Here is a 228698-nt window from a genome sequence, read left to right on the forward strand (position 1 = left end):
GAGCCGCTGGGCCTGATCGAGCAGGGAGGGCCGCGGGTGCGGCGCACCCGCCGCACGGGCTGACGGCCGGCTCGGCGGGAGCACTGCCCCCGGCAGCGAGGATGGGCGAGAATGACGGGATGAGCACGGAGCGCGCGACGGAGACCGACGAGCAGATCGTCGACGCCTTCGCCGCCCATCTCGACCTCGAACGAGGCAGGTCCGAGCACACCGTCCGGGCCTACCGCCGCGAGGCCGCGGCGGCGCGCTGGCGCATCTGCGGGAGGTCGAGCGGATCGCCCCGGCCGAGCTCGACGTGACCGCGCGCGCTCCTGGCTCGGCGCCCGCGCGGAGACCGGGGCCGGCGCGAGCACCCTCGCCCGCTCCGCCGCCGCGCGCGGACGTTCACCACCTGGCTCGCCGCCACCGGCAGGATCCCGCACGACGTCGGCGGCCGGCTCCGCGCACCCCGCCGCGGCCGGCACCTGCCCACCGTCCTCAGCGACGAGCAGGCCGGCGCGCTCCTCGACGGGATCGTCACCGAGCCCGCTCCGAGGAGGAGCGACGTCCCGGCACCGGGCGCCGACACGGACTCCGAGGACGCCGTCCCGGGACGAGGCGGCACCCCGACGCCGGGCGCGACGGCGACGAGGGACGGCGCCGCAACGCGTGACGGGACGGCGACGGAGGGCGAGACAGCAGGGGAGGACGCCACCGCAGACGGCGCGCCCGCCGAGGAACCCTCCGAGGTCGATCCCGTCCAGCGCGCGGTGCAGGCTGCGCGACGCCGCCGTGCTCGAGCCGCTCTACTCCTCCGGCCTGCGCGTCTCCGAGCTCGTGGCCCTCGACCTGGGCGGGATCGACATGGCCCAGGGCACCGTCCGCGTGCGCGGCAAGGGCGACAAGGAGCGGATCGTCCCCGTCGGCGTCCCCGCCCTGGAGGCGCCGCGCCGCTGGGAGACGGAGGGCAGGCCGGTGCTCGCCGGAGCGACCGCCGCCGGTCGAGGCACGGCACAGGCCCCGGGGAACGTCAGGGCCGGGGCCTCCGCGGCGCGCCGAGCGAAGGCGCCGGGGCGGGCGCTCTTCCTCGGGGTGCGGGGCGGGAGGCTCGGGGACCGCGCCGTGCGCACCCTCGTGGACCGCTACGCGGCCCGTGCCGGGATCGCCCGCCACGTCACCCCGCACACCCTGCGCCACAGCGCGGCCACCCACCTCGTCGAGGGCGGTGCGGACCTCCGCAGCGTCCAGGACTTCCTCGGGCACTCCTCGCTCGCCACCACGCAGATCTACACCCATGTCAGCGCAGAGCGACTGCGCGAAGACCGTCGAGCAGGCGCATCCGCGCGCCTGAACCTCGGCAGGCGCGCCGCGCCCGCGCCCGTCGCGCCGAGCTCGCCACCATCGCCGACGGTGCTCGGCCCGGGAGCCCCGGCGGCGCCGCGGTCCCGACGGCCCCGGGCCGTGCGGCCCCGGCGGCCCCGGGCACGGTCAGGCCAGGGCGACCGCCCGCGCGCCGTGACGTGCGACCTGAGCGCCGACCGAAGCGCTGACCGGAGCGACCGCCCGGGACGGCATTCCCGCCCCTGCAGCAGGCTCCGCGCTCGCTCCTGTCGCCGACGCCGTCCCCGCAGGCCCTGCCGCGGCATCGGCGGAGGCCCTCGGCCCGGCCGCTCCCGCATCGCCTCCGGACGCGCCGCCTGCCCAGGGCGAGCAGGACGCTCGGTCCGCGCCCGCCGAGCGAGCAGCGGCGGATCGACGTACAGCTCGCCCCGTCGAGCGCCCAGATGCAGACAGTCCCGACCCTCGCAGTGGGAGGCGGGCGAGGTGCCATCGAGGGTGCCGAGCACCTGACCGGCCCCGATAGGGTCGCCGGCGCTCACCGCCCCGTTGACCGGCTCGTAGGTCGAGATCAGCCCGTCGGCATGCACTACCGAGACGACGCCGCGCCCGGCGACCGACCCGCTGAACCGCACGGTCCCGCCCTCGACCGCCCGGACCTCCGCACCGCCCGGGACCGCGATGTCGATCCCGCGATGACCGGGGCCGTAGGGCGTCGCCGGCGCGTCGAAGGGCGCGATCACCTCGCGCGGTCGCGGCACCGGCCACTGCCAGCGCGGACCGTCGGCCCGCGCCGCGGCGGACGGCATCACGGCCAGCGGCAGGAGCAAGACCAGCGGCGCGAGCACCCGCGCCGCCGGGGAGGCGGGCGGGGGAGAGGGCGTAGGCGCCGACGAGGGGATCATGTCGGCATCGTCCGTGCCCCGCCGCGGCTCGGCGAGCCCCGCCCGGCGGCGGTGGACCCGCGGGGTCTGTGGAGGAGAGGTCGCGCGGGGACCCGGCGAGGACTCGCCGGGACGGGGGCGATGCACGGGGGCCCGGCGAGGACTCGCCGGGACGGGGGTGACGCAGGACGCGCGCGAGGAGGCGGCGGCGTCCGATAGACTCCACTCAGCATCCGGTCCGTCCGGATGACTTCGCGTGCCCACCAGGGCTCGTCGGCCATCGGTCCTTCCCGTCCCCGCCCCGTGCGGAGGCAGGTGCAGGGCGGCCGACACCCGGGCACCAGGCCCCGCACCGACCGGTGGCGGGGGAACAACCGAGAAAGCAGGTCCTGCGCGATGACCGCGGACGCCTTCGGGCGCGCCGTGCGAGCCCAGGACCGGAGAACAGAGGACACCATCATGGCAGTCGTCACCATGCGCCAGCTCCTGGAGAGCGGCGTCCACTTCGGTCACCAGACCCGTCGTTGGAACCCGAAGGTCCGTCGCTTCATCTTCACCGAGCGCAACGGCATCTACATCGTCGACCTCATGCAGACCCTGTCGTACATCGACAAGGCCTACGACTTCGTCAAGCAGACCGTCGCCCACGGCGGCACCATCCTGTTCGTCGGCACCAAGAAGCAGGCGCAGGAGTCCGTGCAGGAGCAGGCCACCCGCGTGGGCATGCCCTACGTGAACCAGCGCTGGCTGGGCGGCATGCTCACCAACCTGCAGACCGTCTCCGCGCGCGTGAACCGCCTCAAGGAGCTCGAGCAGATCGACTTCGACGATGTGGCCTCCTCCGGCCGCACCAAGAAGGAGTCGCTCATGATGCGCCGCGAGAAGGACAAGCTCGAGAAGACCCTCGGCGGCATCCGCGACATGGGCAAGGCCCCCTCCGCCCTCTGGGTCGTGGACACCAACAAGGAGCACCTCGCCGTCGACGAGGCGCGGAAGCTCAACATCCCCGTCGTCGCGATCCTGGACACCAACTGCGATCCCGACGAGATCACCTACCCGATCCCGGGCAACGACGACGCGATCCGCTCCGTCACGCCGCTGACCCGCGTGGTCGCCGACGCGGTCGCCGCCGGCCTCCAGGAGCGTCACGCCAAGTCCACCGGCGGCGAGAAGAACGTCTCCGCCGTGGACGCCGAGCCGCTGGCCGAGTGGGAGCAGGAGCCGCTCAAGCAGTCCGAGGTCCAGTCCCAGGACGCTCCCGCCGAGGAGTCCGTCGCCGCCGCCGAGGAGAAGCCCGCCGAGGAGGCCCCCGCCGCGGAGTCCTCCGAGGAGACCTCCACCGAGGCCCCCGCCGCCGAGTGATCCGCGGGCCCGGGACCGACACGTCGGTCCCGGGCCCCTCCACGGGGAGGCCGAGCGCCTCCCGCCACCTCCCGAAGCGGCTCCCACAAGGAAGAGGAACATGGCCAACTACACGGCAAAGCAGACATCAAGGAGATCCGCGAGGCCACCGGCGCGGGCATGCTCGACGTCAAGAAGGCGCTCGACGAGGCGGACGGCGACAAGGCCAAGGCCGTCGAGGTCATCCGCGTCAAGGGCCTCAAGGGCATCGCCAAGCGCGAGGGCCGCACCGCCTCCGAGGGCCTCATCGCCTTCGACATCCGCGACAGCGCCGAGGGCCGCACCGGCACCCTCGTCGAGCTCAACTCCGAGACCGACTTCGTCGCCAAGAACGACAAGTTCGTGGCGCTCGGCGACGAGGCCGTGGCCGCCGCCGTCGAGTCCGGCGCCACCGAGCCCGAGCAGCTCGCCGAGACCCCCTTCGGCGAGGCGCTGACCAACGCCGGTGCGTCCATGGGCGAGAAGATCCTGGTGCGCCGCATCGGCCGCGTCTCCGGCGAGGCCGTCACCGAGTACATGCACCGCACCAACAAGGACCTGCCCCCGCAGGTCGGCGTGCTGGTCGCGACCGACGCGGCCGGCGCCGAGGTCGCGCGCGACGTGGCGATGCACATCGCGGCGTTCACCCCCGCGTACCTGACCCGCGACGAGGTCCCCGCCGAGCTCGTCGAGAACGAGCGCCGCATCGCGCAGGAGACCGCTGAGAACGAGGGCAAGCCCGAGAAGGCGATCCCCAAGATCGTCGAGGGCCGCCTGAACGGGTTCTACAAGGAGAACGTCCTGCTCGACCAGGCCTTCGCGAAGGACCCGAAGAAGTCCGTCGGCCAGGTCGTCGAGGAGGCCGGCGGCACCGTCACCGGCTTCGTCCGCTTCCGCGTCGGCAACTGACGCCACCGGGCCGGGCCGGGCGCACTGCGCGTCCTCCCCGGCCGCCGGCCACGTGAGCGTGGCCACCGCCCCGCGGCCCCGCACCATCGGTGCGGGGCCGCGCCGGTATCATCGCCGAGGACCCCGCGCGGAAGGACCCCTCCCATGACCCAGACGTTCACGTCCCCCATCCCTGTTCTGCCCAAGCGACAGGACGGGCGACGCGTCCTCCTGAAGCTCTCGGGCGAGGCCTTCGGCGGAGGCGCCGTGGGCGTCGACCCCGATGTGGTCTCCCGCATCGCAGCGGAGATCGCCGAGGGCGTGGCCCAGGGCGTCCAGTGCGCGATCGTCGTCGGCGGCGGCAACTTCTTCCGCGGCGCCGAGCTGTCCCAGCGCGGCATGGACCGCCGTCGCGCGGACTACATGGGCATGCTCGGCACGGTCATGAACTGCCTCGCCCTGCAGGACTTCCTCGAGCGGCGCGGGGTCTCCACCCGGGTCCAGACCGCGATCGAGATGGGCCAGGTCGCCGAGCCGTACATCCCGCGCGCGCGGTGCGCCACCTGGAGAAGGGGCGCGTGGTCATCTTCGGCGCCGGCGCCGGCATGCCCTACTTCTCCACCGACACCGTCGCCGTCCAGCGCGCGCTCGAGATCGGTCGCGAGGAGGTCCTGATGGCGAAGAACGGCGTCGACGGCGTCTACGACGCCGACCCCCGCACCAACCCCGACGCCACGAAGCTCGAGCACGTCACCTACGGCGACGCGCTCCAGCGCGGCCTCAAGGTCGTGGACTCCACCGCCTTCAGCCTCTGCATGGACAACGCCCAGCAGATGATGGTCTTCGGCCTCGACACCCCGGGGAACATCACCCGGGCGATGCGCGGCGACCGGATCGGCACCGTCGTCACCAAGTGACACCGGCCCGCAGGTCGCGGCGCCCGGACGCCGCGACGTGCGGGACAATGGACCCGAACACCCTTCGACAACCGAGGAGCACCCCGTGAGCGACGACACCGCGAGCATCCTGAAGGACGCCCAGTCCAAGATGACCAAGACCGTCGAGGTGACCAAGGACGAGTTCACCGCGATCCGCACCGGCCGGGCGAGCGCCGCGATGTTCCAGGGGATCACGGTCGAGTACTACGGCGCGCCGACCCCGCTGAACCAGCTGGCCTCGCTGCAGTTCCCCGAGGCCCGCACCGTCATCGTCACCCCCTACGACAAGACGGCGATGTCCGCGACCGAGACCGCCCTGCGCGAGTCCGATCTCGGCGTGAACCCCACCAACAACGGCGACACCCTGCGCGTGGTCCTGCCGGCGCTGACCGAGGAGCGCCGCCGCGACTACATCAAGCTCGCCCGCACCAAGGCCGAGGACGGCCGCATCGCGATCCGCGGCTCCCGCGGCAACGCGAAGAAGGCCATCGAGAAGCTGGTGAAGGACGGGGAGATCGGCGAGGACGAGGGCGCACGCGCCGAGAAGGACCTCGAGGCCCTGACCAAGAAGTTCATCGAGCAGGTCGACGAGGCGCTCGCCCTCAAGGAGACCGAGCTCCAGACCGTCTGAGCCGCGGAGCCACCGCCCCGCCGTGCAGACCGTGAGCGCTCCGCGATGAGCACCTCCGCGCCGGACCCCGCCGCAGCGACCGCCTCGACCTCCGTCGAGGCGGTCGCTGTCGCGCCGGAAGGCGAGCACGCCAAGCGGCGCGGCCCCGGCCGGAACCTCCCCGCCGCGATCGGCGTCGGCCTCGCGCTCGTGGCGGTGCTGGCGCTGTCCGTGCTGGTGGTGCCGCAGGCGTTCCCGGTCGTCGCGGCCATCGCGATGGTCGCCGCGGTGCTCGAGCTCACCCGGGCGCTCGCCCACGGAGGGCTCGAGGTCCCGGCTGTGCCGCCGCTGGTCGGCGTGATCGGGATGGTCGTCTCGACCGTCGTGTTCGGGGCGGAGGGGCTGATGCTCTCCACCGCCGCCGCGGTCTGCGTGCTGATCCTGTGGCGGGTCAGCGAGTCGATGGGCCTGACCGCCCTGCGCGACGTCGCCGGGGGAGTGTTCGCCCTGGCCTGGGTGCCCTTCCTCGGTCGCTTCCTGCTCCTGCTGATGCAGCGGGACCAGGGAGCGATGCTGGTGCCGCTCGCCGTGCTCGGCCCCGTCGGCAACGACGTCGGCGGCTACATCGCCGGGGTGCTCTTCGGCCGCCACCCGATGGCGCCCGGCATCAGCCCGAAGAAGAGCTGGGAGGGCTTCGCGGGCTCGCTCGTGCTCGGCACCGCGATGGTCACCCTGATCGCGGTGCTCGCGCTCGAGCCGCCCTGGTGGGTGGGAGTCGCGATCGGTGCGGTGCTGGTCGTGGTCTCCACCTGCGGGGACCTCGCCGAGTCGCTGCTGAAGCGGGACCTCGGGATCAAGGACATGGGGCACCTGCTGCCCGGCCACGGGGGCGTGCTGGACCGGGTGGACTCGATCCTCCTTGCCGCCCCCACCACCTACGTCATGCTGGAGGTACTGCCGCCATGAACGAGACCCCGCCTCGCACCCCTGCCGCAGGGACGAGCAACCCCGACCTCTCCCGCGAGGCCGTCCCCGGGCAGAAGGTCGCCCTCGCCCCCGGCCAGCCGCAGCCGCGTCCCACCCGTCGTGGGAAGCCGCCGGCGCACCTGGCCGACCTCACGCTCGAGGAGCGGATCGAGGCGGTGAAGGAGATGGGCCTGCCCGGCTTCCGCGCCAAGCGGCTCTCGGTGCACTACTTCGAGCACTTCACCACGGATCCCGAGGACCTCACCGACATCCCCAAGGACCTCCGCCAGCGGCTCGTGGACCGCTTCTTCCCGCCGCTGCTGAGCGTCGTCTCGCGCCAGAGCGCGGACCACGGCGCCACGCAGAAGTTCCTGTGGAAGCTGTTCGACGGCCCGATGGTCGAGTCCGTGCTCATGCGCTACAGCGACCGGGTCACCCTGTGCATCTCCTCGGAGGCGGGTCGCGGCATGAACTGCCCCTTCTGCGCGACCGGGCAGATGGGCCTGACCCGCAACCTCTCCACCGCCGAGATCCTCGAGCAGGTGCGGATCGCGAACCGGATGCTCGCGAGCGGCGAGTCGCCCGGCGGCCCCGGCCGCGTCTCGAACATCGTGTTCATGGGCATGGGGGAGCCGTTGGCGAACTACCGCCCCGTCGCGACCACCTGCAAGCGGCTGAACGCCCCGGCCCCGGAGGGGTTCGGGATGGGCGCCCGCCACATCACCGTCTCCACCGTCGGCCTCGCCCCGGCGGTCCGCAAGCTCACCGCGGAGAAGATCCCGGTCACCCTCGCGGTCTCGCTGCACGCCCCGGACGATGCGCCGCGTGACGAGCTGGTGCCGATCAACACCCGCTTCGACGTCGACGAGATCCTCGATGCGGCCTGGGAGTACTTCGAGACCACCGGCCGACGGGTCTCCATCGAGTACGCGCTGATCCGGGACATCAACGACCAGGCCCACCGCGCCCAGTCGCTCGCCGACCGGCTGATCGCCAAGGGCGGGGCGCACTGGATCCACGTCAACCCCATCCCGCTGAACCCCGTCAAGGGCTCGAAGTGGACCGCCTCGGATCCCCTGGTCGAGAAGCGCTTCGTGGAGATCCTGCGGGACAACGGCATCTCCGCCACGATCCGCGACACCCGCGGCTCCGACATCGACGGCGCCTGCGGCCAGCTCGCCGCCGAGGTGATCGAGTCCGACGCCCATCGCGAGGACCGCGAGGCGCGCGTCGCCCGGGTCGAGGCGGTCGCCTCGTCCGTCGCCGACTGACGCCGCGACCCGGCCCCGTCCGGGACCGCCGGGCCCAGCACGCCTCCCCGACACACCCCTCCCGCGCCGCTACAGTGGGACACCGACAGCACCGAGGAAGGACCACCAGGTGAGCACATCGTTCGAGCGTGTCTCGCGCTTCAGCGTCGGATACGACATGCGCGAGGTCGACGAGTTCCTCTCCCGCGCCCGCAAGGCCTACGAGGGCCGCGACCCGTCCTTCGACGGCTCCGACATCACCGCGGCGAGCTTCGGCACCGAGCGCGGCGGCTACGACATGCGCGTGGTCGACGAGGCGCTGGACCGCCTCTCCGACGCGTTCGCGCCGCAGGCCCGCGACGACGCCATCGCCGCCCAGGGCGAGGAGGCATGGGTCGCGCACTCACCGAGCGCGCCGAGACGCTCAAGGAGCGGCTCGAGCGCCCCGCGGGCGACCGCTTCGCCCCGGCCGCGCAGGGCGAGCCCGCCTACGACAAGGGCGACGTCGACGCCCTGTGCGACCAGCTCGTCGCCTACTTCACCGACGGCCACCCGATGAGCGTGGACGACGTGCGCCGCGCCGCCTTCGGCCGCCGCCGCGGCCCCGAGGGCTACCGCGAGGCCGTGGTCGATGTGTACCTCGACCATGTCGCGGACGTGATGGCCTCCGTGCCGTGACCGCCGTCCCCCGGCGCCTGGTCCTGCTGGGGTCCACCGGCTCCATCGGCACGCAGGCGCTCGACGTCCTCGCCCGCTACGGGGACGTCGCGACCCTCCACGGCCTCGCCGTCGGCGGCACCCGGCCCGGCCTCGTCGCCGAGCAGGTGCTCGCGCACCGCCCCGCCGAGCTCGTCGTCTCCGATCCCGCCCGGGCCGTCGCGGTGCGCGAGGCCGTCGAGGCGGCCTGCTCCGCCGTCGGCCTCCCCGCGCCGCGGATCAGCGCGGGCGCCGAGGCGGTCGTCGAGCTCGCCGGGTCCCTCGGCGTGCAGGACGTGGTGCTCAACGCGATCACCGGCTCCGTCGGCCTGCTGCCCACCCTCGCCGCGCTCCGTTCCGGGGCCCGGCTCGCGCTGGCGAACAAGGAGTCCCTCGTCGTCGGCGGAGACCTGGTCACGGGCGCCGCCGCGCCCGGGCAGATCCTCCCCGTCGACTCCGAGCACACCGCGATCGCGCAGGCCCTGGCCGGGGTGCGCCACGACCAGATCGACCACCTCGTGGTCACCGCCTCCGGAGGGCCCTTCCGCGGCCGCACCCGCGCCGAGCTCGACGGCGTCACCCCCGAGCAGGCGCTCGCCCACCCCACCTGGTCGATGGGCCGGGTCATCACCACGAACTCCGCGACCCTGGTGAACAAGGCGCTCGAGGTGATCGAGGCCTGCTTCCAGTTCGACCTGCCGGAGGAACGCGTGCAGGTGGTCGTCCACCCCCAGTCGATCGTCCACTCGATGGTCACGCTCGTCGACGGCTCCACGATCGCCCAGGCGAGCCCGCCGGACATGCGCCACGCGATCGGCTGGGCCCTCGCCCATCCCGAGAAGCTCCCCGGACTCGCCGCCCCGCTGGACTTCTCCGCCGCGCAGTCCTGGACCTTCGAGCCCGTGGACGAGGACACCTTCGACGCGATCGCGCTGGCCCGCGCCGCGCACCGCGAGGGCGGGGGAGCGATGGCCGTGTACAACGCCGTGAACGAGGAGGCGGTCGACGCCTTCTTCGACGGGCGCCTCGACTTCCTCGGCATCACCGGGCTGATCCGGGCGGTGCTCGAGCTCCCGACGCGGCCGCGCGCGGAGCGCGCCGACGGCGTCGATGCCCTCCTCGAGCTCGAGTCCTGGGCGCGCGCCGCCGCGGCCGAGCTCCTCGCGGCCCGGGCGCGCTGAGCATGCCGCTGTTCGCGCTCGGCGTCGTCGTCATCGCCGCGGGGCTCGCCCTCTCGATCGCGCCGCACGAGATCGGGCACCTGGTCCCCGCGAAGCTGTTCGGGGTCCGTGTCACCCAGTACATGATCGGCTTCGGGCCGACGGTCCTCTCCCGCACCCGCGGCGAGACCGAGTACGGGCTGAAGGCCATCCCGCTGGGCGGCTACATCCGGATGATCGGCATGTACCCGCCGCACAAGGGCGAGCCCGAGGGCACGATTCGCGAGGACTCCACCGGCCTGCTCCAGCAGATGACGGAGATGTCCGAGGACGCGAAGGCGTACGAGTCCGCCCAGTACGGGCCCGAGGACGCGCACCGCACCTTCGTGGCGCTGTCGGTGCCGAAGAAGCTCGTGGTCATGCTCGGCGGGCCCACCATGAACCTGCTCATCTCCGTCTCGCTGATGGTGGTGCTGGTCAGCGGGATCGGCCTGCCCTCGGTGACGCCGACGGTGCAGAGCGTCTCCGAGTGCGTGGTCCCGGCCGACGCGCCGGCGGACGTCTCCTGCGAGGGACAGCCCCCGGCCCCCGCGCTCGAGGCCGGGATCCGTCCCGGCGACGTCGCGCGCGAGATCGACGGCGCCCCGATCCAGCGCTGGGAGGACGTCACCGAGGCCGTCCGCGCCGCGGACGACCGCACGATCGAGGTCGTCGTCGAGCGTGACGGGCGGGAGATCCCGCTCGAGGCGACCCTCGTGATCGACGCGCGCCCCGTCCTGGACGAGGACGGCGCCGCGGTGCGCGACGCCGACGGGAGGTTGGTCACCGAGGAGGTCGGGTTCCTCGGCGTGGCCGGCACCCCCGACCTCGTCCCGCAGTCCCCGGCCGAGGTGCCTGCGATGGCGTGGGACGCCTTCGTGCGCACCGGGCAGATCGTGGTGACCCTCCCGGTGCGGCTGTACGAGGTGGCGCAGGCCGCCTTCGGCGCGCCGAGCGCGACCCGGACGGGCCGCTCGGCGTCGTCGGCGTCTCGCGGCTGGCCGGCGAGGTCGCCTCCGCCGACGAGCCCGGCTTCGAGTCGCGCGAGAAGGTCGGGACGATGATCTCGATGCTCGCCTCGCTGAACATGGCGCTGTTCGTGTTCAACCTCGTCCCGCTGCGCCGCTGGACGGCGGGCATGTCGCCGGGGCGTCGCTCGAGGGGTTCCGACGCCGGATCGCACGGTCGCGGGGACGCCCGGATCCCGGGCCCGTGGACATGTCGCGGATGCTCCCGCTGACCAATGCGGTCGCGCTCGTGTTCATCGTGATGACGCCGCTGCTGCTCTACGCCGACATCGTCAAGCCGATCACGCTGTTCCCCTGACCCGCCGCGCGCCCGGTGCTCCGGCGCCGGCCCGACAGGCGCCGCTCCGACAGGCGCCGGCTCGATCGACGACGGCCCGTCCGCGGCGCGCACCGGACCCCGCGGGGCTGTGCCCCGGGCCACGTCGTGCGTGCAGGAGCGGTGGAGGTGTCGCACCTCGCCTCGCCGGAGCCCGTCGGCGGTCCATAATGGAGGGGTGACTTCCGTGAGCCTCGGCATCCCCTCCGTCAAGACGCCCCCGCCGGTCCTCGCCCCCCGGCGGACGACCCGCAAGGTGAAGCTGGGCGACCTGTACGTCGGCGGCGACGCGCCGATCACCGTGCAGTCGATGACCACCACTCCGACGCACGACATCAACGCGACCCTCCAGCAGATCGCGGAGCTGACCGCGGCCGGCCGCGACATCGTGCGAGTGGCCTGCCCGCGCCAGGAGGACGCCGACGCGCTCGTCGCGATCGCCGCGAAGTCCCCGATCCCGGTGATCGCCGACATCCACTTCCAGCCCAAGTACGTCTTCGCCGCGATCGAGGCGGGTACGCGCGGGCGTCCGTGTCAACCCGGGCAACATCCGCCGCTTCGACGACCAGGTGAAGGACATCGCCAAGGCCGCGAAGGACCACGGCACCGCGCGCGCATCGGCGTGAACGCCGGCTCGATCGACAAGCGCATGATGACCGGCGACCGCGTCACCCCCGAGGCCCTCGTCGCCTCCGCGAAGTGGGAGGCGTCCCTCTTCGAGGAGCACGACTTCCACGACTTCGGCATCTCGGTCAAGCACAACGACCCAGTGATCATGGTCGAGGCCTACCGCCAGCTCGCCGCCGAGGGCGACTGGCCGCGCACCTCGGCGTCACCGAGGCGGGCCCCGCCTTCCAGGGCACCATCAAGTCCTCTGTCGCCTTCGGCATCCTGCTCGGCGAGGGCATCGGCGACACCATCCGCGTCTCCCTCTCCGCCCCGCCGGTGGAGGAGGTCAAGGTCGGCAACCAGATCCTGCAGTCGCTGAACCTGAAGCCGCGCAAGCTCGACATCGTCTCCTGCCCCTCCTGCGGCCGCGCCCAGGTCGACGTCTACACCCTCGCCGACAAGGTCACCGAGGGGCTCAAGGACCTCGAGGTCCCGCTGCGCGTCGCCGTCATGGGTCGCGTCGTCAACGGCCCCGGCGAGGCGCGCGAGGCCGATCTCGGCGTCGCCTCCGGCAACGGCAAGGGCCAGATCTTCGTCAAGGGCGAGGTCATCAAGACCGTCCAGGAGGAGGACATCGTGGAGACCCTGCTCGCCGAGGCGAACCGCATCGCCGCCGAGATGGGCGAGGACGTCCCGGCCGGCGGTGCCCCCTCCGTCTCCGTGGGCTGAGGCCGTGTTCCGGCGGGGCGGGCGCCTGCGCGCAGTGCGCCCCGGCACGGTGGACGCGGCGCTGGAACTCGCCCTGCGGGACCCGGTCACCAACGCGCTCGGCGGGGCCCGGCGCGCGGGAGACCGCCCGCTCCGCCTCCCTCGCCCAGGAGTTCTCCCTGGTGGGCGATGACCGCCTGCCCGAGGGCGTGCTCTGGCACGGGGTGAACCTCTCGCCGCTGTCCTCGACGCCGCGCGCGCTCGACGAGTTCGGGGCGCACCTGGCGGGCAGGCCTCGCCGGGCCAGTTCGGTGGTGGGGGAGCGTGCCGCGATCGAACGGCTGTGGGAGACCCTCGGCCGCTCCTGGGACCGTGAGGTGCGCGAGCACCGCTGGAGCCAGCCGCCGCTGCTCGCGGACCCGCCGGCGCTGATGCCCTCGCTGCCCGGCGCGGGACTGCGGGCCGCCGAGCCGCAGGACGCGGCGGCCGTGTTCCCGGCCGCGGTGGCGATGTTCCGCGAGGAGGTCGGGATCGATCCGCTTGCTCGGCGACGGCGGCCGCTCGTACCGCCACCGGGTCGGGGAGCTGATACGGCGCCGCCGCACCTATGCGGTGATCGAGGAGGGCGAGGTGCTGTTCAAGGCCGATGTCGGCGCGCTCTTCGGCCCCGTCGCCCAGATCCACGGCGTGTGGGTGCGCCCGGACCGTCGCGGCCACGGGCTGGGCCGCACCGCGATGGCCGAGCTCGTCGCCCAGGTGCGCCGCGACCACGCCCCGCAGGTCTCCCTCTACGTCAACCACTTCAACGAGCCGGCCCGTCGCGCCTACGCCGCCTCCGGCTTCCGTCAGGTCGGGGAGCTCTCCACGTCGCTGTTCTGAGCCGACGGACTCTGTGTCCCGTCGGCTCAGGCGGGACGGTGGGCGGTGAGCACGTACTGCGGCGCGAGCCGGTCCGGGTCCTCCCGCGACCGGTAGCGGTCGCCCTCGCGCACCATCAGATCAGGCCACGGGCACCAGGCCGCGTACGGGACCTCCTCGAAGGAGTCCAGCACCAGCCCGGCCTGCAGCGGCGCGGTGAGGATCTCCCCGATCGAGTGGTTCCACTCATGGCTGACGGTGTGGGTCATGCGGGGCGTGCCCTCGGGGACCGGGACGTAGCTGCCCTCCTGGTCCCAGGTCATCGGCGCTGCCGCTGGAAGTAGGGTCGCTCGATCCTCAGCCCGTCGGAGACGTCGTCGCCCACGGCCATGAACATCGGGTGGTCGTCGCGGATCAGGAAGCGTCCGCCCGGGCGCAGCAGCGAGGCGACGACCCGTGCCCACGCCGCGACGTCGGGCGACCAGCACAGCACCCCGATCGAGGTGTACACGAGGTCGAAGTCGCCCGTCACCGCCTCCCGGGCGTCGTACACGTTCGCCTCGACGAACTCGATCCCGGCCCCGGCGCGGTCCGCGATCTCCCGGGCACGGGAGAGGGAGCCGGGGGAGAGGTCCACGCCGACGGTCCGGCGAGCCCCGAGCCGGGAGAGGCTCACCGTGTCCGTGCCGAGGTGGCACTGGAGATGGACGACGTCGAGGCCGGTGAGGTCCCCGAGCCGTCCGCGGTCCTGGGCGACCTCGGGGCTGATCAGCGAGGGGTCGGCCACGAGCTCCTCGATGCCGTAGCCGGAGGCGACGTGGAGCGCGGCACGGTCGTCCCAGTTCGTGCGGTTGTCCTCGAAGAGGCGCTGTCGTGCCGGTGCGTCGTCGGCGCCGGTGCGGTGGGGCGTGCCGATGGTGTCCATGCCGGGCACGCTAGGGCACGCCCTGGCCGTGGTGCCAGCGAGTTATCGCGCCGCCGTGGTGCGCGGTGCGGGGAGCGAGCGCGTCGGTGCGGCTGCTCAGGCGGCGAGCGCGTCGAGGGCCAGCGGCGTGTTCGCGGCGGTCCAGGCCAGCGGCGCGACCTGGGCCGGGCGGCCGTCGTGCGACGACCTTCTCGGGCAGGGAGCCCTGCTCGGTGCGGTGCGCGGCGAGCCAGGAGAGGATCTCGCGGGCGGTCCGGCGCTCCCCGGCGCGGGCGAGGCCCAGGCCCAGCAGGCTGGTCGACGGGGTCCAGCTGATCCCGTCCTGCTTCCAGGCCGCGCCCGGCGCGATGCCGCCGGCGGGCCGGGACAGCTCGCTCCGCGGCTCCCCAGGCGTGCCGGATCGATCATGTCGTGCAGGCCCGTCGCGTCGAACAGGGCGAGTGCGGAGTCGGCGCCGCCGCCGTCGCGATAGCGCCGCCAGCCGCCGCGCCCGAAGGTCCCCTCGAGCAGGTGCGCGAAGAGCGCGCGGACTCCTCCGCGCCGGTGGAGCCGGTGAGCTCCGCCCCGGCGCGCGACCCGGCGAGGGTCGCTCCCGCGCCCCACAGGGTCGCGGCGCCCTCGCGCACCTCCCAGTAGTCGGGGGAGGCGGGCGGCGGCGCGGTCCCGCCCGAGGTGGCGTGGTGCAGGGCCGCGAGCGACGTCGTCACCAGCGGTGCGAGCCGGTCGGCGACGGCCCCGCCTCCGGCGCCCGCGGCGGCGACCGCCTCGGCGCCCGCCCACAGCAGCGACCCCGTCCCGTCGAACTGCGGGGCGCGGCGATCGGGGGCGCGGTCGGTGCCGGGCACGTAGCGCGCCTCGAACCAGCCGTCGGCCTGTTGGAGGTCCTGGAGATGGGCGAGCACGTCGGCGGCGCGATCGGCCGCGCCGATCCGGGCCAGGGCGACGGCGCAGAACGCCGCATCGCGCGGCCACACGTACCGCCAGTTCGCGGTCCAGCCGGCGACGGGGGCGGGCAGGTCGTCGTCGAGCACCCAGAGGTCCGCGAGCGCGGTGTCCGCGAGGTCGACGAGCAGGTCGGCGTCCCCGGCGGCGCCGCTCGTCCCCGCGGCGGAGATCTCGGCCCCGGCGTCGGAGTTGCCGACCCCCGAGGGGGCGTCGCCGCCCTCCGCCAGCCGTGCGCGCGACCGTTCGCGCCAGGCCGCGGTCCGTGCGGCGAACCCCGCGGCGCGGTCCCGGGCGGGGAGTGCTCCAGCGGCGCGGCGGCGAGGCGGGTGCCGGGGCTCAGGGCGAGGTCGGGGGCGCGACCGCCGACGAGCACCCGCTCGCCGTCGGCGCCGACGGCGACGGTCCCGGCGTGCAGCGGGATCTCGGTGCGCGGGTCGACGGCGCTCCAGGTGGAGCGCCCTGCCGCGACCGCGCCGGTGCCGAGCGCCCCGAGCACGCCGAGACCGGCGACGGCGCCCGCGCCGCGCAGGAGCCGCCGTCGGCTCGGGGGACCGGCGCCCGCCGGTCCTCCTCGTGCCTCGCGCGCCGCTCCCTCCGGGGCGGGGGCCCGCCGCTGTCGTCGATGCATCCCGTCAGCGTACCGACGGGCCGCCGCGGCGCCGCATGCACGTCCGCAGGGTCACTCCTCGCCCCGCCGGGACCGCGCCGACCAGTAGCATGGCCCCGCGCGGCCCATCGCCGGCTCGCGCCCCCTCGCATCCCGAAAGGCCGCCCCATGCTCCGTCTGTCCACGCTGTTCGTCCGCACCCTGCGGGAGGACCCGTCCGACGCCGAGGTCGCCAGCCACAGGCCGCTGGTGCGCGCGGGCTACATCCGCCGCTCCGCCGCCGGGGTGTACACGCGGTCGCCGCTGGGCCTGAAGGTGCGCGGAAGGTCGAGCAGATCGTGCGCGAGGAGCAGGACGCGATCGGCGGCCAGGAGGTGCTCTTCTCCGCGCTCCAGCCGCGCGAGCCCTATGAGGCGACCGGCCGCTGGGAGGAGTACGGGCCCACGCTGTTCCGGCTCCAGGACCGTCGCGAGGACGACTACCTCCTCGCCCCCACGCACGAGGAGGTGTTCACCCTGACGGTGAAGGACCTGTACTCCTCGTACAAGGACCTCCCGGCGATGCTGTACCAGATCCAGACCAAGTTCCGCGATGAGGCGCGTCCCCGCGCGGGCCTGCTGCGCACCCGCGAGTTCATCATGAAGGACGCCTACTCCTTCGACGTGGACGACGCAGGGCTCGACGCCTCCTACGACAAGCGCGCGCCTGGCCTACCAGCGCACCTTCGAGCGCCTCGGCCTGCCCACCGTGATCTGCCAGGCCGACGCCGGCGCGATGGGCGGCTCCCGCTCCGAGGAGTTCCTCCATCCCACGGAGGTCGGCGAGGACACCTTCGTCGTCTCCGACGGCGGCTACGCCGCGAACGTCGAGGCCGTCACCACCCTGCCCCCGGAGGCGCTGGACGAGGCGGCCATCTCGGCCCTGCCCGCGACGCACCTGGAGGACACCCCCGGCGCGAGCACCATCGCGAAGCTCACCGACCTCTCGAACGAGGCCTTCCCCGGGAAGGGCCGCGTCGCCGAGGACGGGCAGTGGACCCGCTACGAGATGCTCAAGCACCTCGTCTACCTCCTCACCCACCCCGACGGCACCACCGAGCCGCTGGTCATCGCGCTGCCCGGAGACCGCGAGGTCGACCCCAAGCGTCTCGAGGCCGCCGTCGCCCCCGCGATCGCGACCGCCTTCACCGACGAGGACTTCGCCGCGCATCCCGTGCTGAAGAAGGGCTACATCGGCCCCGAGGGCCTGGGCCTGGAGGCGCCGTCCGGCATCCGCTATCTCGTGGACCCCCGCGTCGTGCCCGGCACCTCCTGGGTCGCCGGCGCCGGCGAGAAGGACAAGCACGCCTACGACCTCGTCTACGGCCGCGACTTCACCGCCGACGGCTCCATCGAGGCGGCCGAGGTGCGCGACGGCGACCCGGCGCCCGACGGCTCGGGCCCGCCGCGCCTGACCCGCGGCATGGAGATGGGGCACATCTTCCAGCTCGGCCGGAAGTACGCCGAGGCGCTGGGGCTGAAGGTCCTCGACGAGAACGGCAAGTCCGTGGTCGTGACCATGGGCTCCTACGGCATCGGCGTCACCCGCGCGGTCGCCGCGGTCGCCGAGTCGCACCACGACGAGAAGGGTCTGGTCTGGCCGCGCCAGCTCGCCCCGGCCGACGTGCACATCGTCGCCACCGGCAAGGACCCGGCCGTCTTCGAGGAGGCCGAGCGGGTCGCCGCAGAGCTCGAGGCGCGCGGCCTCGAGGTCCTCTACGACGACCGGCCGAAGGTCTCCCCGGGCGTGAAGTTCAAGGACGCCGAGCCGCTGGGCGTGCCCACCTCCGTGGTGATCGGGCGGGGTCTGGCCGAGGGCACCGTCGAGGTGCGCGACCGGGCGAGCGGCACGATCCGCGAGGTCTCCCCGGCGGAGGTCGTGGGCGCCGTCCTCGCCGAGGTGCGCGGGGCCTGACCGCGTCCGTCCGGGGCGGCGCTCAGCCGTCCGCGGGCGGTGGGTCCTCGGCGACCAGGCCCGGCGCGGGTCCATCCGGTCGACCCGTCCGGCCAGCGGCTCCGCCTCGGCCAGGGCCGCCGCGATGGACAGCGGCCGCCGCTCGAAGGGCGCCGCGCCCGTGAGCGCGAGATGGTCCAGCAGGAGCCCCTGGGAGAGCGTCGTCGGGAGCGTGCCGGCGGCGCCTCGTCGAGCTGACCGCCGGGCGGCGCGTAGACCGCCTGGCGGACCACCACGGGTGCGCCGTCCTCCTCGGCGACGGCGGCGAGCCGCTCGGCACGGGTGCGGTGCGGCTCGGTCCGCGCCAGGTGCGCCTCCCGCTCCTCGCCCTCCGAGCGCGCGGCGAGCACCTCGTGGACGTAGCCCGCGTACCACTCCTCCTGCTGGGCCCGCTCGATCGCGCCGCGGAAGTCCTCCTCCGCCCCGATCGAGGGCGGATCCGTGGCGGGCACGTCCCGGCGCGGCACGAGGTCCTCGGCCGACGGGGAGGCGGGCACCGATCCTGTCCCCGACGAGGTGCGCAGGCGCGCGCGATCCAGGCCGAGTGCGCGGCGAGCCCGGAGGTGGCACGTGCGAGGGAGCCGGAGACCTGGCGGGAGGCGTCGGACGCGAGGTCCCGCGGCTCGACCAGGACGGCGAGCGGCGCAGGGAGGTCGTCGGGGACGTCCGTCGCCTCGGGCGCCGTGGTCGCCTCCGGAGCGGGGTCCTCGGACGCCTCGACCTCCCGCTCCTGCTCCGCCCCGGTGAGCAGGGCGCGACGCCGCACGGGCGGCGCCGCGACGAGCACGGTGAGGTCCGCGGCCAGTGCCGGGTCCCCGCCGGTCGAGGTGCTCGTGAGCGCCTCGGCCCCCGCGATCGACCGCTCGAGCAGGGCCAGCAGTTCCCGGCGGTAGAGGTCGTCGATGCCCGGCGGGGGAGGGGTGTACTCCTCGGGGCCGCCCAGGGCGATCCGTCCGCGACCGCCGAGCGTCCCCGCGCCGAGCGCTCCCGCCGCGAGGGCGAGGACGGAGGTGCGCAGCAGGCGCCGCCGGCCGAGCAGGGCCGGGGGATCGGAGGGGCGGAGGGAGTCGGGCACGGGAGGATTCTCGCATCCGCGCGCCCCGTGACAGCGCGGACGCCGCGTGGACACTATCCTGGTGCCGACGCTCCGGGGCACGTCCCGGGCGGCGAAGTCACCCATATGAGCAGGAGGCGATCAGTCCATGAGCGCACTCGAGGACCAGACCGACCTGCGGGAGGCCGCCTCCGCCGTGCTGGACGCCCACGGGCTCGTGCTCGAGGAGGTCGAGCTGGGGCGCGAGGGCGGGATGCCGCGCCTTCGCCTGGTCGTGGACCTGCCCGAGGACGAGCTCGGCGGCGCCGACCTCGACACCGTCGCCGAGGCGTCCCGCGAGCTGTCGGCGCAGATCGACGCCGACGACGCCCTGCTGGGCCCGGAGCCGGTGCCGCTGGAGCTCACCACCCCCGGCGTCGAGCGCGCCCTCACCGCGCCCCGCCACTTCCGCCGCGGCCGCGGCCGCCTCCTCGCCCTGCGCACCGCCGCCGGGACCGAGCACCGTGCCCGGTTGCTCGCCGTCGATGGCGAGACCCTGCACCTGCGCCAGGAGCCCGGCCGGGACGACCGCGGCCGGCCCCGGAAGCTCCCCGCCGGGACCGCCGAGCGCCTCGAGCCGCGGATCGACGAGCTCGACGCGGCACGGGTCGAGGTCGAGTTCGACCCGCCGGACGACCTCGAGCAGCTGCTGGCCGACGCCGCCGCCGACCTCCCCGGGACCGGCCCCGCCGACCCGGACACCACGACCGCCGAGACCACCGCGGGGACCACCGCGACGAAGGAGAGCTGAGATGGACATCGACATGGGTGCCCTGCGGGCCCTCGAGCGCGAGCGCGAGATCAGCCTGCCCGTGCCGCTGGACGCGATCCGCTCGGCGCCGCACGCCGCCTACCTGCACACGGACCATCCGGTCCGCGACTCCGAGGTGCTGATCGACGAGCACACCGGCGAGGTCGCCGTCATCGCCCGTGAGCGCGACGCCGACGGCGTGGTCCTCGAGGAGTGGGACGACACCCCGGAGAACTTCGGCCGCGTCGCCGCGAGCACCGCGCGCCAGGTCATCTTCCAGCGCATCCGCGACCTCGAGGACGACGCGGTGCTGGGCACCTACGCCGACCGCGAGGACGACATCGTCTCGGGCATCATCCAGCAGGGCCGGGACCCGCGCATGGTGCTGGTCGACCTCGGCGAGGTCGAGGCCGTCCTGCCCCCGCACGAGAGGGTGCCGGGGGAGGACTACTCGCACGGCCGACGGTCGCGCGCCTACGTCACCGAGGCCCGCCGCGGCCCGAAGGGCCCGCAGATCATGCTCTCCCGCTCGCACCCGAACTTCGTGCGCCGGCTGTTCGCGCTCGAGGTGCCCGAGGTCGCCGACGGCACCGTCGAGATCGCCGGGCTCGCCCGCGAGGCCGGCCACCGCACCAAGATGGCGGTGCGCGCCACGGTCCCGGGCGTGAACGCGAAGGGTGCCTGCATCGGCCCGATGGGCGCGCGCGTCCGCTCGGTGATGAACGAGCTCGGCGGCGAGAAGATCGACATCGTCGACTTCGACGAGGACCCCGCGGCGTACGTCGCCGGCGCCCTCTCCCCGTCGAAGGTCTCCTCCGTCACCGTGATCGACGAGGTGGGCCGGGCGGTGCGCGCCGTGGTCCCCGAGAACCAGCTCTCCCTGGCGATCGGCAAGGACGGGCAGAACGCCCGCCTGGCCGCGAAGCTCACGGGCTGGAAGATCGACATCCGCCCCGAGGGCGGGGGAGAGGTGCCGGGCGAGGGCTGAGCTCCGCGCGGCCCGGCGTGCGCCGCCGATCCCGGGGCACGGGCCACGGGCCCAGGGGTCCGCGCCCGGGGGTCCGCACCGCGGGGCCCGCAGGACGCCGAGGTGTGTCGCACGCCTCCCCGCAGCGCGGCCCGGGACGCACCCGTCCGCTACACTGGGGAGGCTGTTCGCCCAGTGGAGACTGCGATCGACCCCCGTCGACCGCCCTCCCGTCCGGGCGGAGGCGCTCGGAACGGAGGAGGTCGCGTCATCGCACGCTCCACCGCACACCGCCCCGAGCGCACATGCGTCGGCTGTCGTCAGGCGGCTCCGCGCGAGCGACTGGTGCGACTGGTCCGGGAGCCCGCTCCCGACGGCGTCGTCCCACGTGTCCGCGTCGATCCCACGGGATCGGCGCCCGGGCGCGGGGCTTGGCTCCACCCCGACGCATCATGTCTCGACCTCGCCCTGCGGCGAGGCGGCCCGGCCCGGTCCTTCCGCGGCAGGGTCGACACCGGGCTCCTCGCCCGGGACCTCGAGGCCTTCGAACCCACCCGCACGTGGAACAGGTAGAAGCACCCATGGACATCCGATGAGTACTCACTCATGAGCACCCTCAGGAACTAATGGTCCGAGCCCTCTTGTCGGCCGGACCGAGACAGGAGAAAAGTGGCTAAGGTCCGCGTCCACGAGCTCGCCAAGGAGCTCGGACAGCCCAGCAAGGTCGTCCTGCAGAAGGCCGCAGGACATGGGCGAGTTCGTCCGATCCGCCTCCTCGACCATCGAGGCACCCGTCGCCCGTCGTCTGCGCCAGGAGTTCCCGGCGGCCGACGGCGCCCCCAAGAAGACCTCCGGCGCCCCCGCGCCGGGCTCCGCGCCGAAGCCCGGTGCGAAGCCGGCCGCGAAGAAGCCCGCCGCCGAGGCCCCTGCCGCGCAGAAGCCCGGCACCCAGAACGCGCCGCAGAAGCCCGGCCCCGCCGCCCCGACGCCGAAGGCCGCGGCTCCGGCCGAGCCCGCGGCGGAGAAGCCTGCCGCGGAGAAGCCCGCGTCGGAGGCTCCGCGTTCGTCCGCCAAGCCCGGCGCCCCGGCCCCCAAGCCCGGTGCCCCGGCGCCGAAGCCCGGCGGCGAGAAGTCGTCCGCGCCCAAGCCCGGGAACGAGCGCCCCGCGCCGCGCCCCGGTGCCGCGCGCCCCGGCAACAATCCCTTCGCCAGCTCGCAGGGCATGCCCCGTCCCGGCCGCAAGCCCGGCCAGGGCGGCGGTCAGGGCGGCCCTCGTCAGGGCGGTCCCCGTCCCGGCAACAATCCCTTCGCCACCTCGCAGGGCATGCCTCGTCCGGGCCAGCGTCCGCCGCGCCCCGGGCAGGGTGCCGGCGCCGGTGCCGAGCAGGGCGGTCGCACGCCCCGTGAGGGTGCTCCCCGTCCCGGTGGCGCGCCGCGTCCGGGCGGTGCCCGCCCCGGCATGCCCACCCCGGGCATCATGCGCCAGCACTCCCACGGCGGCCTCGCCGACGCGAACCAGGGCGGCGGCCGAGGTCGCGGCGGCGGCCCCGGCGGTCGTCCCGGCGGTGGCGGCGGCACGGGCGGTCGTCCCGGCGGTGGCCCCGGCCCCCGCGGTCGCGGCGGTCGCGGCGCGACGCAGGGCGCCTTCGGTCGCGGCGGCAAGCCGGCCCGCTCCCGCAAGTCGAAGCGCGCGAAGCGCCAGGAATGGGAGCAGCAGCAGGCTCCCGCACCGGGCGGCGTCTCGCTGCCCCGCGGCAACGGCGAGACCATCCGCATGCGTCGCGGCGCCTCGCTGTCCGATTTCGCCGATCGCATCGACGTCAACCCCGCGTCGCTGATCACGGTGCTCTTCGCGATGGGAGAGATGGCCACGGCCACCCAGTCGCTGGACGAGGACACCTTCGAGTCGCTCGGCAACGAGCTCGGCTACAAGATCGAGATCGTCTCCCCCGAGGACGAGGAGCGCGAGCCGCTCGAGCAGTTCGACATCGATCTCGACGCGGAGCTCGCCGAGGAGGACGAGGCGGACCGCGTGCCGCGGCCGCCGGTCGTCACCGTCATGGGTCACGTCGACCACGGCAAGACCCGCCTGCTGGACACCATCCGCAAGGCGAAGGTCGGTGCGGGCGAGGCCGGCGGCATCACCCAGCACATCGGTGCGTACCAGGTCGACGTCGAGCACGAGGGCGCCCAGCGTCAGCTCACCTTCATCGACACCCCGGGCCACGAGGCGTTCACCGCCATGCGTGCCCGTGGTGCGGACGTCACCGACATCGCGATCCTCGTGGTCGCGGCGGACGACGGCGTGATGCCCCAGACGATCGAGGCGCTGAACCACGCCCAGGCGGCGAACGTGCCGATCGTGGTCGCGGTCAACAAGATCGACAAGCCCGAGGCGAACCCGGAGAAGATCCGGCGGCAGCTGACCGAGTACAACCTGATCGCGGAGGAGTACGGCGGCGAGACGATGTTCGTCGACGTCTCCGCCCGCGAGAACCTGCACATCGACGACCTGCTGGAGGCGGTGCCGCTCACCGCGGACGCCGCCCTCGAGCTCTCGGCGAACCCCGACAAGGACGCGCGCGGCGTGGCCATCGAGGCGAACCTGGACAAGGGACGCGGCCCGGTCGCCACCGTGCTGGTCCAGCAGGGCACCCTGCGGGTCGGCGACGCGATCGTGTGCGGCATCGGCCACGGCCGAGTGCGCGCCATGCTCGACGAGAACGGCGAGAACGTCACCGAGGCGGGTCCGTCCCGCCCGGTGCAGGTCCTCGGCCTCACCTCGGTGCCCGGCGCCGGTGACTCCTTCCTGGTCGCCCAGGACGAGCGCACCGCCCGTCAGATCGCCGAGAAGCGGGAGGCCGCCAAGCGCGCCGCCTCGCTCTCCAAGGCCCGCAAGCGCATCTCGCTCGAGGACCTCAACAAGCACGTCGCCGACGGCAAGATCGAGACCCTCAACCTCATCCTCAAGGGCGACGCGGCCGGTGCCGTCGAGGCCCTGGAGGAGTCGCTGCTGGGCATCGATGTCGGCGAGGGCGTGGACCTGCGGATCATCGACCGCGGCGTCGGCGCGATCACGATGAACAACATCAACCTCGCCGTCGCCTCGGACGCGGTCATCATCGGCTACAACGTCCGGGCCGAGGGCCTGAACGCGGAGTACGCCGACCGCGAGGGTGTGGAGATCAAGTACTACTCGGTCATCTACAACGCCATCGACGAGGTCGAGCAGGCCCTCAAGGGCATGCTCAAGCCGGAGTACGAGGAGGTCGAGCTCGGCTCGGCGGAGATCCGCGAGATCTTCCGCTCCTCCAAGTTCGGCAACATCGCCGGCTCGATCGTGCGCAGCGGCCTCATCAGGCGCGGCGCCAGGGCGCGCATCACCCGCGGCGGCAAGGTCATCGCGGAGAACATCGAGATCGCCGGTCTGCGACGCTTCAAGGACGATGTCACCGAGGTCCGCGAGGGCTACGAGTGCGGTATCAACCTGGGGTCCTTCAACGACCTCCAGCTCGAGGACCTCATCACCACCTACGAGATGCAGGAGAAGCCCCGCGGCTGATCCTGCGACGACCGGGTACCCCTTCGCCGGGGTGCCCGGCCGCGCCGGCGGGGGAGGAGACCACGATGAGCGAGGTGTCCCTCCTGCTCCGCGCCCCCTCGGCCAATCGCGTCTATGCGCAGGCCGCGGGGGCGCTCTCGCGCGCCGAGGCGCACTGGGTGCTCGGCGCCCATCTCGGCGCGGTTCCCTCTCTGCGGGACCGGGAGGTCGGGGGGATGGCGGGACTCGAGGTGCGCGGCGCGACGGGCGGGTCGCGCTCCGAGGCGCCGCTGGCGATGCTCTCGGGCACCCTCGGCGTGCTCGACGTGCGACAGGAGGACCCCCAGGATCCGGACCGGCCGCTGCCGCGCCCCCGGCCCCTGCCCGCCGTGCCGCGCCACCCCTCCGACCTCGAGACCACCCTGCGCTACACCGGCAAGACCAACGAGCAGTTCACCGCCCTGCTGGTGAACCTCGCCGCGGCCCTGTCCGCCCGCCGCGCAGGGATCCTCGACGGGACCCTCGACCTGCTCGATCCGCTGTGCGGACGCGGCACCACGCTGAACCGGGCGGCGCGCCTCGGGCTCAGCCCCGTCGGCGCGGAGATCGACCGCAAGGACGTGGAGACCTACCGGGCGTTCCTCGGCACCTGGTCGCGCACCCACCGCTTCAAGCACACCCTGGAGACCACGCGGCTCACCGTGCACGGCGAGCGGCTGGGCGACCGGACCGAGGCGGAGCTCGCCCCGGACAAGCAGACCCTGCGCGCCGGCGGAGGGCGACGCCTGACCCTGCTCGGCTGCGACACCACCCGACTGGGCGAGGTGCGCCCGGCGGCTCCGTCGACGCGCTGGTCGGGGACCTGCCCTACGGCGTCCAGCACGGCTCCCGCGCGGGCGGCGCCTGGCGGCGCTCCCCGCTCGAGGTCGCGCGCGAGGCGGCGCCCGGCTGGCGCTCGCTGCGCGCGCGACGGCGCCGGGGTCGCGCTCGCGGTCAACCGCCGCACCCTCGACCACGCCGAGGCGAGCGCGGTGCTCGCGGGCGCCGGGTCGCGCGTGCTCAGCGCCGACGGCGCCTTCCGCCACCGCGTCGACCAGTCCATCGACCGTGACATCCTGCTCGCGGTCCCCTTCGACCATCCCCGCGCCGAAGAGCTCGCCGCTCTCGGCGCCGACCAGGAGGATCCCATCCCATGAACGACAACCCCCGCGCTCTCAAGCTCGCCGACCGCATCAAGGTCATCGTCGCCACCATGCTCGACACCCGGGTCAAGGACCCGCGGCTCGGCTTCGTGACCATCACCGACGTGCGCGTCAGCGGCGACCTCCAGCACGCCACCGTCTTCTACACCGTCTTCGGCACCGACGAGGAGCGCGAGGGCACCGCCGCCGCGCCGCACAGCGCCACCGGCATGCTCCGCCGCGAGGTCGGCCGACAGACCGGCGTGCGCCTGACCCCCACCCTCGAGTTCATCGCCGATGCGGTGCCCGAGAACGCGCGCGTCATCGAGGACCTCCTCAGCGAGGCCCGCGGCCGCGACGCGGAGCTCGCCCGCTCCAAGGAGGGCGCCGCCTACGCCGGCGAGGCCGATCCCTACCGCAAGCCCCGCGACGAGGAGGACGAGGACCTCGACGACGAGGACCTCGACGACGCGGACCTCGACGTCGAAGATCTCGACGACGACGAGGGCACCGCCCCGGGGCACGAGCGGGCGTGACCTGCGCACCCCACGGCATCCTGCTCGTCGACAAGGCCGAGGACCGCACCAGCCACGACGTGGTCGCCCGCGTGCGCTGGCCGCTGGGGACCAAGAAGGTCGGCCACGCCGGCACCCTCGATCCGATGGCCACCGGCCTGCTCGTGCTGGGCGTCGGGCAGGGCACCCGGTCGCTCACCCATCTCGTCGGCCTGGACAAGACCTACCTCGCCACGATCCGGCTGGGGCAGCGCCACCACGACCGACGACCGCGAGGGCGAGGCGCTCGGCGAGCGGGTCGACGCCACCGGGATCGAGGACGCCCGTCTCGAGGAGGCGCTCGACGGGCTCCGCGGCGACATCCAGCAGGTCCCCTCGACGGTCAGCGCGATCAAGGTCGACGGGAAGCGCGCCTACGCCCGCGCCCGCGCGGGGAGGACGTCCAGCTCGCCGCCCGGCCCGTGCGCGTGCCGCGCTTCGAGATCCTCTCCCGCACCGAGCGGGACGGGCACCTCGACCTCGAGGCCGTGGTCGACTGCTCCTCGGGCACCTACGTCCGCGCCCTCGCCCGCGACCTCGGCGCCGCCCTCGGCGTCGGCGGGCACCTCACCGCGCCGCGCCGCACCGCCGTCGGCCCCTTCGCGGTCGAGGACGGGGTGCACGTCCCCGCCCGCGGCGAGGGCGACGACGTGGACCTGCCCCTGCACGGGCTCGGCGAGATCGCCGCGCGCGTGCCGCCGGTCCTGGACGTCTCGGAGGACGAGGCCGCGGCGCTCGGGACGGGGAAGCGGATCCGCTCCGCGCAGGAGCTGCGAGCGCCCTCCCGGCCCCATCCCGCGCACGCCGGCCCGGAGGACGCCCCGGTCGCGGCCCTCGATACGGCCGGCCGCCTGGTGGCCGTCCTGCGCCGCGAGGGACGGGACTGGCACCCCCGGCTCGTCGTGCCCGAGGACACCCGCCGCTGAGCCGCCCGAGCTCCCCGCGGGCGGGACCGCCGCACCGGGGCTCGCACGGAGAGAGGGCCCCTCCCGTCACCGGGAGGGGCCCTCTCACTGCCGTGCGGGGGAGCGGGGACCGCTCAGCGGTGCACCACCGTCCGGGTGCCCATGCTGGCCCAGTCGTACAGCCACTTCGCATCGGAGACCGGCAGGTTGATGCGACCGTGCGAGCCGGAGTACCCGAAGGAAGAGCGCCACGGCGCGCCGTGGAACCCGTACCCGTGGTGGAAGTACTGCACCCAGGGGACGTCCGGGGTGTAGTAGTACTTCGGATGGTCCTCGTCGTAGTACGCCGCGTTGGTCATGTCCTGACGGTCGTAGCGCAGGTAGATCTCGTAGGTGCCGGTGGGGGTCTCGTTGCCCTCCTTGCCGTCGACCATCGAGCGCGGGCCCCAGACGGGGGTGTCGCCGACGTAGGCGGTGACCGTCTTGTTGGTGAGGTCGACGTCGATCCACTTCTCGCCGGTCGGCTCGGCGGCGGGCTCCTCGTCCTTCTTCTCGTCGTCCGAGGACTTCTCCTCGTCCTTCTCCTCCTCGTCCTTCGGCGCGTCGACCTTGTCGACCTCGGCCTCGAGCTTCTTGGTCTCGAAGGCGGCCTCCAGGGGAGTCGTGCCCATCAGCGCGGTGATCAGCTCGTCGGCGACGGCGTCGGTGTTGGTGATCTCCAGGCCGTCCTTCTTCTCGGAGACGACCTTGACGACCTCGCCGGCCTCGTCGACCTGCTCGATGCCGTTCTCCGGCTCGACGGCGTCCTCGTCGGCGCGGGTGGCGACCCACTCGCGCACCGCGTCCTCGTCCACCGCGATGGAGAGGTTCTCGCCGGACTCGTCCGGGGTCACGGAGATCCAGTCGCTGCGGCGCTCGGCGGAGACCTCATGGGTCTCGCCGTCGGCGCCGGAGATCGACATGGGTCGCTCGAGCAGCGAGGAGATCGTGCCGACGACCTCCTCGGCCTCCTCGGTGGTGATCGCGGGGGCGATCTGCTCGATCGGTCGCTCCACGGAGAAGCTCTCGAGGGCGGGAGCCTTGGTCTTCACGGCCTCGACGAGGGTCTGCGGGTCCACGCCCTGGCCGTTGCGGCCGGGCTCGACGTTCCAGGCCTGCGCCTCCTCGTCGAAGACGACCTGCGCATCGACCGGGGTGGTCATGTCCTCGGGGACCAGGCCCTTCGCGAACTCGGCCGCGGCGGCCTCGTCCACCTCGACGACGGGCTCGACGGTGTGCTCGCCGGACCAGGTCGAGGAGATGACCGCGGGCAGGGAGTCGTCGCGCTCGAGCGCCGCGGCGGCGGTCGCGGCGGAGTCGACGCTCACGCCGAGGTCCGCCAGCGGCACCTCGAGCCGCTTCTCGCCGGCGGTCACCGAGACCTTCACGGACTCGCCGTGCTCGGTCACCAGGGCGGCGATCTCCTCGGGGCTCTTCCCGGAGACGTCCTGGCCGAGCACCATGGTGCCCGGCGGCCGCGCGGCCCTCGAACTGCTTGGCGTAGGCCAGCGCCCCGCCGGTGAGGATCACGGCGAGGACGGCGACGATCGCCACGAGGATCAGCGCGACCCGGCGACGGTCGCGGCCACCCGGGGCCGTATCGGTCACGTTCGTCATGGATCCAGATCCGTTCCCGGCGGCCATCGTGCCCGCCCTCGGCTTGCGCCGCAGGGCACAGGGGTCCCTCCCCGGCGCCGCCTTCCGTCCGAGACTAACGGAGCGTCCCGCGTACTACCACGATGTCCGGCCCGAGCTTCGTCACAGCTCTGCAACAGCCGAGGTCCAGCTCGCACTCGGGCAGGTGGCCCGGAGCACGCCCCGGGGCGTCGGTGCCGTGGCGACGTCGGATGGCCCCGGCCCGCGAGCGTTACAGTGTCCTCCGGCGAACCCGCCGTCGCAGCCCGCCCGTCGGCGCGGCGGAGCACGGGTGCGCGGACCGCACCCGGCATCGGAAGGACCTGAGCGCGTCGTGACCCGCCTCCCCATCTGGCACTCCGTCCTGGAGGTGCCCGCCGAGCTCGGCGAGACCGCGGTCTCGATCGGGAACTACGACGGCGTCCACCGGGGGCACCGCTTCGTGCTGGACCAGCGCGCCGCCACGCCGAGACGCGCTCCCTGAGCCCCGTCGCCCTCACCTTCTGGCCGCATCCGCGCCATGTCATGGGCTCGCCCGAGGCGACGCCGCGCTGACCGGGCACGAGGACCGCGACCGCCTGCTCCTGCTCGCCGGCCTGCACGGCGTGCTCGACCTCGAGTTCACGCTCGACTTCGCCCAGCACTCCCCGGAGGAGTTCGTGCGGATCTTCCTGGTCGAGGGGCTTCGTGCGAAGTGCGTGGTGCTGGGGGAGGACGCCCTGTTCGGCCGCGCGAACGCGGGGAACATCGACACCATGCGCGAGCTGGGGAGAAGTACGGCTTCGAGGTCGTCACCGCCCCGGACCTCGGGCCCGAGGGGGCGGGCACCGGCCGGATCTCCTCCTCGGGGATCCGGCGCGACCTGCTCGCCGGTGACGTGCGCGCCGCGAACGAGGCGCTGGGCAGGTCGCACACCGTCACCGACGTGATCCACCATGGCTTCCGCCGCGGCCGCGAGCTCGGCTTCCCCACGGCGAACCTGGGCCCGCGGCCGCAGGGCCTGATCCCGGCCGACGGCGTCTACGCCGGCTATGCGACGGTCACCGCCCAGGACCCCTCGCACGCGGGGGACGAGCCGCTGGCCGGCGCCCCGGCGACGATCTCCATCGGCACCAACCCCACCTTCGAGGCCGACGGCGCGCCCCGCCGCACCGTCGAGGCGTACGTGCTGGGCGACCATGACCTCCATCTCTACGGCGACACCGTGCGCCTGGAGTTCGTCGAGTTCCAGCGCCCCACGCTGAAGTTCGACTCGATCGACGCGCTCGTGGAGCAGATGGCCGAGGATGTCGAGGTGACCCGCCGCACTCTCGAGGCGGAGCGCTCCCGGAGCGACCTGGGCTCCTGATATCCTTCCCGAGCCGTCATATCGGCCGCGGAGAGCGATCCCGCCCCCAGCCAATGCCCACCCGCAGGGGTGAGGTGCGCTCGGGGGCCGCTCGTCGGAAGAGCCCGGGGCAGAAGGCCCCGGCGCGCCGCGCAACGACCTGAGGAGAACCAGTATGGCCTTCGATTCCGCCACCAAGCAGGCGATCATCTCGGAGTACGCGACCGGCGAGGGCGACACCGGTTCGCCCGAGGTCCAGATCGCGCCGCTCACCCACCGCATCACCTACCTGACCGAGCACCTCAAGACCCACAAGCACGATCACCACACGCGCCGTGGTCTGATGCTGATGGTCGGTCAGCGCAAGCGCCTCCTGAAGTACCTCCAGGAGAACGACATCGAGCGTTACCGTGCGCTGATCAAGCGCCTCGGCATCCGCCGTTGATCCCCTCCGCCGCTCGCCCCCAGGGCGGGCGGCGGTGTCGTATGTCCGCCCCGACCAGGTTCGGTCCTCGGCAGTGGCCTGCGGATCGGGCGACCGGAGACCCCGGTCCCGCCCGGGCGCCGCGGGTGACTGACGAAGGCCGCACCGGCAGGGGCACCCCTCAACCTAGGAGATCCCCCATGGCCATGGAAGGCCCTGACATCACCGCCACCACCGCCGTCATCGACAACGGCGCCTACGGCCGTCGCGAGATCCGCTTCGAGACCGGCCGCCTCGCCCAGCAGGCCGCCGGTGCCGTGTCCGTCTACCTCGACGACGACACCATGGTGTTCTCGGCGACCGCGGTGTCGAACAAGCCGAAGGAGCACTTCGACTTCTTCCCCCTCACCATCGACGTCGAGGAGCGGATGTACGCCGCGGGCCGCATCCCCGGCTCGTTCTTCCGTCGCGAGGGCCGCCCGGGCACCGATGCGATCCTCGCCGCCCGCCTCACCGACCGCCCGGCGCGCCCCGCCTTCGTCAAGGGCCTGCGCAACGAGGTCCAGGTCGTGCTGACCGTCATGGCCTGCAACCCCGAGGACGCCTACGACGTCGTCGGCATCAACGGCGCCTCCGCCTCCACCCAGATCTCCGGTCTGCCCTTCTCGGGCCCGATCGGCGGCGTGCGCATCGCGCTCATGCCCGACGCGCAGGGCGGCGGCCAGTGGGTCGCGTTCCCGACCTTCGCGCGACTGGACGAGGCCGTCTTCTCGATGGTCGTGGCCGGTCGCATCGTCGAGGACGATGTGGCGATCATGATGGTCGAGGCCGAGGCCACCGACAACTCCTGGACGCTCATCAAGGAGCAGGGCGCGATCGCCCCGACGGAGTCCGTCGTCGCCGAGGGCCTCGAGGCCGCCAAGGTCTTCATCCGCGACCTGTGCGTGGCGCAAAGAGGAGCTCGCCGCGAAGGCCGCGAAGCCCGTGCGCGAGTTCCCGCTCTTCCTGGACTACCAGGAGGACGCCTACGGCATCGTCGAGGCCGCCGCGACCGAGCGTCTGGCCGAGGTCATGTCCATCGCCGCGAAGACCGAGCGCGAGGAGCGCACCGAGCAGCCTGCTCGGCGAGGTCACCGCCGAGCTCGCCGCCGAGGGCGCGCGCTCGAGGGTCGCGAGTCCGAGGTCTCCGGCGCCTTCCGCGCGCTGACCAAGCAGGTCGTGCGCAAGAAGGTCCTCACCGAGGGCGTCCGCATCGACGGCCGCGGCCTGCGCGACATCCGCGCTCTCTCCGCCGAGGTCGAGGTGCTCCCGCGCGTGCACGGCTCGGCGCTGTTCCAGCGCGGCGAGACCCAGATCCTGGGCGTCTCCACGCTGAACATGCTCAAGATGGAGCGAGCAGATCGACTCCCTCGGGCCCGTCGACCGCAAGCGCTACATCCACCACTACAACTTCCCGCCGTACTCCACCGGCGAGACCGGCCGCGTCGGCTCCCCGAAGCGCCGCGAGGTGGGCCACGGCATGCTCGCCGAGCGCGCCATCGTGCCGGTGCCGCCCAGCCGCGAGGAGTTCCCCTACGCGATCCGTCAGGTGTCCGAGGCCCTCGGCTCCAACGGCTCGACCTCGATGGGCTCCGTCTGCGCCTCGACCCTCTCGCTGCTGAACGCCGGCGTGCCGCTGCGCGCCCCGGTCGCCGGCATCGCGATGGGACTGATCTCCGACACGGTGGACGGCGAGACCCGCTACGCGGCCCTCACCGACATCCTCGGGGCCGAGGACGCCTTCGGCGACATGGACTTCAAGGTCGCCGGCACCTCGGAGTTCGTCACCGCCATCCAGCTCGACACCAAGCTCGACGGCCTGCCCGCCTCCGTGCTCACCGGGGCCCTGTCGCAGGCCCACGAGGCGCGTCTGGCGATCCTCTCGGTGCTGGGCGAGGCGATCGACGCGCCCGACGAGATGAGCCCGCACGCCCCGCGCGTGCTTGCGGTGACCATCCCCGTCGACAAGATCGGTGCGGTCATCGGCCCGAAGGGCCAGATGATCAACCAGATCCAGGACGACACCGGCGCCGACATCACCATCGAGGACGACGGCACCGTCTACATCGGCGCGACCGACGGCCCCTCGGCCGAGGCGGCCCGCTCCGCGGTCAACGCCATCGCCAACCCGATGGTGCCCGAGGTCGGCGAGCGCTACCTCGGCACCGTCGTGCGCGTGGTCGACTTCGGCGCCTTCGTCTCGCTCACCCCGGGCAAGGACGGCCTGCTCCACGTCACCCAGCGCGCAAGCTCAACGGCGGCAAGCGGGTCGAGAACGTCGAGGACGTCGCCAAGGTCGGCCAGAAGATCGAGGTGGAGATCCGCGAGATCGATGCCCGCGGCAAGATCTCCCTCGCCGTGATCGAGGACGAGTCCGAGTCTGCCGAGGCTGTCGAGTCGCAGGCGACCGTCGCCGCCGAGGAGACCACCGCCGAGTGATCCCGTCGCTCACCCGCTGAGCGCTCGTGCGAGGGCGGCACCCCACTCGGGGTGCCGCCCTCGCCCCGTTCCCGGCCCCGCCATGAGCCGGTCCATGCGCATCATGCGCCAGCCGTCCACAGGCGACGAGCCGTGCTTGGGTGGGGCCGGTGCCGTCGCATAAGGTGATCGCGGTGAGCCCGATCACGGGAGTCCGGGCGCCGGGGCGGGGAGGAACGGCATGCTGGGGACGGACACCGAGGAGGCCCTGCGGTGCTCCGATGCCGTCCGGCGCGCGGAGGGGACGCTACGGGCACGGAAGCGAGTCGCTGGACAGCCCCTATGGCCTGCAGATCGCCGCCCATGAGGCCAGGCACCAGGTGCAGTACGAGATGATCCGCCGCACCGAAGCCGATCCTTGGGACTGGGTCACCGGCGACGACAACAGCGAGGAGTACGCCGAGGTCGAGCGGGCGTACGGCTTCACGCGCGGGGAGATCGAGCAGTGGCGCCACGAGTTCCGGCCGTGGAACTACGAGTTCCCGCCCATCGGTGATCCGTCGACGCCCGAGTATCAGGAGCAGATGCAGGACTACCTGGACCAGGAGGTGGAGGTCAATGCTCGGGAGCGCGAGGACGAGTTCGCCGACGAGTTCAGCTTCGAGGACCTGCAGCAGGCGCGCCGCGATGCCGGTGTCCCGGTGAGCCAGGGAGAGCGACACCACCCGACGAGCCCTGCTGGGGGCCGGGCTCCTCATCGGGGCGGGGACGCTCAGTGGTGGCGGCGGGCCCCCGGACAGCATCTGCCTGGAGGGTGATCAGCCGGTCGAGTCCGGAGCAGGGCTCTCCCTCCCCTCGCTCGGAGCGGAGACCCACCTTCGCAAGGAGCCGCGGCTCGGACTCCTCGGCCTAGCCGTGTCACCGGACGGTGCTCGCGTCGCCGCCCATGAGTGGTGGCACCGGCAGGCGCTGTCGGAGAGCGAGACGGCCGGCACGACGATCTGGGACACCGCCACCGGGGAGATCGTCGCCCGCTTCGACGACACCATGACCGGGGCCATCGTCTGGCACCCTCAGGAGGACCTGATCGCGACGGCCGGAGAGCTCGCGATCCACCTGGCGCGACCCGATGGTGAGGTGCTGTGGACACTCGGCGGCCACGAGGAGTCCGATTCCCGACGCTCCCGGGTCATCCGGGATCTCGCCTTCAGCCCCGATGGCGACCAGCTCGCCTCCCTGAGCACGGACGGGACGATCCGGCTCTGGTCGCTCACCGGTGGCACATGCGCGACCCAGCCGGTCCTGCGCGTCTCGTACGGGACCCCGATGGCCCTCGCCTACTCGCGGGACGGCTCGCAGATCGCCGTCGCTGTCCAGGGACGCGGCGCCGAGCACTGGGATGCCCGCACCGGCGAGAGGGCCACGGCCCTGGAGGGTCGCTCGCAGGATGCGGTGGGGATCGCCGCCGACGACCAGGGACGCTTCGTCCTGGGCACCGCCGAGGAGGCCCGGCTCCAGCCGGCTTCCCCGACTCCGGATGCGGCAGGGACGTCGAATCGGGAATCCCCGTGCCCGAGTACCTCGCCGTGGGGCCGGACGGTCGCCTCGCCGTTTCCGGCGGAGAGTCCGAGGCTCTCGAGATCTGGAGCGCCAGCCTCGCGGGACACGAGCGCATCGACCTGCCGAAGTCCGTCCCCGACATCGGAGCCCCCGGAGAGCTGGGACGCACCGCATGGGCCCCCGACGGCACCCTCTATGCCGTGACCCGATGGTGGGGCGTGATCAAGTGGGACGGCCAGGAGTGGTCGCCGCTGGAGATGCCGTGAGGCGGCCGGCGGGCAGGCGGACGCAGAGCAGGCGCGGCCCGCGCTCGCCGGTCTGCGTGCCAGCGCGACCGGGAGCGCGGAGGATCCGATAGCGGTGCTCGGCGTGCAGGACGAGTACGACCTGCTGGAGAGCGCTGGGCGCACCGTGCGCGCCCAGCGGCTGTCTCGGACCTCCGATGCGGTGTTCGACGTGGTCACCCTCGACGACGGCGCCCGGAAGTGGTTCGAGCCGCTGTGGGAGCGCCCTCCTCCCGGCCGCGAGTGAGGTGAGTGAGGTCTCTCGGAGCGGCGCGCCACCCGTGGAACAATCGAGCGATGCCTTCCGACCTCCTCTACGACGATCCTGCCTCCGACGTCATCCTCGACGCCGCGACCGGCGTGCGGCGCAAGATCCTGCCCGGCGGGGTGCGGCCGCTCACCCAGACCGACCGCGGCGTGCGCGCGCCGCGAGCATCGGGCTGTGGTCGCCCGTCGGCTCCCGCGACGAGGCCCCCGCCCATGCGGGATCGACCCATGTGCTCGAGCACCTGCTGTTCAAGGGCACCCGGCGCCGCGGCCGCGATGGACATCGCCACCGCCTTCGACGAGGTGGGCGGCGACTCCAACGCCGTCACCGCCAAGGAGCACACCCTCTACTACGGTCGGGTGCGCTCGGCCGACGTGCCGATGGCCGTGGACGTCCTCACCGACATGATCACCTCCTCCGTCCTCGAGCAGGACGCCCTGGCCACCGAGCGCGAGGTCATCCTCGAGGAGCTCGCCATGGCGGAGGACGACCCGGGCGACATCGGCTACGAGACCTTCCTCGCCCAGGTGCTGGGCCCCGACACGGCGCTCGGCCGTCCCGTCGGCGGCACCGCCGCGAGCGTCGAGGCGCTCACCATCGAGGACGTCCGCGCCCACTACCGCGAGCACTACCGGCCGGACAACCTCGTGGTCACCGCCGTCGGCGACATCGACCACGACGAGCTGGCCGGCCTCCTGGCCGCCGGCCTGCGCCGCGGCGGCTGGAGCCTGGACGAGGGCGCGTCGCCCTCCCGCGGCCGGCACGCCGCGACCGTCGTGCCGAGCGACGGGATCGCCGCCGACGTCGGCGCGCTCGCCCCGCACCGACTCGCCCGCCCGACCGAGCAGAACCACATCTACCTCGGCGGGCAGGGCCTCACCGCGCTCAGCGAGGACCGCCACACCCTCTCGGTGCTGATGTCCGTGCTCGGCGGCGGCATGTCCTCGCGCCTGTTCCAGTCCGTCCGCGAGGAGCGGGGGCTGGCCTACACCGTCTACTCCTTCAGCGCCGGCTACCGCGATGCGGGGCTGTTCGGCATGTACGCCGCCTGCCGTCCCGGCCGCACGGGCCAGGTCGTCGAGCCGCTGGCCGAGGAGCTCGGCCGCATGGGCGAGACGGGCGTCGACGAGCTCGAGCTGATCCGGGCGAAGGGCCAGATCACCGGCTCCTTCGCACTCGGCCTCGAGGACACCAGCTCCCGGATGGGCCGCCTCGGCACGATCGAGCTGGTCCACGGCCGCTACACCAGCGTCGACGAGACCCTCGCCCGCATCGGGAAGGTCGACGTCGCCGACGTGCGGGACCTCGCCGCGCGCCTGTCCCGCTCGTACAGCACCCGGGTCGAGGTCGGCCCCGAGAGCTGATCCCGCCTCGCGGACCCTCCCCGTTCCCGCCCCTCCGCCCACCGCCACGACCCCAGGAGCCGCCATGACCCCCGCATCCACCTCGTCCTCCGCACGCCCCACCCGCGTCGCCGTGCTCGGCGCCGCCGGCCGCATGGGCGCCGCCGCCTGTCGTGCCGTCGAGGAAGCCGACGACCTCGAGCTCGTCGCCCGGATCGGCCGCGGCGACGATCTGAACGCCGTGGCCGAGGCCGGGGCCGAGGTCGCGATCGACCTCACCGTCCCCTCCGCCACCGCCGACAACGTCGCCTGGCTGATCGACCACGGCATCCACGCCGTGGTCGGCACCACCGGCTGGAGCGAGGAGTCGCTCGAGGCGCCGCGGGAGCGACTCGCGGGCGCCGAGGGCGTGGGCGTGCTGATCGCCCCGAACTTCGCGATCGGCGCCGTGCTCGCCATGCGCTTCGCCGAGGTCGCCGCGCGCTACTACGACAGCGCCGAGATCATCGAGATGCACCACGAGAACAAGCTCGACGCCCCCTCCGGCACCGCCCGCCACACCGCCGCCGCGATCGCCCGCGGCCGGGCCGCGGCGGGTCTCGGCCCGGTCCCGGACGCCACCGAGAAGGACCCGGACGGCGCCCGCGGCGCGGTCGTCGACGGCATCCACGTCCACGCGGTGCGCCAGCGGGGCCTCGTCGCCCACGAGGTCGTGCAGTTCGGCGGGGTGGGAGAGCAGTTCGTCGCGCGCCACGACTCCTTCGATCGCATCAGCTTCATGCCCGGCGTGCTGTTGGGCGTGCGCGAGGTCGCCTCGCACCCGGGCCTCACCGTGGGCCTGGACGGCTACATGGACCTCGGCTGAGGCCCGGGACGGGGACAGGGATGCGACAGAAGCTGATGGTCGCAGGGCTCGTTCTGGTCACTGCGGCCTATGCGTGGGGCCTGGGCTGGATCGCCTGGGGCTTCGTGCGCGCCGGGGGAGGGCTCGGGTACGGGCTGGCCATCGGCATCGTGGTGCCGCTGGTGCTGACCGTGTGGGTGACCTGGCGCGAGGTGCTCTTCGGCATGGCCGCCGGCGACCTCTCCGCCCGGTACGAGCCCCCGGCCGACGCCGAGGCGGAGGACCCCCGGGCCGAGTTCGAGGCCGCGCGCACCGCGGTCCAGGACGGCGGCGAGGGGGAGTGGAGCGCCTGGTTCCGCCTCGCCCTGGCCTACGACGCGGCCGCGCGACCGCAAGGGAGCGCGCATGGCGACCCGTCGCGCGATCGAGGCCGCGCGCCGCTGACCCGTCGGGCGTCCTCGCGCCGGGAGCCCGGGCGAGCGCGATGGCGAGCGGTGCGCCGAGCGGCGCGACGAGCAGGACGCCGCGCTCAGGCCCAGCCGAGCGCCCGCGGCGCGGCCGCCGCCGCGGCGGCGCCGACCACGACCACCAGGAACGGCGCCCGCGCCAGCAGCAAGCACCACCGCGACGCCCAGCCCGGCCAGCCGCGCGTCCAGCACGACCTCCGTCCCGTCGGCCGCGGTCTGGGTCGCCACCAGCGCCCCCAGCGGCGCGATCGGCGACAGGCGCGTGATCCGCGCGATCCGGGGGCGCTCGAGCACGTCCTGCGGCGCCTGGTAGCCGATCCACTTCTGCACGAAGGACAGCACCGACGCGGCGATCACCGCGATCCACAGCAGGCTCATCGCCGCTCCTCCTCGTCCGTCGCGGGCTCGTCGTCCGACGCACCGACCTCGGGCGCGCGTGCCCCGTCGCCCCGCGACGGGACGGCGCAGACCGGCCACCACCGCGACCAGCGCCGCGGCGAGCACCGGCGGCCCGGCGGGAAGCACCGGCGTGGTCAGCGGCGCCACGAACGCCGCGGCCACCGCGATCGCGACCGCGTCCCCGCCGCGCGCGCCGCGGCCACAGCGCCGCGATGAACGCCCCGGCCGCGGCGGCGTCGAGCCCCCAGGCCGCGGGATCGGCGATGTGCTGACCGGCCAGCGCGCCCGCGAGGGTGAACAGGTTCCAGAAGACGTACACCCACACCCCGGCGGACCAGAACCCCGCCCGACGCTCCGCCTCGGTCGTGCCCGTCGCCGCCAGCGCCGCGGACTCGTCGATCGTCAGCGCGCGCGGGCCGCGCCCTCGCCCCGCCGCGCGGCAGGGAGGGGGCGAGGATCAGCCCGTACAGCGTGTTGCGGATCCCCAGCAGCAGCGAGGCGAGCGCCGCGCCGAGGGCGGAGCCGCCCCCGCCCACCACGCCGACGAAGGCGAACTGGGCGCCGCCGGTGAACATCACCGCGGAGAGCACCATCGCCTGCCACACATCGAGCCCCGAAGCGGTCGCGAGCGCGCCGAAGCTGATCCCGTACAGCCCCGTCGCCAGACCGATCGAGAAGCCGGTGCGACGGATCGAGCGCGCCCGCGCATCGGGGGCGTCGTGGCGCGGGGACGAGGAGGGGGCGGCGGCGGTCATGATGCTCGACACTCTACGATCACCTGCACCGACATCCACCGCGCGTCCGACAGGGGATATGAGATTCTGACGGCATGACGGACTCCCAGGATCCCGCTTCCGACACCGCCCTGCCGCGCGCACCGGCGCCCTCCTGCTGGACATGGACGGGACCCTGATCGACTCGGGCCCCGCCGTCGAGCGGTCCTGGAACACGCTCCTGCGCGAGCTGGGCACCGACCTCCGGTTCGGCCACGCCCATCACGGCATGCCCGCCCGCCGCATCCTCGCCCAGATCCTGCCCGAGGCGAGCGAGGCCGAGCTCGACGCGGCCCACCGCCGCATCGAGGAGCTCGAGATGCAGGACGTGGAGGGGATCGTCGTCCTGCCCGGCACCGAGCGGTCGCTCGCCGAGCTCGATGCCGCCGCCGAGACCCTGGGCCGCGCGAGCTGGACCATCGTCACCTCCTGCACCCGGCCCCTGTTCGAGGCCCGCTGGTCCCGCACCGGGCCGCCCGTGCCCGACGGGCTGGTCACCGCGGACCAGGTCACCCACGGCAAGCCCGATCCGGAGCCGTACCTCCTGGGCGCCGAGCGGGTCGGGGCCGAGCCCTCCCGCACCGTCGTCCTCGAGGACTCCGTCAGCGGGCTCGGCGCCGGGATCGCCGCTGGCGCTCGCACCGTCGCCGTGACCACGACCACCCCCGCCGGGGAGCTGTCCCCGCTCGCGGACGCCCTGGTCACCTCGCTGGACGACCTCGAGGTGCGCGTCGAGGGCGAGGACCTCGTCCTCGCCCGCCGCGGAAGCTGACCGTCGCGCCGCGCCTGCTCCGTCGGCCGCGGCCCCGTTGATACCCTTGGGCGGCCCGACCGGTCCGTCCCGCGCCCTGCGGACGACGTCCTCGACGTCGTCGCCCCTTGGCGGCGAGCGTCCGGACCGAGGGCGCGACCGTCCCCCTCGAAAGGACTCGCCCCATGTGCGGAATCGCCGGCACCTACGGATACGGCGCTGACACCGAGCGGATCGCCCGCCGGATGAGCGGCGCCCTGGCCCACCGCGGTCCCGACGGCGAGGGCCTCTTCGTCGACGGCGAGGCCGGGCTGGCCCACCGGCGCCTGGCCATCATCGACCGCGAGCACGGCGCCCAGCCGATGACCACCGCCGATGGCCGCTACACCATCGTCTACAACGGCGAGACCTACAACTACCTCGAGTTGCGCGCCGAGCTCGAGCGGCTCGGCCACATCTTCCGCACCGACTCGGACACCGAGGTGCCGCTGGAGGCGCACGCCGAGTGGGGCACCGCCGCCTACGACCGCTTCAACGGCATGTTCGCCTTCGCGATCCACGACGCGACCACCGGCACCGTCACCCTCGCCCGCGACCACTTCGGCATCAAGCCGCTCTACTACCGCCTGGACCCCGCCTCCGAGGCCGGTGGGGCGCCGAAGGTCGTCTTCGGCTCGGAGATCCGCTCGCTGCTCGCCTCCGGCACCTTCGAGGCCGCGCCGGACGACCGCGCCGTCTACCGCTACCTGAAGTTCCGCGTCCAGGACGACGACTCCCGCACCTTCTTCGCCGGCGTGAACCGCCTGATGTCCGGCGAGGTGCTCGAGATCCGTCCCGACGGCACCGAGGTGCGCTCCTTCACCCGGTTGAAGGAGGAGCCGCGCGAGATCGCCGCCCGCCCCAATCGTCCCTACGACCAGTCGGTCGTGGACGAGTACCGCGAGCGCTTCCAGGACTCCGTGCGGATGCGCCTGCAGTCGGAAGTCCCCGTCGGCACCTCCCTCTCCGGCGGGCTGGACTCCTCCGCCGTCGCCGCCGTGATCGCACGCCAGCCGCGCGAGCGGCCGAGGACGCGGGCTACGAGGCGGTCGGCTCCCGCCAGAACACCTTCTCCGCCGTCTTCCCGAACTCCTCCAACGACGAGGAGCGCTACGTCGACGCGCCGCTGGACGAGAACCGCGGCCAGATCACGGCCCACAAGATCCACCCGCAGCCCGAGGCGTTCCTCGAGGACCTCCACGACTTCGTGCGCACCCAGGAGGAGCCGATCATCTCGACCGGCCCCTACGCGCAGTACGCCGTGATGCGCGAGGCCAGCCAGCACATCACCGTGCTCCTGGACGGGCAGGGCGCCGACGAGATGATGGCCGGGTACAACCCGTACTTCTACGTCTACCTGCGCCAGCCGCGCCGCCAGAAGCGGTTCAAGGAGCTCGCTTCCGAGGTCGTCGGCTCCCGCGACATCCTCCGCAAGCTCGCCCGCACCAAGTTCTCCGGCCGCACCTCCGTGCCGATGGAGGGCGCCGCTGAACTCCGGCTTCGTCGCCGAGCACAGCGGCGAGAAGGTCACCTCGGTCCAGGACGACCTCAAGGAGCGCCTGCTCGAGGACACCTTCCGCTCCTCCCTGCCCTCGCTGCTGCGCTACGAGGACAAGAACACGATGCGCTTCAGCATCGAGGGGCGCGTCCCCTTCGTCGACAAGGAGCCGCTGAAGTTCCTGTTCTCCCTCGACGAGTCCGCGATCATCCACGACGGCTGGAACAAGCGGATCCTGCGCGAGGCGATGGACGGGATCCTCCCCGACATGATCTCCAAGCGCCGCAACAAGATCGGCTTCACCACCCCCGAGGGGGAGTGGTTCCGCTCGATCGCGCCGCAGCCTGCGGGACGTCTTCGCCTCCGCATCCTTCGCCTCCCGACCCTACTTCGACGCGCCGAGCGTGCTCGCGCTGTTCGACGACTACATCGCCCATCCGGAGAACCACGGCACGCTGATGTTCTGGCGCCTGCTGAACGTCGAGCTGTGGATGCGCACCTTCTTCGACGACGCCGAGGGCGCCACCCGCGCGCTCGGCGGCTCGGCCGACGAGGCCGCGCTCGCCGCCGCCCCGGCCCCCGCCGCCGTCGCCGCAGAGCCCGCGGCCGAGGAGGAGGTCGTGCCCAAGAGCGACTACGTCGCCAACGAGGGCAAGCGGCTCGACCTCGTCTCCGAGGCCGACGGCCGCACCTGGCGCCGCCTGCCGCTGCAGACCGCGCTGGTCGCCCGCGGCGACGACGTCGAGCGGATCGCCCGCGAGCGGGTCGAGGCCTTCGCCGCGTCCCTGCCGGGCGGCGTCGTCCCCGACGGTGCGCCCTGGTACTTCGTGATCAGCGAGAAGATCATCGCGATCACGCAGGGCCGCTCCTGGTTCACCTGGGAGATCAGGCCCCGCCGCTCCGCCAAGGTGCTCAGCCGCTTCGTCTCCCGCACCCCGGCCGGCATCGGCCTGGGCGACCCGACCACGATGGAGCTCGCGATCCGCGAGGTGGGGCTCCCGCGCGTCGTCGCCGCCTCCGCCGTCGGCGCCGCGGGAAAGGTCGTCGGCAGGCGCGGTCTGTTCTACGAGGTCGTCGGCGCGAACGTGCGCGCGATCGACGGGCCCACCCCGTACTCCGCCTTCCCCTCGAACGTCTCCGCGAAGCTCCCGCCCAAGGACCCGGACGCGGTCGCCGCGCGGATCTCCGCCGCGATCCGCGGCGCGGAGATCCCCGCCGCGGCCGCGCGACAGCTTCGTCGGCACGGTCGTGATGGACGCCAACGACATCGGCCGCAACGTGCTGGGCTCGGACGTGCCCACCACGAACGAGGTGCTCGAGGCGACCTTCGCCGACAACCCCCTCGGCCAGGGCCGCCAGCGCACGCCGCTGGCGATCCTCGTCGACCTCGGCGGCGCGGACCGGCGCTGAGGAGCTCGCGGCGGCGGGCCCTCCCCGCCGCCGCCCGCCCCGCCGCCGCCCGCCGCGGCACGGCGCCGACGGACCCGCCGCGTGCCGGGACGGCACGGGACACGGCCGCCCCTGCACTAGGATCCGGGCAGCAAGACTTCCCCTGGAGGAGACCATGAGCAAGCACCGACCAGCGCCCTGCGCGACCGTTCGGCGCGGTGGGGACCGCGATGGTCACCCCGCTGAGCGAGGACGGCCACCGCGTCGACCTCGACGCGGCCCAGTCGCTCGCCGCCCACGTCGTCGAGCACGGCCACGACCTCGTCGTCGTCTCCGGCACGACGGGGGAGGCGCCCACCCTCACCGACGTCGAGAAGATCGACCTGGCCCGCGCCGTGGTCGAGGCCGTCGGCGAGCGGGCGACCGTGGTCGCCGGCGTCGGCACCTACGACACCGCCCACTCGATCGACCTCGCCCGCGCGCACGCCGAGGTCGGCGTCGACGGGCCGCTCGTGGTCACGCCCTACTACTCCAAGCCCTCCCAGGCCGGGGTCGTCTCCCACACCACCGCGATCGCGGACTCCACCGACCTGCCGGTGATGCTCTACGACATCCCCGGCCGCGCCGGGATCCCGCTGGCGCTGGAGACCCTGCTTTGCGCCTGGCGGAGAACCCGCGCATCGTCGCGGTGAAGGACGCCAAGGCCGACCTCCAGCAGGCCTCCCTCGTCATGGCGCAGACCGACCTCGTCTACTACTCCGGCGAGGACGCGCTGAACCTTCCCTGGCTGACGCTCGGCGCGGCCGGCATGGTCTCCGTGGTCAGCCAGATCGCTGGCGACATCGAGCGGGAGATGGTCGAGGCGGTGGACCGTTCCGACCTGCCCGCCGCCCTCGAGGCCCATCTCCGGCTCGTGCCCGTGGTCGAGGCGGTCATGAACCGGATGCCCGGCGCTGTCGCCGCGAAGGCCGCGCCGCACCTGCAGGGCGTGTCGCCGCACGCCGCGATGCGCGGGCCGCACCTGCCCGCCGACGCCACCCAGTCGCGCGAGCTCTCCGCCGCACTGGACGCCGCCGGCCTGCTCTGACCCGATCCGCCCGAGTGCCGAGGAGACCCAGATGACCGCCGCCTTCACCGACCGTCTCCCCGCACCGCCCGAGCTCGCCCCGGGCACGCCGCGGATCACGCCGCTGGGCGGCCTCGGCGACGTGGGCCGCAACATGACCGTCCTCGAGTACCAGGGCCGCCTGCTGATCGTCGACTGCGGGGTGCTCTTCCCCGAGGAGTCCCAGCCCGGCGTGGACCTGATCCTGCCGGACTTCGACATGCTCGAGGACCGGCTCGACGACGTCGCCGCGATCGTGCTCACCCACGGGCACGAGGACCACATCGGCGCCGTGCCCTACCTGCGCGCGGCGCAAGCCCGACATCCCGCTGGTGGGCGCCGGCTGACCCTCGCCTTCATCGAGGCGAAGCCGCGCGAGCACCGCATCCGTCCCGTCACCCTCGCCGTCGCGGAGGGGCAGACCGAGAGCTTCGGCCCCTTCGAGTGCGAGTTCGTGGCCGTGAACCACTCGATCCCCGACGCGCTCGCGGTGCACGTGAGCACCCCCGCCGGGACCGTTCTGCACACCGGCGACTTCAAGATGGACCAGCTCCCGCTCGACGGCCGGATCACCGACCTGCGCGCCTTCGCCCGCCTCGGCGAGGCCGGGGTGGACCTGTTCATGACCGACTCCACCAACGCCGAGGTCCCCGGCTTCACCGTCGGCGAGCAGGAGATCGGTCCGGTGCTGAAGGGGATCTTCGCCCGCGCACGCCAGAAGATCGTCGTGGCGTCCTTCTCCAGCCACGTCCACCGCGTCCAGCAGGTGCTCGACGCCGCCGCGTCGCACGGGCGGAAGGTCGCCTTCGTGGGCCGCTCGATGGTGCGGAACATGGGCATCGCCGCGGAGATGGGCTACCTCCGCGTCCCCGAGGACACCCTCGTCGACGTCAAGCGCATCGACTCCCTGCCCGACGAGCAGGTGGTGCTGATGTGCACCGGCGGCCAGGGCGAGCCGATGGCGGCGCTGGGCCGGATCGCGAACCGCGACCACCGCGTCTCCGTCGGCCCCGGCGACGTGGTGATCCTCGCCTCCTCCCTCATCCCCGGCAACGAGAACGCGGTCTTCCGCGTGGTCAACGGGCTCATGGCGCTCGGCGCCGAGGTGGTCCACAAGGGCGCGCCAAGGTCCACACCTCCGGGCACGCCAGCGAGGGCGAGCTGCTGTACTGCTACAACATCGTGCGGCCGAGGAACGTCATGCCGATCCACGGCGAGGTCCGCCATCTCATCGCCAACGGCCGCATCGCCGAGGCCACCGGCGTGCCGCGCGAGCGCGTGGTCCTCGCCCGCGACGGCCGGGTCGTGGACCTGAAGGACGGGATCGCCCAGGTGGTCGGGGAGATCCCCAACGGCTACGTGTACGTGGACGGCTCGAGCGTCGGCGAGATCTCCGAGGCGGACCTCAAGGACCGCCGCATCCTCGGCGACGAGGGGTTCATCTCCCTGTTCGCGGTCGTGCACTCCGAGACCGGGGCGCTGATCGCGGGGCCCGAGATCCACGCCCGCGGCGTCGCCGAGGACGACGCGGTCTTCGACCGGCTCCGGCCCGACATCGTCAAGGCACTCGAGCAGGCGGTCGCCGACCAGGCGGACCGCCGCGACACCTACCAGCCGCAGCAGGTCATGCGGCGTGTCGTCGGCCGCTACGTCGGCCAGCGGCCGCGCCGGCGGCCCATGATCATCCCGGTGGTCGTCGAGGCCTGAGCCCCCTGCGGCGCGCCGGCTCGGCCCGGCGCGCTCCCGCGGCGGGCGCCGGGGCCCCGCCGCGACCGCGACGTGATCCGCGCCCGGGGAGCGGATCGCGCGGGTCGCCTCCCGGGCCGAGCGGGGGCCGGAATGTACCATCGGGACCATGGCGACACGTACGTCTTCCCCCGCACGTGCGTCGAAAGGCTCGTCCCGCTCCTCGGCCTCCGGCGGCTCCCGGACCCGCGGAGCCGCGGCGAACGACCCCTCGACGCTCCCCCTGCCGGTGCGCGCAGTGCGCTCCGGCTATCTGGCGATCGCCCGCATGGTCGGCGGCATGGTCCGCGGCATCGGGGTGCGGCGCTGGGAGGTCGAGCCCGAGCGGCGGCGCGACGGCTACGCGCTGTTCCTGATGCTCATCGCGGTGCTCGTCGCCGTGGTCGAGTGGTGGCAGTCCAGCGGACCCGTGCTCGGCGCCGTGCACACCGTCGTCGCCGGCACCTTCGGGATCTCCTCCATGGTGATCCCGCCGCTGGCCGCCGGCTGGTCGCTGCGCATGTTCCGGCGCCCCGACCAGGTGCGCGCCAACACCCGCATCTCGATCGGGATCGCCGTCTCGCTCACCGCGATCTCCGCCATCGCCTCGGTCTCGGCGCGGTCGCCCGCCCCGGCCGACGGCATCGACGCCCTCGCCCGCGGCGGCGGCGTGCTCGGCTATCTCGCGGCCGCGCCGCTCGAGGCGCTGTCGCCGCCGCTGGCCGTCGTGATCATCCACTCCGCCCTGATCGCCTTCGGCATCCTCGTGCTCACCGCGACGCCGGTCGAGTCGATCCTCCCGCCTGCGCGGCGTCTACGACGTGATGGTCGGCCGCAGCGAGGAGGAGGACGAGGAGCGCATCGCCTTCGGCCTGCGCCCGCGCCGCGTCGACCCGGCAGTGCACGAGCAGGAGACCGCGGCCCAGCCCGCGACCCGCACCCGTCGCCGCACCCGCAAGGAGAAGGCGGAGGCCGCGGAGGCCGAACGGGACCACGAGGCGTTCGGCTACGCCGGCGACGAGGCCTTCGAGCAGGGCGTGGCCGAGGAGGGCCGCCCCGGCGCGAAGAAGCCGGGTCGCGCCGGCAAGGGCGCGAAGGCGGCAAAGTCCGGCCCCGCCGGTCCGCGCCGCGGCGCCCCGGAGGACGCGACCGAGGTCTTCGACGTCGTCGAGGACGAGAACCAGCGCGCCAAGACCTTCCCCACCGGCGACGAGGCGCCCACCGCGGCGCCGCCCGCCAAGGGGGCCCGCGGCGGCGACCGCACCACCCCCATGCCCACGAAGAAGGCGCCCGCCGCCGCACCGGCGGAGAAGCCCGAGGACGCGACCGAGCTGGTGCATCCGCCGATGGGCGACCTGCCCCGCGCGGGCGAGCGGCTCGAGCTCGCCGGCGACGTGGTCTACACCCTGCCGGAGTCCTCCTTCCTGCTCGAGGGGCCGCCGCACAAGACCCGCTCCGAGGCCAACGACCGGGTGGTCAGCGCGCTCGAGGAGGTCTTCGAGCAGTTCAAGGTCGCCGCCGAGGTGGTGGGCTTCTCCCGTGGCCCGACGGTCACCCGCTACGAGGTCGAGCTCGAGCCCGGCACCAAGGTCGAGAAGGTCACGGCGCTGGACAAGAACATCGCCTACGCCGTCGCGAGCTCGGACGTGCGGATCCTCTCGCCGATCCCCGGCAAGAAGGCGATCGGCATCGAGATCCCCAACACCGACCGCGAGACCGTCGCGCTCGGCGACGTCGCCGCGCGACCAGGTAGCCCGCCGCAACGAGCACCCGCTGGTGATGGGCGTGGGCAAGGACGTCGAGGGCGGGTTCGTCGTCGCGAACCTCGCCAAGATGCCGCACCTGCTGGTCGCGGGCGCCACCGGCGCCGGCAAGTCCAGCTTCGTCAACTCGATGATCACCTCGATCCTCATGCGCGCCACCCCGGAGGAGGTGCGGATGGTGCTGGTGGACCCCAAGCGCGTGGAGCTCACCATCTACGAGGGCATCCCGCACCTGATCACCCCGATCATCACCAACCCGAAGAAGGCCGCCGAGGCGCTCGAGTGGGTCGTCAAGGAGATGGACGCCCGCTACGACGACCTCGCCGCCTTCGGGTTCAAGCACATCGACGACTTCAACAAGGCCGTGCGCGCCGGGGAGGTGCAGGTCCCCGCCGGCGGCGAGCGGCGCCTGGCCCCCTACCCGTACCTGCTGGTGGTCGTCGACGAGCTCGCGGACCTCATGATGGTCGCCCCCCGCGACGTCGAGGCCTCGATCCAGCGCATCACCCAGCTCGCCCGTGCCGCGGGGATCCACCTGATCCTCGCCACGCGGCGCCCGTCGGTCGACGTCGTCACCGGCATCATCAAGGCGAACGTGCCCAGCCGCCTCGCCTTCTCGACCTCCTCCCTGCAGGACTCCCGCGTCATCCTCGACACGCCCGGTGCGGAGAAGCTCATCGGCCAGGGCGACGCCCTGTTCCACCCGATGGGCAAGGCGAAGCCGATGCGCGTCCAGGGCGCCTGGGTCAACGAGTCGGAGATCCACAAGGTCGTCGACCACGTCAAGACGCAGATGACGCCGAACTACCGCGAGGACGTCACCGTCGTCGCGGAGAAGAAGCAGATCGACGACGACATCGGTGACGATCTCGAGGTGCCGCTGCAGGCCGCGGAGCTCGTGGTCACCACGCAGTTCGGCTCGACCTCCATGCTGCAGCGCAAGGCGCGCGTCGGCTTCGCGAAGGCGGGCCGGCTGATGGACCTGCTCGAGTCCCGCGAGATCGTCGGCCCCTCCGAGGGCTCGAAGGCCCGCGACGTGCTCGTCCACCCCGACGAGCTCGGCACCGCGATCGCCCGCATCCGCGGGGAGGAGGCCCCGAGCGGGGAGGGCGACGAGCCCTACGGCGCCGACCAGGCCGTCGACCTCGACCCCGAGCCGACCGAGCCCGTGGGCGAGGGGAGCGCCGACCGGTACGGCAGCGACCCGCTCGCCGACGACGGCACCGAGCCCGCCGTCGACTACTACGACGAGGACGACGAGGAGAGCGAGGACGCCTGGAGCCTCACCGGCCGCTGAGCGTCCCGCCCCCGTCCCGCCCTCGTATCGCGTCCCGCCGCACCCCAGGAGCACCGATGACCACGAAGCCCGAGGCCGAGGTCCCGCTGTGGAACATCGCCAACATCCTCACCATGCCGCGGCCGCGTCATGGTGCCGCCGCTGGTGGTGCTCGCGATCCTCTATCCCGACTCGGTCGGCGGGCGTCTGCTCGTCGCCGCGGTGTTCGTCCTGGCGATGATCACCGACTTCGTCGACGGGCACCTCGCCCGCGGCCGCAACCTGATCACCGACTTCGGCAAGATCATGGACCCGATCGCGGACAAGGCGATCACGGGCGCGGCGCTGATCATGCTCTCCATGTGGGAGTACGTCCCCTGGTGGATGACCGTGCTGATCCTGGTGCGCGAGATCGGCATCACCGTCATGCGCTTCACCATCCTGAAGTACGGGGCGCCGCCGGCGAACATGGCCGGCAAGGCGAAGACGATGGTGCAGTCCATCGCGATCACCTTCTGCCTCATCCCCTTCGAGCTGTGGTGGTCCCCGGCGCGCTGGATCGGCCTGGCCCTGGTGCCGCTGGCCGTGGTGCTGACCGTGTGGTCCGGCCTGGTGAACCTCAAGGACGGCCTGCGCCTGCGCCGTGAGGCGCTCTCGGCGGGGACCGCGCAGGCATGAGCGGGACCCCCGCCGCGGTGATCGACGCGGCGCGCGAGCGCGGCTGGTCCCTCGCGACCGCCGAGTCGCTCACGGCCGGCGCGGTCGTGGCCCGACTGGTCGACGTGCCCGGTGCGAGCGATGTCGTCGCCGGGGAGCGGCCTGCTACTCCTACGCGGCGAAGAGCCGAGTGCTCGGCGTGGACGCCGGGTCGCTCGAGCGCACCGGCGCGGTGACCGCGCAGGTCGCCGCCGCGATGGCCGAGGGCGCGCGCGGCTGTACGACGCCGACCTCGCCGTGTCCACGACCGGAGTGGCCGGCCCCGGCCCCGACGCGCGGGGTGTGCCGGAGGGCACGGTGCACCTCGGGATCGCCCGACGCGGCGGTCCCGCCCGCACCCGTGAGGTCCGTCTCTGCGGCGGGAGAGCCGAGATCCGGGCCCTCGCCGTCCAGGCGGCCCTCGACGAGCTCGCCGTCGAGCTCGCCGATCCGTCCGAGTCCTGATCAGCCGGGGACGACGCGGTCCTCTCCTCCCCGACGTCCACCGTGCACATCTTCAGCGAACCCTCGGACGTGGCCCACTACACTCTGGGGAACACTCTCGCGGGAGGACGCGTTGGGCTCTACGTGATGACGACGACGTACCGCATCCCAGAGGTGCATGAGAAGTTCATCCAGAGTCAGAGGAAGGGAGGAAGGTCCATGATCCTGTACCGCCAGGAGCTGGGGGACGTCTCGCGCGATGCGCGCCGTGCCCAGGGCCGCACGCCGCGGCAGGTGTCCTCCGACGCGCGCGTCTCGCTGGGCTATCTCAGCGAGATCGAGCGCGGGCAGAAGGAGGCCTCCAGCGAGTCGCTCGTCTCCGTGACCGACGCCCTCGGTCTCCCGCTGTCCTTCGTCCTGCGCGAGGTCTCCGATCGCATCGCGGTCGCCGAGCGCGTGACGATCCCGGACACGGTCCCCGAGGGGCTCGCCGACGGCACCGCGCCGCTGGTCGGCGCCAGCTGAGGTGCGCCGCAGCGAGTTCGCGGAGCTGGCCGATCACGTGTTCGGCTCGACGCTGGCCCGCACCTACACCCACGACCTCGTGCTCGAGGAGGTCGGCGGCCTGACCGCCGCCGGGGCACTCGAGCGCGGGGTCGCCGTGCGTGCGGTGTGGACCGCGCTGTGCGAGGCGATGGAGGTCCCCGAGTCCGCCCGCTGGGAGATCCCTGTCGAGCAGCGACGACGCTGACGTCCCCGGGGCCGGCGCCGCCGCCGGCCCCGCAGGATCGCTGCGGAACACGCGGCGCGACACGCCCGCGGCCGACTTGAGTTCGAACGTCTGTTCGGTAGTCTGTGTCCGTCGGTCCCCGGGCATCGTGCCCGCCTCAGCACCTCTCCTCCCCAGCGCCCCGTCATCCACAGGGGCACCGGGGCAACGGCGAATGTCGGGGTCGGCGCCTACTGTGGCCGCAAGGTCACCACGTCGGCCCACCCGGCCCTCAGGAAGGAACACCCCATGGCTGCATCGAAGTCCGCCCCCAAGTCCACCGCGAAGGATCGCGGCTCCTCCTCGACAACGCCCTCGCCCAGATCGACCGCCAGTTCGGCAAGGGATCGATCATGCGGCTCGGCGACGACACCCGCCCGCCCGTCGAGGTCATCCCCACCGGATCTGTCGCGCTGGACGCCGCCCTCGGGGTCGGCGGCCTGCCCCGCGGCCGCATCGTCGAGATCTACGGTCCGGAGTCCTCGGGCAAGACCACCGTCGCTCTCCACGCGGTCGCCAACGCGCGCGCAACGGCGGCATCGCCGCGTTCATCGACGCCGAGCACGCGCTGGACCCCGAGTACGCCAAGAAGCTCGGCGTGGACACCGACGCCCTGCTGGTCTCCCAGCCGGACACCGGCGAGCAGGCCCTCGAGATCACCGACATGCTGATCCGCTCCGGCGCACTGGACATCGTCGTGGTCGACTCCGTCGCCGCGCTCGTGCCCAAGGCCGAGATCGAGGGCGAGATGGGCGACTCCCACGTCGGCCTCCAGGCCCGCCTCATGTCGCAGGCGCGCGCGCAAGCTCACCGGCGCGCTGTCCTCCTCGGGCACCACCGCGATCTTCATCAACCAGCCGCGCGAGAAGATCGGCGTCTTCTTCGGCGACCCCGAGACCACCACCGGCGGCAAGGCGCTGAAGTTCTACGCCTCGGTCCGCATGGACATCCGCCGCATCGAGACCCTGAAGTCCGGCTCCGACGCCGTCGGCAACCGCACCCGCGTCAAGGTCGTCAAGAACAAGATGGCCCCGCCCTTCAAGCAGGCCGAGTTCGACATCCTCTACGGCGAGGGCATCTCCCGCGAGGGCGGACTGATCGATCTCGGCGTGGAGCACGGCGTGGTCCGCAAATCCGGCGCCTGGTTCACCTACGAGGGCGACCAGCTGGGGCAGGGCAAGGAGAACTCCCGCCAGTTCCTCAAGGACAACCCGGACCTCGCCGCGGAGATCGAGGAGAAGATCCTGCGCACCCTCGGAGTCGGCAAGTACGCCGCAGAGCAGTCCGCCCCCGAGACCGAGATCGGAGCCGAGGACGTGCTGGGCGAGGACGAGTTCCTCGACGAGGACGTCCCCGCCACCATCTGAGCGATGACTCCTGGGCACCACCCCGGCGGCGCCGGCGACCAGCAGGTCGTCGGCGCCGACGACGTCCCTGCGCGGCCCCCGGACACAGCACCGCACGCGGACCGGTCCGCGACCGCCTCCCCGCGGCAGAGCTCCCCAGGGGCGGCCCCTGCCCGGCGCACGAGCCCCGCGCAGCAGGTGACCGAGCAGCTCGCCACCCGCACCCGGGAGATCCTCGAGCGGCCGCGTGTCGAACAGAGCGAGGAGGAGCGCGCGCGGGAGAAGCAGGTCGTGCACGAGTGCCGGTACCTGATGCGCCTGCTGTCCACGCGGCGTCGCTCCGAGGGGGAGATGCGTCAGCGGCTCGCCGAGCGGGAGGTCCCCGCGGACATCGCCCACGAGACGATGGCCCGCATCGCCCGCGCCGACCTGATCGACGACGCCGCCTTCGCCCGCGAGTGGGTCCAGCAGCGCCGCTCCCTGCGCGCCCTCGGCGACGAGGCGCCGCGCCGCGAGCTCGGGGCCCGGCGCGTCGACGCCGAGCTGATCGAGGCCGCTCTCGCGGACGGGCAGAGCGACGAAGAGCGGGCCGCCGCGAGCTGATCCGCTCCCGCCTCGACCACCGCGACCGGGAACGGTCGCGCGAGGAGCGCGACGGCGACCACCGCCGGAGGCTCTCGCGCCGACTCGACGCGCTCCTGACCCGCAAGGGCTACCCCGGCGACCTCGCCGTCCACGTGATCGCGGGCGAGCCGCGCGCCGCGGCCGAGGACCCCGCCGCCTGAGCAGGCGGGCGCCGCACGGCGCGCCGCCGCGCAGGACGTGGGCCCGGATCAGCCCGTCTCAGCCCGTCGAGGCCGCCCCGTCGGAGGCGTCCTCCCGATCAGCCACCGAGGGGCTGTCACCGCGGGATCCGCGGCGCCTGATGAGCCGCAGGACCACGGCGATCACCGCGAGCACGAGGCCCGCCACGGAGACGACCACGTGCGGATAGACCATCAGCACGCCGCCGATGAGGAGCAGAGCCCGCTCCAGGGCGCTGGTCCGCCCGAAGAAGTACCCCGCGAGCCCGGCCGCGATCACCATCATCCCCAGGACCAGGGTGGCCAGCGCCGGGACCAGCTCGGCGATCGTTCCCTGGAGCAAGAGGGACGGCTCCAGGACGAACACGAAGGGGATCAGGAACGCCGCGATCGCCAGCTTGACCGCCGTGACCCCGGTCTTCATCGGATTCGCACCTGCGATCCCTGCACCGGCATAGGCCGCGAGGCACACCGGCGGAGTGATGTCGGCGAGGATGCCGAAGAAGAACACGAACATGTGCGCCGCGATCACCGGCACCTCGAAGTTGTTGATCAGGATCGGCGCCGCGATGGTCGCGGTGACCACGTAGTTCGCCGTCGTCGGCAGACCCATGCCCAGGATCACGCAGACGATCATCGTCATCAGCGCAAGACCAGCAGGAAGTCGCCCTGGGCGATGTCGATGATCGAACCGCCGAGGCGGTCGCCCAGCCCCGTGCTGGTCACGGTGCCGGCGACGATTCCCGCCGTGGCGCAGGCGGCGATCACCGGCAGTGCAGTGCGAGCGCCCGCCTCCAGCATCTTCACGATCCCGACGAAGCCCAGCCTGGTCGACTTCCTCAGGAAACTCAGCACGAAGGCCGCGCCGATGCCCCACAGCGCCGCACGGGCCGGGGAGAAGCCGTCCAGCATCATCCACACGATGATCACCAGCGGAATGATCAGGTCCGCCCGTTTCGCAAGCGACTTCCAGGACGGGAGCATCGACGCGGGCAGACCGCCGAGCCCGTTGCGCTTGGCATCGAAGTGGACAGAGAGCATGACGCCGAGGAAGTACAGCGGCGCGGGGATGATCGCGATGACGATGATCTCCGCATAGGGCACGCCGGTGTACTCCGCCATGATGAACGCGGCCGCGCCCATGATCGGCGGCATGAACTGGCCTCCGGTGGACGCGGTGGCCTCGGTGGCCCCGGCGACGTGCGGCTTGAACCCGGCCTTCTTCATGATCGGGATCGTGAAGGACCCCGAGGCCACCGTGTTGGCGACCGAGGATCCGGAGATCATGCCCTGCAGACCGCTGGCGGCGACCGCGGCCTTGGCCGGACCGCCGGTGAAGCGCCCCGCGACGCGGAACGCGAGGTCGTTGAAGAAGGCGCCGATGTTCGTGCGGATCAGCACCACCGCGAACAGCAGGAACAGGAAGATGAAGGTCGAGGAGACCTGGATCGGGGTGCCGAACACGCCCGAGCGCGCCGTGAAGAACGTGCCGACCGCGTAGTTCTGCCAGCTCATCCCGTACACGAAGATCGAATACGCGATCGCGAGGGACGCGATGATCACGATCGGCGACCCCCCACGCGCGTCTCGTGGCCTCCAGGACCAGCAGGATCCCCAGGGCGGCGACGATGTAGTCGACCTCCCGGAACCCCATGATCTGCACCAGGTTGCTGGTCAGGTGCCGGTACTCGATGACGATGTACAGGTTCGCGCCGAGGGAGAGGATCGCCAGGACGGCGTCGTACCAGGGCACCCCGTCGGTCAGGCTCACACGCCTGTTGATCGGGTAGAGCAGGAAGATGATGGAGGTCGCGCCGCCGAGGTGAATCGCGCCCTGGATGAGGGAGGGGCGCGATCCGAAGACCCCGGTGTAGAGGTGGAACAGCGTCAGCGCGATCGAGAGACCGCCCACGATCCACACCCAGGCCCCGAGCCCGGTGCGAAAGCGGCTCGCGCTGTCGTGCTCCCTCAGCAGCCGCCTCCGTCTGCTCCTCGGCCTCCTTCACGGACTCCGCATCGAGCGGTGCGTCGAGCGCGGAGTCCTCGCGCCGAGGAGCGGACGGCGTGTCGGCAGTGCTCATCTCAGAGGAGCCCCTGCTCCTGGTAGTACTTCTCGGCGCCGGGGTGGAAGGGGACGTCCCCCTGGCCGAACAGGGCGTAGTCGTGTGTGATCAGTTCGCTCTGCGGGAGAGTGATCTGATCGGCGAACTCGAAGGTCGCCGCCGTGATCTCGTAGGCCACCTCGGGGCTGACCTGCGTGGTCGACGCGACCAGGGCCGCGGCGACGGACAGCGTGGTCAGCGGCTCGGTGACGAACTCGTAGGCGCCGGGCTCGATCGTGTAGACCTCGTACAGGGAGCCGTCGGCGATCTCCTGCGCCGTGTCCTCCTCGAGCGAGAGCAGCGTGACGTCGTTGGTGGCGGAGAGGTCGCCGAGCGAGCCGGTCGGGGTGCCCACCACGAAGATCGAGGCGTCGATGTTGCCGTCGCGCAGGAGATCCAGCGAGCTGGAGAAGTCCTGCTCGAAGGGCTCGTAGTCGCCCTCGGCGATCCCATAGGCGGCCAGGATCGCGTCGGAGACCGCACGGGTGCCCGAGCCGACGTCGCCCACGGCGATGCGCTTGCCCTTGAGGTCCGCCACGGACGTGAAACCGGCCTCGGTCAGCGTCACCATGTGCGCGGCCTCCGGATAGAGCGCGGCGATCCAGCCGAGGTTGTCGACCTGCGCCCCCTCGAAGTCGGCGGAGCCGGTGACCGCGGCGTTCGCGGTGTCGGACTGCGCGATCCCGAGCCGCCACTCCTGCTGGAAGATCATCCCGATGTTCTCCACCGAGGCGCCGGAGTCTGTGTAGTTGACGGTGATGCCCTCGATGTTGTCCTGGTAGATGCTCGCGTACTCGCCCCCGAGCGGGTAGTACACGCCGGCGGTGCCGCCGGTGCCGAAGGTCAGGTCGGTGACGAAGTCGCCCTCGCCGCCCTCTGCGGGTGCACCGCCCTCGCCCCCGCCGCTCCCGCCGTCGTCGCCGCAGGCGGCGAGCACACCGGCTCCCAGGATCGAAGCGCCCAGGGCGGCAAAGCGCGTCGTCGCATTCGCATGTCTACTCCTCGTCAAGGTCGTCACCGGGGAACGAGCACCGGGCGGACAGCTGTGTCTCGTCGGCTTCCCCGCAGGTCATGATCACCTTAGGCGGATCCGGAGTGGGGACGGTCACTTCACGGCGATCGTTTCCGCCCTGTGACCTGAGGGCCCGCCCGCCCCGAGCGCCGTACCCTGGGACCACTATGCCTCTCACCGCTCCCGCCCCGCGGCGCGGCACCTACCAGGTGCGCACCTTCGGTCGCCAGATGAACGTGCACGACTCCGAGCGCCTCACCGGCATGCTCGAGGACTCCGGCTACAGCGCCGCCCCTTCGGGAGCGGACCCGCGCCGCGGCGAGGTCGACGTGATCGTGTTCAACACCTGCGCGGTGCGGGAGAACGCGGACAACAAGCTGTACGGCACTCTCGGAGGGCTCCGCCCCGGCAAGGACGCGAACCCGGGCATGCAGATCGCCGTCGGCGGTCGCCTGGCGCAGAAGGACCGCGCCGCGATCGTCGAGCGCGCCCCGTGGGTCGACGTCGTCTTCGGCACCCACAACATCGGCTCGGCGCCGGTGCTCGCTGGATCGCGCCCGCCACAATGCGGAGGCCCAGGTCGAGATCCTCGAGTCCCTGGACGTCTTCCCCTCCACGCCGCCCACGCGGCGCGAGTCCGCCTACGCGGCGTGGGTGTCGATCTCCGTGGGCTGCAACAACACCTGCACCTTCTGCATCGTCCCCTCCCTGCGCGGCAAGGAGAAGGACCGCCGGCCCGGCGACGTCCTCGCCGAGGTGCGCGACGCGGTCGACTCCGGCGCGATCGAGGTGACCCTGCTGGGCCAGAACGTGAACTCCTACGGCGTGGAGTTCGGGGACCGCGGCGCCTTCGCGAAGTCGCTGCGCGCCTGCGGCGACGTCGAGGGGCTCGAGCGGGTGCGCTTCACCTCCCCGCACCCGGCGATGTTCACCGACGACGTCATCGACGCGATGGCCGAGACGGACAACGTCATGCCCCAGCCGCACATGCCGCTGCAGTCCGGCTCCGACGACGTGTCGCGCCGGATGAAGCGCTCCTACCGCTCCAAGAAGTTCCTCGGCATCCTCGACCGCGTCCGGGAGCGGATCCCCGAGGCCGCGATCACCACCGACATCATCGTCGGCTTCCCCGGCGAGACCGAGGACGACTTCCAGCGCACCCTCGAGGTGGTCGAGGCCTCCCGCTTCTCCAGCGCCTTCACCTTCCAGTACTCCATCCGCCCCGGCACCCCCGCCGCGACCATGGAGGACCAGATCCCCAAGGAGGTCGTCCAGGAGCGCTTCGAGCGGCTCGTCGCCCTCCAGGACCGCATCGCGCACGAGGAGAACCTGGCCCAGGAGGGGCGCGGCGTGGAGATCCTCGTCGCCGAGGGGGGAGGGGACCGCGACGCCGAGACTCGCCGGCTCTCCGGCCGCGCCCGCGACCACCGCCTGGTGCACTTCTCCGTGCCCACCGACCTGCCCGAGGCGCGCGGCCGCGGCCCGGCGACCTCGTCACCGCGACGGTCACCCATGCCGCGCCGCACTACCTCATCGCCGACAGCGCTCTCGAGGCGGGCACGCCCCTGCGCGCGGGGGATCCGCGCTTCTCGGTGCGCCGCACCCGATCCGGCGATGCCTGGGAGGCGGGCGTGCAGGGACTGGACGCAGGCGGCTCCTGCGGCACCGGCCACGAGGGAGCGGCACCGGCCGGCCCAGTCACCCTCGGGATGCCGAGCCTGCGCCGCCGCTGAGCCGTCGGCGCGAGGTCCCGTCGTCGGCCGCACCCTCCGCACAGGGACGAGCCGGGGCCCTCGCGATCGCTCGCAAGGGCCCCGGCCCGTGGTCCGCCGGAGGCGGGGATCAGGTGTCGAGGTCGTCGAGCTCGGCGCCGAGACGCTCCTCCAGGCTGTGGAAGAAGGCGATCACGGTGCTGAGCCCGCACTTGATCGCGCTGTCGATCTGGGAGTCGAGGGCGCCGGCGCGGAAGTCCGCGGCCAGCTCGCCGTACACGCCGAGGAGACCCTCGGACTCGCGGCGCACGTAGACCTTCGGCCAGATGCGGTTCATGTTCCACTCGTTGCAGAGCTTGATCATCTCGACCTTGCGCGAGACGTCCACCGAATGGCTCCAGCGGCCGCGGGTCTGCGAGACGCCGAGGCCCTCTCCGGTGAGCATGAACTGGAAGCGGTAGTCGTCGAAGCGCGCGCGGACGATCTCCGCGTGCTCGTCGTCCTCGACGAAGGCATAGCCATGGCGCGTGAGGCTCTCCTCGAGCCTCGCCATGCTCACAGGGGCCAGACCAGTGGCCGAGTCCGTCCTGACAGGGGACTCGTTCGGTGCAGTCACTTCCCACCTCGGGCGTTGGACGTAGGGCCTGGCAGGCGTGTCCGTGCCAGGATCGCCGATCACCCTACTCCCTCCACCGGGGAACCGGGCAGGGCCCGTGCCCCGCGGAGCCCGGTGACACCTCCCACACGACTACAGTGCGGGCTGTGGAGCACAGCGCGCAGGACCCCGCCCCCGCCTCGGCGGACACGCCGCTGATCGCCGTGGTGGGCGCGACCGCGACGGGCAAGTCGGACCTCGCGATCGCCCTGGCCCGTCAGCTCGACGGCGAGGTGATCAACGCCGACGCCCTCCAGCTGTACCGCGGCATGGACATCGGCACCGCGAAGGTCACCCCCGACGAGCGCGCCGGGGTGCCTCATCACCTGCTGGACGTCCTCGAGGTCACCGAGGAGGCCAGCGTCTCCGCCTATCAGCGCGACGCGCGTGAGGCGATCGCCGCGATCCGGTCCCGGCGCAGGACCCCGATCCTGGTCGGCGGCTCCGGGCTGTACGTGCGCGCCGTGCTCGACGACATCGAGTTCCCGCCCACCGACGCCGCCCTGCGCGAGCGCCTCGAGCGGCGCATCGCGCAGGAGGGGACGGAGGCGCGCACCGCGAGCTCGCCGCGAGCGACCCCGAGGCCGCAGGGATCATCGGCCCCCGCGACGCACGCCGGATCGTGCGCGCCCTCGAGGTCGGCGCCCTCACCGGGCGACCCTTCACCGCCTTCCTGCCCCGCCCCCTGTACGCCGACGCCTCCACCGTGCAGATCGAGGTCGCGCCGCGACCGCGCCCTGCTCCACGAACGGATCGCCGTGCGCGTGGACCGCATGATCGAGGGCGGACTGCTCGAGGAGATCCGCGCGCCGCGGGAGCAGGGGCTCGACCGCGGCCTCACCGCACGCCGCGCGATCGGCTACGAGCAGGGCCTGGCCGTGCTCGACGGCGCCCTCGACTGCGCCCAGGCGATCCAGGACACGGTCACCGGCACCCGCCGGCTGGTCCGCAAGCAGGACACCTGGTTCCGCCGCGATGCGCGGGTGCACTGGCTCGACGCGGACGAGGACGCGGACGGCACCCCCTCCTCACGCGAGCGCTCGCCGTCCTCGAGGCGCAGGACACAGCGGCCGACGGGTCCCGGCCGTAGGCTTCCGCCATGAGCGCACCCCTCGCCTTCACCAAGGGCCACGGCACCGAGAACGACTTCGTGATCCTCGACGACCCCGACGGCCGGCTCGAGCTGGACGCCGCCCGCGTCGCCGCGCTCGCCGACCGCCGTGCCGGGATCGGCGGCGACGGCGTGATCCGCGCCGTCCGCTCCCGCGTCGCCGGGATCGATGCCCCTGACGACGCCCCCGAATGGTTCATGGACTACCGCAACGCCGACGGCTCGATCGCGGAGATGTGCGGCAACGGGGTCCGCGTCCTGGCCGCGCACCTCCAGCGGGCCGGGCACGTCGGCGAGGACCGCTTCACGATCCTCACCCGCGCCGGTGTGCGCGGCGTCGAGATCCTCGAACGGTCGACGGGCCCCGGTGCGCCCTGGCAGGTCCGCGTCGGCATGGGCGCCTCCCGCACGGTCCCCGAGGCCCGCACGGTCGAGATCGCCGAGTCGCGCCTGGACGTGACCGACGTCGACATGGGCAATCCTCACGCCGTCGCCTTCCTGCCCGCGGACGTGGACCTCGACGGCCTCGACCTCTCACGCCGACCCGCCCTGGACCCGGAGCCGGTGGACGGGGCGAACATCGAGCTGGTCAGCGAGCGCGGTCCGCACCACGTCGCGATGCGCGTCCACGAGCGCGGGGTGGGGAGACCCGGTCCTGCGGCACCGGCGTCGCCGCCGTCGCGGTCGCCGCGGCGGCGCGCGCCGCGGACGAGTCCCGCACGCCGTGGACGGTGGACGTGCCCGGCGGGCGGCTCGAGGTGGGCTGGACCGAGGACGGGGAGGTCACGCTCAGCGGCCCCGCCCAGCTGGTCGCCGACGGGACGACCCTGCTGAGCGCCTGAACGCCTGAGCGCCGGCGGAGCGGGAGCGAGCGCCGCCGCCCCGTCAGCTCTCGGGACCGATCTCCAGCACCCGGAAGCCCTTCGCGCTCGCCGCCTTGCCGACCTCCCGCGCGGGCAGCGGCTCGCCGAGCCAGCGCGCGAGCGGGTCGGCGCCGAGGTTCTTCCCCACCACCAGCGCGGCGGTGCCCGTCGGCCGCAGACGCGCCGTCCACTCGCGCAGGAGCTCGTGCGGCGCCGGCTTCCCGATGCGGATCGGCGGATTCGACCACAGGGTGTCCACGGCGAGATCCCCGGGGATCTCCTCCGGCGCGAGAACCCGCAGGTTCTCCACGCCCGCACGACGAGCGTTCTCGGCGGTCAGCTCGCGGGCGCGCTCGCTGACGTCCACCGCCCACACCTCGACCCCGGGATGCCGCGCCGCCGCCGTCAGGGCGATCGGCCCCCATCCGCACCCGAGGTCCACGAGCGTGCCGCCCTCCGGGGGCTCCGCGACCTCGTCGAGGCGGTCCAGCAAGCACCGCCGTCGCCTTGTCGAGCCCGTGCCCGCTGAACACGGCGGAGGAGGAGACGAGGTCCAGGTCCCGCCCGGCCAGACGCACAGGCGGCGGGAATCGACGGTCCGGGGCGGAGGGGTTCGCGGTGAAGTAGTGCTCGTCCACCCCCGCAGGATACGGAGCCCCGGCCCCTCACGGCGACGCACGGAGCGGCCCGTGCCCTGATCCTGGCCGTCCCCCGCGTTCGGGGCGTGATCCGACCGTGATCCGGCTCCGCCCAGCGCAAAATCCCTCGACCCGGACGAGAGGACGTGGGATTCTGGGACGACCGCTTCACCCGACCCAGAGGAGTGCCCCGATCGTGCCCATCGCCTTCCATCCCGAACCCGATTCCGACCGCGACGTCGACGGGACCAGCACGGGAAGGACCGGGGCCGTCGAGCACTCTCCCGCAGCGGAGGACCCCGCGCCCGTCGGTCCCCGTCGCGACCCGCTCACCGAGCGGATCCTCTCCCGCGGCGACGCCTCCGTCCAGGGCACCACCTTCTCCTCGGAGGCCGACGGCGAGCAGTACGACCTCGCCGACCGCCAGGCGCGCGCCGCGTCGCCGGGCTCTCCACCGAGCTCGAGGACGTCTCCGAGGTCGAGTACCGCCAGCCGCGTCTGGAGCGCGTGGTCCTCGCGGGTCTGTACACCTCCGGCAACTCCGACGAGGCCGAGACGAGCCTGCGCGAGCTCGCCGCGCTCGCCGAGACCGCCGGCTCCGAGGTGCTCGACGGGATCCTCCAGCGCCGTGCCCACCCCGACCCCGCGACCTTCCTCGGCAAGGGCAAGGCCGCCGAGCTCGCCGACATCGTCGCCGAGTCCGGGGCGGACACCGTGATCGCCGACGGCGAGCTCGCTCCCGGCCAGCGCCGCGCCCTCGAGGACATCGTCAAGGTCAAGGTCATCGACCGCACCGCCCTGATCCTGGACATCTTCGCCCAGCACGCGAAGTCCCGGGAGGGCAAGGCCCAGGTCGAGCTCGCCCAGCTCGAGTACCTCCTGCCGCGTCTGCGCGGCTGGGGCGAGTCCATGTCCCGTCAGGCCGGCGGCCAGGTGGGCGGCGCCGGCGCCGGCATGGGCTCTCGCGGCCCGGGCGAGACGAAGATCGAGCTGGACCGCCGTCGCATCCGAGACCGGATGGCGAAGCCGCGCCGCGAGATCCGGCTCATGGCCCCCGGACGCGAGGCGCGCCGCGCCGACCGCCGCCGCCACCAGGTGCCGGCCGTCGCGATCGCCGGCTACACCAACGCCGGCAAGTCCTCCCTGCTGAACCGGCTCACCGGCGCCGGGGCGCTGGTCGAGAACGCGCTGTTCGCGACCCTGGACCCGACCGTCCGCCGCGCCACCACCCCGGACGGGCGCGAGTTCACCTTCGCCGACACCGTCGGCTTCGTGCGCCACCTGCCCACGCGCCTGGTCGAGGCGTTCCGCTCGACGCTCGAGGAGGTGGGCGACTCGGACCTGCTCCTGCACGTCGTGGACGCCTCCCATCCCGACCCCGAGGGGCAGGTCACCGCGGTCCGCACCGTGCTCGGCGAGATCGAGGGCTTCGACGTCCCCGAGATCGTCGTGCTGAACAAGGCCGATCTCGCCGCGCCCGAGACCATCGCGCGCCTGCGCGCCCAGGTCGAGGTCAGCGCCGTGGTCTCCGCCCGCACGGGGGAGGGGATCGAGGAGCCGCGCGAGCTGATCGCCGAGCGTCTGCCCCGCCCTGCGGTCGAGGTCGACCTGGTCGTGCCGTACTCCCGCGGCGACCTCGTCTCCCGAGCACACACCACCGGGGAGGTCCTTGCCGAGGAGCACCTCATGGAGGGCACCCGCGTACACGCCCTCGTGGACGAGACCCTCGCCGCGGAGATGCGCACCTCGTCCTGAGGCCGCGGTGGGACGGATGTCCCCGGAGCCCCGACGATCCGGTGCCGCGGGTGCCCCGGGGATCCCGAGGCCCCGGGCATCGGGAGATCGGGCACACCGGGGTGCGCCTCGGCGGGTCCCGGTGCCCGCGCGGATACGCTGATCCGATGACCACCGCACCCGAGCATCCCGTCGCCCCGGCGGCGGCCGACGTCCCGCTGTCGGACCTGATGGATGCCGCGGTCTCCGCCGTCGGGGGCTCACCCCGCCCCGGCCAGCAGACGATGGCGGAGGCGGTCGACCTGGCGATGTCCGGCGGCCGGCACCTCCTGGTCCAGGCGGGCACCGGCACCGGCAAGTCGCTGGGATATCTGGTGCCCGCGATGCGGCACGCGCTCGTCACCGGGCGCCCCGTGGTCATCTCCACGGCGACGATCGCGCCGCAGACCCAGATCGTGCGCAAGGACCTGCCGCGGCTCGCCGAGGCGCTCGCCCCGCATCTGCCGCGCACCCCGACCTTCGCGCCGCTCAAGGGGCGCGCGAACTACCTGTGCAAGCACAAGATCGCCGGCGGCTATCCGGTCGACATCGAGCCCGGCGCTCTGTTCTCCGAGGCGTCCTCGGACCCCTCCCGCACCGGCGGCGAGAAGCTCGGGACCCAGGTCAAGCGTCTGCGGGAGTGGGCGGAGGAGACCGATACCGGGGATCGGGACTCGCTCGAGGACGCCGTCTCGGACCGTGCCTGGCGTCAGGTGTCCGTCACCGGGAACCAGTGCATCGGCACCTCCTGCCCGATGATCCAGGACTGCTTCGCCGAGCGCGCCGCGAGGTCGCGCGCGAGGTGGACGTGGTCGTGACGAACCATGCGGCGCTCGCGATCGACTCCTTCGACCGCCACGGCATCATCCCCGAGCACGACGTCGTCGTCTTCGACGAGGCCCATGACCTCACCGCCCGGGTCACCAGCGCCGTCACCGAGGTCCTCAACCCCGGCATCGCGCGGCGCGGTGCGGGACCTGCGCGGTCTCGGCGTCGCGGCGACCGCGCTGGACGATGCGGGGGAGGAGAGCGCGCGCCGCGCTCGAGCTCGCCCCCGACGGGCGCGTGCTCGGCGACCTGCCCGATCAGCTCGCCGATGCCGTCGGCCACGTCCGCGTCGAGGCGCGCACCGCCCACTCGGACGCGAGGGACGCCGGCGACGACTCCTCCGCCGGGGCGCGGAAGACGGTGCGGGCGAACCTGCAGGAGATCATCGACGTGTGCGAGCGCCTGAGCGACCCGGGCGAGGACGACGTCGTCTCCGTCTCCCGCGGGCAGGCGACCGGCCGCGCCTCGCTGCAGGTCGCGCCGCTGAGCGTGGCCGCGGCGATGCGCGGTGCGATCCTCGAGGACCGCACCGCGGTGCTGACCTCCGCGACGCTCGCTCTCGGCGGTCGCTTCGAGCCGGCCGCCGGGGAGGTGGGCCTCGCCCGCCGGGGACGGGTCGCCGAGGACGAGATCCCCGCCGCCGAGGACTCCGGGGCCTGGGCGGGGATCGACGTGGGCGCCCCTTCGACTACCGGCGCCAGGGCATCCTCTACACCGCCCGCCACCTCCCGCGGCCGGGCCGCGACGGCCCCTCGCCCGCGATGCTGGATCACCTCACCGAGCTGGTGGAGGCCTCGCGCGGGGGAGCGCTGTGCCTGTTCTCCTCGCGCCGTGGCGCGGAGATCGCCGCCGAGCACGTCCGCGCACGGCTGGACCTGACCGTCGCGGTGCAGGGCGAGGACTCCATGGCGAACCTCGTGCGCACCTTCCGCGAGGACGAGGACGCGAGCCTTTTCGGCACGCTCACGCTGTGGCAGGGCGTGGACGTCTCCGGCCGCTCGCTGCGTCTGGTCACCATCGACCGGATCCCGTTCCCCCGACCGGACGACCCGCTGATGTCGGCCCGCCAGGAGCGGATCGCCCAGCACGGCGGCAACGGCTTCATGGCCGTCGCCGGCCAGCACGCCGCGCTGCTGCTGGCCCAGGGGTCGGGGCGGCTGATCCGGCGAGAGACGGATCGCGGGATGGTCGCCGTGCTCGATCCGCGTCTGTCGACCGCACGGTACGGCTCGTTCCTGCGCGAGTCGATGCCGCCGCTGTGGCCGACGGTCGACCCCGAGGTCGCCCTCGGCGCGCTCCGGAGGCTCGCAGCGGGCTCCTGAAACGCGCCGCGGGCTCCAGAGGAGCGCGAGCCCGGGAGCTCAGACGGAGCGCAAGACCGCGACGACCTTGCCGAGGATCTCGGCATGGTCGCCGAGGATCGGGGCGAAGGCCGGGTTGTGTGGCATCAGCCACACGTGGTCGTCGCGCCGCACGAAGGTCTTCACCGTCGCCTCGCCGTCGATCATCGCCGCGACGATCTCGCCCTTCTCCGCGGTGCTCTGCGAGCGGACCACCACCCAGTCCCCGTCGCAGATCGCGGCGTCGATCATCGAGTCGCCGACGACCTGCAGCAGGAAGAGGTCCCCGCCGCCGACCAGGCGCTCGGGAAGGGTGAAGACGTCCTCGACCTGCTCCTCGGCGGTGATCGGGATGCCGGCGGCGATCCGGCCCACCAGCGGGACGTTCACCGAGCCGCCGCCGGGCTCGATCTCCACGGGCGGGGCGGGGACGTCGTCGGCCTCAGGCATCACGACCTCCATCGCGCGCGGACGCTTGGGGTCACGGCGCAGGAAGCCCTTGCGCTCGAGGGTCTGCAGCTGGTGGGCGACGGAGGACGAGGAGGTCAGGCCCACGGCATCGCCGATCTCGCGCATCGACGGCGGGTAGCCGCGCGCGGCGACGGCCTCGCTGATCGTCTCCAGCACGAGGCGCTGGCGACGCGTCAGGCCGGCCGTGCGCTCGTCGGCCTGCGCATCGCCGCGGGCCCTGGTCGGCTTGGGGGTGCTCGGCGTCATCGTGCGGCCTCCTGGCGTCGTCTGTCGGACCCATCGGGTTCCGTTGTCCTCGTGGCCCAGCGTAGGGCGGCACGCGAGGGATGCCAAACATGTGTTCGATGTTCCTCTTGCGTGTCGCGAGCGGCGCGGGCTACAGTCGCACAGAGATTCGATCGAACAGGAGTTCGGAGATGAGTACCCACACCGCCACGGTTCTTCCCTTCCCGCGGCAGGACGAGCAGGCCTGCGAGTCCGTCGCTCGACCGCGTGTTCGACTCGAGCCGACCCGCCGCGGCCGGCGCCTCCTCACGGGCGTCGCCTTCCTGCTCGGCCTCGCGGTCGCCGCGATCGCCCTCCTCGCGCTCGACCTCCCCGCCGCCCTCGCGGGCACCGAGCCCGCCCAGCCCGCCGTGATCACGGTCGAGGCGGGCGACACCCTCTGGGACTACGTCGCCGAGCATGCCCCCGAGGGCGTTGGCGAGGCCGAGTTCGTCGACGAGGTCCGCGGCCTCAACCACCTGCCCACCGGCCGGATCACGGCCGGTCAGCGGCTCGAGCCGCCCGTGCTGGAGGGTGCCTCGCGCTGAGCGGGGGTCGTGCCGGTACCCTGAGCGGATGCACTGTCCGTTCTGCCGCCACCCCGATTCGCGCGTCGTCGACTCGCGCACGTCCGACGACGGCGCGACGATCCGGCGCCGCCGTCAGTGCCCCAGCCGCTCGCGCCGCTTCTCCACCTCGGAGACCGCCTCGCTGTCGGTCCTCAAGCGGTCCGGAGTGAGCGAGCCCTTCAGCCGGGCGAAGGTCATCTCCGGCGTCCGCAAGGCGTGCCAGGGCCGTCCGGTCAGCGACGACCAGCTGGCCCTGCTCGCCCAGCGGGTCGAGGAGAGCATCCGGCTCAGCGGGCAGGCGGAGATCGACGCCCATCAGGTGGGCCTGTCGATCCTGCGGCCGCTCCAGGAGCTGGACCTCGTGGCCTACCTGCGCTTCGCGAGCGTCTACCAGGACTTCGACTCCCTCGACGACTTCGAGGCCGCGATCGCGCGGTCGCGCGCCGAGGGCTCCCAGGTGCAGGGAGCAACCACCGGGGGCGGCGCGACGGGCTGAGCGCCGTCCGCCGTCTGCGCGGATCCGGAGACATTCCTGGACATGGTGCAAGAGGGGGTCGGACTGTGCTTAAGATATTCCTCGTGCACCGACCAGGTGCACACCAGATCGGCGGTCGTGGAGGGGAAGCCACGGCCGCCGATCGCCGTCCCGGGACCCTGAGGACCCGGGGGCGTCGGCGGAGGGCTCAGCCCGCCATGCCGGCCGGGAGCTCCCGGGCGTGGACCACCCCGAGGTCTTTGCGTGGAGCGCGACATGGCGACGTAGAGGTCGCCCGCGCCGTGCGCGTCGATCAGCTCCGCCGGCTCCACGATCACCACGATGTCGAACTCCAGGCCCTTCGCGTCCTGTGCCGTCATCACGGCGACCTCGTCGTCGACGCCCGCCGAGCCGACGCCTACCGACGGCACGGACTCGAGGGAGTCGATCGCGGCGGCGAGATCGTGGAGGCGCTCGGCCGCGGCGATGACGGCGATCCGTCCCGGGAGGCGATCGTGCACGCGGCGCACCGCCTCGGCGCGCGCGCGGTGAGCTCGGCGGGGGAGGCCTGCTCGAACAGCGGGTCCTCCTCGCCGTCCCGGACCGAACTGACCTCGGTGACCGGCAGCGAGTGGGCCTGTGCCATCGCGACCGCGCGGTCCATGATCCGGCGCGGGGTGCGGTAGTTGACGGTCAGGTGCTCCACCTGGAGCCGGTCCTGGATGTAGGGGGACAGTGCCGCGGTCCAGGAATCGGTGCCGCCGGCGGAGGAGGTCTGCGCGACGTCGCCCACCACGGTGAAGGACTTGGTGGGGGCGCGGCGCATGAGCGCCCGCCAGCTCATCGGGGAGTGCTCCTGCGCCTCGTCGACCACGACATGGCCGTAGGTCCAGGAGCGCTCGGAGGAGGCGCGCTCGGCAAGGGTGCGGCCGTCGCGGATCTGCCCGACCTGATCGGCGAGGTCCTCCGCCCGGACGATGCCGGAGGTGTCGATGTTCTCGATGACCTTGCGGGCGTACTCCACGTCCGCCCGGCGTCGCTCGGCGTCGTCCCTGGCCTTCGCCTCGGCCGGGGCGGCGTCCTCGCCGAGGAGCTCTGCCACCTCGTCCAGCGGCGGCACGTCCTCGACCGTCCAGGGCGAGTCCTTGGGGCGCACCAGCAGGTCGACCCGACCGGCGAGGGAGCGCGGCGCCGCGCCCGCAGACGGTCGGGACGCGCGAACAGGATCCGCAGGAAGCCCTGCGGGGTGTAGGGGAGCCAGGCCAGGTTCAGCCGCCGCTTCACCTCGGGGTCGTGGCGGAGGTCGGAGAGCAGGTCCGGTCGGTCCTCCGGCACGATCGTGGAGCCCTGCGCGACGAGCGCGCGCTCGTACGCCTCGACCAGGCGGTCCATCGCCGCGCGGACGAACACGGCGCGGGCCGCGTTGTGGGGCTTGTGCGTGGCGCGGGCCTCGCGCCGGGCGGCGCGGAGCATGTCCCGGGTGAGCACGAGCGGCGTGCCGTCGATCCGCGACCTCACGTCCTTCTCGGGGACCGCCTGTCGCTGCTTGACCGCGCGCAAGAGCGGCTCCGCCATCGCGGCGTCGCCCTTGAGGCGCGCCACGTCGTCGACGTCGTGGGAGAACGTCTCGACCCCGGGGAACATCTCTCCCGGCGTCATCATCACGACGCCGGACTCGCCGAGGCTGGGCAGGACGCGTTCGATGTAGCGCAGGAACCCGGGGGTTGGCGCCATGATCAGCACGCCCGTGTGCTCGAGCCGTCGGCGGTGGGTGTACAGGAGGTAGGCGGCGCGGTGCAGGGCCACGGCGGTCTTGCCGGTGCCCGGTCCGCCCTGGACCACGAGCACGCCGCGGTTCTCGGAGCGGATGATCCGGTCCTGCTCGGCCTGGATGGTCGCGACGATGTCGCCCATCCGGCCGGTGCGCGTGCCGGAGACGGCGGCGAGCGCGCGCCCCTCGCCCTGGAGGACCACGTCGTGCTCCCCGTCCTCGAGCACGCTCTGGTCCAGCACGTCGTCCTCGAGGCCGACGACGGTGCGGCCGCGGCTGATCAGGTGCCGGCGCAGGCGCACATCGAGGCGCTCGGTGCTGGTCGCGCGGTAGAAGGCGGCGGCGGCCGGGGCGCGCCAGTCCACCAGCGGCTGTTCGCGCTCGGGGGTGAACAGGCCGATCCGGCCTATGTAGTGGCGTGCGGCGTCGTCCATGTCCAGGCGTCCGAAGACGACGCCGCGGGACACGGAGCGCAAGAGGGCCAGGCGGTCCTCGTAGAGGGCCATGAAGGAGTCGCGCTCGGAGCGGTTCTGGTGGGTCGAAGCCTGCTGCGACCCCTGGATCCGGTCGAGGTTCCGCTCGACGTGGGTGATCAGCTCGTCGACCCGGGCGTAGAGGAGATCGGCGTACTCCTGCTCCCGTGCGATCTCCCGTGCGACCTGCTCCTCGGCCTCGCGGGCGATCTGCTCCTCGGTCCCGTCCACTGGTCTGCCCCCTCCGTTCGCTGCTCCACGTGTCGCGCCCTCCCGGGCGGACCCGGGGTCGGCGAGGCACGGTGGTCCATTATGGTGGACCCGCCTGGATGCGTGTGCCATCAGGTCACCGACATCTCCACGGCAGCGAGGGAGGAGAGCCCGATGCGCGATCCCCGAGATCTGTACCGCTTCGAGTCGACCGAGGTCCTCGAGGCGGTGCCCCGTTCCGGACTCACGCTCGTCCACGCCCTGCCCGGCATGGTCGACGCCGGCAACGCCTGCCGCATCGCCGCCGACTACCTCCGCGACGAGTCGCGCCACCTGCGCCTGGTCTCCTTCGAGACCGACGAGCCGCTGGACTACCGCGGCTCCCGCCCGCAGGCCACCTTCGACGGCACCTCCTTCTCCGAGGTGGCGATCCCGGAGATCACACTCTGGCTGATGTACGACGAGAGCGACCGCCCCTTCCTCTTCCTCGACGGTCCGGAGCCTGACCTGCAGTGGAAGCGGCTCGCCGAGGCGCTCATCGACCTCGTGGAGTACTTCGAGGTCGAGCGGGTGGTGGGCATGCAGGCCGTGCCGATGGCGGTCCCGCACACCCGGCCGATCGGTCTGTTCGCGCACGCCAACGACCCCTCGCTGCTGGGCCGGCCCGGCACGCGCCCCACGCCGGCGCCGGGCACCGATCCCTCCGCGGGGGAGGAGGGCGCCTCCGAGCTCGTGATCCCCGCCGCCTTCAGCTCGCTGCTCGAGAACCGGCTGGGGCGGGCCGGGCACCCGGCGATGGGCTACGCCGCCCAGATCCCGCACTACCTCACCCGCACCGACTTCCCCGCCGGCGCTCTCGCGCCGCTGCGTCGGGTGAGCGAGGCCGCCGAGCTCGATCTCCCGCTCGTTCACCTCGGCGACCTCACCGATGCCGCGACCGTCGCACTGCAGGGCACCCTCGCCCAGAACGGCGAGGTCCACCAGATCGTCAGCGCCCTCGAGGAGCAGTACGACGCGATGAGCGAGGGGGAGGACCGCTCTCCTCTGGCGACCACGCTGGACCTGCCCACGGCCGAGGAGATCGGGGAGCACTTCGAGCGCTTCCTCGCGGACCACGAGGACGACCCGGGCGACGGGACGCGGGAGGGCTGAGCCTCGCGGGCCTTCGCGAGGGAGCCGTCGATCACAGTTCGTTATGTCTTCGTGACCAGGTGTTCGCCTTCGGCGTGTGAAGCGGGCCACGGTCGTGTCAGAATGGGCGCGTTGCGGTGATGCAGTTCCAGCAGGACAGTCCGTCGACGGTGCCTCCGGCACAGCAGTACGGCACGCACCATTGCGCCACCCGCTCCGGCGGGGGACGGCTTCACGCGGCACCGCGATCGCGTCGTGCGATCGATGATGGACGACACAGAAGGTGACAGGTATGGCACAGGGCTCGGTCAAGTGGTTCAACGCCGAAAAGGGCTACGGATTCATCGAGATCGACGGAGGCGGCGCAGACGTCTTCGTGCATCACAGCAAGATCGACATGGACGGCTACCGCGCCCTCGACGAGGGTCAGCGTGTGGAGTTCGAGGTCAGCCAGGGGGACAAGGGCCCGCAGGCCGAGCAGGTCCGCCCGCTCTGACCACGGAACTCCCGTGAACCCACGGACCGGGCAGGAGCATCGCGCTCCTGCCCGGTTCGTCGTCGTCGGGGGATGATCCGCTCGATCGACAGCACACCCGGCGGCGCAGCGACGGCGAGGCGCCCAGCAGGCGACACTCGTGGCGTGCGGCCCTCGTGGTGCGGCCCTCGCGCCGGGTCCGTGCCGGGACCCGCGCCGACGGGTCAGTCGCCGCCCAGCACCGTCCCGGCCCGGGCCAGGGCGAGCACCCGGTCCCGCCGGGCGAGCCGCACCGAGACCGCATCCGAGCGCAGGGCCCGGTCGATGCCGTCGGGCAGCGGTCGCTGCGAGGCCAGGAGCACGCAGTTCCCGCGGCGCTTGCCGGTCAGATGCGCCGGCTCGGCGATGACGCCGACGTGCGAGAAGACCCCCGAGAGCGTCGCGACCTCGTCGGCCAGCGCCGCGTCCCGGGCGGTGCGGCGCAGTTGGCGAGATAGAGGCCCCCGGGGCGAAGACCCGCGCCGCATCACGGACCGCCGCGAGCCCGGTCAGCTCGGGCGGGGTGACCGAGCCGGCGAAGACGTCCCTGACCAGCACGTCGAAGCGGTCCTCCCGCCAGTCCTCGAGGGCAGTGCGCGCATCGTCGACCCGCGGCCCGCGGCCGGGGCGAGCGCGGCAGGTCGAACCACTCCCGCACCCGCTCGGCCAGCAGAGCGTCGAGCTCCACCACGATCTGCCGTGCACGGGGGTGGCGGGACGCGACGGCACGGGGGAGGGAGCATCCGCCGCCTCCGAGATGGGCGAGCTGGGCGGCGCGCTCCTCGTCGGACTCCTCGAGATGGAGGTCGATCACCTGCAGCATCCAGCGCATGTACTCGAACACCAGGTGCTCCGGATCGGGATGCAGATGCGAGGAGGGGACGCCGTTGACGTCCAGCAGGACCGAGCCGTCGGTCTCGACCGTGAGCCGCGCGGTGCCGGTGGAGATGGGGATCGCCGTGTCCAGCGGGCCGAGGCTGTCGAAGGGGGCGCGCGGGGCGCGATCACGGCGGGGCATCGCACCACTCTAGGAGACGCCGCCGCGGAGGTCCGTGCGGCCCACCTCTCCTCCCCAGCCCCCGCTCGTCCCCAGCGAGGCCGCCGCGGGCGTCGTCCGTCACACCCTCCGCCTAGCGTTCAGGGCACGAGGTCGGGACGAGACCAGCGAGCGCCGGACAGCTCGCGCGACGGGCGGCACCGACGACAGCACCGAGCAGGAGGAGGAGCGCGATGGGCACCACCACGGCACGCAGCGGAGGGCGGCACCCCGAGACGGTCCTGCGTTCGGACGCCCGCTCCCTGAGGTCGCTCCTCGCCCGGCTCGACCAGGACCAGGCCGACCTCGAGCGGGCGCGGCGGCTGCTCCAGCAGGGACGGGAGCTCGCCCTCGTCGCCCCTCGTGAAGCCTTCGAGCTCGTGCACCGCGCCGCGCTCCGCGGCGCCGGGGTGCTCGTCGCCCGCGCGAACCGCGAGCGCCGACGGGCGCGCCGCTGAACGTGTGGACCGCGCTGGAGCGGCTGGGAGGGAGGAGGCTCGGCGCGCGGAGACGATCGGCCCCCTGGTCGCCGAGCGCACCCGGCTGGACCGGGACGCCTCGGCGCCGCCGGACCCCGAGCCGCTCGCCCAGCACCTGGAGGGGACCGCGACCCATCTCGACCGCGTCGCCGAGAAGCTCCTCGAGGGCCTGCCCGTCCCGCTCGCGGAGCTGTCCGAGGGCTGAGCGTCCCCGCGCCCGCCCCGGTACAGTCCTCGGCGAAGGAGGTGGCGATGGGAACGGGTGCGCGCACAGTCCGCACGGCGGACGGACCGGAGGAGACCCCCGGGATCCTCCACCTGGACATGGACGCCTTCTTCGCCTCCATCGAGGTGCGCGACGATCCGTCGCTGCGCGGCCTGCCCGTCGTGGTCGGAGGCGCCGGCGCCCGGGGAGTCGTCGCCGCGGCGAGCTATCCCGCCCGCGCCCGCGGCATCCGCTCGGCGATGCCCATGGCGAGCGCCCGCCGCCTCGCCCCCGATCTCGTGATCATCCCGCCCCGGATCGCGCACTACCGCGAGGTCTCCTCCCAGGTCATGGAGATCCTCGGGGATGTCGTGGCGGACATCGAGCAGATCAGCGTCGACGAGGCCTTCCTCGACGTGCGCGGTGCGCGCCGGCTCTTCGGCGAGCCCGTCGAGATCGCCGAGCCGCTGCGGCGACGCATCCGCGAGGAGCTCGCGCCGCCCAGCTCGGTGGGCGGCTCGGTCTCCCGGGCCGTCGCGAAGATCGCCTCCGCCCGGGCGAAACCCGACGGGATGCTGATCGTTCCCGCCGACCGGACGGCCGAGTTCCTCGCCCCCCTGCCCGTCGGCGCGATCTCCGGCGTCGGCCCCAAGGCCCAGGCGGCCCTCGAACGGCTCGGCGTGCGCACCATCGGACAGCCGCGGGAGGTCCCCACCAGCACCCTCGCCCGTGCGCTCGGCCCGCGCACCCCCGAGATCCTCGCGCTCGCCGACGGCAGCGACCGCACCGGGCTCGGCCACCGCACGAAGGACCGGTCGCTCGGCACGGAGCGGACCTGGGACGAGGACCTCACCGACCCCGCTGAGGTGAGGCGGCGCATCACGATGATGGCCGACGAGGTCTCCCGGCGGCTGCGCCGCTCGGGCTTCGTCTCCCGCACCGTCGTGCTCAAGCTCCGCGCCCCCGACGGCACGACGCTCTCCCGCTCCTCCACCTTCGACCAGCCCACCGCCAGCGGCGAACGACTGAGGGAGCACGTGGTCGCGCTCTGGGAGAGGGAGCGCCCGACGATGCGCAGGGTGCGGCTCGCCGGGGTCCGCGCGACCCAGCTCGAGCCCGCCGCCGGAGTGTCCCTGCAGTCGGAGCTCAGCGCGAGGCCGGCGGGCTGGACCGATCTGGAGGCCGCGATGGACCGTGCCCGCGACCGCTTCGGCGGCGCGAGCCTGAGCAGGGGGTCCACCCTCGAGCCGGGGCGTGCCGAGGCGCCGCCGACGGAGTCGCCCGCGCCGGGGGGTCGTCACCGGGACGGTGAGCGGAGGCGCCTCGCACAGATGGTTCCCATAACTCAGGAAGACGCTCTAAACTGGATGAACCGCCGACGGGGCTGTTGGCCTCCGGCGGGTGCACCGGGCGCCGCAGGGCGCGAGAGGACGGGGACAAGGAGCGGGACCATGCCGCTGTCTGAACACGAGCAGAAGATGCTCGACGAGATGGAGCGTCAGCTCTTCGCCGACGATCCGCGCCTCGCACGTGCCTTCGCGCCCAAGGCGCCGCCGCGACGCAACGGTCGCCGCATCCTGATCGGCCTCGGAGCCGTCGTGCTGGGCCTCGCCCTGCTCGTCCTGGCCGTGGCCCTTCCAGCGATCTGGCTCGGCGTGATCGCCTTCATCGGCATGGTGGCCGGTGCGGTCTACGCCATCACCGGCCCCAGCGGCACCTCCTCCGGCACCGGCGGCTCGGGAGGCGGTCCCGGCGGCGGTCGGGGGCCGACGGCCCCCGGCACCGGCGACGGCGGCGCTTCATGCGCAAGATGGAGGAGCGCTGGGAGAAGCGCGCGGGGGACGACCCGCGCCTCTGACCGTTCGGCTCCCGGCCGCGGTCGCCCCGCCGCTCCGCACCGTTCTGCGGCGCCCCACGGCCCGCCCCTGATTCCCCGAAGCCCCGGCTCCTCGAGCCGGGGCTTCGTCGTTCCCGGGAACGGCGCCTCTGCCGCCGCCGCTCCGTCGACCGCGCGGACGGTCCCCACCACGCTCCACCGCGCTGTCGCGGGGCGGCCCGGCCCGGCCGCTCGGAAAGCCTCCACCCTGTTCGCCGGCGCTCCTGCGGCCCCGTCCCCGCCCCGCTCCCGGCGACTCCCCACATCGCTCCACCGGTGTCCTCCACCTCCCTCCACCCCGGGTCCCGGGCCGCCCGTCCCGAAGGCTCCGATCCGCTGACCTGGGCATATGCCGTGGAGCGATGGGGGAGGGGTGCGCTGTCGGCCGGGATCCTGCACCCCGCGGCGCCCTCGCACCACGCCCGGACGCGAGATTCCCCCCACCTCGCTCCACCCTCCTGACCTGCAGTGACCCAACACTCGTGCCCCGGTTTCCCCGTTCCTGTGGCCATGGGTGGGGAGTAGTGGGGTAAAGTGGAGCGTGTTGGGAGGAGATGGAGATCTGATCGCGAGTCACGGCGACTGAAGGAGGTCGCGGATGTTCCTCGGCACCTTCACGCCCAAGCTCGACGAGAAGAGCCGACTGATCTTCCCGGCCAAGTTCCGCGACGAGCTCGCCTCGGGACTGGTCATGACTCGTGGACAGGAGCACTGCATCGCCGTGTACCCGCTCATGGAGTTCCGCCAGAAGCTCGAGGAGGCCCGTCGGGCGCCCACGACCGACCGACGCACCCGCGACTACCTGCGAGTGCTGATGTCCGGTGCGGAGGACGTCATCCCGGACAAGCAGGGCCGCATCACCATCCCGAGCCATCTGCGCACCTACGCGGGGCTGGATCGGGAGTGCGCCGTCATCGGCGCGCTCGACCGGCTCGAGATCTGGTCGCTCCCGGCCTGGGAGACCTACCTCGAGCAGAAGGAGGAGGGCTTCGCCGAGACCTCCGAGGAGGTGATCCCCGGCCTGTTCTGAGCCCGGCCACGAGGACATCCGTCCTGTGAGACCTCTCGTCGTTCCCGCCCCGACGCAACTTCCCCGGTGGCGGGTCGGGAACGACGGGGAATCTGACAGGACGGCGGCGCCCAGGGGGCGCCGGCCGGCATCCGGACCGAGAACGCAAGACATCGCACGAGAGCACGACCCGAGGGGAGGGGCGAGATGGACGACACCACGCACGGCGACCTGCCGGCCGAGCAGAGGCACCTCCCGGTCCTGCTCGAGACCTCGGTCCAGCCGCTCGCCCCGGCGTCGCAGGAGCCCGGGTCGGTCCACATCGACGCGACCCTCGGCATGGGCGGCCATGCCGCCGCCGTGCCGCACGCCGCACCGAAGGCCCGGCTGGTCGGCATCGACCGCGACCCGCAGGCGCTCGCGCTGGCCCGGGAGCGTCTGGACCGCGAAGGCGTCGGCGACCGCGCCACCCTCGTCCACGCCACCTACGACGAGATCCCCGAGGTGCTCGCCGAGCTCGACCTGCCCGGTGCCCACGGCGTGATGATGGACCTGGGGCTCTCCAGCTTCCAGATCGACACCGCGGAGCGAGGCTTCTCCTACTCCGTCGACGCGCCGCTGGACATGCGCATGGACGCCACCTCCGACGGCCCCACCGCCGCGGACCTGCTGCGCGAGTCGCCCGAGGCCGAGATCGCCCGCATCCTCCACGACCTCGGCGACGAGCGCTTCGCCCGCCGGATCGCCCGCCGCATCGTCGAGCGGCCGCGAGACCGCGCCGCTGGCCCGCTCCGGCGAGCTCGTCGAGTCGCTGGAGAAGGCGATCCCCGCGCCTCGAAGGCCAGCGGAGGCCACCCCGCCAAGCGCACCTTCCAGGCCCTGCGCATCGCCGTCAACGAGGAGCTCGAGATCCTCGCCTCCGCGATCGAGGCGGCGCTGGACTGCCTCCACGTCGGCGGCCGCATCGTCGTGGAGTCCTACCACTCCGGCGAGGACCGTCTCGTCAAGACGGCCTTCGCCCGCCGCACCCGTTCCTCGGCCCCGCCCGGACTCCCGGTCGAGCTCGAGGAGCACAAGCCCACCTTCACCCCGCTCGTCCGCGGCGCGCTCCAGGCCGACGAGGACGAACGGAGTGGCAATACCCGTGCCGCGTCCGTCCGACTGCGAGCATTGACCCGTACCCGTTCCGCCGAGAGAGCACACTGAGATGGCCAGCACGTCCGCCGTTCATGCGCCCGCGATCCGCCCTGCTCGCGGAGCGCGCACCGCCCAGACCGCCCGGCCCCGCCTCACCGTCGTCTCCACGCCGAAGACGGGCGGCGCTCGATGCCGTTCGCGCCGCTGTGCACGCTCATCGTCACCGCGACCCTCGCCGCGCCGCTGTTCATGAACATCCAGATGTCCGACGCGAGCTACGAGATCACCCGGCTCCAGGGCCAGTCGCAGCGGCTGACCGAGGAGAGCCAGGGCCTCCAGGAGACCAACGAGCGCCTCGGCACCCCGCAGGAGCTCGAGCGCCAGGCGCGCGAGATCGGGATGGTCCCGGTGTCGGATCCGGCATATATCGACCTCGACACGGGCCAGATCATCGGCGAGACGGCCCCGGCGGAGCAGACTGAGGGGACGCCGGAGCTGGCGGACGTGCCCGCCGAGGTGGCGGTCCCGCCGGCGCAGATCTACGACGAGCCCACCGGGTACCACGGCATGGGCAACGAAGGGGCCTGACACATGTCGCCATCGCGCAGGAACGGCCGGTCCAGCACCTCCCGCTCCGCGGGAGGTGCTGGTCGTCCACGCCCCGCAGGCGGCGCGATCCGGCTCCCGCGGGCGCGCGTGGGTGACCCCTCCACCCGCCACCGCCTCCTGATAAGCCTGGTCCTGGTCGCCGTGCTCGCCCTCTCCGGCCGCCTGGTCTGGGTGCAGGGACTGGACGCGAGCGCCCGGGCCGAGGAGGCGATCGCCCAGCGCACCGTCACCCGGTCGATCCCCGCGCGCGCGGCGACATCACCGACCGCGACGGCACAGTGCTGGCCAGCTCCGTGCGGCGCTACGACCTCTGGGTCAACCAGACCCAGGTCGACGACTACCTCGCGAACTCGAAGACCGCCGAGGTCACCGGCGTGGAGGCCGCGGCGCGGGAGCTCGCGCCGGTGCTCGGCTGGAGCGTGAGCGAGACCGAGGAGGCGCTGACCGGCGAGGCCGGCTTCGCGTACCTCCGCAAGAACGTGGAGCCCGCCGTGCGGGACGCCGCGATCGCCCTGGGCATCCCCGGCATCGGCGCGGACCCGGTCGCCGATCGGATCTACCCCGCCGGCTCCGTGGCGGGCAACGTGCTCGGCTTCGTCGGCGCCGACGGCACGGCCCTGGCCGGCACCGAGCTCTCCTTCGACGACGAGCTCGCCGGCACCGACGGCGAGACCACCTACGAGCGCGGCGCCCAGGGGCAGATCATCCCCACCGGCAAGCAGGAGACGACCCCCGCCGTCGACGGCAGCGACGTGGTGCTCACCATCGATCGCGACCTGCAGTGGAAGGCGCGACAGGTCATCGCCAGCTCCGTCGAGCAGTGGGGCGCCACCGGCGGCGCGCCGTGGCCTACAACCCCCGCACCGGCGAGGTGCTGGCCCTGGCGGAGTCCCCGACCTACGACCCGAACTCGCCGGGCGACGCCGATGCTGAGGACCTCGGCAACCGCGCGATCTCGAGCGTCTTCGAACCGGGCTCCACCGGCAAGCTCTTCACCATCGCCGCCGCGATCGAGGAGGGCACCGTCACGCCCGAGTCCCAGTACGACGTCCCCTACGAGAAGTACTTCGAGGGTGAGCGCATCAAGGACTCCCACAGCCATCCCGACCAGCGCCTCACCCTCGCCGGTGTGCTGAAGAACAGCTCCAACGTCGGCACCGTGCAGATCTCGGAGACGCTCACCCCCGAGGTGCGCCACGACTACCTCCTCGCCTTCGGGCTGGGGGAGAAGACCGGCGTGGAGGCGCCCGGCGAGTCCGCCGGCATCGTCCACCCCGCCTCGGACTGGACCGGCCGCACCCGCTACACCACCTCCTTCGGCCAGGGTTACAGCGTCAACGCCCTGCAGATGGTCTCCGCCGTCGGCACCTTCGCGAACGACGGCGTGCGCGTCCAGCCCTCGCTGATCTCCGGTGTCAAGGAGGCCGACGGCTCGGTGCGCCCCCTCGGCGAGCCCGAGAGCACCCGTGTCGTCTCGAGCGAGACCGCGGCCACGATGCAGGCGCTGATGGACAACGCCGTGGACGACGAGACCTCGAGCGCCGCGGTGAGCGGCTACGCGGTCGGCGGCAAGACCGGCACCGCCCAGGTCCCCGACGGCACCTACACCGCCTCGTTCATCGGCTTCGCCCCGGCGGACGACCCCGAGATCGTCATCGGCGTGTTCCTCTTCGGACTGAACACGTTCATCTCCGGCTCGACGGCGGCCGCGCCGGCGTTCTCCGAGCTGACCACCTTCGCCCTCCAGAACCAGGGCATCGCCCCGACGGGCGTGCCCGCCCGTCAGCTCGAGAACGAGTGGTGAGGACACCGATGAGCGAGACCCCTGTGCCCCAGCACGAGCCAGCCCGCCCGCGCCGCCCCCGCGGCGCGAGCGTCGCCGAGCTCGCCTCCGCCCTGGGCGCCGCGCCGCACGACCACGGTGACGACGCCCTGCGCCTGACCGGCGTCACCCTCGACTCCCGCTCCGTGGAGCCCGGCGACCTGTGGAGCGCACTGCCCGGCCAGGTCACCCACGGCGCCCGGTTCGCCGCCCAGGCCGTCGAGCGGGGCGCCGCCCTCGCCCTGACCGACGAGGACGGCGGCGCGCTCTGCGCCGAGGCGGGCCTGCCCGCCCTCGTCGTCCCCGACCCCCGTGCCGCCACCGCGACCGCCGCCGCCCTGGTCCAGGGCCGGCCCGCGGAGCGCCTCGCGACCGTCGGCGTGACCGGCACCAACGGCAAGACCTCGATCACCACCGCGATCACGCGCACGTCGCTCGCCCTCGGCGTCCCCGCCGGGGTGATCGGCACCAGCGGCACCAGCTACCGCGACGCCCGCGGCGCGGACCACACGGTCGCGACCGTGCGCACCACCCCCGAGGCGCCAGAGCCGCACGGGATCCTCGCCCGCATGGCCGAGGACGAGGTCGCCGTCGCCTCGATGGAGGTCTCCAGCCACGCGCTCGTCCTCCACCGCGCCGACGAGGTGGTCTTCGACGTCGCGTGCTTCACCAACCTCACCCAGGACCACCTCGACTTCCACGGCACGATGGAGGAGTACTACAGGGCCAAGCGCCTGCTGTTCACCCCCGAGCACGCCCGGCGCGGGATCGTCTGCGTGGACGACGAGTGGGGCCGTCGCCTCGCCCGCGAGGCGACGATCCCCGTCACCACCTACGCGACCCTGCCCGGCGTCGAGGCGGACCATCGCGCCGTCGCCGCGCGCTCCGAGGGCTACGGCGGCACCGTCACTGTGCACGGCCCCGACGGGGAGCGCACCCTGCACGCCGCGCCGCCCGGCCGCCACTACGTCGCCAACACCCTCGCCGCGGAGCCGCTGCTCGCCGAGATCGGGCACTCCGGCCCGGAGGTCGTGGAGGCCCTCGCGACCGAGGGCATCGTCCCCGGCCGGATGGAGCTCGTCGCCGACGACGGGGTGCGCGGGATCGTGGACTACTCCCACACCGCCGACGCCCTCGAGCAGGCCCTGACCACCCTGCGCGCCGTGCCCGGCACGCGCCGCCTCGTGGTCGTCATGGGCGCGGGCGGTGACCGCGACCGCACCAAGCGGCCCCGGATGGGCGAGGTCGCCGCCCGCCTTGCCGACGTGGTCATCGTCACGGACGACAACCCCCGCACCGAGGACCCCGCGAGCATCCGCGCCGAGGTCCTCGCCGGCATTCCCGAGGACACGAACGCACAGGTGCACGAGGTGGACGGGCGCGGCGCCGCGATCGAGCTGGCCGCCTCCCTGGCCGACGTGTCCGACACCATCCTGGTGGCGGGCAAGGGAGCCGAGACGGGCCAGCAGATCGGGGGTATCGTCCATCCGTTCGACGACCGCCTCCGGTCGCGCGACGCGCCGCACACGGCACGGTCGACGCCCCGACGGGTCGATGCCGACGACATGGACGAAGGACGCTGAGCATGCTCCAGATCACGACACGGGAGATCGCCGAGATCACCGGCGGGTCCCTCGTGGGCGGCGCGACCGGTGACGAGACCGTCACCGGCACCGCACGCATCGACTCCCGCGAGGCGGCCCCCGGCGACCTGTTCGCCGCCTTCCCCGGCGAGCACGTCGACGGCCACGACTACCTCGAGGCCGCCCGCACCGCCGGCGCCGCCGCCGCGCTCGTCACCGAGGACCGCGGCGTGCCCGCCGTCCAGGTCGCCGACGTGCGCACCGCCCTGTCCGATCTCGCCCGCGCCCAGCTCGAGCGCGCCCGCACCGAGAACCCCGAGCTCGTCGTCCTCGCCGTCACCGGCGGCGCCGGCAAGACCGGCACCAAGGACCTGCTCGGCACGATCCTCACCCCCGCCGGGGAGACCATCGCCCCCGCCGGCACGTTCAACAACGAGCTCGGCCTGCCGCTGAACGTCGCGCGCCTGACCGCATCCACCCGCTTCCTCGTGCTGGAGATGGGGGCGCGCGGCATCGGCCACATCGCCCAGCTCACCGCCATCGCACGCCCCGACATCTCGCTCGTCCTGAACGTCGGCTCCGCGCATCTCGGCGAGTTCGGCGGCGTCGAGGCGATCGCGACGGCCAAGGGCGAACTGGTCGAGGCGCTCGCCCCCGGAGGCCGCGCGATCCTGAACGCCGAGGACCGGCTCGTCGCCGGGATGGCCGAGCGCTCCGCCGCCCCGGTCCTCACCTGGGGCTTCCACGAGGGGACGGTGCGCGGCACCGACCTCACCCTGGACGACCGTGCCCGCATCGGCTTCGACCTCGTCGTCCCCGACGGGCTGACCGCCCTCGACGGCACCCCGATCCCCTCCGGCACCTTCCCCGTCCGCCCCGACCTGCTCGGCGATCACCAGGCCGCGAACGTGCTGGCGGCCCTCGCCGGGGCGCTGGCCGCGGGCGTCGACCCCGCGGCGGCGGCCGCCTCGCTCGACGGGGCGACGCTCGCCTCCGGCCACCGCATGGAGGTCCTCGAGGCCGGCGGCGCGCTCGTCATCAACGACGCCTACAACGCCAACCCCGACTCGATGCGACACGCGCTGAAGACCCTCGCGCACCTCGGCCGCACCCGCCGCACCATCGCCGTGCTCGGCGAGATGCTCGAGCTCGGCCCGGACGCGGCGCGGCTCCACGACGAGATCGGCCGCCTCGCGGTGCGGCTGAACATCTCCCAGCTCTACGTCGTCGGCGACGGCGCGGCACCGATCCATCACGGGGCGAGCCTCGAGGGCGACTTCGGCGGGGAGTCCGAGTACGTCGACACCGTGGACGAGGCGCTCGCTGTGCTAGAACGGTCCGTGCGCCCCGGTGACGCGGTGTCGCTGAAGTCCTCCCGCGACGCGGGCCTGCGCTGGCTCGCCCAGCCGCTCGTGGAGGCGCTCGACCGGCACGCCGGGACCGACCAGACGGGAGACGATGCATGATCGCGATCATCATCGCGGGGGCGCTCGCCCTGGCCATGTCCATCTTCGGGACGCCGCTGTTCATCAAGGTGCTCGAGCGCCGCGGCTACGGACAGTTCGTCCGCGACGACGGCCCCACCTCCCACGCGACCAAGCGAGGCACGCCCACCATGGGCGGCGTCGCGATCATCCTCGCGGTGGTCCTGGCCTACTTCCTCACCCACCTCGTGCTGTGGACCTCGCCGAGCGTCTCCGTGGTGCTGGTGCTCTTCCTGATGGTGGGCCTCGGCGTCGTCGGCTTCCTCGACGACTACCTCAAGATCTCCCAGCAGGACTCCACGGGCCTGCGCCCCCGCTACAAGCTGGTGGGCCAGTTCCTGGTCGCGACCGGCTTCGCCGTGATGGCGCCGCTGTTCCCCGACGAGAACGGCAACGCTCCCGCCTCCACACACATCTCCTTCGTCCGCGACATCCCCTGGCTCGACCTCGCCTTCCTCGGCTCGGTCGTCGGCTTCCTGCTGTTCGCGATCTGGGCGAACTTCCTGGTCGCCGCCTGGTCCAACGGCGTGAACCTCACCGACGGGCTCGACGGCCTCGCCAGCGGCGCGACCATCCTGTTCACCGCCGCCTACCTGATCATCAGCTTCTGGCAGTGGCGGCAGGTGTGCGGCGTCGACCTCGACGCCGGGGGACTGGTGCACTGCTACGACACCCGCGACCCGCTGGACATCGCGGTGCTGTGCGCGGCGATCATCGGCGCCTGCGTCGGCTTCCTGTGGTGGAACACCTCGCCCGCGAAGATCTTCATGGGCGACACCGGCTCCCTCGCCCTCGGCGGCGCGATCGCCGGCCTGACCATCGTCACCCGCACCGAGATCCTCGGCGCGATCATCGGCGGCCTCTTCGTGGTCATCTCCCTGTCCGTGATCATCCAGGTGACGAGCTTCAAGCTGACCGGCAAGCGCGTGTTCAGGATGGCGCCCCTGCGAGACCACTTCGAGCTCAAGGGCTGGAACGAGGTCACCATCGTGGTCCGCTTCTGGATCGTCGCCGGGATCCTCGCCGGCGTGGGCCTGGGCCTGTTCTACCTCGACGCCCTGCCGAGGCTCGCCTCATGACCGCCCCGGCGGGCGGCGCCCCCTCCCTCCCCGCCGAGGAGCGTCCCTGGCCGGGGATGGACGTGGCCGGGCGCGGATCCTCGTCACCGGCTTCGGCGTCTCCGGCTACGCGATCGCCGACCAGACCATGCGGCGCGGCGCCCGCGTGCTCGTCGTCGACGGGGCGGACACCCCCGAGATCCGCGAGCGCGCCCAGATCCTCGAGGTGCTCGGGGTGGAGTTCCGCCTCGGCGCCGAGCACACCCGCGCCCTGCCCGAGGACCGCGAGATCGACCTCGTGGTCACCTCGCCCGGCTGGCGCCCCGACCAGCCCCTGCTCGCCGCCGCGGCCGCCCGCGGCATCCCCGTGTGGAGCGAGGTCGAGCTCGCCCGCCGCATGCGACCCGCCGACGGCCCCGCCTGGCTCGGCATCACCGGCACCAACGGCAAGACCACGACCGTCACCATGCTCGAGTCGATCCTGCGCGCCGCGGGCCTGCGCGCCGTCGCCTGCGGGAACGTGGGCCTGCCCGTGATCGAGGCGGCCCTGGACCCCGAGGGCTTCGACGTGCTCGCGCTGGAGCTGTCCAGCTTCCAGCCGCACTGGACCGAGCACCTGGACTGCGAGGCCGCGGTGGTGCTGAACGTGAGCGCCGACCACCTCGACTGGCACGGCGGCGCCGAGGAGTACGCCCGCGCCAAGGGACGCATCTTCGAGGGCGTCCGCACCGCCTGCGTCTTCAACACCGCCGATGAGACCACCCTGCACCTGGTCGAGGAGGCGGACGTCGTCGAGGGCGCCCGCGCCGTCGGCATCTCGCTGGGTGCCCCGGGACTGTCCGAGCTCGGGATCATCGACGGCATCCTCGTCGACCGCGCCTTCCACCCCGAGCGCCGCGGCTCCGCCGCCGAGCTCGCCACCCTCGCCGACCTCGCCCACCTGGGCCCCCAGGGCGCCGGCCCCCACGTGCTCCTGGACGCCCTCGCCGCGACCGCGCTCGCCCGCGCGCACGGCGTCCCGGCCCATGCCGTCCGCGACGGCCTGCGCGCCTACCGCATGGGCGCCCACCGCGCCCAGCACCTCGCCACCGTCGACGGCATCGGCTTCGTCGACGACACCAAGGCCACCAACCCCGCCGCCGCCGCGGCCTCCTCCAGGCGGCCGAGCGCGTGGTCTGGATCGCCGGCGGCGACGTCAAGGGCGCCGATCTCGGCCCGCTCGTCGCGACCGCCGCGGACCGCCTGGTCGGCGTCGTCTTCGCTGGGCCTGGACCCCGCGCCCTTCACCGAGGCGCTCAGCCGACACGCCCCCGAGGTCCCCGTCCGGCGCATCGATCCGGGCGAGACTGACGACGTCGCCGCGCGCACCCGGTTGATGGAGGACGCGGTGCATGCCGCCCGCTCCCTCGCCGCCGCAGGGGACGTGGTGCCGCTGGCCCCGGCCGCCGCCTCCATCGACCAGTTCCGTGACTACGCGGAACGGGGGATTTGTTCGCCGCGGCCGTGACCCGACTGCCAGGAGAGCACGCATGACGATGGAGGACACCCGGCGCGACGCACGTCGCAGCACCGACTCCCGCCCGTCCGCCTCCGGCACCCGGCCCGCGGACCGCTCCACCTCCGTCGTCCGGCCCGACGAGGACCAGCCCCTGGGGAACATCTCCGGCCGCGTCCGCGAGGGCGTCGGCGCTCGGCTGCGCTCCCCGGCGCTGGACTTCTACGGCCTGATCGTCGTCGGCGCGATGCTGGTCGGCATCGGCCTGGTGATGGTGCTGTCCTCCTCCGCGGTCCTGAACATCTCCCGCGGCAACTCCGGCTACGCCGGCCTGGTCCGCCAGGGGACCTTCGCCGGGATGGGGCTCGTCTTGCTGATCATCGCCGCGGTGTCGCCGCCTGGCTTCTACCGGCGCGCCGCCTGGCCGCTGCTGGGCCTCGGGCTCCTGCTGCAGTGCCTCGTCTTCGTCCCCGGCCTCGGCGTCGCGGTGGACGGCAACCAGAACTGGATCATGATCGGCGGTCAGACGCTGCAGCCCTCGGAGTTCCTCAAGCTCGCCCTCGCCGTGTGGCTCGGGGCGCCGCTGTCGGTCAAGCGGCCGTTGCTCCACCGCCCCGCGCATCTGCTGTTCCCGCTGGTTCCCGGCGCTCTCCTGGCACTCGGTCTCGTGATGCTCGGGCATGACCTCGGGACCATGATGATCATGGCCATGCTGGTCGCCGGAGCGATGTGGGTGGCCGGCATCCCGCGTCGGTGGTTCGCCCTCGCCGGCGCCGCAGGGGTCATCGGGATCATCTTCCTCACCGTCACCAGCGCCAACCGCATGGCTCGCATCACGAACTGGATCCACGGGATCTGCGAGGGCGACTCCTGCTACCAGTCGGACCAGGGCCTGATGGGCCTGGCCGAGGGCGGCTGGTGGGGCGTCGGTCTCGGGGAGTCGCGGCAGAAGTGGGGACGACTGCCCGCCGCCCAGGACGACTACATCTTCGCGATCATCGGCGAGGAGCTCGGCCTGATCGGCACCCTCGGCGTGCTCGCGCTGTTCACCGCGCTCGCCCTGATCATGTTCCGCATGATCACCCGGCTCGAGGATCACTTCATGCAGATCACCGTCGCGGGCATCAGCGCCTGGCCGCTCGGCCAGGCCGTCGTGAACATGATGGTGGTCACCGGGCGCTGCCCGTGATCGGCGTGCCCCTGCCGTTCATCTCCTCGGGCGGCTCGGCCCTGCTCGCCTCGATGACCGCGCTCGGACTGCTGCTCTCCTTCGCCCGCCGCGAGCCCGGTGCGCAGGAGGCGATCAGCGCCCGCTTCGGGGCGGTGCGCCGCTCCGTCAGCGTCCAGCCCGCCCCGCGCGACAACGCCCCTGCCGCCCGTCCCGCGAAGGCCGGACGCCGCGGGAAGGCCGGTCGCGCCGCGAAGGCCGGGCGCTCCTCGCGCTCGGGACGCTCCGCCTCGCGCCGCCGCCGCGGCGCCTCCAGTCCCTCCCGGAGGACCCGATGACCCCCACCCCGGCCCGCATCCTCCTGGCCGGCGGCGGCGACGCCGGACACGTCTCGCCGCCGCTGGCCACTGCCGCGCAGATCCGCCGCCGCGACCCCGAGTCCGAGATCATCGTGCTCGGCACCGCCCAGGGGCTCGAGACGGACCTCGTCCCCGCCGCCGGGCTCGAGCTCGTCACCATCGAGAAGGTCCCCTTCCCGCGCCGCCCGAACGGGGCCGCGGCGCGCTTCCCCGGTCGCTTCGCCGGCACGCTGAAGGCCGTGCGCACCCTCCTGCGCGAGCGACGTATCGACGTGGTCGCCGGCTACGGCGGCTACGTCTGCCCGCCCGCCTATCTCGCCGCGGCCGCCCAGCGCCTGCCCGTCGTGATCCACGAGGCGAACCGTCGCCCGGGGCTCGCCAACCGCCTCGGCGCCCGCCGCGCCGCCGCCGTGCTCACCGCCTTCGAGGGCTCCACCCTCCCGGGAGCCCGCCGCATCGGCATGCCCATGCGCGAGGAGATCGCCCACCTCGACCGCACCGCCCGCCGCGCGGAGGCCGTCGCCGGCTACGGGCTGGACCCGTCCCGTCCCGTCTCGCTGGCCACCGGCGGCTCCCTCGGCGCCCAGCGTCTGAACGCCGCCGTCGGCGAGGCCGCCGAGGCCTTCACCGCCGCCGGCGCGCAGATCCTCCACGTCACCGGCCGCGGCAAGGCCGACGGGCTCGCCGAGAGGGACGGCTACCGGGTGCTGGAGTACGTCTCCGCCATGGAGGACGCCTATGCGGCCTCCGATCTCGCCCTCACCCGCTCGGGCGCCGGCACCGTCAGCGAGCTGACGGCGGTCGGGCGCCCGCCGTGCTGGTCCCGCTCCCGATCGGCAACGGCGAGCAGGCGCTGAACGGGGAGGAGGTCGTCGCCGCCGGAGGCGCGCTGATGGTCCCCGACGCCGAGCTCGACGCGCGGCACCTGCGCAGCGAGGTGTCGCCTCTCCTGCTGGACGACCAGCGACGCGGCGAGATGGCCGAGGCCGCCCGCGCCTTCGGCATCACGGACGCGGCCGAGGTGATGGCCGACGTCGTGATCGGCGTCGCACGCCGAGCCTGACCCGGCGGCGCCGAGCGCACGGATACCGTGACCCCATGACTCCCGCCTCCCCGCACGGCCCCGCACCCCGCACGATCCTGCGCCCCGGCGACGTGATCACCCGGCCGGACTGGCCGGCGGGGAGAGCATCCGCTCGGTGCACGTGGTGCGGATCGGCGGCGCCGGCATGAGCGCCGTGGCGCGGCTCGCCCTCGAGGCCGGGCTCGCCGTGAGCGGGTCGGACTCCCAGGACGGCCAGTTCATCGCCCCGCTGCGCGAGGCCGGCGCCCGGATCGGGATCGGCTTCGATGCCGCGGCGCTCGCCGAGGACTGCGACCTCGTCATAGTCTCGACCGCCGTGCGCGCCGACAACCCCGAGGTCGCCGCGCCCACGAGCGCGGCATCCCGGTGATCCACCGCGCCGCGGCGCTGGCGGGCCTGCTCGGGGAGCGGGACCTGATCGCCGTCGCCGGCACCCACGGCAAGACCACCACCACCGGCATGGCCGTCGCCGCGCGCGCGGCGCCGGGCAGGACCCGGCCTGGGCGCTCGGCGCGGCCGTACCCGATCTGGGCCGCAACGCCGGCTTCGGGGAGCGACCCGGCGGCGGCGGCCCGGACAGCCCCGCCGTCGTGGAGGCCGACGAGTCCGACGGCTCCTTCCTCGCCTTCGCCCCGCTCTCGATCGTCGTCACCAACCTCGAGCCCGACCACCTCGACTTCCACGGCGACGCCGAGACCCTGACCGCCGCCTTCGACGCGCTCGTGGACCGGGCGCGACCGGGCGGCACCCTCGTCGTCTGCGAGGACGACCCCGGCGCCGCCGCCCTCGGCGAGAGGGCCCGGGGCCGGGGCGTCGCCGTCCAGGGCTACGGCACCGCCGAGGGCACCGCGTGGACGCGCGCGCCGAGCGCAGCGGGCCCGCGGCGCCGAGGTCGAGATCGAGGGCCCCGCCGGCCCGCTCACCCTCTCCCTCGCCGTCACCGGCCACCACAACATCCTCAACGCCGTCGGCGCCCTCGCCGCGACCGCCGCCGCGGACCCGTCCCTGGACCCCGCCCGCCTCGCCGCGGGCCTGGGCACCTTCACCGGCGCCTCCCGCCGCTTCGACGTGGCGGGCGCCGCCGGGGAGTGACCGTCGTGGACGACTACGCCCACCACCCCCGCGAGGTCGCCGCGACCCTGGACGCCGCCCGCGGGATCGTCGAGGCGCAGGAGGCGCCGGGCCGCGTCCTCGCCGTCTTCCAGCCCCACCTCTTCTCCCGCACCCGCGACTTCGCCGCGGACTTCGCCGCCGCGCTCGAGGCCGCGGACCTCGCCTGGGTGATGCCCGTCTACGCCGCCCGCGAGGACCCCGACCCCGCCACCACCGCCCGGACGATCACCGGCCACGCGGGCGAGGCCGTGGTCGCCCTCGACGCCGACGCGCAGGTCCTCGACCTGGTCCCGGCCGCGGCCCGCCCCGGCGACCTGCGCTGATGCTGGGCGCCGGAGACATCGTCGAGACGACCCCGGCGTCGCTCGCCGCGCTCGAGGCGGACCCCGGGGACCGCGCCTGATGGCACGCCGCCCCACCACGCCCCGACCGCGTCCCGGCACGGTCCGCCCGACGCCGCCCGCGGAGCGCCCCGAGCAGTCCGCCGAACGGCGCTCCGCCCGCGAGGCCCGTCCCCGCCCCGCGGAAGGGACCGGCTCCGCCGGGGGTCCGTCGCGGACCGCACGGTCGGGCCGCCCCCGCAGTCCGGTCGCACCCCGCGACCGGGCCGCGCAGTGCGACCGGGCCGCGCCGCGCCGACCGGCCGGAGCGCCGCTCCGGCGCCGTCGGCCCGCGCCGCACGCTCGGCCCCCTCGGCTCACTCGGCAACCTCGCCGTCCCCGGCGCCGCGCGCGTCTCGGGGTCGCGGCCTCGGACGGCCAGCCGTCGAGCCCGAGGCTCCGCTCGCCCCGCCCCGCACGCAGGAGGAGGAGCCGGGCGGCGGCCGCATCGTCCAGGCCGCGGACCGCTTCCGCGAGCTCGTCGCGGGACGCCCGTGGCGCCGGCGTCGGCGCGCGATCATCGCCGGCACCCTCGTGACGGCGCTCGTGCTCGTCGCCGCCCTCGCCACCGCCGTGATGCTCCCGACCCTGCAGGTCCGCGACATCACCGTCGAGGGAACCGGGTACGTCGCCGAGGAGGACGTGCGCGAGGCCGTCGCCTCCCACAGCGGCGACAGCGTGTCGCTCTCGCCCACCCGCGACATCGCCGACCGAGCCGCCGAGGTGCCGGGCGTCGCCACCGCCGAGGTCGACCGGGTCTGGCCGGACGGCATGACCGTCACCGTCACCGAGGCGGCCCCGGTCGCGCGACTCACCCGCGCCGACGGCGGCACCGCCGTGGTCGACGCCGCGGGGGAGGAGCTCCCGGCCGCGGCCGGCGAGGGCGCGACCCTGGTGCCGATGACCGTCCAGGGCGGCGCCGCCGACCCCGAGGGCGCGGCCGCGACCATGAGCGAGGTGCTCGCCTCCCTGCCCGATCCGCGCGCGGCGCGGTCCGGGAGGTCTCCGCCTCCAGCACCAGCGACGTCACCCTCGTCCTCACCCTCGAGGACGGCGGCACCAAGACGGTCGTCTGGGGCGACGCGCACGATGCAGAGCTCAAGGCCGAGGTGGTGCAGGCGCCGCTGGGCCGACCCGGCACGACCATCGACGTCTCCTCCCCGGTCGCACCCGTCACCCGCTGATCTCCTCCGCTGCGACGCCGGCCTCCGTGCGCCGGGAGCGGGACGGGGACGGGCGGGCGGACACCCCGCAGACCGACGGATCGGGCGGACCGGACGGTGACATTGGCCCGGCTCGCGCCCGACACGCGCCCTCGGTGTTTGCGTGCGCGTGCACTCCTCCTTAGCGTCGAGGGAAGGGAGAGGCGCCCCGAAGTCCGAACCTCAAGTAGAGGTCCAGGGTTGAGGAGCGGTCGCGACCAGGCGCGATCCAGGCCCTTCTCCAGGAAGACCTACAAGAGCCAAGAGCAAGGACCAAACGTGGCCGGAACCCAGATCTCCCTCGCAGTCATCAAGGTCGTCGGCGTCGGCGGCGGAGGTGTCAACGCCGTCAACCGCATGATCGAGTCCGGGCTCAAGGGCGTCGAGTTCATCGCGATCAACACCGACGCCCAGGCACTCCTCATGTCCGACGCCGACGTCAAGCTCGACGTCGGCAAGGAGATCACCCGTGGTCTCGGCGCCGGCGCCGACCCCGAGGTGGGCAAGAAGGCCGCCGAGGACCACGCCGAGGAGATCGAGGAGGTCCTGCGCGGGGCCGACATGGTCTTCGTGACCGCCGGTGAGGGCGGCGGCACCGGCACGGGCGGCGCGCCCGTCGTCGCGAAGATCGCCCGCGACCTCGGCGCCCTGACCATCGGCGTGGTCACCCGCCCCTTCACCTTCGAGGGCCGCCGCCGCTCGACCCAGGCCGAGTCCGGCATCGCCGCGCTCCAGGCCGAGGTCGACACCCTCATCGTGATCCCCAACGACCGCCTGCTCTCCATCGCGGACAAGCAGGTCTCGATGCTCGACGCCTTCAAGAGCGCGGACCAGGTCCTGCTCTCCGGCGTCCAGGGCATCACGGACCTGATCACCACCCCGGGCCTGATCAACCTCGACTTCGCGGACGTGAAGTCCGTGATGCAGGGGGCGGGCGGCGCCCTGATGGGCATCGGCTCGGCCCGCGGCGACGACCGCGCGCCGCAGGCCGCGGAGCTCGCGGTCTCCAGCCCGCTGCTCGAGGCCTCGATCGACGGGGCCTACGGCGTGTCGCTCTCCATCCAGGGCGGCAGCGACCTCGGCCTGTACGAGGTCTCCGAGGCCGCGCGCCTCGTCCAGGAGGCCGCGCACCCGGATGCGAACATCATCTTCGGCTCCGTCATCGACGACGCCCTCGGCGACGAGGTGCGCGTGACCGTGATCGCCGCGGGCTTCGAGGGCGGCGGTCCCCAGCCGCGCCAGGACCTCACCCCGCAGCGAGCGCCCCGCCGCCCGCACCGAGCGACCCGCCCAGCGCCCCGCGGTGCAGCGGCGTCCCGCCGTGCAGCGGCGTCCCGCCTCCTCCGAGCGGCGCCCCGGCCAGGGCGCCGGCGCGACCGCCGCCTCCCCGGGCGCCTGGGGCCTGCCGCAGCAGGCCTTCTCCCCGTCGCGGCCCAGCGCCCCCGAGCCCGAGACCGAGGCGCTGGACGCCGCGGACGTCGAGGACGCGGGCCAGGCGCAGAACGTCGCCCCGCGCCCGGCGCCCCGGGCCCCCGAGCCCACCCGCCCGCCGCACATCGAGGAGCCCCCGGCGGACGACGACGACCTCGACCTGCCGTCCTTCCTGAAGTGACGAGCCCCCTCAGCGCACGGGCCCCGCGGATCCGCGGGGCCCGTGCCCTGTTCACGGGCCGTGCCGGAGGAGTCAGCACGGGCGAGCACGCCGGCCTCAACCTCGCCCGCCACGTCGGCGACGACGCACGGGCCGTCGAGGAGAATCGGGCGCGGGTGGCCGCGGAGATCGGTGCGCCGCTGGTCTTCGTCGAGCAGGTCCACTCCGCCGATGTGCACGTGCCGCCCGCACAGGACGCCGAGCCCGGGCGGGGCACGGGGCCCGCGGGGGAGCCGGGGCCCGTCGTGCGCGCCGACGCGATCGTCACCGATCGCACCGACGTGGCGCTCGCGATCATGGTCGCCGACTGCCTGCCCGTCTTCGCTCTCCGACCCGGTCGCCGGGGTCGTCGCCGTCGCCCACGCCGGGCGCCGCGGCCTGCTGGACGGCGTGCTCGAGGCGACCCTCTCGGAGATGGCCGCCCTCGGCGCCCGCCCCGCGGACGTGACCGCGAGCATCGGCCCGTCGATCTGCGGTGCCTGCTACGAGGTGCCGGAGCAGATGCGCGGGGACGCCGCGGCCCTCCTGCCCGCGACCGCCTCGAAGACGCGCTGGGGGACCCCGGCGCTGGATCTGCGGGCGGGGGCGGTCTGCGTCGCCGCAGGACGCCGGCGTCCCTGCCGAGGCGATCGACGCCGAGCATCCCTGCACCCTCGAGGACGAGCGCTTCTTCTCCTACCGCCGCGGCGCCGTCACGGGTCGCTTCGCCGGGGGTGCGCGCAGGGGCTGAGCCGGGCCCGGGCGATCACGGTCGGGCTCCGCCGCCCCGCCCGGGACCTGGGCGGCCCGCACGTCACGACGTGCACGTCACGCCGCGACACGCGCACGACACGCCGACGACGTCCCTATCGTCTCGAATCGCCTGCTGTACTTTCGAGTCAACGGGCTCCCGCGCACTCCCCGTGCTTCCCCGGGGCCCAGGTCAGCGCGAACAACGACTGGGAGATCTGCGATGGGAACCTGGCGCAACGCCATGGTCGCACTCGGCCTCGCCAACGAGGTCGACGACGAGTACTACGAGGACGAGCGGTACCGCGAGGAGCGACCTGCTCCGTCCCGCCGCACCGAGCGGGCGCCCGAGCCCACCACCGAACGGGAGGCCCAGGTGACCCCGATCCGTCAGCACTCGAACGTGGTCGCGATGGCCCCGGCAGTGGAGGAGTCGATGCGGCGCATCACCACGATCCATCCGCGGTCGTACAACGACGCCAAGGCGATCGGCGAGTCCTTCCGCGACGGCGTGCCGGTGATCATGAACCTCTCGGACATGCAGGACGGCGACGCCAAGCGCATGGTCGACTTCTCCGCCGGCCTCGTCTTCGGCCTGCGCGGCACGATCGAGCGCGTCACCTCCAAGGTGTTCCTGCTGTCGCCGGAGTTCGTCCAGGTCGACGGGGACTCCTCGGCCGACGAGGGCGACTTCTACAACCAGAGCTGAGGCTCCCGTGCGGCTCGTCGCCGGGATCCTCTATCTCGCGGTCCTGATCTACCTGCTCCTGCTCCTGGCGCGCCTGGTGCTCGAATGGATCCAGGGCTATGCCCGCGAGTTCCGCCCCTCCGGACTGGTGCTGGTGCTGTTCGAGGTGGTCTTCACGCTGACGGACCCCCCGGTCAAGCTCTTGCGCCGAATGATCCCCCGCTGCGGCTGGGCGCGGTGAGCCTGGACCTGTCCCTGATGATCCTCCTGATCGTGGGTTGGATCCTCGCTGCGCGTCCTCGCCGGCCTCGCGGCCTGATCCACGGCCCTGCGATGTGAGGTGCGCGATTCTCCCGGCCCCGATGCAGGGGTCCGCCGCCGATCCGCTAGGCTGTCCGCACCGCGCCTCACCGCGCAAACCGACTCACGAATGACGAAAAGGTGACCCATGGCTCTGATGCCCGAAGACCTGATGAATCAGCGGTTCACCCCGGTCCGGTTCTCCGAGGGTTACGACATGGACGAGGTCGACAACTTCCTCGACAACGAGGTCGAACCCCGCCTGAAGGAACTGATCTCCGAGAACGAGCGCCTGAAGAAGGAGCTCGAGGAGGCGCACAACCGCATCGCTGAGCTCGAGTCCGGTGCTCCTGCCGCGGCCGCCGCCCCCGCCGTCGAGGCCGAGGAGCAGGACGAGGAGACCGTCGTCTCCGAGGTGCCCGCCGACGCCGCCGCGGACGAGGCCGCTCCGGAGGAGGTCGTCGTCGAGGAGGAGCCCGCGGCCGTCGCCGAGGAGCCCGCCGCCGGCGCGGCGCAGACCCCGGACCAGTCCGCCGCCGGCATCATCGCCCTGGCCAACCGCCTGCACGACGAGCACGTCAAGAACGGCGAGGACGAGCGCGACCGCCTCATCACCGAGGCGAACGAGGAGCACAAGCGCATCGTCGGCGAGGCCGAGGAGAAGTCCCGCACCACGCTGGCCGATCTGGAGACGAAGAAGTCAGAGCTCGAGAAGACCATCGAGGGCCTGCGCAACTTCGAGCGCGACTACCGCAACCGTCTGCGCAACTACCTGGAGAACCAGCTGCGCGAGCTCGACACGAGCGAGACGCAGGACAAGCAGGCGAACTTCGGTCTGTGAGCACTCCTGACCCCACGTCGACGAGCGCCGGCCCGCAGAGGTCCGGCGCTCGGCGCCGTCTGAGCCGCCCCGCCGTCCTCGGCGTCGTCGGCCTGCTCGCGGTCGTGCTCCTGGTCGCGGACCAGGTGACGAAGAACTGGGCGGTGGCGACCCTCCCCGAGCTCGACCCCCAGCCCTTCCTCGGCGAGGTGCCGCAGCTGACCCTGCTGTACAACACCGGCGCGGCCTGGGGGATGGGCGCGGAGATCACCCCGGTGGTCACCTGCCTGCAGATCGCGATCGTGATCGGCGTGATCGTCTTCGCGGTCCGCTCGGTCCGCTCGCCCTGGTACGCGCTCGCCCTCGGTCTGATCATGGGCGGCGCGCTCGGCAACATCCACGACCGCCTGCTGCGGGCCCCCGGCCCCTTCCACGGCGCGGTCGTCGACTTCCTCGAGTCGCCGAACTGGCCCGTCTTCAACGTCGCCGACATGGCCGTGGTGGCCGGGGCGATCCTGGTGATCGCGCTCGGGCTGTTCGGCCTCGACGCCGATCCCGCCCGCGCCGCGCAGGAGCAGGCCGAGACCGAGCAGGCGCAGACCCGCGCCGAGCAGGAGCAGGCCCGTGCCGCCGAGCCGTCGACGGGAGACCCGGCGGAGGAATCCCCGGAGGCGGAGAAGTGAGCGCCTCCCGCACCCTGATGGTCCCCGACGGCCTCGCCGGGGAGCGCGTGGACGTGGGCATCTCCCGCATGCTGGGCCTGTCCCGCACCCGCGCCGCCGACCTCGTCATGGCCGGGCACGTCCTGGTCGACGGCCAGGTCCCCGCCCGCTCCACCCGTCTCGAGCCCGGAGCGATGGTGGACGTCGAGCCGCCGGACGAGAAGCCGGCCGTCGAGGTCCGGCCCCAGATCGCCGAGGGCATGAGCCTGATCCACCAGGACGACGACATCGTCGTGATCGACAAGCCCGTGGGCGTCGCGGCGCATCCGAGCGCCGGCTGGTCCGGGCCGACGGTGCTGGGCCATCTCGCCGCCGCCGGCGTCTCGATCCGCACCAGCGGCGACCCCGAGCGGCAGGGGATCGTCTCCCGTCTGGACGTCGGGACCAGCGGGCTCATGGTCGTCGCCCGCACCGAGCGCGCCTACACCACTCTGAAGGACGCCTTCCGCGCCCGCGAGGTGGGGAAGGTGTACCACGCGGTGTGCCAGGGGGCGCCCGATCAGCCCTCCGGCACGATCGACGCGCCCATCGGCCGCTCGCCGAGCCACGACTACAAGTTCGCGGTGCGCGAGGACGGCAAGCACTCGGTCACCCACTACGAGACCCTCGAGGAGCGCGCGGCGCGACCCTGCTGCGTGTGGGCCTGGAGACCGGCCGCACCCACCAGATCCGCGTGCACATGGCCGCGCTGCGACATCCCTTGGTCGGCGACCCGCTCTACGGCGCGGACCCGACCCTCGCGACGAAGGTGGGCCTGGTGCGGCAGTGGTCGCACGCGATGGAGCTGACCTTCACCCATCCGGTCAGCGGGCGCGAGGTCACCTACACCTCCACCTACCCGGACGACCTCCAGCAGGCGCTCGAGCGGCTCAGGGAGCGCTGAGCAGGGCGGGGCGCGGCGCACGGCTCCTGCGCCCTCTGTGCGGTCCGGGTGTCGTCGTCACCGGCATCGGCCGTCCACGAGATACCGTCGAGGCATGACCGACGAGCAGACCTCCGGAGCGCTGACCCCCACCCGGGATGCCGCCCTGTCCCGCCCCGACTTCCCCGTCGCCCGCGTCGCGCGCCGCCTGGGCCTCGACCCCGAGGGTGCCGAGCTCGCGCCGCGCGACGACGAGCGGGTTCGCGCCGCACTCGCACGCTCCGTCGAGGAGTTCCTCGCCGCCGATGACGACCGCCGCGCCGGACGGCCCCCGAGCTCCGAACTCGCCCTGGACCCCGACTTCCCGACCGGCGTGGGCATGGCGCTCGTCGGCGCCGCGGTGCTGTGGGAGGAGCGGGACCTGGTGCCGAAGGTCGCTCTGCGCGTGGCGAAGGACCACTACGAGGACGGGGCCGACGAGCTCGCCGCGAGCTACGTCGCCCTCGTGCAGGAGTCGGTCGAGCCGGGGGAGCGCAGCGACGACGACGCCCTCGCCTGGGCCGCGCAGTCCCTGCTGGTCTCCGTGCCGCAGCGCTCCGGGGACCCGGCCCGCGCCGACGAGATCGCCCGAGACCTCGCCGCCCACGCGATCCCGATCGACCTGTGGCGCGACGACGACCCGACCCTGCCGGACGACTCCCTGGCCTGGCACGGCGGTGCCTTCGTGGGCGGGATCCCTCCGCGCCGCGACGAGCGACGCCTCAGCTTCGAGGACGTCCACGACTACATGAACTCGCTCATGGCCGACATGCGGCGCGAGCAGGCGGCGGAGGACGACGGCCGCGGCTGAGCACGCCAGCTCTCAGCAGGCCGGCCCCGTCGGCCCGGATGTCGGCCCGGGTCCGTACCGTATCCCCATGACGACCGCGGACACGCTCGCGCTCCCCTCCGGGACGGCGGCGGAGGAGGACTACCTCGACCTCGTCGAGGAAGTGGGAGACAGGGCCATCGCCCAGTCGCTCGAGGAGTGCCGGGTCGCGGGGCACGGGGTCGAGGAAGACGCGGCTGAGATTCCGGTCGCGGCGGCGCTCGAGGACCTGGCGTCCGCGCTCGCCGATGCCCTGCTCGACGCCGACCTCGGTGCGCCGCGCGGGATCTCCCCGCACTCGCTCCTGCGCGACCACCCCGACTTCCCCGAAGTGCTCGGCCTGCGAGTCCTCGGCGCCCTGCATCTGCACGACGTCCTCGACCGCAGCGCAGCCGCCGCGCTGATGGCTGGGTCGCTCGCGCGTCGGCGGATGCACGACGGGGAGACCGCGGAAGCCCTGAAGCTCGCGGTGCTCGCCGCCTCACTGGGCGCGACGTCCTCGAGCCCCCACACCGGCCTCTGCCTGGGCGTCCTCGCCGCCGCGCTCCAGCGATGCGGGCACCGTCGCCAGGCCTCCGGCATCCACCTCTTGCTGCACACCTCCGGGGTCGAGATCGAGGCGTGGCGGGATCCGGAGAAGTGGGAGGCCGGTGCGCCCTGGACCGACGGCGCACGGTTCGAGCAGTGGCTCTCCCTGTCCAGGGGCGCCGAACGGCGGGTGCCGTTGTCGGACGACGATCCCCGTTCCGCCCTCGCCGGGATAGTGGCGAAGGCCGGACGCCTGGAGCGGTTCGGGCGCGCTGCGCCATCGGCGCCGCCGCCGGGAGGAGAACCCTCCCCTCGACCTGATGCTCCGCGAGCTCGAGGACCTCGCGATCCAGGAGGAGTGGGAGTACCTCTGAGCCCGCGCCGGGACGCCCGTGACCTGGCCCCATGACGACTCCACGGGGCGCCCGCCTCGCGGGCAGCGTGAACTACGACGACGCCGAGAATACGGTGCGCACCGTCGTCGAGATCCTCGGCGCGCACGTCGGGTGGATCCCCGACGGCGAGGTCGGGAAGCGATTCCACTGGATCATGTTCCAGCCCGACGTGCTCGGCGAGGCCGACGGAATCGAGCGCGTGGGCGCGGAGTCGATCCCCTTCGGCGCCGGGCTCGATGCCCGCCCGCGCGGATCGCCGACAGGTCGAGGCCGCCGAGATCGCACTGCCGCCGCTCGGGCGCGCGGATGCGGCCGCTGGGCGAGCTCGAGCAGATCCTCGAGGAGATCCCGCACGAGGACCTCGCGATCCAGTGGGACGTCGCCTCCGAGAGGGGCATCCTCGAGGGGGCCTCCGGCTACGGCGCGATCATGCAGGGCTGGTGGACCGGGGGAGTGCTCGAGGGCATCGTCGCCCGGCTCGCCGCGCTCGTCGACGCCGTCCCCGTGGAGGTGGAGGTCGGCATGCACCTCTGCTACGGCGACGCGGGGGAGAAGCACTTCGTCCAGCCCGCCGACACCGCGAACCTCGTCCGGGTCGCGAACGCCGTCCTCGGCGCCGTCGGCCGCACCCGCGCGCGCGCGCGCCCTTGAACGCCCCGGTGCGTCGGCGGATTCCCGACACGCCGGACGCGCCGGGGTGACCTCTCCGACCCCCGCCTGAGCGCTCGCCCGTCGGCCCTCGCGGCTACGCTGGTGGGCATGGCTTCTGCGGGTTCCGATGACTTCGTCCATCTCCACGTCCACACCGACTACTCGCTGCTGGACGGCGCCGCGAAGATCGACAAGCTGGTCGCCGAGACGGTGAACCAGGGCCAGCAGGCGGTGGCGATCACCGACCACGGCTATCTCTTCGGCGCCTACGAGTTCTACAAGGCCGCGACCGACGCCGGGGTCAAGCCCATCGTCGGCATCGAGGCGTACGTGACTCCCGGGACGAGTCGTCATGACCGCACCCGCGTGCAGTGGGGCACCAAGGAGCGAGCAGGCGGCAGGCGATGACGTCTCCGCCCGCGGCGCCTACACCCACATGACCCTGCTGTCGAAGTCGACCGAGGGCATGCACAACCTCTTCCGCCTCGGCTCGGCCGCGTCCCTCGACGGGCAGATGGGCAAGTGGCCGCGGATGGACCGCGAGATCCTCTCGAAGTACGCGCCGGGCCTGATCGCCACCTCCGGCCGCCCCTCCGGCGAGGTGCAGACCCGCCTGCGGCTGGGACAGTTCGACGAGGCCGTGAAGGCCGCCGGCGAGTTCCAGGACATGTTCGGCAGGGACAGCTACTTCATCGAGCTGATGGACCACGGCCTCGACATCGAGAAGCGCGTGACCAAGGACCTGCTCGAGGTCGCCAAGGCGGTGAACGCCCCGCTGGTGGCGACCAACGACCTCCACTACGTCACCGAGCAGGACGCCACCATCCAGGACGTGTCGCTGTGCATCAACTCCGGCTCGCGCCTGAACGATCCCGACCGCTTCAAGTTCGGCGGCTCCGGCTACTTCCTGAAGTCCGCCCAGCAGATGCGGGAGCTGTTCCGCGAGTTCCCCGAGGCCTGCGACAACACGCCGCGCATCGCCGAGATGTGCGACGTCTCGTTCACCACCACCTCCGAGGGCGCGAACTACATGCCGCACTTCCCCACCCCGGGCGGGGAGGACGAGGAGTCGTGGTTCGTCAAGCAGGTCCAGGACGGCCTGCACTACCGCTACCCCTCCGGCATCCCCGACGAGGTCCAGAAGCGCGCCGACTACGAGGTCGGGATCATCCTCCAGATGGGCTTCCCCGGCTACTTCCTGGTCGTCTCCGACTACATCAAGTGGGCCAAGGAGCAGGGGATCCGCGTCGGCCCCGGCCGTGGCTCCGGCGCCGGCTCGATGGTCGCCTACGCCATGCGCATCACCGACCTCGACCCGATCGAGCACGGCCTGCTCTTCGAGCGGTTCCTGAACCCGGACCGCGTCTCCATGCCCGACTTCGACGTCGACTTCGATGATCGCCGCCGCGGCGAGGTCATCGAGTACGTCGAGCGCAAGTACGGCGACGACAAGGTCTCCCAGGTCGTCACCTACGGCGTCATGAAGACGAAGAACTCCATCAAGGACGCCGCCCGCGTGCTCGACTACCCCTTCGCGATGGGGGACAAGATCACCAAGGCGCGCCGCCGGCGGTGATGGGCAAGGACATCCCGATCAACGGGATCTTCGACCCCGAGAACAAGCGCTACGCGGAGGCGACCGAGTTCCGCCGCATGCACGACGAGGACCCCGACGTCCAGAAGGTCGTCGAGATCGCCAAGGGCGTGGAGGGCCTGACCCGCGGCTGGGGCGTGCATGCCTGCGCGGTCATCATGTCCAGCCACACCCTCACCGACATCATCCCGATGATGCGCCGCCCCTCCGACGGTCAGATCATCACCCAGTTCGAGTACCCGACCTGCGAGACGCTCGGCCTGCTGAAGATGGACTTCCTGGGGTCGCGGAACCTCACCGTCCTCTCCGACGCGGTGGAGAACATGTCCCGCAACGGGAAGACCCCGCCGGACCTGGAGACCCTGCCCTTCGACGACCCGGCGACCTACGACCTGCTCCAGCGCGGCGACACCCTGGGCGTGTTCCAGCTCGATGGCTCGGGCATGCGCACCCTGCTGCGACAGATGAAGCCCGACCAGTTCGGGGACATCACCGCCGTCTCGGCGCTGTACCGTCCGGGCCCGATGGGCATGGGCTCGCACACCAACTACGCGCGCGCAAGAACGGCCTGCAGGAGATCACGCCGATCCACCCGGAGCTCGAGGAGCCGCTCTCGGAGATCCTCGACGAGACCTACGGCGTGCTCGTCTACCAGGAGCAGGTGATGCAGACGGCGCAGAAGGTCGCCGGCTACTCGCTCGGCGAGGCGGACATCCTCCGCCGCGCCATGGGCAAGAAGAAGAAGGCGGAGCTGGACAAGCAGTACGTCTCCTTCGAGGCGGGCATGAAGGACAACGGCTACTCCGACGCCGCCGTGCAGGCGCTGTGGGAGACGCTGCCCTTCGCGGACTACGCCTTCAACAAGTCCCACTCCGCCGCCTACGGCGTGGTCTCGTACTGGACCGCCTACCTCAAGGCGAACCACCCCACCGAGTACATGGCCGCGCCGCTGACCTCCACCCAGGAGAACCGCGACCGACTCGGCCTCTACCTCGGCGACTGCCGCCACCGCGGCATCACCGTCCGCCCCCGGACGTCAACGAGTCCGACCTGTACTTCTCCGCCGTCGGCGACGACATCCGCTTCGGACTCTCCGCGATCCGCAACGTCGGCGCGAACGTGGTCGAGGAGATCATCCGCACCCGTGAGCAGAAGGGCGCCTTCACCTCCTTCACCGACTTCCTGGACAAGGTCCCGCTGTCGGTGTGCAACAAGCGCACCATCGAGTCGCTGATCAAGGGCGGCGCCTTCGACTCCCTCGGCCACAACCGCCGCTCCCTCGTGCTGATCCACGAGGATGCCGTCGACTCGGTCGTCGACGTCAAGCGCAAGGAGGCCCAGGGCCAGTACGACCTCTTCGCCGATGTCTTCGGCGGCGCGGGCGGCGGCGAGGGCGAGGACGCGATGGCCTCCGGCTCCGCGGCGACGCTGACCATCCCGGACCTGCCCGAGTGGGACCGCAAGGAGCCGCTCGCCTTCGAGCGGAACATGCTGGGCCTGTACGTCTCGGACCACCCCCTGTACGGGCTCGAGCACGTCATCGCCCAGAACTCCTCCACCTCCATCAGCTCGCTGGCCGACGACGGCGCCGTCAAGGACGGCGAGATGGTCACGATCGCGGGGCTGATCACCACCCTGCGGCCGCAAGACCACCAAGAAGGGCGACATGTGGGCGATCGCCACGGTCGAGGACCTCGAGGGCTCGATCGACTGCCTGATGTTCCCCTCGACCTACATGACCGTCGCCTCAGAGCTCGCCGAGGACCTCGTCGTCTCGATGAAGGGCCGGGTCGACACCTCCAAGGGCATGCCCGAGCCGCGGGTCATGGAGATGACGATCCCGGAGACCGGGGGAGGGGTCGACGGCCCCGTCACCATCGCCCTGCCCGCCCTGCGCGCCACCGAGAAGGTGGTCGGCGACCTCCGCGGCGTGCTCGAGGACAACCCCGGCTCCTCCGAGGTGCGGGTCAAGCTCCAGGAGCCCGGCCGCACGACCCTGATGCGAGCTGGACAAGCGCCTCGCGGTCACCCCGTCGGCCGCGCTGTACGCCTCGCTGAAGGCCCTGCTGGGCCCGGGATGCCTCTCCTGAGCACGGCGGCGCGGAGGTGACGGCGTGAGCACGCCGCCCGTGCCGCGCGGCGTCGGGGACGGCCCGGCACGGCCCGCGCCCTGGCGCATCGCGACCTACAACATCCGCCACGGTCTGGGCCGCGACGGACGGGTGGACCTCGCCCGCACCGCCCGGACGATCGCCGCACTTCAGGTCGACGCGATCGGCCTGCAGGAGGTGGACGTCGCCTACGGGCCCCGCTCGGGGCACGAGGACCAGGCCTCCCGGCTCGCGGAGCCGCTGGGCTGGGAGGTCGCCTTCGGGGCGGCGCTCGACCTGCCGCCCCTCCGGCCCGGCGACCCGCGCCGCCGCTACGGGGTCGCGCCGCTCACCCCGCATGCGCTGACAGGCCCCGCGATGCACGCCCTCCCCGCGCACCCGGGCACCACTGCGCGGCACGAGCCCCGCGGGGTGTCGCACGCGCAGGTGACACGCGGCGGCGGCGATGCGCTCGACCTGTTGGTCACCCATCTGGACAACGACCTGCCCCAGCACCGCACCGCGGAGGTGCTCGGCATCCTCCGCCGCGCCGAGGGGATCACCGGACCGGCCGTCGCCGCTCGGCGACCTCAACGCCGCCCCGCACCGCCCCGAGCTCGCACCGCTCGCCGCCGCCGGCTGGCGGGAGGCGGCCGACGCGCTGCGCAGACCCGGGCGCGGCCTGAGGGAACTGCCCGTGCTCTCCGCGCTGACGGGCTCCCCGGCGCGCCCGACCCACCCGGCGCGCGTCCCTGTGCGCCGCATCGACTCGCTGTGGGTGCGGGGCGCGGTGGAGGTGCTGGACCTCGCCACCGGTCCGCTCACCGACTCCGACCACCGCCCCGTCGTCGCGACGCCGCGCGCCCGGACCGCCCCGCACGAGCACGGACCCGGCCCGGAGCCCCGCACCGTGTGCGACCTGGACTAGCGTGGACCCATGAGCGTCATCGCCGAGGAGCCGCTGCCCGACTTCCTGCTGGAGACCTTCCGCGAGCGCGCGGTGGTCCACGACCGGGAGAACACCTTCCCCGAGCAGGACCTCGCCGACCTGCGCGAGCGCGGATACCTGCGCCTGCTGGTCCCCCGCGAGCTCGGCGGACTCGGCGGGAGCCTGCTGGAGGCCGCGCGCGTCCAGCGCCGCCTGGCCGGCGCCGCCCCCGCCACGGCGCTGTCGATGAACATGCACCTCGTCGTCACCGGCGCCGCGCCGCACGCCCACCGCCTCGGCGCGGAGCCCGTGCGCGGCATCCTCGAGGACGCCGCCGCGGAGAAGCTGTTCGCCTTCGGGATCTCCGAGGCGGGCAACGACGCGATGCTCTTCGACTCCGCTACCCGCGCCGTCCCCGACGGCGACGGCTTCCGCCTCACCGGCACCAAGATCTTCACCTCCCTCGCCCCCGTCTGGGACCGCCTGGTCGTGCACGGCCGGGTCGCCGTCGCGCGGGAGGACGACCCCCGGCTCGTGTTCGGGGTGATCGAGCGCGACGAGCACGTCGAGACCCTCGACGACTGGGACACCCACGGCATGCGCCCCTCCCAGTCCCGCACGACGCGTCTGGACGGCGCGCGCCGTCACGGCGGAGCGGGTGCTGACCACCACCCCTGTCGGCCCGAGCACCGACCCCTTCGTGATGGGGATCTTCGGTGCCTTCGAGTCGCTGATCGCCTCGGTGTACACCGGGGTCGCGCGGCCGCGCCGTGGAGGTGGGCGGCTCGATCGCGACCACCCGCCGCAACGCCACCAAGGGCATCGTCCACGCCGACGACCCCGACATCCGCTGGCGCCTCGCCGACGCCGCGATCCGCCTCGACGGCGCGGTGTCGCAGGCCGAGAAGGTCCTCGCCGACCTCGACGCGCTCGGGACCGGGGAGAGCGGCCCGGGCACGAGCGACCACGGGCCGCGCTGGTTCCTGCACTTCTCCGGGGTGAAGTCCCGCGCCACCGAGGCCGCGATCGCCGCGGTCGACCAGGTGTCGCGTGCCAGCGGCGGCGCCCAGTACTTCCGCCGCAGCGAGCTCGAGCGCCTCTCCCGCGACGTGCGCGCCGGGCTCTACCATCCCTCCGACGAGGAGTCCGTCCACGCCTCCTACGCCAAGGCGCCGCTGGGGAGATCGGCTCCCCGCGCTGACTGTCGAGGTCCGCTGGAACGGGGACTCGAGGACGGTGCCGACCGCGTACAGCTATCGGCCGCCGACTGGTGGCCTGCCGTCCCCGGTCGGTGGCCGATCGCCTCTGACCCGCGCCCGACCGTCCGTGACAGGCGACGGCTCAGCCGAAGAGCACCTCGGCCTCGTGCCAGCGCGACTCCGGCACCGTCTTCAGGCTGTCGATCGCCTCGGTCAGCGGCACGTCCACGATGTCGGTGCCGCGCGCCGCGACCATCCGTCCGAAGCCGCCGCCGTGCACCAGGTCGACCGCCGCGGTGCCCAGGCGGGTGGCGAGCACCCGGTCGTAGCCGGTCGGCTCGCCACCGCGCTGGATGTGCCCCAGCACCGTCGCCCGCGACTCGATGCCCAGACGCTCCTCGATCAGCGGCGCGAGCGCCGCGGCGACCCCGCCGAAGCGCGGCCGTCCGAACTCGTCGAGGTCGTAGTCCATGAATCCCTCGGGCGCGTCGGAGGGCACGAACCCCTCGGCGACCACCACCAGCGGGGCGCGACCGCGGTCGTGGGCCGCCTTCACGTAGCCGCAGATCTCCTCGATGCTCAGCGGGAACTCGGGCAGGCAGATCACGTGCGCGCCGGCGGCCATCCCCGAGTGCGCGCGCGATCCACCCCACCGAGCGGCCCATCACCTCCGCCACCATGCAGCGGTGGTGGGAGTCGCCGGTCATCCGCGACCGGTCCAGCGACTCGGTCGCGATCTCGACCGCCGTGTGGAAGCCGAAGGTGTAGTCGGTCGCGTCGAGGTCGTTGTCGACCGTCTTGGGCACGCCGACCACCGGGATCCCCGCCTCCGACAGCCGGTTCGCGGTGTACAGCGTGCCGTCGCCGCCGATCGCGATGATCGCGTCGACTTCCTGCTCGTCCATGTGGCGCCGGACGATCTCGGCGCCGTCGGCCCCGTCGTGGAAGGGATTCGCGCGGGAGGTGCCCAGGATCGTGCCGCCGATCCGGCCGATGCCGCGCACGCGACGGCGGGGGAGGGTCATCCAGTCCCCCTCGATCACGCCGCGCCAGCCGTCCCGGTAGCCGATGAACTCGTCCTCGAAGAGGCGATCGCCCTTGATCACCGCTCCGCGGATCACCGCGTTCAGGCCGGGGCAGTCGCCGCCGGAGGTCAGGATTCCGATCTTCATGACGGGCTGGCTCTCTTCTCTCGGGCGTCCGGGCGTCGGGGCGGAGCCGCTCCTCGGCGTGCTCCGCCTCCACTCTAGGCGGGCCGGGAAGCTTCTGCGCGGGTCCTCGGTCCCCGGATCGTCGCAGGTGAACGATGGATGGACGGTGACCTGACGGGGGATGACGCAGCGGCGCCCCGCCTCCTCCGCAGAGGGGACGGGGCGCCGCAGATGCGGGGGAGAGGCCTCAGGCCTCGCCCTCTCCCCTCGTCGGCGGTGGGGTCCGCGGCGGGGGAGAGGCCCTCGCCACGGGTCTGCTCGGACTGCTCGCGCACCGCGCGACCGCCCTCGGCGGCCCGCTGGAGCGTGTCCTGGAAGTCCACGCCGGTGGTGGACTTGACCATGTCGAGCACCTGGGCGAGGCCCACGGAGATGTTCTGCCCGATCTTCGCCTCGCCATCGGTGGAGAACACCGAGAGGTTGGAGATGTTCGAGTACGGGGAGGCGAGCTCGCCGGCGACCTCCGGCGACACCTCGAGCACCTGGGCCAGGACCGCGGCGTCGTTGAACTGCTTGTACGCCTCGGCGCGGGCACGGGTGGTCTCCGCCTCGGCGTCGCCCTTGGCGCGGATCGCCGCGGCTTCGGCCTCGCCCTTGGCGCGCAGCGAGTCGGCCTCGGCCTGGCCCTCGAGCCGGACCGCCTCGGCGTCCTTCGAACGGCGCTGCAGCTCGACCTCGGCCTCGGCCCGACCGCGGGCCTCGATCGCGTGCGCCTCGGCGTCCGCGGTGACCTTGCGGGACTCGGCGCGGTTGCGCTCGTCGGTCAGCCGCGCCTCGGAGTCCGCGACGCGGGCGTACTTCTTGGAGTCCGCGTCCTGCTTCGCTCGGCGTAGCGCTTGGCCTCGGCCGGCTTGTGGACCTCGGCGATGAGCCGCTTCTCGCGCAGGTCGTTGTTGCGGACCGCGATGAGCTCTTCCTGCTCGATGATCCTCTGCTCGCTGCGCGGCGCGGGCGAGGGGACCGGCGGCGTCGACGACGGCCTGACGCGCATCGGTCTCCTCCTTGATCTCCGCGTTGCGGAGGTCGAAGGCCTGCTTCGACTCCGCCTCCTGCTGGAGGTTGAGGTTCTTCGCCTGGGTCGACTCGCGGTTCGCGTCCGACTCGGCGATCGCGGCGCGCTTGGCGACCAGCGCCGCCTCGGGACGGCCCCAGTCACGCAGGTAGGAGCCGTCGTCCTCGATGGCCGAGATCTGGAAGGTGTCGATCACCAGGCCCTGGTTGTTCATCGAGTGCTCGGCCTCGGCCTGCACCTGCGAGGCGAAGGAGGCGCGGTCGCGGATGATCTGCTCCACCGTCAGTGTGCCGACGACGGCGCGCAGGGTGCCCGAGAGGATCTCCTGGGTGTAGTGGTCGATCTGCTGCTGCTGGTCCAGGAAGCGCTGGGAGGCCTTGCGGACGTCCTCGATGTTGCCGCCCACCTTCACCTGCGCCACCCCGCGCAGACGGAGGAAGATGCCGTTCATCGAGTAGCCCTCGACCTCGACCGGGATTTGACGCGAGGACAGGCTGAGCACGAAGGCGCGGTCCACGATGGGACGCACGAGCGCACGGCCGCCGATCACGACCCGCGCGTCGCCCGACTCCAGGTCGATGTCCCCGGTGGGACTCTCCTTCGTGTTGCGGCCCGTGATGATCAGGGCCTCGTTCGGTGCGGCGATGCGGTAGCTGCGCAGCAGCACCAGCAAGCAGGATGAGCAGGACGACCACCACGACGGCGACGCCGCCGATGATCGGTATCAAGGCTTCCATGGGTTCCCCTCGGTCAGTTCAGGCATGCCGTCGATGATTCTTTCATCGACGGCCGCCGACCGGGAGGCCGATCCGGCACCGGTGACCCGCGCGTGACCGCAGGCGACGGGGCGGGGGAGCTGGGCACCGGTCCTCGTCGGGCGGGGGACGTGCCGTAGGGGTGCGGAGCAGGCGCCGCGAACCCGCCGTCTCACGATCCGGAGGCGTGGTCCGCATGGTGGACCTCGGGGTCTAGGGTCGCCCGTCGTGAACACCGTCCCCGCCCCGACCTCCTCCACCGCCCCGCCGCCGGCCGCACCGGCCAACACCCGCGGCCGGGTCATCACGGCCTCGATGGTGGGCACCACCATCGAGTTCTTCGACTTCTACGCCTACGCCACCGCCGCCTCGCTCGTGTTCCCGGCGCTGTTCTTCCCCACGCAGACCCCGGCGAACCAGCCGCTGAGCTCCTTCGCGGTGTTCGGCGTCGCCTTCGTCGCGAGGCCGCTGGGTTCGCTGATCTTCGGCCACTACGGCGACCGTGTGGGACGCAAGGCCACGCTCGTGGCGAGCCTGCTGGTGATGGGCATCGCGACCTTCCTCATCGGCGTGTCGCCCACCGCCTCGACCCCGGGGTTCGCGGTCATCGCCCCCGCGATCCTGGTGCTCGCTGCGCTTCTGCCAGGGCATCGGACTGGGCGGCGAGTGGTCCGGTGCGGCGCCGCTGGCGACCGAGAACGCCCCGCCCGGCAAGCGCGCCCTGTACGGCACCTTCCCGCGGCTCGGCGCGCCCGTCGGCTTCATCCTCTCGAACCTGCTGTTCGTGCCGCTGAGCGTGCGGCTCACCCCGGAGCAGTTCATGGCCTGGGGCTGGCGCGTGCCCTTCCTGCTCTCCTCGGTCCTGGTGGTCGTGGGGCTGTGGGTGCGGCTGAAGCTCATGGAGTCCCCGGCCTTCCAGAAGGTGCTGGACGAGCAGCGGGTCGCCTCCGTGCCGATCGCGCGCGTGTTCCGCACCGCGTGGAAGCCGCTCGTGCTCGCGACCCTCGCGATGGTCGCCACCTACGTGCTCTTCTACCTCATGACCGCCTTCCTCATGGTGGTCGGCACCACCGCGGCCGACGAGGCCTCCGCCCGCGCCGCCGCGGAGACGGCCGGCAAGGACTTCAACGCCGCGACCTTCGTGCCCGGACTCGGCTACGAGCGCACCGACTTCCTCACCATGCTCATCATCGGCGTGATCTTCTTCGGGATCTTCACCGTCGTCTCCGGTCCGCTCGCGGACCGGCTGGGGCGCAAGCGGCTCCTGCTCGCCGTGACCGCCGGGATCGGCGTATTCGGGCTCGTCCTCGACCCGCTCATGCACGCCGGCACGGGCGGGGTGATGGCCGCGCTGATCCTCGGCTTCACCCTGATGGGCATGACGTTCGGGCCGATGGCCGCGTTCCTGCCGGAGATGTTCAAGGCCGACGTGCGCTACACCGGCGGCGCCGTCAGCTACAACATGTCCTCGGTGATCGGCGCGGCCCCGGCCCCCTACGCGATGATCGGGCTGTGGCAGGCGCAGGGCGGCTCGCTGCTCGCTGGTGGGCGGCTATCTCGCGGTCGCCGCGGTTGTCACGATTCTCGCCCTCGTCCTCGGCGGCGAGACCAAGGACGTGGACTACCTGGCTTGATCGACGTGCTGCGAGGGACGAGCGGCAGGAGATCGGGCGGGAGGGTGCCGCCTGATCGACGTGCTGCGAGGGACGAGCGGCAGGAGATCGGGCGGGAGGGTGCCGCCTGATCGACGTGCTGCGAGGGACGAGCGGCAGGAGATCGGGCGGGAGGGTCTTTGCCTGATCGACGTGCTGCGAGGAACGAGCGGCAGGAGATCGGGCACGACGGCGCTCGCCTGAGCCGGGGAGTGCGAGACGAGGGGCGGTCCCGATCGGGACCGCCCCTCGTCGATGCCGTCGACGGATGCGACGGCGAGGGCGATCAGCCCTCGCGGTGCTCGCGGTAGTAGCGGATCAGGCCCTCGGTCGAGGCGTCCTCCGCGGAGATCTTCTCCTCGTCGCCCGCGACGGCGCCGGCGAGGTCCTTCGCGAGTCGCTTGCCGAGCTCCACTCCCCACTGGTCGAAGGAGTTGATGCCCCACACGACGCCCTGCACGAAGGTGATGTGCTCGTACAGCGCGATCAGCTGGCCCAGCACCGACGGGGTCAGCTTCGGGGCCATGATCGAGGTGGTGGGCCGGTCTCCGGAGAACTCGCGGGCGGCGACGAGCGCGCCCTCGGTCCCTTCGGCGCGGACCTCCTCGGCGGTCTTGCCGAAGGCGAGCGCCTTGGTCTGGGCGAAGAAGTTCGCCAGGAACAGCTCGTGGACGTCCTGCTCCCCGTCGACCAGCGCGTGGTCCGGGGTGGCGAAGGCGATGAAGTCCGCCGGGATCACGCGGGTGCCCTGGTGGATCAGCTGGTAGAAGGCGTGCTGGCCGTTGGTGCCGGGCTCGCCCCAGAACACCTCGCCGGTCTCGGTGGTCGCGAGCGAGCCGTCCCAGCGCACGCTCTTGCCGTTGGACTCCATGGTGAGTCGCTGGAGGTAGGCCGGGAAGCGGTGGAGGTACTGGGAGTAGGGGAGGACCGCGTGGGTCTCCGCCTCCAGGAAGTTCACGTTCCAGATGTTCGTGAGGCCCATCAGCAGCGGCACGTTCTGCTCTGCGGGCGCGGTGGCGAAGTGCTCGTCCATCGCGTGGAAGCCGGCCAGGAACTCCTCGAACACGTCGGGACCGAGCACGGTGGCGAGCACGGTGCCGATCGCGGAGTCGACGCTGTAGCGGCCGCCCACCCAGTTCCAGAAGCCGAAGGCGTTCTGGGGATCGATCCCGAACTCCTCGACCTTGTCCAGCGCGGTGGAGACGGCCACGAAGTGCTTCGCGACGGCCTCCTTCTCCTGCTCGGCGGTCAGGCCCGCGCTCTCGCGCGACCCCTCCAGCGACCAGCGCGCACCAGGCGTGCGTTGGTGAGGGTCTCCAGGGTGGTGAAGGTCTTCGAGGCGACGATGACGAGCGTCGTCTCGGGGTCGAGGCCGCGCGTGGTCTCATACGCGTCGGTGGGGTCGATGTTGGAGAGGAAGCGGGCCTCGAGGCCGTCCTGGGCGAGGGGCTTCAGCGCCTCGTACACCATGACGGGGCCGAGGTCGCTGCCGCCGATGCCGATGTTCACGACGGTCTCGATGCGCTTGCCGGTCACGCCGGTCCACTCGCCGGAGCGGACCTTCTCGGCGAACTCGTAGACGCGGTGGAGCGTGCCGCGCACGTCCTCGTCGATGTTCTGCCCGTCCACGATCAGGGCGGGGGAGGAGCCGGCGGGGCGGCGCGGCGCGGTGTGCAAGACCGCGCGGTCCTCGGTGGTGTTGATGTGGGCGCCGGCGAACATCGCGTCGCGACGCTCCTCGACCCCGACCTCGCGGGCCAGCTTCAGCGAAGCAGGCGCATGGTCTCGGGGGTCAGAAGGTTCTTCGAGAGGTCGACGTGGAGGTCCGCGGCGTCGTGCGTGAACCGGGCGGCGCGCTCGGGATCCGCGGCGAACCATTCGCGCAGGGAGCCCTCGAGCGCGAGGTCGTGCGCCTCGAGCTCGGCCCAGGCCTCGGTCGTGGTGGGGTCGACAGGAGCAGTGGTGGGATCGAGAGAAGTCATACGGCCATTCAACACCCAGGCACGCTGGGAGGGGACTTCCTGCCGCGGGTTCCGCCCCGGGTCCGTCCCGGGTTCGCTCATGGTTGAAAAATCGCCGAGACCGAAGCGTTACCGACAGATGGAATGCAGTTGACATCGGAGGGTGCACACTAGGTGCGGTACCGCACAGCGATGGTGCGGATCACGATCTCTAGCCATCCAGGAGAACCCATGGCCATCTCGCGCCGATCCATGATGCTGGGCACCGCCGCCGGAGGCGCGGCCGCCCTCACCCTCGCCGCCTGCGGCGGAGACGAAGGCGGCGCCGGAGCCGGCGGCAGCGATGCCGGCGGCGGCACCGGAGAGCCGATCTACGCGAACACCACCGAGCCCGAGAACCCCCTGCTGCGCCCGCCAACACCGGCGAGGTCGGCGGCGGCCGCATCATCACGATGATCTTCGCGGGCCTGGTCTACTACAAGGCCGATGGCGGCATCGAGAACGACATCGCCGAGTCGATCGAGTCCGAGGACAACCAGAACTGGACCATCACGATCCGTTCGGGCCTGACCTACTCCGACGGCTCCACCCCGATCACCGCGCAGGACTTCGTCGACTCCTGGAACTACGGCGCGAACGCCGCCAACGCTCAGATCGGCCAGTACTTCTTCGAGCCGTTCGAGGGCTACGAGGAGCTCTCGGCCGAGGACGTCGCCCCCGATGCGACCCTCTCCGGTCTGGAGGTCGTCGACGAGACCACCTTCACCGCGCGCCTGGTCTCCCCGCAGTCGGACTTCCCGACCCGTCTGGGCTACTCGGCCTACATGCCGATGCCGCCCTCGGCCTTCGACGACATGGAGGCCTACGGCGAGGCGCCGCTGGCGAACGGCCCCTACAAGCTCGAGACCTGGACCCACGACCAGGAGCTGGTGCTGGTCCCCAACGAGTCCTACGACGGCCCCCGCGCCCCGAAGAACTCCGGCATCACCTTCACGGTCTACCAGGACCCGGAGACGATGTACCTCGACCTGCAGTCGGACAACGTCGACGTCGTCGACCAGTCGCCCGGCTCGGCGCTCGCGACCTTCGAGGACGACCTCGGCGAGCGAGCCGTCAACGCCCCCGGCGCCGTGTTCCAGTCGATCACCCTGCCCGGCTACGACCCGAACTTCGAGGGCGAGGCAGGCGCGATCCGTCGCAAGGCGATCTCGCGCGCGATCGATCGCCAGTCGATCTGCGACAACCTCTTCTTCGGCACCCGCACCCCGGCCACGGACTTCGTCTCCCCGGTGATCCCCGGCGGCGGCGCGACCGACATCCCCGGCTCCGAGGTGCTCGAGTTCGACGAGGCCGAGGCGAAGAAGCTGTGGGACGAGGCCGAGGCGATCACCCCGTTCAAGGGCCCGCTCACCCTCGCCTACAACGCCGACGGTCCGCACGCGGACTGGGTCGAGGCGGTCTGCAACTCGCTCGCGAACGTCCTCGGCATCGAGGCGAAGCCCACGCCGTTCCCGGCCTTCGGCGAGATGCGCGAGCAGATCCGCGCCCGTGAGCTCATGGGCACCTGGCGCTCCGGCTGGCAGGCGGACTACCCGTCGGCCTACAACTTCCTCGGCCCGCTCTACGGCTCCTCCGCGGCCGACGGCAACGGCTCCAACGACGGCGACTACAAGAACCCCGAGTTCGACCAGCTCCTGGCCGACGGCCTCGCCGCCGAGACGGAGGAGGACGCCATCACGATCTGGAAGGAGGCGGAGGCCCTGCTCATGCGCGACCTCCCCGTCCTCCCGCTCTGGTACCAGAACACCATCGGCGGCTACTCGACGCTCGTCTCCGACGTCGAGTACGGCTGGGACACCGTGCCGCTGTACCACAACATCACCAAGTGATCTGCTGATCTCCCCGTGACAGCGGGAACCGGGCGCGTCCGGTTCCCGCTGTTCCACGCCCGGCCCCCGGCCGGGCCGTTCCACCGGGCCGCGAGGCCCCTCCTCCATCGAAAGGGAACGACGTGCTCTGGTACATCGGGCGGCGACTGCTGCAGATGATCCCCGTCTTCCTCGGCGCCACCCTGATCGTCTACCTGCTGGCGTTCTACACCTCCGGTGACCCGATCCTCACCCTGGCCGGTGACAAGCCGATCTCCCCGGCGGTCGAGCAGCGGGCCGCGCGAGCAGTACAACCTCGACCAGCCCGTGCTGATCCAGTGGTCGCTCTATCTCAAGAGCGTGCTGACCTTCGACCTGGGCGTCGGCTTCAACGGCCGCCCCTTGTGGGACCAGATCGCCGCGGCCTTCCCGACCACGTTCCGCCTCGCGATCATCGCCGTGGTCGTCGAGACGGTCTTCGGCGTCGCCGCCGGCGTGATCTCGGGCCTGCGCAAGGGCAAGCTGATCGACACCACGCCGCTGATGCTCTCGCTGCTGCTGATCGCCACGCCCACCTTCGTGCTGGGCTTCCTGGCGCAGTTCGTCTTCGGCCTGCGGCTGGGGATCGCCCCGATCAACGTGGGTCGCGACCCGTCCTGGCAGAACCCTGCTGCTGCCCGGCATCGTGCTCGGCGGCGTCTCCTTCGCCTACGTCTTGCGTCTGACCCGCACCTCGATCGCGGAGACGGCGGGCGCCGACCACGTGCGCACCGCGACCGCGAAGGGCCTCTCCCGCGGCGGCGTGGTCTCCAAGCACGTCCTGCGCAACTCCCTGATCCCCGTGGTCACCTTCATCGGCGCGGACCTGGGCGCCCTGATGGGCGGCGCGATCGTCACCGAGCGCGTCTTCAACGTCCCGGGCATCGGCACGTCGCTGTTCAGCTCGATCAACGCGGGTGAGGCCCCGATGATCGTGTCGCTGGTGACGCCGCTGGTGATCATCTTCCTGCTCTCCAACCTCGTCGTGGACCTGCTCTACGGCGTGCTCGACCCGAGGATCCGCTATGCGAAGTGATGCTCAGAACTCCCGCCGCCCCCGCACGGAGCACTGGGTCGCGCCGCTCGCGGAGACCCCGCTGCAGGAGGTCGACGCGGTCGACACGACCGGCACGCCGCGCTCGCTGTGGGCCGAGGCCGGGCGCGACCTGGTCCGCAACCCCGTGTTCGTGATCTCCGCGCCGCTGATCCTGTTCGTGCTCTTCGTCGCCGCGTTCCCGCAGGTGTTCACCTCGCAGGACCCGAGCTTCGGCGATCTCGGCCGCGCGAACCAGCCGCCCGGCGCCGAGCACCCCTTCGGCACCTCCCGCCAGGGCTACGACATCATGGCCCGCACCTTCTGGGGCGCCCGCACCTCGGTGATCATCGGCTTCTTCGCCATGATCGGCTCGACCCTCATCGGTGGCACGATCGGCGCCCTCGCCGGCTACATCGGCGGCTGGTTCGACGAGGTCATCTCCCGCGTCACCGACATCTTCTTCGCGGTGCCGATGATCCTCGGCGCGATCGTGGTCGCGACCCGCGTGGGCGAGATGAGCATGTGGACCGTGATCGTGGTGCTGAGCATCTTCGGCTGGACCAACGTCGCCCGCATCATGCGCGGTGCCGTGATCTCCACGAAGAGCCAGGACTACGTCACCTCCTCGGTGGCGCTCGGTGCCTCCAGCCCCTCGGTCTTGCTCAAGCACGTGATCCCCAACGCGATCGCCCCGGTGATCGTCACCGCGACCGTCAACCTCGGCGTGTTCATCGTCGCCGAGGCGACGCTGTCCTTCCTCGGCGTGGGCCTGCCCACCTCCGCCGTCTCCTGGGGCGGGGACATCTCCGACGCCCGCGACGCGCCGCGCACGCGCGACCGTCGATGCTGTTCTACCCGTCCGTGGCGCTCGCGATCACCGTGCTGAGCTTCATCATGCTCGGCGACGCGGTGCGCGATGCGCTGGACCCGAAGGCGAGGAAGCGATGACCACGACCTCCGTGAACCCCACCCCGTCCGCCTCCTCGGCCGGCTCCGCGCGCCAGCCGCTGGAGATCAAGGACCTCGAGATCACGTTCACCACCTCGAACGGACCGGTCAAGGGCGTCCGCAGCGCGAACCTCGAGGTGTACCCCGGGGAGACCGTCGCGATCGTGGGCGAGTCCGGCTCGGGCAAGTCCACGACCGCCATGGCGATCGCTCACCTGCTGGCCGAGAACGGCTCGATCACCGGCGGACAGATCCTCTTCGAGGGCCGCGACATCACCCACGTCTCCGAGAAGGAGATCCGGGTGCGCGCGCGGCGACCAGGTGGGCCTGGTCCCGCAGGATCCGATGAGCAACCTGAACCCGATGTGGAAGGTGGGCGCGCAGATCCGCGAGACCCTCGCCGCCAACGGCATCGCCAAGGGCGCCGAGGCGAGGAAGCGCACCGTCCAGGTCGCTCGAGGAGGCGGGTCTCTCCGACGCGGAGCGCCGCGCCGAGCAGTTCCCGCACGAGTTCTCCGGCGGCATGAAGCGGCGCGCCCTGATCGCGATGGGCCTGGCCGCCCGGCCGAAGCCGCTGGTCGCCGACGAGCCGACCAGCGCCCTGGACGTCACCGTCCAGCAAGCAGATCCTCGACCACCTCGACCACCTCACCGGTGAGCTCGGCGTGGCGGTGCCGCTGATCACCCACGACCTGGGTCTGGCCGCCGAGCGCGCCCAGCACCTGGTGGTGATGTACAAGGGCCAGGTCGTCGAGTCCGGTCCTGCGCGCAGCCGCTGCAGGACCCGCAAGCACCCGTACACCAAGCGGCTCATCAGCGCCGCACCGTCGCTCGCCTCGCGGCGCCTGGTCTCCTCCTCCCAGCGGGCGGAGATCCGGGAGCAGGCGCAGGAGAACGCGCCGGTGCACGCCGAGGACCGCCTCACCTCCCCGGCGCCGGTGTCCGACACGATGGCGCCCGAGTTCGGCTACGCCGAGCCGGACGCCGACGCGGTGATCGAGGTGCAGAGCCTGACGAAGTCCTTCCCGATCCGCGGGAAGGTGCCGTGGAGGTCGACCCCGTTCCTCGCGGTCGACGACGTCTCCTTCGCGCGCGCCGCGGCACCACCACGGCGATCGTGGGGGAGTCCGGCTCGGGCAAGTCCACCGTCGCGCAGATGGTGCTGAAGGCGCTCGAGCCCACCTCGGGCCGGGTGCTCTTCGAGGGGGAGGACGTGGCGGACCTGCGGGGCGGCCGGCTGAAGGCGCGCGCCGTCGCGTGCGACCGATCTTCCAGAACCCCTACGGCACCCTCGACCCGATGTACTCGATCTTCCGCACGATCGAGGAGCCGATGCGCCTGCACGGCATCGGGGATCCGAAGAGCCGCGAGGCGAAGGTCCGCGACCTGCTGGACAAGGTCGCGCCGCCCGCGGCGATGATGCGTCGCTATCCCAACGAGCTCTCGGGCGGCCAGCGCCAGCGCGTCGCGATCGCCCGCGCGCTCGCGCTGGACCCCGAGGTCGTGATCTGTGACGAGGCCGTCTCGGCGCTGGACGTGCTGGTCCAGGCTCAGGTGCTCGAGCCGCTCAACGACCTGCAGGCCGAGCTGGGGCTGAGCTACCTGTTCATCACCCACGACCTCGCCGTGGTGCGGCAGATCGCGGATCACACCCTCGTGATGGAGAAGGGGAAGGTCGTCGAGCAGGGCACCACCGACGACGTCTTCCACGCTCCGCAGCAGGACTACACCAAGCGCCTGCTCGCCGCGATCCCCGGCGGCTCCATCCCGCTGGCGGGCTCGGAGACGATCGACGTCGAGGCCCCGGAGGGTGCGGCCGACGAGACCGGCGGCGAGGGCGACGGCGGGCCGGACGACATCATCGATCCCTTCGCCCAGGCCGGGCACGTCTGAGCCGGTGACCGGGGACCGATGACGTCGGACCGATGACAGGGGCGAGGCCCGCGCGGAGAGGATCCGTGCGGGCCTCGCCCACGTCGATCCGAGAGATGACGCCTCGGCTCGGCCCTCCCCGCCGCGCTCCTCGCCGGGAAGAGCGCGTCGAAGCTCTCATCCCCGCACCCGTCGCAGAGCGCCCCGGCCCGATAGACTCGGCGCGGCCCTGGAGCGGGTCGCACCCGCCGTGCGACCGGGCGCCGCTCGGTCCACGCCCCGCCGCGCTATCTGAATCGAGCACCTGCGTATGACCATCCAGCACCGCACCGACCTGCGAAACGTCGCCATCGTCGCCCACGTGGACCACGGCAAGACCACCCTGGTCGACGCCATGCTCACCCAGGGCGGAGCCTTCGGCGAGCGTGACAAGCACGACGAGCGGGCGATGGACTCCGGCGAGCTCGAGCGCGAGAAGGGCATCACGATCCTCGCCAAGAACACGGCGATCCGCTACGTCGGCCCCTCGGCCGCGGCGGTCGGCGAGCCCGACGGCATCACCATCAACGTCATCGACACCCCCGGCCACGCCGACTTCGGCGGCGAGGTCGAGCGCGGCCTGTCGATGGTCGACGGCGTCGTGCCGCTGGTGGACTCCTCCGAGGGCCCGGCGCCGCAGACCCGCTTCGTGCGCGCAAGGCGCTGGCCGCGAAGTCGCCCGTCATCCTCGTGGTCAACAAGGTCGACCGCCCCGACGCCCGCATCGAGGAGGTCGTCGGCGAGGCCACCGACCTGTCTGCTGGGCCTGGCCTCCGACCTCGCCGAGGAGGTCGACGACATCGACCTCGACGCGGTCCTCGACGTGCCGGTCGTCTACGCCTCCGGCAAGGCGGGCCGCGCCTCCACCACCCAGCCCGCCGACGGCACCCTCCCCGAGGAGGAGACCGTCGAGCCGCTGTTCAAGACCATCCTGGAGTCGATCCCGGCCCCGAGCTACGACGACGAGGTGCCGCCGCAGGCCCACGTCACCAACCTCGACGCCTCCCCGTTCCTTGGCCGTCTCGCGCCGCTGCGCATCAAGAACGGCGAGCTCACCAAGGGCCAGCAGGTCGCCTGGTGCACCCAGGACGGCACCACGAAGACGGTGAAGATCACCGAGCCGCTGGAGACCAAGGGCCTCTCCCGCGAGCCGATGACCCGCGCCGCCCGCCCGGGCGACATCGTCGCCGTCGCCGGCATCCCGGAGATCATGATCGGCGAGACCCTCGCCGACGTGAACGACCCGCGCCCGCGCCGCTGATCACCATCGACGACCCCGCGATCTCGATGACCATCGGCATCAACACCTCCCCGCTCGCGGGCAAGAACGGCAAGGGCCACAAGCTCACCGCCCGCCAGGTGAAGGACCGCCTGGACTCCGAGCTGGTCGGCAACGTGTCCCTGAAGGTGTCGCCCACCGAGCGCCCCGACGCCTGGGAGGTGCAGGGCCGCGGCGAGCTGGCCCTGTCGATCCTGGTCGAGCAGATGCGCCGCGAGGGCTTCGAGCTCACCGTCGGCAAGCCGAAGGTCCTCACCCGCGAGATCGACGGCAAGGTCCACGAGCCCGTCGAGCGGATGACCATCGACGTGCCCGACGAGTACCTCGGCACCGTCACCCAGCTGATGGCCTCGCGCAAGGGCCGCATGGAGACCATGAGCAACCACGGCTCGGGCTGGGTGCGCATGGAGTTCATCGTCCCCGCCCGCGGGCTGATCGGGTTCCGCACCCGGTTCATGACCGAGACCCGCGGCAACGGCATCGCCTCCTCCTACGCCGACGGCTTCGAGCCGTGGATGGGCGAGATCGAGTTCCGCGCGACCGGCTCGCTGGTCGCCGACCGCCCCGGGAACGTCACGCCCTTCGCGATGATCAACCTGCAGGAGCGCGGCTCCTTCTTCGTCGAGCCGACCTCGGAGGTGTACGCCGGTCAGGTCGTGGGGGAGAACTCCCGCAACGAGGACATGGACGTGAACATCACCAAGGAGAAGAAGCTGACGAACATGCGCGCCGCGTCGTCGGACTCCTTCGAGAACCTGGTGCCGCCGCGGAAGCTGACCCTCGAGGAGTCCCTCGAGTTCACCGGCGAGGACGAGTGCGTCGAGGTGACCCCGGAGATCGTGCGCATCCGCAAGGTGATCCTGGACGCGAACGAGCGCCGTCGCGCCCAGTCCAAGGCGAAGTCCGGGAAGTGACGCGGTGACCAGCACGCAGCAGAGGCCGACGACGGTCGACACGACCTCCCTCGCCGCCCGGCTCGGCCAGGCCGCGATGGCGATCGTGCTCGCGATCGTCTCGGTGCTCGCTGCTGGTCACCACCCACCGTTTCGAGCTGACCGTGCTCGGCGCCGACCTCCCGGCCGGGCTCCTGTTCGGCGCCGCCTTCCAGGCCGTGGTGTGCCTGTTCCTGTGGTCCGCGACGGGGACCCGCTTCCCGCTCCTGGTGCTCGGCTCGCTGTGGGGGTCGCTGGCCGGGCCCTTCCTCGGCGAGGGCGCGGGCGGGGGAGTGCTCATGCCCGCCGTGATCGCGGAGCAGACGCAGTACTCCGGCTGGATCGTGCAGGGGATCGGGATCCTGATCCCCTTCGCCCTCGCCCTGGTGATCACGGTGGCGGGACGCGGCCGGTCCCGGGCTCGCTGAGACCATGAGCGCCGCCGACCGCCCCGACTGGGCGACGATCCCGAACCTCGTCACCCTCGTCCGCCTCGCGCCGCTCTTTCGCCGGTGTGCCTGCGCCTGGCGGACGGGCCGGACACCCTCGGCGTGGTGCTGCTGCTCGTCTGGGCCTCGACCGACTGGATCGACGGGATGCTCGCCCGCGCCCTGGACCAGACCAGCCGCACCGGCCAGATCATGGACCCGATCGCGGACCGGCTGGGCCTCGTCGCGATCGTGCTGACCCTGGCCCTCGCCGACCTGCTGCCCTGGGCGGCGCTCGCCGTGATCGTCGTCGTCGACGCGGCGATGGCCCTCCTCGCCACGCGGGCCGCGCTCGGCGGGCGGATCTCCGTCTCCTGGCTCGGCAAGATCCGCACCTTCGTGCTGATGGCCTCGGTGTTCCTGCTGGTCGCGGTCGCCGCGTGGGCGCCCTCGCTGGTGCCGATCGCGCAGGCGCTGGTGTGGGTCGGGGCCGTCGCCGCACGTCGGCTCCGGCGTGGACTACATCGTCAGGGCGCGGCGGGCCCCTGCCGCCGCACCGGCGGAGGCGGGACCTCCTTCGCGGCGATGACCAGGGCCCGCGGCACGCGCACCTCGCCGCGCCGCGTCATCACCTGCACCACCTGGTCGTCGACCAGGGTGATCGTGCCCAGCGCATCGGTCATCGACTCGCCGTGCGGGGAGCGCTCGCGGTCGATCGCATAGCGCGACGACCACCCGTCGCCCCTCGGCGAGGAAGGGCGCCCAGCCGGCGCGGACCCGGTGACCCTCGTGCATCGTCATCCGGGCAGGCTATCCCCGTGCCCGTCGATCCGGCGCGGGGGCCGCCGCAGGCAGGTGTGCATCCTGTCACCTCCTGCTCCGGCGCGTCCCGGCGGCGCTCCCGGGAGGGGCCGGGATGAGATGATGGAGGGCGCCCCGGACGGAAGGAAGCCGCACATGACGTACGTCATCGCCCTGCCCTGCGTCGACGTGAAGGATCGTGCCTGCGTCGACGAGTGCCCCGTGGACTGCATCTACGAGGGCAACCGGATGCTGTACATCCAGCCCGACGAGTGCGTGGACTGCGGCGCGTGCGAGCCCGTCTGCCCCGTCGAGGCGATCTTCTACGAGGACGACACCCCCGACGAGTGGGCCGACTACTACAAGGCCAACGTCGAGTTCTTCGACGAGCTCGGCGCACCGGGCGGCGCCGCGAAGATGGGCGTGATCGACAAGGACCACCCCCTCGTCGAGGCCCTGCCCCCGCAAGAGAACCCCCTGGCCTGAGCCGTGGCCCCGACGCACTCCGCCGCCCGCCCCGTCGCACGCGAGGGCCTCGCCGCGCGCCTGCCCGCCTTCCCCTGGGATGCGATCGTGCCCGCCCGCGAGCGGGCCGCGCAAGACCCCGACGGGCTCGTCGACCTCTCCGTCGGCACCCCCGTGGACCCGACGCCTGCCACCGTGCAGCAGGCGCTGGCCGACGCGGCCGACAGCCCCGGCTACCCGACCACGGTCGGCACCCCCGCCCTGCGCGAGGCACTGGTGGACTTCGTCCGCCGCCACCGAGCGGCCCCCGCCGCGCTGGGGGTCGACGCGGTGCCGCCCACCGTCGGCTCGAAGGAGCTCGTCGCGCACCTGCCCTTCCAGCTGGGCCTCGGCGCGGGCGACGCGATCGCCTTCCCGCACATCGCCTACCCGACCTACGACATGGGCGCCCGCTTCGTCGGCGCGAGGCCCGTCGCCGGTGGACATGGCGCGCCTGGCCGCCGAGGGCGACGCCGCGCCGCCGGACCCGTCCGCCGCGAGCAGTATCCGGTCGCTGTGGCTGAACTCCCCCTCGAACCCGACCGGCGAGGTGCTGGCGGCCTCCCAGCTCGCCGCGCCGCTGGCCTGGGCGCGCGAGCGCGGGATCGTCGTCGCCTCCGACGAGTGCTACGCGCTGCTGCCCTGGATGGTGGACGAGGTCCCCTCGATCCTGGACCCGCGGGTGAACGGCGGCTCCCTGGAGGGTCTGCTGTGCGTGTACTCGCTGTCAAAGCAGTCCAACCTCGCCGGCTACCGCGCGGCCTTCGTCGCCGGGGACCCGTCGCTCGTGGCCGAGCTCGTCGCGGTGCGCAAGCAGGCCGGGATGATCTTCGCCCGGGCCTGTCCAGGCGGCCTTCGCCGCAGCGCTCGCCGATGACGCGGCCCCCTCCGCGCAGCGGGAGGTCTACCGGGCCCGCAGGGCTCAGCTCGCCCCCGCGCTCGAGTCCGCGGGCGGGACGATCCACGGCTCGCAGGCGGGCCTGTACCTGTGGACCACCTTCGACGAGGACTCGATGGCCACGGTCGACCGCCTCGCAGACCTCGGTGTGCTGGTCGCACCAGGGATGTTCTATGGTGAGGGGGAGCGCGGTTCGTGCGCGTCGCCCTCACCGCGACCGACGAGCGGATCGCCGCCGCCGCCCAGCGCCTCGAGCGCTCCTGACACCTCCGGCCCCGCGCCGGGACCGATCCGACCACGCACAACGGAGAGCCCATGGATCACGCCACGACGTCTGCCCACCTCACCCTCGGGGATAAGTCCCTCGACCTTCCGGTCGTCCCTGCCGTGGAGGGCAACTCCGGCATCACGATCGGTCCGCTCCGTAAGGAGACCGGCCAGGTCACCTACGACCCCGGCTTCATGAACACCGCGAACGCGAAGTCCTCGATCACCTACATCGACGGCGACGAGGGCATCCTGCGCTACCGCGGCTACCCCATCGAGCGGCTCGCGGAGAAGTCCAGCTACCTCGAGGTCGCCTACCTCCTGATCAACGGCGAGTCGCCCACCAAGGGCCAGCTCGACAACTTCGAGGCCCAGGTCGAGCGCCGCACCCTGCTCGACGAGCGCTTCAAGCACCTCTTCGACGGCTACCCGCGCGACGCCCACCCGATGGCGGTGCCGCAGGCCGGGGTGTCGGGTCTGTCGACCTTCTACCAGGACTCCCTGGACCCCTTCGACGAGGAGCAGGTGCGGATCTCCTCCGTGCGCCTGCTGGCGAAGATGCCGACGATGGCCGCCTACGCGCACCGCATCGCGCAGGGCCATGCGTTGCTCTACCCCGACAACCGCCTCTCCCTCATCGAGAACTTCCTGCGCCTGACGTTCGGCTTCCCGGTCGAGGAGTTCATCGCGGACCCGGTGATCGTGCGCGCGATGGAGCGGCTGCTGATCCTCCACGCCGACCACGAGCAGAACTGCTCCACCTCCGCGGTGCGCCTGGTCGGCTCCGCGCAGGCGAACCTGTTCACCTCGATCTCCGCCGGCATCGGCGCCCTCTCCGGCCCCGCCCACGGCGGCGCGAACGCCGCCGTGATGGAGATGCTCGACGAGATCCAGGCCCGCGACATGGATCCCCGCGACTTCATGGAGAAGGTGAAGAACAAGGAGGACGGGATCCGCCTGATGGGCTTCGGCCACCGGGTGTACAAGAACTACGATCCCCGCGCCCGCATCGTCAAGAAGATCGCCGACGACGTCCTCGAGCGCCTCGGCGTGCAGGACGAGCGGCTCGAGCTCGCCATGAAGCTCGAGGAGATCGCGCTGAAGGACGACTACTTCGTCGAGCGCAAGCTCTACCCGAACGTCGACTTCTACACCGGCATCATCTACAAGGCCATCGGCTTCCCCACCGAGATGTTCACGGTGCTCTTCGCCATCGGCCGCCTGCCGGGCTGGATCGCCCAGTGGCAGGAGATGATCCACGACCCGGAGACGAAGATCGGCCGCCCGCGCCAGATCTACACCGGCGAGGCCGAGCGCCCGTACACCGCGATGCAGGAACGCACCGGCACCAGCGAGCCGCGCCTCGCGGATCTGAAGGCGGAGATGGACAAGCGGCCGCAGCTGAGCGTTCCGGCGGTCCGCCCGCCCCGTCCTGAAGACCCGCGAGGGCCCGTGCGATCACCGATCGTGCGGGCCCTCCGTCGTGCCCGGCGGGGCCGTGCCAGGCGCGGCCCCGCCGCGCCCCTCGGGCCCTCCGTCGCACCCGGCAGGCCCTTGGTCCCGGCGGCGATGGACCGACGTCCTGCGGCTAGCCGGCTCCGATCGTGCGGGGACCTTGGACCCCGGTCAGGGGCCTCGGCGGTGCCTAGCGTGGAGTCATCCACGAAGGGCCCCGCACCGCGGGCCCGCGCCGCGAACAGGAGCCGCCATGAGCACCGCGACCACCGACCGTCCCGCCGCCGAGACCGCCCCGGGCGATGCCTGGGCAGGGTTCGCCCCCGGCCCGTGGCAGGAGACGATCGACGTGCGCGACTTCATCCTGCGCAACTACACCCCCTACTCGGGCGACGCCTCCTTCCTCGCCGGCCCCACCGAGAAGACCCTCCGGCTCTGGGACCACCTCGAGCGCACCTACCTCTCGGAGGAGCGCAGGCGGCGCGTCTACGACGTCGACACCGAGACCCCCGCCGACATCGACGCCTTCCCCGCCGGGTACATCAGCGAGGACGACGACGTGATCGTCGGCCTCCAGACCGACGTGCCGCTCAAGCGCGCCATGATGCCCAGCGGCGGCTGGCGCATGGTCGAGACCGCGATCCGGGAGGCGGGCAAGGAGCCCGATCCGCGGATCAAGGAGATCTTCACCAAGCACCGCAAGACCCACAACGACGGCGTCTTCGACATCTACACCCCGCGGATCCGCGCCGCCCGCTCCAGCCACATCATCACCGGCCTGCCCGACGCCTACGGCCGCGGCCGCATCATCGGCGACTACCGCCGCCTCGCCCTCTACGGCGCGGACTTCCTGATCGCCGAGAAGAAGGCCGCGAAGGACGCCGTCGCGGACCAGGGGTTCTCCGAGCACTGGGCGCGCTATCGGGAGGAGCACGCCGAGCAGATCAAGGCGCTGGCGAAGCTCGTGCGGCTCGGCGAGATCTACGAGCTGGACCTGCGCCGCCCGGCCGCGACCGCCCAGGAGGCCGTGCAGTGGACCTACATGGCCTATCTCGCCTCGGTGAAGAGCCAGGACGGCGCCGCGATGTCCATCGGCCGACTCTCGGGCTTCCTGGACGTGTACATCCAGCGGGACCTCGCCGCCGGCACCCTCACCGAGTCCGAGGCGCAGGAGATCATCGACGCGCTCGTGATCAAGTCGCGCATCGTCCGCTTCCTGCGCACCGTCGACTACGACCAGATCTTCTCCGGCGACCCCTACTGGGCGACCTGGTCCGATGCCGGCTTCGCCGAGGACGGCCGGCCACTGGTCACGAAGACGTCCTTCCGTCTCTGCGCAGACCCTGCGGAACCTCGGCCCCGCCCCGGAGCCGAACATCACGATCTTCTGGGACCCGTCCCTGCCCGAGGGCTACAAGGAGTTCTGCTCCGCGATCTCGATCGAGACCTCCTCGATCCAGTACGAGTCCGACGAGCAGATCCGTGAGCGCTGGGGCGACGACGCCGCGATCGCCTGCCGCGTCTCACCGATGCGGGTGGGCAAGCAGATGCAGTTCTTCGGCGCCCGCGTCAACGCCGGCAAGGCGCCGCTGTACGCGATCAACGGCGGCCGCGACGAGGTCACCGGGAAGCAGGTCACCGAGCCCGGGCCGCACACCCCGATCACGGGCGAGGCCCCGCTGGACTTCGACGAGGTCTGGCGGCGCTACGAGGAGATGCTCGACTGGGTGGTGGGCACCTACGTCGAGGCGCTGAACATCATCCACTACAGCCACGACCGCTACGCCTACGAGTCGATCGAGATGGCGCCGCACGACAGCGAGATCGTGCGCACCATGGGGCGCGGCATCGCGGGCCTGTCGATCGTCGCGGACTCCCTCTCCGCGATCCGCTACGCCACGGTCACCCCGGTGCGGGACGAGACCGGCCTGGTCGTCGACTACGTGACCGAGGGCGAGTTCCCGCGCTACGGGAACGACGACGACCGCGCCGACGACATCGCGGCGACGATCGTGCACACCGTGATGCAGAAGATCAGGGCGATCCCGATGTACCGGGATGCCATCCCGACGCAGTCGGTCCTGACCATCACCTCGAACGTGGTGTACGGCAAGGCCACCGGCTCCTTCCCCTCCGGGCACCGGGCCGGCACCCCCTTCTCCCCGGGCGCGAACCCGGAGAACGGCGCCGACACCCACGGCATGGTCGCCTCGATGCTCTCGGTCGGCAAGCTCGACTACGAGGACGCCCTGGACGGCATCTCGCTGACCAACACGATCACCCCGCAGGGGCTCGGCCGCACCAAGGACGAGCAGGTGACGAACCTGGTCGGGATCCTCGACGCCGGCTTCATGATCGACGACCAGTGAGCCTCGCACCGGCCGGCCGACGCGCCCCGTCGGCCGGCCGACACCCGGCGGCCCCGCCGGACCAGCCCCTCCATCCCCGAACCTGCACCGCACACCCCGAGGAGACCCCGATGACCACCCCCACCTTCGACCAGCGCCTCGCCTCCATGCAGGCGAGCCGGGCCGCGAACAACGCCGAGACCGGCCTGTTCCACGCCAACATCAACGTGCTGAACAGGGACACCCTCGTCGACGCGATGGAGAACCCGGAGGACTACCCGAACCTCACCGTGCGCGTCTCCGGCTACGCGGTGAACTTCGTCAAGCTCACCCGCGAGCAGCAGCTGGACGTCCTGGACCGCACCTTCCACCAGGGCGCCTGAGCGGCGCGCGGACGCGACCGGCGCACAGAGCACACAGAGAAGACAGAGCACAGCGAGCACGGGGGAGGAGCGCAGATGACGCAGAGCATCGACCTGCTGGGCCGGCCCGCCCGGAACCGGCGGGCCGGCGCCGGGATCGACGGGATGGCCGAGGCGGAGCTGGACCGCAGCGGCCGCCTCGCCGCGATCCGGGAGGGCCGCCTCGCCTCGGTCCACTCCTGGGAGCTGGTCACCGCGGTCGACGGCCCCGGCACCCGGCTGACGATCTTCTTCGCGGGCTGTCCGCTGCGGCGCGTCTACTGCCACAACCCCGACACCATGGAGATGCGGCGCGGCCAGGACGTCGAGCTCGAGGAGATCGAGCGGCTCCTGCGCCGCTACCGACGCGTGTTCCGCGCGACCGGCGGCGGGATCACGCTCTCCGGCGGCGAGGTGCTCATGCGGCCCGCCTTTGCCCGCAACGTCGCGCGCCGCGAAGGAGCTCGGCATCCACACCGCGATCGACACCTCCGGGTATCTCGGCGCGGTCGCGAAGGACGAGCCGCTCGCCGACGTCGACCTCGTGGCCGCTGGACGTCAAGAGCGGCGACGAGGCGAGCTACAAGCGCCTCACCGGCCGGGAGCTGCAGCCCACGATCGACTTCGGTGACCGGCTCGCCCGCGCCGGCACCGCGATCTGGATCCGCTTCGTGGTCGTGCCGGAGTGGACCGACGCGGCGGAGAACGTCGAGAAGGTCGCGGATATCGTCGAGCGCTGGCGGGACGTGGTCGAGCGCGTCGAGGTGTCGCCCTTCCACAACATGGGCCAGGACAAGTGGGACGCGCTCGGGATGGAGTACCGGGCGCGGGATGCGGCGCCGCCGTCCGCGGAGGTCGTCGAGCGGGTGCGCGAGCAGTTCCGCGCCCGTGGCCTCACTGTGCACTGAGCCCGAGCGAGCCTCGGACCGGGGCGAGCGCTCAGTGCGCCGGATCCTGATCCGCGGCGCTCAGCGGCCGCTGACCAGCACGACCACCCGCTCGGGATCGCCGCCCTCGGCGTCGCCCCAGGCCCCGGCCTCCTCGCCGTGGGCGGTGCGGTCCCAGACCCGGCCGCGGTAGCTGACCTGCACCACCCCGTCGTCGGCCGCACGGGCCACGGCCCAGTTCGCGAGCGACCAGCCCAGCGTTTCGTCGCCGCCCGGGTCGAGCACGAGCGCCGTCGCGCCGGCGCCCTCGGGCACCTGCGGGGCGGCCCCGGCGGCGGAGTCCAGCGAGGACGTGACCCGCCCGGACTCCGTCGCGCGGGGGAACTGCCGCGCGAGCTCGCCGCGCGCGCAGCTGCTCGGGGAGGCGGTCGCACCGACCTCATCCAGGGTGCACAGCAGGTTCGCGCCGGAGTGGCCGGTGAGGGCCGAGGCGTACAGCCGACCCTCGGTCTCGTGGTCGCGATACGCCTCGGGATGCCCGGAGCGCCGCACCTGCTGGGCGATGTCGTTGATGTCGGCGCTGGTGTAGTCGGGGTAGGTCTCGAGCACGTCGAAGAAGGCGTTGGAGGCGTAAACGGGGTCCATGATCTGCTTGCTCGGTGCCCCAGCCCTGCGAGGGCCGCTGCTGGAACAGGCCCAGCGAGTCCCGGTCGCCGTAGTCGATGTTCTGCGGCTGCGACTCCTGGTACGCGGTCGCCAGCGCGATCGACGCCGCCCGCGGCGGCATGCCCCGATCCACCGCCGTCGCGCTGATCAGCGCCGCGTTCGCGACCCGATCGGTGGTGTAGCGGTGGCTGGTGCCGAGCCCCGAGGCGACGCAGGTGCCCTCGTGGGCGGGGGAGCCGTAGCGCTCCAGGGCGAGATAGGCGCCGCCAGCGATCCCGCCGAAGACCAGCACCATGACCAGAGGGACCGCGAGGTGACGACCGACTCCGCCGTGCGCGCGGCCGCGCGCCCGGGAGCCTCTTCGCCATCCTCGCGGTCCTCCGCCCCTCAGTTGCTGCGTCTCAGTTGCTGTGCAGGGCGGCGTTGAGCTCGACGGTCTGGCCCGCGCGGGCCACCGCCTGCACCGCACCGGTCAGCGAGTTGCGGCGGAAGAGCAGGTTCGGCACGCCGGAGAGCTCCCGCGCCTTCACCACGTGCGGGCCCTGGGCCTCGGCGCCGGGCTCGCCGAGCGGCTCGACCTTCGTGCCGGCGGTGACGTACAGCCCCGCCTCGACCACGCAGTCGTCGCCGAGGGCGATGCCGATCCCGGCCTCGGCGCCGACGAGGGAGCGTCGGCCGATGCTGACGCGCTCGGTGCCGCCGCCGGAGAGTGTGCCCATGGTGGAGGCGCCGCCGCCCACGTCGGAGCCGTCCCCGACCACGACGCCCTGGGAGATGCGGCCCTCGATCATCGAGGCGCCGAGGGTGCCGGCGTTGAAGTTCACGAAGCCCTCGTGCATCACGGTGGTGCCCTCGGCGAGGTGCGCGCCGAGCCGCACCCGGTCCGCGTCGCCGATGCGCACGCCGGTGGGCGCACGTAGTCGACCATGCGCGGGAACTTGTCGAGGCTGAGCACGGTGGGGGTGCGGCCCGCGGCGATCAGGCGCAGGCGCGTCTCCTCGAAGCCGGCGACCGCGCAGGGTCCCTCGGTGGTCCACACGACGTTGGTGAGGGTGCCGAAGAGCCCCTCGAGGTTCTGCTCGTTCGGGCGGACCAGGCGGTGGGAGAGGAGGTGGAGGCGCAGGTAGGCGTCGGCGGCATCGGTCGGGGCGCCCGTCAGGTCGATCGTGCGGACCACGACCTCCTGGATGGTGCCGCGCACCTCGTCGGCCCGTGCGGCGGCGGCCAGTCTGCGCGTGGAGGGGATGGCCGGCGGGGTCAGCAGGAGCCTCGCCGAGCCGCGGCGAGGGGTACCATGCATCGAGGACGGAACCGTCGGCCCCGAGTGTCGTGAGCGCGATGCCCCAGGCGGCGGTGACGGTGGACTCGGATGTCGAGGATGTCATGGTCCGAGTCTACGAATCCTGACCCAGCAGGGGAGCATGCGCCCGTCCGCGCGCGGCGAAGAGCACACCGCGGGGCACCAGACGCCCCGAGCGGGAGGGACCGCGATGTCCGGGGGAACGGTGAGCGAATGACCGACGGCGACGACGCGCACGCGCCCCGCCATGCTCCTCTCCACCGCAACGGCGAGTACCTGCGGTGGTCGCTGGGCGATCTGTCGCTCGACATCGGCACCGGGATCGGCGCCTTCGCCTTCCCGCTGATCACCTTCATGGTCACCCAGTCCCTCGGCACGACGGGGCTGGTCGCCCTGGTGCAGGGGCTCGGCGCGGTCGTCGGCCTGATCCCCGGCGGCCTGCTCGCCGACCGGATCGAGCGTCGCCGGTCGCGTCTGCTCGCCGGGCTCACCGGCGCCCTCGTGCGGCTCGCTCTGGTCGTGGTCTTCGCTGGGCGGCTGGGCCGGTCCCGTGCCGCTGGCCTCGCTCGCCTTCCTGGACCGGTCGCGGGAGACGGCGCTGGGCGGCGCCTCCAACGCCATGCTCAAGCAGATCGTGCCCGTGACGCAGCCGCCGCGGGCCGTGTCGGTGAACCAGGGCCGCGAGGCCGCGGTCGAGATGGTCTCCGGGCCCGTGGGCGGTGCGCCGCTGGGGCTGTCGATCGTGTTCCCGCCGCTCGCGCAGCTGCTGGGGAACGTCGGCTCCTTCCTCGCGACGCTGAGCATGCGCGGCCGGTACCGGCCGAGGGCCGAGGGCTCCCCGCCCACGAAGGTGGTCGACGACCTCCGCGAGGCCCTCGCCTGGGTACGCACCCAGCCGATCCGGCCGCAGATGCTCGCCGTCTCCTCCGCCGTGAACCTCGGTGCCAACGGGTCGCTGTTCACGGTGATGCTGGACCTTGCGGACCAGGGGGTGCCCGCCTCCCGCATCGGCCTGCTGAACACGGCGCTGGCCGCCTCGATCCTGCTCGGCGCCTTCCTCGCCCCGCGCCTGGTGGACACGGTGCCGACGGGGGCGCTCGCGATCGCGCCCGTCGTCCTGATGACCCTGGTCGGGGTGCCGCTGCCCGTGGCGCCCTCGATGGTGTGGATCGCCCTGTGCTACACCGCGATCGGGATCGGCCTGCCCGCCTTCAACGCCTCCGGGCAGGGGTTCTTCACCCACATCACGCCGGTGGCGATGCAGGGCCGGATCAGCTCGCTGATGCGCCTGGTGTCCCTCGGCGTGATGACCTTCGCGCCCGCGCTCGCCGGCTGGGGCCTCGAGGTCGCCGGCGGACGACCACGCTGCTGCTCTTCGCGGCGGTGCTCGCGCTCGGCGTGGTGATCGGCCTGCTCGCCCGCGACCTGCGTCGCCTGCCCGTCTCCGCCCGCTGGGAGCGCCACGCCCGGGAGAGGGGCTACTCCGTCCCGGAATGAGGGGACGAGGTGGCCTCCCCGACCGCACCTCGGCTCACCTCGCCGGCGGCTCCTCGGCCTGCGACACCGGTCCGAACCACTCGGCCGCCCGGCCCCGCCGAGCCCTCCGCTCCCGGCGCCGCCCGCCGAAATACACCGCCGCAGTCGCGGCGACCAGGGCGATGACCCCGCCGATCAGCGGCGCCGGCGCCTGCTCGGTCGCGACGATCTCGGCGGCGCGATGAGCGAGAGCAGCAGCACCGCGGCACCGGCGACGATCGCGAGGACTCCCGCGCCGAGCAGGAGCGCCGGGCCCAGGGACCCGAGGATCACCGGCCCCGCGGACTCGCCCTGCAGCGGCCTGCGCAGCGGCGACCCGCGCCCCAGCTGACCGGGACGGGAGACCGCCCAGTCCAGCGCGGCCGCCCGGTCCCGGCGGCGCGTCGCGACCGCGCCGACGACCGCGGCGAGCACGAGGCACAGCAAGCATCCCGCCGAGCAGCGGACCCGACTCCGCCGCCAGGTGCCAGGTGAGATCCGCGGCCTCCAGGCTCCGCGGCACGGTGAGCACCACGCAGACGAGCGCGCCGAGCAGCAGCGCCCCCTCGAGGAGCCGCGGCGGGAGCCGCCTGGCCGCCCGCTCCGCCTCGGCCGCGGCGCCGACCTCGTCCGCGACCGGGTCCGCGCCCTCCTCGAGCACCACGCGGCGCTCGTCGGCCAGGCGCTCGGCGAACTCCTCGACCGAGCCCGGGGCGCGCAGGGAGGGCGCATAGCGCTCGCGCTGGGCGGCGCTGAGCCAGGCGGTGAGCACCAGCGCATCGGCGGCGGCGCGCTCGCGCGGCGCGCGAGATCGGCGTTGACCACCGCGCGCGCCCGCGCGGCCTGCCCGAAGAGGACCCCGGTGAAGGGTCCGGAGCTCGTGCGCGGCGGAAGGTGTCTCGGCGACGTCGATGACATGGGTCCATGATCCCAGACGGCGCGCACGGACCGAAGGCTCCGCGCCGCGCCGCATACTGGGGGGATGACCCACGCCGCCGACCCCGTCCGCACCGTCGTCGTCATCGGGGCGGGCCCCCGAGGCACCGCGATCGTGGAGCGGCTGGTCGCGGCGTCGACCACGGAGGAGTGGCAGGGGCCGCTGACCGTGCACCTCGTCGACCCGCTGGTGGGGCGCGGCGGGGCCGTGTGGCGCCATGACCAGCCCGAGGTGCCGCTCATGAACACCACCACCTGCCAGACCACCCTGTACCCGGACGAGTCCTGCCATCCGCTGCTGCCCGTCCCGCACCGCGAGAGCCTCGCCGACCACCTAGCAGAGGAGGGGCTCGGCCCCTCCGACTTCGCCTCCCGCGCCGCGCACGGCCGCTATCTCGCGCACGTGCTCGAGACCGCGCTCGCCGATGCGGACCCCGAGCGGTCGCGAATCGTGCCGCACCCCGCCGAGGCCGTGGACGTCACCGGCCCGGCCGACGGACCCCAGCGGATCCGCCTCTCGGACGGACGGGTGTCGCGCGCCGACGCGGTCGCGCTCGCGCTCGGCCACCTGCCCACCGCGCTCGGCCCCCGCTCCCAGCGGCTCGCCGACGCCGCCGAGCGGCACGGACTGGTCCACCTCGGCCCCGCCAACCCGCTCGAGGTCGACTACGCCGCCCTGCTCGGCCGCGAGGCGGTCGCCGTGCAGGGGATGGGCCTGAACTTCTACGACGCGATCGGGATGCTCACCACCGCCGCCGGCGGACGCTTCGAGGAGGCCCCGGAGACCGAGGCGGGGTCGCGCTACGTGCCCGGCGGCGCCGAGCCCGTGCTCGTGATCGGCTCCCGCTCCGGCATGGTCTACCGCCCCAAGCCCGACCTGCCCCAGGAGCGCCTGAGCCCCTACCCGCTGCAGGTCCTCACCAGCGAGCGCGTCCTCGAGCTCGCGGTGCGCTCGGCGGGCGTGGACCACGAGGGGGAGGTGATGCCTCTGATGCTCGCCGAGCGCGCCGTGCCCTGCGCGGGGCCGGGCACGCCGAGCTCGCGAGCGACGAGGCGCTGATCCGCCTGCTGTTCCCCTTCGGCCGCCGCGGCGGGGACAGCGCCGACGCCCACCGTCGCACCCGCGAGGTGCTCGCCTCCGCGCTCACCGCCGCGACCGCGCCCGATCCCGCCTGGGTGCTCGTCCACCGGGTGCTCCTCGCGCTGCGGATGCAGGTCAACCGCCTCATCGACCTCGGCGCGTACACCACCGAGTCGGTGCGCCGCGACATCGACGGCCACCTCCGCAACGCCTTCGCCTCCTGGGCCTCGGGCCCTCCCGTCTTGCGCGCCCGGCAGGTGCTCGCGCTCGAGGAGGCGGGGCTGGTGCGCTTCACCGGCCCGCGCATGCACCTGGACATCGACGAGGAGGCGGGCCGCTTCGCGGTGCGCGGCGGGGACGGGGCCGTGACCCTGTGCGACGGGGTGCTCGAGGCGCATCTGCCGCCCGTGGACCTGCCGGCCTACCGCTCCGCCCTGCTCGGCGCCTGGCGCGAGCGCGGCGAGGCGCAGAAGGACCACTGGGCCTCCCGAGGCTCCCGCCGCCGCATGCTCACCGGCTCCATCGCGGTCGACGGGCTCTACGCCCCGATCGGCACCGACGACACCGTCTACGAGCGGCGCCTGCTCGTGGGAATCCCCGTCTCCACCGCCCAGCCGGGCTCCGCGATCACCGCCGAGCCGGGCACCTCCCCGCGCTCTGCTGCGCCATGCCGAGGCGGTCGCGGTGCGCCTCGCCCGCGCCGGGGGAGCGCTCGCCGCGGAATGAGCCGCCATCCGGGCGTGGCACGATGTCGCACATGAGCACGCGCACCGCCCCCGCCCTGGACCCGTCGGCCGACATCGTCGACCTCACCGCCGCGATCGTCGACATCGAGTCGGTCTCCGGGAATGAGAAGGCGCTCGCCGACGCCGTCGAGCAGGCGCTGGCCGCGCACGCCCCGCACCTCGAGGTGCTCGCGCGACGGGGACACCGTCATCGCTCGCACCCATCACGGCCGGGACCGTCGCGTCTCGCTGGCCGGCCATCTCGACACCGTCCCGGTCGCCGCGAACCTCCCCTCCTCGAGGCGTCTCCGCGAGGGCCGCGAGGAGCTCGTCGGCCGCGGCGGCTGCGACATGAAGGGCGGGGTCGCGGTGATGCTGAAGCTCGCCGTCGAGGCGGCCGACGCGCCGATGGACCTCACCTGGCTGTTCTACGACCACGAGGAGGTCGCCGCGGCCGACAACTCCCTCACCCGCCTCGCCGCCGAGCACCCCGAACACCTCGAGGCCGACTTCGCGATCCTCGGCGAGCCCACCTCGGCCGGGGTCGAGGGCGGGTGCAAGGGCACCATGAAGCTCGAGGTCACCGCCCGCGGCGTCGCCGCGCACTCCGCCCGCGACTGGGTGGGCGACAACGCGATCCACCACCTCGCCCCGGTGCTCGAGCGGCTCGCGCGCCTATGAGGCGCGCCGCGCGGTGATCGACGGGCTCGAGTACCGCGAGTGCCTCAACGCCGTCGCGATCACCGGCGGGATCGCCGGGAACGTCATCCCCGACCGGGCGAGCGCCACCCTGAACTACCGCTTCGCCCCGGACACGAGCGTCGAGCAGGCCGAGGCGCACGTGCGCGAGGTCCTCGCAGGCCTGGACCTCGAGATCGAGGTGACCGACGCGGCGCCCGGCGCGGCCGCCGGGCCTGGACACCGCCGCCGCCCGCGACTTCCTCGCCGCGCTCGGGGAGAGGTCCCGCTCGCCGCGAAGCAGGGCTGGACCGACGTCTCCCGCTTCTCGGCCCTCGGCACCCCGGCGGTGAACTTCGGGCCCGGTGACCCGCCGCTGGCCCACACCGACGACGAGCACGTCCCGGTCGACGACCTCACCCGCGCGCTCGAGGGACTGCGGCGATACCTGCTCGGGGCCTGAGCCCGGCGGTCCGACGCCCGGGAGCCCGGGCCGTTACGATCGCGGCATGACACCGGAGGAACGAGAGCACCACCGCAAGGGCCCTGTCAGGCCGCGCGGCGCCCAGCGGCCCGACCGCACCACCGACCAGCGTCTGCTCGAGGAGTCCGCGCCGGGAGCCTGGGTGCACTCCGATCCGTGGCGGGTCTTGCGGATCCAGTCGGAGTTCGTCGAGGGCTTCGGGGCGCTGGCCGAGCTGGGCCCGGCGATCTCGATCTTCGGCTCCGCACGCCTCGGCGAGGGACACCCCGATTACGAGTGCGCGCGGCGGATCGGCGCGGGCATCGCCGAGCGCGGCTATGCCGTGATCACCGGCGGCGGCCCCGGCATCATGGAGGCCGGCAACCGCGGCGCGCAGGAGGCGGGCGGCGTCTCCGTCGGCCTCGGCATCGAGTCGCCGCACGAGCAGGGGCTGAACCCCTACGTCGACCTCGGCGTCGACTTCCGCTACTTCTTCGCGCGCAAGACCATGTTCGTGAAGTACTCCAGCGGCTTCGTGGTGATGCCCGGCGGCTTCGGCACCTTCGACGAGCTGTTCGAGGCGCTGTGCCTCATGCAGACCCACAAGATCGACCTCTTCCCGGTGATCCTGGTGGGCCGCGACTACTGGCAGGGACTGCTGGACTGGGTGGGCTCGGCGGTCGTGGACCGCGGGATGATCAGCCTGGCCGACCTGGACCTCGTGCGCGTGGTGGACACCGCCGAGGAGGCGCTGGCCGCGCTCGGCGAGGCGATCCGCGGCGGCGACGAAGCTCCGGCGGCGGAGCAGGCCCGCACCGCCGCGCAGGACGAGGTCGTGGACGCCTCGTGACCGCCGTCGGCCCGATCGTCTTGCTCCTGCTGCTGGTGGCGGTCGTCGTGGCGGTGCTCATGGTGGGGTTGGCGACGGGCCGTCTCGGCGACGGGATCGGCCTGCCGGAGCGGCCCCGTCGGACGACTCGTCGGACGTGGCGTGCGAGCACTCCCGAAGACCTGAGATAATGGCCACCGTACGCGCGGCGCCAGAGGCCCCGTCCGGGGGAGCGACTCAGGGGCAGCGACACATCTAGGAGGCACGCCATGGGCTGCTATGAAGCCGCGCACCGGTGACGGTCCGCTCGAGGTCGTGGAGGAGGGGCGCGACATCATCATGCGGGTCCCGCTCGAGGGGGGCGGCCGTCTGGTCGTCGAGATCGCCGCATCGGAAGCCGTGGAGTCGCGGGACGCCCTGGAGGGCGTGATCAAGAAGCGACTCGCCGCCGGCATCGGCCCCGCACCCGCTGGACGGGTGCGGGGCCGATGCTGTCCGGGCGCCGGCTCTCAGCCCCGGCGAGGGCGGTGCACCGCGGCGAGCACGCCGTCGCCGCCGCCGGTGAGCGCGGGGATGAGGTCCTCCGCCTCGGAGACCGCGCGGAGCAGGCCCCGCACCGCCCGGGTGGTGGCATCGCGCGCGACCGGGTCCGCGACCCGGTCGTGGAAGAGGGCGTGGGGGATGACCAGCACGCCGCCCGGGCGCGGCAGGCGCCGGGCGTGCTCGAGCGACTCCTCCGCGTGCGGGGCGTGGGCGGGGAAGGCGACCAGGTCGTAGGCGTGATCGGTGAGCCGTCCGACGACGTCGCGCGGCTGACCGGCGATGGTCCGCACCCGCGGCGTGCGGATCCGCGCCTCGGCGAACGCCTCGCGCGCCGCGCGCTGGTTCTCGACCTCGGGGTCGATCGTGGTGAGCACCCCGTCGGGGTGCATCCCGGCGAGCAGGTACAGGGAGCCGACGCCGGCGCCGGTGCCGATCTCGACCGCCGAGCGGGCCTGCACCGCCGCGGCGAGCAGGCGCATCAGCGCGCCCGCTCCCGGCGCACGGGCGGCGCGCCGAGCTCGTTGCCGCGCTCGCGGGCGCGGGCCAGGACGCCGTCGTCGGCGAAGAGGTCCGCCTCGTCGACGAACTCCTCGCCGTGGGCCCAGGAGGCCACCTTTCCCGACGACATCTCCGCTTCCTCTCGCCGCATGCCTGTGAACGGGCCGATCCTACGACAGCCGCGCGGGCGACGCGCAGTCCGTGCGCCGTTCCCAGGGGGCGCGATGCAATAATGGGCCCGCAGCAGCGGACCTCGAGACGTATAGGTGGACAATGGGCGGCACCGGCTTCATGGGCCTCGGCGGGTGGGAGATCGTCGTCCTGCTCATCGTGTTCCTCGTGATCGTGGGCCCGCAGCGGTCGCCCGAGGTCACCCGTTCGCTGGTCCAGTGGGTGCGCAAGGCGCGCCGCTGGGTGGATGACTCCCGCTCGACGGTCGAGGACGAGATGGGCATCGCCATCGAGGACCTCAAGAAGTACGACCCGCGCCAGTACGATCCGCGCCGCATCATCCGCGAGGCCTGGGGCGACACCGACATCGAGGAGCCGCTGCCCAGCAAGGAGGCCATGTCCGTGGCAGGCGGCGCGGCCGCGGCGGGCGCCGCGAAGAGCGCGAAGAAGCGCTCGGGCTCGGCCGCGAAGGACGAGGGCCCCAAGCGCGCCCCCTTCGACGACGAGGCCACCTGAGCCGAACGGCTCAGTGCCGCGCGACGGACAGCGGCGACTTCATCCCGCCCAGGCCCCGCGGGGACCGCGTCAGCGAGCGCGCCACGGCCGTGAGCGCCTGCGCGGTGGGGGAGTCGGGATCGGAGACGACCAGCGGTACGCCTCGGTCCGCGCCCTCGCGCGGCGCCGGGTCCAGGCCCACACGGCCCAGCACCGGCACCTGCTCGCCGACGGCCTCGGCGAGCGTCGTAGCGACCCGGTCGCCGCCGCCGCCGCCGAAGACGTCCATCACGGAGCCGTCGGGCAGGGTCAGTCCCGCCATGTTCTCCACGACCCCGGCGATCTTCTGCTCGGTGGAGGCGGCGAGGGAGCCGACCCGCTCGGCGACGGAGGCGGCGGACTGCTGGGGCGTGGTCACCACGACCATCTTCGCGCCGGGCAGCAGGCTGCGCGACCGAGATCGCGACGTCGCCGGTGCCGGGCGGGAGGTCCAGCAGGAGCACGTCGAGGTCGCCCCAGAACACGTCGGAGGCGAACTGCTCGATCGCGCGGTGCATCTTCGGGCCGCGCCACACCACGGCCTGCCCCTCGGGCACGAACATGCCGATGCTCATCACGGCCACGCCGTGACCGACCGGCGGCATGAGCAGGTCGGAGACCTTCGTGGGTCGCTCGGTGATCCCGAACATGCCCGGCATCGAGAAGCCGTGGATGTCCGCGTCGATCACGCCGACGCGCGACCCGTCGGCCGCCATCGCGGCGGCGAGGTTCGCGGTGACGGTGGACTTGCCCACCCCGCCCTTGCCGGAGGAGATCGCATAGATGCGGGTGAGGGAGCCTGGCTGGTTGAAGGGGATCTGGCGGCGCCCCTGGCGGAGGCGGTTCGTGAGCTCGCGGCGTGCTCCTCGGTCATCGCGGAGGTGGTCACCTCGACGCGGGACAGACCCGGCACGGTCGCGGTCGCCTCGGCGGTCTCGCGCTCGATCCGGTCCCGCATGGGGCGACCCTCGATCGTGACGAGCACGTGCACGCGGGCGATGCCCTCGGCGTCCACGTCCACGGAACCGACCATGCCGAGCTCGGTGATGGGGCGATGGATCTCGGGGTCGATCACCCCGCTCAGCGCCTCATGGATGCGCTCCACGCGCTCGTCGGCGGGGGCCTCGGTCGCGCCCTGGGCGGGCGTCTCCGGTGTGGTCACTGGGGGTCCTGCTCCTTCCCGGTGCGGCGCTCGAGCGCCGCCTCGACCTCCTCGCGCAGGATCGCGCGGAGGCTCTGGTCGTCCAGCGCGGGCGCCTCGGGGCGGTCCGTCTCCGGCCCGGCCTCCTCGAGCTCCTGGAGGAGGTCGCGCGCTCGCCGCGCACGAAGTCGCGCGTGGCGACGTCGTTGAGCGCGAGGCGCAGCGAGGCGATCTCGCGCGTGATGAAGTCGGTGGTGGCGTGGTTGCGCTCGTTGGACTGGCGGTCCTGCTCGGCCTGGACGCGGTCGCGGTCGTCCTGCCGGTTCTGCGCGAGCAGCAGCAGCGGAGCGGCGTAGGAGGCCTGCAGTGAGAGGATCAGGGTGAGCAGGGTGAAGTTCAGGGCGCGCGGGTCGAACTGCGCGGACTCCGGGGCGAGCGAGTTCCAGGTCAGCCACACCGCGCAGAAAAGGGTCATGCCCACCAGGAAGGCGGGAGTGCCCATCATGCGCGCGAAGCCCTCCGCAGCGCGTCCGAAGGCGTCGCCGCGCAGTGGGTTGCGCAGGCGGCCGCGACGCCGGGGCGCCGGGTCGTCGAGAGGGTCGACGTTCTTCTCCGCCATCCTCAGCCCTCCTCACCGCTGTCGCGCGCGGTGGCCCGCGCGATCTCGGACAGGTCGATCTGCCCGGTCGTCGCGGGGGGCTCGTCGTCCTGCTCGCGCCAGTCGTCGGGCGGCGACGTGGTCGAGCACGTCGTCGACGGTGACCGCGCCGAGCAGGCGTCCGTCGTCGTCGACCACCGGGATGGAGACGAGGTTGTAGGTCGCCATCTCACGCGTCACGGTCGACAGCGGCACCGTCGGGGAGACGGCGACCCGGTCCTGGTCGATGATCTCGCCGACGGGACGGTCGGGCCGCTCCCGCAGCAACTGCTGGAAGTGCACGATCCCGAGCAGGCGGCCGGTCGGGGTCTCGAGCGGGGAGCGGCACACGTGCACGGTCGAGGCGAGCGCGGCGTGGATCGCCTCGCGGCTGATCATCGCCAGGCAGTGCGCCACCGGGGTCTCGGGCGAGACGATCAGCGGCTCGGTCGTCATCATGCCGCCGGCGGTGTACTCGTCGTACGCCATCAGGCGGCGCACGTCCTCCGCCTCCTCGGGCTCCATCAGGTTCAGCAGTTGGGAGGCGACCTCATCGGGCGGCTCCTGGACGAGGTCCGCCGCGTCGTCGGGGTCCATCACGTCCAGCACGTCGGCGGCGCGCTTGGCGTCCAGGCCCGTGACGACCTCGACGCGGATGTCCTCGGGCGGCTCCTCGAGCACGTCGGCGAGCCGCTCGTCGGCCAGCTCCCCGGCCAGCTCTATCCGGCGCTTGGTCTCCAGCTCCTGGATGATCTCGGCGAGGTCGGCGGGGTTGAGGTCCTGGTAGGAGGCGGCGAGCAGGTGGGCGGACTGCTCCGCCTGCGTGCCGAAGAGGCCCGTCACCTCGCGCACGTCGACGGTGAGCGTCTCGCCGCGCGAGACCAGCCGGCCCAGCGACCCGCCCGCGCGGCGCCGGCGCACATGCAGGCGCGAGATCGTCCAGTCGCGGTGGCGGTCCTGGTCCAGGGCGATGTCCAGCACGGTCGCCTCGCCGGAACCGTCGGAGAGGGTCACCACCCGGTCCAGCAGGTCCCCGAGCACCAGCGGCTCGCCGGTGCGCTTCTCGAAGCGGCGCACGTTCAGCACCCCGGTCGAGATCACCTGGCCGGGGGAGATGGAGGTGACCCGGGTGATCGGCAGGAACACGCGCCGCTTCGCCGCGACCTCGACCACGAACCCGACGGCGCGGGCGTCGCTGCTGCGGGTCTGCGGCACCACCACCACGTCGCGGACCGTCGCCACCGCGTCCCCGATCGGGTCGAAGACGGAGGTGCCGACGAGCCTCGCGGCGTAGAAGCGGGGCGGCGCGGAGGTGCTCACGAGCGCAGCTCGGCGATCCAGGCCTCGACGTCCTCGGCACGTCGGGGCGGCGCGGCGGAGAGGTTCTCGACCCCGTCCTGGGTGACGAGGACGTCGTCCTCGATGCGCACGCCGATCCCGCGCGACTCCTCGGGGACCAGCAGGTCGTTCTCCTTGAAGTACAGGCCCGGCTCGATCGTGAAGACCATCCCGGGCACCAGCTCCGCGTCGAGGTACATCTCGCGGCGGGCCTGGGCGCAGTCGTGCACATCCATGCCGAGGTGGTGACTGGTGCCGTGCGGCATCCAGCGCCGGTGCCACTGACCCTCGGGGGCGAGGGACTCCTCGGCGGTGCCGGGCAGCAGGCCCCACTCCTCGAGGCGGGCGGCGAGGACCTTCATCGCGGCGGTGTGCGGCTCGCGGAAGCGCAGTCCGGGGCGCGCGACCGCGAACGCCGCATCAGAGGCCTCGAGCACCGCGTCGTAGACCTTGCGCCGCACGGGCGAGAAGGTGCCCGAGACGGGGAGGGTGCGGGTCACGTCAGCGGTGTAGAGCGAGTCGATCTCGACACCCGCGTCGACGAGCACCAGCTCATCGGGCCGCACGGCGCCGTCGTTGCGGGTCCAGTGGAGGGTGCAGGCGTGGTCGCCGGCCGCGGCGATCGTGTCGTAGCCGACGCCGTTGCCGTCGGCGCGGGCGGTCGCCGCGAAGACGCCCTCGATGACCCGCTCGCCGCGGGGATGGCCGACGGCCTGGGGGAGGTTGCGGATGACGTCCTCGAAGCCGCGCGCCGTCGCCTCGACGGCCAGACGCATCTGGCGCACCTCGTACTCGTCCTTGACCAGCCGGGCCTCGCTGGCCGCCTCGCGCAGGGCGGCGTTCTCGGCGGCGGCCTCCTGCCCGCCGGGCAGACCGTTCTGGGAGCGGATCTCCTGGACCATCGCCTCGATCGACGCGTCGACCTCGGGCACGACCGACAGCGACAGCTGGGCGCCGACGTCCTTGGCGAGGTGGTCGCGCGGCTCGTCGATGTGGCGCACCTCGATCCCGAGCCGCTGGGAGGCCTCGGTGAGGGTGGGGCGGCGGCCCACCCACATCTCGCCGTAGCGGGAGTCGGCGTAGAACTCGTTGGAGTCGAAGCCGGCGCGGGGCCGGAAGAAGTAGGTCGCGACCGAGACCGTCGGGTCCTCCGCCGACGGCTCGACGACGAGCACGCTGTCGGGCTCCTCGTCGGTGCCCAGCCCCGAGTAGTACGCGAAAGCGGTGTCGGGGCGGAAGGGGTAGTCGGTGTCGTTCGAGCGCACCTTCAGCACACCGGCGGGCGCGCACCAGCCGCGTCCCCGGCAAGCGACGCACCAGCGCGTCACGACGCTCCGGCGTGAAGTCCGCGGACTCGCGCCGCTCGGCGTCCGGCACCGTCTCGTCCCAGCCGGAGGCGATGAACTCGCGGAACGCCGCGCTGTCGGGGCGCTGCGAGCGGGAGTCACCGCGCGAGGCGAGGTCCTTCATACCGTCTTCGCTGGAGGTGGCGTCGGTGCTGGTGTCGCTGTTCTCGGTGCTCACCCCACGATGTTCTCACGCCTCGGTCTACCCTGGGCGCATGAGTGAGCGGTCCTACTCCGGCGCGAGGCGGCGCATCGATCTCCACGGGCACAGCACGTGCTCGGACGGGACGACGTCGGTGCCGGACCTCTTCGCGCAGGCCCAGGCGGTCGGGCTGGACGTGCTGGCCCTGACCGACCACGACACCGTCGAGGGCTGGCCGCAGCCGCCCGCCGCGGTCGCCGCCACCGGTGTCGCGGCCGTACCAGGGATCGAGGTCTCCTCCGAGCACGGGCACCGCAGCGTGCACCTGCTGGCCCTGCTGGTGGACCCCTCCGAGGGCACGGCCCTGGCCGCCGAGATGGCGGAGGCGCGCTCCTCCCGCATCGAGCGGGCCCGGCGGATGGTCGAGCTGATCGGCCGCGATCACCCCGTCACCTGGGACGACGTGCTCGCTCAGGTGGCGGGGGAGGAGACGGTGATCGGCCGACCCCACATCGCCGACGCCCTCGTCGCGGCCGGTGTGGTGCCCGACCGGTCGGCCGCGTTCGCGGAGATCCTACGCGGCTCCGGCCCGTACTACGTGCCCTATTACGCGCCCTCCCCGCTCGAGGCGGTCGCCGCGATCCGGGAGGCCGGCGGCGTCTCCGTGATCGCACATCCCGGCTCGGTCACCCGCGACGACGACCTGCCGGTCGAGCCGCTCGAGGAGCTCGTGGAGGCAGGGCTCGACGGTGTGGAGGTGCACCACCGCGAGCACGACGACGCGGAGCGGGAGCGGTTGCAGAGCTTCGCCGAGCGGCACGACCTGCTGGTCACCGGCGGCGGCGACTTCCACGGCACCGGCAAGCCGAACCTGCTCGCGGAGAACCTCACCGACCCGGCGGTGCTCGCGGAGATCGAGCGTCGCGCGACGAGCGGGACTCGCGTCATCAGGCCCTGAGCCTGCGCTCGCTCTGCTCGCACGCGAAGCGGGCCGTTCGGCCCTTCCCGTGCCGCCCTGACGGCGTGGGCGCTGAACGCCGACGGGCTCCGACACGATCGATCGTGTCGGAGCCCGTCGGTCAGGTCGGAGGACTCAGCTCTCGGAGCCGCCGCCGTTCGAGGAGCCGCTGTTCGACGACCCCCGCGGTCGCGACCGCGACCGCCGCGCGAGCGGCGACGACGGTTCGAGGAGCCGCCGGCGGACTCGGAGGAGCCGCCCTTGTCCTCGGGACCGGTCGAGGACGACTCGGCGCCGGTGCTCTGCTCGGCGACCACCTCGCCGTTCACGCGGCGGGTGCGGGAGCGCGAGCGGGTGCGGCGCGGCTTCTCGCCGTCCTGCTCACCACGAGTGCGGCCGCTGCTCTCGGTGTCGGCCGTCTGCTCGTGGGACTCCTCGTCCCTGCTGCGACGCCCGCCCCGGGAGCGGCCCGCGCCGCTCCCACGGCCTCCGTCGCGACCGCCACGGCCGCCGTCCCGACCACCGCGTCCGAAGTCACGACCGCCGCGCCCGCCCTCGCGCGGGGGCGACCGGCCGAGTCGGGACCGCCGAGGTCCTCGATCTCCTCCGCGTCCAGGCCCTTGCGGGTGCGCTTGTCCTTCGGCAGGTTGCCCTTGGCGTCGGTGGGGATGTCGAGATCGGTGAAGAGATGGTCGGAGGTCGAGTAGGTCTCCACCGCCTCGGTCGACTCCAGCCCCAGCTGACGGGCGATGAGAGCCCAGCGCGCCAGGTCCTCCCAGTCCACGAAGGTGATCGCGGTGCCCTTCTTCCCCGCGCGGCCGGTGCGGCCGGTGCGGTGGAGGTAGGTCTTGTCGTCGTCGGGGCAGTTCCAGTTCACGACGTGGGTGACGTCGGTGACGTCGATGCCGCGCGCAGCGACGTCGGTCGCGACCAGCACGTCTATCTTCCCGTTGCGGAAGGCGCGCGGCGCCTGCTCGCGGGCGCCCTGGCCGAGGTCGCCGTGCAGGGGAGCGGCGGCGAAACCGCGGTCGGCGAGGTCGCCGGCCACCCGGTCGGCCTGGCGCTTGGTGCGCATGAAGATGATCGTCAGGCCGCGGCCGCGGGCCTGCAAAGACGCGGGCCATCACCTCGATCTTGTCGAGCTGGTGGGCGCGGTAGACGACCTGCTTGATGTCCGCCTTGGTGCGGGACTCGTCGCCGGGGTCGTGGGCGCGGATGTGGGTGGGTCGCTTCATGAACCGCCGTGCCAGCGCCATGATCGGTCCCGGCATCGTGGCGGAGAACAGCATCGTCTGACGGTTGCTGGGGACCGCCTGGAGCGGCTTTTCGATGTCCTCGAGGAAGCCGAGGTCGAGCATCTCGTCGGCCTCGTCGAGCACCGCGGTGCGCACCTGGGAAAGGTCCAGGTGCTTCTGGCGCATCAGGTCGATGAGGCGGCCCGGCGTGCCGACGACCACCTCGACGCCCTTCTCGAGCGCCTCGATCTGCGGCTCGTAGGCGCGGCCGCCATAGACGGTGAGGATCCGGATCGGGCGCTTCGCCGAGGCGGTCTCGAGGTCGTGGGCGACCTGCACCGCGAGCTCGCGGGTGGGCGAAGACCACGAGGGCCTGCGGCTTCCCGATCGGGCGGTCGTCGGGGTTGGGCTCGCCGGGGGCGACGGAGCTCTGCAGCAGCGGGATGCCGAAGCCGAGGGTCTTGCCCGTGCCGGTCTTGGCCTGGCCGATGATGTCGCGGCCGCGGAGCGCGACCGGGAGGGTCAGCGCCTGGATCGGGAAGGGCGTGGTGATGCCCTTGGCCGCAAGGGCCTCGACGATGTCGGCGCGGACGTCGAAGTCGGCGAAGGTCTGCTGCGGGTCGGTGGTGCCGGAGCTCTGCTCGACGGCGGGGGAGGCCGACACGGCCTCATCGGTGTGCGGGATCGTTTCAGGCACCGTTCAACTCTCTGGTCATGGATGTGCACGGCCATGGTAGCCCCCGGGCCCGAACCGAGGTCCGGAAGGTGACGAACGGGTCGAACCGCCCACACCGGCCGCTCGGGAAGGGCCTTTGGCAGTCCCGGACGGGAGTGAGGAATCGTGATCGTTCCGTGACCGAGGTTTCTGTGCGGTAGCTGATCGTTGACTGCATGATGTGCTGGCTCTCCGGCGTCGGAGGGGTGGAGCGGCGTGGGTGCTGCGAGTGGGCGACGAGTTCCTCCGTTGGAGATCCCTGTGTTCGGTCGGTGGTACCGCCGTGCCCTGGTGAGTGCGTGGTGCGTGGCAGGAGTACGACACCACGCTGGTGGAGCAGGAGGACGGGTCGATCGCGCCGGCCGCGGTGCCGGACGGGGTGGTGCTGGCCGGGGAGGTCGAGGGGTCGAGCGCGGAGCCGGCCCCGGTGGCGGAGGTCGCTGCGGGCGAGGACGCGTCGGTGGCGGTGGCGTGGGAGGGCTCGCTGCCTGCCCCGGTGCTGGAGGGGTCCGCGGCGACCCATGCGGGGGCGTGGCCGGGGATCGATCTGGTGGTCCACGCGACGCGGGACTGCATCATCCGCTCACTGCTCGACACCGGCGGATTCCGACCCCTTCGACACCCTCAAATGCGATGAGCCCGAAAAGCCGCGCTCATACGCTCTGCTCAGGCGAAGGGTGACGGACTGGCCTGCGCCCTCGGGTAGACCACAGCGCGCCGACGATGAGGGGAATCTGGAACGGAAGACGAAGCGAGCCTCTTCCTATCCGTGTCGAGGCCGAAGCCGTCACGTTTGTTCCGCCACTGCGCCACATTGCCCGGGAAGACTGCTACGAAGAAGGCCGCGACCACACCGCCAACCACGCGCCGCCGTCGTCCACTGAGAAGGGCCGCGCCGAGTGCGATTTCAGTGACGCCGGAAGCAAGGACGGTCGCGTCTTCGCTGACCGGTACCCAGGACGGCACCTGTGCGCGGAACTCTTCACGAGCGGATGTCAGGTGGGTGACACCGGCGTAGGTAAGGGCTGAGCCAAGCAGCAAACGTACCGCTGTGCGGGCCCGGCCGCGGTGCACGGGGTGGGCGTCACTCATGTGCGTGTTCATCGGCTGTCCATTCTTCGATAGCGGCGAGGATTTCGGGAGAATCTGGGGTGGTGCGTGGTCGGAAACGCTTGACGCGGCCGTCGGGATGGACAAGGAACTTCTCAAAGTTCCATGTCACCTTGCCTGACTTACCGTTGGCGTCCGCGAGGGTCGTGAGTCGCTTGTACAGAGGGTGCGCGTTCCTCCCGTTGACCCGAACCTTCTCGGCCATCGGGAACGTCACTCCCCACGTCGCCGAGCAGTAGTCGGCGATCGCCTCCGACGAGCCTAGCTCCTGCAGGAACTGGTTGCTCGGGAAGCCGATCACCGTGAACCTTCGATCGCGGTAGCGACGTTGTAGATCCTCGAGTCGCTCGTACTGCGGAGCGAGTCCGCATCGGGAGGCGACGTTGACCACTAGTGCGACCCCGCCTCCCGAGAGCTCACGGGACTGCCGCACGATCAGGTGACAGTTGGGGTGTCAGGCCGCGAGGCCCACGGCGGGGTTCATGATGGTCTCGTATTCGATGGGCGTCAATCGGCCCAGGCGGGCCTGTCGACGACGCCGGTGGTAGGTCCTCTCGATCCAGGTGATGATCGCGATCCGCGACTCTTCTCGATCCAGGTGATGATCGCGATCCGCGGCTCTTCTCGAGCCCGCCACCGCCTGCGGTCCAGGACGTTCTTCTGCAGTAGCGCGAAGAAAGACTCCATCGCGGCGTTGTCCCCGGCGGCGCCGACTTTCCCCATCGATCCGATGAGGTGGTGACGGTTCAGGGCGTGGACGAATTTCCGTGACCGGAACTGGGTGGATTCAATCGGTGGATGCAACACCCTCTTGCTCGAGTGACTGTAGTCGCTCGGCGAACACCTCAGCTGGAGACTTCCAGCCGAGGACCTTCCGGGGACGATTGTTGACTGCCAGCGCGACCGCTTCGAGGTCCTGCACAGTCCAGCGTGAGAGATCGGTACCCTTCGGGAAGTACTGACGTAGCGACCCGTTCGTGTTCTCGTTCGTGGGCCTCTGCCACGGCGAGTGGGGATCGGCGAAGAACACCTTCGTGCCCGTCTCCACAGTGAACTGCGCATGCCCAGACAGCTCCTTGCCGCGGTCCCAGGTCAGCGTCTTGCGCAACTGTCGCGGCAGGGTCGTCATCGAGGCAGTCAAAGCGGCGTTCATCGCCACAGCGCCGTAGCCGGCCAGGGCGGGACCGTTCTTGACCCGCGGTGTCTGCCCGTAGCCGTCCAGCCGAGGCAGGTGCACCAGCAACGTGGCTCGGCTCTTGCGCTCAATGACGGTACCGATCGCGGACCGGTTCGTGCCGATGATCAGGTCACCTTCCCAGTGTCCTGGCACGGCGCGGTCAGCGGCTTCGGCGGGGCGTTCACTGAGGACCACATCCTCGGTCACGTGCCCTTGAGGCTTGTTCTTCGACCGGGCTCGGGGCGCCCGCAGAGATCGGCCGGTGCGCAGGCAGGCGACCAGTTCTCGCTTGAGCGCGCCCCGGCCCTCGATGAACAGGGACTGGTAGATCGCCTCGTGACTGATACGCATGGACTCATCCTCGGGGTAGTCGATCTCAAGCCGGTGTGAGATCTGCTCCGGACTCCACGCCGTGACCCACCGCCGGTCGGCCCGGCGTGGCTTCGACCTGCCCTTCCACGCCGGTACGTCCGGCCCGGCCACGATCGACCCATCTGGATGGCACACATCGCCGCTGAGCCGGTCCTGGACGTAGTTCCGTAGTTTCGGGTTCGCGACCAGCTTCGCGGTCTTCGGCCTCCGCGCCATCAGCTCCGCCTTCCACTGCGCGACCGAGGCCCGGTACTCCAGCTTCCCGCCGCGGGTAGCGGCGTTTCGACGCGCTCGCGCGAGATCGTGGCCGGGTCGCGGTTGATCCTGCGCGCGATCTCGCGCACGCCCACCTGCTGAGCGTGCAGGACAGCGATCTCCTCCCGCTCAGGAAACGACAGATAACGTCCGCCAGGCTCGGTGAGTTCGATCGTCCTCATGCCGCCACCTTGTCGGAACCAGCGTGCCCCGACGGTCGCAGACACGCCCACCTTCCCGGTGCGTCCTCCGAGGAGCGTCCCGTCGCTATCTCTTTCCAGAACCTGCGTTCGATCTTTGCGGCGCGTCTTCGGGGCGCCTGGCGAGATCATCGCCGACCGGCCCGTGAGTTCCTTCAGCCATCCAGCTGGTCGTCCCATCAACACCCTCCTCGACCTGAGGTGTTGCGTCCACCAGTTGAATCCACCCTGGGACCCGCGGTCCGAGTGCACGATGCATCCGGCGGCATCGCGACGACGCGATACCGCGTTGTCCAGGGCGTTCACCGCAAGGCGGGCCTTCATCCGGTCGCTGATCGAGTAGCCGACGATCCGGCCGGAGAACACGTCCTTGATCGCGCAGAGGTAGAGCTTGCCCTCATCGGTCCAGTGCTCCGTAATATCGGTCAGCCACAGTTCGTTGACGTCATCGGCGGAGAAGTCGCGCTTGACCAGGTCGTCGTGGACCGGTGGTCCGGGACGCTCCCCGTTCTTGCCGCGCTTCTTGCCGAAGGCGGACCACCACTGGTTGTCCCGCCAGATCTTCCACGCGGTCCGCTCACCTCCGCGGCCTCGTCGACCAGGAACCGGTACCCGTACTCGGGGTCGTCGGCGTGGGCGTCCAGCAGGGCGTTGGCACGGTAAGCCTCGATCAGCTCGGCCTGGGTGACCTGTTGTTTCCGCCAGCGGTAGTAGGACTGACAGGAGAGCTTGAGGACCCGCAGGGACACCGCGACGGGGATGCCGTCGGCGGCGAGCTCGCTCACGAGCGGGTAGAGCTTTTTCCCGGCAGGTTCGCCTGGGAGAGGTAGGCGCGGCGCGGCGGAGGACCCCGTTCTCCTGCTGAACCAGCCGGATCTGCTTGCGCGCCTCACGCGGCTCGGCCGATTCCTCCCGGCTCTTGCCGGGCCGGTTGCCATCGTTGATATCGGCTTGGCGGATCCATTTGTGCGGCGTCATCTCGTGGACGCCGAAGTCCTTCGCGATCTGCGCGATGGTGATGCCGTCCTCGCGGGACCGGGCCACTCGCACGACAACGTCGCGGAACTCCTGGGGTTAGGGAGCGGGCATGGTGCACATCCTTCCAGGCCGCCCTGCGGGCAAGCCAGATCAGATGTCACCTATCCATGCGGCAGTCCCTACGGCCGATTCAGGGTGATTCGAAGCCGCTCTAGGTCGTGTCGCGTCGTCGGTCCGGTTCCTACCCCTCGCCGCCGTCGCTCGCGCCCGGCGCGGGGCTCACCGGGTCGGTGGGCGTGACGCGGTCCTCGTCCGGCAGGCCCTCGCCGGGGGCGACCTCCTGCTCCGGCGGGACCGTGCCGTCGGGGGTCTCGGCGCCCTCGGGCACCTCGAGCTCGGCGTCCCCCTGCGGCATCTGGGAGCGGTGGATCGAGACGGAGACCAGGCCCAGCCCACCCATGGTGATGTCGTCGTAGGCGACGAGGCGGCCGGTCTCGCGGTCGAAGTAGAGCATCCGCGCGGTGAGGTCCAGCGGGTCCTCGCCCTGCGGCACCGGGGCGACGCCTCCGGAGGCGAGGGCACCGCCGGTGGAACCGGCCGTCAGCCAATCGGTGCCCGAGCCCTCCCGGTCCAGCTCGACCTTCGAGGTGTGCATGTGGCCGGAGAGCACCAGCGGGGCGCGGCCCAGGAGGCCGTCGGGCTGGGTCGGGTCGTGCAGCAGCGCCAGGTCGACGGGGTCCTCGGGATGGGCCTCGTCGTGCGCCTCGATCGTGTCGCCGAGCTGGAAGGCGCTCGCGGCGACCGCGTCCTTGCCCTCCTCGCCAGCCGCGCCGATGTCGGAGTCGTCGTCGGCCGCGAAGCGGGGATCGCCGATCCCGGCGATCGTCAGGCCCGCCACCTCGACCACCTCGTTGTCGACCACGGTGGCATTCGGTCGCTCCTCGATGGTGGTCGCGGCCGCGGCGCCGTCGTGGTTGCCGCTGATGTACACGTAGGGGACGTCCAGCGTCCCGATCCGGTGCAGCAGCTCGTTCTCGACCGGGGTGCCCCAGGAGCCGATGTCGCCGGTGTCGATCACGGCGTCGATCGCGAACTGCGTGTGCAGCTGCTCGATCACGTCGAACGCCTGCGGGTTGTCGTGGATGTCGGAGACGTGCGGCACCGTGACCAGGTTCTCCTGGTCCAGGCCCACGGGCAGGCTGTCCGCCGCGATGTACAGCGCCGAGACCTGCCCCACGAACTCCGCGAGGGTGTCGCGATAGCTCGCGTAGTCCTGTGCGGTCGCCTCGCCGAGGTCCGCGATGTACGCGGCCTGGGAGAGCGACCCCTCGAAGCGGGGCTGGGTCAGGGCGGCGGGGGAGAAGGTCACCGCCGTCGCGCCGACGGAGACGCCGACCAGCGCGACGGCGCGCCGCCCGCGACCAGGGAACGGCGCACCCGGCGGAAGGTGAGGCTGACGGCGAGACCCGCACCGACGGCCGCGAACAGGGCGTTCATCGCCGCATTGCGCGCCGCGGCCGCGGTGATCGCCTCCGGGGCGCTGTTCTGCGGCTCGGCGAAGCCGGTGTCGGAGGAGAAGAGCGCCTCGGCCTTCTCGACGTCGACGCCCTTGACCCGCGCCTCGATCGACACCGGCGCGGTGTGGGTGTCGAAGGAGACCTCGCCGATCGGCGGCGACAGCAAGCACCGTGTCCGAGGAGAGGGAGGGGCGCACGTGCACCGAGGCGGTCAGCGGGCCGACCTCGACCTTCGAGTCCGGCACCAGCAGCGGCCCGAGCATCGCGCCGAGCACCGCGACCACGGCGGTGGCGGTCACCTGCGGCGCCCGGGCACGCCGACGGCGCCGACGGCGGGCTCTCGCCTCGTCCGTCGGCGCCGACTTCGCGGGGTGCTCGACCTCGCGGCCCTGCGCGGACCCGTCGGTCCCGGTGGGGCCGGCGTCGTCCGGGGACCCGGTCCCACCCGCTCGCGCCGCTCCCGCGGCGTCGTCCGCGGGGTCCGGCTCCTCGGGGGTGGTCAAGTCCTCAGCCGAGGAAGCCGACGCGGCGGGGCTCCTCGGTGGAGACCTCGGCGTAGGCGAGCTTCGCACCGGGGATCAGGACCTTCTTGCCCTTGTCGTCCACCAGGGTGACCGGGCCGCCGTCGGCGACCGCGGCGCCCAGGCGCTCGAGCACCGCCTCGGCGTTCTCGTCGGACTCGATCACGAGCTCGCGGGGGGAGTGCTGGATGCCGATGCGGATCTCCATGGCCTGACCTTCCCTCCGCTCACGGGCGGAGACGGGAGTGCTGTTCATGGCGAGTCTACGTGGACCCCCGTGCGCTCCGGCGCGCGTACGCCGCAGGCGGAACCGCGTCCCGTCCGCGAGGGGCGAGCCGGTGCTCAGAGGCGGGAGGCATCCTGCTCGGGTGCCGGGTCGTCGGCGTCCCCACGTTCGGCGCCGGCCTGCTCCACCGGTGTGAAGCCCGTCAGGCCGTCGACCACCACGGCGGTCACGGTGCTGAGGATCTCGTCTCGCTCCTCGTCGTCGGCGGCGTCATGGAGCCGCTGGGCGGTGCTCTGGGCGATGCCGATCAGGCCCCGGCCGAGGATCCTCGCCTGACCGGTGCTCAGCGCGCGATACGAGAGCAAGACACCCCCGCCAGCTCGATCGACATCTCGTCGAGGATCCGGGTGACCCGCTCCTTGACCTCGTCGGAGACGACCTCGTGGCCGGTGAACAGGCGCAGCGAGTTCTTCAGCGACATGAGCTCGTAGAAGCGTCGCATGCCGAGCCGGACCCGGTCCTCGGCGTCGCCGCCGCGCCCGGCCATGTCGCGGACCTCGACGAGCATCGACTCGCCGATCACGTCGAGGACCTCGACGTAGAGGGCCTCCTTCGAGCGGAAGTGCTGGTAGAGGACGGGCTTGGTGACCCCGGCGGCGGCGGCGATGTGGTCCATCGAGGTGGCCTGGTAGCCCTTCTCGGTGAACACCTCGGTGGCCAGGCGCAGCGGCTGCGAGCGACGCCGCTCGCGGGGCATCCGGGAGGTGGTGGGCGAGGACATGAGGTCAACCTCCGGAATCCGACATGAGGGATATCGGGTGATCCCGCACACTGTACCGCCGTCGGAGTCCTGTGCGGAGCATCCCGGACGTCAGGGCCATGGGGTCAAATGGTCCCATGCGACGCACCGGCACCATCACGGGGGAGGGCATCCGCCTGCTCGGACCCGATCTCGAGGCGCCGCGCCCGCGCGCTGCCCGCCGCGCGCTGGACTCGGGCCAGCGCCGCGCCCTGGACGCCGTCGCTGCCGGTCACCACGTGATCGTCCACGGCGGGCCCGGCGGCGGCCGCACCGCCCTCGCGCTCGCCGCGGCCGACGCCTCCGGGGAGGACGCGCCGCTGCTGGCCCCGCGCCGCCTCGCCGCCGGGCGTCTGCGCGATGCGCTCGCCGTCCGTGGGCACGGCACGGCCCGCGCCATGACCCCGCCCGCCCTCGCCCATGCGATCGCCCGCGCCGACGCGCTGCGCCGAGGGCTGGGCGAGCCGACCCTGGTCACCGGCGCGGAGCAGGACGCCCTGCTCGCCGAGCTGATCGCCGAGCGCCCGGCTTGGCACCTGGACGTCGACCCCGGCGCACGCACCCTGCCCGGCTTCCGCACCGAGCGCGCGATCTGATCACCCGCGCCGGGGAGCTCGGCCTCGGTCCCGCCGCGCTCGAGGAGCTCGGCCGCGAGCACGACCGCCCCGCCTGGCGCGACGCCGCGGCGCCGCTGCGCGACTACCTCGGTGTGCTCGACCTCGAGGCCTCCGCAGCGCTCGACGCCGGCCCCCGGCTCGACTCCGGCGCGCTGGTGCGCCGCGCCGCCGTGCTCCTGGCGGACCCGACCCTCCCCGCCCCCTTCCGCACCGTGGTGGTCGACGACGCGCAGGACCTCACGGCCGCCGGCATCGACCTCGTCGTCGCGCTCGCCGCGTCCGGAGCGAAGGTGCTGGTGACCAGTCGCCCCGACGCGGCGGTGGACACCTTCCGCGGCGCCCTGCCCGATGCCGCCGCCCGGGCGCGCGAGGCCCTGCCCGGCGCGCCGCTCGAGATCACGCTGGACGGCGCGCACGGCGGCGAGGAGGGGCTCGTCGCCGTGGTCGACGCGCGCGGGGCAGGCTCCCGCTCGCGGGCGCCCCGGCCGCGTCCCGTCGGCCCCGCGCCGAGCGACCGGGAGGACTCGTGGCGCGCGCGCGCCGCGGACCCGCTGGACGAGGCGCGGCTGATCGGCTCCGCCCTGCGCGACCTCCACCACCGCGAGGGCGTCGACTACGACGACATGGCCGTGGTGTGCCGCTCCGGCGCGGCCGTCGCCGATGTCGCCGATCTGCTCTCCCGCACCGGCCTGCCCGTGCGGGTTCCGCGCCGCCCCCAGCCGCGCGCGACGTCGCCGTGGTCGACGACCTGCTCACAATCCTCGAGCTCGGCCTCGCCCCCGCCGGCACCCCGCTCGAGGCCCGCACCGCGACCGCGCCGCTGCGCGGCCCCTTCGGCGACGCCGACGACCTGCGCCTGCGCCGCATCCGCCGCCTGCTCGCTGGCCGCCCACCGCGCGGAGGAGGCGAGCGCGGCAGGGGAGGACCCGACGGGATCGGGAGCGTCGGAGGAGAGCGGCGCAGAGGAGTCCGAGCCGGCCGAGCACCGACCGAAGGACAGCACGGAGGATGCCCCCGCCCCGCCGGTCACGAGCGAGGAGTCGCTCGCCCGCGCCCTCGTCGAGGACGAGGTTCCCGGCCTTCCCGCCGCGGACGCCCGCGACCGCGCCGCCGCCCCCGTGCACCGGATCCGGGACATGATCCGCGCCGTCCGCGAGCACCGCGAGGACGGCGCCGAACAGGTGCTCTGGCACGCCTGGGACGCCTCCGGCCTCGCCGGCGGCTGGCGCCGCGCCGCGCTCGGCGACTCCGGGGACGTGGACGGCGCCCGCGCCCGGATGGCCGCGGCGAGGCTGGACGCGGCCGCTGGAGCTGTTCGCCGCCGCCGAGCGCCTCACCGAGCGCCGCCCCGGCGCCGGGGCCCTCGACCTCGTCGAGCAGATCCGCGCCCAGGCCGTCGTCGAGGACACCCTCGCCCCGGCCGCCGCCGCCCGCGGCCGGATCGACGTGCTCACCCCCGCCCAGCTCGCCGGCGAGCACCGCGACACCGTCGTCCTCGCCCGCCTCCAGGAGGGCGCCTGGCCGGATCTGCGCCTGCGCTCGACCCTCTTCGGCGCCGCGGACCTCTCCCTGCTCGCCGGACCCCGTGCCGCCGACCCCGCCCCGGGCCCCGAGGCGCGCGCGCCCTCCAGCGCGAGCAGGTCCTCGCCGACGAGCCGCGCCTGGCCGTCAGCGCCCTCGCCCGCGCCCGCACCCGCGTCGTCGCTCACCGCGATCGAGGGCGAGCAGGAGGAGCCCTCCGCCCTCTTCGACGTGCTCGAGCACGCGGCGGGGGAGCCCTGGATCGACCCCGAGGTCGCGCGCCGCGACCCCGGCCCCGCCCCCGACGCGCGCCGCCTCGTCGCCGCGCGCGCGCCGCCGGCCGCACGAGGAGGACCCCGTCCGCTCCCGCGACGCGGCCCTCGCCCTGGAGGCCCTGGGCCGCGCCGGCGCCCCCGGCACCGACCCCGGCCGCTGGTACCACCAGCGGCCCAGCTCCACCGCACCGCTGCACGGTCCCGAGGACCCGATCAGCCTCTCGCCCTCCGCTCTCGAGCGCGCTGTGGACTGCCCCCAGTCCTGGCTGATGGAGCGCGCCGGAGGCACCCGCGCAGGCGGCCCCGCCCAGCCGCTCGGCACCGCGATCCACCACCTCGCCCAGATCCACCCCCGCGGCGAGGTCGACCTCCTGGACGAGCCGCACACCCTCGCTGCGCGGCATGCCCGGCACCGACACCTGGTCCGGCCGCCGCCGCGTGCGCCACGCCGAGGACGCCGCCCGCCTGCTCACCGAGCACCTCCGCGTCGCCGGCGAGCCCCTCGCCGTCGAGGCGCCCTTCGAGGTGGCGCTGGACCGCGTCCGCCTGCGCGGCGAGATCGACCGGATCGAGGGCGATGCGACCGGTCTGCGGGTCGTGGACCTCAAGACCGGCCGCACCGCGAAGTCCGCCGCGAAGGCCGAGGAGGACCTGCGGCTGGCCGCCTACCAGGCCGCCGTGCGCGAGGGGGCGCTCGCCGAGCGGCTCGGCGAGGACGCCCCCGAGCGGCTGAACGGCGCCCAGCTCGTCTACGTCGGCACCGGCGGGAAGAGGGCCGCGGTGCGCACCCAGACCGCGCCGCCCCGCGCCGAGCACCCGCAGTGGTTCGACGAGCTCGTCCGCGACGTGGCCCGCGACGTCTCCGGAGAGCACGTCACCGCGCGCCGCAACGCGCACTGCGACCACTGCGCAGTGCGCGCGAGCCGCCCGCTCCAGCCCGAAGGAGAGCAGCTGTGACCACCGACTCCGTCCATGTCTCCGCCCCCGGAGCTCCTGCCGCCCGGTACTCCGCCGCGCGGCTCGCGGCCCTGCTCGAGCGGCCTCCGCCCACCGCCGAGCAGACCTCCGTGATCGAGGCGCCGCTCGCGCCGATGCTGGTGGTCGCCGGCGCCGGCTCCGGGAAGACCGAGACCATGGCCTCCCGCGTGGTGTGGCTGATCGCCAACGGCATCGTCGAGCCGCGCCAGGTGCTGGGCCTGACCTTCACCCGCAAGGCCGCCCACGAGCTCGGCGAGCGGATCGGCGCCCGCCTCGCCACCCTCGCCGCCGCCCTCCGCGGCGCCGGGGGAGAGCCGCCGCCCGGCCTGGAGCGCGGCGGCGACGAGCTCGTCGGCCAGCGCCCCCTGGTCCACACCTACAACGGCTTCGCCCTGGACCTGGTGCGCGAGCACTCTCTCGCCGTCGGCATCGACCCGGACCTGACCATGATGTCCGCCTCCGCCTCCTGGCGGCTCGCCCACGAGATCGTCGAGGGCTGGGACGACTCCCTGGACCTCGAGGCCTCCCCGCCCACGCTCACCGCCGCCCTGCTCTCGCTGAGCTCCTCGCTCGCCGACCATCTCGTCACCCCCGAGCGGCTCGAGGCGCATCTGCGCGAGATCCGCGACCACCTCTCCCAGATCCCGCTGCAGGTCGAGGGCAGGAGGCGCACCACCCCGAAGGACGTCGCGAAGGTGATCGACCAGCTCGAGCGGCGCCTGGCCCTGATCCCGCTCGCTGCGCCGCTTCGCCGAGATCCGCGCCGCCGACTCCGCACTGGACTTCTCCGACCAGGTCTCCCTCGCCGCCCGCATCGCCCGCGAGGTCCCCGCCGCCGCGGCCCTCGCCCGTCGCATGCACCGCGTGGTGCCGCTGGACGAATTCCAGGACACCTCCGTCGCCCAGTCGCGCATGCTCACCGACCTCTTCGGCCCCGGGCATGCCGCCTGCGCCGTCGGCGACCCGCAGCAGGCGATCTACGGCTGGCGCGGCGCCTCGGCCGCCTCCCTCGCCGGCTTCGCCGACGCCTTCGCGACCGAGGCGCGCCGGTCCTCCAGCGCACCCTGTCCACCTCCTGGCGCAACGACGAGGCAGTGCTCGCCGTCGCCAACCGGGTCGCCGCCCCGCCGCGCGCCGCCGGCGCCGGGATAGAGATCCCCGAGCCGCACCCCCGCCCCGGCGCGGGGAGGGAGCCTGCGAGATCCTCGAGGCGGCCGACGAGCGGGCCGAGGCCAGGGCGATCGCAGAGTGGGTCCTCGCCCGTCGCGCCGAGGACGGACGCGACGCAGGGGACGGCGCCGGCCCCGACGATGCCCCGCCCGCCTCCGCCGCGGTGCTCGTGCGCGCCCGCCGCCAGATCCCCGCCCTCGTCGCCGGGCTCGAGGAGAGGGGACTGCCCGCCCAGGTCGTCGGCCTCGGCGGGTCGCTGCACCGCCCCGAGGTCGCCGACGTGCGGGCCCTGCTCGAATGCGCCCACGACCCCGGCCGCGGCGATGCCCTGATGCGCCTGCTCACCGGGCCGCGGATCCGGCTCGGCGCCCGCGATCTCGCCGTCCTCGGCCGCTGGCGGGACCGGATGGGCTCCCGCCGACGGGCCGGCGCGGGCGAGGCCGGGGCCGTCGGCGCCCGGGACGAGGCCGAAGAGGTCTCCCTCGTCGACGCGGTCGACGACCTGCCGCCGGCGGACTGGACCGACCCCTCAGACCGCTCCCTCACCCCCGTCGGCCGGGAGCGGTCGCTGCACCTCCAGCAGATGCTGCGCGAGATGCGGCGCCTGCTCCCAGCGCCCCTGCCGGACCTGGTCACCGCCGCGATCCGGGTGCTCGAGGTGGACCTCGCGCCGCTGGAGACCGCCCCGGGCACCGGTGCGCTCGCCGACCTCGAGGCGTTCCGCGACCACGCCGCCTCCTTCGAGCGCACCGCCCGCCGCGGCGGTCTCGGCGCCTATCTCGACCTGCTCGAGATCAGCGAGGACGAGGAGGCCGGGCTCTCCGTCACCGCCGCGCCCGAGCAGGCCCACGACCCCGCCGCCGTGACCATCGTGACCATGCACTCCGCCAAGGGCCTGGAGTGGGACCTGGTCGCCGTCGCCGGGCTCACCGAGGGCTCCGTCCCCTCCTACGACCTGCGCCGCGCCAAGGCCGACGAGACCGGGCGGGTGCGCGTGCCCGGCGACGGCTGGCTCGGCAAGCTCTCCGGAGCCTCCGTCCCCACCGCGGCGCGCGGCGATGCGGACACCCTGCCCGAGCTCGCCTGGGCCGAGGCCGACACCCAGGTCGACGCCGAGGGGATCATCCAGGAGTACCGTTTCGCGCAGGGCGAGGAGGCGCTGGCCGAGGACCGTCGCCTGATGTACGTCGCCGTCACCCGCGCCAAGCGCCGCCTGCTGCTGACCTCCGCCGCCTGGCGCGAGGGGTGCGCACCCCGCGGCCCCGCTCCCGCTATCTCACCGAGGCGGCGCCGCTGCTGCCCGAGGCGTTCCGCTCCGCGCAGGAGGTGCCGGAGGAGAACCCGCTGGAGTCCGAGCGGCCCACCGCCACCTGGCCGCCCGCCCCGGGCGAGGCCGAGCAGGCCCGCGCCCGCGCCGCCGCCCGCCTCGCGGAGGTCGCGCAGGAGCGACCAGTTCCGGAATCCGACCCGGCAGTCCCCGCGCCGGCCGCAGGGATCGAGGCGCCCTCGCTCGCCGACCCGGAGCTCGAGGAGCTCGTGCGACGCGCCTCGCCGACCTCGCCCAGCACGCCGCCGCGCCCGCCGTGCACTCCCCACCGCGGCTTTCTGCTTCCCAGGTGGTGGCGCAGGCCCGCGACCCGCAGGCCGCCGCGATCGAGTCGCTGCGCCCGGCGCCGCGCCGGCCCTCGCCGGCCGCCGTGCGCGGCACCGCCTTCCACGCCTGGCTCGAGACCCGGTTCGAGAGCGCGACCCTGCTGGACCTCGAGGACCTCGCCGATCTCGAGGATCCGGAGGAGGAGCGCGCCCTCGCCGACGCCCGCGCCCTGCGCGAAGCCTTCGAGGCCTCCGATTGGGCGCACCGCGGCCCCTCGCGGTCGAGCGACCGGTCACCACCCGGATCGGCGAGATCGGGGTGCGCGGCGTGATCGACGCGGTCTTCGCAGACCCCGAGGGCGGCGACGGCACGGCAGGGCCCGACGGCACCGGCGGGGTGATCATCGTGGACTGGAAGACGGGCCGCATGCCCCGCCCCTCCCAGCGCGCGAACGCTCGCTGCGGCTCTCGCTCTACCGCCTGGCCTGGCACGAGCGGACCGGTCTGCCGCTTCAGAACATCCGCACGGCCTTCCACTTCGTGGCCGACGGGATCACCCACGAGGTCACCGAGCACCCCTCCCGCGAACGGATCGCGGAGATGCTGTCGGGGGAGTGACGCGGACAGAAGGCTGAGCCCGCCGCGGGCTCATGCCGGCCGGGGCCTTCCCGGATGACCGATGTCGGTGAGGGAGCTGGGTCTCGCTCAGGCCTCGGAGCGGGCGCTGTCGGCGGACCGCCCGCCGTCCTCGTGCGCGTTCATCTCGTCGTAGGTGCGCTCGGCCTCCTCGCGCGCGATCTGGGCGAGGTCCGCGTCGAGGTCGGCGATCATGCCGCGGGCGTCGGCGACGATGTCCTCGTCCTCGATCTCCAGGCCGTGCTCGAGCCACTCCGCGACCGCGAACTCGCCCAGCGCCTGCGCCCGCTCCATCAGCCGGGGATGGCTCGAGGTGGGCGACTCCTCGCGGTACGCGGCGTACAGGGAGTCGAACCGCTCCGGGTCCAGCGAGGAGATCAGCCAGGCCAGATCCGCCGCGGGATCGCCGACGATCGAGGAGGACCAGTCCCGCACGGCGCTGAGGCGCCGGCCCGAGACGAACAGGCTCTCCTCCGACAGGTCCCCGTGGATGAACTGGGGCGTGAAGTCCCACAGCTCCTGATCGGCCAGCGGCGTGTCCCACCGCTGCGCGACCGCGGCGGGCAGGTGCCCGGCGGCATGGACCTTGTCGATCCGGGCACGGTGGCGGGCGTGCAAGACCTCCGGGGTGAAGGACTCCACCCCGGCGGACTCCGCGGCGTAGCGCGGCACGGTGTGGATCCGGGCGAGGACCTCGCCGAGGGAGCGGGCGAGCTCCTCGCTGTCCTGGAGGTCGTCGAGCATGAGCGGCCGGCCGACGGGGGCCTCGGTCACCGCGCCGCGCCCGCCCTCGGGGAGCTTGACGTAGCCGAGCACGGGCGGGATCACGGCCTTCAGCGGGGTCCCGGTGAGGGCATCGGCGACGCGCAGGTCGCGCTCGAGATGGATCCCTGCCGCCGTGGTGGCGGGGGAGTGGACCAGCACTCGGCGGCCGTCCTCCGCGACCACTCCGGCGACGTCGAGATCCTCGACCGGGGTGGCGATGGAGGAGGCCCGCACCGGGGTCAGCCCGGGGACCGCCGCCGCGGCGAGGGCGACCATGGAGTAGGAGTTGCGATGCACGCGTCCACCGTACCCGTCCCGACCCCGCCCGCCGGTTAGGCTCGAGGCCATGCCGACGCTCCGTGGACCGCATCTCAACACGCCCCTGACCCTCCTGGGCTCCGACCGCGACGCGCCGCTGCGCGGCGAGGACGGAGTGCTCGCCCCCGGCGAGGACGCCCGCTATCTCGTCACCCGCGCCGGGGCGGTCACCCTCTCCGAGGACGAGCACGGCACGCCGCACGCCGTGCTGGAGACCGCGGACCCTCGCGGCGGCACCGCCCAGCCGCTGGTGCCGCTGGGCCGACGTGACGGCGTGCGGGTGCTCGCCGTGGAGATCCCCGAGCCGAGCCCCGAGCTCGACGACCCCGGCCGTGATCTGCGCGACCTCCGGCGCGTCGCGGACCGGCTGGCCGATGCGGATGCCGACCTCGCCGCGGCCGCGGTCGCGATGGGTGCCTGGCACCGCTCGATGCGGCACTGCCCGCTGTGCGGCGGGTCGCTCGAGCCCGAGAAGGCAGGCTGGGTCCTGCGGCCGCCGTGAGGACGGCGTCGAGCAGTTCCCCCGCACCGACCCGGCAGTGATCATGGCCGTGCGGGACGGCCAGGACCGCCTGCTGCTGGCCCGCAACGCCCACTTCCGCGGCCGCTTCCACTCGGTTCTCGCAGGCTTCGTCGAGCCCGGAGAGAGCCTCGAGAACGCCATCGCCCGGGAGGTCGCCGAGGAGGTGGGCGTGACCGTCACCGAGGTCGAATACATGGGCGCCAGCCCTGGCCCTTCCCGCGCTCGCTCATGCTCGGCTACCGCGCCTGGGCGCCGGAGGCAGGCGAGCTCACCCTCCAGGACGAGGAGATCGCCGAGGCGCGCTGGTTCAGCCGCGAGGAGCTCGCCGCCGCTCTCGCGGCCGACGAGATCGAGTCGCCCGGCCCCGCCTCGATGGGCCGCGCCCTGATCGACGACTGGTACGGCCGCTCCGCCGAGGCCTGAGCGGCGCTCGCCGGCCCGGCTCGACCTGCGGGGTCCTGCGCCCTCGGCTCGACGTCGGCGAGGGCAATGGTCAGTCGATGGCGCGTGGCGTACCTCTACGCCTATAGAGGCGTAGAGGTACGCCACGCGCCATCACCCGTGAGGTGCCCGGCCGAGACTGCCGCGGCCGCTCGTGTCCCGACGCCCCGGCGAGGTGTGAGGCACCCGCCGTCCACAGCACCCCGTGGAGCGTCGCACCGCCCTGGCAGGATGGAGGGCGATGACCGACCAGACCGCCGCCCCCGACGCCACCGCCCCCTCCGCCCCGCCAGATGCGGAGTCGCTCCTCGCCGCGCTCGACCCCGAGCGGCGCGAGGTGGCGGAGAGCTTCGGCACGCCGCTGTGCGTGCTCGCCGGCGCCGGCACCGGGAAGACCCGCGCGATCACCCACCGCATCGCGTACGGCGTCAGCACCGGTCAGCTGAACCCCCGCCACGTCCTCGCCGTCACCTTCACCGCGAAGGCCGCCGCCGAGATGCGCTCGCGCCTGCGGGACCTGGGCGTGCCCGCCGTGCAGGCCCGCACCTTCCACTCCGCCGCGCGCGCCAGCCGCGCCACTTCTGGCCCCGCGTCGTCGGCGGGTCGATGCCCGACATCATCGCCAGCAAGTACGCCGCGGTGGGGGAGGCCTGCTCCCGCCTGCACCTCAGCGTGGACCGCGCGGCGGCGCGCGACATCGTCGCCGAGGTCGAGTGGTCGCGGGTGTCGATGCTGACCCCCGAGACCTATCCGGACGCGGCCGCGCAGGCCCGCCGCCCGGGAGTGGCCGGCTTCGACTCCCGCTCCATCTCCCGCATCCTCACCCAGTACGAGGAGGTGAAGAAGGAGCACAACGTCATCGACTTCGAGGACGTGCTCGCTGCACATGGTCGGCTTCCTCACCGAGCGCGGCGACGTCGCCCGCGAGGTCCGCTCCCAGTACAAGCACTTCGTCGTCGACGAGTACCAGGACGTCTCCGCCCTGCGCACGCGCGCCGCTGCGGCTGTGGCTGGGCACCTCCGACGACCTGTGCGTGGTGGGCGACGCCGCCCAGACCATCTACACCTTCGCCGGCGCCCGCGCCTCCTACCTCCTGGACTTCCGCAGCGAGTTCAAGCGCGCCCGCACCATCCGCCTCGAGCGCAACTACCGCTCCACCCCGGAGATCGTGCGCATGGCCAACACCGTCCTCGACGGCGCGCAGGGCCGCACCCGCGCCGGTCGTCTCACCCTCGTCTCCCAGCGCGATGCCGGGCCGCCGCCGCTGGTGGAGTCCTTCCCCGACGACGCCGCCGAGGCCGACGGGATCGCCGACCGCATCGGCGCGCTGATCGGCGAGGGCCGCACCGCCTCCGAGATCGCGATCCTGTTCCGCACCAACAGCCAGTCCGAGGCGTTCGAGCAGGCGCTCACCGCCCTCGGCATCGGCTACCTGGTGCGCGGCGGGGACCGCTTCTTCGAACGGCAGGAGGTGCGGCGCGCGATGGTGTCCCTGCGCGCCGCGACCCGGGTCGAACAGCTCGACCCGGCCCGCGCCGTCCGCGACGTCCTCTCCCAGCAGGGCTGGTCCGAGCAGGCCCCCGAGACCACCGGCGCGATCCGCGACCGCTGGGACTCGCTGAACGCCCTCGTCGGCCTCACCGACACCATCACCGCCCGCCCCGGGGCGACCATGGCCGACGTGGTCCGCGAGCTCGAGGAGCGGGCCGAGTCGCAGGCCGCGCCCGTCGTCGACGGCGTCACCCTCGCCTCAGTCCACGCCGCCAAGGGCCTGGAGTGGCCGGTCGTGTTCGTGGTCGGCGCGAGCGACGGGCTGTCGCCGATCTCCATGGCCAAGACCCCGGCCGAGGTCGAGGAGGAGCGGCGACTGTTCTACGTCGCCCTCACCCGCGCCCGCGACCTGCTCACCGTCAGCTGGGCCGCGGCCCGCACACCCCCGGCGCCCGCGGCTCCCGCAAGCCTTCCCGCTTCCTCGACGGGGTGCTCGCCCATCCCGACTCCCCGCGCACCGCGCCCGGTCCCGGACCGCGCCGCACCGGCCGCCGCTCCGCCACCGTCTACTCCGAGTGCCGGGTGTGCGGGCAGGGCCTCGTCTCCGCCGCCGAGCAGCGGCGCGGCCGCCACGACGGTCGCCCCTCCACCGCCGGGCCCGAGCTCCTCGCCGAGCCGCGGCTGGCGGCGCGAGGAGTCCGGCCGGCGCGGCGTCCCCGCCTACGCCGTGCTCACCGATGCCGCCCTCGAAGCCGTCGCCGAGCGCGCACCCCGCACCGAGGAGGAGCCGCTGGCCGTGCCCGGGATCGGCCCCGCGAAGGTCTCCTCCTACGGCGCCGCGCCGCTGCAGATCCTCGCCGGCCCCTCCGAGAAGGACTGAAACCGCAGGTCAAAAAATACTTCTGCATTCGCCGGGACGGGTGTAGAGTCCTCTACGTCAATCGTTCGGGTCGTGAGCCGGGAAGCCGGGGCACGCGCACAGAAAGGGGGTGGGTCTCGTGATCGTTTTCAGGAATCTGGCAGGAGCTGGCCTGCGCCCCCTCGGCGCGCCCGCTCTTCTGCCGCGCGAACGGGGCTATGCCCCCGCGGTGCTCCGCCTGAGCTGACGAGGTCCACCCTCGCTGCACGGGGCGGCACCGGCGCCGCCCCTCCCGCCCCTCCCGGGGCCGTCCTTCCCGACGACGTCGAAGCAGCGAGACGATGACTTCTCTACTGACCACCTTCCTGAACCCTGCGGACGCCTCCGCAGACATCTTCGCCGTGCCACGACGCGGACGCGGCCGACCTCTTCTTCTCCGAGCGCCCCGCCGACCTCGAGCAGGCCAAGCTCCTGTGCGCCGACTGCCCCCTGATCCAGGAGTGCCGCCAGGGCGCCCTGGACCGGGGCGAGCCCTGGGGCGTCTGGGGAGGCGCGATCTTCCAGGACGGCCGCATCATCGCCGTCAAGCGCGGCCGCGGCCGCCCGCGGAAGAACCCCCTCCCCGACGCCGACGCGGCATGAGCGCGCCCGCGACGGGCGAGGGGACGACGAAGGGCGGGGCACCGATGGTGCCCCGCCCTCCGCGGTCTGTGGAGGCAGAGCCTCGCAGTACGTCGACCAGCAGTCGTGTCTGCCTGATCTCCTACCGCTCGTGCTTCGCAGTACGTCGATCAGCAGTGCTTGCTGCCTGATCTCCTACCGCTCGTGCCTCGCAGTACGTCGATCAGCAGTGCTTGCTGCCTGATCTCCTACCGCTCGTGCCTCGCAGTACGTCGATCAGGCCTTGCCGAGGATCCGGTTCAGCTTGGTGCCGCACTCCGGGCACACGGCCTTGGCCATGCGACGACCGTTGGAGACGACGACGTTGCCCTCGGCCTCCCGCTTCTCGCGGCACTTGACGCAGTAGAACTCTCCGGCATAGGTCTCGTCGGCCATATCCGCTCCTCGTGGGTTCGTGAGTGATGAACATTCGCCGGCGCACGACTCTCGCCGCGGACCGGGACCGGACCACTGTAGCGGGGGCGCACATGCGCACGAATCAGGAACAGCCGCGGCGCGGCGCAGAAGAGGGGTGATCCGATCTGACCGGCCCGTCGTGCGCTTCGGGAGGCTGGGGGCTCCGGGGAGCCGAGGAAGTGCGCACGACGAGCCGATATCGGCGGCCCGACGGCGACGTGAGGCCGACCTGGGCCGTAGGACCCCGGGGGCGCTCAGCACCACGCGCACCTTCCCCGTGTGCGTCCTGCTAGTTATCCCGGGGTCCTACGTGCAGGGAAACCTAGCCCCTGCGGACCGGGCGGGTCAAAGACGGACCGGGGACCGACTGTGGACAACCGGCCGCATCCTGTGGACAGCCGGCCCCGCCCGGTGTGAACACTGTGGAGGAACCGTCATCGTCCCCGGTCACGACGCTCTGACCGGCCGAATCGCAGTGCACAGCTGTGGACGAAAAAACTTCGTCGACCGAGCGTGCCAGGCTTGCCCCATGAATGATCTGGTCCACCATGAGCGGCTGAGCGGGCCCCGCGGCGAGCGGGTGCTCGTGCGGCGCGGCGCACGACGCCGCCGCACCGTGTCCATCACGAGGCGCGACGGCGACATCGTGGTCGCGATCCCCGCCTCCTTCAGCGCCCGCCAGGAGCGGGACTGGGCACGGAAGATGGTCGACCAGATGGTCGCGCGGGAGGCGCGCGCACCCCGCGAGGCGCAGCGATGGAGAGCTGATGAGGATGGCACGCGAGGTCAGTGAGGCTCATCTCGGTGGCCGGGCCCACCCCGCCTCGGTGACGTGGTCCACACGCCAGAACACCCGCTGGGGCTCGTGCACCCCGGCAGACGGCACGATCCGGCTCTCGCACCAGCCGCAGGGCATGCCGGACTACGTGGTGCGCTCGGTGATGATGCACGAGCTGGTGCACCTGCTCGTGCCCGGCCACGGGCCCGAGTTCAAGGCCCTGATGGCCGCCTACCCGCAGGCGGAGAAGGCGCAGGGATTCCTCGACGGGGTCTCCTGGGTGAAGAACATGCCGCCGCTGGACGGCGACGACGTCGAGGAGGCCGCCGGAGAGGCCTGAGCGCGGCCGGGGCGGGCGGTGCCGCGCCCGCGGACGCCGTCGAGCACAGGCCAGCGCCGGACCGCGCGGCGCTGGAGCTCAGCGCTGGAGCTCAGCGCAGCGACGTCGCGAAGCGCTCCGCGACAGCATCCAGCGCGGCGGGCAGGTCCGGGACCACGCCCTCCGGCAGCAGCTTCGCCGCCGGGCCGGGCAGGGGAGTGCGGGAGGGCCAGGGGAACCACTGCACGTCCCCCGACTCCTCGCTCGCCCTGAGCGGCATCTGGGCCGCCGGGCGCGGGGCGCGCAGCAGGTACTGCACGTCCCAGTGCTCCTGGCGGCGGCCGAAGGCGGCGTCCAGCCCGTGACGGTGGAGCATGGCCGGGCCCTCGCCGATGCGCTCCAGGCCCGACAGTCCGATCTCCTCGGCGACCTCGCGCCGCGCCGCCTGCTCGAGGCTCGTCTCGCCGTCCTCGAGATGACCGCCGGGCCGCACCCAGAAGCGGCCCTTGAGGTGCCAGACGAGCGCCACGTGCTCGCCCGGCGCATCGGTCACGATCGCGCTCGCGGTGAGATGGCGCGGCCCGCCGTCGCGGTACAGGGCGCGCGGCACGCCCGTCAGCAGGTCGAGGAACTCCCGGGCGAGGGCGGGCGTCGAGGCCGCGCCCTCGAGTGCGAGGGCGAGCTCTGTCGCCGCCGGCTCGGGCGCGGCCGACGACGTCGGAGCGCTCACGGGCGGCTCGGCGGCAGGAGCCCGATCCGCCACCGGCGAGGCGTCCGCGGTGCCGTCGTCCACCTCAGCGGGCATCGCCCGCCGGGCCGTTCCCGTCCTGGTCGGTGCCGGACCCGTCGGAGTCGCCGCTGTCCGAACCGCCGTCGTCGGTGGACTCCCCATCGCCCGGGCCCTCGCCGTCCTCGCGCGACCGGCCCTGCTCGTCCTCGTGGGGCGCGTCGTCCACGCCCTCGCCGGCCAGCGGCTTCTCGAGCTCCGCGTCGAAGTCGGCGGGGATGGTGACGTCGGCGAGCTCCTCCGCGCCCTCGGCCGGGGCGGCGGCGTCGGTCCTCGGCGCCTGCGGCGTGCCCGAGAGCACCTCCGCCGTGGGCGCAGGTCGGGGTGGTCCCACTTCGCCTCACGGCCGGACTCGCCCTCGGTGGCCAGCACGGATTCCCACCAGGACAGCGCCTCGCGCACGCGGCGCGGACGCATCTCGATGCCGATGGTCTTCGAGAGCATCTGCTCGGCCGGGCCGCCGGCCGCGCGGCGGCGGCGCGGCACCTCGCGCGGCGCCTCCAGGTCCGGCGCCTTGCCGGTCAGCGCCTTGGTGGTGACGTGGTCGACCCACGCCTCGATGAGTGCGAGGGTGGTCGCGAGCTCCTCGAGAGCCCGCTCCTGCGAGGCGCGGCGCGTGAAGACGAACATCTCCTCGGGCCGGCGCGCCTGCATCGACTGCGGGTCCGAGAGGTCCAGGTCCCGCACCATCTCGTCGAGCGCGTCGAGATCCAGGGTGATCCCGCGCGAGTAGTCCTCGATCGCGGAGAACAGGGCGCGTCCCAGCCACGGCGCGGCGGTGAAGAGCGCTGTGTGCGCGATCTCGCGGGAGGCGAGGAAGATCCGCGTCGACGCCGGGTCGAGGGAGTGCGCTGAGATCAGGTCCTCGACGTTGGCGGCGACCAGCGCCGGCTCGCCGTCGCGGCCGAGCGGCGACCCCAGGTCCGTGGTGCCGGAGATCTCCCGGGCCAGCGCCCCGATCGCGTGACCGAACTGGACGCCGAACATCGTCCCGCCGATGCGCTCCATCATCCCGGCCGGATCGCCGCCGCCGGGCATCTGCATCCCGCCCGCGCCCATGGCGCCCAGATCGCCCATCTGCCCCATCTGCGCGCTGATCGCCTCGCCGATGGCGCCGGCCATGTACTTCGCGACCGGCTCCACGATCGGCTTCCAGCGCGGCAGGGTGCGCGCGAGCCAGGTGCCGCGGCTGTACACCTGCGGCTCCGCGGAGGGCACGTCGATCGCGAGCACCGGGTCCAGCCACAGCCGCGCCACCTGCGCCGCCTGGCGCGGCTCGGCGACCTGCTCGGCCGAGGGGCTCGGATCGCCAGGCGTGCCGGACGGCGTCTCGACGCCCGGCAGGGTCACCTGCCCGGCGGCGGTGCGACGCGCGAGGTCCTCCGCCATCTGCCAGTTCACGGGGCTGTCGCCCTGGGCGGCGAAGAGGTTCTGCATCTGGGCGGCGGCCGCGCGCGCCTGCGCGGGGTCCTGGGGGAGGTTCGCCTCTCGCGCCAGGGCGGAGAGGTCCAGCCCGTCCAGCGCTCCCTCGGGGAGCGCGTCCCCGAAAGTCTCCTTCAGGAAGCGCTTCAGCGCCTCCTCGTCCATGTCACCGGGTCCACCCGGGATCGGGGCATCGCTCATGGCCACCTCCTGCGGTCCGTGGGGTCCCCAGGGTACCGACCGCACCCCGGCGGCCGCGCTGACCGTCCCGCCCGGTGCGGCACAATGGGCCGGGTGACCGACGACCCCACGCCCCCTGCCCGCCGCCGCGGGGTGCGCGCGGCGGCCGCGCGCGCGATCGACGACGCGCGGCTCGCCCGGCCCCGGCTCGCACTGACGATGCTCGCGCCGCTGTGCGCGATGATCCTCGGCGGCTCCCTGCTCCCCGTGCCCTACGTCATCGAGCGGCCCGGGCCCGCCATCGACGTGCTCGGCGAGTGGGAGGACGAGGAGATCCTCGTCATCGACGGCGCCGAGACCCACCCCACCGACGGGTCGCTCATGATGACCACGGTCTCCGTCGACGGCGGGCCCGGCTACAGGGTGACCCCCGTCGAGGTCGTCGCCGCCTGGTTCGACCGCTCCAAGATGGTGTCGCCGCGCGAGGCGGTCTTCCCCGACGGGCAGACCCGCGAGCAGACCACCCTGACCAACACCGCCGCGATGAGCACCTCCCAGCAGGACGCCGTCGCGGTCGCCCTGGACGAGCTCGACATCGAGTACCGCGACGTCGTGATGATCGCGGGCGTCCAAGAGGACGGCGCCGCGGCCGGCACCCTCGAGGGCGGCGACGTGATCGTCTCCGTCGGCGGGCGGACCGCCGGCGACGTGCAGGGCTATCGCGACCTCATCGCCGCCGTGCCCGAGGGCGAGGACGTGGAGATGACCGTGCGCCGCGACGGCGTGGAGAAGGACCTCCAGGTCCCCACCGAACTCGTCGACGGCACGCCGCGGATGGGGGTGATCCTCGCCGAGGGCCACGAGTTCCCGCTCGACATCGACATCGCCGTCGGCGACGTCGGCGGCCCGAGCGCGGGGCTGATCTTCTCCCTGTCCGTCTACGACGAGCTGACCGAGGGGGCCCTCACCGGCGGGCACGCCATCGCCGGGACCGGCACCATCGCCGAGGACGGCACCGTCGGCTCCATCGGCGGTATCCGCCAGAAGATGGTCGGCGCGGAGGAGTCCGACGCCGAGTTCTTCCTGGCCCCCTCCGCGAACTGCGAGGAGGTCGTCGGCTACGAGCCCGACGGGCTCGAGGTCGTCGCCGTCGGCACCTTCGAGGAGGCCCTCGAGGCGACGACCACCATCGCCGAGACCGGCACCGTCGAAGGACTCCCCACCTGTGAGGACGTGACCCCATGAGCAAGAAGAACCGACGACGCGCCCCGCGGCGCCCCACCGTCGTCTTCGACTTCGGCGGCGTGCTGAGCGCCGGCCACGACCCGGTCCCCGACATCCACGAGCGGCTCGGCGGAGACGTCGAGGCCGTCGGCGAGGCGCTGTGGGCCGAGCGCGGCGACTACGACGCCGCCCGCACCAGCCCTGCCGAGTACTGGGGGTTGGTCGCCCGCGCCGCCGGCGTGGAGGAGCTCACCGCTGCGGAGATCGACGAGCCGCAGGACGCCGACAACCGCTACTTCCTGCGCGTGGAGCCCGATTCCCGCGCGCGCGCTGCACGACCTCGCCCGCAACGACGTGCGCATGGCGCCGCTGTCCAACGCCTCGGCCGCCTTCGGCGAGGCGGTGCGGAAGGCCGACTGGTTCGAGGCCTTCACCCTCGCGGTGATCTCCGCCGAGGAACGCACCGTGAAGCCCGAGCGGGAGATCTACGAGGTGTCGCTGGACGTGCTGGCGCACGAGACCGGGGAGTGCGGCTCCCCTCGGCGGTGATCTTCTTCGACGACCGCGCGGAGAACGTCCAGGCCGCCCGGGCGCTCGGCATCGACGCGCATCTCTGGCCCCGCAACGGCGATCCGCGCCCCGAGGGCACCGAGCCCGGCGTGAGCATCGCCCGGCGGGTGCTCGCCGAGCGCGGAGTCCCGACGGACTGAGCCGGTTCGCCCTCCATCTGGGCGGCCCGAGCCGGGCCCGGGCGGGTCGCGCGGAGGGCGGGCGGGGTAGAGTCGGTCATCGCGACGACTCCCGTGCGGCGCCGCCCTGCGGCGCGCCGGTGAGAGACCAGCACTCCGACCGCTCTCCGACAAGGACACCACATTGGCAGAGTTCATCTACACGATGTACAAGGCCCGCAAGGCCGTGGGCGACAAGGTCATCCTCGATGACGTCACCATGAGCTTCTACCCGGGCGCGAAGATCGGCATGGTCGGCCCCAACGGCGCCGGCAAGTCGACCATCCTGAAGATCATGGCGGGGCTGGACCAGCCCTCCAACGGCGAGGCCCGCCTCAGCCCGGGATACTCCGTCGGCATCCTGCCGCAGGAGCCGCCGCTGGACGAGTCCAAGACCGTCCTGGAGAACGTCCAGGAGGGCATGGGCGAGCTGTTCAAGAAGGTCCAGCGCTTCAACGCCATCGGCGAGGAGATGGCCGAGCCCGACGCGGACTTCGACGCGCTGATGGAGGAGATGGGCAAGCTCCAGACCGAGATCGACGCCCAGAACGGCTGGGACCTCGACTCGCAGCTCGAGCAGGCGATGGACGCGCCGCGGCGCCCGCCCGGCGACGAGCCCGTCACCCACCTCTCCGGCGGTGAGCGCCGTCGCGTGGCGCTGTGCAAGCCGCTGCTGGAGAAGCCCGACCTGCTGCGCTGCTGGACGAGCCCACCAACCACCTCGACGCCGAGAGCGTGCTCTGGCTCGAGCAAAGACCTCCAGCAGTACGAGGGCGCCGTCATCGCCGTCACCCACGACCGCTACTTCCTCGACCACGTCGCGGAGTGGATCGCCGAGGTCGACCGCGGCCACCTCTACCCCTACGAGGGCAACTACTCCACCTATCTGCAGAAGAAGGAGGAGCGCCTCCAGGTCCAGGGCAAGAAGGACCAGAAGCTCGCCAAGCGCCTCAAGGAGGAGCTGGACTGGGTCCGCTCCAACGCCAAGGGCCGCCAGGCGAAGTCCAAGTCCCGTCTGGCCCGCTACGAGGAGATGGCCGCAGAGGCCGAGAAGACCCGCAAGCTCGACTTCGAGGAGATCACCATCCCGCCCGGCCCCCGCCTGGGCAACCAGGTGATCGAGGCGAAGGACCTGAAGAAGGGCTTCGGCGAGCGGATGCTCATCGACGGGCTCTCCTTCTCCCTGCCGCCGAACGGCATCGTGGGCGTCATCGGCCCCAACGGCGTCGGCAAGACCACCCTGTTCAAGACCATCGTGGGCCTCGAGCCCCTGGACGGCGGCGAGCTGAAGATCGGTCAGAGCGTCAAGATCAGCTACGTCGACCAGAACCGCGAGAACATCGATCCGGAGAAGAACCTCTGGGAGGTCGTCTCCGACGGGCTGGACTTCATCCAGGTCGGCAAGGTCGAGATCCCCTCGCGCGCCTACGTCTCCCAGTTCGGCTTCAAGGGCCCGGACCAGCAGAAGAAGGCCGGCGTGCTCTCCGGCGGCGAGCGCAACCGCCTGAACCTCGCGCTCACCCTCAAGCAGGGCGGCAATGTGTCGCTCCTGGACGAGCCGACGAACGACCTGGACGTGCAGACCCTCGGCTCGCTCGAGAACGCGTCGCTGGAGTTCCCCGGGCGCGCCGTGGTCGTCTCCCACGACCGCTGGTTCCTCGACCGCGTCGCCACCCACATCCTGGCCTACGAGGGCACCGAGGAGAACCCGGCGAACTGGTACTGGTTCGAGGGCAACTTCGAGTCCTACCAGCAGAACAAGGTCGCCCGCCTGGGCGAGGAGGCCGCGCGCCCGCACCGCGTGACCTACCGCCGCCTGACCCGCGACTGAGGTCCGGGCCGGGAGCACCGGTCCAGCCGCCGGAAGGGGCCGATCACCGCGAGGTGATCGGCCCCTTCCGTCGTCCCGGCATCGTCCCGGCCGGCTCGGAGAGCGGGCGCCGACGTCGGGCCGCGATCCGCGCCGGACGAGCGCCTCGCTCAGATGCCGCTGATCCCGGGGTCGAGCGTGGCCACCACCCGCGGGGAGGGGGAGCCGGAGCCGCTGCCCGGTGCGATCTCCCGCGTGACCAGCAGACGATCGGCCGTCCCGTCGGCGGTGAACGCGATCTTGCCGTCGCGGGAGAGGTCCAGCACGCCCAGGCTCCGCGCGACCCCGTCGGTCTCGCCCCACAGCTCGAGCACCTCGCCGTCCCAGCCGGCGACGCCCTCGGCGCGCGCCGCCACGCCGTCCTCCGCGATCACCGCCTGCCAGGTGCCGTTGTCGCTCAGCCCCGGCACGAGCCGCGCCTCGGGGGAGAGGGAGAGCGTCGCCCAGGTGTCGGTGAACTCCTCGGCCTCGGCGAGATCGCCGCGGGTGGTCACCAGCGACCCGCCCAGCACCAGGGCGGCCACCGCCAGGAGCGCGGCGAGCGTGCGGGAGATCCAGGGCGTGCGGCGCGTCCCGGCGCGGGCCTGCTGTCGGCGCCGGCGGCGAGCACGGCGGCCGCGCTCCGCCTCGTCGCCGGGGCGGAAGGCGAAGGAGGGGGCGGCGTCCGGGGCGGACTGCTCGCCGCCGGAGGGGACGGGGGTCGGGGCCGAGGGGGCCGACACCCCGGGCGCCGCGGCCGGTGCGGCACCGGGACGGGCAGGCGGCCCCACCATACGGCGCTGCGAGACCGTGCCCAGCACCGGGGTCGCGTAGTCGCCGCTGTAGGCCGCCTCGGGCGCCGGGGCGGGGACCGGCTCCGGGGCGAAGCCCTCGAGCACGGCCACATGCAGGTCCCGCGAGGGCGGGACGGCGGTCAGGAGCGTCAGCCGCGCCGCCGCCTCGATCGCGTGGCGGTGCACGCCCGCGGTCTCGGGACCTCGCGCGATCTCCTTCAGTCGTGCCTGCTCCGAGGGGTCCGCGAGGGCCAGGGCGTCGAGCGCGGCCAGGGCCCGCGGCTCCGGGTCCTCCGGGCCGCCGAGGGGCACGAGCGCGTCGAGGACCCGGGCGAGGGCGGTCGCGGCTCCGGGCCGCTCGGCCCCCGTCGCTGCGAAGCGGCCCTGCGCGGCGGACTCGACGAGGGCGCGCTGGGGCAGCGGGAGGACGAGCAGGACCCGCGGCGACGTCCACCTCCCGTCGGTCACGGGTGCGGTCGTTCGCGGCGGCGGGGGAGACCAGCGAGCGGACGTCGCCGCTGGGACGGGTCGCGAGCGCCGCGCGTCGGGCCCGGTCCAGCACCGCCGCCTCGCCGGGCAGGCCGCTCGCGGCGAGCTCGGCGAAGATCGCGCAGGCACGAGCGCAGCACGCTGACGGTGAGGGCCGACGCGCGGGCGGCGGAGCCGGTCACGTGGACCGCGAGACCGTGGATCCGCGGCCCGAGCACGTCCAGCGCCGCACCGGTCGCGCGACGGTCCCCGCCCGCGGTGCGCCGCAGGAGGGTGCGCACCGGATCGAGCCGCTCCCCGAGATCGATCGTGTCCTCCGGGATCCCGGGAAGATCCATGACGTCGCCGGTCGCTGCCTCGCTGACCATCCGGGCCCCTCCATGCGCTGTGCTCTCTTCGACGGCACCGCCCCCACGGTGCCGATCCCCATTGTGGCAGGCAGGAGCGCCGTCTCGGGCGCAGAGCGCGCGGAGCGGGGACGAGTGGGGGAGGAGGAGGGGAGCGGGGGTCGCTGAAAGTTCTTGCAAGAGGGTTGACAGATCGTGACGGCCACTCGCGCGGATGAACTGGAGGTGCCCCAACAGTGCTGGTGAGGGTCCAGAAATTCTCCCGGTCTTCGGTGATCCCGACACGCAAGACCATTGCAAGAAGGAGGCCCGGCTCGGGTATCTTGGTGGCCATGAAGCCGATCTCCACGATCACCGTCGCCTCCGAGCTCCCGGACGCCCTCGCCCCCCTGCGCGATCTCGCGCTGAACCTGCGCTGGTCCTGGCGTCGACAGACCGTCGACCTGTTCCGCGACCTGGACCCGCAGGCCTTCGTCGACAGCGGCGAGAACCCCTTCGCGATGTCGCCCATGGTGCCCGCCGGGCGCCTGGCCGAGGCGGCGCGGGACGAGTCCTTCCTCACACGGATGCGCTCCGAGGTCGAGGACCTGCGCACCTATCTCGACTCCGGCCGCTGGTTCCAGCGCACCGTCCCCAGCGAGCAGGGCACCGGCCAGGGCTCCTCGATCGCGTACTTCTCCATGGAGTTCGGGATCACCCCCACCCTGCCGATCTACTCCGGCGGCCTCGGCATCCTCGCCGGCGACCACCTGAAGTCCGCCTCGGACCTCGGCGTCCCCCTGACCGCCATCGGCCTGCTCTACCAGTGGGGCTACTTCTCCCAGTCCCTGGATCGCAGCGGCTGGCGAGAGGAGGAGTACCGCCTCAACGACCCCGCCGACCTTCCCGTCGAGCCCGTCCTCGAGCAGGACGGCACCCAGCTCACCGTCCGCGTGACCCTCCCGGGAGGCCGCGACGTGGCGATCGCCGTGTGGAAGGCCCAGGTGGGCCGGGTCGCGCCGCTCCTGCTGGACACGAACGTCGAGGGCAACGACGAGTCCGCCCGCCAGATAACCGACCGCCTCTACGGCGGCGACCACGAGCACCGCATCGTCCAGGAGATCGTCCTGGGCATCGGCGGCGTCCGCGCCGTGCAGGAGTACGCCCGCGTCACCGGCGGACCGGCCCCCACCGTCTTCCACCTCAACGAGGGCCACGCCGGGTTCTCCGGGCTGGAGCGCGTGGGTCGCCTGATCGAGGCCGGCGCCGGGTTCTCCGAGGCCGTCGCCGAGGTGCGCGCCGGCACCGTCTTCACCACCCACACCCCGGTGCCCGCCGGCATCGACCGCTTCGACGCCTCGCAGGCGCGCGGCTACCTCGACGCCGACGAGAACGGGCTCTCCCGCCTGATCCCCTCCTCCCGGTCGAGGCCGCGCTCGCGCTCGGCATCGAGGAGGGCGGCGACATCTTCAACATGGCCCAGCTCGGCTTCCGCATCGCCCAGCGCTCCAACGGCGTCGCGAAGCTCCACGGCGCCGTCTCCCGCGCCATGTTCCAGAACCTGTATCCGGGCTTCGACGTGCCCGAGGTCCCGATCGGCTCGGTCACCAACGGCGTGCACCGCCGCACCTGGACCTCCGCCCACATGGATGACCTGTACAAGAAGGCGCTCGGCGACGTCGACATCTCCTCCATGTCGGACTGGAGCGCGCTGTCGGCCCTCACGGACCACGAGCTCACCTCCACCCGGGACGCGGCCGCGCGCGGACCTCGTGGCGATGGCGCGCAAGCACGTGAAGGACTCCTGGTCGCGCCGCGGGGCCGACGAGGCCGAGCTCGCCTGGACCGACCACATCCTCGACCCGGGCGTCCTGACCATCGGCTTCGCCCGCCGCGTCTCGACCTACAAGCGGCTGACGCTGATGCTCTCGGATCCCGAGCGTCTCAAGCGGATCCTGCTGGACGAGGAGCGCCCGGTCCAGATCGTCGTGGCGGGCAAGTCCCACCCGGCCGACCGCCCCGGCAAGGAGTTCCTCCAGCAGCTGGTGCAGTTCGCCGACGACCACGGCGTGCGCCACCGGATCGTGTTCCTGCCCGACTACGACATCCGCATGGCCTCGGTGCTGATCGCCGGGGCCGACGTGTGGCTGAACAACCCCGTCCGCCCCGAGGAGGCCTCCGGCACCTCGGGCATGAAGGCCGTGCTCAATGGCGGTCTGACCTTCTCCATCTCCGACGGCTGGTGGGACGAGATGAAGGACGCCGCGGCCGGGTGGACGATCCCGACCGCGGACGTCGCCGACCAGGTCGAGCGCGACCGGATCGAGGCCGGGGCGCTGTACGAGATCCTCGAGCAGGAGATCGCGCCGCTGTTCTACGAGCGCGACGCGCGCGGGATGCGGCGCGGCTGGATGACGAAGGTCCGCTCCTCCCTGGTGCGGATCGCCCCGCAGATCACCGCCGCCCGGATGGTGCGCGACTACGTCACCGACCTCTACCTCCCGGCCTCCCGCGCCGCGGGCGCCTTCGCCGCGGATCCCGCGCTGGCCGGGGCGTTCACCGAGTGGAAGGCCCGTGTGGGCCAGGAGTGGTCGCAGATCGCCGTGCGCGATGTGCGCCTCGAGGGCACGACCGAGGGCCAGGTGGCGACCGGCGCCGAGGTCACCCTCTCGGCCGAGATCGACCTCGCCGGCCTCGCGGACGAGGACGTGCTGGTCGAGGCGGTCCTGGGAGAGGTCGCCGACGGGGATGAGATCATCGATCCGCGGCTGATCCCGCTGCGACGCGGGGACGACGGGCGCTTCGCCGCCCGCTTCGCTCTCGCCGTTCCCGGCCGGGTGGGTCGCACCGTGCGGGTCACCCCGCAAGCATCCGGTGCTGTCCTCCCGCGCCGAGCTCGGGCTGGTGACCACCGCCTGAGGCTCACCGCCCGACGCACCCGTCAGAGAGGCCTCGAACCCGTGCCGACCCGTCGACAGCTCCTGCTCACCGCCGCCGCGATGGGACTGGTCGGGGTCGGGGCCCTCTCCGGTCGCTCCCGCGGCGCCCCTGCCGAGCTCGAGGGCGGCGACCGGTCGCGGATGCGGGTGTGGAGCGAGGCGGCCGGCGCCGCCTACGAGGAGTCGCTGGCCGCGTTCACCGCGGACAGCGGCATCGAGGTCGAGCTCGAGGTGCTGAGCTGGGACGACTACTGGACCCAGCCGCCGCTCGACGTCGCCGGCGGCACCCTGCCCGACGTGCTGTGGATGAACACCGCCCATCTCGCCGAGACCCACGCCGCGGAGGTGCCGCTGGACGTCGGCGAGATCGTCGGGCGCGACAGCTCCGCCTGGGAGCAGGTCGCCACCGACCTCCACCGGATCGACGAGACGCTGTGGGGCGTGCCCCAGTACTACGACCAGAGCCTGCTGATCGCGAACCAGGGCCTCGTCGCCGCCGCGGGCGGGGACGCCTCCGCGCTGGTCTTCGACCCCGGCGCGGGCTCCGATCCGCCGCGGGAGCTCGCCACCGCCCTCACCGCCGACGGGGAGGGCCGCCATCCCGGGGACGAGGGCTTCGACCCCGCCGCCCGCACCACCCACGGCTTCAGCGCCCATCCCGACCGCTCCTCGGTGCTCGGCCCGTTCCTCGCCGGGCAGGGCGGGGCCTGGCAAGACGAGGAGGGCGCCGTCACCCTCGCCACCGAGCAGGGCGTCGCCGCGATCCAGTACCTCGCCGACCTCGCCTCCTCCCATCTCGCGCCCGCCGCGGCCGAGACCGTCGAGGAGCCCGGCCGCCGCCGGGACCTCTTCGTCGGCGGGCGGCTGGGGTCGCTCCAGACCGGCACCTACGACCTCCACACCCTGGTCGAGGAGATCGACGGCGCCTTCGAGTGGACCCTGCACCCGGTGGTCGCGGGGCCCGAGGGCGCCCGTCCGCTGGTGCACTCCGTCGCGGCCGCCGGTGTGGATCCCGACGACGAGGACCGCGCCGCGGCGATCGGGAGGTCGCTGGGCTGGCTCGGCTCGGTCGAGGGGCGCGGCCGCTGGCCGAGAACCGCCTCGGGATCCCCGCGCACCGCGACCTGCGCGGCGCGTGGGAGGAGAGCTGGGCGGGCGTCGGCGTGGACGTCTCCGCGGTGGAGGTGCCGCAGGAGCCGGCCCTCCCCGAGCACGGGGCCCGCTCCGCGGAGGCGACCGGCGAGGCCCTCGCGATCATCGCCGAGGTGTTCCGCGGCGACACCACGGCGGAGGAGGCGGCCGCCCCGCGCCCAGGAGGCCGCCCGCACGGTCATGTCCTGACCGGCGGCGGCCGCGCCGGATCACAGTCCCGCCGGATCACGACCCCGCCCGATCAGCCCCGGCGGATCAGCCCCGGCGGATCAGCCCCGGCGCGGCGCGCGGATCATGCCCTCCTGCGTGACCGTCGCGACGAGCTCCCCGGACCGGTCGAAGATCTGCCCGTGGGTGAGACCGCGCCCGCCCGAGGCGGAGGGGGAGCGCTGGACGTACAGCGACCACTCGTCGGCCCGCACGTGGCGGTGCCACCAGATCGCGTGATCGATGGTCGCCATCTTCAGACCGGGCGTCATCCAGCTCAGGCCCTGCTTGCGCAGGATCGGCTCGAAGGGCGTGTAGTCGCTGGCGAAGGCGAGGATCGCGTCGTGCAGCAGCGGGTCCGCGTCCACCGGGGCGAGGGTGCGCATCCACACCATCTGCGCGTCGATCGTGCCGCCGTTCGCGTCGGGCCGCAGGTAGATCGGGTCGGTGACGTGGCGGATGTCGATCGGCCGCTGCGTGGACCAGTACTCGGCGACCGGGTGCTCGATGCCCGCGAGCACCTCGGCGGTCGTCGGCGACCCCTCGGGGTCCGGGGCCTCGGGGGCGTGCTCGGCGTGCTCGAGCCCCTCCTGCTCCTCCTGGAACGAGGCGGTCATGGCGAGGATCGTGCGCTCGCCCTCCTCCTCGGTGCGGCCGGGCTGGGTCGCGAGCACGCGTCGGACGGAGAAGGAGCCGCCGTCGCGCGCCGCGTCGACCTCGAAGCGGATCGGGTGCGCGGGATCGCCCGGGGCGAGGAAGTAGGAGTACATCGAATGGATCCGGCGGCCCTCCGGGACGGTGCGGCCCACCGCGGTGACGGCCTGGCCCATCACCTGGCCGCCGAAGACGTGACCGCCGGGTCGCGGGGAGGAGTCCCCCTCGTAGACGGCGATGGCGGTGGGGGAGGATGCCGCCCCCGCGGCATCGACGGGACGGAGGTCCAGCAGGTCGACGAGGCCCGCGGCGATGCGCGCGTGGTCGGGGTTCGAGGCGGTCATGCCCCGATCGTACTGGTCAGGCCGTGCCGGTCCGGCGAACTAGCATGAGCATCATGCAGTTCTCGATCACCACCGACGCCACGCCCGAGCACCCCGCACCGCTGGACGTGCCCGTCCCCGTGCGCTGGACCGACCTCGACGCCTACGGGCACGTGAACAACGCCGCCATGGTGCGCCTGCTCGAGGAGGCCCGCATCGCGGCCTTCTGGCGACCCGCGCCCGATCAGCTCGCGCTCGGGGCGCAGCGACCGCCCGCCGCCCTGCCGGTCAGCGGCGCCGGTACCGAGGACACGGACATCGCCACGGTCATCGCTTCTCAGCGCATCGAGTACGTCCGTCAGCTCGGCCACCGCCGCGACGGCGTGGTGGTGCGGCTGTGGCTCTCCCGGATCGGCGGCGCGAGCCTGACCGCGGACTATCTCGTCCTCACCCGCGACGACCCCGAGGGGAGGGCGCCCTACGCCCGCGCCCGCACCGTCATGGTGCTGGTGGACGCGGAGACCGGCTCCCCGGTCCGCCTCGAGCAGGAGGCCCGCGAGTCGCTGCGCGCCTTCACGGGCGAGCCGCTGACCTTCCGGGACTGACTTCGGTGGAGGCCACCTATCAGAGCCCCGCGGCCTGCAGCAGGCCCACACCGAGAACCTGCGCGCGCGCGGCCTGCATCGGGACTGATGCGCGGGTAGGTGTCACATGATCTGTAGCGCTGAGCGGCGTTGCAGGGAAGGATGTGGACCATGCCCGCTCCATACCCCCAGGAGTTCCGTGACGACGTCGTGCGTGTCGCGAGGAACCGTGAACCTGGCCAGAAGCTCTCCCAGATCGCGAAGGACTTCGGGATCTCGGAGTCCTGCCTGACGAACTGGATGCGCCAGGCCGATGTCGAGGACGGTGCCCGTCCCGGGACCACCCGCGAGGAGTCCTCCGAGCCGCGGGATCTGCGTCGTCGGAATCGGCCGCTGGAGCAAGAGAACGAGGTCCTGCGTCGCGCGGCCGCCTATCTCTCGCAGGCGAATCTGCCGGGAAAATCCTCTACCCGCTCGTGAGCGAGCTCGCCGCTGACGGGATCCCCGTCGCGGTGTCCCTGCGGGTCCTGAAGCTCTCCCGCCAGCCCTACTATCGCTGGCGGAAACAGCAGGTCACCCCGTCGGAACTGGTCGAGGCGTATCGGGCGAACGCCCTGTTCGACGCCCACCGTGACGATCCCGAGTTCGGTTACCGGTTCCTCGCCGGCGAAGCGGAAGCGGCTGGCCAGCGCATGTGTGAGAGGACCGCGTGGCGGATCTGCCGGGACAACCGGTGGTGGTCCGTGTTCGGGAAGAAGCGGGGGAAGAACGGGAAACGGCCGGGCCCGCCGGTCCACGACGACCTCGTGCAGCGAGATTTCACGGCCGATGACGTCAACGAACTGTGGCTGACCGATATCACCGAGCACCGGACCGATGAGGGGAAGCTCTACCTCTGCGCGATCAAGGACGTGTTCTCCGGCCGGATCGTGGGCTACTCGATCAGCGACCGGATGAAGGCACGTCTCGCGGTGAACGCCCTGGACAACGCAGTATCTCGTCGTAGCGATGCCGCCGGATGCATCGTGCACTCGGACCGCGGGACCCAGGGTGGATTCAATCGGTGGATGCAACACCCTCTTGCTCGAGTGACTGTAGCTGCTCGGCGAACACCTCAGCTGGAGACTTCCAGCCGAGGACCTTCCGGGGACGATTGTTGACTGCCAGCGCGACCGCTTCGAGGTCCTGCACAGTCCAGCGTGAGAGATCGGTACCCTTCGGGAAGTACTGACGTAGCGTGCCCGTTCGTGTTCTCGTTCGTGGGCCTCTGCCACGGCGAGTGGGGATCGGCGAAGAACACCTTCGTGCCCGTCTCCACAGTGAACTGCGCATGCCCAGACAGCTCCTTGCCGCGGTCCCAGGTCAGCGTCTTGCGCAACTGCGCGGCAGGGTCGTCATCGAGGCAGTCAAAGCGGCGTTCATCGCCACAGCGCCGTAGCCGGCCAGGGCGGGACCGTTCTTGACCCGCGGTGTCTGCCCGTAGCCGTCCAGCCGAGGCAGGTGCACCAGCAACGTGGCTCGGCTCTTGCGCTCAATGACGGTACCGATCGCGGACCGGTTCGTGCCGATGATCAGGTCACCTTCCCAGTGTCCTGGCACGGCGCGGTCAGCGGCTTCGGCGGGGCGTTCACTGAGGACCACATCCTCGGTCACGTGCCCTTGAGGCTTGTTCTTCGACCGGGCTCGGGGCGCCCGCAGAGATCGGCCGGTGCGCAGGCAGGCGACCAGTTCTCGCTTGAGCGCGCCCCGGCCCTCGATGAACAGGGACTGGTAGATCGCCTCGTGACTGATACGCATGGACTCATCCTCGGGGTAGTCGATCTCAAGCCGGTGTGAGATCTGCTCCGGACTCCACGCCGTGACCCACCGCCGGTCGGCCCGGCGTGGCTTCGACCTGCCCTTCCACGCCGGTACGTCCGGCCCGGCCACGATCGACCCATCTGGATGGCACACATCGCCGCTGAGCCGGTCCTGGACGTAGTTCCGTAGTTTCGGGTTCGCGACCAGCTTCGCGGTCTTCGGCCTCCGCGCCATCAGCTCCGCCTTCCACTGCGCGACCGAGGCCCGGTACTCCAGCTTCCCGCCGCGGGTAGCGGCGTTTCGACGCACTCGCGCGAGATCGTGGCCGGGTCGCGGTTGATCCTGCGCGCGATCTCGCGCACGCCCACCTGCTGAGCGTGCAGGACAGCGATCTCCTCCCGCTCAGGAAACGACAGATAACGTCCGCCAGGCTCGGTGAGTTCGATCGTCCTCATGCCGCCACCTTGTCGGAACCAGCGTGCCCCGACGGTCGCAGACACGCCCACCTTCCCGGGCGCGTCCTCCGAGGAGCGTCCCGTCGCTATCTCTTTCCAGAACCTGCGTTCGATGCCGCGGCGCGTCTTCGGGGCGCCTGGCGAGATCATCGCCGACCGGCCCGTGAGTTCCTTCAGCCATCCAGCTGGTCGTCCCATCAACACCCTCCTCGACCTGAGGTGTTGCGTCCACCAGTTGAATCCACCCAGTTCCGGTCACGGAAGTTCGTGCACGCACTGAACCGGTATCACCTCATCGGGTCAATGGGGAAAGTCGGTGCCGCCGGGGACAATGCCGCAATGGAGTCCTTCTTCGCTCTGTCGCAGAAGAACGTCCTGGACCGCAAGAGGTGGCGGACCCGAGAAGAGCGCGCATCGCGATCATCACCTGGATCGAACGCACCTACCACCGTCGTCGCCGACAGGCTCGTCTGGGCCGATTGACCCCCATCGAGTACGAGACCATCATGGACCCGACCGTCAGCCTGGCGGCCTAACCGCAGCTGTCACCTGTTCGCGCATCAGTCCCGTTCCACAGTGCCCCCTGTGGTGCGCTCGAGGTTCGTGCCGTGCTGGTGAGCGCGGCAGATCGTGGAGTCGACCGCGACTGACCAGTCCAGCTTCCCCTCGTCGTCGGCGCGCACCAGGAGAGCGTCGAGGACCTGATCCCAGACACCGTCCTCGGCCCAGGCACGGTGCCGCTTCCACACTGTTTGCCAGGGCCCGAAATCCTCGGGGAGGTCTCGCCAGGCGATCCCGCAGCGGTAGCGATAGATGATTCCCTCGACGACCTGCCGGTGATCCCGCCTCGGACGCCCTGACCAGGGTTGTTGGGCAGGTAGCGACGGCTGGATCGTTTCCCACTGGGCGTCGGACAACACGCTTCGTCGGCTCATCTATCCAGAATCACGCACAAGCGGGCACGAGCTTAGGAGACACGCTCTAGTGCACAGGCGAACGATGCCGCCCCCGGCAACCAGGGAATTGTGGCGCTGAGTTTCTCCGCGCGTCAGTCAGTGGGGCGTTGTGGATGCAGGAAGAATTTCGGTCAGTAGGTGGCGGACGCGGGCGTCGATCTCGTCGCGGACTTCGCGTGCTTGCTTGAGTGTGCTGTCTGCTGGGTCGCGGAGGTCCCAGTCCTCATAGCGTTTGCCGGGGTAGATGGGGCAGGCGTCTCCGCGACCCATGGTGATGACGACGTCGGTCGCGCGGACGACATCATCGGTGAGGGGCTTGGGGAATGCGGAGGCAAGCTCGATTCCGATCTCGTGCATGACTTCCACGGCGCGTGGGTGGAGTGCGTCGCTGGGTGCGGATCCGGCGGAGCGGACGTGCACTCGACCCGCGGCGTGGTGATCCAGCAGCCGCGGCGGCCATCTGTGAGCGGCCTGCGTTCTGAACGCACACCAGCAAGACTTCGGGGACGTCGTGGGGGGCGGCGCCCTTGGCTTGTGCGAGGGCGGTCAATCGGTCTCTGGCGAAGCGCTCGGTGAGTGAAGGCAGGTGGGAGGTGATCTTGGAGGTGCGAGCCAGAGCGGTGTAGGACTCGAAGACGTACCGGTCAACCGTCTCGGCAGCGAACACCCCGGTGAAGCGGCGAGAGAGATCGCCGGCGATGCTGTGGAGGACGTGCTCGGCGCTCAAGAGCGAAGGGGTCTCACGCTGCGATGCCATCTTGATCCTCAGTTCTGAGCCGAGGTGGTCGAGGTGCCCTGCGGGAGAAGGCTGGCGATGAGCTCCTCGACGCGGGCGCGGATCTCATCGCGCACGGGGCGGACCTCCGCGACGCCCTTCCCGGCCGGGTCTGCGAGTTTCCAGTCCTCGTACCGCTTGCCGGCGTAGTAGGTGCAGTCGTCGCCGCATCCCATGGTGATGACCACGTCGGAGGCCTGGACGGATTCGGGGGTGAGGATCTTCGGGTTCTGGTGGGAGATGTCGATGCCGACCTCCGCCATCGCCTCTACTGCAGCGGGGTTGATCGAGTCGGCGGGCGCTGACCCGGCGGAGCGGACCTCGATGCGGTCGCCGGCGATTTCACGCGCCCACCCGGTCGCCATCTGGGAGCGGCCGGCGTTGTGGACACAGACGAACAGGACACTGGGACGTGCGGTCATGAGGATCTCCAAAGCAGGCAGTAGGGAATCAGGCGATATCGAGGAAGGCGCGGAGTTCAGCGAAGGCCGACGGGACGACGGAGTAGTGGGCCCAGCGGCCCTTCTGCTCGCGCGTGAGCAGGCCGGCGTCGACGAGCTTCTTCATGTGGTGGCTGACGGTCGGCTGACCGATCCCGAGCGGTTCAGTGAGGTCGCACGCACAGACCGAATCGCAGCCCTGGGCTGCGACGTGGGAGAGGAGCCGGAGCCGGGTGGGATCGGACAGCGCCTTCAGCAGGGAGGCGAGCCTCTCCGCGTCAACGCTGTTGACCGGCCCGGACGACAACGTGCAGACTCCTCGGTCTCGCGACCCGCGTCAAGCCCGGCAGAAGCGATCTCAGTTGTCGTGGACATGCCCTCACCTTACATTGACAGTCATCGATGTACAGCATAGCGTTCGCATCGATATCCGTCGATGGAAGGTCCCGAACACTGATGAGTACGACCACCAAGGACGTGGAGCGACCACGCGTGATGAAGGAGATGTCCTTCCTGGATCGCTGGCTACCGGTATGGATCCTGGCCGCGATGGTTGCGGGGCTCCTGCTGGGTCGGTTCATCCCTGGCCTGAACACGGCTCTGGAGGCGGTGAAGATCGGCTCCGTCTCCCTGCCCATCGCGATCGGGCTGTTGGTGATGATGTATCCGGTCCTCGCGAAGGTCCGCTACGACGAGACCCGCCGCATCGGCGCCGACAAGCGTCTGCTGATCTCTTCGCTGGTGCTGAACTGGATCGTCGGCCCGGCTCTGATGTTCGCCCTGGCGTGGATCTTCCTTGCCGACCTGCCGGAGTACCGGACGGGTCTGATCATCGTCGGTCTCGCGCGCCGCATCGCGATGGTGCTGATCTGGAACGACCTCGCCTGCGGAGACCGTGAGGCCGCGGCCGTCCTGGTCGCGATCAACTCCGTGTTCCAGGTGATCGCCTTCGGTGCCCTGGGCTGGTTCTACCTCCAGGCGGCGCCGTCGTGGCTGGGGTCGCCGACCACCTCGGCCGAGTTCTCGATCGGCGCGATCGTCCTCAGCGTGCTGATCTTCCTCGGCATCCCCCTGGTCGCCGGGTTCCTCACCCGCGTGGTCGGAGAGCGCGTCAAGGGCCGCACCTGGTACGAGGAGCGGTTCCTGCCGAAGATCGGCCCGTGGGCGCTGTACGGCCTGCTGTTCACCATCGTGTCGCTGTTCTCCCTCCAGGGCGACGCGATCCTCGCCGCTCCCGGGGACGTGGCCCGCATCGCCCTGCCGCCGCTGGTCTACTTCGTGGTCATGTTCCTTGGGTCGTTCCTCCTCGGTCGCGCGATCGGGTTGAACTACGCGAAGTCCACGACCGTCGCCTTCACCGCCTCGGGCAACAACTTCGAGCTCGCGATCGCCGTCGCGATCGGTTCCTTCGGCGTCACCTCCGGTCAGGCCCTCGCCGGTGTCGTCGGTCCCCTGATCGAGGTCCCAGTTCTGGTCGCCCTCGTCTACGTCGCCCTCGCGATGGGGCGGCGCCTGTTCCCCGGTGACCCCACCGTCCCCACCCGATGACCCACAAGAAGGAGATGCAGTCGCGATGACCACGAAGCGCCCCGCAGTCCTGTTCGTGTGCGTGAAGAACGGCGGCAAGTCCCAGATGGCAGCGACCCTCATGCGCCACCACGCCGGAGATGCCGTCGAGGTCCACTCCGCCGGCACCCGTCCCGGCGGCTCCATCAATGCCCAGTCTGCGGAGGCGATCGCAGAGGTCGGCGCGGACATGTCCTCCGCCGTTCCGCGACCGGTCACCCCGGAGTCGCTGCGCGGCGTCGATCAGGTGATCGTGATCGGCGGTGAAGCCGTCATCGAGACCGTGGAGGGCATGACCGCTCCGGTGACTACCTGGCACACCGATGAACCCTCGAAGCGTGGCATCGACGGGATGGAACGCATGCGCCTGGTGCGCGATGACATCGACGCCCACGTCCGCGCGCTCCTGGCAGACCTCACCCAGGCCCCGAACTGATCCCGTCCCGGCACCTAGGAGATCCCACGCTCACCACCTCCACTACCTCCACCACCTCCACCACTTCGCATCCCGTGGTCATCATCGGTGCCGGACCCATCGGTCTGGCCGCCGCCGCCCACCTCGCCGAACGCGGCCTGCCCTTCGTCCTCCTTGAGGCAGGGCCTACAGCCGGAGCGGCGATCGCCGGCTGGGGACACACTCGGCTGTTCTCCCCGTGGCAGTACAACCTCGACGCCGCCGCTCAGCGCCTCCTCGAGGCCAGCGGCTGGACCGCCCCTGACGCGGAGGCTCTGCCGACCGGTCACGAGTCGCGCGAGCAGTACCTCGAGCCCCTCGCGCCTTCCTCAGCTCGCCGAGTCGATCCGCTACGACGCTCGTGTCACCGCGGTCTCCCGCGCCGGCATGGACAAGACCCGTACCGCACGCCGCGAGGAGACCCCCTTCCTCGTCCGGATCGAGACCACTGACGGGCGCAGTGACGACGTCCTCGCCTCTGCTGTCATCGATGCGTCCGGCACCTGGTCGACGCCCAACCCGCTGGGCCAGGCCGGGCTTCTCGCTCCCGGTGAGCGACAGGCCCTCGCTGCGGGTCGCATCACGCCGCCACTGCCCGATGTGCAGGGCCGTGATCGCGAGCGCGTCGCCGGCAAGCGGGTCATGGTGACGGGTGCTGGCCACTCGGCCGCGAACACACTGCTGGACCTCGCAGAGCTGGACGCCGCCACCACGATCCTCTGGGCCGTCCGCACCGCGGATCTCACCCGCGTCTACGGCGGCGGCGAGCAGGACGAGCTCGCAGCGCGTGGGGCACTCGGCTCCCGGTCGCGCAAGCTGGTCGACTCCGGACGCATCGAAGTCCTCACCTCGTTCACCATCACCCACTTCAGCCTCGAGGACTCGTTGACCGTTCACGCGGTGACCCCGGACGGGGAGCGAGAGGTGAGCGTCGATGTGCTGGTGCCGGCCACCGGGTTCCGCCCCGATCTCGGAATGCTCGCTGAGCTCCGCCTGACCCTGGACCCGGCCGTCGAGGCACCCGCACAGCTGGGACCGCTCATCGACCCCGAGTTCCACTCCTGCGGATCCGTCGAGCCCCACGGTGAGCGCGTCCTCTCCCACCCGGAGAAGAACTTCTACATCGTCGGCATGAAGAGCTACGGCCGCGCCCCCACCTTCCTCATGGCCACCGGCTACGAACAGGTCCGCTCCATTGCGGCGCCCTTGCCGGTGACCGCGAAGCGACAGACGCGGTCCACCTCGAATTGCCCGAGACCGGCGTGTGCACTACCGACCTCGGCGGCGGCTGCGACGCCCCCGCGCCAGCCGGCGACGCCTGCTGCTCCAGTCCGCAACTGATTGAGCTGTCTGTCGGTCGCTGACCTCACGAGAGGGCGCATTGCCCGACGTGGGTCAGTCTGGCCTCCGCGCTCCACGTCGAGGAATAGTGCATCCACGAATAAATCTCTCCCCCGGCAGTCTCCCCTTACGGGCATGAGATCTGGCCTGACGCCTGGGACGGAGTGTTCAGTGCATGCTGTATAGTTCAGTGCATGCTGACTATTGCTTCGCGTCTCGACGTGATGAACCGCCTGGGTCGTGCACTGGCCGACCCCACTCGATCCCGGATCATCTTGACCCTGCTCGACCATCCCGCTTACCCGGCGGAACTGGCCCGAGATCTGGACCTGACACGCCCGAACGTGTCCAACCACCTGGCATGCCTGCGCGATTGCGGGATCGTCGTCTCCGAGCCCGAGGGTCGTCGGACACGATATGAGATCGCCGATTCGCACCTGGCGCAGGCGCTGACGGCACTGGTCGATGCCACCCTGGCAGTGGACGAAGACGCCCCGTGCATCGATCCCGCCTGCTCGCTTCCCGGATGCGACGCGCCTGGGGAGGGCGCATGATCCTCACCTCGGTCTTGCAGGCGATGGGCCTGTTCGCAGCGACCAACATCGACGACATCATCGTGCTCTCCCTCTTCTTCGCGCGAGGGGCAGGCCAGCGCGGCACTACCGCCCGCATTCTGGCCGGCCAGTACCTCGGGTTCGCCGGCATCCTCGGTGCCGCGGTCCTGGTGACCATCGGCGCCGGAGCGTTCCTGCCCTCGGCGACCATCCCGTACTTCGGTCTCATCCCTCTGGGCCTCGGCCTGTGGGCCGCGTGGCAGGCCTGGCGCGGAGACGACGACGATGACGACGACGAGGCCAAGGTTGCCGGCAAAAAGGTCGGCGTGTGGACAGTCGCAGGCGTCACCCTCGCCAACGGCGGCGACAACATCGGCGTGTACACCCCTGTCTTCCTCAGCGTGGAACCTCTCGCCGTAGTCGCCTACTGCATCGTCTTCCTCGCCCTCGTCGCGGTCCTGGTGGCCCTGGCAAAGTTCGTCGCCACTCGCCCACCGATTGCCGAAGTCCTCGAACGCTGGGAGCACATCCTCTTCCCCATCGTTCTTATCGGTCTCGGCATCGTCATCCTTGTCAGTGGCGGAGCTTTCGGCCTCTGACTCAGCTAAAGCAAACACAGGTCCCGGGCTCGATAGATCGGTCCCGGAACCTGGACCCGGGACACTTCGTCGCGTCGGCATCGTCCGAGCGGAGTCCGGATCTGAGCCCCGACGAGTTCCCACCGTTCAACGGGGAGGGCTTGCTCATGGTGAGCTCGTCTGAGTTCCAGCGCGCACCGGTCGATGGCTAGCCTGACCGGGGCTAGTGGAGTAGCTGGCGCAACAGTGAACGGGAGACTGGGCGGCATGTTGAGGATCGGTACGCGCCGGGTTGCTTCCCGTGCGGCGAACAGAGTGGCAGACAACGACGCCGAGACGGCCGCCTCGCCTGTCGGCGCAAAGCAGTTTCCGGGATTCGATGCGGGGCGAGCTGGTGAGCTCGATTCGCACCAGAATCCTCATCGTGGGTCTTTGCGGCCCCGTGGGCTCTGCTCTGGACGGTGATCGCGGCCGCCATGGCGGGAGCACCGGTCTCGATGGAGCTCGTCGATGCCGGCCCGGTGGTGCGGTGGGGTTTGCCGATCGTCGATGCCATCGGTGATGTGGTCGGTGCCGCGACCGTGGCGTGCCTCGTGCTGGCGCTCGTCGTGTCGCCCCGCCGTGCGGAGCCGTCCGCGTCGGAGGCTGATCAGGAACACGTCGCCGTGTCTCGGTTCCATCCAGCGTACGAGCGGACGCTCGATATCGGTATGGGCCTGGGAATGGTGTGGTCAACGCCGCTGGTCGTACGGATGGTGCTTGGCTACGCTTTGGCGGCGGGCCAGGCACCCTTCTCCCCGCGGTTCGGCTCCGATCTCCTGATGTACATCACACGGCTTGAGCTCGGTCAATACCAGCTTGCCGGGGCGGTGTTCGTCGCCGCCGCCTCGACCATGCTGATCGTCGTGAGGTCCCGTACGGGGTCGCTGATCTCGCTGAGTCTGGTGTTCGCGGCGTTGGTGACGAAGTCGATGACGGGCCACGCCTCGGGGCAGACCTCCCATGAGGCGGCCACGAGCGCGATGATCGTGCACCTCGTGGTCGCCGGAGTGTGGCTGGGTGGGCTCGCGGCCGCTCGTGCTGGTTGCGGGCCGGCTCGGAGCACGACTGAGGGATGTCGCCGAACGGTTCAGCGTCCTGGCGCTTGCTTGTTATGGGGCGTTGGCCGCCAGCGGTATCGCCTCTGCCCTGGTCCGGCTCTCCGCGCCTCTGGACCTTGTGACCACCGCGTACGGGTGGATGCTCGTGCTGAAGACGGTGTTGCTGGTGTCGCTGGGTGGCGCTGGCTGGTGGCGGCGCCGACGGGTACTGGGCCGGTCGCGGGACTCGGATCGCCGGAGAGACTTCCTGTGGCTCGCCGCGGGGGAAGTCTTCCTGATCGCGGCGGCGACCGGACTCGCTGCCGCACTGTCGAACACGGCGCCTCCGGTGCCGGACGAGCCTGAGCCGGTCACCTCGACGGCTGAGGCGCTGACCGACTATCCACTGCCTGCTCCGCCTGAGCTGGCGACGCCGCTGACGACCTGGCGTGTGGACGTCGCCGGAATGGCACTCGCCCTCGGTCTCGCGGTCATCTACCTCTGGGTGCACCTGCGCCGCCCGTTGACGGGCACTGGCGGGCGACGCTGGCCCGTGGCCAGGACTTCGGCGTGGGTAGCGGGATGCGTGGTCATCTTTTGGGTGACGAACGGGGCACCGGGCGTGTACGCGCCGGTGCAGTTCTCCGTGCACCTGAGCCAGCACGCGCCGCTTGCTCTGGTGGCAGTGCCTCTACTGGTTGCCGGGCGTTTCGGTGATCTCGTGCGGGATCGGATCGCTCCTCGGTCGGACGGTTCGGCGGGACTGCGCGAGCTCGTCGACTGGAAGCCTCGCTCCCGTGCGGGTCGGTGGCTCGCTCACCCGGCGGTGTTGGCGCCGCTCGGCGCGGCGGGATTTGCAGCGATCTACCTGACCCCGGCGCTCGGCGCGGGGTTGCATACCGCGCCCGGCCGACTGATCGTGCTTACTGCCGCTGTGGTGGCCGGTGCCGCTGTGGCGCCGCCATTCCAGGGTAGGGCGCTGGGTGGTGGCATGGTCGCTGGGCGGGAGCGCTGGGTGGCCCTGGTTGTGGGGGCCGGCTTTCTTGCTGGGCTGGCGCTTCTGCTGGTGCTGGCGCTCCCGGTCGTGGAGCCCGACTGGTTCGCAGTCATGGGGCGGACCTGGGGCCCCGATGCGTTCGGAGATCAAAGGCTTGGTGGCCGGGTCCTGCTTGCGCTGGTTCTGACGCTGGCAGTCCTGCACGGCGCGGTCATCTCGCGATCGCGACGGAGCAGCGAAGGACTCTCCGTAGGTCGTTCCGCCTCAGCGCGGTACTGAGCCGGGTTCTGTTGCTCGCCGCGGCGTGCCGTGATGCGTTGTCCTGATCGGGTTCGTGATGGTCAGTCGGTGTTGTCACCGGGGCGCGGCGCAGGCGGACGATGATCGCACCGATCGCGGCGAGCAGTAGGAGCAGAGCGAGGCCGCCGAGGATCATACCGAGAGGAAGGCCGCCCTCGCTCTGTTGAGCCTCTGCCGGTTCGGCGGCGGTGTCTTCCGTGCTCGGTTCGTCCGTCCCGGCGGTCGGCTCCTCGCTCTCCTTCGGCTCCTCCGATTCGGAGTCCGCTGTGGCCGTGGGCTCGGCACCGACTGTGACGGTGAAGTCGACCGTGCCTTCGATCGGGTGGCCGTCCGAGGAGACGACACGCCACAAGACCTGATAGTCATCGGCGGGCGGCGGCGGCAGGTCGATCGTGGCCGTGTTGCCGGACACGGCGGGTGTCTCGGTGAAGATCTCCTCGCCGGCGGAGGTGGTCAGTCGCACGGCCGGAGAGAGGTTGAGAACCTCATCGCTGTAGGTGAGCTCGAGCGCCTCGGGAGCCTGCTCGAGGCTTTCGCCTCTTCGCCGGGTTCGAAGAGGTCAAGGTGTCGTGCGCCGACGCCGCGGGCAACAATGCGGGCACCACCAGTGGCATCAGTACGGCGGCGAGCGGCCCGAACAGGCTGGCCAGCATGATCCGCACCGCCGTCCCGGTGGTTCCGCGAGCGACCGTCGTGTCCGCCGTCATGAACGTCTCCTCCTCGGGTGACCCCTCGTGCGGGCCGGTTTGTCCCCATGACCGGGGCGCATCGAGTGTAGCGACGTGCCACCAGCGACCCCTTCGTTCATCTCCCAGGATCGACTCGTCCAGTCCCACCCCTTTACAGAACCCCACACGACGATATCATCGCCATATGACGATTGATGCGATCCCGGCCGAGCCGCAGTTCGAGGTGGCAGACAGTCATGCCGCGCTCTTCCATGCTCTCGCCGAACCCACACGCTTGGCTCTCCTCCAGCACCTCTCGACCGGTGAGCATCGAGTTCGCGACCTTGTCGAACACATGCACCTTGCCCAGTCGACCGTCAGCAAGCATCTCTCGTGCCTGCGCGACTGTGGTCTGGTCACCGCGCGCACTGAAGGCCGCGCATCGTGGTTCGCTCTCACCGATCTGCCCCGACTGAGCGACCTACTCGAGGCGGCTGACGACCTGCTCGACACCTCCGGGACCACCCTGTCCCTGAAGAACCACCGCGATCACGAGAACCTCAAGGACGGGGGCCTTTGATGAGCTCAGGACACGACCATTCGCACGGCGGTAGCGGATCGAGCACGGCCCGGACGCGACTCGCCATCGCCTTCGCCATCACCTCCGTCATCGTGCTCGCGCAAGCGATCGGGAGCGTCGTCACCGGCAGTCTTGCTCTGCTCACGGACACGGCGCATGCCCTTGTCGACGCCTCCGGTCTGCTGGTCGCGTTGATTGCGGCGACCATGATGTTGCGCCCGGCCAGCAGCAGTAAGACCTGGGGATTCGCTCGCATCGAGGTACTGGCGGCCTTGGCCCAGGCCACGCTCCTGATCGTGGTCGGCACCTACACCGCCGTCGAGGGCATTTCGCGACTGACGGACCCCCCGGACGTCCCCTCGGGTGAGTCTGCTCATCTTCGGTGTGATCGGGCTGGTCGCGAACATCGCCGCGATCCTCATCCTGGCCGGAGGCAAGGATTCGAGCCTCAACATGCGTGCCGCGTTCCTCGAGGTCCTCAATGACGCTCTCGGTTCGCTCGGCGTGATCACTGCCGCGATCGTGATTCAGCTGACCGGATTCCAGCAGGCTGATGCGCTGGCCGGTTTGTTCATCGCCGCGTTGATCGTGCCTCGGGCGTTCCGCATCATGGCCGAGACGCTCCGGATCCTCATGGAGTACACCCCGAAGGGTGTGGATCTCGATCAGGTGCGTGAGCACATCCTCGCGCTCGACCACGTCCAGGACGTCCACGACCTGCACGCCTCAGCGATCGGGAGCAATCTGCCGATCTTCTCTGCGCACGTCGTCGTCGGGGAGGAGTGCTTCGAATCGGCCCATGCACTGCGGATCCTCGAAGAGGTCCATGTCTGCGTCAGGACGCACTTCCCGATAGCGTTCGAGCACGCCACGATCCAACTGGAGAGCCCGTCCGTGCATCGAGGTGAATCCGAACGTCCCTTGCACACTTAGCACCCACGGATCCGATCGCCTCCTGACCGCAGGCGAGAGCAAAGACGGCACGCACCCCTCGATGGTGGGGTGCGCGCCGCGAGTGGTCGCTGGGCTCAGCGGAAGGAGACGAAGGTGGGATTGCCCCAGATGGTGCGCTCCGTGACCGCGCCGGGAGAGCGTCCTGCATCGACGACCTTGTCGCCGCCGGCGTAGATGCCCATGTGGCCGGGCCACACGACAAGATCGCCGGGCCGCGCCTCGGACTTGGAGATCTGGGTGCCGGCGTCGACCTGCTGGCCGGAGGTGCGCGGAAGGTCGATGCCGACCTGCTTGTAGGCGTACTGGGTCAGGCCGGAGCAGTCGAAGCTCACGCCCGGGTTGCTCGAGCCCCAGGAGTAGGCGGCACCCATCTGGGTCCGTGCGGCGTCGACGATCGCCTGCCCGGTGCCGCTCGAGGAGGATGCGGGCGCAGGAACCGACGCACCACCACCGCCGACACCGGGGGCCGAACCGTTCAGGGAGCCGCGCGTCTCGGGGCCCACCACGCCATCGACCTGCAGGCCGTTGGCCTGCTGGTAGTCCTTCACCGCGCCATGGGTACGCGGGCCGAACTTCCCGTCGACGGCGAGTGAGGAACCCTCATCGTTCAGCGCGGACTGGAGTCGCTCGACCGAGGCACCCTGGGATCCCCAGCGAAGCTTCTCGGAAGAGTGCGGCAAGACCTGCGCCGGCGCCGGAGCAACGGGCGCGGCGGCCTGCGTGACCGCGGACGGCACGGCGGCCGGAGTCGCGGGCGTCGCCTGTGCGGCCCCACCAGCGAAGGCGGACCCGAGCAGGACGGTGCCGAGGACGGCGGCGCCTCCGGTGCCGCGCAGGGCGCGTCCGCTGTGGCGGAGGGGGTGACTGCGCGGCCGGCCGCGCGATGGGAATTGCTCGTGGCCATGAATGTACTCCGTGAATATCCCCGCATGTATCCACGGGGTCGTCTGGCATTTGGTCGCGGCAACGTCGACAGCTGGGCAAGCATCGCGAAGAAACTCTCATACCTCGTCACCGGTGGAACCAACGTACCGACCGAAACACCCTCGCAATAGCGTCATGTGCGACCCCGACCGACGATTTCGCCTTCTCTTGAACACTCTCGCCACATGGGCCCCGGGGCCACACCGTCTCTTTACCAAACCCCGATGCCGCAATGGGGTAGACGTCACGAGTCGCAGTCGAGGTGGACGTACCCCATGTCGGTCACCGGCGAGAGATCGGCAGGAGAGAATGCCTTCGTGAGGCTCACACGACGGGCTGGAACGTGGCGATGGAGCCTTGCAGCTGATCCATCCATGAGGCCCACACCCCCGTGAGCAGCAGCAGGCCGATCGCCATGAGCAAGCACCCCGGATAGGACTCCGATGAGGCGGCGATGGCGTGCAAGTGCCCTGCTCACACCCATTGCTCTGTCGAGCAGCAGGGCGCTGAGAACGAAGGGAACACCCAGTCCGAGCGAGTACGCGAGCGCCAGGGTCGCGCCCCGAGCCGCTGAGCCTCCGTCGGCGCCGGCATCGAGGGAGAGCGCGATGATCGCGGCGTAGGTAGGGCCGATACATGGGGTCCAGCTCAGCCCGAAGACGAAGCCCATCAATGGGGCTCCCAGAAGGCCAGCATCAGGACGTTTCCTGGACACCTGGAGATTTCCCGTCAATCGAGGGAACACACCCATGAAAATGAGTCCCATGAACATGACGACGATGCCCGCCACCCGATTGATCCATACTGCGTGCGCCTGAAGGAGATATCCCATCGCGCCGGCGAACCCGCCCAGCGCCATGAATACCACCGCGAAGCCCGCGACGAACAGCAAGCCGCCGCCCAGCATTCTCCCAGTTCCGGCACGGAAAAGGGTCGTCGGTCGTTGCGCCTTCCCAGAATTCTCAGGCGTTTGCCGGGGTGGCTTGGTGGTCTTCAGTCCTTGTCCGGCGAGCCCGGAGACGTAACCGAGGTAGCCCGGCACGATGGGCGAGACGCACGGTGAGAGGAACGCGATCAGGCCCGCGATGGCGGCGACGGTGATGGCCAGCAGAAGGGACCCGGACAGGGCGATCGACTGGAAGGTCTCCGCGAGTCCGTTGGTGCTCACGCGGCTCCTTCGGCGAGGACGGCGTCGAGCATCGATCTCAGGATGGAGGGGTCGATCGCTCCAGAGATCCGACCTGCGACTCGGCCGTCATGGTCAAGGACGAGAGTGGTGGGGACTGCGTTGGGTGCGACTTGGCCGCGCGGCTGGTACATGATCTCTGCGTCAGAGTCCGGCAGCGACGGGTAGGTGATGCCGTAGGTCTCCTCGAAGGCCGCGGCGGGCCCTGCCGAGTCACGGACGTTTATCCCGATGAACGAGACGCCCTGGTCGGCGTACTCCTCGTGGATGGCCTGAAGATCCGGGGCCTCCACCCGGCATGGCGGGCAGGAGGCGTACCAGACGTTGACCACCAGCACCGATCCCCAGTGGTCTCTGGAGTCGAATCGTTCGCCGTCGTAGCTGGTCCCGGTGAACTCGACGGGTTCTGTGCGATCGGCGGGAGCGATCTCTGTGGTCACGCCGTTGCCGGAGACGTATCCGGCGTCCTCGGAGTCGTAGCGATCGCCGGTGTCAGTCGCCGCCGCAGGCAGTGACCAAGCCGGTGGTGGCGAAGAGGCCGGTGGCGTACAGGATCCGTCGCCGGGAGTGGGCGCGCATGTGCTCGCTCCTTCAGGGTGATTGCGGGGGTCGGGTGGAGGGGCAGGACGTGAGCTCGTCCGGGCCTAGAACAGCGTGGACCAGTAGTCCCAGAACCTCACGGCGATGAGTGTCAGGATCACCAGGTACCAGGCCACGAGCACCGGGACGCGGAATTCGATCACGAGGCGGAGCGCCCGCCGACTGGCCGAGGTGGAGCTGTCTGCGAGCGCGCGGAGATGGTGGATCGTGGTGAACCAGAATAACGGGATCGTCACTGCCCACACGACCACGCAGTAGGGGCACAGTGCCCCGATCTCGTACAGGATCTGCCCGATCAGCCACTGCACGAAGAGCACCGCGAAGGTTACGCCCGCCTGGATGAGCGCACTCATCCACCGCGCCACGCGCGCACCGGCGAGGAACGCGAATCCGAGGGAGAGAACGGCCGCGAAGCCGGCGATGCCGAGGATCGGATTCGGGATGCCGAAGGCTGAGGCCTGCGGGGTGTCCATCACGGAGCCGCAGGAGAGCACCGGATTGAGACTGCACGAGGGGACGTAGCTGGGGTCCTCGATCAGAGCGATCTTCTCGACCAGCGAGCGACGACGGCCATGACCAGGCCGATAGCCCCGGTGACGGCGAAGAGCATCCCCAGGCCGCGTGGCGCCCTCGACTCCCGAGGCGGCCCGGCGGCCGGGCCGTCAGCCGTCGAGTGCGGCATCGAGAGGATCCGTGAGGTCCTCGACGCGGGTGGGCTCCAGGCGCTCCCCGTCGACGAAGAAGGTGGGGGTGCTGGTGACTCCGAGCGCCTCGGCGTCGGTCGCACTCTGCTCGATGCGCGCGAGGGTGGCCGGATCGTCGTAGACCTGTTCGAAGCGCTCCATATCGAGGCCGAGCTCCTCGGCATACCCGAAGAACGCCTCCCGCTGGGACGTCTCCTGATGACTCCATTCCTCCGCGTTGTCGAACAGCGTCTTGTACATGGCTTCGAACTCGCCTTGCTCGCGAGCCGCTTCGGCCGCCTGCGCGGCCTCGACGGAGTTGCCGTGCAAGGGCAGGTAACGGACCACGAAGGTCACCCGGTCGCCGTATTCGGCACGAATCTCTTCGACCGCGGGATACAGGGATAGACAGGCTTCACATTCGAAGTCAAGGTACTCCACGAAGACGGCCTCGCCACCTTCCGAAAGCCGCGGGCTGTCCTCTCGAACGAGCTGACCCGTCGCGGTTCCCGTGGCCTCTGAGGATGCCGTCTGGTCTTCCTTGGGGTCGAGAAAGATCACGAACCCCGCGAAGACCAGGCCGGCCACGGCAATCAGTCCCAATGTGAGCTTGACACTCCTGCTCATGCGGGTCCTCCTGTGGTCGTCGGCTTTCGCAGATCGTCTCTGACGAGGCTGGATGACTCCTGCGCGGCGGCGTGTCCGCGTGTCCGGGCGGCGCGCATTCCGTTGGCAATGACGGCCACCTCGGCGACCTCATGGACTAGGACGACCGCAGCGAGACCGAGGACTCCACTCAGTGCGAGGGGGAGGAGCACGACGATGATCAACAGCGACAGGGCAATGTTCTGGGTGATGATGCGCCGTCCACGACGTGCATGGTCGAAGGCGGCCGGGAGGAGGCGCAGGTCGTGCCCGGTGAATGCAATGTCGGCCGACTCAATGGTCGCATCCGAACCGGTGGCACCCATCGCTATCCCGATGTCCGCGGCGGCCAGTGCTGGGGCGTCGTTGATGCCGTCACCAATCATCGCCACCGGAGCAGTGCGGGAGAGCTCGCTGATCGCGGCGGCTTTATCCTCGGGGCGCGCGCGGCCCGGACGTCGCTGATCCCGGCCTGGGTTGCGAGGGCTTGCGCGGTGCGCAGGTTGTCTCCGGTGAGCATGGTGATCCCGATGCCTCGTCCGCTGAGAGTGCGGATCACCTCGGGAACTTCCGGCCGTAGCTCATCGCGCACTCCGATCGCCCCGACCGGCTCATGCTCGTGGTGCACGATGACCACGGTCATGCCCTGAGTCTCAAGTTCCTCTACTCGCTCCGCGAGGGCACCCGATGCCAGCCAGCGCGGGCTTCCAACCGTGATCACGGCTCCGCCCACGACTCCCTGGATTCCCTGACCAGCCAGCTCCATCACTTCGGTCGCCTTCGGTGCTTCGGGTGCGCGGCGGTGATCGCGGCGCCAGCGGGTGGGTACTGTCTTCGCTCGAGCGCGGCCGCCCAGGCCACTACCTCGCTTTCGACGGCGTCGGCAGTGAGGACGGCGGCGACGGTCGGCTCATTACGAGTCAGGGTGCCTGTCTTATCGAGAGCGACGTGGCGGATACCGCCGAAGCGTTCGAAGATCGCACCGGACTTGATGACCACCCCGAACTTGCTGGCCGAGCCGATCGCCGCGACCACGGTGATCGGCACGGAGATCGCTAGCGCGCACGGCGACGCGGCGACCAGTACCACCAGTGCGCGGGTGATCCACAACTCCGGATCGCCGAGTATCGATCCGATCAGCGCGACCAAGGTCGCGAGAATCAGCACTCCAGGAACCAAAGGGCGGGCGATGCGGTCGGCGAGACGGGCGCGGTCGCCCTTTTCGGCTTGGGCCTGCTCGACCAGCTCCACGATAGTGGTCAGCGAGTTGTCCGTCCCCGCTGCGGTCGCCTCGACCTCGAGAGCTCCGGCGTTGTTGATCGCCCCTGCCGAAACCGCATCGCCAGGTTCGACCTCGACGGGAATCGACTCCCCGGTGATCGCGGAAGTGTCCAGACTGCTGTGCCCTGAGCGCACAATCCCGTCGGTCGCGATCCGCTCACCGGCGCGCACCAGCATCACCTGACCCGCTGTCAGCTCCCGTGCGGCGATCGAAGTCCACGCACCGTCGATGGAGACGGACGCGGTGTCGGGGACCAGCTTCAACAGGGCCCATGACCCGCCACGGGCCCGGTCCATCGCCTTATCCTCCAGCGCTTCGGCGATCGAGTAGAGGAACGCCAGTGCCGCGGCTTCCTCGACGTAGCCCAGGATCACCGCACCGACCGCGCTGATCGTCATCAGCAGACTGATGCCGAGCCTGCCCTTGAGCAGTGCCCGGATCGCGCCGGGCGTGAACGTTGAGGCGCCTAGAAGCAGGCCACTCCAGAAAAACGCAAGGGCGGGTATCTCCGCGCCGGACCACTCACAAAGGAGGCCAGTAAGAAACGCGATCCCGGAGAGCACGGGAAGGAGCACCTCGCGGTCCTTCCACCAGGGCCCGTCACCGTCGTCGTGATCGTCGACGTCGACGCTGTTCACCTGCGGATCCGTCACCGCGCTCACGCGAGAGCCCCCGCATCGCAGCGGCCCGGGACCGGGCAAGCAGGATTGAGGCACACGGCACTCTCATCGACCGCGAGAGTCACCTCGACCAGCGCGTTCAAGGCCGCGGTGAGGTGCGGATCGGAGATTTCATACCGGGTCTGCCGTCCCTCCGGCTCGGCGACCACGATCCCACAGTCCCGTAGACAACTTAGATGGTTCGATACGTTCGACCGCGTCAACTCAAGCTCGCGTGAGAGCACTGCTGGATAGCTCGGAGCCTCCAGAGTGTCAGCAAGATTCGTGACCGCGTCGGATCTGCCATCGCACGGCCCAGGCGGTTCATGATGTCCAAACGAGAAGCAATAGTCAGCACAGGCTGACCATACAGTAGTCGCTGACCACTATGGAAGATCATGGCCGGAGCCAGGGTTCCCGCACCGGCCTCTCCACTGCTTCGCCGGTGCGTAACCGTGCATCAGTCCCTACCTCCCGTGACGCCCACGAAGGAGATTCCCGACTGTGAATCGCCTTGTCTCCTGGTGGGACACCCACCAGATCACCCTGTACCTGGCCGCTATCGCGGCCGGCGCCACACTTGGACTGGGCGCGCCAGGGCTCGCGCCGACGTTGGAGCACTCCATCGAGCCGGTGTTGATGCTGCTGCTGTTCGCCACGTTCCTGAGCGTGCCCCTGATCGAACTCGGCCAGGCATTCCGCGACCGGAGGTTCTTAGGCACCGTGCTCGTGGCGAACTTCGCGATCGTGCCGCCGCTGGCCTGGGCGCTATCACGGTTCGTCGCGGACGACCAAGGGCTCCTGCTCGGCGTGCTTCTGGTCTCGCTGACCCCATGCATCGACTACGTCATCGTCTTCACAGGCCTGGCTGGCGGAGCGCACGCGAAACTGCTGGCAGCAGCGCCCTTGCTGATGCTCCTCCAACTGGCGTTGTTGCCGCTGTACCTGTTCGTTTTCGCGGGCCGCGAGGTCGTCGGCGTGATCGACGTGGCCCCGTTTGTGGAAGCGTTCGTCTCGCTGATCGTGGTGCCGCTGGCCGCGGCGACGGCCGTGCAGGCGCTGGCGCGCCGTCACCAGTCGGGCCGAGCCATCGAAGGCGCAATGGCGCGGGCCATGGTTCCGCTGATGATGATCACCCTCGCGACCGTGATCGGTTCCCAGATCGCTGCGGTCGGCTCGCAGATCGGGACCCTGGCACGCCTCCTCCCCCTCTACACCGGATTCGTCGTTGGGGCTGTTCTCATCGGTGCGGTTGCCTCAAGAGCCACGAGGCTGGATACGCCATCGACGCGGGCGGTGATGTTCTCCGTCTCCACCCGCAACTCCCTGGTCGTCCTTCCCCTCGCACTGGCCCTCCCAGACGCATTTGCGATCGCGCCACTCGCAGTTGTCACCCAGACCCTGGTCGAACTCATCGCCATGGTCATCCTCGTCCGAATCGTGCCCGCAATCGTCCCGGGGACCAAAGAAACGGCCGTCCCGTAACCGACTGCCTCGAACTTGAGCGCTCTGTCCCCGCCGGGACTTTCGTGACAGACCTGCCTGCCATGCGGCGCCGAACACCTCAACAGGACATCCGGAAGACCTACTCCCTGGCCAACCGAGCACCTGCGGCACGAGATCCGAACACCTTCGCGCGAGGGTCGGCCGCGAGAACAATGCTCAACCGAACGATACCGTCCCCCGGCAGTGGAGATCGGGCGCTGCACGGCTATGTGGCCACAGGGCAGGACCGCGCGGCGCAGTGGGAGGCGGTCTACAGCATCGCGCCGCGTACCAAGGCGCCGGTGGTGCGCGAGTTCGTCGACGACGACGGCGAGGTGCAGCGGAGTCTCGAGCTGGCGCGCTGGGGTCTGTACCCCGCGTGGGCGAAGGACAAGGGGCCTCGCCCGATCAACGCGCGCCTGGAGACGATCGCGACCAACGGCATGTTCCGCGGACCGTTCTCGAGCGGCCGGGCCATCGTGCCCATGACCGGCTACTACGAATGGGTCGAGGCCGACGACGGCGGCAAGGACCCGTACTTCATCCACCACCCCGACGGGCGCGCTCTGCCGCACGCCGCCGGCCTCACCTCCGCTCGCAAGGCCGAGGACGGCGACGGCTGGGACGTCACCTTCACCATCGTCACGCGCGAGGCGCGGGACGCCAGCGGTGAAGTCCACGACCGCATGCCCGTCTTCCTCACCGAGGATGCCGTCGCCGACTGGCTCGTCCCCGGGAAGCTCGAGCCCGAGCAGAAGGATCCCCTGCTCGCGCGGCTCGACCAGGTCTCCACCACCATGGCCGCCGAGCTGGTGACCGTGCCGGTGGACCGCCAGGTCAACAACGTCCGCACCCTCGACCGCACGGACCCCTCGCTCATCGCACCGGTCGACGCCGACTGAGCCCACCGGCGCCTGGCTGTCCGGCCCCGAGCGCACACTGAACCCCGTGAGCCCCCAGCCCTTCACTCCCTATCCCGCTCCGCCCGCCGGGGGGAAAGCAAACCATCGACCGTTCTCAGGCGAGCCGGTCGGGGACCTGCTTGCCCGGCCGCGGGCGCCTCGCCGCCATCGACGGTGTTGAGCATCGAGTGGGCGGCCCGCTCGAGGTAGTCCCACAGCGTCTGCTCGTGCAGCGGCGCGAGTTCCAGCTCGTCCAGGGCCACGCGCATGTGGCGCGGCCAGGCGTCCCGCGCCGAGGGCGAGACGGGGAAGGGGGCGTGGCGGATCCGCGACCGCGGATGGCCGCGCTCGGCGCCGTAGGTCTTCGGCCCGCCCCAGTACTGGGCGAGGAAGGTCTCCAGGCGGTGCTTCGCCCCGGTGAGGTCCTCCTCGGGGTACATCGGGCGCAGCAGCGGGTCCTCGGCGACGCCCTCGTAGAACCGCTCGACGAGCCGGGCGAAGGTCGGCGCGCCGCCGACGGCGTCGTAGAAGCTCTGCTGCTCGGGCGAGCGGCCTGCGGGAGTGGTCATGGTCGTGCTCCGTCTGTTCAGGGGCGGGCGGGGGTCACTTGCCCGCTTCGACGAAGCGGGGCAGGGCGAAGGCGACGTGGGCGGAGGCGAAGCCGGCGCGGATCCGTGCCCGCGGCTCCCGCTCGACGCCCCACTGCTGGCCGGGGACGGTCTGCACCACGACGCGGCGCTGGTAGCGGTTGCCGTCGACGTCGAGGATGCCGCTGATGTCCGCCGGCGCGAGGATCAGCTCCTTCCACTGCGGGTCGGACCGGAGATCAGCGGTGACCTGCTCGAGGATCCTCGTGACCGTCTCATCGTCGGCGCCGGCGTCGATGTCGAGGGTGACCACGGCGTTGGAGAAGCCGCGCGCGTAGTTGCCCACGCGGATGATCTCGCCGTTGCGCACCGTCCACAGCACGCCGTCCATGCCGCGCACCTGGGTGGCGCGCAGGTTGATCGACTCGACGGTGCCCTCGGCGTACTCGAGGTCCACCCAGTCGCCGACGGCGACGATGTCCTCGAAGAGCATCACGATGCCCGCGACGACGTCCTTGATGATCGTCTGCGCGCCGATGCCGGCGGCGAGGCCGACCACGCCGAGGCTCGCGATGACCGGGGCGATGTTCACGCCGATCTCGGAGAGGATCATCATGAACGCGATCGCCCAGATCACGGCGCGGGCCACGTTGCGGGCGACGTTCGAGAGGGTCTCGGCGCGGTTGCTCGCGACGTGCCTGGGCGGCCTTCTGCGAGCGGGGATCGCGCTTGATGACGGTGCTCGCCGCGTTCGAGATCCGGGAGCCGGACTGGACCATCGTGGTGAAGAAGCGGCGCAGCAGCCAGCCGGCCACCAGGCTGAGGACGGTGGCCGCCACGAGGATCACGACGATCTTCACGCCGCTGGTGGCGAGCCACTGGAGCGGCTGGTCGGCGAGGCTCAGCGCCTCGTCCGTGGAGGGCGTCGCGAGCAGGGGGCCGAGGTCGGGAGGGAAGTCGTCAGGCATGTCCTCGACGATATCCTCGCCCCGCCGGGGCCGTCATGGTCCGGACAGGGCGAGGCTCGTCACCGTCGGCTCACTCGACGTCCGCGGCGCGCACCCGCTCCTGGCGGGCGACGGTGTCGCGGCCCTCGATGATGATGCGGCGCAGGCCGAAGGGCGCGTCCTCGGAGTCGGCGAGCCACTGGTCCGCGGCCTCGAGCACGCCCTGCCCGCCGTAGGAGTGCGGGAAGTAGCCGGAGACCAGGCGGGTCGCGATCTCGTTCGAGCGCTCCGCCCAGATCCGGGAGATCTCCTCGAAGTAGCGCGGGCGGTACGGGGCGATCAGCGTCTCGTCGGTGACGCGGCGGAAGCCCTGCACCACCGCGGTGACCGACTCGTTGGCCAGCGTGTCCTTCTCGACCGTGCGGCGCCACGCCTTGGCCTTGGCGACCTCGGTGGGCGCGCGGCACGGGCGGTGAGGGCGTGCTTGCGGCCGGACTGGGTGTCGTCGGCCGCGAGTCGCTCGTCGATGCCGGCGGCGTCGATCCCGCCGAGCACGGCCAGGGAGATCACGAGCTTCCAGCGCAGATCGGTGTCGATCTCGCGGCCGGGCAGGGCGATGCCTCCGCCGAGCGACCCCTCGAGGGTGCCGCGGTGCTCGGTGGTGCGGGCCAGGCGCGCGAAGCTCTCCAGCGGCTGCAGGCGCGTGTCGGATCCGGCCTCGTCCTCCTGGGCGAGGGCCCAGACGGCGTCGGCCGCCTGCTCGGTGCGGCCGGCGCGCTCCTCCGCGGCGGCGTACGGGCCCGCCACGGACTCGAGCCGCTGGAGCAGGGTGCGGACCACGGAGGAGGAGCTCTCCCCGGTGAGGTTCGCGAGCACCAGCCGCTGGAAGCGGCGGCTGGGCGGCTCGGCGTCGCGCACCATGTCCCAGGCGGCGGACCACAGGAGGGTGCGAGCCAGCGGGTCCTCGAGGTCGCGCAGGTGCTCCATCGCGACGGCGAGGGAGTCGGCGTCCAGGCGCACCTTCGTGTAGGTCAGGTCGCCGTCGTTGAGCGACCAGAGGTCGGCGCGGCGCCCGGCGAGCTCGGGCACCTCGGTGAGCTCCCCGTCGACGTCGAGCTCGAGCGTCTCGGTGCGCACCAGCTTCCCGTCCTGCAGGGAGAAGCCGCCCACCTGCAGACGGTGCGGGCGCAAGCACCGGGTGCTCCGCCGGGGCGGTCTGCCGGATCGCGAAGCGGGAGACGGCGCCGTCGGCGTCGTGCTCGATCACGGGGGCGAGGGTGTTGACGCCGGAGCGCTGCAGCCACAGCTGCGCCCAGCGGGTCAGGTCGCGGCCGCTGGTGGCCTCGAGCTCGGTGAGCAGATCGCTCAGCTCGGTGTTCCCCCAGGCATGCTTCGCGAAGTAGGCGCGCACGCCGGCGAAGAACTCCTCCCGGCCGACGTAGGCGACCAGCTGGCGCAAGACGGAGGCGCCCTTGGCGTAGGTGATGCCGTCGAAGTTCGTCTCGACGGCCTCGAGGTCGACCATGTCGGCGACGATCGGGTGGGTGGAGGGCGCGCTGGTCCTGCTGGTAGGCCCAGCTCTTCTCCGACAGCGCGAAGGTGGTCCAGGCGTCGTCCCAGCGGGTCACCTCGGCGCTGGCGAGGGTGGAGGCGTACTCGGCGAAGGACTCGTTCAGCCACAGGTCGTCCCACCAGCGCATGGTCACCAGGTCCCCGAACCACATGTGGGCGAGCTCGTGGAGGATGGTGAGGTCGCGCCGCTCGCGCACCGCGTCGGCGACGTCGGAGCGGAAGACGTAGGACTCGACGTAGGTGATCGCGCCGGGGTTCTCCATCGCGCCCATGTTGTACTCGGGCACGAAGACCTGGTCGTACTTGCGGAACGGGAAGTCCTGGTCGAAGGCCTGCTCGTAGAACTCGATCCCGGCGCGCGTCACGTCGATGACGTTCTGGGCGTCGACGTGCTCGGCCAGCGAGGCGCGGGCGAAGACGCCCATCGGGATCGTGCGGCCGTCGCGCGCGGTGACCTCGCCGGTCCCGCCCTGGTAGTTGCCGGCGATCAGCGCGACGAGATAGGTGGAGATCCGCTCGGTGGGGGAGAAGGCCCAGGTCGCCGTGCCCTCGCCCGCGACCGTCGGCTCCGGTGTGGGGGAGTTGGAGATGACGCGCCAGTGGTCGGGCGCGGTGACGGTGAGCTGGTACGTCGCCTTGAGGTCGGGTCGCTCGAAGCAGGCGAACATGCGCCGGGCGTCGGAGACCTCGAACTGGGTGTAGAGGTACACCTCGTCGTCGACGGGGTCGACGAAGCGGTGCAGGCCCTCGCCGGTGTTCATGTACCGACCGGTGGCCAGGACGCGCACGGTGTTCGCGCCCTCGGCGAGGGCGGGCAGGCGGACGCGGGCGCCGTCGAAGCGGGAGGCGGGATCGGGCAGGAGCTCTCCGTTGAGCTCGATCTCGTGGACCTCCTCGGCGATCAGGTCGAGGAAGGTCTCCTGCGTCTCCGCGGCGTCGAAGCGCGGCGTGGTCTCCGTGCGGAAGGTCCGCTCGTCGGTGGTGAGGTCCAGCCGGATCTCGTAGGCGTCGGTGCTGAGGAAGGAGGCGCGGCGGCGCGCCTCGTCCCGGGTGAGGTTCTCTGAGGACATGGGGCCATCCTGCCACCGTGCCCGGCCCCTGCGCTCAGCGTCGGGTCAGGTCCAGGTCCCAGCTGTAGTGCTCGGGCGGCCGCGGCGGCTCCCAGGTGGGGTCCGGGAAGAAGTACTCGTAGCCGGCGGAGAAGGGGTAGGTCCACTCGGCGATGTGTTGCTCGGCGTCGCGGCCGGCGGCGCGGATCCCCTCGACCTCCTCGGGGCTGAAGTATCCGGTGCGCTCGGCGCCCTCGAGCTCGTCCTCGTCCTTGTAGTGCCAGTCGCGGCGCGGCAGGACCACGAGGTCGAGCACCAGGTCGCGGGTGCGCACGCCCTCCCCGGTCCGCTCGTAGGGGGTCTCGAGGTTGACGTAGTAGCGACCCAGCGAGCCGTCGTCCTTGTAGAACAGCCAGATCGAGTAGGGCTTGTCGGGCAGGCCGATCATGAGGATCCCGTTGCCGGTCCAGAGTCGCTTGGACTGCACGCGGGGTGCGGTGAACATGCCCTCGTCGCCGGCGCGGCGCGGCGCCGCCCCGGACTCGAGCACGGGCAGCAGCACCTCGGTGCCGGGGGCGATCCACACCACCACGCCGCGGTCGTCGTCGAGCACGACGGTGCCGGGGCGGACGGTGCGGGTGGGGTGCGCGGGGTGTAGTAGGTCCAGGTCACCTGGTCGCCGGGCGACCAGCGCGGGGTGGAAGACATGGTGGAGGTCCCGGCCGGATCGGCCTCCGCGGACGCCCCGTACCGACCGGCCACCGGGCCGGGGCCGCACTGCCCGTGGAGGGGTAGGCGTATGGGGCGACCATACCGCCTGTCCCGCGTGTTCGCTGGCGGCGCGCCGGACCCGACCGGCTCAGGAGACGGACGCTCCGCGCGGCTGCGCCGCAAGCGGGCAGTCCATGGGATCGGCCTGGCCGAGACCCACCCGGTTGAGGTACTTGATGATGATTCCGTAGGAGGTCAGCAGGTTTGTCTCGACGTAGGTGATCCCGCGCTCGGCGCAGAACTGCTTGACGATCGGCCTGGCCTTGCGCAGGTTCGCCGAGGGCATGCGGGGGAACAGGTGGTGCTCTATCTGGAGGTCCAGCCCGCCCATCGCCCAGTTCATCAGCGACCCGCCCTTGATGTTGCGGCTGGTGAGGACCTGACGGCGCAGGAAGTCGACCTCGAGGCCCTTGGGGATCAGCGGCATGCCCTTGTGGTTCGGGGCGAAGGAGGAGCCCATGTAGACGCCGAAGACCGCCATCTGCACAGCGAGGAACGCGGCGCCCATCCCCAGCCCCAGGGTGGACAGGACGATCACGGGGAACCCGATGACGCGGATCAGCACCAGCAGCGCTCGACCCGGCGGTGCTTGACCTTCTCGTTCTTCAGCGGCGCGGTGATGCCCTCGTAATGCGGCACGAACCCGAACAGGGTCAGGATCGGGAAGAACGCCCAGCCCTGTCGCTTGGCGAACCAGCCCATGAAACCGGTGCGCTCGGACCGCTCCTCGGGGATGAACACCAGCACGCCGCCGGCGATGTCGCCGTCGCGGCCGATGGTGTTGGGGTTCGCATGGTGCTTGTTGTGCTTGCGGTTCCACCACGCGATGGCCAGTCCCACCACGAGGTTTCCGATGATGCGGGAGAACCAGGCGTTGCGGCGGCCGGAGGAGAAGATCTGCTGATGCGCGGCGTCGTGGCCGAGGAACGCGAACTGCGTGAACAGGATCCCGAGCAGCCGCCGCCACGGCCAGTCGCCACCAGGTGCCGCCCAGGGTCAGCAGCGAGCACGAAGGCGCTGACCAGGGCGAGGGTGAGCACGGCGGTGCGCACCATGTACGAGCCTACGTTGCGGCCCATCAGTCCTGCGTCCTTCACCCGCTGTGAGAGCTGGAAGTAGTCCCGGGTCTGGGCGGCGGCCCGGGGCCCTTGGGCACGGGTCGCGCGCGGGGCGTGCTGTGCTTCAGTCGTGGTCATGTCCTCGACGCTAGTGGTCGCACCCGCCTCGGCGCGTCCCCCGCGGGAGCGAACCTCGACCCCCTACCGCAGTAGGGGGTCGGCCAGCGGGATGCGCGCGATCACCCCGAACCCCCCGTCGGGCGTGGGGCCCGCGTCCACGGTGCCGCCGATCGCCCGGACCCGCTCCCCGATCCCCGACAGTCCCATCCCGGAGCCCGGGATCGGCTCCTGCGGGCCGGCGGGACGCTCGTTGACCACCTCGACCAGCAGGGCGCCGTCCGCAGGGACCACCCGCACGTCGATCGCAGCCCCGCGGGCGTGGCGCGGCGCGTTGCTCAGCGCCTCCTGGACCACCCGGTACCCGGTCAGGCCCACGGTGGGGGTCACCTCCGGCGGCGCGACCTCGGCCGTGATCGTCGTCCCCGCGGCCCGGGTGGAGCGCAGCAGGTCCTCGAGGTTCTCCAGCCCCGGCATCGGCGGCTCCTGCAGGTCCTCGTCGGTGCGCAGGATCGCCAGCAGCGAGCGCATCTCCCCGAGGGCCTGGCGCGAGGACGCGGCGATGTCCTCGAACTCCTGCGCGGTGGCCGGGGCAATTCCCGCCAGGCGGAACTTCGCGGTGCCGGCCTGGACGGTGATCACAGACATCGAGTGGGCGACCACGTCGTGCGGCTCGCGCGCGATCCGGCCCCGCTCCGCGAGCTCGTACCGGCGGCGCACCTCCAAGGCGCTGAGCGATTCCGCCCGCTCGACCTGGGAGCTGACCAGCGACCACTGCCGCACCGTGGTGCCCAGCGGCCACCACCCCGCCGCTGACCGCGAGAAGCTCCACCCCGTTGGTCATCATCTCGCGCAGGGCCCCGCCGGGCAGATCCGAGGCACCGCTGAGCGGCTGGGCGACCAGAGTGAGGATCGCGCCGGCCGACCAGGCGGAGACGCTCCAGTACCACCGGTGCAAAGACCGCCAGCACCAGCAGGGCCAGGCAATGCGCGAGCAGCGAGGTCACCGGCCACGGCCAGGGCGCGGACGCCTGCGCCGGGATGGTCACCAGCATCATCGCGGCGACCGCCACCACCGACAGCGACAGCCCGGCCCATGGCCAGCGCACCGCCAGCGGCGGGGCGATGGCGGCCGCGACCGCCACGATGAACGCCGGCCCGGGAGGGACATCGTAGAGCGCGGTGGTCACCGGCCAGGCGACCACCGCCAGCACGAAGGCGGCGAAGGCGATCGTCATCGGGGTCCAGGCGCTCTCGCGCGACCGGGCGTCGGCCTGCGCGGACCGTGCGGGAGGGATGGCGCGGCGCAGGCTGGAGCCGGGTACGGCACCGCCCAGCAGGGGCGCGGTGACCACGATGTCCAGCACTGCGAGGGCGTGGACCATCGCGGGGAAGGACAAGGCGAGCATCAGGCCCAGGATCATCGCGAGCGCCCACTGGCCGGGCAAAGACGTCATCGCCGGAGGGCAGCAACCGGCCCCAGGCCCACCAGGTCAAGCCGCCCACGGCCGCGACGCCCCATGCGACCGACACCCCCGCGGTGAGCACGCGGACGGGCAGTGCGATCACCGCCTCGAAGGCCAGGTCCAGCCAGCGCCGCGGGTCCGTGACCAGGCGCATCATCCCCCTCGCACCCTCCCCGTGGGGGTGGTACCGGGGGTGGTGACCTCGATGCCCCACCGGCGCGGCCGCCTGCGGTCCAGCCGCGCCCAGGCGGAGGCGAGGGTGAGGGCCGGCAGGAGAAGCAAGACTCCCACCCAGATGATCGAGAGGGCGGCCGCCGCCACGACGAGCGGCGGCGCCGAGAGCGAGGCGAGCAGGGTCAGCGGTAGGCCGGGTATCACCAGCACCAGGTCGTGGCGCAGTCGCCGCAGGGCGTGGCGGTCAGGGATGAGGAACATCCGCGCTCCCTTCAGGTCGGCAGGGATACCGTGTGCCCATGGAGCGACCAGCATGCGCCGCCATGGACGTCCCCGGGGAGGTCCCCGCCACGGACAGTACCGACATCCGGGTGCTGATCGTCGACGACCAGTCGATGATCCGCGGCGGCTTCGAGGCGCCGCTGGACGCGCAGGAGGGGATCACGGTGGTGGGCACCGCGTCCGACGGTGCGGGCATCACGGCCGTGGTGGCCCGGCCGCGACCGGATGTGGTGCTCATGGACATCCGGATGCCGCGGGTGGGTGGCCTCGAGGCCACCCGGACGCCGCTCGAGGGGCCCGGCACTCCGCCGAGGATCATCATGCTGACCACCTTCGATGCGGATGAGTACGTGTTCGCGGCGCGCGGGCGGGGGCGAGCGGGTTCCTGCTCAAGGATTCCACGCCGCAGGAGCTGGTGCAGGCGGTGCGGGTGGTGGCCGACGGCGAGTCCCTGCTGGCGCCGCGCGTCACCCGGGCGCTGATCGCCGACTTCGTGGCCCGTCCCGAGCCCGCCGCGGAGTTCGAGGCGAACCTGTCGGTGCTCACCGAGCGGGAGCGGGACGTCTTGCGCCTGGTGGCGCGCGGACTCGCGAACCGGGAGATCGCAGCCGAGCTGGTGATGGCCGAGCAGACCGTCAAGACCCACGTCTCGCGCATCCTGGGCAAGCTGGCGCCGCGGGATCGCACCCAGCTGGTGGTCGCGGCGTACGAGTCCGGGCTGGTGCGGCCCGGGGAGTGAGCCGTCGGGCGCGGGCGCCGCGGTGATGCCCGCAGCGCCGCCGACACCGGCAGTGGTGCCGACGCCTGCGATGCCGGCCGCCGGCGCAGGCCGCCGACGGGTCGGGTCGTGGACGAAGCGCTCTGTCGTGCTCCCGACCGGCGGCGCGACGGGCGGAGCGGGGCGCGCGGCAGGCGGTGAGGCCGCGCGCGGGGGCCAGCGGACAGCGTGTGCACGCCTCGGCGATGATCGCCGGTCCGCCCTGCACCGGAGACGAACCCCCACCTCGAGCGCCGCCTCCGGGACCGCGGGCTGGGATGGTGCGACGGGGAGGAGCTGTTCCTGCGGATACCGACGAGATCGAGGACGCCGGTGCCCGCCCGGTCGCCCCGGCTGACGACGAGCCCTTCACCCTGGGACGCTCCTACGTGACGGCGCTCGCGGTGGATCCCGGCTCCTACGTCCTGGGGCCGGTGCCCGGCGAGGTGGGGGTCCTGCGGATCGGGGTGGGGAGGGACAGCTCCGCTGGCGGGTCGAGGAGACCTCCCAGCCCGAAGGGGCGGGACAGCTCGCGCTGGGCGTCACCAACGCCGTCCAGGAGCAGGTCACCTTCCAGGTGGGGGCCTGGCCGACGAACTCCGCCGATCGGATGAACGGCGGTGGCATGACGACTCCGGTGGACCGCGGCAGTCGCGGCTCCGAGCGCGCGGTCCGTCGCCCCGGCCTGGTCGCCGGGCACCCCCTACGTGGCGGCGCAGCGACTCCAGCGCCCCAACGGTGCGGAGCCTGCCGGGGACGCCCCTGTCACCGTCGTGTTCACGCTCGAGATCGGCGGAGAGGTGGCGGCGGACGCGGCGGAGGGGACCGGGCCCGAGCTCGGGGAGAAGCGACTGAGCAGCCGCCTGTTGTCCACCGTGGGGATCGACGCCTCCTGGGGCCGCCAGGCCCGGTTCGCGGGTGCCGGGTCGCTCACGCTGGTGGGCGTGCTCGCCGGAGCCGCAGGGCTCATGGTGCTCAGGATGCGTCGCCGCTGACCTCGCAGCCCGCTCAGCCCGACCATGCCTCCCAGAGACGGGCGTAGTCGCCGCCGAGGGCTACCAGCTCGTCGTGCGTGCCCTCCTCCACCACTGCGCCGTCGGCCATCACCAGGATCCGGTCGGCGACCCTCGCCTGCGAGAGGCGGTGGGCGACGATGATCGTGGTCCGACCGCGGGCGACCTCGAGCGCCGCGCGCTCGAGCACCCGCGCCCCGGAGGAGCCCTCGTCGGCCGTGGCCTCGTCGAGGATCAGCACGGCCGGATCCTGCAGCGAGACCCGGGCGAGGGCCAGCCGCTGGGACTGCTCGGCGGTGAGCCGCTCGCCCTTCTCTCCCACCTCGGTGTCCAGGCCCTGCGGCGCCCGGTCCACCCAGGCGAGCGCCTCCACCCTGGCCAGCGCCACGCGCAGCGAGCTCGTCGGAGGCGTCGGGGGCGGCCAGTCGCAGGTCCTCCCGCGGCGTGCCGCGGAAGACGTGCACGTCCTGGGAGACGATCGAGGCATGGCGTCGGACGGCCTCGAGGTCCGCGCTCGCGAGATCCGCACCGCCGTGCGGCACCCGGCCGTGGCGCGGGACGAGGGTGCCCGCCATGATCGCGGCGAGGGTCGACTTGCCCGCGCCGGAGGCGCCCACCAGCGAGACGGTCTGCCCGGGCGCGATCTCGAGGTCCAGCGGCCGCGCAGACGATCCGCTCGTTCCCGTCCTCGTCCTCGCCGTAGGCGTGAGAGACCTGCTCGAGGCGGATCGAGGCGTCGCGGGGCACCGCGGTGCCGGGGGAGACCGCGGGGTCGATCGAGGTGATCACCCCGACCATCCTCGCCAGGCTCGCCAGCGCCGACTGGACCTCGTCGAGGTTGAAGATCACCGCCATCATCGGCCAGAACAGGGTCACCAGGTACACCGCCGCCGCGGTGACCAGGCCGACGGGCGCCGCACCGGTCTGCACCAGCACGAAGCCGACCCCGATCACCATCGCCAGCGCCAGGTTCTCGGGCACGTTCAGGCCCAGCACCAGCCGGCTGACCAGGTGCATCACGCGCATGTTCAGCGGCGCGGCGGTCTCCGAGAGCACGGCCACGTGGCGGGTCTCGCGCCGCTCGATGCCGTAGGCGTGCACGGTGGGGATGCCGTGGATGGCGGAGAGCAGGCCCTGGGCGCGGGCGCCCATCGCGATCCGCTCGCGGCGGTAGATCGGGCCGGTGCGGCGCAGGTACCAGGTCGCGGCCAGCACGTACATCGGCACGATGATCACGACCATGAGCAGCAGCCACGGCGAGAGCATCGCCATGCCGCCCAGGGTGATCAGCACCAGGAATCCGAGCTGGATGAGGTTCGGGACGAGGTTGTTCACCGCCCGGGCGGCGACGTCCACGTCGTCGGCGACGCGGGAGAGGGCGTCGCCGATGCCGGTGCGCTCCATGGTCTGCGCGGGCAGGTCCAGGGCGCGGTCGATCACGTCCTCGCGCATCCCGGCGAGGATCCGCTGGCCGAGCGCGGAGATCATCGACCAGCCCGCCGCCATCAGCACCGCCTGGAGCACCCCGACCCCGAGGATCCGCGGCCCCAGCGACCACACCTCGGCGCTCGAGCCGCCGGCGGCGACCACGTCCACGGCGGAGCCGATCAGACGGGGGAGGATCGCGGCGGCGACCGCGCCGCCCACGGTGATCAGCGGCGTGGCCGTGGCCGAGAGCCAGTGCTCCCGCGGCCGCGCGAGCATGAAGCGCATCGAGGCGCCGGGGCCCGCGATGGGCGGCAGGCCGCGCGTGCTCGGCCAGCTGACGGCGCGCGGTCGCGTCCTCGCCGAGGACCTCCTCGAGCGGTCGGTCCCAGTCCAGGCCCGGCATGCGGGTCCCCTGGGATCCCTGCGATGCGCTCATCGCCGCACCACCTCCCGGTACTGCTCGTGTCCCATCAGATCGGTGTGCTCGCCCTCGGCGGTGATCCGCCCGTCGCGGACGAAGACCACGCGGTCCGCCGCCTGCAGCAGCGCCGGGGCGCGGGTGACCAGCAGGGTCGCCCGGTCGGTGCGATGCCGTGCGGCGACCAGCGCCTCGGCGATGTTCTGCTCGGTGACGGCGTCGACCGCGGTGGTCGGGTCGTGCGGCACGAGCACCGGCGCGTCCGCGGCGACGGCGCGGGCGAGCGCGATCCGCCGCCGTTGCCCGCCGGAGAGGTTCGCGCCGCGGTCCAGGATGCGGGTGTCGTAGCCCTCGGGCAGGATCCGCAGCAGGTCCTCGGCGCCGGCGGCGTGCGGCGCCGCGTCGGCCCAGCCGTCGTCGCCGGTCTCCGGCGGGGGCCCTGCTCGGGGGCGCGGGTCGCGAGTCGCTCGCGCAGGGTGCCGTCGAAGAGGTCCACGACGTGCGGCTCGACGAGCAGGTCCGCCCGCAGGCCCAGCCGGTCCTCGGGCGTGATCGCCACCTCGCCCACGCGGGCGCCGCCGTCGACGCGGCCGCTGACCGCGTCGATCACGTCCGCGGCGTCGGCCGGATCCGCGCAGGCCAGCGCCACCACCTCGCCGTCGGCGACGGACAGCAGCGGCAGGTGGAGGCCGCCGGCGGCGCCGCGTCGGCCCGTCCCGCGGTCGCCGCGGTCGTCGCGGCGCGTGGTGAGCACGTCCAGGGTCAGCTCGGGGTCGTCGACCGTGCGGCCGAGGTCCGTGTACAGGTCCCGCACGCGACGCGCCGAGGTGGACATGCCGGCCCACCACACCGGGGCGCCGGAGAGGCCCTGCAAGCATCCCCATCACGTAGCGGGCCAGGCCGACCACGGCGATCAGCACGCCGAGGGTCAGCGCGCCGTCGAGGGTGCGCAGCGAGGCGAGGACCACGACCGCCGCGAGCATCGTCCCGGTCACCAGGGTCGTGAGCCCCGAGGAGAGGCCCGAGTAGCGGGCGTTGACCAGCGCCGCGTCCAGCGCGGTGCGGGAGCGGCGGCGGTAGGTCGCCCGTGCCCGGCTCTGCACGCCCAGGCCCTGCGGCACCCGCGGCCCGTGCACGAGGTCGGTCGCGGTCGCGGCGGCCTCCGCGGCCTGGGACTGCTGGTCGTCGTAGCGGGCGGACAGGGTCGGGGTGATCACGCGGATCACCACGACCATCACCACGATGCCCAGCCCCATCGCGAGTCCCAGCCACAGGTCCATCACGGCGAGATAGGCGGTCGCGCCCAGCACCGCGAGGGTCGAGGGGACCACCCACGGGATCATGTCCATCACGTCGGAAGCTTTGTCCGCATCCGACGTGGCGATCGAGAGCACCTCGCCGGCGGGGCGGCGCACCGTGCGCGAGCGCGGGTCGAGCACCGCGCCGGTCAGGCCCACCCGCGACCGGTGCCGCTCGTACATGACCGCCTTCTGCGAGAGCAGGAAGGTCCACACCCACAGCAAGACGCCCAGCACGCGCAGGAGGATCAGCCCCGCCGCGCCCAGCACCGTCAGCCGCAGATCGCCGGCGAGGATGCCGTGGTCGATGAGGAGGCCCAGCACGATCGGCATGAGCATCTCGACGCCCTCGGACACGGTCGCCAGCGGCAGGATGAGCGCGAGGGTGCGACGGTGGGTGCGCACGATGGAGCGCGCGACGCCGGGGACGGGGCGCGCCGGGGAGGAGGTCGCCGCGGCCGCGGCGGGGGAGGAGTCGAGCACTCGTCCGATCCAACCCGTCCGGACCCTGCGGGGCAAGGTGTTTTCCCTCGCCGTGAGCGGGCCGACGCACGGCGGGCGCGCCGGTGCGACAATGGGGGCTCACCACCCCCGATCCGAGGAGAGTCCATGACTGCCCGTCGTGTGGAGCTGTTCGTCGACCCCGTCTGCCCCTTCGCCTGGATGACCAGCCGCTGGGCGCTGCACGCCGCCGAGGTGCGCGAGATCGAGCCGGTCTATTCGGTGATGTCGCTGTCCGTCCTCAACGAGGGTCGCGAGCTCGATCCCGGCTATCGCGCCATGATCGACGACTCCTGGGGCCCGGCCCGGCTGGCGATCGCGATCGACGCCGCCGAGGGGAACGAGGCCTTCGCCCGCTGGTACACCGCCTGGGGCGAGCGCTACCACGTCGGCGGTCAGAACGAGGACCGTCGCGCGACCGCCGTCGCCGCGCTCGCCGACGCGGGCCTGCCCGCCGAGCTGATCGAGGCCTACGAGCCGGTCGCCGGCGACGAGACCGACAGGGCGCGCGCGCCTCGCACGAGGGCGCGATCTCCCGCGTCGGCGACGAGGTGGGCACCCCGGTGATCTCCTTCGGCGAGGGCACCGCCTACTTCGGCCCCGTCGTCTCCCCGGCCCCGAAGGGCGAGGAGGCCGGGAAGGCGCTCGATGCGCTCGCGACCCTCTCCGGGATCGACGGCTTCTACGAGCTCAAGCGCTCCCGCTCCGGCGGCGTCGACTTCAGCTGACCGCAGCACAGCCCGTCCCCGACGGGTCTCCCACCCCCACCCCACGACAGGAAGACAGCCACGACATGCGCGTGCACATCGGCACCGACCACGCCGGCTTCGAGCTGAAGAACCGCCTGGTGACCCAGCTGGAGAAGAAGGGTCACGAGGTCACCGACCACGGCGCCCACGAGTACGACGCCCTGGACGACTACCCGCCCTTCTGCACCGATGTGGGCGAGGCCGTCGTCGCGCGACCCGGCTCCCTCGGCATCGTGATCGGCGGCTCCGGCAACGGCGAGCAGATCGCGGCGAACAAGGTCACCGGCGTCCGCGCCGCGCTGGTGTGGAACGAGGAGACCGCGCGCCTGGCCCGCGAGCACAACGACGCGAACGTGATCTCCGTCGGCGCGCGCCAGCACTCCGAGGAGGAGCTCGAGGCGCTGATCGATTTGTTCCTGGCCGAGCCGTTCTCCGGCGAGGAGCGCCACCAGCGCCGCATCGACCTGGTCGCCCGCTACGAGACCACCGGCGGCTACAGCGAGGACCAGGGCGCCGGCGCCGACGCGCGCTGATGCCGGAGGGCCATACCGTCCACCGGCTCGCCGCCGCGTTCGCGCGCGGCTTCGGCGGGCAGCGGGTGCGCACCTCCAGTCCCCAGGGACGCTTCTCCGACGCCGCTCGGCTCGACGGCCAGGTCTCGCTCGGCGCCGAGGCGGTGGGCAAGCACCTCTTCCTGCCCTTCGCCCTCACGGCCGACGTCGACCCGGCGGACCCCTCGGTGCGGCACGTCCACGTGCACCTGGGCCTGTACGGGTCCTGGACCTTCGCGGGCGACCCCGGATTCATCGACGCCCACGCGATCGGCGCCCCGCGCCTGCGCGTCGGCGAGCGGGAGGAGGAGAGCGAGGGCACCGTCGACTGGCGGCGGATCGTGCCGCGCGAGACGGTGCGGCCGCGGATCGCCGGCCCCCGCGGCCTCGCCGACCTCACCGGCCCCACCGCCTGCGAGGTGCTGGACGCCGAGGGCCGGCAGCGGGTGCTGGACCGGCTCGGCCCGGACCCGGCGCGCCCGGACCCCGACGGCTCCGCACGGCGCCGCTTCGTCGAGGGGATCCGGCGCTCCCGCACCACGATCGGCGCGCCGCTGATGGACCAGAAGGTCGTCGCCGGGATCGGGAACATCTACCGCGCCGAGCCGCTGTTCCGGGCGAGGCTGGATCCCTTCGTGCCCGGCCGCGATCTCACCGCCGGGATGTGCGAGGAGATGTGGGAGGACCTGGTCGCGCTGATGGCCTACGGCGCACGGACAGGACGGATCGTCACCACCCAGCCCGAGCACCGGCAGATCGAGGCGCGGATCGTCGAACGCTCCCGCGGCACCCGCCAGAACGGGGACGAGGACCCGGACGTGGTGCCCCGCGAGGAGTCCTTCTACGTCTATCACCGCCAGACCCTGCCCTGCCGGCTGTGCGGGACGACGATCCGCTCGAGCGAGATCGCCGCCCGCACCGTGTTCTGGTGCCCGCGCCGCCAACAGGCTCGCAGCCGCCGCGCGGGATGGACCCGCGAGCACCCTGCCGCGCCCTGGGCGCTCGCGCGGTGATTGGTGCCGACGGCAGTACCCTGACCCCCATGCCCGACCAGCCCGTCGCCCCGCCCGACCTGCACCGCGCCGTTCTCGACGACCTCTCCGCCCGCACCCTCTACCGCCTGGCGACGCTCCGCCAGGACGTGTTCACGATGGAGCAGGGCGCGAGCGACGCGGACCTCGACGGGCGCGAGCTCGAGCCGACCACGGAGCCGCTGTGGCTCGAGGAGGAGGGCGCGCCGATCGCGCACCTGCGCCTGCCGCGGGAGACGGACGGCACGCTCCGCATCGGCCGGGTCGCGGTGCGCGCGGACCGACGCCGCGGCGGCCACGGCCGGCGCCTCATGGTCGCCGCGCTCGAGCGGGCTCGGGAGCTCGATCCTCGCGCCGAGGTGCACCTCGACGCCCAGGCATATCTCGAGATGTGGTACGCCTCGATGGGCTTCGAGACGGTGAGCGACGTGTTCCTCGAGGCAGGGATCGAGCACGTCGCGATGGTGTCGCGCCCCGCGAGCACCTGAGCCGGGCCGCGCGTAGGGCTCAGGCGCGGCGCGCCTCGATCAGCTCCACGATCTCGCCCCGCTCGAAGTAGCGCGCCGTCGCCAGGCCGCTCGGCTCGCCGAGCTCCGGGTCCGCCCCGGCCTCGAGCGCGCCCTCGCCACCTCGGTGAAGCCCTTGAAGGCGGCGCCCGCGAGCGGGGACTGGCCGCGGTCGTTCATCAGGTCCACGTCGGCGCCGCGGGCGGCGAGCTCGGTCACCAGGGCGGCGTGCCCGTGATAGGCGGCGAGCATGAGCGGGGTGTTCCCGGAGGCGTCGCGCAGGTTCGCCGGTGCGCCGTGGTCGAGGAAGGCGCGCACGGTCTCGGCGTCGCCCTTCCGGGCGGCGTCGAGCAGGGCGTTGGCGAGCTCGATGAGCTCGGGATTCAGGGAGTCGTCGGTCATCGCCCCAGCGTATTACGCAGGGCCGACGAGCGACTCGGCGATCAGCGGCCACACCAGCAGTCCCGCCGCGATCACGACCCCCAGCAGGTCCGCGGGTCCGACGGGGCTCGGCGCCGCCCAGGTGCGGTGCGTCGCGGTCGCGAAGCCGCGGGAGTCCATCGCCAGAGCCTGCTTGCTCGGCGCCGCGCGGCGTGTCCACCAGCAGAGCGAGGGTGGCACCCGCGAGCACCCGGGGGAGCGGGGACCGCCGAGACCGCGGCGAGTGCGGGCCTCGAGGATCGCCGCCCACTGCCGGCCCAGATGCCCCACCCGCACCAGCGCGATCACGGAGGCGGCGACGGGCCGTCCGGGCAGGTGCAGGCGCTGGCCGAGCGCGTCCCCGAGCGGGGTGGGGCGCACGGAGGCGAGGGCCAGCACCCCGGGGGCGACGAAGGCGGTGATCCGCGCGGCCTCCTTCAGGCCGACGAGCCATGCCTCTCCGGACAGCGCCGGCGCCTCGCCCAGCGCCGCCGTGGTCCAGGCGAGCCCCGCCGCAGAGAGCACGATCGGGAGCAGGCGCAGGGCCGCGCCGCGCAGGCTCCGCACCGCCAGCGGGGCGAGCAAGACGGTCGGGGCGAGGGCGAGCGACCCGCCCTGCCAGCTCTGCACGGCGAAGGAGCCGATCGCGGCGAGGATCCCGATCAGGCTCAGCGTCAGCGGGTTCAGCGCGTCGGCCGGGACCCGGCGGGGCGAGGGCGTGGGCACCGCGCCCGGCGCCGGGGCGGGCAGGTCGTGGCGCGCGTCGGCCGCGGCGACGAGGAGCTCGTCGTGGCTCGCGACGAGCACCGCCGTGCCGCGGGCCCTCGCCTCGCGCAGCGGCTCCAGCACCTCGCGGCGCCGCCGGGCGTCCAGGCCCACGGTCGGCTCGTCGAGCACGAGCAGGCCGGGGCGCTGGGCGAGGGCTGCGACGATCGCGAGACGGCGCTGTTCGCCGCCGGAGAGACGGTGGGGGTGGGCGCCGGCGAGCGGGGCGAGGCCCGCCCGCTGAAGGAGCTCGTCCGCGAGGTGCTCGTCCGTGGCCCAGGGGGAGGCGAGGACCTCCTCCCGCACGGTCGTCGCGACGAAGGAGTGCTCGGGGTCCTGCGGGACGAGGGCGATCCGGGAGGGCTCGGGGCGGGACACGGTGCCCGCGCCCGGCTCCGTCGCGCCGAGGAGGACGCGCAGCAGGGAGGTCTTGCCCGCACCGGACGGGCCGGTCAGCACGGTCAGCCGCCCAGCGCGCGGCTCGAGGTCCTGCGGCGCGGTGAGCCCCCGGGCGGGCACGGTGACGCCGTGCGGCCGCGGCGACGGTCTCGCCGGGTTCGGCCGGTCCCGGTGCCTCCTCGTCGGCCGTCCCGTCCTCGAGCACCCCCGCTGCGACCAGCACCTCCCGCCGCCGGGAGAGCGGCTCGCCCGGTGCTCCGTCGGCAAGCACCCGGGCGCGAGGGCCGAGCACGATCAGCCGGTCCACATGCGGCGCCCAGGGCCCGATCCGGTGCTCGGCGACGACGAGGGTGCGGCCGCCCGTGACCGCGAGGATCGCCCGGCGCACCTCCTCGGCTGTCGGGGCATCGAGCATGGAGGTCGGCTCGTCCAGGAGCAAGCAGGTCGGGGCGCAGGGCCAGCGCACCGGCGAGCGCGATCCGCTGCTGCTGGCCGCCCGAGGCGTCCAGCGGCGCCCGCTCGGGGTCGAGGTCGACTCGCGCCGCCTCGAGCGCCCGGGTCGCGCGCTCGGTGAGCTCCGGCCGGGGCAGTCCCGCGTTCTCCGGTCCGAAGGCGGCGTCGCGGGCGACGGTCGCGCCGACGAGGGCGTGCACCGGGTTCTGCAGCAGCAGGCCCCGCTCCCCGGGCCGGCTGGGCGCGGGGACGAGCCCCTCGCCGTCCCCGTCCTCGGGGTCCAGCGACCCGGCCAGCGCCCGCAAGACGGTCGACTTCCCGCGCCGCTCGCCCCGGCCAGCAGCACTCGCTGCCCGGGCGGGATCTCGAGGTCGAGCCCCTCGATCGTCGGCTCGCGCCGGGTCAGCGGCCGCCAGCGCAGCCCGTCGACGTGCACGGACGCCGCCGGGACGGTCCCGGTGCTCAGGCCTCCACCGCGCGGGCCGCCTCCCGGCCCGAGGCCAGGGAGTCCACCGCGCCGGTCGCGATCAGCGCCCGGCTCGCCGCCCAGCCCAGCACCCCGCACAGCAGCGCGCCCCGAGAGCAGGAAGAAGGCGAGCATCGTGCCGGAGAACAGCCAGCTCATCTCCTGGTAGTAGACGATCTTCTCCCAGCCCCATTCGAGCAGTCCGGCGAGCACCCCGCCGAGCACCGCCACGGGCAGGGTGAAGCGGCGGTAGCGGGTGAGCAGGAAGGCGAGCTCGACCCCGCCGCCCTGCATGAGACCGGACACGGCGGTGCTCCAACCCCACTGGTCGCCCAGCGGCATCGAGAGCACGGCGGCGACCATCTCCGCGAGCAGGGCGGCGCCGGGCTTGCGCACCAGCGCCGCGGCGAGCACGGCCGGCAGGAACCAGATCCCCGCCAGCGGCCCCTCGGCAGGCTTGAACGCCGCGGTCAGCGGGCCGATCAGGGTGTAGAGCTGGCCGTAGCCGAGGAAGGCGACCCCGAAGGCCGCCCCGATCAGCACGGTCACCAGCAGATCGACGGTGCGATAACGAGTCATCACGTCTCCTCCCAGGTCCTGGAAGGGGCGCGGAGCACCGGCGGTGCTCCACGGAAATCCCGACTCCCTACGCCGGTGCGAGCCGGATCAGGTTCGAGGGTCTGCGCCGTCGGCGCACTCTCAGCACCGGACGGTGCTCCCCTGTCAGTGGATGACGAGCAGACAGTCTAGCCCAGGAGCACGCTCAGCGGCGGGCACGGATGGCCTGGTCGATCGCATCGGCGGCCGCCTGGGGGTCGACGGGGGAGAGGATGTAGCAGGTGTCCTTCGTCCCGATGATCTCCACGCTCGTCCCCGGCCGGGTGACCAGCATCCGGTAGGGCCGCTGCTGCTCGGCGACGGTGAAGATCTTCCGCCGGCCGACGGGGGTGAGCTCCTCGGGCTTCGGGGTCATCGCCCTCCCGCGCCGCCAGCCGTAGCCGCCGAGGGCGACGCCCACGGTGCCGGTGGGGATCTCGCGCAGCTGCACGGTGCGGAAGTCCTCGATCGGCCAGACCCGGCGGGGCAGGAAGCCGCCGAGGCTGACGGTGACCCCGTTCCCGTCGACCACGAAGCGGGTGGCCTGGCCCATCCACGTCCACAGCGCCAGCGGCCGCGAAGGCGGCGAGCACCGCGATCGCGCCCGGCGCCGAGCCGCGCCGCAGCGAGCAGGCCCGACACGATCAGGCCCGCCACCACCGTGACGACGACGCGGGTCCAGCCCACGGAGGAGGGCACCGTCCGCCCGACGTGGAAGGGCGGATCGGGCCTCACCAGATGCTCACCCGCTCCTCGGGGGCGCGGTACATGCCGTCGCCCTCGCGCACGTCGAAGGCCTCGTGGAACTCGTCGAGGTGCCCGGCGACCGTGTTGCAGCGGAACTCCATCGGCGCATGCGGGTCCACGGCCAGGCGGCGGATCGCCTCCTGGGGCCGGTTCCGGCCCCGCCACACGGTCGCCCAGGACCAGAACACGCGCCGCAGGCCGGTGAGTCCGTCGAGCTCGGCCGCGGCCTCCTCCTCGGAGCGGCTGGCGAGATAGGCCTTCACCGCGATGGAGAGCCCGCCGAGGTCGCCGATGTTCTCGCCGATGGTGAGGGCGCCGTTGACGCGGTGGGAGTCGTCGAGCTCGCGCGGGGACAGCTCCGAGTACTGCGCGATGAGACGGGCGGCGCGGGCGTCGAAGGCCTCGCGGTCCTCGGCCGTCCACCAGGAGACGAGGTTGCCCTCCCCGTCGTACTTCGAGCCCTGGTCGTCGAAGCCGTGGCCGACCTCGTGGCCGATCACCGCGCCGATCCCGCCGAAGTTCACGGCGTCGTCGGCTTCCGCGTCGAAGAACGGGGGCTGGAGGATCGCGGCGGGGAAGACGATCTCGTTCCGGCCGGGGTTGTAGTAGGCGTTGACCGTCTGCGGGGTCATGTGCCACTCGGTCTCGTCCATCGGCCCGCCGACCTTCGAGAACTCGAAGTCCGCCTCGAAGCGGCGGGAGGCGCGGACGGTCGCGACGAGGTCGCCGGGGACGAGCTCGAGGCCGTCGTAGTCGCGCCACGTCGAGGGGTACCCGATCTTCGGGGTGAACCTCTCGAGCTTCGCGAGCGCCTTCTCGCGGGTGGCCGGGGTCATCCAGTCCAACGAGCTGATCGAGTCGCGGTAGGCGTCCATCAGCGCGTCGACCAGCGCGGTCATCCGTTCCTTGTGGGCGGCGGGGAAGTGGCGGGCGACGTACTCGCGGCCGACGGCGAAGCCGACCGCGCCCTCGACCAGGGCCACGCCCCGCTTCCACCGCTCCTTCAGCTCCTCCGCGCCGGAGAGGACGCGGCCGGAGAAGTCGAAGTCCTCCTCGACCAGCGCGGCGGGGAGATAGGGGGCGTAGGAGGAGACGGTGTGCAGGGCGAGCCAGGTGCGGAGCACGGCGAGGTCCTCCCCGGCCAGCGGCTCGGCGGCGGCGGAGACGAACTCGGGCTGGCCGACGGAGACCACGTCGAAGGCCGCGGCCGGCGCGCCGGTGCCCTCGATGTACGCGTCCCAGGGGAAGGCGGGGGCGAGCTCGCTGCGCGCGCGGCGTCCATGGGGTTGTCGGACTTCTCCCGGTCGCGCAGGCGGACCACGTCGACGTGGCAGGCGGCGAGGCGGGTCTCGAAGTCGAGCACGGCGCGGGCGAGCTCCTCGGGGCCGCCGACGGCGAGCCCGGCACGGCCGGGGCGCTCGGCGAGACGGGCGAGGTTCGCCAGGTGCGCGGCATAGGCCTCGCGGGTCTCGGCGTGGTGCTCCTCGCGGTAGTAGGACTCGTCGGGCAGGCCGAGGCCTCCCTGATGGATCTTGACCTGGTACTGGGAGGAGTCGTGGTCGTCGGTCCACACATAGGCGAGCACCGCCGAGGCCCCCGAGTCGGGCGCCGCCATCCGGCGCACGAGGCCCTCGAGGTCCCGGATCGCCCCGATCTCGTCGAGCAGGCCGACGAGGCCGGACAGGCCGGCGGCCTCGATCGCCTCGGTGTCCATGAACATGCGGTACAGCGTGCCGATCCGGGCGTGGTCGGTGGTCGGGACCGGCAGGCTCCCCGCCTCGTCCGCGCGCGCGCGACGTCGTCGGCCGCCTCCTCGACGATCTCCCGCACCCGCTCCTCGGACAGGTCGCGCGGCGCGTGGAAGGCGCCGTCGCTGGACCGGTCGGCGGGCATCACGTGCTCGGCGAGCCAGAGGCCGTTGACGTGGCCGAAGAGGTCGTCCTGGGGGCGGGCGGCGGCGTCGACCTGCTCGAGGTCGAGTCCGGAGGGGAGGGCTGCGGTCATCATCTGCTCCTGCGGGGGTGGTGGGGTCGGTCGGTCAGAGGCTCAGCAGTCCGAGCACGGCCAGGGCGAGGGTCAGCGCTCCGAGGGCGACGGGCATGTACGCCCAGGGGGTGCGGGAGCGCTCCGCCGGAGGCCTGCGCTGGAGGACGAGGGTCGACAGCCCGGTGCCGATCGAGAGCACGGCGGTGCCGACGGCGAGCACGGGCGAGAGGATCACGAGCACGGTCGCGCCGAGCTGGAACATCACGGTGCCGAGCACGTCCAGCAGGCGCATCACGACGGTCTCGCGGGCGCCGACGCGCTGGGAGAGCAGGGTCGAGATCGCCTCCTCGGACCAGTCGCCGGGCGTGGCGATGCGGCGCCGGGTCGCGACGGTCTGCGCGGTCGCCAGCACGATCCACACCAGCGCGCGGCCGGCGCCCACCCACACCCCGAGCTCGGAGCGGATGTCGGCCGGCCACAGCACGAGAGCGAGCAGCACCGTGGCGATGCGCGCGACCTCCTCGAGCACGCGCGCACCGCGACCAGCCCCGGGTTCACGGCGAGCTGGCGGCGGGTGCGGGCGACGAAGAGGCTCGTCGCGACGAGGGAGACGAGCCGCAGGGCGCCCAGCCCGATGCCCAGCAGCAGCGGCACCGGCGTGGTGGGGGCGAAGGGCAGGATCGCCACCAGCATCACGATCGCGAGGGCGGGGATCAGCAGGGCCTGGATCGACAGGCCCTTGACGAGGTCCCGGACGAGATCCGCCCCGGTGGGGGGATGGTCATGGCCGGTGTGGTCATGGGGATCGTGGGGGTCGTCGCAGTGCGGGCGGGGCTCCGCGGGGGTGTCGGTCATGGGGCTCCTTCTCGGTCCCCACCAGGGTAACGGGGCCCGGCCCGGGTCTGACCTGTGGAACCATGGGCTCGTGAGGACGGACGAGAAGCATTCCCAGGCCCCCGGGCTGACCGCGGCGCAGCGGCGGCGGGCGGTCGGCGCCGTCGTGGCCGCGGCGACCGGGGACGCGCTCGGGGCGCCCTACGAGTTCCAGGCCCCTGTCGTCGACTCCGAGGAGATCGCCATGATCGGCGGCGGCGTGCTCGGCTGGCGCTCGGGGAGTGGACCGACGACACCTCGATGGCGATCGTCGTGCTCGAAGCCGCTCTAGCCGCCTCCGACCACCATGACCTGCGGCTCGAGTCCGCGCAGGACCACATCGCGCGCGAGTGGTACTCGTGGTCGCTGGGCACCCCGGACATCGGGAACCTCACCTCCCACGTGCCGCGCTCCGCGGCGGACATCGGCCGCGAGGCGGGCCACTACGCGCCCCGCGCGGTCGACTTCCGAGCCGCGGCCGCGAAGGCGCACGAGGACCACCCGACCTCTGCGGGCAACGGCTCCCTGATGCGCGCCCACGCCTCGGTGTCGCCCTATCTGCTCTCCCCGGACGCGGACGCGGCCGAGGCGATCGCCTCGGTGTGCCGCTTGACACACGTGCATCCGGACACGATCGAGGCCTGCATCCTGTGGGGCTTCGCCGTGCGCCACGCGATCCTCACCGGCGAGCTCGACGTGCGCGTCGGCCTCGACCAGCTCGAGCCCGAGCGCCGCACGGTCTGGCAGGACCGGATCGAGGAGGCGGAGGAGTCGACCCCGGTCATGTTCCGCCGCAACGGCTGGGTCGTCGGCGCCTTCCAGGCGGCGTGGGCGGCGATCGCCGGCGTCGGCCCGATCCCCGAGGGGAAGTTCGCCCAGCGCGACGCACTGGTCGCCGCGCTCGAGGCCGCGGCCCGGGCCGGCTACGACACCGACACCGTCGCGTGCATCACCGGCTCCCTGATGGGGGCGGCGCTCGGCCACAAGGCCGTCCCGCCCGAATGGAGGCGAGTCCTGTTCGGCTGGCCCGGCTACGAGGTCGAGGAGCTCGCGAACCTCGTCGAGCGGGTGATCGCCCCGCAGGTGGACGAGGAGCCGATCCCGTGAGCGCCTCCCGAGGCAGGTCAGGGCGCGGGGGCTGGGACCTGCGGATCCTGTCCTGGAACCTGTGGGAGCCGCGCGGCGACCTGCATGCGCTGATCGAGGCGGTCGGGGATCTCGACCCCGACGTGCTCCTGGTCCAGGAGGCGCCCCGCTTCGTCGCCGCCCACGACGCGGCTGGCCTGGTTCGCCCGGCGCATCGGCCGACGGGTCCTGGTCGGCGGGCTCGGCGGGCGGGGCCTCGCGATCCTCGCGACCGAGGACGTCGCCGCGCAGGTGATCCGCCGCGGCATGCACCCGGTCGCGCAGAGCGTCACGGACCTGAACTCCACCTACCCGCGCGGGGTCGCCGCGGTACGGCTGTCGGTCCCCGGCGGCGGCGAGGTGGTCGTCTCCTCGCTCCACTTCGCGCCGCAGGAGGACAACCGTCTGCGCCATGCCGAGCACGTCGCGGCGCTGGTGCGCGGGGCGGGGGCGCCGGTGATCGTCGGCGGCGACTTGAACGAGACCGCCGACGGCGCGGCGCGCCGTCTGCTGGACCCGCTGCTGCGGGACCCGGCCGGGCAGTCCGAGCACACGTTCCCGGCCGCCGGTCCGGTGCGCCGGATCGACGCGATCCTCGTCGGCGAGGGCGTGCGGGTGCGCGACGCGCGGGCCGTCCGCTCCACCGCGCGGGTCGGCGAGGAGCGGCTCTCGGGCGCCAGCGATCACCTGCCGACGCCGCTGGACGTCAGCGTCTGAGACCCCGGAGCGGGTCGCTCAGCCCCGGAGTCCGGTGCGCAGGGCGACCGTGTCGTCCTGCCCGCCGACGTGCCGGATCGCGAACCCGCACTCGACCGGTCCGCGCGGCCGTGAGCTGGGTCCGGTAGGAGTCCACCGCCCGCTCCACCGCGTCCGCGGTCTGCGGGAGATCGCGCACCACGGTGCCGGGTGCCGCGGCGTCGCTCGCGATCTGCACCAGCGGCACGCCGGTCCGCTCGGCCGCGGCGACGGCGACGTGATGGGCGCGCACATGGTCGGGATGCCCGTAGGTGCCCTCGTCGTCATAGCCGATCAGCACGTCCGGACGGCACTGCTCGACGAGGGCGACGAGGTCGTCCGCGGCCTGCTCGAGCGGGGCGAGGGAGAAGCTGTCGGGGCCGGCGTCGGGGGAGGGACCGGCGAGCCCCTCGCGCACCCAGGCCATGCCCGAGTCGCGGTAGCGGCGCGGGGCCGCGCCGGCCGCGAGCGCGGGGGCGGTGCCCAGCCAGTGCCGCTCGGCGATCCCGAGCGCGGCGGTCGCGGCATCGATCTCCTGCTCCCGGATCTCCTCGAGGGGGCGCTCGTCCCCGTCAGCGACCGCGCCGGGGACGCTCTCGCCCTCCTCGCCGCGGGTCGCGGTGACGAGCACGACGCGGGTGCCGTCGGCGGCGAGCGCGGCGAGCGGCCGCGCCGGTGGAGAGCGACTCGTCGTCGGGATGGGCGTGGACGGCGAGCACGGTGCGTGCGGTCCCGAGCAGCTGCCAGGGGTCGGTGCTCATGCGCGCTCCTCCACGAGACGGGTGTACTGGGAGGCGAGCGCCTCGGCGGTCGCCTCCCAGGTGCGGGAGGCGGCGAACTCGCGGGCGGCGCGGACCGCCGCCGCGTAGCGGTCCTCGTCGTCGAGGAGCGCTTCGAGGGTCTCGGCCCAGACGTCGGGGTCGCGGGCGCCCTGCACCGGGCCGTCGGGCGCGACGGCCTCCCGCACCCCGCCGGCCGCGCGCCAGGCGAGGACGGGAGTGCCGCTGGCCTGCGCCTCGAGGGCGACGAGGCCGAAGGTCTCCGACCAGCTGGTCAGCAGCAGCGCGCGCCGGCGCGCGCATCGCCTCGGCGAGCTGATCGCGGTCCAGGGTGCCGACCATCTCGACCCGGTCCTCGACGCCGAGCTCCTTCGCGAGGGCCCGCAGCGACTCCAGGTACTCGGCGAAGGCGGGGGCGGCGGAGCCGGCCAGCACGAGCCGCGCGCCCCGTGCGGGGTCGAGCCGAGCGAGGACCTCGAGCGCCAGGTCGGGGCCCTTCAGCGGCTCGATCCGCGCGGTGAACAGGAGGGTGGGGCGGTGGCGCCGGGCCTGCACGTCCTCGCAGGGGTGGAAGCGGTCCACGTCCACGCCGGGGCGGACCACGGCGAGGCGCTCTCCGGGAACGCCGTAGCGCTCCACGACGGTGCGCGCCTCCGCGTCGGAGACGGCGATGACCAGGTCGGAGCCGGTCGCGGCGAACTGCTCGCCGGGGATGCGACCCTCGGACTCGGCCGGCTCCCCGGCCTCGAGCGTCGAGGAGCCCTCGGGCGCCGCGACCGAGTGGAAGGACTGCAGGTGGGGGAGGTCCAGCTCCCGGGCGAGGGGCAGGGCGGCGACGCCGCTGAACCAGTGGTGGGAGTGGACCAGGTCGTAGTCGCCGTCGGCGAGGTGCGGCCGCAGCCGCTCGCGGAAGGGCCGGATCATCGCGTCCATGTCGCCCTTGGCGACGGGGGCGGCGGGCCCGGCGTCGAGGTGCGCAGGCGCACCCCGTCGGCGACCTCGACCACGGCCGGCGCGTCGGGGTCGGAGCGTCGGGTGAAGAGGTCGACGCGGTGGCCCAGCCGGGCGAGGGCGAGGGACTGCTCGAGCACCACGACGTTCATGCCGCCCGCGTCCGCGCCTCCGGGCTCGGTGAGCGGTGAGGTGTGCAGGCAGACCGCGGCGATCCGCAGGGAGGTGGCCGTCATCCCGCCATCCTAGAGGGGTCGCGCGGTGACCCTCCGAGGGGCTCCTGTTCGCCCGTGACGAAATAGGACGCGGCCTGGGTCACGGGAAGTTGAACTGGGAAACAGCATAGTGGAGCCTGACAGACATGGACACGGCGGAGAAGGTTGACTGGGCGGCGCTGAACGCCCACGCCGCGGGCCGTCCCGCCCGTCGGCTCGTGGGGAAGGCGATCTCTGCGGCCGGAGGTGACCGCCGTCCCGGGGTCGTGCTCGATCTGGGGGCCGGCGCTGGTGCCGACTCCCTCCAGTTCGCCCGGCGCGGCTGGCAGGTCCATGCCTACGACAGCGACGACACCCTCGCTGCCCGCCTGGTGGAGAACGAGCGCATGAGCGGCTCGGTGACCTTCCACCACACCGACATCCAGGACGTGGCGGAGTTCCCGTCCGCGCAGATCGTCTACTCGACCTACACCCTGGGCCTGCTCGGCCCGGAGGCGTCGCCGGAGGTGTGGGCGAAGCTCGTCGGCGCCCTCTCCGCGCGGCGGCGTGATGGCGGTGGACTTCTTCGGCCCCAACGACTCCTGGGCGGAGTCGCCCGATGTCGCCACGCTCCCGCTCCACGAGATCGACGCGATGTTCCGCGACTTCCACGTGATCGACCGCTCGGTGCGCGACGAGGACGGCCGCTTCCTCGCGGAGAAGAAGCACTGGCACGTCATCACGACGCTGGCCCGGAAGGTCCGCTGACCCGGGATCCGGTCGCTCCGTCGGCTGTCAGCGCGAGCGTAGGCGGCGGGGGCGGCGGGAGTCACGGAGTTCCTGCACCGCCGCCGGGCGGGGAGCCCCCGTCCTCCGTCGGGGCGGAGTCGTCCCCAGAGGTATGAGCGGACCCTTCGGCGCGGAGGGGCGGAGGGATCACGCTCGGCGGCGACGAGTAGCCGACGGCGCCGTGCGGGCTGGTCCAGCGATGTCGGGTCGCGCCGTCGGCCCTGGCCTCCGCGTCAGCCGCCGTGATCTCCCACTGCCCGTGCTCCTTGGCCAGGTTGCAGCGCACGCACAGGCCCTGGCCGTTCTCGTAGCTGGTCGGCCCGCCGCGGTGATGGGGCACGACGTGGTCGATGTGGCGGATCACCGCATTGCACCAGGGCGTGCGGCAGGTGACGTCCCGCAGACGGATCAGCCGGGAGAGCCCGACGGAGAAGGCGCGCGCCCGGGATTCCATCGCCACCAGCTCGCCCGGGCGCGGACTCGCGTACAGCCGACGGAAGACGGCGGCGGCTTCCTGGTCGGGGTGCTCGATCGGGGCGGAAGGGTCCGGTGGATCGCTGGTACCGGCACCGTGTGGATCGTTGGTCCCTACGGGATCGTGCCCCTCGAACGGACCTTCCGCAGCAGGAGTCCCGCTGACGACCGGCGGATCCTCGGACCCCACCTCGCGGATCCGTCCCGGAGGCCGGCCCTGCAGGGTGTCGGTGATGACGTGGGCGGGGATCGTTCCGTAGCCCTCGAGCAGAGCGCACTCCTCCTCGTCACCGCGACCGAGCGGCGCCCTGTCGGTGATGACGATGCCGAGGTCGAGCCGTGGCCGGGAGGCGGTGGGGGTGAGGGCGGTGCCCGTGGGGGCCGCTCGCAGCACGGCATCCACCAGCAGGTCCGCCTCGAGGGCGCGTGCGGGTGTGCGGGATCCGGCGGCGCGGAGCGACTCGGAGCGGGCGTGGAGGGTCTGCATCACGGAGGTCGCCTCGAGGCCGGACAGCACCGCGCTGAGCCGCGCCATCCCGTCGGCCAGCGGCGTCATCGTCACGTGGCGTGCGCGTGCGGCGCGCTCGGCCCGGTCCCGCGAGCCCTCGGGCTCGAGCCGCTGGACCATGCCGCGCAGGTCGGAGGCCAGGCGCTTCCTCCCGCGTCCCTGCGGCGCCTCGGGGTCCTCGGCGATCAGTCGGTCGATCCGTGCACAGGTCTCCGGGGAGGCGCCGTCGAGCGTGGTCGCGACGGTCGAGGCCTGCTCTGCGGTGAGCCGTCCGCGCGCGCGACAGAGGTGGTGCCGGGCGGCTGCTGGACGAGCCGCCGCGCCGCGGCGAGGGAGTAGGAGCCGGCGGAGGGGGAGACGCGACGGGCGAGCGAGATCTCGTGGGATGCACCCTTGCCGCGACGGGAGGCGGGGACTTCGTGCGCCTCGTCGTCGCGAGCGATCCTCTGCTCGGCCTGCACCTGCCAGGTCGTGTCGATCGCGGCGAGTGCGGAGCGCAGGTGATCGAGCCC

The 228698-nt window shown here is 72.5% G+C and carries 180 protein-coding genes, 82 pseudogenes and 1 riboswitch (2 of these 263 only partly in view); of the genes and pseudogenes, 168 read left to right on the plus strand and 94 right to left on the minus strand.

What is annotated here, in order from left to right:
* The 4 genes from WKH84_RS20275 to WKH84_RS20290 all read left to right on the plus strand — a co-directional run.
* Positions 1-16, plus strand: the 3' portion of a protein-coding gene (locus tag WKH84_RS20275) for a DNA-processing protein DprA (RefSeq protein WP_341856990.1). It extends 473 nt beyond the left edge of the window; only the last 16 of its 489 coding nucleotides appear in the window; its start codon lies off the left edge, out of view; the stop codon is at positions 14-16.
* Between the two features lie 103 nt (positions 17-119).
* Positions 120-299, plus strand: coding sequence for a site-specific integrase (locus WKH84_RS20280; protein ID WP_341854897.1), 180 nt, complete (start codon positions 120-122; stop codon positions 297-299).
* The gene (locus tag WKH84_RS20285; RefSeq protein ID WP_341854898.1) at positions 296-652 is read left to right on the plus strand and encodes a hypothetical protein; all 357 of its coding nucleotides are present in this window, start codon (positions 296-298) and stop codon (positions 650-652) included. Before WKH84_RS20280 ends, WKH84_RS20285 begins: the two co-directional genes overlap by 4 nt.
* 119 nt (positions 653-771) lie before the next feature.
* The gene (locus WKH84_RS20290; protein WP_341854899.1) at positions 772-1830 is read left to right on the plus strand and encodes a tyrosine-type recombinase/integrase; all 1059 of its coding nucleotides are present in this window, start codon (positions 772-774) and stop codon (positions 1828-1830) included.
* Here WKH84_RS20290 and WKH84_RS20295 read toward each other — a convergent pair.
* Positions 1788-2222: pseudogene (locus WKH84_RS20295) on the minus strand (M23 family metallopeptidase); the annotation flags it as partial. The gene WKH84_RS20290 and the pseudogene WKH84_RS20295 sit on opposite strands and share 43 nt — an antisense overlap.
* A 438-nt stretch (positions 2223-2660) precedes the next feature.
* Between WKH84_RS20295 and rpsB the strand changes: the two are divergent.
* The 13 genes and pseudogenes from rpsB (at position 2661) to WKH84_RS20360 (ending at position 13668) form a co-directional block, all read left to right on the plus strand.
* Positions 2661-3563, plus strand: a complete 903-nt coding sequence (gene rpsB / locus WKH84_RS20300) for a 30S ribosomal protein S2 (protein ID WP_341854900.1) — start codon at positions 2661-2663, stop codon at positions 3561-3563.
* 100 nt (positions 3564-3663) lie between these two features.
* A pseudogene (tsf, locus tag WKH84_RS20305) lies at positions 3664-4490 on the plus strand (translation elongation factor Ts).
* 144 nt (positions 4491-4634) lie between these two features.
* Positions 4635-5386 (plus strand): annotated as a pseudogene (gene pyrH, locus WKH84_RS20310) (UMP kinase).
* Between the two features lie 85 nt (positions 5387-5471).
* Entirely contained in the window at positions 5472-6038 is a 567-nt protein-coding gene (gene frr, locus WKH84_RS20315) for a ribosome recycling factor (RefSeq protein WP_308740305.1), read from the plus strand.
* A gap of 45 nt (positions 6039-6083) precedes the next feature.
* Positions 6084-6983: a phosphatidate cytidylyltransferase gene (locus WKH84_RS20320; protein ID WP_341854901.1), complete on the plus strand. Its 900-nt coding sequence runs from the start codon at positions 6084-6086 to the stop codon at positions 6981-6983.
* Positions 6980-8254 carry a 23S rRNA (adenine(2503)-C(2))-methyltransferase RlmN gene (rlmN, locus tag WKH84_RS20325; protein WP_341854902.1) on the plus strand — a complete coding sequence of 425 codons (1275 nt, stop codon included), beginning with the start codon at positions 6980-6982 and terminating at the stop codon, positions 8252-8254. Before WKH84_RS20320 ends, rlmN begins: the two co-directional genes overlap by 4 nt.
* Before the next feature lie 109 nt (positions 8255-8363).
* Positions 8364-8911 (plus strand): annotated as a pseudogene (locus WKH84_RS20330) (DivIVA domain-containing protein).
* A complete protein-coding gene (gene dxr / locus WKH84_RS20335; protein ID WP_341854903.1) occupies positions 8908-10110 on the plus strand; it encodes a 1-deoxy-D-xylulose-5-phosphate reductoisomerase in 1203 nt (400 codons plus the stop codon). The pseudogene WKH84_RS20330 and the gene dxr overlap by 4 nt, the downstream one beginning before the upstream one ends.
* A gap of 2 nt (positions 10111-10112) precedes the next feature.
* A pseudogene (locus WKH84_RS20340) lies at positions 10113-11454 on the plus strand (site-2 protease family protein).
* 319 nt (positions 11455-11773) lie between these two features.
* Positions 11774-12810 (plus strand): annotated as a pseudogene (ispG, locus tag WKH84_RS20345) (flavodoxin-dependent (E)-4-hydroxy-3-methylbut-2-enyl-diphosphate synthase).
* A 4-nt stretch (positions 12811-12814) separates the two neighbouring features.
* Positions 12815-12982 (plus strand): hypothetical protein, encoded by a 168-nt coding sequence (locus WKH84_RS20350; protein WP_341854904.1) that lies wholly within the window; start codon positions 12815-12817, stop codon positions 12980-12982.
* 31 nt (positions 12983-13013) lie between these two features.
* Positions 13014-13208: pseudogene (locus WKH84_RS20355) on the plus strand (DUF4081 domain-containing protein); the annotation flags it as partial.
* A 121-nt stretch (positions 13209-13329) separates the two neighbouring features.
* The gene (locus tag WKH84_RS20360) at positions 13330-13668 is read left to right on the plus strand and encodes a GNAT family N-acetyltransferase (RefSeq protein ID WP_341854905.1); all 339 of its coding nucleotides are present in this window, start codon (positions 13330-13332) and stop codon (positions 13666-13668) included.
* A gap of 26 nt (positions 13669-13694) precedes the next feature.
* On the opposite strand, the gene WKH84_RS20365 is transcribed toward WKH84_RS20360, so the two are convergent.
* The 4 genes from WKH84_RS20365 to WKH84_RS20380 form a co-directional block, all read right to left on the minus strand.
* The gene (locus tag WKH84_RS20365; RefSeq protein ID WP_341854906.1) at positions 13695-13970 is read right to left on the minus strand and encodes a hypothetical protein; all 276 of its coding nucleotides are present in this window, start codon (positions 13968-13970) and stop codon (positions 13695-13697) included.
* Entirely contained in the window at positions 13967-14572 is a 606-nt protein-coding gene (locus tag WKH84_RS20370; protein ID WP_341854907.1) for a class I SAM-dependent methyltransferase, read from the minus strand. Before WKH84_RS20370 ends, WKH84_RS20365 begins: the two co-directional genes overlap by 4 nt.
* Before the next feature lie 96 nt (positions 14573-14668).
* Complete coding sequence (locus WKH84_RS20375; RefSeq protein WP_341854908.1) at positions 14669-14980, minus strand: hypothetical protein; 312 nt, start codon at positions 14978-14980, stop codon at positions 14669-14671.
* On the minus strand, positions 14977-15603 hold the full coding sequence (locus tag WKH84_RS20380; protein WP_341854909.1) for a hypothetical protein: 627 nt from the start codon (positions 15601-15603) through the stop codon (positions 14977-14979). The genes WKH84_RS20375 and WKH84_RS20380 overlap by 4 nt, the downstream gene beginning before the upstream one ends.
* Before the next feature lie 689 nt (positions 15604-16292).
* Here WKH84_RS20380 and WKH84_RS20385 point away from each other — a divergent pair.
* Positions 16293-18077 (plus strand): annotated as a pseudogene (locus tag WKH84_RS20385) (proline--tRNA ligase).
* A 22-nt stretch (positions 18078-18099) separates the two neighbouring features.
* On the opposite strand, the gene WKH84_RS20390 reads toward WKH84_RS20385, so the two are convergent.
* The gene (locus WKH84_RS20390; RefSeq protein ID WP_341854910.1) at positions 18100-19191 is read right to left on the minus strand and encodes a DUF4439 domain-containing protein; all 1092 of its coding nucleotides are present in this window, start codon (positions 19189-19191) and stop codon (positions 18100-18102) included.
* Positions 19192-19318: 127 nt separating this feature from the next.
* On the opposite strand from WKH84_RS20390, the gene WKH84_RS20395 reads away from it, so the two are divergent.
* The 7 genes and pseudogenes from WKH84_RS20395 (at position 19319) to truB (ending at position 27129) form a co-directional block, all read left to right on the plus strand.
* The gene (locus WKH84_RS20395) at positions 19319-19960 is read left to right on the plus strand and encodes a ribosome assembly cofactor RimP (protein ID WP_341854911.1); all 642 of its coding nucleotides are present in this window, start codon (positions 19319-19321) and stop codon (positions 19958-19960) included.
* 1 nt (position 19961) lies between these two features.
* On the plus strand, positions 19962-20948 hold the full coding sequence (gene nusA / locus WKH84_RS20400) for a transcription termination factor NusA (protein ID WP_341854912.1): 987 nt from the start codon (positions 19962-19964) through the stop codon (positions 20946-20948).
* Between the two features lie 174 nt (positions 20949-21122).
* A complete protein-coding gene (locus WKH84_RS20405; protein WP_341854913.1) occupies positions 21123-21500 on the plus strand; it encodes a YlxR family protein in 378 nt (125 codons plus the stop codon).
* A 96-nt stretch (positions 21501-21596) separates the two neighbouring features.
* A pseudogene (gene infB / locus WKH84_RS20410) lies at positions 21597-24489 on the plus strand (translation initiation factor IF-2).
* A 65-nt stretch (positions 24490-24554) separates the two neighbouring features.
* Complete coding sequence (locus tag WKH84_RS20415) at positions 24555-25664, plus strand: hypothetical protein (protein ID WP_341854914.1); 1110 nt, start codon at positions 24555-24557, stop codon at positions 25662-25664.
* The gene (rbfA, locus tag WKH84_RS20420; RefSeq protein WP_341854915.1) at positions 25661-26185 is read left to right on the plus strand and encodes a 30S ribosome-binding factor RbfA; all 525 of its coding nucleotides are present in this window, start codon (positions 25661-25663) and stop codon (positions 26183-26185) included. The genes WKH84_RS20415 and rbfA overlap by 4 nt, the downstream gene beginning before the upstream one ends.
* A pseudogene (gene truB / locus WKH84_RS20425) lies at positions 26182-27129 on the plus strand (tRNA pseudouridine(55) synthase TruB). Before rbfA ends, truB begins: the two are co-directional and overlap by 4 nt.
* Before the next feature lie 113 nt (positions 27130-27242).
* Here truB and WKH84_RS20430 read toward each other — a convergent pair.
* A complete protein-coding gene (locus WKH84_RS20430; RefSeq protein ID WP_341854916.1) occupies positions 27243-28610 on the minus strand; it encodes a L,D-transpeptidase family protein in 1368 nt (455 codons plus the stop codon).
* A gap of 506 nt (positions 28611-29116) precedes the next feature.
* On the opposite strand from WKH84_RS20430, the gene WKH84_RS20435 reads away from it, so the two are divergent.
* From WKH84_RS20435 to dapB, 11 genes and pseudogenes are all read left to right on the plus strand, one after another.
* Entirely contained in the window at positions 29117-29266 is a 150-nt protein-coding gene (locus WKH84_RS20435; RefSeq protein WP_341854917.1) for a hypothetical protein, read from the plus strand.
* A gap of 121 nt (positions 29267-29387) precedes the next feature.
* Positions 29388-29711 (plus strand): hypothetical protein, encoded by a 324-nt coding sequence (locus WKH84_RS20440; RefSeq protein ID WP_341854918.1) that lies wholly within the window; start codon positions 29388-29390, stop codon positions 29709-29711.
* Complete coding sequence (locus WKH84_RS20445; protein WP_341854919.1) at positions 29660-30130, plus strand: riboflavin kinase; 471 nt, start codon at positions 29660-29662, stop codon at positions 30128-30130. The genes WKH84_RS20440 and WKH84_RS20445 overlap by 52 nt, the downstream gene beginning before the upstream one ends.
* A gap of 154 nt (positions 30131-30284) precedes the next feature.
* Entirely contained in the window at positions 30285-30554 is a 270-nt protein-coding gene (gene rpsO / locus WKH84_RS20450) for a 30S ribosomal protein S15 (protein ID WP_341854920.1), read from the plus strand.
* Between the two features lie 185 nt (positions 30555-30739).
* Positions 30740-33011: pseudogene (locus tag WKH84_RS20455) on the plus strand (polyribonucleotide nucleotidyltransferase).
* 260 nt (positions 33012-33271) lie between these two features.
* The gene (locus WKH84_RS20460) at positions 33272-33808 is read left to right on the plus strand and encodes a hypothetical protein (protein WP_341854921.1); all 537 of its coding nucleotides are present in this window, start codon (positions 33272-33274) and stop codon (positions 33806-33808) included.
* Positions 33809-33905: 97 nt separating this feature from the next.
* On the plus strand, positions 33906-34754 hold the full coding sequence (locus WKH84_RS20465; RefSeq protein ID WP_341854922.1) for a hypothetical protein: 849 nt from the start codon (positions 33906-33908) through the stop codon (positions 34752-34754).
* Positions 34755-34910: 156 nt separating this feature from the next.
* Entirely contained in the window at positions 34911-35081 is a 171-nt protein-coding gene (locus tag WKH84_RS20470; RefSeq protein ID WP_341854923.1) for a hypothetical protein, read from the plus strand.
* A gap of 34 nt (positions 35082-35115) precedes the next feature.
* A pseudogene (locus WKH84_RS20475) lies at positions 35116-35319 on the plus strand (hypothetical protein); the annotation flags it as partial.
* Between the two features lie 58 nt (positions 35320-35377).
* Complete coding sequence (locus WKH84_RS20480) at positions 35378-36466, plus strand: pitrilysin family protein (RefSeq protein ID WP_341856991.1); 1089 nt, start codon at positions 35378-35380, stop codon at positions 36464-36466.
* 64 nt (positions 36467-36530) lie between these two features.
* Positions 36531-37310, plus strand: coding sequence for a 4-hydroxy-tetrahydrodipicolinate reductase (dapB, locus tag WKH84_RS20485; protein WP_341854924.1), 780 nt, complete (start codon positions 36531-36533; stop codon positions 37308-37310).
* Here the strand turns inward: dapB and WKH84_RS20490 are convergent.
* Together WKH84_RS20490 and WKH84_RS20495 are read right to left on the minus strand one after the other, a co-directional pair.
* Positions 37292-38134 carry an AzlD domain-containing protein gene (locus WKH84_RS20490; RefSeq protein ID WP_341856992.1) on the minus strand — a complete coding sequence of 281 codons (843 nt, stop codon included), beginning with the start codon at positions 38132-38134 and terminating at the stop codon, positions 37292-37294. The genes dapB and WKH84_RS20490 overlap by 19 nt on opposite strands.
* 155 nt (positions 38135-38289) lie before the next feature.
* Positions 38290-38910: an AzlC family ABC transporter permease gene (locus tag WKH84_RS20495; RefSeq protein ID WP_341854925.1), complete on the minus strand. Its 621-nt coding sequence runs from the start codon at positions 38908-38910 to the stop codon at positions 38290-38292.
* Positions 38911-39052: 142 nt separating this feature from the next.
* On the opposite strand from WKH84_RS20495, the gene WKH84_RS20500 reads away from it, so the two are divergent.
* The 13 genes and pseudogenes from WKH84_RS20500 (at position 39053) to WKH84_RS20560 (ending at position 52332) form a co-directional block, all read left to right on the plus strand.
* Positions 39053-39700, plus strand: a complete 648-nt coding sequence (locus WKH84_RS20500) for an HAD-IA family hydrolase (protein ID WP_341854926.1) — start codon at positions 39053-39055, stop codon at positions 39698-39700.
* 224 nt (positions 39701-39924) lie between these two features.
* Positions 39925-40676, plus strand: a pseudogene (locus tag WKH84_RS20505) (asparagine synthetase B); the annotation flags it as partial.
* Positions 40677-40814: 138 nt separating this feature from the next.
* Positions 40815-41484: pseudogene (locus WKH84_RS20510) on the plus strand (asparagine synthase C-terminal domain-containing protein); the annotation flags it as partial.
* A 136-nt stretch (positions 41485-41620) separates the two neighbouring features.
* Positions 41621-42784: a hypothetical protein gene (locus WKH84_RS20515; RefSeq protein ID WP_341854927.1), complete on the plus strand. Its 1164-nt coding sequence runs from the start codon at positions 41621-41623 to the stop codon at positions 42782-42784.
* 51 nt (positions 42785-42835) lie between these two features.
* Positions 42836-43692: pseudogene (dapA, locus tag WKH84_RS20520) on the plus strand (4-hydroxy-tetrahydrodipicolinate synthase).
* Between the two features lie 31 nt (positions 43693-43723).
* Positions 43724-45417: pseudogene (locus WKH84_RS20525) on the plus strand (ribonuclease J).
* Positions 45418-45724: 307 nt separating this feature from the next.
* A pseudogene (locus WKH84_RS20530) lies at positions 45725-48495 on the plus strand (DNA translocase FtsK).
* Between the two features lie 129 nt (positions 48496-48624).
* Entirely contained in the window at positions 48625-49152 is a 528-nt protein-coding gene (pgsA, locus tag WKH84_RS20535; protein ID WP_341854928.1) for a CDP-diacylglycerol--glycerol-3-phosphate 3-phosphatidyltransferase, read from the plus strand.
* A pseudogene (locus WKH84_RS20540) lies at positions 49149-49635 on the plus strand (nicotinamide-nucleotide amidohydrolase family protein). The gene pgsA and the pseudogene WKH84_RS20540 overlap by 4 nt, the downstream one beginning before the upstream one ends.
* A gap of 198 nt (positions 49636-49833) precedes the next feature.
* A complete protein-coding gene (locus WKH84_RS20545) occupies positions 49834-50139 on the plus strand; it encodes a helix-turn-helix transcriptional regulator (protein WP_341854929.1) in 306 nt (101 codons plus the stop codon).
* Position 50140: 1 nt separating this feature from the next.
* Entirely contained in the window at positions 50141-50365 is a 225-nt protein-coding gene (locus WKH84_RS20550) for a DUF3046 domain-containing protein (RefSeq protein WP_341854930.1), read from the plus strand.
* Between the two features lie 267 nt (positions 50366-50632).
* Positions 50633-51750 (plus strand): annotated as a pseudogene (gene recA, locus WKH84_RS20555) (recombinase RecA).
* Between the two features lie 3 nt (positions 51751-51753).
* Positions 51754-52332, plus strand: coding sequence for a regulatory protein RecX (locus tag WKH84_RS20560; RefSeq protein WP_341854931.1), 579 nt, complete (start codon positions 51754-51756; stop codon positions 52330-52332).
* A 240-nt stretch (positions 52333-52572) separates the two neighbouring features.
* Here the strand turns inward: WKH84_RS20560 and WKH84_RS20565 are convergent, their stop codons facing one another.
* The 3 genes from WKH84_RS20565 to WKH84_RS20575 all read right to left on the minus strand — a co-directional run bounded on the left by WKH84_RS20565 (position 52573) and on the right by WKH84_RS20575 (position 55652).
* Positions 52573-53175, minus strand: coding sequence for a TRAP transporter large permease subunit (locus WKH84_RS20565; protein ID WP_341854932.1), 603 nt, complete (start codon positions 53173-53175; stop codon positions 52573-52575).
* Positions 53175-54095, minus strand: coding sequence for a TRAP transporter fused permease subunit (locus WKH84_RS20570; protein ID WP_341854933.1), 921 nt, complete (start codon positions 54093-54095; stop codon positions 53175-53177). The genes WKH84_RS20565 and WKH84_RS20570 overlap by 1 nt, the downstream gene beginning before the upstream one ends.
* A 519-nt stretch (positions 54096-54614) precedes the next feature.
* Complete coding sequence (locus WKH84_RS20575; RefSeq protein ID WP_341854934.1) at positions 54615-55652, minus strand: TAXI family TRAP transporter solute-binding subunit; 1038 nt, start codon at positions 55650-55652, stop codon at positions 54615-54617.
* A 161-nt stretch (positions 55653-55813) separates the two neighbouring features.
* Here WKH84_RS20575 and miaB point away from each other — a divergent pair.
* A pseudogene (gene miaB / locus WKH84_RS20580) lies at positions 55814-57379 on the plus strand (tRNA (N6-isopentenyl adenosine(37)-C2)-methylthiotransferase MiaB).
* 109 nt (positions 57380-57488) lie between these two features.
* Here miaB and WKH84_RS20585 read toward each other — a convergent pair.
* Complete coding sequence (locus tag WKH84_RS20585; RefSeq protein ID WP_341856993.1) at positions 57489-57911, minus strand: YbjN domain-containing protein; 423 nt, start codon at positions 57909-57911, stop codon at positions 57489-57491.
* A 209-nt stretch (positions 57912-58120) separates the two neighbouring features.
* On the opposite strand from WKH84_RS20585, the pseudogene miaA reads away from it, so the two are divergent.
* Both miaA and dapF read left to right on the plus strand, forming a co-directional pair.
* Positions 58121-59116 (plus strand): annotated as a pseudogene (miaA, locus tag WKH84_RS20590) (tRNA (adenosine(37)-N6)-dimethylallyltransferase MiaA).
* Positions 59113-59966: pseudogene (dapF, locus tag WKH84_RS20595) on the plus strand (diaminopimelate epimerase). The pseudogenes miaA and dapF overlap by 4 nt, the downstream one beginning before the upstream one ends.
* Positions 59967-60009: 43 nt before the next feature.
* On the opposite strand, the gene WKH84_RS20600 reads toward dapF, so the two are convergent.
* On the minus strand, positions 60010-60480 hold the full coding sequence (locus WKH84_RS20600; protein WP_341854935.1) for a methyltransferase: 471 nt from the start codon (positions 60478-60480) through the stop codon (positions 60010-60012).
* Between the two features lie 341 nt (positions 60481-60821).
* On the opposite strand from WKH84_RS20600, the pseudogene hflX reads away from it, so the two are divergent.
* The 4 genes and pseudogenes from hflX to WKH84_RS20620 all read left to right on the plus strand — a co-directional run bounded on the left by hflX (position 60822) and on the right by WKH84_RS20620 (position 64548).
* Positions 60822-62380: pseudogene (hflX, locus tag WKH84_RS20605) on the plus strand (GTPase HflX).
* Positions 62381-62526: 146 nt separating this feature from the next.
* Positions 62527-63216, plus strand: a complete 690-nt coding sequence (locus tag WKH84_RS20610) for a DEAD/DEAH box helicase (protein WP_341854936.1) — start codon at positions 62527-62529, stop codon at positions 63214-63216.
* 196 nt (positions 63217-63412) lie between these two features.
* The gene (locus tag WKH84_RS20615; RefSeq protein WP_341854937.1) at positions 63413-64105 is read left to right on the plus strand and encodes a hypothetical protein; all 693 of its coding nucleotides are present in this window, start codon (positions 63413-63415) and stop codon (positions 64103-64105) included.
* Positions 64012-64548 carry a helicase C-terminal domain-containing protein gene (locus tag WKH84_RS20620; RefSeq protein ID WP_341854938.1) on the plus strand — a complete coding sequence of 179 codons (537 nt, stop codon included), beginning with the start codon at positions 64012-64014 and terminating at the stop codon, positions 64546-64548. The genes WKH84_RS20615 and WKH84_RS20620 overlap by 94 nt, the downstream gene beginning before the upstream one ends.
* 39 nt (positions 64549-64587) lie before the next feature.
* Here the strand turns inward: WKH84_RS20620 and lexA are convergent, their stop codons facing one another.
* Positions 64588-65283: a transcriptional repressor LexA gene (gene lexA, locus WKH84_RS20625; RefSeq protein ID WP_341854939.1), complete on the minus strand. Its 696-nt coding sequence runs from the start codon at positions 65281-65283 to the stop codon at positions 64588-64590.
* Between the two features lie 170 nt (positions 65284-65453).
* Between lexA and WKH84_RS20630 the strand changes: the two genes are divergently transcribed.
* Both WKH84_RS20630 and nrdR read left to right on the plus strand, forming a co-directional pair.
* Entirely contained in the window at positions 65454-65849 is a 396-nt protein-coding gene (locus tag WKH84_RS20630) for a peptidoglycan-binding protein LysM (RefSeq protein ID WP_341854940.1), read from the plus strand.
* 28 nt (positions 65850-65877) lie between these two features.
* On the plus strand, positions 65878-66366 hold the full coding sequence (nrdR, locus tag WKH84_RS20635) for a transcriptional regulator NrdR (RefSeq protein WP_341854941.1): 489 nt from the start codon (positions 65878-65880) through the stop codon (positions 66364-66366).
* Between the two features lie 397 nt (positions 66367-66763).
* On the opposite strand, the gene WKH84_RS20640 is transcribed toward nrdR, so the two are convergent.
* Positions 66764-67219: a hypothetical protein gene (locus WKH84_RS20640; protein WP_341854942.1), complete on the minus strand. Its 456-nt coding sequence runs from the start codon at positions 67217-67219 to the stop codon at positions 66764-66766.
* Positions 67186-68820, minus strand: a complete 1635-nt coding sequence (locus WKH84_RS20645) for a hypothetical protein (protein ID WP_341854943.1) — start codon at positions 68818-68820, stop codon at positions 67186-67188. The genes WKH84_RS20640 and WKH84_RS20645 overlap by 34 nt, the downstream gene beginning before the upstream one ends.
* A 153-nt stretch (positions 68821-68973) precedes the next feature.
* Here WKH84_RS20645 and WKH84_RS20650 point away from each other — a divergent pair, with 153 nt between their 5' ends.
* Entirely contained in the window at positions 68974-69951 is a 978-nt protein-coding gene (locus tag WKH84_RS20650; protein WP_341854944.1) for a PAC2 family protein, read from the plus strand.
* Between the two features lie 271 nt (positions 69952-70222).
* Positions 70223-70426 (plus strand): cold-shock protein, encoded by a 204-nt coding sequence (locus tag WKH84_RS20655; protein WP_010551414.1) that lies wholly within the window; start codon positions 70223-70225, stop codon positions 70424-70426.
* Positions 70427-70629: 203 nt separating this feature from the next.
* Here WKH84_RS20655 and WKH84_RS20660 read toward each other — a convergent pair whose 3' ends face one another.
* Complete coding sequence (locus WKH84_RS20660) at positions 70630-70932, minus strand: hypothetical protein (RefSeq protein ID WP_341854945.1); 303 nt, start codon at positions 70930-70932, stop codon at positions 70630-70632.
* Positions 70932-71462 (minus strand): hypothetical protein, encoded by a 531-nt coding sequence (locus WKH84_RS20665; RefSeq protein WP_341854946.1) that lies wholly within the window; start codon positions 71460-71462, stop codon positions 70932-70934. The genes WKH84_RS20660 and WKH84_RS20665 overlap by 1 nt, the downstream gene beginning before the upstream one ends.
* 212 nt (positions 71463-71674) lie before the next feature.
* Between WKH84_RS20665 and WKH84_RS20670 the strand changes: the two genes are divergently transcribed.
* The 38 genes and pseudogenes from WKH84_RS20670 to WKH84_RS20855 all read left to right on the plus strand — a co-directional run.
* Positions 71675-71938 carry a hypothetical protein gene (locus tag WKH84_RS20670; RefSeq protein ID WP_341854947.1) on the plus strand — a complete coding sequence of 88 codons (264 nt, stop codon included), beginning with the start codon at positions 71675-71677 and terminating at the stop codon, positions 71936-71938.
* A 4-nt stretch (positions 71939-71942) separates the two neighbouring features.
* Positions 71943-72164, plus strand: coding sequence for a hypothetical protein (locus tag WKH84_RS20675; protein ID WP_341854948.1), 222 nt, complete (start codon positions 71943-71945; stop codon positions 72162-72164).
* 47 nt (positions 72165-72211) lie between these two features.
* Positions 72212-74380, plus strand: a complete 2169-nt coding sequence (gene dinB / locus WKH84_RS20680) for a DNA polymerase IV (protein ID WP_341856994.1) — start codon at positions 72212-72214, stop codon at positions 74378-74380.
* A gap of 258 nt (positions 74381-74638) precedes the next feature.
* Positions 74639-75070: a division/cell wall cluster transcriptional repressor MraZ gene (gene mraZ / locus WKH84_RS20685; protein WP_010551419.1), complete on the plus strand. Its 432-nt coding sequence runs from the start codon at positions 74639-74641 to the stop codon at positions 75068-75070.
* 186 nt (positions 75071-75256) lie between these two features.
* Positions 75257-76255, plus strand: coding sequence for a 16S rRNA (cytosine(1402)-N(4))-methyltransferase RsmH (rsmH, locus tag WKH84_RS20690; protein ID WP_341854949.1), 999 nt, complete (start codon positions 75257-75259; stop codon positions 76253-76255).
* Between the two features lies 1 nt (position 76256).
* A complete protein-coding gene (locus WKH84_RS20695; protein ID WP_341854950.1) occupies positions 76257-76439 on the plus strand; it encodes a hypothetical protein in 183 nt (60 codons plus the stop codon).
* Positions 76376-76774, plus strand: coding sequence for a hypothetical protein (locus tag WKH84_RS20700; RefSeq protein WP_341854951.1), 399 nt, complete (start codon positions 76376-76378; stop codon positions 76772-76774). The genes WKH84_RS20695 and WKH84_RS20700 overlap by 64 nt, the downstream gene beginning before the upstream one ends.
* 314 nt (positions 76775-77088) lie before the next feature.
* Positions 77089-77448 (plus strand): annotated as a pseudogene (locus tag WKH84_RS20705) (penicillin-binding protein 2); the annotation flags it as partial.
* A gap of 218 nt (positions 77449-77666) precedes the next feature.
* Positions 77667-78599 carry a penicillin-binding protein 2 gene (locus tag WKH84_RS20710; protein ID WP_341854952.1) on the plus strand — a complete coding sequence of 311 codons (933 nt, stop codon included), beginning with the start codon at positions 77667-77669 and terminating at the stop codon, positions 78597-78599.
* Between the two features lie 8 nt (positions 78600-78607).
* Entirely contained in the window at positions 78608-80200 is a 1593-nt protein-coding gene (locus tag WKH84_RS20715; RefSeq protein ID WP_341854953.1) for a UDP-N-acetylmuramoyl-L-alanyl-D-glutamate--2,6-diaminopimelate ligase, read from the plus strand.
* A gap of 2 nt (positions 80201-80202) precedes the next feature.
* Positions 80203-81666, plus strand: coding sequence for a UDP-N-acetylmuramoyl-tripeptide--D-alanyl-D-alanine ligase (murF, locus tag WKH84_RS20720; RefSeq protein ID WP_341854954.1), 1464 nt, complete (start codon positions 80203-80205; stop codon positions 81664-81666).
* Positions 81663-82763, plus strand: coding sequence for a phospho-N-acetylmuramoyl-pentapeptide-transferase (gene mraY, locus WKH84_RS20725; RefSeq protein WP_341854955.1), 1101 nt, complete (start codon positions 81663-81665; stop codon positions 82761-82763). Before murF ends, mraY begins: the two co-directional genes overlap by 4 nt.
* 127 nt (positions 82764-82890) lie before the next feature.
* On the plus strand, positions 82891-84249 hold the full coding sequence (gene murD, locus WKH84_RS20730; RefSeq protein ID WP_341854956.1) for a UDP-N-acetylmuramoyl-L-alanine--D-glutamate ligase: 1359 nt from the start codon (positions 82891-82893) through the stop codon (positions 84247-84249).
* Positions 84250-84508: 259 nt separating this feature from the next.
* Positions 84509-85743: pseudogene (locus WKH84_RS20735) on the plus strand (putative peptidoglycan glycosyltransferase FtsW).
* A pseudogene (locus WKH84_RS20740) lies at positions 85740-86827 on the plus strand (UDP-N-acetylglucosamine--N-acetylmuramyl-(pentapeptide) pyrophosphoryl-undecaprenol N-acetylglucosamine transferase). The pseudogenes WKH84_RS20735 and WKH84_RS20740 overlap by 4 nt, the downstream one beginning before the upstream one ends.
* 136 nt (positions 86828-86963) lie before the next feature.
* Positions 86964-87218: a Mur ligase domain-containing protein gene (locus tag WKH84_RS20745; RefSeq protein ID WP_341854957.1), complete on the plus strand. Its 255-nt coding sequence runs from the start codon at positions 86964-86966 to the stop codon at positions 87216-87218.
* A complete protein-coding gene (locus tag WKH84_RS20750; RefSeq protein WP_341854958.1) occupies positions 87215-87550 on the plus strand; it encodes a hypothetical protein in 336 nt (111 codons plus the stop codon). The genes WKH84_RS20745 and WKH84_RS20750 overlap by 4 nt, the downstream gene beginning before the upstream one ends.
* Positions 87439-88284, plus strand: a complete 846-nt coding sequence (locus tag WKH84_RS20755; RefSeq protein ID WP_341854959.1) for a cyanophycin synthetase — start codon at positions 87439-87441, stop codon at positions 88282-88284. The genes WKH84_RS20750 and WKH84_RS20755 overlap by 112 nt, the downstream gene beginning before the upstream one ends.
* Before the next feature lie 291 nt (positions 88285-88575).
* Positions 88576-89625: an FtsQ-type POTRA domain-containing protein gene (locus tag WKH84_RS20760; RefSeq protein WP_341854960.1), complete on the plus strand. Its 1050-nt coding sequence runs from the start codon at positions 88576-88578 to the stop codon at positions 89623-89625.
* A gap of 197 nt (positions 89626-89822) precedes the next feature.
* Positions 89823-91155: pseudogene (gene ftsZ, locus WKH84_RS20765) on the plus strand (cell division protein FtsZ).
* A gap of 113 nt (positions 91156-91268) precedes the next feature.
* Positions 91269-91448: pseudogene (locus WKH84_RS20770) on the plus strand (laccase domain-containing protein); the annotation flags it as partial.
* Positions 91366-91722, plus strand: a pseudogene (locus WKH84_RS20775) (laccase domain-containing protein); the annotation flags it as partial. The pseudogenes WKH84_RS20770 and WKH84_RS20775, both read left to right, overlap by 83 nt.
* Positions 91670-91924, plus strand: coding sequence for a laccase domain-containing protein (locus WKH84_RS20780; protein WP_341854961.1), 255 nt, complete (start codon positions 91670-91672; stop codon positions 91922-91924). The pseudogene WKH84_RS20775 and the gene WKH84_RS20780, both read left to right, overlap by 53 nt.
* A 222-nt stretch (positions 91925-92146) precedes the next feature.
* On the plus strand, positions 92147-92632 hold the full coding sequence (gene sepF, locus WKH84_RS20785; RefSeq protein ID WP_341854962.1) for a cell division protein SepF: 486 nt from the start codon (positions 92147-92149) through the stop codon (positions 92630-92632).
* A 7-nt stretch (positions 92633-92639) separates the two neighbouring features.
* A complete protein-coding gene (locus tag WKH84_RS20790; protein ID WP_341854963.1) occupies positions 92640-92852 on the plus strand; it encodes a YggT family protein in 213 nt (70 codons plus the stop codon).
* Between the two features lie 207 nt (positions 92853-93059).
* A complete protein-coding gene (locus WKH84_RS20795; RefSeq protein ID WP_341854964.1) occupies positions 93060-93752 on the plus strand; it encodes a DivIVA domain-containing protein in 693 nt (230 codons plus the stop codon).
* The gene (gene lspA, locus WKH84_RS20800; protein ID WP_341854965.1) at positions 93749-94414 is read left to right on the plus strand and encodes a signal peptidase II; all 666 of its coding nucleotides are present in this window, start codon (positions 93749-93751) and stop codon (positions 94412-94414) included. Before WKH84_RS20795 ends, lspA begins: the two co-directional genes overlap by 4 nt.
* Positions 94411-95336, plus strand: a pseudogene (locus WKH84_RS20805) (RluA family pseudouridine synthase). The gene lspA and the pseudogene WKH84_RS20805 overlap by 4 nt, the downstream one beginning before the upstream one ends.
* Positions 95337-95430: 94 nt before the next feature.
* Positions 95431-96165 carry a hypothetical protein gene (locus WKH84_RS20810; protein WP_341854966.1) on the plus strand — a complete coding sequence of 245 codons (735 nt, stop codon included), beginning with the start codon at positions 95431-95433 and terminating at the stop codon, positions 96163-96165.
* A gap of 67 nt (positions 96166-96232) precedes the next feature.
* Complete coding sequence (locus WKH84_RS20815; protein WP_341854967.1) at positions 96233-97120, plus strand: hypothetical protein; 888 nt, start codon at positions 96233-96235, stop codon at positions 97118-97120.
* 292 nt (positions 97121-97412) lie between these two features.
* Complete coding sequence (locus tag WKH84_RS20820) at positions 97413-97757, plus strand: hypothetical protein (protein WP_341854968.1); 345 nt, start codon at positions 97413-97415, stop codon at positions 97755-97757.
* Between the two features lie 108 nt (positions 97758-97865).
* On the plus strand, positions 97866-98165 hold the full coding sequence (locus WKH84_RS20825; RefSeq protein WP_341854969.1) for a PHP domain-containing protein: 300 nt from the start codon (positions 97866-97868) through the stop codon (positions 98163-98165).
* A complete protein-coding gene (gene dnaE / locus WKH84_RS20830; protein WP_341854970.1) occupies positions 98110-99333 on the plus strand; it encodes a DNA polymerase III subunit alpha in 1224 nt (407 codons plus the stop codon). The genes WKH84_RS20825 and dnaE overlap by 56 nt, the downstream gene beginning before the upstream one ends.
* A pseudogene (locus tag WKH84_RS20835) lies at positions 99333-100090 on the plus strand (DNA polymerase III subunit alpha); the annotation flags it as partial. The gene dnaE and the pseudogene WKH84_RS20835, both read left to right, overlap by 1 nt.
* Before the next feature lie 86 nt (positions 100091-100176).
* Positions 100177-100572: pseudogene (locus WKH84_RS20840) on the plus strand (hypothetical protein); the annotation flags it as partial.
* A gap of 445 nt (positions 100573-101017) precedes the next feature.
* On the plus strand, positions 101018-101461 hold the full coding sequence (locus tag WKH84_RS20845; RefSeq protein ID WP_341854971.1) for a hypothetical protein: 444 nt from the start codon (positions 101018-101020) through the stop codon (positions 101459-101461).
* Positions 101462-101907: 446 nt separating this feature from the next.
* A complete protein-coding gene (locus WKH84_RS20850; protein ID WP_341854972.1) occupies positions 101908-102369 on the plus strand; it encodes an endonuclease/exonuclease/phosphatase family protein in 462 nt (153 codons plus the stop codon).
* Between the two features lie 9 nt (positions 102370-102378).
* Positions 102379-103550: pseudogene (locus WKH84_RS20855) on the plus strand (acyl-CoA dehydrogenase family protein); the annotation flags it as partial.
* Positions 103551-103710: 160 nt separating this feature from the next.
* On the opposite strand, the pseudogene WKH84_RS20860 reads toward WKH84_RS20855, so the two are convergent.
* Both WKH84_RS20860 and WKH84_RS20865 read right to left on the minus strand, forming a co-directional pair.
* A pseudogene (locus tag WKH84_RS20860) lies at positions 103711-104740 on the minus strand (ATP-dependent 6-phosphofructokinase).
* Positions 104741-104814: 74 nt separating this feature from the next.
* Positions 104815-106458, minus strand: coding sequence for an SPFH domain-containing protein (locus tag WKH84_RS20865; protein ID WP_341854973.1), 1644 nt, complete (start codon positions 106456-106458; stop codon positions 104815-104817).
* A gap of 316 nt (positions 106459-106774) precedes the next feature.
* Between WKH84_RS20865 and WKH84_RS20870 the strand changes: the two are divergent.
* Positions 106775-108180: pseudogene (locus WKH84_RS20870) on the plus strand (MFS transporter).
* 304 nt (positions 108181-108484) lie between these two features.
* On the opposite strand, the pseudogene pgi reads toward WKH84_RS20870, so the two are convergent.
* Positions 108485-110180 (minus strand): annotated as a pseudogene (pgi, locus tag WKH84_RS20875) (glucose-6-phosphate isomerase).
* Between the two features lie 210 nt (positions 110181-110390).
* On the opposite strand from pgi, the gene WKH84_RS20880 reads away from it, so the two are divergent.
* From WKH84_RS20880 to pflA, 14 genes and pseudogenes are all read left to right on the plus strand, one after another.
* Positions 110391-110615 carry a hypothetical protein gene (locus WKH84_RS20880; protein ID WP_341854974.1) on the plus strand — a complete coding sequence of 75 codons (225 nt, stop codon included), beginning with the start codon at positions 110391-110393 and terminating at the stop codon, positions 110613-110615.
* Positions 110612-112048: an ABC transporter substrate-binding protein gene (locus WKH84_RS20885; protein WP_341854975.1), complete on the plus strand. Its 1437-nt coding sequence runs from the start codon at positions 110612-110614 to the stop codon at positions 112046-112048. Before WKH84_RS20880 ends, WKH84_RS20885 begins: the two co-directional genes overlap by 4 nt.
* Positions 112049-112170: 122 nt before the next feature.
* Positions 112171-113102: pseudogene (locus WKH84_RS20890) on the plus strand (ABC transporter permease).
* A pseudogene (locus WKH84_RS20895) lies at positions 113092-114050 on the plus strand (ABC transporter permease). Before WKH84_RS20890 ends, WKH84_RS20895 begins: the two co-directional pseudogenes overlap by 11 nt.
* A pseudogene (locus WKH84_RS20900) lies at positions 114047-115943 on the plus strand (ABC transporter ATP-binding protein). The pseudogenes WKH84_RS20895 and WKH84_RS20900 overlap by 4 nt, the downstream one beginning before the upstream one ends.
* Positions 115944-116232: 289 nt before the next feature.
* Positions 116233-118154: pseudogene (gene typA / locus WKH84_RS20905) on the plus strand (translational GTPase TypA).
* Positions 118155-118297: 143 nt separating this feature from the next.
* Entirely contained in the window at positions 118298-118600 is a 303-nt protein-coding gene (locus WKH84_RS20910; RefSeq protein ID WP_341854976.1) for a hypothetical protein, read from the plus strand.
* 84 nt (positions 118601-118684) lie between these two features.
* Positions 118685-119323, plus strand: coding sequence for a CDP-alcohol phosphatidyltransferase family protein (locus tag WKH84_RS20915; protein ID WP_341854977.1), 639 nt, complete (start codon positions 118685-118687; stop codon positions 119321-119323).
* A 234-nt stretch (positions 119324-119557) separates the two neighbouring features.
* On the plus strand, positions 119558-119887 hold the full coding sequence (gene fdxA / locus WKH84_RS20920) for a ferredoxin (RefSeq protein WP_010551454.1): 330 nt from the start codon (positions 119558-119560) through the stop codon (positions 119885-119887).
* A 3-nt stretch (positions 119888-119890) separates the two neighbouring features.
* Positions 119891-121067, plus strand: a pseudogene (dapC, locus tag WKH84_RS20925) (succinyldiaminopimelate transaminase).
* Positions 121068-121118: 51 nt separating this feature from the next.
* Positions 121119-122465: pseudogene (locus WKH84_RS20930) on the plus strand (citrate synthase); the annotation flags it as partial.
* Positions 122466-122778: 313 nt separating this feature from the next.
* A pseudogene (locus tag WKH84_RS20935) lies at positions 122779-124894 on the plus strand (pyruvate formate lyase family protein).
* Between the two features lie 110 nt (positions 124895-125004).
* Complete coding sequence (grcA2, locus tag WKH84_RS20940; RefSeq protein WP_341854978.1) at positions 125005-125256, plus strand: autonomous glycyl radical cofactor GrcA2; 252 nt, start codon at positions 125005-125007, stop codon at positions 125254-125256.
* Between the two features lie 75 nt (positions 125257-125331).
* Positions 125332-126182 (plus strand): annotated as a pseudogene (gene pflA / locus WKH84_RS20945) (pyruvate formate-lyase-activating protein).
* Positions 126183-126242: 60 nt separating this feature from the next.
* Here pflA and WKH84_RS20950 read toward each other — a convergent pair.
* On the minus strand, positions 126243-126806 hold the full coding sequence (locus WKH84_RS20950) for a hypothetical protein (protein ID WP_341854979.1): 564 nt from the start codon (positions 126804-126806) through the stop codon (positions 126243-126245).
* 77 nt (positions 126807-126883) lie between these two features.
* Between WKH84_RS20950 and WKH84_RS20955 the strand changes: the two genes are divergently transcribed.
* Positions 126884-127009, plus strand: coding sequence for a hypothetical protein (locus tag WKH84_RS20955; protein WP_341854980.1), 126 nt, complete (start codon positions 126884-126886; stop codon positions 127007-127009).
* 219 nt (positions 127010-127228) lie between these two features.
* On the opposite strand, the pseudogene dapD reads toward WKH84_RS20955, so the two are convergent.
* Positions 127229-128212: pseudogene (dapD, locus tag WKH84_RS20960) on the minus strand (2,3,4,5-tetrahydropyridine-2,6-dicarboxylate N-succinyltransferase).
* A 465-nt stretch (positions 128213-128677) separates the two neighbouring features.
* Between dapD and WKH84_RS20965 the strand changes: the two are divergent.
* Entirely contained in the window at positions 128678-129532 is an 855-nt protein-coding gene (locus WKH84_RS20965; RefSeq protein WP_341854981.1) for a hypothetical protein, read from the plus strand.
* Positions 129533-129658: 126 nt separating this feature from the next.
* On the opposite strand, the gene WKH84_RS20970 is transcribed toward WKH84_RS20965, so the two are convergent.
* On the minus strand, positions 129659-130414 hold the full coding sequence (locus tag WKH84_RS20970; protein ID WP_341854982.1) for a hypothetical protein: 756 nt from the start codon (positions 130412-130414) through the stop codon (positions 129659-129661).
* A gap of 210 nt (positions 130415-130624) precedes the next feature.
* Here WKH84_RS20970 and WKH84_RS20975 point away from each other — a divergent pair, with 210 nt between their 5' ends.
* From WKH84_RS20975 to WKH84_RS21000, 6 genes and pseudogenes are all read left to right on the plus strand, one after another.
* Entirely contained in the window at positions 130625-131638 is a 1014-nt protein-coding gene (locus WKH84_RS20975; RefSeq protein ID WP_341854983.1) for an FAD/NAD(P)-binding protein, read from the plus strand.
* A gap of 68 nt (positions 131639-131706) precedes the next feature.
* Positions 131707-132420, plus strand: a complete 714-nt coding sequence (locus WKH84_RS20980) for a hypothetical protein (RefSeq protein ID WP_341854984.1) — start codon at positions 131707-131709, stop codon at positions 132418-132420.
* A pseudogene (gene dapE, locus WKH84_RS20985) lies at positions 132417-133525 on the plus strand (succinyl-diaminopimelate desuccinylase). The gene WKH84_RS20980 and the pseudogene dapE overlap by 4 nt, the downstream one beginning before the upstream one ends.
* Positions 133526-133571: 46 nt before the next feature.
* Positions 133572-134375 (plus strand): TIGR00730 family Rossman fold protein, encoded by an 804-nt coding sequence (locus tag WKH84_RS20990; RefSeq protein ID WP_341854985.1) that lies wholly within the window; start codon positions 133572-133574, stop codon positions 134373-134375.
* A complete protein-coding gene (locus WKH84_RS20995; RefSeq protein WP_341854986.1) occupies positions 134372-134545 on the plus strand; it encodes a hypothetical protein in 174 nt (57 codons plus the stop codon). Before WKH84_RS20990 ends, WKH84_RS20995 begins: the two co-directional genes overlap by 4 nt.
* Positions 134546-134633: 88 nt before the next feature.
* Positions 134634-134789: pseudogene (locus WKH84_RS21000) on the plus strand (DUF3117 domain-containing protein); the annotation flags it as partial.
* 74 nt (positions 134790-134863) lie between these two features.
* Here the strand turns inward: WKH84_RS21000 and WKH84_RS21005 are convergent.
* Positions 134864-135525 (minus strand): annotated as a pseudogene (locus tag WKH84_RS21005) (class I SAM-dependent methyltransferase).
* A gap of 143 nt (positions 135526-135668) precedes the next feature.
* Here WKH84_RS21005 and WKH84_RS21010 point away from each other — a divergent pair.
* Positions 135669-136082, plus strand: a complete 414-nt coding sequence (locus WKH84_RS21010) for a twin-arginine translocase TatA/TatE family subunit (RefSeq protein ID WP_341854987.1) — start codon at positions 135669-135671, stop codon at positions 136080-136082.
* A 10-nt stretch (positions 136083-136092) separates the two neighbouring features.
* Here the strand turns inward: WKH84_RS21010 and WKH84_RS21015 are convergent.
* The 4 genes and pseudogenes from WKH84_RS21015 to WKH84_RS21030 all read right to left on the minus strand — a co-directional run bounded on the left by WKH84_RS21015 (position 136093) and on the right by WKH84_RS21030 (position 140686).
* A pseudogene (locus WKH84_RS21015) lies at positions 136093-137205 on the minus strand (P-loop NTPase).
* On the minus strand, positions 137189-137860 hold the full coding sequence (locus WKH84_RS21020; RefSeq protein ID WP_341854988.1) for a DUF1003 domain-containing protein: 672 nt from the start codon (positions 137858-137860) through the stop codon (positions 137189-137191). Before WKH84_RS21020 ends, WKH84_RS21015 begins: the two are co-directional and overlap by 17 nt.
* A gap of 2 nt (positions 137861-137862) precedes the next feature.
* Positions 137863-139198, minus strand: a pseudogene (locus tag WKH84_RS21025) (CBS domain-containing protein).
* A pseudogene (locus WKH84_RS21030) lies at positions 139195-140686 on the minus strand (aminopeptidase P family protein). The pseudogenes WKH84_RS21025 and WKH84_RS21030 overlap by 4 nt, the downstream one beginning before the upstream one ends.
* 91 nt (positions 140687-140777) lie before the next feature.
* Here WKH84_RS21030 and WKH84_RS21035 point away from each other — a divergent pair.
* Positions 140778-141662 carry a PHP domain-containing protein gene (locus WKH84_RS21035; protein ID WP_341854989.1) on the plus strand — a complete coding sequence of 295 codons (885 nt, stop codon included), beginning with the start codon at positions 140778-140780 and terminating at the stop codon, positions 141660-141662.
* Between the two features lie 176 nt (positions 141663-141838).
* On the opposite strand, the pseudogene WKH84_RS21040 reads toward WKH84_RS21035, so the two are convergent.
* Positions 141839-143561: pseudogene (locus tag WKH84_RS21040) on the minus strand (DEAD/DEAH box helicase); the annotation flags it as partial.
* Between the two features lie 382 nt (positions 143562-143943).
* On the opposite strand from WKH84_RS21040, the gene WKH84_RS21045 reads away from it, so the two are divergent.
* Positions 143944-144249 carry a hypothetical protein gene (locus WKH84_RS21045; RefSeq protein ID WP_341854990.1) on the plus strand — a complete coding sequence of 102 codons (306 nt, stop codon included), beginning with the start codon at positions 143944-143946 and terminating at the stop codon, positions 144247-144249.
* Between the two features lie 16 nt (positions 144250-144265).
* Here the strand turns inward: WKH84_RS21045 and WKH84_RS21050 are convergent.
* The 10 genes and pseudogenes from WKH84_RS21050 to WKH84_RS21095 form a co-directional block, all read right to left on the minus strand.
* Positions 144266-144704, minus strand: a pseudogene (locus WKH84_RS21050) (MauE/DoxX family redox-associated membrane protein).
* A complete protein-coding gene (locus WKH84_RS21055) occupies positions 144697-145161 on the minus strand; it encodes a glutathione peroxidase (protein WP_341856995.1) in 465 nt (154 codons plus the stop codon). The pseudogene WKH84_RS21050 and the gene WKH84_RS21055 overlap by 8 nt, the downstream one beginning before the upstream one ends.
* 15 nt (positions 145162-145176) lie before the next feature.
* Positions 145177-145505: pseudogene (locus WKH84_RS21060) on the minus strand (hypothetical protein); the annotation flags it as partial.
* A gap of 4 nt (positions 145506-145509) precedes the next feature.
* Positions 145510-146858: pseudogene (locus WKH84_RS21065) on the minus strand (IS30 family transposase).
* A 72-nt stretch (positions 146859-146930) separates the two neighbouring features.
* Positions 146931-147704: pseudogene (locus tag WKH84_RS21070) on the minus strand (DDE-type integrase/transposase/recombinase); the annotation flags it as partial.
* Positions 147705-147945: 241 nt separating this feature from the next.
* Positions 147946-149073, minus strand: a complete 1128-nt coding sequence (locus tag WKH84_RS21075) for a metallophosphoesterase family protein (protein WP_341854991.1) — start codon at positions 149071-149073, stop codon at positions 147946-147948.
* Complete coding sequence (locus WKH84_RS21080) at positions 149070-149387, minus strand: hypothetical protein (protein WP_341854992.1); 318 nt, start codon at positions 149385-149387, stop codon at positions 149070-149072. The genes WKH84_RS21075 and WKH84_RS21080 overlap by 4 nt, the downstream gene beginning before the upstream one ends.
* A 341-nt stretch (positions 149388-149728) precedes the next feature.
* Positions 149729-149950 (minus strand): DUF3107 domain-containing protein, encoded by a 222-nt coding sequence (locus WKH84_RS21085; RefSeq protein WP_341856996.1) that lies wholly within the window; start codon positions 149948-149950, stop codon positions 149729-149731.
* A 134-nt stretch (positions 149951-150084) separates the two neighbouring features.
* Complete coding sequence (locus WKH84_RS21090) at positions 150085-150333, minus strand: hypothetical protein (RefSeq protein ID WP_341854993.1); 249 nt, start codon at positions 150331-150333, stop codon at positions 150085-150087.
* A complete protein-coding gene (locus tag WKH84_RS21095; protein ID WP_341854994.1) occupies positions 150312-150749 on the minus strand; it encodes a helix-turn-helix domain-containing protein in 438 nt (145 codons plus the stop codon). The genes WKH84_RS21090 and WKH84_RS21095 overlap by 22 nt, the downstream gene beginning before the upstream one ends.
* 116 nt (positions 150750-150865) lie before the next feature.
* On the opposite strand from WKH84_RS21095, the gene WKH84_RS21100 reads away from it, so the two are divergent.
* From WKH84_RS21100 to WKH84_RS21130, 7 genes and pseudogenes are all read left to right on the plus strand, one after another.
* Positions 150866-151363, plus strand: coding sequence for a hypothetical protein (locus WKH84_RS21100; RefSeq protein WP_341854995.1), 498 nt, complete (start codon positions 150866-150868; stop codon positions 151361-151363).
* The gene (locus tag WKH84_RS21105; protein WP_341854996.1) at positions 151297-153450 is read left to right on the plus strand and encodes a hypothetical protein; all 2154 of its coding nucleotides are present in this window, start codon (positions 151297-151299) and stop codon (positions 153448-153450) included. Before WKH84_RS21100 ends, WKH84_RS21105 begins: the two co-directional genes overlap by 67 nt.
* Positions 153450-153509 (plus strand): annotated as a pseudogene (locus WKH84_RS21110) (hypothetical protein); the annotation flags it as partial. The gene WKH84_RS21105 and the pseudogene WKH84_RS21110, both read left to right, overlap by 1 nt.
* 73 nt (positions 153510-153582) lie before the next feature.
* Positions 153583-154137: a PD-(D/E)XK nuclease family protein gene (locus WKH84_RS21115; RefSeq protein WP_341856997.1), complete on the plus strand. Its 555-nt coding sequence runs from the start codon at positions 153583-153585 to the stop codon at positions 154135-154137.
* Between the two features lie 155 nt (positions 154138-154292).
* Positions 154293-154814: pseudogene (locus WKH84_RS21120) on the plus strand (UvrD-helicase domain-containing protein); the annotation flags it as partial.
* A 157-nt stretch (positions 154815-154971) separates the two neighbouring features.
* Positions 154972-155310 carry a UvrD-helicase domain-containing protein gene (locus WKH84_RS21125; RefSeq protein WP_341856998.1) on the plus strand — a complete coding sequence of 113 codons (339 nt, stop codon included), beginning with the start codon at positions 154972-154974 and terminating at the stop codon, positions 155308-155310.
* Between the two features lie 187 nt (positions 155311-155497).
* Entirely contained in the window at positions 155498-157597 is a 2100-nt protein-coding gene (locus tag WKH84_RS21130) for a 3'-5' exonuclease (RefSeq protein ID WP_341854997.1), read from the plus strand.
* 29 nt (positions 157598-157626) lie between these two features.
* Here WKH84_RS21130 and WKH84_RS21135 read toward each other — a convergent pair whose 3' ends face one another.
* Positions 157627-158619, minus strand: a complete 993-nt coding sequence (locus WKH84_RS21135) for a phosphotransferase (protein WP_341854998.1) — start codon at positions 158617-158619, stop codon at positions 157627-157629.
* A 49-nt stretch (positions 158620-158668) separates the two neighbouring features.
* Between WKH84_RS21135 and WKH84_RS21140 the strand changes: the two genes are divergently transcribed.
* The 5 genes and pseudogenes from WKH84_RS21140 (at position 158669) to WKH84_RS21160 (ending at position 162597) form a co-directional block, all read left to right on the plus strand.
* A complete protein-coding gene (locus WKH84_RS21140) occupies positions 158669-159142 on the plus strand; it encodes an NUDIX-like domain-containing protein (protein WP_341854999.1) in 474 nt (157 codons plus the stop codon).
* A gap of 43 nt (positions 159143-159185) precedes the next feature.
* Positions 159186-159302, plus strand: a pseudogene (locus WKH84_RS21145) (NUDIX domain-containing protein); the annotation flags it as partial.
* Positions 159303-159391: 89 nt separating this feature from the next.
* Positions 159392-159586 (plus strand): hypothetical protein, encoded by a 195-nt coding sequence (locus tag WKH84_RS21150; protein ID WP_341857051.1) that lies wholly within the window; start codon positions 159392-159394, stop codon positions 159584-159586.
* Between the two features lie 259 nt (positions 159587-159845).
* A pseudogene (locus WKH84_RS21155) lies at positions 159846-161976 on the plus strand (ATP-dependent DNA helicase UvrD2).
* Between the two features lie 351 nt (positions 161977-162327).
* Positions 162328-162597: a WhiB family transcriptional regulator gene (locus WKH84_RS21160; RefSeq protein ID WP_341856999.1), complete on the plus strand. Its 270-nt coding sequence runs from the start codon at positions 162328-162330 to the stop codon at positions 162595-162597.
* A 255-nt stretch (positions 162598-162852) separates the two neighbouring features.
* Here WKH84_RS21160 and WKH84_RS21165 read toward each other — a convergent pair whose 3' ends face one another.
* A complete protein-coding gene (locus tag WKH84_RS21165; protein ID WP_010551122.1) occupies positions 162853-163011 on the minus strand; it encodes a DUF5679 domain-containing protein in 159 nt (52 codons plus the stop codon).
* A gap of 550 nt (positions 163012-163561) precedes the next feature.
* Between WKH84_RS21165 and WKH84_RS21170 the strand changes: the two genes are divergently transcribed.
* On the plus strand, positions 163562-163825 hold the full coding sequence (locus WKH84_RS21170; protein ID WP_341855000.1) for a hypothetical protein: 264 nt from the start codon (positions 163562-163564) through the stop codon (positions 163823-163825).
* Positions 163800-164150 (plus strand): M48 family metallopeptidase, encoded by a 351-nt coding sequence (locus WKH84_RS21175; RefSeq protein WP_341855001.1) that lies wholly within the window; start codon positions 163800-163802, stop codon positions 164148-164150. The genes WKH84_RS21170 and WKH84_RS21175 overlap by 26 nt, the downstream gene beginning before the upstream one ends.
* Before the next feature lie 91 nt (positions 164151-164241).
* Here WKH84_RS21175 and WKH84_RS21180 read toward each other — a convergent pair whose 3' ends face one another.
* Positions 164242-166539, minus strand: a complete 2298-nt coding sequence (locus WKH84_RS21180) for a zinc-dependent metalloprotease (protein WP_341855002.1) — start codon at positions 166537-166539, stop codon at positions 164242-164244.
* A gap of 84 nt (positions 166540-166623) precedes the next feature.
* On the opposite strand from WKH84_RS21180, the gene WKH84_RS21185 reads away from it, so the two are divergent.
* From WKH84_RS21185 to ettA, 3 genes are all read left to right on the plus strand, one after another.
* On the plus strand, positions 166624-167763 hold the full coding sequence (locus WKH84_RS21185) for a PDZ domain-containing protein (protein WP_341855003.1): 1140 nt from the start codon (positions 166624-166626) through the stop codon (positions 167761-167763).
* Entirely contained in the window at positions 167760-168452 is a 693-nt protein-coding gene (locus WKH84_RS21190) for an HAD family phosphatase (RefSeq protein ID WP_341855004.1), read from the plus strand. Before WKH84_RS21185 ends, WKH84_RS21190 begins: the two co-directional genes overlap by 4 nt.
* Before the next feature lie 163 nt (positions 168453-168615).
* Positions 168616-170301, plus strand: coding sequence for an energy-dependent translational throttle protein EttA (ettA, locus tag WKH84_RS21195; protein ID WP_341855005.1), 1686 nt, complete (start codon positions 168616-168618; stop codon positions 170299-170301).
* A 149-nt stretch (positions 170302-170450) separates the two neighbouring features.
* Here ettA and WKH84_RS21200 read toward each other — a convergent pair whose 3' ends face one another.
* Both WKH84_RS21200 and WKH84_RS21205 read right to left on the minus strand, forming a co-directional pair.
* Positions 170451-171581 (minus strand): hypothetical protein, encoded by a 1131-nt coding sequence (locus tag WKH84_RS21200; RefSeq protein WP_341855006.1) that lies wholly within the window; start codon positions 171579-171581, stop codon positions 170451-170453.
* On the minus strand, positions 171578-171970 hold the full coding sequence (locus WKH84_RS21205) for a hypothetical protein (RefSeq protein WP_341855007.1): 393 nt from the start codon (positions 171968-171970) through the stop codon (positions 171578-171580). The genes WKH84_RS21200 and WKH84_RS21205 overlap by 4 nt, the downstream gene beginning before the upstream one ends.
* 311 nt (positions 171971-172281) lie before the next feature.
* On the opposite strand from WKH84_RS21205, the pseudogene glgP reads away from it, so the two are divergent.
* Together glgP and WKH84_RS21215 are read left to right on the plus strand one after the other, a co-directional pair.
* Positions 172282-174847 (plus strand): annotated as a pseudogene (gene glgP, locus WKH84_RS21210) (alpha-glucan family phosphorylase).
* A gap of 233 nt (positions 174848-175080) precedes the next feature.
* Positions 175081-176208: pseudogene (locus WKH84_RS21215) on the plus strand (extracellular solute-binding protein); the annotation flags it as partial.
* Positions 176209-176288: 80 nt separating this feature from the next.
* Here the strand turns inward: WKH84_RS21215 and WKH84_RS21220 are convergent.
* Positions 176289-177224, minus strand: coding sequence for an acyl-CoA thioesterase II (locus tag WKH84_RS21220; protein WP_341855008.1), 936 nt, complete (start codon positions 177222-177224; stop codon positions 176289-176291).
* 53 nt (positions 177225-177277) lie between these two features.
* On the opposite strand from WKH84_RS21220, the gene WKH84_RS21225 reads away from it, so the two are divergent.
* From WKH84_RS21225 to WKH84_RS21235, 3 genes are all read left to right on the plus strand, one after another.
* On the plus strand, positions 177278-177808 hold the full coding sequence (locus WKH84_RS21225) for a thioesterase family protein (protein ID WP_341855009.1): 531 nt from the start codon (positions 177278-177280) through the stop codon (positions 177806-177808).
* 150 nt (positions 177809-177958) lie between these two features.
* The gene (locus WKH84_RS21230; RefSeq protein WP_341855010.1) at positions 177959-178267 is read left to right on the plus strand and encodes a transposase; all 309 of its coding nucleotides are present in this window, start codon (positions 177959-177961) and stop codon (positions 178265-178267) included.
* Entirely contained in the window at positions 178264-178947 is a 684-nt protein-coding gene (locus WKH84_RS21235) for a DDE-type integrase/transposase/recombinase (RefSeq protein WP_341855011.1), read from the plus strand. Before WKH84_RS21230 ends, WKH84_RS21235 begins: the two co-directional genes overlap by 4 nt.
* Here WKH84_RS21235 and WKH84_RS21240 read toward each other — a convergent pair.
* Positions 178844-180042, minus strand: a pseudogene (locus tag WKH84_RS21240) (IS30 family transposase). The gene WKH84_RS21235 and the pseudogene WKH84_RS21240 overlap by 104 nt on opposite strands.
* Before the next feature lie 243 nt (positions 180043-180285).
* On the opposite strand from WKH84_RS21240, the pseudogene WKH84_RS21245 reads away from it, so the two are divergent.
* Positions 180286-180578 (plus strand): annotated as a pseudogene (locus WKH84_RS21245) (integrase core domain-containing protein); the annotation flags it as partial.
* A 45-nt stretch (positions 180579-180623) separates the two neighbouring features.
* Here WKH84_RS21245 and WKH84_RS21250 read toward each other — a convergent pair.
* The 5 genes and pseudogenes from WKH84_RS21250 to WKH84_RS21270 form a co-directional block, all read right to left on the minus strand.
* Positions 180624-180977, minus strand: a pseudogene (locus WKH84_RS21250) (IS5 family transposase); the annotation flags it as partial.
* Positions 180978-181094: 117 nt separating this feature from the next.
* Entirely contained in the window at positions 181095-181418 is a 324-nt protein-coding gene (locus tag WKH84_RS21255; protein ID WP_341855012.1) for a heat-shock protein HtpX, read from the minus strand.
* Positions 181300-181755, minus strand: coding sequence for a hypothetical protein (locus WKH84_RS21260; RefSeq protein ID WP_341855013.1), 456 nt, complete (start codon positions 181753-181755; stop codon positions 181300-181302). The genes WKH84_RS21255 and WKH84_RS21260 overlap by 119 nt, the downstream gene beginning before the upstream one ends.
* A gap of 8 nt (positions 181756-181763) precedes the next feature.
* Positions 181764-182195, minus strand: a complete 432-nt coding sequence (locus tag WKH84_RS21265; RefSeq protein ID WP_341855014.1) for an arsenate reductase ArsC — start codon at positions 182193-182195, stop codon at positions 181764-181766.
* Positions 182196-182223: 28 nt separating this feature from the next.
* Positions 182224-182588: pseudogene (locus WKH84_RS21270) on the minus strand (metalloregulator ArsR/SmtB family transcription factor).
* A gap of 81 nt (positions 182589-182669) precedes the next feature.
* On the opposite strand from WKH84_RS21270, the gene arsB reads away from it, so the two are divergent.
* From arsB to WKH84_RS21295, 5 genes and pseudogenes are all read left to right on the plus strand, one after another.
* Positions 182670-183761, plus strand: coding sequence for an ACR3 family arsenite efflux transporter (gene arsB, locus WKH84_RS21275; RefSeq protein ID WP_341855015.1), 1092 nt, complete (start codon positions 182670-182672; stop codon positions 183759-183761).
* Positions 183762-183786: 25 nt separating this feature from the next.
* On the plus strand, positions 183787-184215 hold the full coding sequence (locus WKH84_RS21280) for a low molecular weight phosphatase family protein (protein WP_341855016.1): 429 nt from the start codon (positions 183787-183789) through the stop codon (positions 184213-184215).
* 74 nt (positions 184216-184289) lie between these two features.
* A pseudogene (locus tag WKH84_RS21285) lies at positions 184290-185597 on the plus strand (FAD-dependent oxidoreductase).
* A 171-nt stretch (positions 185598-185768) separates the two neighbouring features.
* On the plus strand, positions 185769-186128 hold the full coding sequence (locus tag WKH84_RS21290; RefSeq protein ID WP_341855017.1) for a metalloregulator ArsR/SmtB family transcription factor: 360 nt from the start codon (positions 185769-185771) through the stop codon (positions 186126-186128).
* On the plus strand, positions 186125-186727 hold the full coding sequence (locus tag WKH84_RS21295; protein ID WP_341855018.1) for a cadmium resistance transporter: 603 nt from the start codon (positions 186125-186127) through the stop codon (positions 186725-186727). The genes WKH84_RS21290 and WKH84_RS21295 overlap by 4 nt, the downstream gene beginning before the upstream one ends.
* Positions 186728-187553: 826 nt before the next feature.
* Here WKH84_RS21295 and WKH84_RS21300 read toward each other — a convergent pair.
* Complete coding sequence (locus tag WKH84_RS21300) at positions 187554-187721, minus strand: hypothetical protein (protein ID WP_341855019.1); 168 nt, start codon at positions 187719-187721, stop codon at positions 187554-187556.
* Between the two features lie 44 nt (positions 187722-187765).
* Here WKH84_RS21300 and WKH84_RS21305 point away from each other — a divergent pair, with 44 nt between their 5' ends.
* Positions 187766-189061, plus strand: coding sequence for a bifunctional copper resistance protein CopD/cytochrome c oxidase assembly protein (locus WKH84_RS21305; RefSeq protein ID WP_341855020.1), 1296 nt, complete (start codon positions 187766-187768; stop codon positions 189059-189061).
* Here the strand turns inward: WKH84_RS21305 and WKH84_RS21310 are convergent.
* Positions 188994-189611, minus strand: a pseudogene (locus WKH84_RS21310) (copper resistance CopC family protein); the annotation flags it as partial. The gene WKH84_RS21305 and the pseudogene WKH84_RS21310 sit on opposite strands and share 68 nt — an antisense overlap.
* 344 nt (positions 189612-189955) lie before the next feature.
* Here WKH84_RS21310 and WKH84_RS21315 point away from each other — a divergent pair.
* Together WKH84_RS21315 and WKH84_RS21320 are read left to right on the plus strand one after the other, a co-directional pair.
* Positions 189956-190330 (plus strand): metalloregulator ArsR/SmtB family transcription factor, encoded by a 375-nt coding sequence (locus tag WKH84_RS21315; protein WP_341855021.1) that lies wholly within the window; start codon positions 189956-189958, stop codon positions 190328-190330.
* Positions 190330-191263 (plus strand): annotated as a pseudogene (locus WKH84_RS21320) (cation diffusion facilitator family transporter). The gene WKH84_RS21315 and the pseudogene WKH84_RS21320 overlap by 1 nt, the downstream one beginning before the upstream one ends.
* A 95-nt stretch (positions 191264-191358) precedes the next feature.
* Here WKH84_RS21320 and WKH84_RS21325 read toward each other — a convergent pair.
* The 10 genes and pseudogenes from WKH84_RS21325 to WKH84_RS21370 form a co-directional block, all read right to left on the minus strand.
* Positions 191359-191964, minus strand: a complete 606-nt coding sequence (locus WKH84_RS21325; RefSeq protein ID WP_341855022.1) for an NlpC/P60 family protein — start codon at positions 191962-191964, stop codon at positions 191359-191361.
* 568 nt (positions 191965-192532) lie between these two features.
* Positions 192533-193376, minus strand: a pseudogene (locus WKH84_RS21330) (cytochrome c biogenesis protein CcdA).
* A complete protein-coding gene (locus WKH84_RS21335; RefSeq protein WP_341855023.1) occupies positions 193373-193834 on the minus strand; it encodes a TlpA disulfide reductase family protein in 462 nt (153 codons plus the stop codon). Before WKH84_RS21335 ends, WKH84_RS21330 begins: the two are co-directional and overlap by 4 nt.
* Before the next feature lie 204 nt (positions 193835-194038).
* Complete coding sequence (locus WKH84_RS21340) at positions 194039-194488, minus strand: vitamin K epoxide reductase family protein (RefSeq protein WP_341855024.1); 450 nt, start codon at positions 194486-194488, stop codon at positions 194039-194041.
* 41 nt (positions 194489-194529) lie between these two features.
* Positions 194530-194676: a hypothetical protein gene (locus tag WKH84_RS21345; protein WP_341855025.1), complete on the minus strand. Its 147-nt coding sequence runs from the start codon at positions 194674-194676 to the stop codon at positions 194530-194532.
* Entirely contained in the window at positions 194657-195304 is a 648-nt protein-coding gene (locus WKH84_RS21350; RefSeq protein ID WP_341855026.1) for a thioredoxin domain-containing protein, read from the minus strand. The genes WKH84_RS21345 and WKH84_RS21350 overlap by 20 nt, the downstream gene beginning before the upstream one ends.
* Positions 195301-195714, minus strand: a complete 414-nt coding sequence (locus tag WKH84_RS21355; RefSeq protein WP_341855027.1) for a hypothetical protein — start codon at positions 195712-195714, stop codon at positions 195301-195303. Before WKH84_RS21355 ends, WKH84_RS21350 begins: the two co-directional genes overlap by 4 nt.
* Positions 195705-196088, minus strand: coding sequence for an HAD family hydrolase (locus tag WKH84_RS21360; protein WP_341857000.1), 384 nt, complete (start codon positions 196086-196088; stop codon positions 195705-195707). The genes WKH84_RS21355 and WKH84_RS21360 overlap by 10 nt, the downstream gene beginning before the upstream one ends.
* Positions 196088-197242, minus strand: coding sequence for an HAD-IC family P-type ATPase (locus WKH84_RS21365; protein WP_341855028.1), 1155 nt, complete (start codon positions 197240-197242; stop codon positions 196088-196090). The genes WKH84_RS21360 and WKH84_RS21365 overlap by 1 nt, the downstream gene beginning before the upstream one ends.
* Positions 197243-197262: 20 nt before the next feature.
* Positions 197263-197621 (minus strand): annotated as a pseudogene (locus WKH84_RS21370) (metalloregulator ArsR/SmtB family transcription factor).
* Between the two features lie 146 nt (positions 197622-197767).
* On the opposite strand from WKH84_RS21370, the gene WKH84_RS21375 reads away from it, so the two are divergent.
* Complete coding sequence (locus WKH84_RS21375) at positions 197768-198748, plus strand: bile acid:sodium symporter (protein WP_341855029.1); 981 nt, start codon at positions 197768-197770, stop codon at positions 198746-198748.
* A gap of 230 nt (positions 198749-198978) precedes the next feature.
* Entirely contained in the window at positions 198979-199650 is a 672-nt protein-coding gene (locus WKH84_RS21380; RefSeq protein ID WP_341855030.1) for an SOS response-associated peptidase, read from the plus strand.
* Positions 199651-199712: 62 nt separating this feature from the next.
* Here WKH84_RS21380 and WKH84_RS21385 read toward each other — a convergent pair whose 3' ends face one another.
* The 9 genes and pseudogenes from WKH84_RS21385 to WKH84_RS21425 form a co-directional block, all read right to left on the minus strand.
* Complete coding sequence (locus WKH84_RS21385) at positions 199713-200219, minus strand: globin (RefSeq protein ID WP_341855031.1); 507 nt, start codon at positions 200217-200219, stop codon at positions 199713-199715.
* A 34-nt stretch (positions 200220-200253) separates the two neighbouring features.
* On the minus strand, positions 200254-200886 hold the full coding sequence (locus WKH84_RS21390; protein WP_341855032.1) for a mechanosensitive ion channel family protein: 633 nt from the start codon (positions 200884-200886) through the stop codon (positions 200254-200256).
* Positions 200887-201275: 389 nt separating this feature from the next.
* Positions 201276-203826 (minus strand): annotated as a pseudogene (gene pepN, locus WKH84_RS21395) (aminopeptidase N).
* A gap of 34 nt (positions 203827-203860) precedes the next feature.
* On the minus strand, positions 203861-204583 hold the full coding sequence (locus WKH84_RS21400; protein ID WP_341855033.1) for a DUF402 domain-containing protein: 723 nt from the start codon (positions 204581-204583) through the stop codon (positions 203861-203863).
* A gap of 81 nt (positions 204584-204664) precedes the next feature.
* Positions 204665-205141: an acyl-CoA desaturase gene (locus tag WKH84_RS21405; protein ID WP_341855034.1), complete on the minus strand. Its 477-nt coding sequence runs from the start codon at positions 205139-205141 to the stop codon at positions 204665-204667.
* Complete coding sequence (locus WKH84_RS21410; protein ID WP_341857001.1) at positions 205135-205533, minus strand: fatty acid desaturase; 399 nt, start codon at positions 205531-205533, stop codon at positions 205135-205137. The genes WKH84_RS21405 and WKH84_RS21410 overlap by 7 nt, the downstream gene beginning before the upstream one ends.
* Positions 205534-205835: 302 nt before the next feature.
* Positions 205836-206399 (minus strand): ATP-binding protein, encoded by a 564-nt coding sequence (locus WKH84_RS21415; protein ID WP_341855035.1) that lies wholly within the window; start codon positions 206397-206399, stop codon positions 205836-205838.
* A complete protein-coding gene (locus WKH84_RS21420) occupies positions 206390-207175 on the minus strand; it encodes a hypothetical protein (RefSeq protein WP_341855036.1) in 786 nt (261 codons plus the stop codon). The genes WKH84_RS21415 and WKH84_RS21420 overlap by 10 nt, the downstream gene beginning before the upstream one ends.
* A gap of 195 nt (positions 207176-207370) precedes the next feature.
* Positions 207371-207652, minus strand: coding sequence for a hypothetical protein (locus WKH84_RS21425; RefSeq protein WP_341855037.1), 282 nt, complete (start codon positions 207650-207652; stop codon positions 207371-207373).
* Positions 207653-207714: 62 nt separating this feature from the next.
* Between WKH84_RS21425 and WKH84_RS21430 the strand changes: the two are divergent.
* From WKH84_RS21430 to WKH84_RS21440, 3 genes and pseudogenes are all read left to right on the plus strand, one after another.
* Positions 207715-208412: pseudogene (locus tag WKH84_RS21430) on the plus strand (response regulator transcription factor).
* A 296-nt stretch (positions 208413-208708) separates the two neighbouring features.
* Positions 208709-209044: a hypothetical protein gene (locus WKH84_RS21435; RefSeq protein WP_341855038.1), complete on the plus strand. Its 336-nt coding sequence runs from the start codon at positions 208709-208711 to the stop codon at positions 209042-209044.
* A gap of 93 nt (positions 209045-209137) precedes the next feature.
* Positions 209138-209425 carry a hypothetical protein gene (locus tag WKH84_RS21440; protein WP_341855039.1) on the plus strand — a complete coding sequence of 96 codons (288 nt, stop codon included), beginning with the start codon at positions 209138-209140 and terminating at the stop codon, positions 209423-209425.
* Positions 209426-209438: 13 nt separating this feature from the next.
* On the opposite strand, the gene WKH84_RS21445 is transcribed toward WKH84_RS21440, so the two are convergent.
* The 4 genes and pseudogenes from WKH84_RS21445 to WKH84_RS21460 form a co-directional block, all read right to left on the minus strand.
* Complete coding sequence (locus WKH84_RS21445) at positions 209439-209684, minus strand: hypothetical protein (protein WP_341855040.1); 246 nt, start codon at positions 209682-209684, stop codon at positions 209439-209441.
* Between the two features lie 253 nt (positions 209685-209937).
* Positions 209938-210060: pseudogene (locus WKH84_RS21450) on the minus strand (ATP-binding cassette domain-containing protein); the annotation flags it as partial.
* A gap of 298 nt (positions 210061-210358) precedes the next feature.
* Positions 210359-211156, minus strand: a pseudogene (locus WKH84_RS21455) (ABC transporter transmembrane domain-containing protein); the annotation flags it as partial.
* Positions 211157-211303: 147 nt separating this feature from the next.
* The gene (locus WKH84_RS21460; RefSeq protein WP_341855041.1) at positions 211304-213070 is read right to left on the minus strand and encodes an ABC transporter ATP-binding protein; all 1767 of its coding nucleotides are present in this window, start codon (positions 213068-213070) and stop codon (positions 211304-211306) included.
* Between the two features lie 126 nt (positions 213071-213196).
* Here WKH84_RS21460 and WKH84_RS21465 point away from each other — a divergent pair.
* The 4 genes and pseudogenes from WKH84_RS21465 to WKH84_RS21480 all read left to right on the plus strand — a co-directional run bounded on the left by WKH84_RS21465 (position 213197) and on the right by WKH84_RS21480 (position 215907).
* Positions 213197-213816: pseudogene (locus WKH84_RS21465) on the plus strand (disulfide bond formation protein DsbA).
* Between the two features lie 65 nt (positions 213817-213881).
* The gene (locus WKH84_RS21470; protein WP_341855042.1) at positions 213882-214370 is read left to right on the plus strand and encodes a ribose-5-phosphate isomerase; all 489 of its coding nucleotides are present in this window, start codon (positions 213882-213884) and stop codon (positions 214368-214370) included.
* Entirely contained in the window at positions 214370-215401 is a 1032-nt protein-coding gene (locus WKH84_RS21475) for an Fpg/Nei family DNA glycosylase (RefSeq protein WP_341855043.1), read from the plus strand. Before WKH84_RS21470 ends, WKH84_RS21475 begins: the two co-directional genes overlap by 1 nt.
* Positions 215402-215430: 29 nt before the next feature.
* The gene (locus tag WKH84_RS21480; RefSeq protein WP_341855044.1) at positions 215431-215907 is read left to right on the plus strand and encodes a GNAT family N-acetyltransferase; all 477 of its coding nucleotides are present in this window, start codon (positions 215431-215433) and stop codon (positions 215905-215907) included.
* Positions 215908-215926: 19 nt separating this feature from the next.
* Here the strand turns inward: WKH84_RS21480 and WKH84_RS21485 are convergent.
* From WKH84_RS21485 to WKH84_RS21525, 9 genes and pseudogenes are all read right to left on the minus strand, one after another.
* Positions 215927-216327, minus strand: a pseudogene (locus tag WKH84_RS21485) (ankyrin repeat domain-containing protein).
* Positions 216328-216339: 12 nt separating this feature from the next.
* Positions 216340-217629 (minus strand): ATP-binding cassette domain-containing protein, encoded by a 1290-nt coding sequence (locus WKH84_RS21490; protein ID WP_341855045.1) that lies wholly within the window; start codon positions 217627-217629, stop codon positions 216340-216342.
* Positions 217572-218267, minus strand: coding sequence for a hypothetical protein (locus tag WKH84_RS21495; protein WP_341855046.1), 696 nt, complete (start codon positions 218265-218267; stop codon positions 217572-217574). The genes WKH84_RS21490 and WKH84_RS21495 overlap by 58 nt, the downstream gene beginning before the upstream one ends.
* A 419-nt stretch (positions 218268-218686) precedes the next feature.
* Positions 218687-219007: pseudogene (locus WKH84_RS21500) on the minus strand (ECF transporter S component); the annotation flags it as partial.
* A 47-nt stretch (positions 219008-219054) separates the two neighbouring features.
* A riboswitch (TPP riboswitch) is annotated at positions 219055-219160 on the minus strand.
* A 31-nt stretch (positions 219161-219191) separates the two neighbouring features.
* On the minus strand, positions 219192-219578 hold the full coding sequence (locus WKH84_RS21505) for a hypothetical protein (protein ID WP_341855047.1): 387 nt from the start codon (positions 219576-219578) through the stop codon (positions 219192-219194).
* A 178-nt stretch (positions 219579-219756) separates the two neighbouring features.
* Positions 219757-221106 carry a M13-type metalloendopeptidase gene (locus WKH84_RS21510; RefSeq protein ID WP_341857002.1) on the minus strand — a complete coding sequence of 450 codons (1350 nt, stop codon included), beginning with the start codon at positions 221104-221106 and terminating at the stop codon, positions 219757-219759.
* Positions 221091-221492, minus strand: a pseudogene (locus tag WKH84_RS21515) (M13 family metallopeptidase N-terminal domain-containing protein); the annotation flags it as partial. The gene WKH84_RS21510 and the pseudogene WKH84_RS21515, both read right to left, overlap by 16 nt.
* Before the next feature lie 134 nt (positions 221493-221626).
* Positions 221627-221779, minus strand: a pseudogene (locus WKH84_RS21520) (hypothetical protein); the annotation flags it as partial.
* Positions 221780-221810: 31 nt separating this feature from the next.
* The gene (locus tag WKH84_RS21525; RefSeq protein WP_341855048.1) at positions 221811-222287 is read right to left on the minus strand and encodes a hypothetical protein; all 477 of its coding nucleotides are present in this window, start codon (positions 222285-222287) and stop codon (positions 221811-221813) included.
* 380 nt (positions 222288-222667) lie between these two features.
* On the opposite strand from WKH84_RS21525, the gene WKH84_RS21530 reads away from it, so the two are divergent.
* Positions 222668-223738 carry an ADP-ribosylglycohydrolase family protein gene (locus WKH84_RS21530; protein ID WP_341855049.1) on the plus strand — a complete coding sequence of 357 codons (1071 nt, stop codon included), beginning with the start codon at positions 222668-222670 and terminating at the stop codon, positions 223736-223738.
* Between the two features lie 17 nt (positions 223739-223755).
* On the opposite strand, the gene WKH84_RS21535 is transcribed toward WKH84_RS21530, so the two are convergent.
* Positions 223756-223932 carry a hypothetical protein gene (locus WKH84_RS21535; protein WP_341855050.1) on the minus strand — a complete coding sequence of 59 codons (177 nt, stop codon included), beginning with the start codon at positions 223930-223932 and terminating at the stop codon, positions 223756-223758.
* A gap of 46 nt (positions 223933-223978) precedes the next feature.
* Between WKH84_RS21535 and WKH84_RS21540 the strand changes: the two genes are divergently transcribed.
* Positions 223979-224473, plus strand: coding sequence for an endonuclease/exonuclease/phosphatase family protein (locus WKH84_RS21540; protein ID WP_341857003.1), 495 nt, complete (start codon positions 223979-223981; stop codon positions 224471-224473).
* Here the strand turns inward: WKH84_RS21540 and WKH84_RS21545 are convergent.
* The 4 genes and pseudogenes from WKH84_RS21545 to WKH84_RS21560 all read right to left on the minus strand — a co-directional run bounded on the left by WKH84_RS21545 (position 224463) and on the right by WKH84_RS21560 (position 226457).
* Positions 224463-225122 (minus strand): PIG-L family deacetylase, encoded by a 660-nt coding sequence (locus WKH84_RS21545; RefSeq protein ID WP_341855051.1) that lies wholly within the window; start codon positions 225120-225122, stop codon positions 224463-224465. The two genes, WKH84_RS21540 and WKH84_RS21545, sit on opposite strands and share 11 nt — an antisense overlap.
* Positions 225123-225248: 126 nt before the next feature.
* Positions 225249-225590, minus strand: a complete 342-nt coding sequence (locus tag WKH84_RS21550; RefSeq protein ID WP_341857004.1) for a glycosyltransferase — start codon at positions 225588-225590, stop codon at positions 225249-225251.
* Positions 225591-225624: 34 nt separating this feature from the next.
* Positions 225625-226302: pseudogene (locus WKH84_RS21555) on the minus strand (glycosyltransferase); the annotation flags it as partial.
* On the minus strand, positions 226191-226457 hold the full coding sequence (locus WKH84_RS21560) for a glycosyltransferase (RefSeq protein WP_341855052.1): 267 nt from the start codon (positions 226455-226457) through the stop codon (positions 226191-226193). The pseudogene WKH84_RS21555 and the gene WKH84_RS21560, both read right to left, overlap by 112 nt.
* A 125-nt stretch (positions 226458-226582) precedes the next feature.
* Between WKH84_RS21560 and WKH84_RS21565 the strand changes: the two are divergent.
* Positions 226583-226909, plus strand: a pseudogene (locus WKH84_RS21565) (class I SAM-dependent methyltransferase); the annotation flags it as partial.
* Between the two features lie 73 nt (positions 226910-226982).
* The gene (locus tag WKH84_RS21570; protein ID WP_341857052.1) at positions 226983-227183 is read left to right on the plus strand and encodes a hypothetical protein; all 201 of its coding nucleotides are present in this window, start codon (positions 226983-226985) and stop codon (positions 227181-227183) included.
* 61 nt (positions 227184-227244) lie between these two features.
* On the opposite strand, the gene WKH84_RS21575 is transcribed toward WKH84_RS21570, so the two are convergent.
* Together WKH84_RS21575 and WKH84_RS21580 are read right to left on the minus strand one after the other, a co-directional pair.
* Positions 227245-228306, minus strand: coding sequence for an HNH endonuclease signature motif containing protein (locus WKH84_RS21575; RefSeq protein ID WP_341855053.1), 1062 nt, complete (start codon positions 228304-228306; stop codon positions 227245-227247).
* Positions 228307-228371: 65 nt separating this feature from the next.
* Positions 228372-228698, minus strand: the 3' portion of a protein-coding gene (locus WKH84_RS21580; RefSeq protein WP_341855054.1) for a hypothetical protein. The gene runs 315 nt beyond the window's last position; 327 of the gene's 642 nt are visible here — the last part of the coding sequence; the start codon falls outside the window, past its right edge; the stop codon is at positions 228372-228374.

Origin of the sequence: Brachybacterium sp. GPGPB12 (assembly GCF_038396325.1) — a bacterium.
GTDB classification, from domain to species: Bacteria; Actinomycetota; Actinomycetes; order Actinomycetales; family Dermabacteraceae; genus Brachybacterium; species Brachybacterium conglomeratum.

Coding starts and splice junctions, on each gene's coding strand:
- WKH84_RS20950 (WP_341854979.1), bottom strand. CDS start 126,806: ATGGACCCCGTTTACGCCTCCAACGCCTTCTTCGACGTGCTCGAGACC.
- WKH84_RS20320 (WP_341854901.1), top strand. CDS start 6,084: ATGAGCACCTCCGCGCCGGACCCCGCCGCAGCGACCGCCTCGACCTCC.
- WKH84_RS20845 (WP_341854971.1), top strand. CDS start 101,018: ATGTGGGCGATCGCCACGGTCGAGGACCTCGAGGGCTCGATCGACTGC.
- WKH84_RS20375 (WP_341854908.1), bottom strand. CDS start 14,980: ATGATCGATCCGGCACGCCTGGGGAGCCGCGGAGCGAGCTGTCCCGGC.
- WKH84_RS21265 (WP_341855014.1), bottom strand. CDS start 182,195: ATGACCGCACGTCCCAGTGTCCTGTTCGTCTGTGTCCACAACGCCGGC.
- WKH84_RS20430 (WP_341854916.1), bottom strand. CDS start 28,610: ATGGTGCTCGGCCAGGACGTCTCCGGGAAGAGCCCCGAGGAGATCGCC.
- dnaE (WP_341854970.1), top strand. CDS start 98,110: ATGACCGCACCCGCGTGCAGTGGGGCACCAAGGAGCGAGCAGGCGGCA.
- WKH84_RS20665 (WP_341854946.1), bottom strand. CDS start 71,462: ATGCCCCGCCGTGATCGCGCCCCGCGCGCCCCCTTCGACAGCCTCGGC.
- WKH84_RS20880 (WP_341854974.1), top strand. CDS start 110,391: ATGGCCATCTCGCGCCGATCCATGATGCTGGGCACCGCCGCCGGAGGC.
- nusA (WP_341854912.1), top strand. CDS start 19,962: ATGGACATCGACATGGGTGCCCTGCGGGCCCTCGAGCGCGAGCGCGAG.
- WKH84_RS20585 (WP_341856993.1), bottom strand. CDS start 57,911: ATGGCGAGGCTCGAGGAGAGCCTCACGCGCCATGGCTATGCCTTCGTC.
- WKH84_RS20660 (WP_341854945.1), bottom strand. CDS start 70,932: ATGCGGCGCGGGTCTTCGCCCCGGGGGCCTCTATCTCGCCAACTGCGC.
- arsB (WP_341855015.1), top strand. CDS start 182,670: ATGAGTACGACCACCAAGGACGTGGAGCGACCACGCGTGATGAAGGAG.
- WKH84_RS20825 (WP_341854969.1), top strand. CDS start 97,866: ATGGCTTCTGCGGGTTCCGATGACTTCGTCCATCTCCACGTCCACACC.
- lexA (WP_341854939.1), bottom strand. CDS start 65,283: ATGACGCCGAGCACCCCCAAGCCGACCAGGGCCCGCGGCGATGCGCAG.
- WKH84_RS21505 (WP_341855047.1), bottom strand. CDS start 219,578: ATGGGCCAGGCCACCCGCTTCGTGGTCGACGGGAACGGGGTCACCGTC.
- WKH84_RS21230 (WP_341855010.1), top strand. CDS start 177,959: ATGCCCGCTCCATACCCCCAGGAGTTCCGTGACGACGTCGTGCGTGTC.
- WKH84_RS20560 (WP_341854931.1), top strand. CDS start 51,754: ATGACTCCTGGGCACCACCCCGGCGGCGCCGGCGACCAGCAGGTCGTC.
- WKH84_RS21085 (WP_341856996.1), bottom strand. CDS start 149,950: ATGGAGATCCGCATCGGCATCCAGCACTCCCCCCGCGAGCTCGTGATC.
- WKH84_RS20670 (WP_341854947.1), top strand. CDS start 71,675: ATGGGCACCACCACGGCACGCAGCGGAGGGCGGCACCCCGAGACGGTC.
- WKH84_RS20495 (WP_341854925.1), bottom strand. CDS start 38,910: ATGACCGCCGCCGCCCCCTCCTCGTCCCCGCGCCACGACGCCCCCGAT.
- WKH84_RS20545 (WP_341854929.1), top strand. CDS start 49,834: ATGATCCTGTACCGCCAGGAGCTGGGGGACGTCTCGCGCGATGCGCGC.
- dapB (WP_341854924.1), top strand. CDS start 36,531: ATGACCCCCGCATCCACCTCGTCCTCCGCACGCCCCACCCGCGTCGCC.
- WKH84_RS21115 (WP_341856997.1), top strand. CDS start 153,583: ATGCCCGGCACCGACACCTGGTCCGGCCGCCGCCGCGTGCGCCACGCC.
- rsmH (WP_341854949.1), top strand. CDS start 75,257: ATGGACGACACCACGCACGGCGACCTGCCGGCCGAGCAGAGGCACCTC.
- WKH84_RS21385 (WP_341855031.1), bottom strand. CDS start 200,219: ATGACCACTCCCGCAGGCCGCTCGCCCGAGCAGCAGAGCTTCTACGAC.
- WKH84_RS21185 (WP_341855003.1), top strand. CDS start 166,624: ATGGGCCGGGTGACCGACGACCCCACGCCCCCTGCCCGCCGCCGCGGG.
- sepF (WP_341854962.1), top strand. CDS start 92,147: ATGGGAACCTGGCGCAACGCCATGGTCGCACTCGGCCTCGCCAACGAG.
- WKH84_RS21170 (WP_341855000.1), top strand. CDS start 163,562: ATGAATGATCTGGTCCACCATGAGCGGCTGAGCGGGCCCCGCGGCGAG.
- WKH84_RS21095 (WP_341854994.1), bottom strand. CDS start 150,749: ATGTCCTCGCCCACCACCTCCCGGATGCCCCGCGAGCGGCGTCGCTCG.
- WKH84_RS20650 (WP_341854944.1), top strand. CDS start 68,974: ATGCGCGATCCCCGAGATCTGTACCGCTTCGAGTCGACCGAGGTCCTC.
- mraY (WP_341854955.1), top strand. CDS start 81,663: ATGATCGCGATCATCATCGCGGGGGCGCTCGCCCTGGCCATGTCCATC.
- WKH84_RS20370 (WP_341854907.1), bottom strand. CDS start 14,572: ATGGACACCATCGGCACGCCCCACCGCACCGGCGCCGACGACGCACCG.
- WKH84_RS20615 (WP_341854937.1), top strand. CDS start 63,413: ATGCGGGGGAGGAGAGCGCGCGCCGCGCTCGAGCTCGCCCCCGACGGG.
- WKH84_RS20820 (WP_341854968.1), top strand. CDS start 97,413: ATGCGGCCGCTGGGCGAGCTCGAGCAGATCCTCGAGGAGATCCCGCAC.
- fdxA (WP_010551454.1), top strand. CDS start 119,558: ATGACGTACGTCATCGCCCTGCCCTGCGTCGACGTGAAGGATCGTGCC.
- WKH84_RS21315 (WP_341855021.1), top strand. CDS start 189,956: ATGACGATTGATGCGATCCCGGCCGAGCCGCAGTTCGAGGTGGCAGAC.
- pgsA (WP_341854928.1), top strand. CDS start 48,625: ATGGTGCCGCCGCTGGTGGTGCTCGCGATCCTCTATCCCGACTCGGTC.
- WKH84_RS21150 (WP_341857051.1), top strand. CDS start 159,392: ATGCTCGGCTACCGCGCCTGGGCGCCGGAGGCAGGCGAGCTCACCCTC.
- WKH84_RS20975 (WP_341854983.1), top strand. CDS start 130,625: ATGACCCACGCCGCCGACCCCGTCCGCACCGTCGTCGTCATCGGGGCG.
- WKH84_RS20610 (WP_341854936.1), top strand. CDS start 62,527: ATGACCACCGCACCCGAGCATCCCGTCGCCCCGGCGGCGGCCGACGTC.
- WKH84_RS20500 (WP_341854926.1), top strand. CDS start 39,053: ATGGACGGGACCCTGATCGACTCGGGCCCCGCCGTCGAGCGGTCCTGG.
- dinB (WP_341856994.1), top strand. CDS start 72,212: ATGGGAACGGGTGCGCGCACAGTCCGCACGGCGGACGGACCGGAGGAG.
- WKH84_RS20565 (WP_341854932.1), bottom strand. CDS start 53,175: ATGACGATGATCGTCTGCGTGATCCTGGGCATGGGTCTGCCGACGACG.
- WKH84_RS20695 (WP_341854950.1), top strand. CDS start 76,257: ATGGCCAGCACGTCCGCCGTTCATGCGCCCGCGATCCGCCCTGCTCGC.
- WKH84_RS20395 (WP_341854911.1), top strand. CDS start 19,319: ATGAGCGCACTCGAGGACCAGACCGACCTGCGGGAGGCCGCCTCCGCC.
- WKH84_RS21190 (WP_341855004.1), top strand. CDS start 167,760: ATGAGCAAGAAGAACCGACGACGCGCCCCGCGGCGCCCCACCGTCGTC.
- murD (WP_341854956.1), top strand. CDS start 82,891: ATGCGGCGCGGCGCCCGCGTGCTCGTCGTCGACGGGGCGGACACCCCC.
- WKH84_RS21575 (WP_341855053.1), bottom strand. CDS start 228,306: ATGGTCCAGCGGCTCGAGCCCGAGGGCTCGCGGGACCGGGCCGAGCGC.
- rpsB (WP_341854900.1), top strand. CDS start 2,661: ATGGCAGTCGTCACCATGCGCCAGCTCCTGGAGAGCGGCGTCCACTTC.
- WKH84_RS20655 (WP_010551414.1), top strand. CDS start 70,223: ATGGCACAGGGCTCGGTCAAGTGGTTCAACGCCGAAAAGGGCTACGGA.
- WKH84_RS20490 (WP_341856992.1), bottom strand. CDS start 38,134: ATGAGCCTGCTGTGGATCGCGGTGATCGCCGCGTCGGTGCTGTCCTTC.
- WKH84_RS21420 (WP_341855036.1), bottom strand. CDS start 207,175: ATGATCCTGGGCCTGATGCTCGCCTTGTCCTTCCCCGCGATGGTCCAC.
- nrdR (WP_341854941.1), top strand. CDS start 65,878: ATGCACTGTCCGTTCTGCCGCCACCCCGATTCGCGCGTCGTCGACTCG.
- WKH84_RS20460 (WP_341854921.1), top strand. CDS start 33,272: ATGCCGTCCGGCGCGCGGAGGGGACGCTACGGGCACGGAAGCGAGTCG.
- WKH84_RS20850 (WP_341854972.1), top strand. CDS start 101,908: ATGCGCTCGACCTGTTGGTCACCCATCTGGACAACGACCTGCCCCAGC.
- WKH84_RS21295 (WP_341855018.1), top strand. CDS start 186,125: ATGATCCTCACCTCGGTCTTGCAGGCGATGGGCCTGTTCGCAGCGACC.
- WKH84_RS21290 (WP_341855017.1), top strand. CDS start 185,769: ATGCTGACTATTGCTTCGCGTCTCGACGTGATGAACCGCCTGGGTCGT.
- WKH84_RS21345 (WP_341855025.1), bottom strand. CDS start 194,676: ATGCCGCACTCGACGGCTGACGGCCCGGCCGCCGGGCCGCCTCGGGAG.
- WKH84_RS21165 (WP_010551122.1), bottom strand. CDS start 163,011: ATGGCCGACGAGACCTATGCCGGAGAGTTCTACTGCGTCAAGTGCCGC.
- murF (WP_341854954.1), top strand. CDS start 80,203: ATGCTCCAGATCACGACACGGGAGATCGCCGAGATCACCGGCGGGTCC.
- WKH84_RS20700 (WP_341854951.1), top strand. CDS start 76,376: ATGCCGTTCGCGCCGCTGTGCACGCTCATCGTCACCGCGACCCTCGCC.
- WKH84_RS21205 (WP_341855007.1), bottom strand. CDS start 171,970: ATGGTCAGCGAGGCAGCGACCGGCGACGTCATGGATCTTCCCGGGATC.
- WKH84_RS20795 (WP_341854964.1), top strand. CDS start 93,060: ATGGCTCTGATGCCCGAAGACCTGATGAATCAGCGGTTCACCCCGGTC.
- WKH84_RS21035 (WP_341854989.1), top strand. CDS start 140,778: ATGAGTGAGCGGTCCTACTCCGGCGCGAGGCGGCGCATCGATCTCCAC.
- WKH84_RS20630 (WP_341854940.1), top strand. CDS start 65,454: ATGAGTACCCACACCGCCACGGTTCTTCCCTTCCCGCGGCAGGACGAG.
- rpsO (WP_341854920.1), top strand. CDS start 30,285: ATGGCCTTCGATTCCGCCACCAAGCAGGCGATCATCTCGGAGTACGCG.
- WKH84_RS21280 (WP_341855016.1), top strand. CDS start 183,787: ATGACCACGAAGCGCCCCGCAGTCCTGTTCGTGTGCGTGAAGAACGGC.
- WKH84_RS20810 (WP_341854966.1), top strand. CDS start 95,431: ATGACCGACGAGCAGACCTCCGGAGCGCTGACCCCCACCCGGGATGCC.
- WKH84_RS21220 (WP_341855008.1), bottom strand. CDS start 177,224: ATGACCGCCTCGAACCCCGACCACGCGCGCATCGCCGCGGGCCTCGTC.
- WKH84_RS21535 (WP_341855050.1), bottom strand. CDS start 223,932: ATGCGCCGGGCGAACCAGGCCAGCCGCGTCGTGGGCGGCGACGAAGCG.
- WKH84_RS20990 (WP_341854985.1), top strand. CDS start 133,572: ATGACACCGGAGGAACGAGAGCACCACCGCAAGGGCCCTGTCAGGCCG.
- WKH84_RS21470 (WP_341855042.1), top strand. CDS start 213,882: ATGCGCGTGCACATCGGCACCGACCACGCCGGCTTCGAGCTGAAGAAC.
- WKH84_RS20955 (WP_341854980.1), top strand. CDS start 126,884: ATGTTCTGCGGCTGCGACTCCTGGTACGCGGTCGCCAGCGCGATCGAC.
- WKH84_RS21475 (WP_341855043.1), top strand. CDS start 214,370: ATGCCGGAGGGCCATACCGTCCACCGGCTCGCCGCCGCGTTCGCGCGC.
- WKH84_RS21180 (WP_341855002.1), bottom strand. CDS start 166,539: ATGAGCGATGCCCCGATCCCGGGTGGACCCGGTGACATGGACGAGGAG.
- WKH84_RS21175 (WP_341855001.1), top strand. CDS start 163,800: ATGAGGATGGCACGCGAGGTCAGTGAGGCTCATCTCGGTGGCCGGGCC.
- WKH84_RS21560 (WP_341855052.1), bottom strand. CDS start 226,457: ATGACGGCCACCTCCCTGCGGATCGCCGCGGTCTGCCTGCACACCTCA.
- WKH84_RS20480 (WP_341856991.1), top strand. CDS start 35,378: ATGGACATCGCCACCGCCTTCGACGAGGTGGGCGGCGACTCCAACGCC.
- WKH84_RS21020 (WP_341854988.1), bottom strand. CDS start 137,860: ATGGCGGAGAAGAACGTCGACCCTCTCGACGACCCGGCGCCCCGGCGT.
- rlmN (WP_341854902.1), top strand. CDS start 6,980: ATGAACGAGACCCCGCCTCGCACCCCTGCCGCAGGGACGAGCAACCCC.
- WKH84_RS21360 (WP_341857000.1), bottom strand. CDS start 196,088: ATGGAGCTGGCTGGTCAGGGAATCCAGGGAGTCGTGGGCGGAGCCGTG.
- WKH84_RS21350 (WP_341855026.1), bottom strand. CDS start 195,304: ATGAGCAGGAGTGTCAAGCTCACATTGGGACTGATTGCCGTGGCCGGC.
- WKH84_RS21415 (WP_341855035.1), bottom strand. CDS start 206,399: ATGTCTGTGATCACCGTCCAGGCCGGCACCGCGAAGTTCCGCCTGGCG.
- WKH84_RS20885 (WP_341854975.1), top strand. CDS start 110,612: ATGATCTTCGCGGGCCTGGTCTACTACAAGGCCGATGGCGGCATCGAG.
- WKH84_RS21425 (WP_341855037.1), bottom strand. CDS start 207,652: ATGTTCCTCATCCCTGACCGCCACGCCCTGCGGCGACTGCGCCACGAC.
- WKH84_RS20815 (WP_341854967.1), top strand. CDS start 96,233: ATGACGACCGCGGACACGCTCGCGCTCCCCTCCGGGACGGCGGCGGAG.
- WKH84_RS21100 (WP_341854995.1), top strand. CDS start 150,866: ATGCGACGCACCGGCACCATCACGGGGGAGGGCATCCGCCTGCTCGGA.
- WKH84_RS20715 (WP_341854953.1), top strand. CDS start 78,608: ATGAGCGAGACCCCTGTGCCCCAGCACGAGCCAGCCCGCCCGCGCCGC.
- grcA2 (WP_341854978.1), top strand. CDS start 125,005: ATGACCACCCCCACCTTCGACCAGCGCCTCGCCTCCATGCAGGCGAGC.
- WKH84_RS21140 (WP_341854999.1), top strand. CDS start 158,669: ATGCCGACGCTCCGTGGACCGCATCTCAACACGCCCCTGACCCTCCTG.
- WKH84_RS20415 (WP_341854914.1), top strand. CDS start 24,555: ATGAGCGAGGTGTCCCTCCTGCTCCGCGCCCCCTCGGCCAATCGCGTC.
- WKH84_RS21260 (WP_341855013.1), bottom strand. CDS start 181,755: ATGGCATCGCAGCGTGAGACCCCTTCGCTCTTGAGCGCCGAGCACGTC.
- rbfA (WP_341854915.1), top strand. CDS start 25,661: ATGAACGACAACCCCCGCGCTCTCAAGCTCGCCGACCGCATCAAGGTC.
- WKH84_RS21010 (WP_341854987.1), top strand. CDS start 135,669: ATGGGCGGCACCGGCTTCATGGGCCTCGGCGGGTGGGAGATCGTCGTC.
- mraZ (WP_010551419.1), top strand. CDS start 74,639: ATGTTCCTCGGCACCTTCACGCCCAAGCTCGACGAGAAGAGCCGACTG.
- WKH84_RS20280 (WP_341854897.1), top strand. CDS start 120: ATGAGCACGGAGCGCGCGACGGAGACCGACGAGCAGATCGTCGACGCC.
- WKH84_RS21480 (WP_341855044.1), top strand. CDS start 215,431: ATGCCCGACCAGCCCGTCGCCCCGCCCGACCTGCACCGCGCCGTTCTC.
- WKH84_RS21225 (WP_341855009.1), top strand. CDS start 177,278: ATGCAGTTCTCGATCACCACCGACGCCACGCCCGAGCACCCCGCACCG.
- WKH84_RS20365 (WP_341854906.1), bottom strand. CDS start 13,970: ATGACCTGGGACCAGGAGGGCAGCTACGTCCCGGTCCCCGAGGGCACG.
- WKH84_RS21435 (WP_341855038.1), top strand. CDS start 208,709: ATGGTGCGACGGGGAGGAGCTGTTCCTGCGGATACCGACGAGATCGAG.